Origin of the sequence: Acinetobacter sp. AYS6 (assembly GCF_025630795.1) — a bacterium.
In the GTDB taxonomy this organism is placed as follows: Bacteria; Pseudomonadota; Gammaproteobacteria; order Pseudomonadales; family Moraxellaceae; genus Acinetobacter.
Genome location: NZ_JAOTNV010000004.1, coordinates 280,670 through 511,355 on the forward strand (window position 1 = coordinate 280,670; position 230,686 = coordinate 511,355).

The 230,686-nt window shown below is 38.4% G+C and carries 209 protein-coding genes, 8 tRNA genes and 2 pseudogenes (2 of these 219 cut by a window edge); 105 read left to right on the forward strand and 114 right to left on the reverse strand.

The window, feature by feature from the left end:
* The 5 genes from OD757_RS02175 to OD757_RS02195 all read left to right on the forward strand — a co-directional run.
* Positions 1–466: the 3' portion of a LysR family transcriptional regulator gene (locus tag OD757_RS02175; RefSeq protein ID WP_263030717.1), read on the forward strand. 437 nt of this gene lie to the left of the window's left edge; 466 of the gene's 903 nt are visible here — the last part of the coding sequence; the start codon falls outside the window, past its left edge; it ends in the stop codon at positions 464–466.
* A 197-nt stretch (positions 467–663) separates the two neighbouring features.
* Complete coding sequence (locus tag OD757_RS02180) at positions 664–1,083, forward strand: glycine zipper domain-containing protein (RefSeq protein ID WP_263030718.1); 420 nt, start codon at positions 664–666, stop codon at positions 1,081–1,083.
* Positions 1,084–1,320: 237 nt separating this feature from the next.
* Positions 1,321–1,815 (forward strand): hypothetical protein, encoded by a 495-nt coding sequence (locus OD757_RS02185; RefSeq protein ID WP_263030719.1) that lies wholly within the window; start codon positions 1,321–1,323, stop codon positions 1,813–1,815.
* 132 nt (positions 1,816–1,947) lie between these two features.
* Positions 1,948–2,952, forward strand: coding sequence for an LLM class flavin-dependent oxidoreductase (locus tag OD757_RS02190; protein WP_263030720.1), 1,005 nt, complete (start codon positions 1,948–1,950; stop codon positions 2,950–2,952).
* Positions 2,953–3,099: 147 nt separating this feature from the next.
* Complete coding sequence (locus OD757_RS02195) at positions 3,100–3,663, forward strand: flavoprotein (protein WP_263030721.1); 564 nt, start codon at positions 3,100–3,102, stop codon at positions 3,661–3,663.
* Between the two features lie 42 nt (positions 3,664–3,705).
* Here the strand turns inward: OD757_RS02195 and pgaD are convergent, their stop codons facing one another.
* The 5 genes from pgaD to OD757_RS02220 all read right to left on the reverse strand — a co-directional run bounded on the left by pgaD (position 3,706) and on the right by OD757_RS02220 (position 10,893).
* Complete coding sequence (pgaD, locus tag OD757_RS02200; RefSeq protein WP_009391700.1) at positions 3,706–4,164, reverse strand: poly-beta-1,6-N-acetyl-D-glucosamine biosynthesis protein PgaD; 459 nt, start codon at positions 4,162–4,164, stop codon at positions 3,706–3,708.
* Entirely contained in the window at positions 4,161–5,408 is a 1,248-nt protein-coding gene (pgaC, locus tag OD757_RS02205; protein WP_263030722.1) for a poly-beta-1,6-N-acetyl-D-glucosamine synthase, read from the reverse strand. The genes pgaD and pgaC overlap by 4 nt, the downstream gene beginning before the upstream one ends.
* Positions 5,408–7,234: a poly-beta-1,6-N-acetyl-D-glucosamine N-deacetylase PgaB gene (gene pgaB, locus OD757_RS02210; RefSeq protein ID WP_263030723.1), complete on the reverse strand. Its 1,827-nt coding sequence runs from the start codon at positions 7,232–7,234 to the stop codon at positions 5,408–5,410. Before pgaB ends, pgaC begins: the two co-directional genes overlap by 1 nt.
* Positions 7,234–9,672: a poly-beta-1,6 N-acetyl-D-glucosamine export porin PgaA gene (gene pgaA / locus OD757_RS02215; protein WP_263030724.1), complete on the reverse strand. Its 2,439-nt coding sequence runs from the start codon at positions 9,670–9,672 to the stop codon at positions 7,234–7,236. The genes pgaB and pgaA overlap by 1 nt, the downstream gene beginning before the upstream one ends.
* Before the next feature lie 384 nt (positions 9,673–10,056).
* A complete protein-coding gene (locus OD757_RS02220) occupies positions 10,057–10,893 on the reverse strand; it encodes a pyruvate, water dikinase regulatory protein (RefSeq protein WP_004791471.1) in 837 nt (278 codons plus the stop codon).
* A 147-nt stretch (positions 10,894–11,040) separates the two neighbouring features.
* Between OD757_RS02220 and ppsA the strand changes: the two genes are divergently transcribed.
* The 12 genes from ppsA (at position 11,041) to alr (ending at position 23,464) form a co-directional block, all read left to right on the forward strand.
* A complete protein-coding gene (gene ppsA, locus OD757_RS02225) occupies positions 11,041–13,428 on the forward strand; it encodes a phosphoenolpyruvate synthase (protein ID WP_171061973.1) in 2,388 nt (795 codons plus the stop codon).
* 64 nt (positions 13,429–13,492) lie between these two features.
* A complete protein-coding gene (locus OD757_RS02230) occupies positions 13,493–14,248 on the forward strand; it encodes an RDD family protein (RefSeq protein WP_263030725.1) in 756 nt (251 codons plus the stop codon).
* Between the two features lie 316 nt (positions 14,249–14,564).
* Positions 14,565–15,617 (forward strand): ubiquinol oxidase subunit II, encoded by a 1,053-nt coding sequence (gene cyoA, locus OD757_RS02235; RefSeq protein WP_009391784.1) that lies wholly within the window; start codon positions 14,565–14,567, stop codon positions 15,615–15,617.
* A 3-nt stretch (positions 15,618–15,620) separates the two neighbouring features.
* Entirely contained in the window at positions 15,621–17,612 is a 1,992-nt protein-coding gene (cyoB, locus tag OD757_RS02240) for a cytochrome o ubiquinol oxidase subunit I (protein ID WP_009391804.1), read from the forward strand.
* A gap of 4 nt (positions 17,613–17,616) precedes the next feature.
* The gene (cyoC, locus tag OD757_RS02245) at positions 17,617–18,237 is read left to right on the forward strand and encodes a cytochrome o ubiquinol oxidase subunit III (RefSeq protein ID WP_005306751.1); all 621 of its coding nucleotides are present in this window, start codon (positions 17,617–17,619) and stop codon (positions 18,235–18,237) included.
* On the forward strand, positions 18,237–18,566 hold the full coding sequence (locus tag OD757_RS02250; RefSeq protein WP_004643325.1) for a cytochrome o ubiquinol oxidase subunit IV: 330 nt from the start codon (positions 18,237–18,239) through the stop codon (positions 18,564–18,566). Before cyoC ends, OD757_RS02250 begins: the two co-directional genes overlap by 1 nt.
* A gap of 10 nt (positions 18,567–18,576) precedes the next feature.
* Positions 18,577–19,455 (forward strand): heme o synthase, encoded by an 879-nt coding sequence (cyoE, locus tag OD757_RS02255; protein ID WP_009391812.1) that lies wholly within the window; start codon positions 18,577–18,579, stop codon positions 19,453–19,455.
* A 184-nt stretch (positions 19,456–19,639) separates the two neighbouring features.
* Positions 19,640–20,023 (forward strand): 30S ribosomal protein S6, encoded by a 384-nt coding sequence (gene rpsF / locus OD757_RS02260; protein WP_004791455.1) that lies wholly within the window; start codon positions 19,640–19,642, stop codon positions 20,021–20,023.
* An 11-nt stretch (positions 20,024–20,034) separates the two neighbouring features.
* Positions 20,035–20,262, forward strand: a complete 228-nt coding sequence (gene rpsR, locus OD757_RS02265) for a 30S ribosomal protein S18 (RefSeq protein WP_004791454.1) — start codon at positions 20,035–20,037, stop codon at positions 20,260–20,262.
* An 8-nt stretch (positions 20,263–20,270) separates the two neighbouring features.
* The gene (rplI, locus tag OD757_RS02270; RefSeq protein ID WP_004700828.1) at positions 20,271–20,717 is read left to right on the forward strand and encodes a 50S ribosomal protein L9; all 447 of its coding nucleotides are present in this window, start codon (positions 20,271–20,273) and stop codon (positions 20,715–20,717) included.
* A 198-nt stretch (positions 20,718–20,915) separates the two neighbouring features.
* Entirely contained in the window at positions 20,916–22,361 is a 1,446-nt protein-coding gene (gene dnaB, locus OD757_RS02275; RefSeq protein WP_004791451.1) for a replicative DNA helicase, read from the forward strand.
* Between the two features lie 32 nt (positions 22,362–22,393).
* The gene (gene alr / locus OD757_RS02280) at positions 22,394–23,464 is read left to right on the forward strand and encodes an alanine racemase (protein WP_263030726.1); all 1,071 of its coding nucleotides are present in this window, start codon (positions 22,394–22,396) and stop codon (positions 23,462–23,464) included.
* A 60-nt stretch (positions 23,465–23,524) separates the two neighbouring features.
* Here the strand turns inward: alr and OD757_RS02285 are convergent, their stop codons facing one another.
* From OD757_RS02285 to OD757_RS02300, 4 genes are read right to left on the reverse strand one after another with little or no spacing between them, the layout of a single operon-like run.
* The gene (locus tag OD757_RS02285) at positions 23,525–24,259 is read right to left on the reverse strand and encodes a proteasome-type protease (RefSeq protein WP_009391741.1); all 735 of its coding nucleotides are present in this window, start codon (positions 24,257–24,259) and stop codon (positions 23,525–23,527) included.
* Between the two features lie 16 nt (positions 24,260–24,275).
* A complete protein-coding gene (locus OD757_RS02290) occupies positions 24,276–25,055 on the reverse strand; it encodes a transglutaminase family protein (protein ID WP_263030727.1) in 780 nt (259 codons plus the stop codon).
* A gap of 2 nt (positions 25,056–25,057) precedes the next feature.
* Positions 25,058–25,654, reverse strand: coding sequence for an alpha-E domain-containing protein (locus OD757_RS02295; RefSeq protein WP_263030728.1), 597 nt, complete (start codon positions 25,652–25,654; stop codon positions 25,058–25,060).
* A gap of 22 nt (positions 25,655–25,676) precedes the next feature.
* Positions 25,677–27,227 carry a circularly permuted type 2 ATP-grasp protein gene (locus tag OD757_RS02300; protein ID WP_263030729.1) on the reverse strand — a complete coding sequence of 517 codons (1,551 nt, stop codon included), beginning with the start codon at positions 27,225–27,227 and terminating at the stop codon, positions 25,677–25,679.
* 227 nt (positions 27,228–27,454) lie between these two features.
* Here OD757_RS02300 and OD757_RS02305 point away from each other — a divergent pair, with 227 nt between their 5' ends.
* On the forward strand, positions 27,455–28,462 hold the full coding sequence (locus tag OD757_RS02305) for a helix-turn-helix transcriptional regulator (RefSeq protein WP_204389075.1): 1,008 nt from the start codon (positions 27,455–27,457) through the stop codon (positions 28,460–28,462).
* A gap of 381 nt (positions 28,463–28,843) precedes the next feature.
* Here OD757_RS02305 and mnmG read toward each other — a convergent pair whose 3' ends face one another.
* Positions 28,844–30,724 (reverse strand): tRNA uridine-5-carboxymethylaminomethyl(34) synthesis enzyme MnmG, encoded by a 1,881-nt coding sequence (mnmG, locus tag OD757_RS02310; protein WP_263030730.1) that lies wholly within the window; start codon positions 30,722–30,724, stop codon positions 28,844–28,846.
* A gap of 232 nt (positions 30,725–30,956) precedes the next feature.
* Here mnmG and OD757_RS02315 point away from each other — a divergent pair, with 232 nt between their 5' ends.
* The 11 genes from OD757_RS02315 to OD757_RS02365 all read left to right on the forward strand — a co-directional run bounded on the left by OD757_RS02315 (position 30,957) and on the right by OD757_RS02365 (position 41,491).
* Positions 30,957–31,250, forward strand: a complete 294-nt coding sequence (locus OD757_RS02315) for a hypothetical protein (RefSeq protein WP_009391745.1) — start codon at positions 30,957–30,959, stop codon at positions 31,248–31,250.
* Between the two features lie 154 nt (positions 31,251–31,404).
* The gene (gene prmA / locus OD757_RS02320) at positions 31,405–32,310 is read left to right on the forward strand and encodes a 50S ribosomal protein L11 methyltransferase (RefSeq protein ID WP_263030731.1); all 906 of its coding nucleotides are present in this window, start codon (positions 31,405–31,407) and stop codon (positions 32,308–32,310) included.
* Positions 32,311–32,322: 12 nt separating this feature from the next.
* A complete protein-coding gene (locus tag OD757_RS02325; protein ID WP_009391765.1) occupies positions 32,323–33,168 on the forward strand; it encodes a DUF3426 domain-containing protein in 846 nt (281 codons plus the stop codon).
* Positions 33,169–33,544: 376 nt separating this feature from the next.
* Complete coding sequence (gene fis, locus OD757_RS02330) at positions 33,545–33,814, forward strand: DNA-binding transcriptional regulator Fis (protein WP_001086304.1); 270 nt, start codon at positions 33,545–33,547, stop codon at positions 33,812–33,814.
* Between the two features lie 85 nt (positions 33,815–33,899).
* A complete protein-coding gene (purH, locus tag OD757_RS02335) occupies positions 33,900–35,474 on the forward strand; it encodes a bifunctional phosphoribosylaminoimidazolecarboxamide formyltransferase/IMP cyclohydrolase (protein ID WP_034678556.1) in 1,575 nt (524 codons plus the stop codon).
* 124 nt (positions 35,475–35,598) lie between these two features.
* Complete coding sequence (purD, locus tag OD757_RS02340; RefSeq protein ID WP_009391730.1) at positions 35,599–36,885, forward strand: phosphoribosylamine--glycine ligase; 1,287 nt, start codon at positions 35,599–35,601, stop codon at positions 36,883–36,885.
* 490 nt (positions 36,886–37,375) lie between these two features.
* Positions 37,376–38,248 (forward strand): MetQ/NlpA family ABC transporter substrate-binding protein, encoded by an 873-nt coding sequence (locus OD757_RS02345; protein WP_263030732.1) that lies wholly within the window; start codon positions 37,376–37,378, stop codon positions 38,246–38,248.
* Positions 38,249–38,324: 76 nt separating this feature from the next.
* Positions 38,325–39,350 (forward strand): methionine ABC transporter ATP-binding protein, encoded by a 1,026-nt coding sequence (locus OD757_RS02350; protein WP_009391712.1) that lies wholly within the window; start codon positions 38,325–38,327, stop codon positions 39,348–39,350.
* On the forward strand, positions 39,347–40,042 hold the full coding sequence (locus OD757_RS02355) for a methionine ABC transporter permease (protein ID WP_009391782.1): 696 nt from the start codon (positions 39,347–39,349) through the stop codon (positions 40,040–40,042). Before OD757_RS02350 ends, OD757_RS02355 begins: the two co-directional genes overlap by 4 nt.
* A gap of 157 nt (positions 40,043–40,199) precedes the next feature.
* The gene (gene gloB / locus OD757_RS02360) at positions 40,200–40,931 is read left to right on the forward strand and encodes a hydroxyacylglutathione hydrolase (RefSeq protein ID WP_263030733.1); all 732 of its coding nucleotides are present in this window, start codon (positions 40,200–40,202) and stop codon (positions 40,929–40,931) included.
* Positions 40,932–41,287: 356 nt separating this feature from the next.
* Positions 41,288–41,491 carry a hypothetical protein gene (locus tag OD757_RS02365; RefSeq protein WP_002119766.1) on the forward strand — a complete coding sequence of 68 codons (204 nt, stop codon included), beginning with the start codon at positions 41,288–41,290 and terminating at the stop codon, positions 41,489–41,491.
* A 167-nt stretch (positions 41,492–41,658) separates the two neighbouring features.
* Here the strand turns inward: OD757_RS02365 and OD757_RS02370 are convergent, their stop codons facing one another.
* Positions 41,659–42,957 carry a dicarboxylate/amino acid:cation symporter gene (locus OD757_RS02370; RefSeq protein WP_009391753.1) on the reverse strand — a complete coding sequence of 433 codons (1,299 nt, stop codon included), beginning with the start codon at positions 42,955–42,957 and terminating at the stop codon, positions 41,659–41,661.
* Between the two features lie 446 nt (positions 42,958–43,403).
* A complete protein-coding gene (locus OD757_RS02375; RefSeq protein ID WP_009391713.1) occupies positions 43,404–43,976 on the reverse strand; it encodes a TetR/AcrR family transcriptional regulator in 573 nt (190 codons plus the stop codon).
* 134 nt (positions 43,977–44,110) lie between these two features.
* On the opposite strand from OD757_RS02375, the gene OD757_RS02380 reads away from it, so the two are divergent.
* Positions 44,111–45,313: an MFS transporter gene (locus tag OD757_RS02380; RefSeq protein WP_034678534.1), complete on the forward strand. Its 1,203-nt coding sequence runs from the start codon at positions 44,111–44,113 to the stop codon at positions 45,311–45,313.
* Positions 45,314–45,351: 38 nt separating this feature from the next.
* On the opposite strand, the gene OD757_RS02385 is transcribed toward OD757_RS02380, so the two are convergent.
* From OD757_RS02385 to OD757_RS02425, 9 genes are all read right to left on the reverse strand, one after another.
* Positions 45,352–46,503, reverse strand: a complete 1,152-nt coding sequence (locus OD757_RS02385; RefSeq protein ID WP_263030734.1) for a sterol desaturase family protein — start codon at positions 46,501–46,503, stop codon at positions 45,352–45,354.
* 147 nt (positions 46,504–46,650) lie between these two features.
* Positions 46,651–47,541 (reverse strand): LysR family transcriptional regulator, encoded by an 891-nt coding sequence (locus OD757_RS02390; protein WP_009391740.1) that lies wholly within the window; start codon positions 47,539–47,541, stop codon positions 46,651–46,653.
* Between the two features lie 89 nt (positions 47,542–47,630).
* Complete coding sequence (locus OD757_RS02395; protein ID WP_263030735.1) at positions 47,631–48,986, reverse strand: MFS transporter; 1,356 nt, start codon at positions 48,984–48,986, stop codon at positions 47,631–47,633.
* Positions 48,987–49,028: 42 nt separating this feature from the next.
* Positions 49,029–50,306: a salicylate 1-monooxygenase gene (gene salA, locus OD757_RS02400; RefSeq protein WP_263030736.1), complete on the reverse strand. Its 1,278-nt coding sequence runs from the start codon at positions 50,304–50,306 to the stop codon at positions 49,029–49,031.
* Between the two features lie 177 nt (positions 50,307–50,483).
* Positions 50,484–51,857 (reverse strand): PQQ-dependent sugar dehydrogenase, encoded by a 1,374-nt coding sequence (locus tag OD757_RS02405; RefSeq protein ID WP_263030737.1) that lies wholly within the window; start codon positions 51,855–51,857, stop codon positions 50,484–50,486.
* Positions 51,858–51,927: 70 nt separating this feature from the next.
* Complete coding sequence (locus tag OD757_RS02410; protein WP_263030738.1) at positions 51,928–52,338, reverse strand: PH domain-containing protein; 411 nt, start codon at positions 52,336–52,338, stop codon at positions 51,928–51,930.
* 57 nt (positions 52,339–52,395) lie between these two features.
* On the reverse strand, positions 52,396–53,085 hold the full coding sequence (locus OD757_RS02415; RefSeq protein ID WP_263030739.1) for an aspartate/glutamate racemase family protein: 690 nt from the start codon (positions 53,083–53,085) through the stop codon (positions 52,396–52,398).
* Between the two features lie 216 nt (positions 53,086–53,301).
* Positions 53,302–54,696, reverse strand: coding sequence for a heavy metal sensor histidine kinase (locus OD757_RS02420; protein ID WP_263030740.1), 1,395 nt, complete (start codon positions 54,694–54,696; stop codon positions 53,302–53,304).
* Positions 54,693–55,364 (reverse strand): heavy metal response regulator transcription factor, encoded by a 672-nt coding sequence (locus OD757_RS02425; RefSeq protein ID WP_263030741.1) that lies wholly within the window; start codon positions 55,362–55,364, stop codon positions 54,693–54,695. The genes OD757_RS02420 and OD757_RS02425 overlap by 4 nt, the downstream gene beginning before the upstream one ends.
* A 126-nt stretch (positions 55,365–55,490) precedes the next feature.
* On the opposite strand from OD757_RS02425, the gene OD757_RS02430 reads away from it, so the two are divergent.
* Both OD757_RS02430 and uraH read left to right on the forward strand, forming a co-directional pair.
* Positions 55,491–55,958, forward strand: a complete 468-nt coding sequence (locus OD757_RS02430) for a GlcG/HbpS family heme-binding protein (protein WP_263031012.1) — start codon at positions 55,491–55,493, stop codon at positions 55,956–55,958.
* 10 nt (positions 55,959–55,968) lie between these two features.
* On the forward strand, positions 55,969–56,370 hold the full coding sequence (gene uraH / locus OD757_RS02435) for a hydroxyisourate hydrolase (protein ID WP_263030742.1): 402 nt from the start codon (positions 55,969–55,971) through the stop codon (positions 56,368–56,370).
* 60 nt (positions 56,371–56,430) lie between these two features.
* Here the strand turns inward: uraH and OD757_RS02440 are convergent, their stop codons facing one another.
* From OD757_RS02440 to OD757_RS02455, 4 genes are read right to left on the reverse strand one after another with little or no spacing between them, the layout of a single operon-like run.
* Positions 56,431–57,138, reverse strand: a complete 708-nt coding sequence (locus OD757_RS02440; RefSeq protein WP_263030743.1) for a membrane integrity-associated transporter subunit PqiC — start codon at positions 57,136–57,138, stop codon at positions 56,431–56,433.
* On the reverse strand, positions 57,128–58,795 hold the full coding sequence (locus OD757_RS02445; RefSeq protein WP_009391528.1) for an intermembrane transport protein PqiB: 1,668 nt from the start codon (positions 58,793–58,795) through the stop codon (positions 57,128–57,130). Before OD757_RS02445 ends, OD757_RS02440 begins: the two co-directional genes overlap by 11 nt.
* A 7-nt stretch (positions 58,796–58,802) precedes the next feature.
* Complete coding sequence (locus tag OD757_RS02450) at positions 58,803–59,612, reverse strand: paraquat-inducible protein A (protein ID WP_263030744.1); 810 nt, start codon at positions 59,610–59,612, stop codon at positions 58,803–58,805.
* The gene (locus OD757_RS02455) at positions 59,609–60,217 is read right to left on the reverse strand and encodes a paraquat-inducible protein A (RefSeq protein WP_263030745.1); all 609 of its coding nucleotides are present in this window, start codon (positions 60,215–60,217) and stop codon (positions 59,609–59,611) included. The genes OD757_RS02450 and OD757_RS02455 overlap by 4 nt, the downstream gene beginning before the upstream one ends.
* A 310-nt stretch (positions 60,218–60,527) precedes the next feature.
* Here OD757_RS02455 and OD757_RS02460 point away from each other — a divergent pair, with 310 nt between their 5' ends.
* From OD757_RS02460 to OD757_RS02470, 3 genes are all read left to right on the forward strand, one after another.
* A complete protein-coding gene (locus OD757_RS02460) occupies positions 60,528–60,917 on the forward strand; it encodes a hypothetical protein (protein WP_263030746.1) in 390 nt (129 codons plus the stop codon).
* A 452-nt stretch (positions 60,918–61,369) separates the two neighbouring features.
* Complete coding sequence (gene aspT, locus OD757_RS02465) at positions 61,370–63,055, forward strand: aspartate-alanine antiporter (RefSeq protein ID WP_263030747.1); 1,686 nt, start codon at positions 61,370–61,372, stop codon at positions 63,053–63,055.
* 56 nt (positions 63,056–63,111) lie between these two features.
* The gene (locus OD757_RS02470; protein WP_263030748.1) at positions 63,112–64,710 is read left to right on the forward strand and encodes a bifunctional aspartate transaminase/aspartate 4-decarboxylase; all 1,599 of its coding nucleotides are present in this window, start codon (positions 63,112–63,114) and stop codon (positions 64,708–64,710) included.
* A gap of 86 nt (positions 64,711–64,796) precedes the next feature.
* Here OD757_RS02470 and OD757_RS02475 read toward each other — a convergent pair whose 3' ends face one another.
* Positions 64,797–65,357, reverse strand: a complete 561-nt coding sequence (locus OD757_RS02475) for a TetR/AcrR family transcriptional regulator (protein WP_263030749.1) — start codon at positions 65,355–65,357, stop codon at positions 64,797–64,799.
* 847 nt (positions 65,358–66,204) lie between these two features.
* Here OD757_RS02475 and OD757_RS02480 point away from each other — a divergent pair.
* Complete coding sequence (locus tag OD757_RS02480; RefSeq protein ID WP_263030750.1) at positions 66,205–66,588, forward strand: DoxX-like family protein; 384 nt, start codon at positions 66,205–66,207, stop codon at positions 66,586–66,588.
* A gap of 57 nt (positions 66,589–66,645) precedes the next feature.
* Positions 66,646–67,479 carry an SDR family NAD(P)-dependent oxidoreductase gene (locus OD757_RS02485; protein ID WP_263030751.1) on the forward strand — a complete coding sequence of 278 codons (834 nt, stop codon included), beginning with the start codon at positions 66,646–66,648 and terminating at the stop codon, positions 67,477–67,479.
* A 149-nt stretch (positions 67,480–67,628) separates the two neighbouring features.
* On the opposite strand, the gene OD757_RS02490 is transcribed toward OD757_RS02485, so the two are convergent.
* From OD757_RS02490 to OD757_RS02500, 3 genes are all read right to left on the reverse strand, one after another.
* Entirely contained in the window at positions 67,629–69,458 is a 1,830-nt protein-coding gene (locus tag OD757_RS02490) for a monovalent cation:proton antiporter-2 (CPA2) family protein (protein WP_263030752.1), read from the reverse strand.
* 208 nt (positions 69,459–69,666) lie between these two features.
* The gene (gene gltS / locus OD757_RS02495) at positions 69,667–70,902 is read right to left on the reverse strand and encodes a sodium/glutamate symporter (RefSeq protein WP_049837058.1); all 1,236 of its coding nucleotides are present in this window, start codon (positions 70,900–70,902) and stop codon (positions 69,667–69,669) included.
* A 158-nt stretch (positions 70,903–71,060) separates the two neighbouring features.
* Complete coding sequence (locus OD757_RS02500; RefSeq protein ID WP_263030753.1) at positions 71,061–72,080, reverse strand: AraC family transcriptional regulator; 1,020 nt, start codon at positions 72,078–72,080, stop codon at positions 71,061–71,063.
* A gap of 164 nt (positions 72,081–72,244) precedes the next feature.
* On the opposite strand from OD757_RS02500, the gene OD757_RS02505 reads away from it, so the two are divergent.
* From OD757_RS02505 to OD757_RS02520, 4 genes are read left to right on the forward strand one after another with little or no spacing between them, the layout of a single operon-like run.
* Entirely contained in the window at positions 72,245–73,285 is a 1,041-nt protein-coding gene (locus OD757_RS02505) for an NAD-dependent epimerase/dehydratase family protein (RefSeq protein WP_263030754.1), read from the forward strand.
* Between the two features lie 22 nt (positions 73,286–73,307).
* Positions 73,308–74,255, forward strand: a complete 948-nt coding sequence (locus OD757_RS02510; RefSeq protein ID WP_263030755.1) for a metal-dependent hydrolase — start codon at positions 73,308–73,310, stop codon at positions 74,253–74,255.
* An 8-nt stretch (positions 74,256–74,263) separates the two neighbouring features.
* Positions 74,264–75,184: an alpha/beta fold hydrolase gene (locus OD757_RS02515; protein ID WP_263030756.1), complete on the forward strand. Its 921-nt coding sequence runs from the start codon at positions 74,264–74,266 to the stop codon at positions 75,182–75,184.
* 55 nt (positions 75,185–75,239) lie between these two features.
* Positions 75,240–76,745 carry a flavin-containing monooxygenase gene (locus OD757_RS02520; protein WP_263030757.1) on the forward strand — a complete coding sequence of 502 codons (1,506 nt, stop codon included), beginning with the start codon at positions 75,240–75,242 and terminating at the stop codon, positions 76,743–76,745.
* Positions 76,746–76,937: 192 nt separating this feature from the next.
* Here OD757_RS02520 and OD757_RS02525 read toward each other — a convergent pair whose 3' ends face one another.
* Complete coding sequence (locus OD757_RS02525; RefSeq protein ID WP_263030758.1) at positions 76,938–77,858, reverse strand: LysR substrate-binding domain-containing protein; 921 nt, start codon at positions 77,856–77,858, stop codon at positions 76,938–76,940.
* A 182-nt stretch (positions 77,859–78,040) separates the two neighbouring features.
* Here OD757_RS02525 and OD757_RS02530 point away from each other — a divergent pair, with 182 nt between their 5' ends.
* Entirely contained in the window at positions 78,041–78,721 is a 681-nt protein-coding gene (locus OD757_RS02530) for a hydrolase (RefSeq protein ID WP_032033394.1), read from the forward strand.
* A gap of 74 nt (positions 78,722–78,795) precedes the next feature.
* On the opposite strand, the gene OD757_RS02535 is transcribed toward OD757_RS02530, so the two are convergent.
* Together OD757_RS02535 and OD757_RS02540 are read right to left on the reverse strand one after the other, a co-directional pair.
* Complete coding sequence (locus OD757_RS02535) at positions 78,796–79,632, reverse strand: metal-dependent hydrolase (protein WP_263030759.1); 837 nt, start codon at positions 79,630–79,632, stop codon at positions 78,796–78,798.
* A 167-nt stretch (positions 79,633–79,799) separates the two neighbouring features.
* Positions 79,800–83,096, reverse strand: coding sequence for a M10 family metallopeptidase C-terminal domain-containing protein (locus OD757_RS02540; protein WP_263030760.1), 3,297 nt, complete (start codon positions 83,094–83,096; stop codon positions 79,800–79,802).
* Positions 83,097–83,464: 368 nt separating this feature from the next.
* Here OD757_RS02540 and OD757_RS02545 point away from each other — a divergent pair, with 368 nt between their 5' ends.
* From OD757_RS02545 to OD757_RS02560, 4 genes are all read left to right on the forward strand, one after another.
* Complete coding sequence (locus tag OD757_RS02545) at positions 83,465–84,616, forward strand: alpha/beta fold hydrolase (protein WP_263030761.1); 1,152 nt, start codon at positions 83,465–83,467, stop codon at positions 84,614–84,616.
* Between the two features lie 148 nt (positions 84,617–84,764).
* Positions 84,765–85,598, forward strand: a complete 834-nt coding sequence (locus OD757_RS02550; RefSeq protein WP_263030762.1) for an AraC family transcriptional regulator — start codon at positions 84,765–84,767, stop codon at positions 85,596–85,598.
* Positions 85,599–85,648: 50 nt separating this feature from the next.
* Positions 85,649–86,257 carry a LysE family translocator gene (locus OD757_RS02555; RefSeq protein ID WP_263030763.1) on the forward strand — a complete coding sequence of 203 codons (609 nt, stop codon included), beginning with the start codon at positions 85,649–85,651 and terminating at the stop codon, positions 86,255–86,257.
* A 574-nt stretch (positions 86,258–86,831) separates the two neighbouring features.
* Complete coding sequence (locus OD757_RS02560) at positions 86,832–87,179, forward strand: hypothetical protein (RefSeq protein ID WP_263030764.1); 348 nt, start codon at positions 86,832–86,834, stop codon at positions 87,177–87,179.
* Here OD757_RS02560 and OD757_RS02565 read toward each other — a convergent pair.
* The 8 genes from OD757_RS02565 to OD757_RS02600 all read right to left on the reverse strand — a co-directional run bounded on the left by OD757_RS02565 (position 87,154) and on the right by OD757_RS02600 (position 91,440).
* Positions 87,154–87,624, reverse strand: coding sequence for an AnBLUF65 family BLUF photoreceptors (locus tag OD757_RS02565; protein WP_263030765.1), 471 nt, complete (start codon positions 87,622–87,624; stop codon positions 87,154–87,156). The genes OD757_RS02560 and OD757_RS02565 overlap by 26 nt on opposite strands.
* A 278-nt stretch (positions 87,625–87,902) precedes the next feature.
* On the reverse strand, positions 87,903–88,112 hold the full coding sequence (locus OD757_RS02570; RefSeq protein ID WP_003650775.1) for a cold-shock protein: 210 nt from the start codon (positions 88,110–88,112) through the stop codon (positions 87,903–87,905).
* Positions 88,113–88,569: 457 nt separating this feature from the next.
* A tRNA-Trp gene (locus OD757_RS02575) sits at positions 88,570–88,643 on the reverse strand.
* A gap of 68 nt (positions 88,644–88,711) precedes the next feature.
* Positions 88,712–88,796: transfer RNA gene (locus tag OD757_RS02580), tRNA-Leu, on the reverse strand.
* Positions 88,797–88,823: 27 nt separating this feature from the next.
* Positions 88,824–88,897: transfer RNA gene (locus OD757_RS02585), tRNA-Trp, on the reverse strand.
* A gap of 54 nt (positions 88,898–88,951) precedes the next feature.
* Positions 88,952–89,036, reverse strand: a tRNA-Leu gene (locus OD757_RS02590).
* A 105-nt stretch (positions 89,037–89,141) separates the two neighbouring features.
* Positions 89,142–89,945, reverse strand: a complete 804-nt coding sequence (locus tag OD757_RS02595; RefSeq protein ID WP_263030766.1) for a protein kinase domain-containing protein — start codon at positions 89,943–89,945, stop codon at positions 89,142–89,144.
* Entirely contained in the window at positions 89,932–91,440 is a 1,509-nt protein-coding gene (locus OD757_RS02600) for a DUF3336 domain-containing protein (protein ID WP_263030767.1), read from the reverse strand. The genes OD757_RS02595 and OD757_RS02600 overlap by 14 nt, the downstream gene beginning before the upstream one ends.
* A 178-nt stretch (positions 91,441–91,618) precedes the next feature.
* Here OD757_RS02600 and OD757_RS02605 point away from each other — a divergent pair, with 178 nt between their 5' ends.
* Positions 91,619–92,500 carry an ATP-binding protein gene (locus OD757_RS02605; protein ID WP_263030768.1) on the forward strand — a complete coding sequence of 294 codons (882 nt, stop codon included), beginning with the start codon at positions 91,619–91,621 and terminating at the stop codon, positions 92,498–92,500.
* Between the two features lie 108 nt (positions 92,501–92,608).
* On the forward strand, positions 92,609–93,706 hold the full coding sequence (locus tag OD757_RS02610) for a DUF6670 family protein (RefSeq protein ID WP_263030769.1): 1,098 nt from the start codon (positions 92,609–92,611) through the stop codon (positions 93,704–93,706).
* An 8-nt stretch (positions 93,707–93,714) separates the two neighbouring features.
* Here the strand turns inward: OD757_RS02610 and tsaD are convergent, their stop codons facing one another.
* Positions 93,715–94,725 carry a tRNA (adenosine(37)-N6)-threonylcarbamoyltransferase complex transferase subunit TsaD gene (gene tsaD / locus OD757_RS02615; RefSeq protein ID WP_263030770.1) on the reverse strand — a complete coding sequence of 337 codons (1,011 nt, stop codon included), beginning with the start codon at positions 94,723–94,725 and terminating at the stop codon, positions 93,715–93,717.
* Positions 94,726–94,870: 145 nt separating this feature from the next.
* Here tsaD and rpsU point away from each other — a divergent pair, with 145 nt between their 5' ends.
* Together rpsU and OD757_RS02625 are read left to right on the forward strand one after the other, a co-directional pair.
* Positions 94,871–95,086, forward strand: coding sequence for a 30S ribosomal protein S21 (gene rpsU, locus OD757_RS02620; RefSeq protein ID WP_001136722.1), 216 nt, complete (start codon positions 94,871–94,873; stop codon positions 95,084–95,086).
* 25 nt (positions 95,087–95,111) lie between these two features.
* The gene (locus tag OD757_RS02625; protein WP_004791284.1) at positions 95,112–95,558 is read left to right on the forward strand and encodes a GatB/YqeY domain-containing protein; all 447 of its coding nucleotides are present in this window, start codon (positions 95,112–95,114) and stop codon (positions 95,556–95,558) included.
* An 89-nt stretch (positions 95,559–95,647) separates the two neighbouring features.
* Here OD757_RS02625 and OD757_RS02630 read toward each other — a convergent pair whose 3' ends face one another.
* The 12 genes from OD757_RS02630 to OD757_RS02685 all read right to left on the reverse strand — a co-directional run bounded on the left by OD757_RS02630 (position 95,648) and on the right by OD757_RS02685 (position 108,002).
* Complete coding sequence (locus OD757_RS02630) at positions 95,648–97,075, reverse strand: M48 family metalloprotease (protein WP_263030771.1); 1,428 nt, start codon at positions 97,073–97,075, stop codon at positions 95,648–95,650.
* A 141-nt stretch (positions 97,076–97,216) separates the two neighbouring features.
* A complete protein-coding gene (locus OD757_RS02635) occupies positions 97,217–98,182 on the reverse strand; it encodes a 2-hydroxyacid dehydrogenase (RefSeq protein WP_263030772.1) in 966 nt (321 codons plus the stop codon).
* Positions 98,183–98,193: 11 nt separating this feature from the next.
* Entirely contained in the window at positions 98,194–98,841 is a 648-nt protein-coding gene (locus OD757_RS02640) for a hypothetical protein (protein ID WP_263030773.1), read from the reverse strand.
* 100 nt (positions 98,842–98,941) lie between these two features.
* Positions 98,942–100,831, reverse strand: a complete 1,890-nt coding sequence (locus tag OD757_RS02645; protein WP_005306963.1) for a M48 family metalloprotease — start codon at positions 100,829–100,831, stop codon at positions 98,942–98,944.
* A gap of 78 nt (positions 100,832–100,909) precedes the next feature.
* Positions 100,910–102,451: an amidophosphoribosyltransferase gene (gene purF, locus OD757_RS02650; RefSeq protein WP_009389773.1), complete on the reverse strand. Its 1,542-nt coding sequence runs from the start codon at positions 102,449–102,451 to the stop codon at positions 100,910–100,912.
* A gap of 25 nt (positions 102,452–102,476) precedes the next feature.
* Positions 102,477–103,064 carry a CvpA family protein gene (locus OD757_RS02655; RefSeq protein WP_263030774.1) on the reverse strand — a complete coding sequence of 196 codons (588 nt, stop codon included), beginning with the start codon at positions 103,062–103,064 and terminating at the stop codon, positions 102,477–102,479.
* Positions 103,065–103,070: 6 nt separating this feature from the next.
* On the reverse strand, positions 103,071–104,075 hold the full coding sequence (locus OD757_RS02660) for a quinone-dependent dihydroorotate dehydrogenase (protein WP_009389882.1): 1,005 nt from the start codon (positions 104,073–104,075) through the stop codon (positions 103,071–103,073).
* Between the two features lie 89 nt (positions 104,076–104,164).
* Entirely contained in the window at positions 104,165–104,644 is a 480-nt protein-coding gene (locus tag OD757_RS02665; protein WP_263030775.1) for a type II secretion system protein M, read from the reverse strand.
* Positions 104,644–105,783 (reverse strand): type II secretion system protein GspL, encoded by a 1,140-nt coding sequence (gspL, locus tag OD757_RS02670; protein ID WP_263030776.1) that lies wholly within the window; start codon positions 105,781–105,783, stop codon positions 104,644–104,646. Before gspL ends, OD757_RS02665 begins: the two co-directional genes overlap by 1 nt.
* 23 nt (positions 105,784–105,806) lie before the next feature.
* Entirely contained in the window at positions 105,807–106,262 is a 456-nt protein-coding gene (locus OD757_RS02675) for a SixA phosphatase family protein (RefSeq protein WP_004791265.1), read from the reverse strand.
* A 56-nt stretch (positions 106,263–106,318) separates the two neighbouring features.
* Positions 106,319–107,392 carry an NAD(P)H-dependent glycerol-3-phosphate dehydrogenase gene (locus OD757_RS02680; RefSeq protein WP_009389957.1) on the reverse strand — a complete coding sequence of 358 codons (1,074 nt, stop codon included), beginning with the start codon at positions 107,390–107,392 and terminating at the stop codon, positions 106,319–106,321.
* Between the two features lie 34 nt (positions 107,393–107,426).
* Positions 107,427–108,002, reverse strand: coding sequence for a nitroreductase (locus OD757_RS02685; protein ID WP_263030777.1), 576 nt, complete (start codon positions 108,000–108,002; stop codon positions 107,427–107,429).
* 209 nt (positions 108,003–108,211) lie between these two features.
* Between OD757_RS02685 and OD757_RS02690 the strand changes: the two genes are divergently transcribed.
* Complete coding sequence (locus tag OD757_RS02690; RefSeq protein ID WP_009390023.1) at positions 108,212–108,592, forward strand: hypothetical protein; 381 nt, start codon at positions 108,212–108,214, stop codon at positions 108,590–108,592.
* 39 nt (positions 108,593–108,631) lie between these two features.
* On the opposite strand, the gene rhlB is transcribed toward OD757_RS02690, so the two are convergent.
* Both rhlB and OD757_RS02700 read right to left on the reverse strand, forming a co-directional pair.
* Positions 108,632–109,783: an ATP-dependent RNA helicase RhlB gene (gene rhlB, locus OD757_RS02695; RefSeq protein ID WP_034677977.1), complete on the reverse strand. Its 1,152-nt coding sequence runs from the start codon at positions 109,781–109,783 to the stop codon at positions 108,632–108,634.
* Between the two features lie 103 nt (positions 109,784–109,886).
* The gene (locus tag OD757_RS02700) at positions 109,887–110,099 is read right to left on the reverse strand and encodes a cold-shock protein (protein WP_000126912.1); all 213 of its coding nucleotides are present in this window, start codon (positions 110,097–110,099) and stop codon (positions 109,887–109,889) included.
* 375 nt (positions 110,100–110,474) lie between these two features.
* Here OD757_RS02700 and OD757_RS02705 point away from each other — a divergent pair, with 375 nt between their 5' ends.
* The 5 genes from OD757_RS02705 to OD757_RS02725 all read left to right on the forward strand — a co-directional run bounded on the left by OD757_RS02705 (position 110,475) and on the right by OD757_RS02725 (position 113,206).
* Positions 110,475–110,720 carry a sulfurtransferase TusA family protein gene (locus tag OD757_RS02705; RefSeq protein ID WP_263030778.1) on the forward strand — a complete coding sequence of 82 codons (246 nt, stop codon included), beginning with the start codon at positions 110,475–110,477 and terminating at the stop codon, positions 110,718–110,720.
* A gap of 133 nt (positions 110,721–110,853) precedes the next feature.
* On the forward strand, positions 110,854–111,720 hold the full coding sequence (gene rpoH / locus OD757_RS02710; RefSeq protein ID WP_004791254.1) for an RNA polymerase sigma factor RpoH: 867 nt from the start codon (positions 110,854–110,856) through the stop codon (positions 111,718–111,720).
* 110 nt (positions 111,721–111,830) lie between these two features.
* Complete coding sequence (locus OD757_RS02715; protein WP_263030779.1) at positions 111,831–112,196, forward strand: DUF423 domain-containing protein; 366 nt, start codon at positions 111,831–111,833, stop codon at positions 112,194–112,196.
* Between the two features lie 13 nt (positions 112,197–112,209).
* Positions 112,210–112,407, forward strand: coding sequence for a sulfur carrier protein ThiS (gene thiS, locus OD757_RS02720; protein ID WP_042897149.1), 198 nt, complete (start codon positions 112,210–112,212; stop codon positions 112,405–112,407).
* Between the two features lie 13 nt (positions 112,408–112,420).
* Positions 112,421–113,206 carry a thiazole synthase gene (locus tag OD757_RS02725; protein WP_001154366.1) on the forward strand — a complete coding sequence of 262 codons (786 nt, stop codon included), beginning with the start codon at positions 112,421–112,423 and terminating at the stop codon, positions 113,204–113,206.
* A gap of 205 nt (positions 113,207–113,411) precedes the next feature.
* Here OD757_RS02725 and yaaA read toward each other — a convergent pair whose 3' ends face one another.
* Positions 113,412–114,191: a peroxide stress protein YaaA gene (gene yaaA / locus OD757_RS02730; protein WP_263030780.1), complete on the reverse strand. Its 780-nt coding sequence runs from the start codon at positions 114,189–114,191 to the stop codon at positions 113,412–113,414.
* 124 nt (positions 114,192–114,315) lie between these two features.
* Here yaaA and OD757_RS02735 point away from each other — a divergent pair, with 124 nt between their 5' ends.
* Both OD757_RS02735 and OD757_RS02740 read left to right on the forward strand, forming a co-directional pair.
* Positions 114,316–114,948, forward strand: coding sequence for an alpha/beta hydrolase (locus OD757_RS02735; RefSeq protein WP_263030781.1), 633 nt, complete (start codon positions 114,316–114,318; stop codon positions 114,946–114,948).
* A gap of 198 nt (positions 114,949–115,146) precedes the next feature.
* Positions 115,147–116,115 carry a ribonuclease Z gene (locus OD757_RS02740; protein ID WP_263030782.1) on the forward strand — a complete coding sequence of 323 codons (969 nt, stop codon included), beginning with the start codon at positions 115,147–115,149 and terminating at the stop codon, positions 116,113–116,115.
* Between the two features lie 95 nt (positions 116,116–116,210).
* Here OD757_RS02740 and OD757_RS02745 read toward each other — a convergent pair whose 3' ends face one another.
* From OD757_RS02745 to pheA, 4 genes are all read right to left on the reverse strand, one after another.
* Complete coding sequence (locus OD757_RS02745) at positions 116,211–117,671, reverse strand: aminoacyl-histidine dipeptidase (RefSeq protein WP_263030783.1); 1,461 nt, start codon at positions 117,669–117,671, stop codon at positions 116,211–116,213.
* A 170-nt stretch (positions 117,672–117,841) separates the two neighbouring features.
* Complete coding sequence (locus OD757_RS02750; protein WP_005068294.1) at positions 117,842–118,225, reverse strand: hypothetical protein; 384 nt, start codon at positions 118,223–118,225, stop codon at positions 117,842–117,844.
* Between the two features lie 127 nt (positions 118,226–118,352).
* Positions 118,353–120,599 (reverse strand): bifunctional prephenate dehydrogenase/3-phosphoshikimate 1-carboxyvinyltransferase, encoded by a 2,247-nt coding sequence (locus OD757_RS02755; RefSeq protein WP_263030784.1) that lies wholly within the window; start codon positions 120,597–120,599, stop codon positions 118,353–118,355.
* Between the two features lie 107 nt (positions 120,600–120,706).
* Entirely contained in the window at positions 120,707–121,816 is a 1,110-nt protein-coding gene (gene pheA / locus OD757_RS02760) for a prephenate dehydratase (RefSeq protein ID WP_003650703.1), read from the reverse strand.
* A gap of 169 nt (positions 121,817–121,985) precedes the next feature.
* Between pheA and OD757_RS02765 the strand changes: the two are divergent.
* A pseudogene (locus OD757_RS02765) lies at positions 121,986–122,165 on the forward strand (hypothetical protein); the annotation flags it as partial.
* On the opposite strand, the gene OD757_RS02770 reads toward OD757_RS02765, so the two are convergent.
* Both OD757_RS02770 and OD757_RS02775 read right to left on the reverse strand, forming a co-directional pair.
* Complete coding sequence (locus OD757_RS02770) at positions 122,162–123,307, reverse strand: acyl-CoA dehydrogenase family protein (protein ID WP_263030785.1); 1,146 nt, start codon at positions 123,305–123,307, stop codon at positions 122,162–122,164. The pseudogene OD757_RS02765 and the gene OD757_RS02770 sit on opposite strands and share 4 nt — an antisense overlap.
* A gap of 161 nt (positions 123,308–123,468) precedes the next feature.
* Positions 123,469–124,827: a dicarboxylate/amino acid:cation symporter gene (locus OD757_RS02775; RefSeq protein WP_009389883.1), complete on the reverse strand. Its 1,359-nt coding sequence runs from the start codon at positions 124,825–124,827 to the stop codon at positions 123,469–123,471.
* Between the two features lie 504 nt (positions 124,828–125,331).
* On the opposite strand from OD757_RS02775, the gene OD757_RS02780 reads away from it, so the two are divergent.
* Positions 125,332–126,348, forward strand: coding sequence for a glycosyl transferase family protein (locus OD757_RS02780; RefSeq protein WP_263030786.1), 1,017 nt, complete (start codon positions 125,332–125,334; stop codon positions 126,346–126,348).
* A gap of 198 nt (positions 126,349–126,546) precedes the next feature.
* On the opposite strand, the gene OD757_RS02785 is transcribed toward OD757_RS02780, so the two are convergent.
* Entirely contained in the window at positions 126,547–126,819 is a 273-nt protein-coding gene (locus OD757_RS02785) for a YeaC family protein (RefSeq protein ID WP_004791223.1), read from the reverse strand.
* Positions 126,816–127,724 carry an NAD(+) kinase gene (locus OD757_RS02790; protein ID WP_004791221.1) on the reverse strand — a complete coding sequence of 303 codons (909 nt, stop codon included), beginning with the start codon at positions 127,722–127,724 and terminating at the stop codon, positions 126,816–126,818. The genes OD757_RS02785 and OD757_RS02790 overlap by 4 nt, the downstream gene beginning before the upstream one ends.
* A 185-nt stretch (positions 127,725–127,909) precedes the next feature.
* Here OD757_RS02790 and mrcB point away from each other — a divergent pair, with 185 nt between their 5' ends.
* Together mrcB and OD757_RS02800 are read left to right on the forward strand one after the other, a co-directional pair.
* On the forward strand, positions 127,910–130,306 hold the full coding sequence (gene mrcB, locus OD757_RS02795; RefSeq protein WP_263030787.1) for a penicillin-binding protein 1B: 2,397 nt from the start codon (positions 127,910–127,912) through the stop codon (positions 130,304–130,306).
* A gap of 21 nt (positions 130,307–130,327) precedes the next feature.
* The gene (locus OD757_RS02800; RefSeq protein WP_263030788.1) at positions 130,328–130,879 is read left to right on the forward strand and encodes a tetratricopeptide repeat protein; all 552 of its coding nucleotides are present in this window, start codon (positions 130,328–130,330) and stop codon (positions 130,877–130,879) included.
* 27 nt (positions 130,880–130,906) lie between these two features.
* Here OD757_RS02800 and OD757_RS02805 read toward each other — a convergent pair whose 3' ends face one another.
* On the reverse strand, positions 130,907–131,809 hold the full coding sequence (locus OD757_RS02805; protein ID WP_263030789.1) for an NUDIX domain-containing protein: 903 nt from the start codon (positions 131,807–131,809) through the stop codon (positions 130,907–130,909).
* Between the two features lie 136 nt (positions 131,810–131,945).
* Between OD757_RS02805 and hemP the strand changes: the two genes are divergently transcribed.
* Positions 131,946–132,116 (forward strand): hemin uptake protein HemP, encoded by a 171-nt coding sequence (gene hemP / locus OD757_RS02810; RefSeq protein ID WP_004643472.1) that lies wholly within the window; start codon positions 131,946–131,948, stop codon positions 132,114–132,116.
* A 72-nt stretch (positions 132,117–132,188) separates the two neighbouring features.
* On the opposite strand, the gene OD757_RS02815 is transcribed toward hemP, so the two are convergent.
* From OD757_RS02815 to OD757_RS02830, 4 genes are all read right to left on the reverse strand, one after another.
* Positions 132,189–133,529 carry a sensor histidine kinase gene (locus OD757_RS02815; protein WP_263030790.1) on the reverse strand — a complete coding sequence of 447 codons (1,341 nt, stop codon included), beginning with the start codon at positions 133,527–133,529 and terminating at the stop codon, positions 132,189–132,191.
* Positions 133,526–134,188: a response regulator transcription factor gene (locus tag OD757_RS02820; protein WP_009389992.1), complete on the reverse strand. Its 663-nt coding sequence runs from the start codon at positions 134,186–134,188 to the stop codon at positions 133,526–133,528. Before OD757_RS02820 ends, OD757_RS02815 begins: the two co-directional genes overlap by 4 nt.
* A gap of 107 nt (positions 134,189–134,295) precedes the next feature.
* On the reverse strand, positions 134,296–134,655 hold the full coding sequence (locus tag OD757_RS02825) for a NirD/YgiW/YdeI family stress tolerance protein (RefSeq protein WP_263030791.1): 360 nt from the start codon (positions 134,653–134,655) through the stop codon (positions 134,296–134,298).
* Between the two features lie 75 nt (positions 134,656–134,730).
* On the reverse strand, positions 134,731–136,488 hold the full coding sequence (locus OD757_RS02830) for a GspE/PulE family protein (protein WP_263030792.1): 1,758 nt from the start codon (positions 136,486–136,488) through the stop codon (positions 134,731–134,733).
* Positions 136,489–136,774: 286 nt separating this feature from the next.
* On the opposite strand from OD757_RS02830, the gene OD757_RS02835 reads away from it, so the two are divergent.
* Positions 136,775–138,046, forward strand: a complete 1,272-nt coding sequence (locus OD757_RS02835; protein WP_263030793.1) for an MgtC/SapB family protein — start codon at positions 136,775–136,777, stop codon at positions 138,044–138,046.
* Between the two features lie 6 nt (positions 138,047–138,052).
* Here OD757_RS02835 and tsaA read toward each other — a convergent pair whose 3' ends face one another.
* The gene (gene tsaA, locus OD757_RS02840; RefSeq protein WP_263030794.1) at positions 138,053–138,787 is read right to left on the reverse strand and encodes a tRNA (N6-threonylcarbamoyladenosine(37)-N6)-methyltransferase TrmO; all 735 of its coding nucleotides are present in this window, start codon (positions 138,785–138,787) and stop codon (positions 138,053–138,055) included.
* A 101-nt stretch (positions 138,788–138,888) separates the two neighbouring features.
* On the opposite strand from tsaA, the gene OD757_RS02845 reads away from it, so the two are divergent.
* Positions 138,889–139,668 (forward strand): ferredoxin--NADP reductase, encoded by a 780-nt coding sequence (locus OD757_RS02845; RefSeq protein WP_004791202.1) that lies wholly within the window; start codon positions 138,889–138,891, stop codon positions 139,666–139,668.
* A gap of 52 nt (positions 139,669–139,720) precedes the next feature.
* Here OD757_RS02845 and OD757_RS02850 read toward each other — a convergent pair whose 3' ends face one another.
* Positions 139,721–140,590, reverse strand: coding sequence for a PhzF family phenazine biosynthesis protein (locus OD757_RS02850; RefSeq protein ID WP_263030795.1), 870 nt, complete (start codon positions 140,588–140,590; stop codon positions 139,721–139,723).
* Between the two features lie 229 nt (positions 140,591–140,819).
* On the opposite strand from OD757_RS02850, the gene OD757_RS02855 reads away from it, so the two are divergent.
* The 4 genes from OD757_RS02855 to abeS all read left to right on the forward strand — a co-directional run bounded on the left by OD757_RS02855 (position 140,820) and on the right by abeS (position 144,545).
* The gene (locus tag OD757_RS02855; protein ID WP_263031013.1) at positions 140,820–142,286 is read left to right on the forward strand and encodes a PLP-dependent aminotransferase family protein; all 1,467 of its coding nucleotides are present in this window, start codon (positions 140,820–140,822) and stop codon (positions 142,284–142,286) included.
* A gap of 56 nt (positions 142,287–142,342) precedes the next feature.
* Positions 142,343–143,713: a tRNA 5-hydroxyuridine modification protein YegQ gene (gene yegQ, locus OD757_RS02860; RefSeq protein ID WP_263030796.1), complete on the forward strand. Its 1,371-nt coding sequence runs from the start codon at positions 142,343–142,345 to the stop codon at positions 143,711–143,713.
* A 2-nt stretch (positions 143,714–143,715) separates the two neighbouring features.
* The gene (locus tag OD757_RS02865; protein WP_263030797.1) at positions 143,716–143,979 is read left to right on the forward strand and encodes a YfhL family 4Fe-4S dicluster ferredoxin; all 264 of its coding nucleotides are present in this window, start codon (positions 143,716–143,718) and stop codon (positions 143,977–143,979) included.
* Between the two features lie 236 nt (positions 143,980–144,215).
* Positions 144,216–144,545 (forward strand): multidrug efflux SMR transporter AbeS, encoded by a 330-nt coding sequence (abeS, locus tag OD757_RS02870; protein WP_003650669.1) that lies wholly within the window; start codon positions 144,216–144,218, stop codon positions 144,543–144,545.
* A gap of 138 nt (positions 144,546–144,683) precedes the next feature.
* On the opposite strand, the gene OD757_RS02875 is transcribed toward abeS, so the two are convergent.
* From OD757_RS02875 to OD757_RS02895, 5 genes are all read right to left on the reverse strand, one after another.
* A complete protein-coding gene (locus OD757_RS02875) occupies positions 144,684–145,460 on the reverse strand; it encodes an ABC transporter ATP-binding protein (RefSeq protein WP_263030798.1) in 777 nt (258 codons plus the stop codon).
* Positions 145,461–145,469: 9 nt separating this feature from the next.
* On the reverse strand, positions 145,470–146,183 hold the full coding sequence (locus tag OD757_RS02880; protein WP_263030799.1) for an ABC transporter permease: 714 nt from the start codon (positions 146,181–146,183) through the stop codon (positions 145,470–145,472).
* Positions 146,180–146,869, reverse strand: coding sequence for an ABC transporter permease (locus tag OD757_RS02885; RefSeq protein WP_263030800.1), 690 nt, complete (start codon positions 146,867–146,869; stop codon positions 146,180–146,182). The genes OD757_RS02880 and OD757_RS02885 overlap by 4 nt, the downstream gene beginning before the upstream one ends.
* 91 nt (positions 146,870–146,960) lie before the next feature.
* Positions 146,961–147,746 (reverse strand): ABC transporter substrate-binding protein, encoded by a 786-nt coding sequence (locus OD757_RS02890; protein WP_263030801.1) that lies wholly within the window; start codon positions 147,744–147,746, stop codon positions 146,961–146,963.
* Between the two features lie 174 nt (positions 147,747–147,920).
* Positions 147,921–148,949 (reverse strand): LysR family transcriptional regulator, encoded by a 1,029-nt coding sequence (locus tag OD757_RS02895; RefSeq protein ID WP_009389953.1) that lies wholly within the window; start codon positions 148,947–148,949, stop codon positions 147,921–147,923.
* Positions 148,950–149,147: 198 nt separating this feature from the next.
* Here OD757_RS02895 and adeF point away from each other — a divergent pair, with 198 nt between their 5' ends.
* Genes adeF through OD757_RS02910 form a run of 3 tightly spaced genes read left to right on the forward strand, consistent with a single transcriptional unit; the run spans position 149,148 to position 155,042 of the window.
* A complete protein-coding gene (adeF, locus tag OD757_RS02900) occupies positions 149,148–150,368 on the forward strand; it encodes a multidrug efflux RND transporter periplasmic adaptor subunit AdeF (protein WP_263030802.1) in 1,221 nt (406 codons plus the stop codon).
* Between the two features lie 6 nt (positions 150,369–150,374).
* On the forward strand, positions 150,375–153,554 hold the full coding sequence (gene adeG, locus OD757_RS02905; RefSeq protein ID WP_263030803.1) for a multidrug efflux RND transporter permease subunit AdeG: 3,180 nt from the start codon (positions 150,375–150,377) through the stop codon (positions 153,552–153,554).
* 12 nt (positions 153,555–153,566) lie between these two features.
* A complete protein-coding gene (locus OD757_RS02910; protein ID WP_263030804.1) occupies positions 153,567–155,042 on the forward strand; it encodes an efflux transporter outer membrane subunit in 1,476 nt (491 codons plus the stop codon).
* Between the two features lie 62 nt (positions 155,043–155,104).
* Here OD757_RS02910 and glyA read toward each other — a convergent pair whose 3' ends face one another.
* Positions 155,105–156,358, reverse strand: a complete 1,254-nt coding sequence (glyA, locus tag OD757_RS02915; protein WP_003650657.1) for a serine hydroxymethyltransferase — start codon at positions 156,356–156,358, stop codon at positions 155,105–155,107.
* Between the two features lie 60 nt (positions 156,359–156,418).
* Between glyA and OD757_RS02920 the strand changes: the two are divergent.
* Positions 156,419–156,520 (forward strand): annotated as a pseudogene (locus tag OD757_RS02920) (hypothetical protein); the annotation flags it as partial.
* Between the two features lie 83 nt (positions 156,521–156,603).
* Here OD757_RS02920 and OD757_RS02925 read toward each other — a convergent pair.
* Entirely contained in the window at positions 156,604–157,833 is a 1,230-nt protein-coding gene (locus OD757_RS02925; RefSeq protein ID WP_263030805.1) for an alpha/beta hydrolase, read from the reverse strand.
* Positions 157,834–158,078: 245 nt separating this feature from the next.
* On the opposite strand from OD757_RS02925, the gene OD757_RS02930 reads away from it, so the two are divergent.
* The 3 genes from OD757_RS02930 (at position 158,079) to OD757_RS02940 (ending at position 159,684) form a co-directional block, all read left to right on the forward strand.
* Positions 158,079–158,765 (forward strand): 3'-5' exonuclease, encoded by a 687-nt coding sequence (locus OD757_RS02930; RefSeq protein WP_263030806.1) that lies wholly within the window; start codon positions 158,079–158,081, stop codon positions 158,763–158,765.
* A 147-nt stretch (positions 158,766–158,912) separates the two neighbouring features.
* On the forward strand, positions 158,913–159,494 hold the full coding sequence (locus OD757_RS02935; RefSeq protein ID WP_263030807.1) for a hypothetical protein: 582 nt from the start codon (positions 158,913–158,915) through the stop codon (positions 159,492–159,494).
* Positions 159,495–159,607: 113 nt separating this feature from the next.
* Positions 159,608–159,684, forward strand: a tRNA-Arg gene (locus OD757_RS02940).
* Between the two features lie 91 nt (positions 159,685–159,775).
* Here the strand turns inward: OD757_RS02940 and OD757_RS02945 are convergent.
* The 12 genes from OD757_RS02945 to OD757_RS03000 form a co-directional block, all read right to left on the reverse strand.
* Positions 159,776–160,324, reverse strand: coding sequence for a glycoside hydrolase family 108 protein (locus tag OD757_RS02945; RefSeq protein ID WP_130120242.1), 549 nt, complete (start codon positions 160,322–160,324; stop codon positions 159,776–159,778).
* 55 nt (positions 160,325–160,379) lie between these two features.
* On the reverse strand, positions 160,380–160,553 hold the full coding sequence (locus OD757_RS02950) for a hypothetical protein (protein ID WP_226381308.1): 174 nt from the start codon (positions 160,551–160,553) through the stop codon (positions 160,380–160,382).
* A gap of 37 nt (positions 160,554–160,590) precedes the next feature.
* Entirely contained in the window at positions 160,591–160,884 is a 294-nt protein-coding gene (locus OD757_RS02955) for a class II holin family protein (protein ID WP_263030808.1), read from the reverse strand.
* 119 nt (positions 160,885–161,003) lie between these two features.
* Complete coding sequence (locus OD757_RS02960; protein WP_263030809.1) at positions 161,004–161,735, reverse strand: hypothetical protein; 732 nt, start codon at positions 161,733–161,735, stop codon at positions 161,004–161,006.
* A complete protein-coding gene (locus tag OD757_RS02965) occupies positions 161,735–162,163 on the reverse strand; it encodes a hypothetical protein (RefSeq protein WP_263030810.1) in 429 nt (142 codons plus the stop codon). Before OD757_RS02965 ends, OD757_RS02960 begins: the two co-directional genes overlap by 1 nt.
* Positions 162,154–174,708: a phage tail protein gene (locus OD757_RS02970; protein ID WP_263030811.1), complete on the reverse strand. Its 12,555-nt coding sequence runs from the start codon at positions 174,706–174,708 to the stop codon at positions 162,154–162,156. The genes OD757_RS02965 and OD757_RS02970 overlap by 10 nt, the downstream gene beginning before the upstream one ends.
* A gap of 60 nt (positions 174,709–174,768) precedes the next feature.
* Positions 174,769–175,413: a tail assembly protein gene (locus OD757_RS02975; RefSeq protein WP_263030812.1), complete on the reverse strand. Its 645-nt coding sequence runs from the start codon at positions 175,411–175,413 to the stop codon at positions 174,769–174,771.
* Between the two features lie 61 nt (positions 175,414–175,474).
* Positions 175,475–175,663, reverse strand: a complete 189-nt coding sequence (locus OD757_RS02980) for a hypothetical protein (RefSeq protein WP_263030813.1) — start codon at positions 175,661–175,663, stop codon at positions 175,475–175,477.
* 68 nt (positions 175,664–175,731) lie between these two features.
* Positions 175,732–176,481 carry a C40 family peptidase gene (locus tag OD757_RS02985; protein WP_263030814.1) on the reverse strand — a complete coding sequence of 250 codons (750 nt, stop codon included), beginning with the start codon at positions 176,479–176,481 and terminating at the stop codon, positions 175,732–175,734.
* A gap of 12 nt (positions 176,482–176,493) precedes the next feature.
* Entirely contained in the window at positions 176,494–177,213 is a 720-nt protein-coding gene (locus OD757_RS02990) for a phage minor tail protein L (protein WP_191899927.1), read from the reverse strand.
* A 53-nt stretch (positions 177,214–177,266) separates the two neighbouring features.
* Positions 177,267–177,608 carry a phage tail protein gene (locus OD757_RS02995; RefSeq protein ID WP_057070195.1) on the reverse strand — a complete coding sequence of 114 codons (342 nt, stop codon included), beginning with the start codon at positions 177,606–177,608 and terminating at the stop codon, positions 177,267–177,269.
* Positions 177,609–178,008: 400 nt separating this feature from the next.
* A complete protein-coding gene (locus OD757_RS03000) occupies positions 178,009–181,881 on the reverse strand; it encodes a lytic transglycosylase domain-containing protein (RefSeq protein WP_263030815.1) in 3,873 nt (1,290 codons plus the stop codon).
* A gap of 125 nt (positions 181,882–182,006) precedes the next feature.
* On the opposite strand from OD757_RS03000, the gene OD757_RS03005 reads away from it, so the two are divergent.
* Positions 182,007–182,885, forward strand: coding sequence for a hypothetical protein (locus tag OD757_RS03005; RefSeq protein WP_263030816.1), 879 nt, complete (start codon positions 182,007–182,009; stop codon positions 182,883–182,885).
* A gap of 50 nt (positions 182,886–182,935) precedes the next feature.
* Here OD757_RS03005 and OD757_RS03010 read toward each other — a convergent pair whose 3' ends face one another.
* The 12 genes from OD757_RS03010 to OD757_RS03065 form a co-directional block, all read right to left on the reverse strand.
* Complete coding sequence (locus OD757_RS03010; protein WP_165382137.1) at positions 182,936–183,076, reverse strand: hypothetical protein; 141 nt, start codon at positions 183,074–183,076, stop codon at positions 182,936–182,938.
* Between the two features lie 20 nt (positions 183,077–183,096).
* Entirely contained in the window at positions 183,097–183,564 is a 468-nt protein-coding gene (locus tag OD757_RS03015; RefSeq protein ID WP_263030817.1) for a phage tail assembly chaperone family protein, TAC, read from the reverse strand.
* A gap of 61 nt (positions 183,565–183,625) precedes the next feature.
* Entirely contained in the window at positions 183,626–184,093 is a 468-nt protein-coding gene (locus OD757_RS03020) for a phage tail tube protein (protein ID WP_057070199.1), read from the reverse strand.
* 163 nt (positions 184,094–184,256) lie between these two features.
* A complete protein-coding gene (locus OD757_RS03025) occupies positions 184,257–184,424 on the reverse strand; it encodes a hypothetical protein (protein WP_263030818.1) in 168 nt (55 codons plus the stop codon).
* Between the two features lie 57 nt (positions 184,425–184,481).
* Positions 184,482–184,709 (reverse strand): hypothetical protein, encoded by a 228-nt coding sequence (locus OD757_RS03030; RefSeq protein ID WP_107882688.1) that lies wholly within the window; start codon positions 184,707–184,709, stop codon positions 184,482–184,484.
* A gap of 91 nt (positions 184,710–184,800) precedes the next feature.
* On the reverse strand, positions 184,801–185,025 hold the full coding sequence (locus OD757_RS03035; RefSeq protein ID WP_263030819.1) for a hypothetical protein: 225 nt from the start codon (positions 185,023–185,025) through the stop codon (positions 184,801–184,803).
* Positions 185,026–185,434: 409 nt separating this feature from the next.
* On the reverse strand, positions 185,435–185,995 hold the full coding sequence (locus tag OD757_RS03040) for a hypothetical protein (RefSeq protein ID WP_263030820.1): 561 nt from the start codon (positions 185,993–185,995) through the stop codon (positions 185,435–185,437).
* Positions 185,985–186,200, reverse strand: coding sequence for a hypothetical protein (locus OD757_RS03045; protein WP_263030821.1), 216 nt, complete (start codon positions 186,198–186,200; stop codon positions 185,985–185,987). Before OD757_RS03045 ends, OD757_RS03040 begins: the two co-directional genes overlap by 11 nt.
* A 210-nt stretch (positions 186,201–186,410) precedes the next feature.
* On the reverse strand, positions 186,411–186,902 hold the full coding sequence (locus tag OD757_RS03050; RefSeq protein ID WP_263030822.1) for a hypothetical protein: 492 nt from the start codon (positions 186,900–186,902) through the stop codon (positions 186,411–186,413).
* Positions 186,899–187,675, reverse strand: a complete 777-nt coding sequence (locus tag OD757_RS03055; protein ID WP_263030823.1) for an ATP-binding protein — start codon at positions 187,673–187,675, stop codon at positions 186,899–186,901. The genes OD757_RS03050 and OD757_RS03055 overlap by 4 nt, the downstream gene beginning before the upstream one ends.
* The gene (locus tag OD757_RS03060) at positions 187,672–188,565 is read right to left on the reverse strand and encodes a hypothetical protein (RefSeq protein WP_171429507.1); all 894 of its coding nucleotides are present in this window, start codon (positions 188,563–188,565) and stop codon (positions 187,672–187,674) included. Before OD757_RS03060 ends, OD757_RS03055 begins: the two co-directional genes overlap by 4 nt.
* A gap of 323 nt (positions 188,566–188,888) precedes the next feature.
* A complete protein-coding gene (locus tag OD757_RS03065) occupies positions 188,889–189,122 on the reverse strand; it encodes a helix-turn-helix domain-containing protein (protein ID WP_263030824.1) in 234 nt (77 codons plus the stop codon).
* 125 nt (positions 189,123–189,247) lie between these two features.
* On the opposite strand from OD757_RS03065, the gene OD757_RS03070 reads away from it, so the two are divergent.
* The 9 genes from OD757_RS03070 to OD757_RS03110 all read left to right on the forward strand — a co-directional run bounded on the left by OD757_RS03070 (position 189,248) and on the right by OD757_RS03110 (position 198,105).
* Positions 189,248–189,919, forward strand: coding sequence for an XRE family transcriptional regulator (locus OD757_RS03070; RefSeq protein WP_263030825.1), 672 nt, complete (start codon positions 189,248–189,250; stop codon positions 189,917–189,919).
* 785 nt (positions 189,920–190,704) lie between these two features.
* Positions 190,705–191,640 carry an ABC transporter ATP-binding protein gene (locus OD757_RS03075; RefSeq protein ID WP_263030826.1) on the forward strand — a complete coding sequence of 312 codons (936 nt, stop codon included), beginning with the start codon at positions 190,705–190,707 and terminating at the stop codon, positions 191,638–191,640.
* Positions 191,637–192,410, forward strand: a complete 774-nt coding sequence (locus tag OD757_RS03080) for an ABC transporter permease (protein ID WP_009389974.1) — start codon at positions 191,637–191,639, stop codon at positions 192,408–192,410. The genes OD757_RS03075 and OD757_RS03080 overlap by 4 nt, the downstream gene beginning before the upstream one ends.
* On the forward strand, positions 192,407–193,219 hold the full coding sequence (gene queF / locus OD757_RS03085; protein ID WP_204389143.1) for an NADPH-dependent 7-cyano-7-deazaguanine reductase QueF: 813 nt from the start codon (positions 192,407–192,409) through the stop codon (positions 193,217–193,219). The genes OD757_RS03080 and queF overlap by 4 nt, the downstream gene beginning before the upstream one ends.
* Positions 193,220–193,242: 23 nt before the next feature.
* Positions 193,243–193,893: a hypothetical protein gene (locus OD757_RS03090; protein ID WP_005307108.1), complete on the forward strand. Its 651-nt coding sequence runs from the start codon at positions 193,243–193,245 to the stop codon at positions 193,891–193,893.
* A 127-nt stretch (positions 193,894–194,020) separates the two neighbouring features.
* Complete coding sequence (gene rodA / locus OD757_RS03095) at positions 194,021–195,163, forward strand: rod shape-determining protein RodA (protein ID WP_263030827.1); 1,143 nt, start codon at positions 194,021–194,023, stop codon at positions 195,161–195,163.
* A 19-nt stretch (positions 195,164–195,182) separates the two neighbouring features.
* The gene (mltB, locus tag OD757_RS03100; RefSeq protein ID WP_009389972.1) at positions 195,183–196,184 is read left to right on the forward strand and encodes a lytic murein transglycosylase B; all 1,002 of its coding nucleotides are present in this window, start codon (positions 195,183–195,185) and stop codon (positions 196,182–196,184) included.
* Positions 196,185–196,473: 289 nt separating this feature from the next.
* Positions 196,474–197,085, forward strand: coding sequence for a septal ring lytic transglycosylase RlpA family protein (locus OD757_RS03105; RefSeq protein ID WP_003650639.1), 612 nt, complete (start codon positions 196,474–196,476; stop codon positions 197,083–197,085).
* A gap of 570 nt (positions 197,086–197,655) precedes the next feature.
* A complete protein-coding gene (locus OD757_RS03110) occupies positions 197,656–198,105 on the forward strand; it encodes a DUF962 domain-containing protein (RefSeq protein WP_009389973.1) in 450 nt (149 codons plus the stop codon).
* A gap of 44 nt (positions 198,106–198,149) precedes the next feature.
* Here the strand turns inward: OD757_RS03110 and OD757_RS03115 are convergent, their stop codons facing one another.
* The 6 genes from OD757_RS03115 to rpsB form a co-directional block, all read right to left on the reverse strand.
* The gene (locus tag OD757_RS03115; RefSeq protein ID WP_263030828.1) at positions 198,150–198,467 is read right to left on the reverse strand and encodes an AzlD domain-containing protein; all 318 of its coding nucleotides are present in this window, start codon (positions 198,465–198,467) and stop codon (positions 198,150–198,152) included.
* A gap of 1 nt (position 198,468) precedes the next feature.
* A complete protein-coding gene (locus OD757_RS03120; RefSeq protein ID WP_263030829.1) occupies positions 198,469–199,185 on the reverse strand; it encodes an AzlC family ABC transporter permease in 717 nt (238 codons plus the stop codon).
* Between the two features lie 94 nt (positions 199,186–199,279).
* Complete coding sequence (locus OD757_RS03125) at positions 199,280–200,104, reverse strand: AraC family transcriptional regulator (RefSeq protein ID WP_263030830.1); 825 nt, start codon at positions 200,102–200,104, stop codon at positions 199,280–199,282.
* A 94-nt stretch (positions 200,105–200,198) separates the two neighbouring features.
* Positions 200,199–200,681, reverse strand: a complete 483-nt coding sequence (locus OD757_RS03130) for a DUF3465 domain-containing protein (RefSeq protein ID WP_263030831.1) — start codon at positions 200,679–200,681, stop codon at positions 200,199–200,201.
* 65 nt (positions 200,682–200,746) lie between these two features.
* Positions 200,747–201,622 (reverse strand): translation elongation factor Ts, encoded by an 876-nt coding sequence (gene tsf / locus OD757_RS03135; protein WP_009389901.1) that lies wholly within the window; start codon positions 201,620–201,622, stop codon positions 200,747–200,749.
* 137 nt (positions 201,623–201,759) lie between these two features.
* A complete protein-coding gene (gene rpsB, locus OD757_RS03140; protein ID WP_002118204.1) occupies positions 201,760–202,512 on the reverse strand; it encodes a 30S ribosomal protein S2 in 753 nt (250 codons plus the stop codon).
* Positions 202,513–202,721: 209 nt separating this feature from the next.
* Between rpsB and map the strand changes: the two genes are divergently transcribed.
* From map to OD757_RS03160, 4 genes are all read left to right on the forward strand, one after another.
* Entirely contained in the window at positions 202,722–203,546 is an 825-nt protein-coding gene (gene map / locus OD757_RS03145; RefSeq protein ID WP_004790999.1) for a type I methionyl aminopeptidase, read from the forward strand.
* Positions 203,547–203,753: 207 nt separating this feature from the next.
* A complete protein-coding gene (locus OD757_RS03150; protein WP_263030832.1) occupies positions 203,754–204,824 on the forward strand; it encodes an OmpW/AlkL family protein in 1,071 nt (356 codons plus the stop codon).
* A gap of 413 nt (positions 204,825–205,237) precedes the next feature.
* Complete coding sequence (locus tag OD757_RS03155; RefSeq protein ID WP_263030833.1) at positions 205,238–206,584, forward strand: MFS transporter; 1,347 nt, start codon at positions 205,238–205,240, stop codon at positions 206,582–206,584.
* 172 nt (positions 206,585–206,756) lie between these two features.
* Complete coding sequence (locus tag OD757_RS03160; RefSeq protein WP_263030834.1) at positions 206,757–207,971, forward strand: MFS transporter; 1,215 nt, start codon at positions 206,757–206,759, stop codon at positions 207,969–207,971.
* A 243-nt stretch (positions 207,972–208,214) separates the two neighbouring features.
* Here OD757_RS03160 and sthA read toward each other — a convergent pair whose 3' ends face one another.
* Complete coding sequence (gene sthA / locus OD757_RS03165; protein WP_263030835.1) at positions 208,215–209,627, reverse strand: Si-specific NAD(P)(+) transhydrogenase; 1,413 nt, start codon at positions 209,625–209,627, stop codon at positions 208,215–208,217.
* A gap of 196 nt (positions 209,628–209,823) precedes the next feature.
* Here sthA and lipA point away from each other — a divergent pair, with 196 nt between their 5' ends.
* From lipA to OD757_RS03180, 3 genes are all read left to right on the forward strand, one after another.
* Entirely contained in the window at positions 209,824–210,837 is a 1,014-nt protein-coding gene (gene lipA / locus OD757_RS03170; protein ID WP_263030836.1) for a lipoyl synthase, read from the forward strand.
* A 281-nt stretch (positions 210,838–211,118) separates the two neighbouring features.
* Entirely contained in the window at positions 211,119–213,581 is a 2,463-nt protein-coding gene (locus tag OD757_RS03175) for an acyl-CoA dehydrogenase (protein ID WP_263030837.1), read from the forward strand.
* A 106-nt stretch (positions 213,582–213,687) separates the two neighbouring features.
* Entirely contained in the window at positions 213,688–214,071 is a 384-nt protein-coding gene (locus tag OD757_RS03180) for a carboxymuconolactone decarboxylase family protein (protein ID WP_000043120.1), read from the forward strand.
* 33 nt (positions 214,072–214,104) lie between these two features.
* Here OD757_RS03180 and OD757_RS03185 read toward each other — a convergent pair whose 3' ends face one another.
* Complete coding sequence (locus OD757_RS03185) at positions 214,105–214,641, reverse strand: cysteine peptidase family C39 domain-containing protein (protein WP_263030838.1); 537 nt, start codon at positions 214,639–214,641, stop codon at positions 214,105–214,107.
* Between the two features lie 221 nt (positions 214,642–214,862).
* Between OD757_RS03185 and ahcY the strand changes: the two genes are divergently transcribed.
* The 6 genes from ahcY to OD757_RS03215 all read left to right on the forward strand — a co-directional run bounded on the left by ahcY (position 214,863) and on the right by OD757_RS03215 (position 224,723).
* Positions 214,863–216,245: an adenosylhomocysteinase gene (ahcY, locus tag OD757_RS03190; protein ID WP_009390035.1), complete on the forward strand. Its 1,383-nt coding sequence runs from the start codon at positions 214,863–214,865 to the stop codon at positions 216,243–216,245.
* A 74-nt stretch (positions 216,246–216,319) separates the two neighbouring features.
* Positions 216,320–217,156 carry a methylenetetrahydrofolate reductase [NAD(P)H] gene (gene metF / locus OD757_RS03195; protein ID WP_263030839.1) on the forward strand — a complete coding sequence of 279 codons (837 nt, stop codon included), beginning with the start codon at positions 216,320–216,322 and terminating at the stop codon, positions 217,154–217,156.
* 18 nt (positions 217,157–217,174) lie between these two features.
* Positions 217,175–217,897, forward strand: coding sequence for a 16S rRNA (uracil(1498)-N(3))-methyltransferase (locus OD757_RS03200; protein WP_009390018.1), 723 nt, complete (start codon positions 217,175–217,177; stop codon positions 217,895–217,897).
* A 134-nt stretch (positions 217,898–218,031) separates the two neighbouring features.
* Positions 218,032–220,884 (forward strand): putative bifunctional diguanylate cyclase/phosphodiesterase, encoded by a 2,853-nt coding sequence (locus OD757_RS03205; protein ID WP_263030840.1) that lies wholly within the window; start codon positions 218,032–218,034, stop codon positions 220,882–220,884.
* A gap of 238 nt (positions 220,885–221,122) precedes the next feature.
* On the forward strand, positions 221,123–223,393 hold the full coding sequence (locus OD757_RS03210) for an NADP-dependent malic enzyme (protein WP_009389996.1): 2,271 nt from the start codon (positions 221,123–221,125) through the stop codon (positions 223,391–223,393).
* Positions 223,394–223,484: 91 nt separating this feature from the next.
* Positions 223,485–224,723: a multifunctional CCA addition/repair protein gene (locus OD757_RS03215; RefSeq protein ID WP_263030841.1), complete on the forward strand. Its 1,239-nt coding sequence runs from the start codon at positions 223,485–223,487 to the stop codon at positions 224,721–224,723.
* Between the two features lie 43 nt (positions 224,724–224,766).
* Here OD757_RS03215 and OD757_RS03220 read toward each other — a convergent pair whose 3' ends face one another.
* On the reverse strand, positions 224,767–225,939 hold the full coding sequence (locus OD757_RS03220) for a S1C family serine protease (protein ID WP_009389955.1): 1,173 nt from the start codon (positions 225,937–225,939) through the stop codon (positions 224,767–224,769).
* Between the two features lie 194 nt (positions 225,940–226,133).
* Between OD757_RS03220 and OD757_RS03225 the strand changes: the two genes are divergently transcribed.
* From OD757_RS03225 to OD757_RS03250, 6 genes are all read left to right on the forward strand, one after another.
* Complete coding sequence (locus OD757_RS03225) at positions 226,134–226,892, forward strand: Nif3-like dinuclear metal center hexameric protein (RefSeq protein ID WP_263030842.1); 759 nt, start codon at positions 226,134–226,136, stop codon at positions 226,890–226,892.
* A 147-nt stretch (positions 226,893–227,039) separates the two neighbouring features.
* Complete coding sequence (locus tag OD757_RS03230; protein ID WP_263030843.1) at positions 227,040–227,666, forward strand: superoxide dismutase; 627 nt, start codon at positions 227,040–227,042, stop codon at positions 227,664–227,666.
* A 146-nt stretch (positions 227,667–227,812) separates the two neighbouring features.
* Positions 227,813–227,888: transfer RNA gene (locus OD757_RS03235), tRNA-Asn, on the forward strand.
* A gap of 8 nt (positions 227,889–227,896) precedes the next feature.
* Positions 227,897–227,972 (forward strand) — tRNA-Asn (locus tag OD757_RS03240).
* Positions 227,973–228,153: 181 nt separating this feature from the next.
* Positions 228,154–228,229, forward strand: a tRNA-Asn gene (locus OD757_RS03245).
* A 56-nt stretch (positions 228,230–228,285) separates the two neighbouring features.
* The gene (locus OD757_RS03250; RefSeq protein ID WP_192835407.1) at positions 228,286–228,729 is read left to right on the forward strand and encodes a DUF2726 domain-containing protein; all 444 of its coding nucleotides are present in this window, start codon (positions 228,286–228,288) and stop codon (positions 228,727–228,729) included.
* Between the two features lie 11 nt (positions 228,730–228,740).
* Here OD757_RS03250 and OD757_RS03255 read toward each other — a convergent pair whose 3' ends face one another.
* The 3 genes from OD757_RS03255 to ubiA all read right to left on the reverse strand — a co-directional run.
* Positions 228,741–228,941, reverse strand: a complete 201-nt coding sequence (locus OD757_RS03255) for a hypothetical protein (protein WP_262145391.1) — start codon at positions 228,939–228,941, stop codon at positions 228,741–228,743.
* A 113-nt stretch (positions 228,942–229,054) separates the two neighbouring features.
* Positions 229,055–230,359: a lipase family protein gene (locus tag OD757_RS03260; protein ID WP_263030844.1), complete on the reverse strand. Its 1,305-nt coding sequence runs from the start codon at positions 230,357–230,359 to the stop codon at positions 229,055–229,057.
* A gap of 110 nt (positions 230,360–230,469) precedes the next feature.
* Positions 230,470–230,686 carry the end of a 4-hydroxybenzoate octaprenyltransferase gene (ubiA, locus tag OD757_RS03265; protein ID WP_009389888.1) on the reverse strand. 662 nt of this gene lie beyond the right edge of the window, so only the last 217 of its 879 coding nucleotides appear in the window; its start codon lies off the right edge, out of view — the gene reads right to left on this strand; it ends in the stop codon at positions 230,470–230,472.

Below are 230,686 nucleotides of genomic sequence, written 5' to 3' on the forward strand. Positions count from 1 at the left end.
CATTCGTCAAGGACATCTCCCGAATAGCTCGCTTGTGGCCAGACCGCTTGAACTTGCTCCGTTACAAGTCGTTGCCTCACCTCACTATTTAAAACGTATGGGTATTCCAAAAAACCTAGAAGAATTAAATCATCACCAATGTATTGCTTTTGAATTACCGAGTAGTGGCAAGATAACCCCTTGGTTTTTAAAAAATGCAGATGAAGAAATTCAATGGGTACCAACAAATCGCATTTTGGTAAAAGAAGATATTTTAGGTGTAGTTTCTTTTGCCGAAAGTGGATTAGGGATATGTCAGAGTTATAGCTTTATTGTTAATGAAAAAATTCGACAAGGAAAATTACAACCTTTACTTGAGGCTTATGCCGACCATACACGTCCCTTTTCTTTACTGTACGCACAACATAAACATATGTCTTCTGCCACCAGAGCTTTAATCAATTTTCTATGTTCAGATCACCAGTAATAAGCTCATTAAAATTAAATGAGTCGCATGTTTATCTATATGAGTATTAAATATTCTATTTTAATAGAAAACATACAAACCAAACACTAAACTACAATAATGAACTGATGGTTCTCCATATTTTAAAAGACGTGTTTTGTTACATTTGCCGTAACAAAAGATATTAGGGTCCTGCTGCTAGGGACACGGAGTAAAAAATGAAATTAAATGCTTGGTTATGTAGCGCTGTTTTAGCAACTTCTATGGTTACTGTAGCACATGCTGACAATACAACACATGTAGCAGCCGCTTCTGCTTTAGGTAGTGTCGCTGGTACTGCAATTGGTAAAAGCATGGGTGGTACATCTGGCGCAACAATTGGTGCTGCTTTAGGTGGTGCTGGTGGTGCAGCAGTTGCAAGTGACCGTCGTCACCGTACAGAATCTGCAATTGGCGGTGGTTTAGGTGGTGGTGCTGGTTATACCGTTGGTAGAAGCATGGGCGGTACAAACGGTGGATACATCGGTGCTGCTTTAGGTGCGGCAGGTGGTGGTGCTTTAGGTAATAAAATTTCGAAAGACCGCGATTATGATCGATCATCTAAACACTGGAAGAAAAAACACCGTCGTCATCACTAATCAAATTTGATGAAACGACTCTAAGCACCTTCGGGTGCTTTTTTATTATGGAAAGCAAATAGTCACTTTTTTGCTTTTGTTCATGATTTATCCACAGATTAATACAAACAATACAAACAGACACAAAACTATCGTATCGCCTTCGGGGTTCTCCATAATTATCACGAAATTTTTTATTACATTTATCTCAAGATAAAAATACTGTCCTTTCAGTAAAAAAGGACATGGAGTTCCAAGATGAAAATGAATATTTGGTTAGCTAGTGCATTACTTGCAACATCGTCTGTAGTAACGGTTGCACACGCAGATAATGGTACGCGTGTTGCTGCAACTTCTGCTTTAGGTAGTGTTGTAGGTACAGCTATTGGTAAAAGCATGGGCGGTACGACAGGCGCAACAATTGGTGCTGCTTTAGGTGGTGCTGGTGGTGCTGCAGCAGCTAGTGACCGTCGCAATCGTACTGAAGCTGCCATTGGGGGTGCTTTAGGTGGTGGTGCTGGTTATACAGTCGGTAAAAATATGGGCGGTACTAACGGCGGTTACATCGGTGCAGCAGTAGGTGCGGCAGGTGGTTCAGCGTTAGGTCGTAAAGTTGCCGAAGATCGTAACTACGATGATCGTTACGATCGAGATGATCGTAGATATGACGATGGCGACCGTCGTTATTATAGTAAAGGTGGTCATCGCCGTCATGACAACGGTTTACACCGCGGCTGGTACAAACATCGCTAATTTGTATATACATCAAAAAGCACCTTCGGGTGCTTTTTTATTGAGAGATGAAACTTAATATCGAAAAAAAACGATATACATCGATCTTGATATATCGTAGTATTTCGATATACCCTTATTCGAGAATATCGCATGCGATCATTTCAAGATACTAAGTTTTCAATTTTGGAACTTGCTCCTATTCGTAATGATAAAACCATCGAATTTTCATTACGTCACGCATTAGAATTAGCACAACATGCAGAGAAACTAGGCTATGAACGTTTCTGGCTTGCAGAACATCACAATATGGATGGAATCGCGAGCTCTGCTACAGCCGTATTGCTAGGCTTTATTGCCGCGCACACACAACATATTCGTTTAGGTTCAGGCGGCATTATGCTTCCTAACCATGCTCCTTTAGTTGTCGCAGAACAATTTGGAACGCTTGCCACTTTATATCCAAACCGTATTGAACTTGGCTTAGGCCGTGCTCCTGGTACAGACCAACTTACCATGCGAGCTTTACGTCGTGGGCATCAAGAAACGGAAGACCAATTTCCAAAAGATGTTGTCGAAATTCTAAAATATTTTGACGCCCCTCAAGCAGGACAAAAGATTATTGCAACGCCAGGACAAAATACCCATGTTCCTGTTTGGTTACTTGGATCTAGCCTATTTAGCGCCCAACTCGCAGCAAAACTTGGACTACCCTACTCATTTGCCTCACATTTTGCACCACGTATGCTAGGCCAAGCCATTCAACTCTATCGCGAGAATTTTGAACCTTCTGAGTACTTAGATAAACCTTATGTTTCTATGGGTGTGCCTATTGTTGTGGCAGATACAGATGAGGAAGCTCAGTTCTTAGCAACGAGTGCGTACCAACGTGTATTAGGTTTAATTCGTGGCGAAAGTTTAAAGCTTAAACCACCAGTTGAATCAATGCAGGGATTATGGAATACAGCAGAACAGCTTTCTGTTGAAAACTTCTATGCAATGGCACAAATAGGTTCGGTTGAAACTGTGCGCTCAGGTTTACAAAAGCTTTTAGCAACATACGATGTTGATGAGTTTATTTTTACATGTGATATATACGATACAGCTAAACGTCTAGAAAGTTTTACGCAATTAATGAACGTAAAAACAGCACATTAAACTCTGTTCCATGTTCCCATACTTGAATTGATTTCGAGTATGGGATGACCATCTATCTGAAAATACTTTACCCCAACTTCCTGCTTGGTTATTTATATTAAAACGATAAAAACATCATGATTGAAAAACCAAAAGGACTTTTGGAAAATGAGTATTAATATTAAAAATAACGCTTCAAAATCAGTAATTTTTCAAAATATGCCTCAAGATTTTGAAGAATTTTCTGGGCAAGTTATTCCATCAACTTCAATTAAAGAGTTTGATTTTTCACGTTTATGTGTCGCGATTATCGGTACAAATCAAGAAACCGTAACTCACCTTGAAAAAATTTGCCAACAAGCAAAATTTGTCACTGTATTTCAAATTACGCCTCACTTTATTTTGCCTCATAGTCAAATAGGCACAAATAAGTTAATTACTCACCCTCTCATTATCAAAAACCGGAGATTATTTAATAATCGCATTAAAAGTCTTTTGGCCTTACGCTTTCTTGATACACAGGTTAGCGAAACATGGCTTAAGCGCCTTTTAACACCTAATATTGCTACGACTAAAAAGGTATTTTTTAAGTCCGATAGTTATTATGCTGCACTCCAAAAATCCAATTGTAAATTACAAACTTGGCCTATTGTTAAAGTTAACCATAAATCAATTCACAGCATGGATGGTATCGAACAGTCAATCGATGTGATTATTAGAACAACACTATAAAAAGAAAAAAAGCATGGTTTTTAGGCCATGCTTTTTTATTATTTACTCATATTTTTGCAAATTACCATGATCATCGTAATGTAAAGTGATGCGTTGTTTTTGTTGCAATTCACCTAACATATCAGGACTAACCGAAAATTGGGCGGCGAGCAGTTCAACTGAACTATTAGGGGCCTTAGTCCGCCGGTCCTCACCACTGAACCTAATCCAGTTATAACTCGCCCACAAAATTAAAATGAGGGCACTAATCCCGATGAGTAATGCTAAATGGAGCAAGGTCTTAACTTCTGATATATGGTCAACCCAGACATAATCATAAATTAAGTGTCCTTCAAAAACCCATAGGAACAGGGAAACCAGTGGAAACAACAACCACATCAAACAAAACCATCCAATGGTTTGTAATGTATAGTTTGCTGCTTTATTTTTGACGTATTCCGGCTGGTCAATATATTCAGGGATATCTAAAGCTTCTATATCCTTATTTTCCTCAGGTTTCATGGGTTATCTCCACGGAATCCCCGGTCTGGGCTCACCCAACGGGCACGTTTTTTAGTGTTAAATAAAGTTTTTGGTACCGCCACAACACTGGTAAATAAAGTAAGCAACCAGAAAAATAAAGGGTACCAGATCACCCAGAAATAGTTTTTAAAGAAGCGACCACGGTCATAACGCTGATCAATCCACAAACTCACCAAAAACTGGATTAAACATGTTCCGCCTAATATTACGCCGTACCACTGTGGCATAAGGGTTTTGATCTGCCATTGCTGAGGCAACTCAATAAACAATCCGACAAAAAATAGCGTAAAGATTAGAATCATGACATAAGACCAGATGATACTGACTAGCGCCTCAATCATGACAGGCCACATTCTGCGAACACGCAGTTTGAACATTTGTGGAATATATTCTATAAGGACCTCTACCCCACCTTGTGCCCAGCGAAGACGCTGTTTCCATAGACCTTTGAATGTCTCAGGCATATAGATATAGCAAAGCGCTTGTGGAATATACTGAATATCCCAATGGTCGAGCTGTAACTTCCATGAAATATCAATATCTTCGGTAATTTTATCGTCTGACCAAAACCCAACGCGAACGAGTGCCGTTTTACGAAATGCGGCAATCACACCAGATACGGTAAAAATACGACCATATGTACGCTGTGCACGTTTAATTAAACCAATAATCGAAGAAAACTCGCCAACCTGTAATTTTCCTAAAATACTAGAACGGTTTAGAATTCGTGGATTACCCGTTACAGCACCAATTCGCGGGAAGTTTATAAATGGCTGCATTAACCAAAGTACGGCATGCGGATGTAACAATGCATCGCCATCAATACAAACGAGATATTCGTATTTACTAACTAAAACGCCCGATCTTAAAGCTACGGCTTTGCCCTGATTTTCTGCTAAGTGTACAACGCGAAGTCGTGAATCTTGCGCTGACAATTCATCGAGAATTTCAGCTGTTCTGTCACTACTTCCGTCATTAACGGCAATTACTTCGAAATTAGGATATTTCGTTTGCAGTGCATAACGAATCGTTTGTCGTACTTGAGCTTCTTCGTTAAAACATGGAATGATGATACTGCACCCTTCACTCGTTGGCTCAGGAAGAGTTTGTTCACGGTATTCCCTTTTAAAGAAGAACCAAAGTCCTCCTACCATCCATGTCCAAGCCATGAGTAAAGGATATAAAAAAGCAAAAGCAAATAGAATATCGAGTAATACTCTCATTACTTTTTCCCCTCTACCAATCCAGCAAATGGCTGATACATGACAGGACTAGCATTTAGACTGATCGGATTATATAAATATTGATGGACATCTTTTGACTTTTCAAAACTATAGCCATCAATACCGAATTTCTGGATACCTATTCGCTGAATCGAAAAGAGCCCTTGCTGTACTTCTTCCCAACTGGCCTTTTGAGAGTTTTCCGGCAATGTTAAAGTCAGCATAACTCTTTGCTTATCTTTTTCATTAAGCGTATTTAATAGTGCTAACAAATGACTAAATTGCTTTTTCTTGCCAATCACATTGAACTTCAAATTGACTAGATCATGTTGTGATAAAAGCGTGGTCAAAAGCTCTGGTAAATTGTCTATATGGTCTAAATCAGGTGTAAGTAATAAACTAAACTGTGCCTGATTACTCATATTTAAATAAGGCCTTACCACTTTTTTAGTAAGCTGGCTAAGTCGCGCGATCTGTTTTGATTGCTCTATACAACTACTTTCTTGCGCAGTTACTTTTTGCATTTCGCAATTTAAAGAAGTACCCGCATTAAGCTGAATACCACTTAAATTACTGTTAAAACGTGCAATATCTTTTGCCAAATCTACAGTTAAAAATGGTTTATCTTTCTGTGGATAAGCGGGCAACTCTAATATTACCGCTTGACCCGCCCGAGTTTGAGCCTGCCATAAAGTACGGTTTAAAATATCTTGTTGAACAGGCATTTTATCGGTAGGAAAATAAGCAACATCATATTGCCCATCTCCCTCTTTATCTTCCAACGGTTTTAAGATTAAGGCATTATTTTTTAAGCTATACAGTTTTGATAATAATTGCCCTAACTTTTCATCTGTTTGGGTATTTTGTGGGGCTGCTAATTGCTTTAAATCCATAGTCACAAAGTGACGAGGCTGTTTAAATAAATCAGACTCTTCAAAGTTTAAAATATTTAACATGCCTTCAGTGAGCTGTTCAGCTGTAGGGTTATTTATAACCAAGCTACGCTTAAAAGTTGAATCACTTACGCGATTCATCCCATCACGTCCCAAACTAAATGAAAACTCAAACCCTGCCTGCTGTGCCAGTTTTTCCAGTTGCTCATTCACGGCGCCATAAGGCCAAATAATTGCTTTAGGATTAACACCTAATTCTTTTTTCAAAACTGAGTAAGATTTTTTCAAATCTTTCAAGATACGTTGTTGATATTCTGCATCTGTTTCATAACGTGATTGAGATTTTAAATATGCATACGAAGTCGCAGCGGGTTTTTCATTACCTTGGGGATTGGCCAATACGCCATGATGTAAATCATCACTGTGACTTGCAAACTCGGCTAAACCAGAGGCTTGCATTTCACGAACTTGAGCCCAGTTCACCAAGTTACCTTGACCATAGGCTTCATAACCGGCCTGTGTATTGCCATTTAACCAACTAGTAGGAAGAGCAAACACTGCCGGAATCTGATATTGCTTAAGTAATGGAAATACTCGGCTATAACTACTTAAAGCCCCGTCATCAAAAGTCAGCAGAATAGAATTATGAGGCAATTCTTTACCTTGCTTACGCGCCTCTTCAATGTCTTTTAAACGAATCGGCTTCCAGTCAGATTGACTAAGCCAATCTAAAAATTGTGCCAGATTTTTTGTCTGAATCGCATAAACATCCCGATCTCCTTCTTTGAGTACGTCATCTCGCACATCATGAAAAGTTAAAGAAACCGTATGGTTTTTTGGTAGTTCAGTTTCAATTCGGGCATGAGAAAATTGTACGGGTAATAACGTTGAAGCAAACACACAGCTCAACATTTTTGACATCATATTATTCATTAAAAACGCCCTTCAAATCCGAAAATACCGTAGGTATGCTGTTCATCATGACCATCGTATGGATGGTATTGCCAACCAATTCCATAATTGAGCTGCCAAGTCCGTGAGAGCTGCCATTGATGTTGATATTGCAAAGAATATGTTGGTCGAGCTGAATAATCTGCTTGTTTATAAAGCCCGACTCCAGCTTCAAAATGCTGTTTAAATGAGCGCTCGTATTCTCGCCAAGTGATCCAGTCATGGCTTAAATTCAACTCAGCACTGTAGTGATTGCTTGGGCTAAAATAAGTTGTCTGATCTTGACTATTGCTACCATAAAATCCACGAACGGTTCCGTAAGTAATATGGTGAGGCGCATCAAATAATCGCTCGCGCCAAAAAGTAGAAAATTCTTGTTGTTTATTACCGTCGCTTATATCCGTTAAACCATAACTTGCCCCAATTTGACGTGACTCATCTTTTTGCCATGTCAAAGCAGCACGGTAAGCTTGTCCATCTTCACCAGCGTCAATTGCTTGTAGGGGAATATTAGCCTGACTGTCATATTGCAATTGATACTGCCAATGGTCGTTTACCCATTGCGACCAATCAAGACGAACACCGGCTTGTCCGCCATCTGTACTTTGCGAAAAAATCGCCGACAATGCCTTACGGTTCGCTTGCCATTCAGCCCCGACACCATAACGTTGGTCATGCACATCACCAAAACGGTATTCTCCGAAACGATCTTGATGCCAAGCAAATAGACGATAATTATCTTTAATCCACGGACTATTAAGACGAGTTTCCATTTCGCGGTCTTTTAAACCATTTTGCCCACTGACAGAATCATTGCTATCTGCCTTACTTTGCCCCCAAGTGGTTGAGTGAGAAATTGTTGCTCGATTGCGATCATCTAACTCTTTTCGACTTTTAACTACCCCACTATCTTCAGGATAATATTGCAAAAGACTTTCTGTATTTTTACGCCATTCCTGAATATCCCCTAAAGCCTGAGCATTTTGCATCTGGTTAATTCGAGTATCTTTGCCAACTGGTGTTAAACCATTTAAACGAGCACTAGTTTGCTTAGACTGTAGTGGCTTATCTCTCCAACGCTCAACACGAGCCAAATTATTAATTAAGCTTTCATTGGCAGGTGCAAGATCTACTTGTTTCTGAAAATGTTTTTCTGCTTGATCAAGATGATTTGCATAGGCTAAATGCATGCCTTGTAAATTAATATAGTCATCACGATCTGGATGGCTCGATTTATCCACCCCTTTGGCTTGACTGTATTTATACGTAGGAATTAGCCGATCAACATCACTTAAAAGTTGTTCAGCTTGTTTATATTTTTCTTGTTCAATATATGAATAGTACAGTCCAGTATATACCGTCATATCTGGATAGTTTTTTTCAGTCAGCAAGGTTTTAAAAGCAAGCTCAGCTTGTTGTGGCTGTCTTTCAGCTAAATAACTATCAGCTATGGCATGACGAATATAGGCCGGTAGTTTTTCTAAAGGCACATTTAATTGAGTAAATTGGTCTAATACCGTACGGCTACGACCGCGGAAATCTAGTGCATATATATAGTCATAATGGAATCTTAAATAATTAGGGTCTGATGGTTGAATCAAAGGCTGCATTTGCTCGCCTTGCTTCAACACCGCATCAAGCTCAGTAAAGCCTTCACTATCTGCCATGCCTTCCCGATTCAAATATTTATAACGAGCAATTGCATTATTTACACGTTGAGAATACTCACTGACTTGTAGCCAGTGTTGCAACGATTCTATTTGTGTATTTTTATCGCTAGCAAGCAATAACTGCTGAGCATTGTTATAAGCCCCCACAGCCGCTAAGTCATAACTGTATTCCTGTAAAACTGCAAAAGACTTTGGTTGCTGCTTATATGCTTGTTCAATTGCAGATAAAGCATCTACAGGTAAATTGATAAGGCGATAAGCATAGGCTATTTGCACTAGTTGATCAGTCTTCAGATTTTTACTATTAATTTTTACTAACTGTGCTTTGGCATTTACAGCATCTTGAGCTTCAGCGTATAAAACTGCTAACAAAATCTGTCCATCAACTGTTTTTTGAATATTAAATTTATTCGACCAATCAACTGCATTTTTAAAGTGTTTAAAATCACGAAAATTACGTATTAAAGGTAGCTGTCCATATTCTGGAAAAGTAACCAAATTAATATTTGCTAATTGCTGAGAGAAAGTTAATAGATCTTTTTTTTCATTTGACATTACAACTAAATAATCAGCTAGCAACTTTTGATCATGCGGATAAGTTTTTAGCAATTGATCTAGTTGAAATATTGCTTGGTGAGTTTGTCCAGTTTTGTAAGTATGAATAGCCTGCTCTCTCAAATCATCCACTTGAGCAGCATATAAATTGAGAGGCAAGATGTATACCAATGAAAAAACACATTTTTTTAGCATTTTGATAATCGGATAGTCCCATATCGAGGTGGGAAAGTATAATTAAAATCCAAAATTAATCACATAACACCAAAATAATGTGAACCATTTATCATTTTTAAATATTTAATGTATTTTTACATAACTTTTGAAAATATTTAGCAAAATTAAATAATTAGAATTTTTAAACATACTCAAATATATACATTTCTTTTCAATACTCTTATTTTATTTCACAATTGGATTATAAAAACCTTACAGGGCGATAACCAATAAAAACGCTTTAATAACTTTTTGTTTTATATTTAAAACTTTTATTTCTCTCACTTTTTATATTAAAAAACCATTCAATTTAATCAAAAATAAATATATAAATTGAATGGTTAAAATAAGCAGTTGATTAAATTAACCAATACGACGTTTTAATCCTGTCATTTGTAAAACACGCGTTGAAATTTCTTCAATCGACATTTCAGTTACGTTTAAATATTTGATGCCTTCGGAAATATAGATTCCTTCGATTGCTCTTAGTTCCATTTGGCATTGACTAAAACTTGCATAACGACTATTCGCTTTACGCTCACTACGAATCGCAACTAATCGCTCAGCATCAATCATTAAACCAAATAATTTACTACGATGAGGTCTTAGTACAGCAGGCAAACGGTTATCATCCAAATCTTCTTCAGTTAATGGATAGTTTGCAACACGGATACCGAATTGAAGAGATAAGTAAATAGAAGTCGGCGTTTTACCGGAACGGGAAACTCCAATTAAGATTAAATCCGCTTTATCATAATGACGAGTACGCGCTCCATCATCATTATCAAGCGCAAAATGAACAGCATCGATACGTGCTTTATAAGATTCAGAATCGGTTACAGCATGGGTCTGTCCAACCAATGTGGTAGGCGGTGTACCTAGTTCTTGTTCCAATTTACTGATTAACCCTTCGAACACATCAAGATTAACTGCTTTAGCAGTATTAATGATTTCTCGTACGTGTGGATCAACTAAAGTATCAAAGACTAAAGGTAGACAACCATCTTTGGTTTGACATCTATTAATTTCAATCACGACATCCATTGCCGCCTCTTCGGTTGTAATATACGGCATGATATGAATGTCAAAATCTACATTGGGAAATTGTGCTAATAACGAATGTCCAAGAGTCTCGGCAGTAATTGCAGTTCCATCAGAAATAAAAAAAACGCTCCGTCTAAACTGTTTACTTTCTGACATTAAAATTCTCCTTAAACATTTGTCTTAGTGCTATATAATCTTTATAGTAAACTGATCTTACATGACTGTCGCTTAGTATAATTCTCAACTAAGCACTTTATTTTTATAATTTCATGCCAAGATAGACATTAATACTGCAAAAGTGGAGTGAAAACTTTGGAAGCGCGCGTAATCGGTCTAGAAAAATTAGGGAAACACGATGTCGAACTCGTAGGTGGGAAAAACTCATCTTTGGGTGAAATGATCAGCCATTTATCAAATGCTGGTGTATCGGTACCAGGCGGTTTTGCAACTACTGCTGATGCCTATCGTGAGTTCCTAGATCAAAGCGGTCTTAACGCTCGAATTCAAGCAGAACTTGCCCAACTCAATGTTGATGATGTAAATGCTCTTGCAGAAACAGGTGCCAAAATTCGTCAATGGATTGTAGAGACTCCACTCACTGCAGCCCTAGAACAAGAAATTCGCGCCGCTTTTACAACACTTTCTAACGGCAACCCAGAAATCGCGGTTGCCGTTCGTTCATCTGCAACTGCTGAAGATTTACCGGATGCTTCATTCGCAGGTCAGCAAGAAACTTTCTTAAATATTCGCGGTATTGATAACGTTCTTATTGCGATCAAAGAAGTATTTGCTTCTTTATATAATGACCGTGCGATTTCTTACCGTGTACATCAAGGTTTTGACCATGACGTCGTTGCACTTTCTGCAGGCGTTCAGCGTATGGTTCGTTCTGAAACTGGCGCTGCGGGTGTAATGTTTACACTTGATACTGAGTCTGGTTTCCGTGAAGTTGTATTTATCACAGCATCTTATGGTTTAGGTGAGATGGTTGTGCAGGGTGCGGTTAACCCAGATGAGTTTTACTTATCTAAACCATTATTAAATGCTGGTAGACATTCAGTTTTACGCCGTAACCTTGGCTCAAAACACCAAAAAATGATTTATGGTGAAGAAGGTTCTGCGGGTAAATCGGTTGTCGTTGTTGATGTTGAGAAACAAGAGCGCCAACAATTCGCTTTAAATGACCATGAGTTACAAGAGTTAGCTAAACAGGCGCTTATCATTGAGCAACACTACGGTGCGCCGATGGATATCGAATGGGCAAAAGATGGCGATGATGGTCAAATTTATATTGTTCAAGCTCGTCCTGAAACCGTAAAAAGCCGTCAAAATGTAGGCACTATGGAACGCTACCTTCTAAAACAAAGAGGTACTGTTCTTTGTGAAGGTCGTTCAATTGGTCAACGTATTGGTTCTGGTAAAGTTCGTATTGTTAACTCAATTAAAGAAATGGACAAAGTTCAAGAAGGCGACGTTCTTGTATCAGATATGACCGATCCTGACTGGGAACCGGTAATGAAACGTGCCGCAGCAATTATCACTAACCGTGGTGGTCGTACTTGTCACGCGGCAATTATTGCACGTGAACTTGGTGTACCCGCTATTGTAGGCTGTGGTAACGCAACAGAAGTATTGACTGATGGTCAAGAAGTAACTGTTTCTTGTGCTGAAGGTGACACTGGCTTCATTTACGAAGGCGCTTTGGATTTCGAAGTTCAACGTAACTCAATTGAATCTATGCCTAAGCTTTCGTTCAAAATTATGATGAACGTAGGTAACCCTGACCGCGCATTTGACTTTGCTCAAATTCCAAATGAAGGTATTGGTCTTGCTCGTCTTGAGTTCATTATTAACCGTATGATCGGCGTGCACCCTAAAGCCCTGCTCAACATTGATAGCTTACCTCGTGAAACTCGTGCTGCGGTTCTGACTCGTACCGCGGGTTATGCTTCACCTGTAGATTTCTATGTTGAAAAATTGGTTGAAGGTATTGCAACTCTTGCTGCTGCATTCGGTGACAAGCCAGTTATTGTTCGTATGTCTGACTTCAAATCAAATGAATATGCAAACTTGATTGGCGGTAAGTTATACGAGCCTGAAGAAGAAAACCCAATGCTCGGTTTCCGTGGTGCGAGCCGTTATGTATCTGATAATTTCCGCGACTGTTTCGAATTAGAATGCCGTGCACTTAAGAAAGCTCGTGATGAAATGGGTCTAACCAATATTCAAATCATGATTCCTTTTGTACGTACTGTATCTGAAGCAAAACGTGTTATTGAATTATTAGCACAAAATGGTTTGAGACGTGGTGAGAACGGCTTAAAAGTAATCATGATGTGTGAATTACCAACTAATGCCTTATTAGCTGAACAATTCCTAGAGCATTTCGATGGTTTCTCTATTGGTTCAAATGACTTAACTCAATTAACACTAGGTCTTGACCGTGACTCAGGCATTGTTTCACACTTATTTGATGAGCGTGATGCAGCAGTTAAAGCACTTCTTTCAATGGCAATCCATGCCTGCCGTAAAGCAGGTAAATATGTAGGTATCTGTGGACAAGGTCCTTCAGACCATCCTGATCTTGCAAAATGGTTAATGGAACAAGGTATTGAGTCTGTTTCTCTTAACCCAGACTCAGTTTTAGATACATGGTTCTTCCTTGCTGAAGAAAAAATCAAGCAAATCTAATATGTTATAAAAAAAGGCCCATCCGTGGGTCTTTTTTCATCTTTAGAACAGAGAATTTTTATTTATGCAAATTTACTTGGCACGTAATAATCAACAAGCTGGGCCTTACACCTTAGAGCAAGTAAATCAAATGTTGGCTAGCCAACAAATTTTGTTAACTGATTTAGCTTGGCATGAAGGCATGACAGAGTGGAAAGCTTTAGGAGAATTAACCCAAGGTAAACTTGTATATCAACCTATCGGTTATTCTGCACCTGTCATAAACACAAACAGCTCAACGAATGAAACTATTCGTCAAATTCGTGTAGAGCCTAAAATTCATGAACTTGCCTCTATTCCATCTCGAGCTTTGGCAAAAATTATTGATTTATTACTTTGGCTACCAATAGCTGCAATTCCGTCTTTTTTCTTTAATGAATCTCAGTATAAGCAATTATTTGAATTGCAAAAACAAATGCAATCAGCTGAAGTTGCCTCAACTAAAGCAGCAGAACTACAACACCAACTTTTCACTTTAATTCCTATAGAAGCTTGGCATTCTATGCTTGTTTACGTCGTAATCATGCTTGCAATTCAAGCTTTTCTTTTAACAAAGTTTGGGCAAAGTATAGGCAAGAAAATTGTTGGAATTAAAATTGTAGATGCCGAGAGCAATGGTAAAGTTAATTTAACTCGTATCTTCTTATTAAGAAGCATTGTTTTCATCATACTCAACTTGCTGTTTATGCCTATTAGCACAATTATTGACTATGCTTTTGCATTAGGGCAAAAGCGACAAGCGCTACATGACAAAATTGCAAGAACAAAAGTGATCAAATGATAGTGAATGAGTCATTCATTTAAGGTCTAAAAAAAGAGGAGGCACCCCGCCTCCTTTTTTCTATAGAGAGTTGATATTTAAATAAAAGCTCCATAAAGATTAGATACCCTACAAAAAAAATCGGGTTTTAAAACAATTATTTCAGACTACTTTATGTATAGCTTAGTTTGTCGATATGAGGCATAATGCCCTACAACGTAGCGGTGTCATATAATTGAGAAGTCTAAATTTAAGGATTAGCGTTCTCAATCATGCGACACTTTAATCGCTATCCCATATTTAATTAGGGAATGGGACTCTTCACCGAGGTTGTAAAATGAGACAAACGATTTTAGCTGTATTGTCTTTATCAACGCTTGCCGCACTTTTGACTGGGTGTGGTGGTGATATGGTACTTCTAAACTCTAAAGGTCCAGTTGGTCAAGGTCAAAGTGACCTTATGATGACTGCGATCTATTTAATGTTACTTGTGGTGATTCCTTCAATCATCATGGCATTATGGTTTGGTTGGAAATATCGCGCGTCAAATAAAGATGCAGACTATAAACCTACATGGGCACACTCAACTACAATTGAAGTTGTAGTATGGGGTATCCCTGTCATTATTATTGGTATTTTAGCTTGGTTAACTTGGTGGGGTTCCCACAAGTATGACCCATACCGTCCTTTAGAATCAGATAAAGCTCCTTTAACTATTCAAGTTGTTGCAGAACAGTTTAAGTGGATCTTCATTTATCCTGAACAAAACATTGCAACTGTTAACGAAGTACGTTTCCCTGAAAAAACTCCGTTAAGCTTTAAAATCACCTCTAACTTTACAATGAACTCATTCTTCATTCCACAGTTAGGCGGCCAGATTTATGCAATGGCAGGTATGCAAACTCACCTTCATTTGTTAGCAAATGAAACTGGCGTATATCGTGGTTTCTCTTCTAACTACTCAGGTTACGGTTTCTCTCAAATGCGTTTCAAGGCGCATAGTGTTACAGAGCAACAGTTCAACGAATGGGTAGCAGCTGTAAAAGCGGGTAATGGTTCTACTATTAATCCAGAAGCAGTTCAAAAAACTACGCTTGACCAAGCTGAATTAGCAACCTTACGTGATGGTGACCGTTCTAAGCACCAGATCGAGCATTTAGTAAATCGTGCTAAAGCTGCTGGTGATCAAGAAGCGCTTGCTAAAGCTGAAGCTATGAAACCGTTCCCGACTAAGCCACACCCTGTGACTTATTACTCTTCAGTTGAACCAAAATTGTTTGAAACAATTATCAACCACTATATGAGTAACTATCATGGTGTTGACCACTCTGCTGCGCATGCAACAGCTGACACTCATGCTGCAGCTGAACACGCTGCTCAAGGGGAATAAGACATGGATATGATTTTTGGTAAACTGGGTTGGGACTCTATCCCGACAGAGCCAATTGTGCTTGTCACCATGGTCCTTATGGCACTTGGTGCAATTGCTGTGCTTGGCGGTATCACCTATTTCAAAAAATGGGGATATTTGTGGAATGAGTGGTTTATTACGGTAGACCATAAAAAGATTGGTATCATGTACATTCTCGTATCTGTAGTCATGCTTTTGCGTGGTTTCGCCGATGCGATCATGATGCGTTTACAACTTTTCCTCGCTAAAGGCGGCGGCGAAGGTTATCTACATCCAGACCATTACGACCAGATCTTCACCGCACACGGTGTAATTATGATCTTCTTCGTAGCAATGGGTCTCGTTGTAGGTATGATGAACATCTCTGTACCTTTACAGATTGGTGCTCGCGACGTTGCTTTCCCATTATTGAACTCTTTAAGCTTCTGGTTATTCGCTGGTGCTGCTGGTTTGATGATGCTTTCACTTGTATTAGGTGAATTTGCTGCGACTGGTTGGATGGCTTACCCTCCTCTATCTGGCATTCAATATTCTCCTGGTGTAGGTGTTGACTACTATATCTGGGCACTTCAGGTTTCTGGTCTAGGTACGCTTTTATCTGGTGTTAACTTCTTCGTTACCATCATCAAAATGCGTGCACCTGGCATGAAATTAATGGATATGCCTATTTTCACGTGGACTTCACTTTGTACAGCTGTATTAATCATTGCATCGTTCCCTGTATTAACAGGTACTCTTGCAATGCTTACTCTTGACCGTTACTTCGGTTTCCATTTCTTCACAAATGAGCTTGGCGGTAGCCCAATGCTTTATGTGAACTTGATCTGGACATGGGGTCACCCTGAAGTATATATCTTGGTATTACCAGCATTTGGTCTATACTCAGAAATCGTTGCAACCTTCTCTCGTAAAGCGTTGTTCGGTTACAAGTCTATGGTGTATGCAACTATCGCGATTACTGTTCTTGCGTTCGTTGTATGGCTTCACCACTTCTTCACCATGGGTGCTGGTGCGAACGTTAACGCGTTCTTCGGTATCATGACCATGGTTATTGCGATTCCTACTGGTGTGAAAATCTTCTCTTGGTTATTCACTATGTATAAAGGTCGCATCACCTTTACTACTCCAATGTTATGGACGCTTGGCTTCCTTGTAACATTCGGTATCGGTGGTTTAACTGGTGTACTTATGGCGGTTCCACCTGCGGACTTCTTGGTACACAACTCATTATTCTTGATCGCTCACTTCCATAACGTAATTATCGGTGGTGTGGTGTTTGGTATGTTTGCCGGCATCATTTACTACTGGCCAAAAATGTTTGGTTGGAAGCTCAATGAAGCATGGGGTAAAGCTGCGTTCTGGTTCTGGTTCTTCGGTTTCTATTTTGCATTCATGCCACTTTATATCCTTGGTTTCATGGGTATGACTCGTCGTTTGAATACATATGACAACCCTGAATGGGATCCGTACCTTGCGATTGCATTATTTGGTGCTGTTCTCGTTGCGATTGGTATTGCATGTTTCTTAATGCAAATCATTGTTGGTTTCTTACAACGCAAAGACAACATGGACCTTACAGGCGATCCATGGGATGCACGTACGCTTGAATGGGCAACCTCTTCCCCTGCTCCATTCTATAACTTTGCGCATGAACCAGATGCAAGCGGTATTGACCGTTTCTGGACTGACAAAGAAAATGGTGTAGCATACGCACGTAATACTAAATATGAAGACATCCACATGCCGACTGATCGTGCAGCTGGTTTTGTCATTGCAATGTTCATTACAATTCTTGGCTTTGCACTCATCTGGCATATTTGGTGGCTCGTTGTTGTTTCATTCGTTTCAGCTGTTGTTAGCTTGATCGTAAGCTCATTCACTAAGAATGTTGATTACTATGTTCCGGCTGCTGAAGTTGAGCGTATTGAAAACGAACGCTATGCTTTACTTGAAAAACACTTGAAGAAGGACTAAGGAAATGGCTGAAGTACTTCATCACGACAACCACGGCCACGATGGTCATCATGAACATGATGATACTGACTTAACGGTCTTTGGTTTCTGGACATACTTGATGAGTGACTTGATTCTTTTCGGATCACTCTTCATTGCGTTCGCTGTATTAAGCAGTCATATTCCACCAGGAACTCCAAGTGCATATGACCTGTTCCATGACTCATTGGGCTACGTGTTAACTGAAACATTTGCCTTATTGATTTCATCGGTAACTTTCGGTTTTGCTGTACTTGCATCTTATAAAAAGAATGTAAATCAAGTTATCACTTGGTTATTTATTACATTCCTTTTCGGTGCAACGTTCATTGGAATGGAACTTTATGAGTTCCATCACCTTGTAGAAGAAGGTCATGGTCCAACTCACAGTGCATTCTTATCATCGTTCTTTACTTTGGTTGGTACACACGGTATCCACGTAACTTCTGGTTTAGTGTGGATGTTAGTATTGATGTATCAAATCAAGACTAAAGGTTTGACATTACCGAATACACGTCGTCTAGCTTGCTTAAGCTTGTTCTGGCACTTCCTTGACATCGTTTGGATCTGTGTATTCAGCGTCGTTTACTTACTGGGAGTTCTCTAATGAGTAGTCATGACCATAATGCTGCAGGCGCGTCACACGGTAACTTTAAGCAATATACTGTTGGGTTTATCCTTTCTGTTATTCTCACCATCATCCCATTTGGGATGGTGATGGCGGGTGGTTTCAGTCGTGGCATCTTAGTTACAGTAATTGCAATCGCTGCTGTTGCTCAGGTTCTTGTACAACTTGTGTACTTCCTACACATGAATACATCATCTGAACAACGCTGGAATATGATTGCTTTTATCTACACAATCTTATGTATCGCGGTACTTTTAATCGGTTCTGTGTGGATTATGAATTACCTTCACTACAATATGATGATCTAAACTGATTGTCATGTTGAAAAAATATCTATTCCTGACTAAACCAGGAATTCTCTTCGGTAATTTCATTACCACCTTGGGCGGCTTCTTCTTAGCCGCCCAAGGCTCTATAGACATCTTATTATTACTACTCACCTTACTTGGAACAACGTTAGTTGTTGCTTCTGGTTGTGTTGTAAATAATGTGATAGACCAAGACATCGATACCAAAATGCAGCGCACGCAAAACCGCGCACTGGTCAAAAAAACCATCTCTCCTACTGTTGCACTTATATATGCATTTGTTCTTGGGCTTATCGGTTTTAGTATTTTGTGGTTCGGTGTAAATGCTTACGCTTTCTTGTTTGCAATGATTGGTTTTATTGTCTACGTCGGTTTTTATAGTTTGTGGACAAAACGCACCTCAATCCATCAAACCGTCATTGGTAGTATTTCCGGAGCGAGCCCTCCTGTTATTGGTTATACAGCAGTAACTCATCATTTTGATGTAGCCGCTTTACTTTTGTTTTTAGCTTACGCGCTATGGCAAATGCCACATTCATGGGCAATTGCTATTTATCGTTTTGACGATTACAAAAATGCGGGAATCCCCATTCTGCCTGTTGCACGTTCTATTTATCGCACGAAAGTAGAGTGTGTCATTTATATTGTGTTGTTTGCAGCCGTATTGAATGGTTTATATTGTTTTGGCTATACCAATATATTTTTTCTAGTCACCTTTAATGCATTAACAGCATATTGGTTCTATTTATCAATTATTGGATTTAAAGCTGACAATGACCAACTTTGGGCTAAACGTTTTTTCCTCTACTCGGTCATATTAATTACCCTGTTAAGTTTGAGCTTTAGCTTTACCTATCAATCCCCTGCTCCAAATCTTCCTCTCTTTTAAATAAGGGAGGATTTCCTCCTTATAGTAAAGAAGTTTTACTTTTCTCATCAAAAGATTTGTTTTTAGTCGAACTTTTACCTATAATTCAGCCTTCGCAATTTTTGCGACATAACTTATTAAGTTATGACTCCTTGCTTCTAATTTTTTATTTATTAGGGGCTGTTTAAACCGTAAGGAGCTGACAATGCGTCATTACGAAATCGTACTTTTAGTACACCCAGATCAAAGCGATCAAGTTGTAGGTATGGTTGAACGCTATATCTCTCAGATCAAAGAAGCTGAAGGTCAAATTCACCGTTTAGAAGATTGGGGCCGTCGCCAGTTGGCTTACCCAATTAACAAAATTCACAAAGCACACTACATTCTTATGAATGTTGAATGTGGTCAAACTACGCTTGATGAGCTAGAAGAATTATTCCGTTATAATGACGCGATCATTCGTAACCTTATCATTCGTCGTGAACACGCAATCACTGAAGAGTCATTGCTTGCTAAAAGTGCTGAAGAAAAGCGTGCGCGTAAAGCTCAACGCGAAGAAGCACAGCAAGTTGCTCAAGACGCTGAATAAGGAGAACATCAATGGCACGTTTTTACCGTCGTCGCAAGTTCTGCCGCTTTACAGCTGAGAATGTTGTGTACATCGACTACAAAGATATCGATACTTTAAAACAGTACATCACTGAAAACGGCAAGATTGTTCCTAGCCGTATCACTGGTACTAAAGCTCGTTATCAACGTCAATTAGCTCTTGCTATCAAGCAAGCTCGCTACTTGTCTTTGATTCCGTACACTGACAACCATAAGTGAGGTGATCTGTGGACGTTATCTTATTACAACGCATTAAGAACCTTGGTAAATTAGGCGATAAAGTATCAGTTAAAGCTGGTTACGGCCGTAACTTCCTTATCCCTCAAGGTAAAGCAGTTGCAGCTACTGAAGCTAACACTGCTGCTTTTGAAGCTCGTCGCGCTGAACTTGAAAAGCAAGAAGCTGAAATTTTAGCTGCTGCTCAAGCACGTGCTGAACAATTGAATGAAGTTAACATCGTTATCACTGCTAAAGCTGGTGACGAAGGTAAACTCTTCGGTTCTATCGGTACTCGTGACATCGCTGACGCTTTAACGAATGCTGGTCTTACAGTTGACCGTGCAGAAGTTCGTTTACCGAATGGCGCGCTTCGTCACACTGGTGAATTCAACATCGCAATCCAATTGCATCATGATGTTGTTGCAGAAGTTCTCGTTACTATCGTATCTGAGTAATTTCTCATCAAAAAAAGAGCATGCTTTTGCATGCTCTTTTTTTATGTGCCCTATTTTTAAAATAAGATATATTAATTCCTGATCAGTTCTTTAGTTTAATTGGTTTTTTAATTAGGTAGTTTATTTAGTTTTGTTTTAAGATAGTTCTCGGCCTTATAGGCTATTTGCGTACACCTTTCTTTATCATCAGGTCTAATTATGTCTCAGGCGAATGCCACTTCTTTAACTCTTTCATCTCCAACAGAAAATAAGACGAGTGAATCAGGCCAACTTAAAGAGTTTCGCACTCCCCCACACAATTTAGCCATTGAACAAGCTGTTCTTGCAGCCTTAATGACAGTTGCCGAATCTTTTGAGCAAGTCAGCGACTTATTAAAAGAAAATGATTTTTATGCAACGCGTCACAAATATATCTATCGTGCCATTGAGAAACTGGCTCAAGAAAACTCTCCTTATGATGCTGTATTAGTAAGTGACTGGCTCTTAAAACAAAATTTACTCGATGCAATTGGTGGCGAAGAATATTTAATGCAGCTTATGGCTGATTCACCCTCAAGTTTCTATAACTTAGAAACGTATGCCAGTAAAATTAAAGAATTCTCTACGCTTCGCAGCATGATTAAAGTCAGTACTGAAATTTTACAAAATGCTTATGACACAAAAGGTCGAGGTGTTAGTGAAATTCTAGACCTAGCAGAAACAAGTATTTTCTCTTTAGCAGAACAGCACAATAACAATAAAAAGGATGCAGGTCCCAAATCTATTAGCTCTGTTACCGCCGATGTAATTAGTAAACTTGATGAACTCTCAAAACTCGATGGCAATATTACAGGTTTAACCACAGGCTTCTTAGAACTTGATAATAAAACATCTGGTATGCAGCCTGGTGACTTAATTATTGTTGCTGCGCGTCCATCGATGGGTAAAACTACTTTTGCTATGAATTTGGTTGAAAGTGTTTTGCAATATAACAAACTACCCGCTCTAGTATTTTCAATGGAGATGCCAGCAGACTCGATTGCAATGCGTCTTATTTCTGCAATGGGTAAAGTCCACCAAGGACATTTACGTTCGGGTAACTTAGATGCAGATGAATGGACCAAAGTGACTGGCACCATTTTGCAGCTTCAACAAATGCATTTGTATATTGATGACTCATCTGCCCTCCCTCCAACCGAACTTCGTGCCCGTGCTCGACGCGTTGCCAAAATGCATGATGGCAAAATTGGTTGTATCATGGTCGATTACTTGCAGCTTATGAAAGTTCCAGGTATGGGTGATAACCGTGTAGGTGAGATTTCTGAAATTTCACGTAGTTTGAAAGCATTAGCAAAAGAAATGCAATGCCCTGTTATCGCACTTTCCCAGCTCAACCGAAGTCTGGAAAACCGACCAAATAAACGCCCAGTAATGTCCGACTTACGTGAATCTGGTGCGATCGAGCAGGATGCCGACTTAATTATGTTTATTTACCGTGATGAGGTTTATAACAAAGAGTCGAAAGAAGCCGGCACTGCAGAAATTATTATTGGTAAGCAGCGTAACGGTCCTATTGGTTCAGTTCGTCTTGCTTTTGAAGGTCAATATACTCGATTTAGTAATCTCTCTCCTGAGTATTACAGCCAATATGATGATGAAGAATAAACTCTATCTCTAGCCCAAAGGAGTAAATGAGGGTGCGCCAAGCAACAGTTTATATTGATCGTAATGCGCTTCAATATAATTTAAACCGTGTCAAACAACTCGCAACAAATTCAAAAATTGTAAGTATGGTGAAAGCCAATGCTTATGGACATGGAATCAAAGACTGTTTAGCAGCCTTAAAAGCATCAGATGCCTTTGGTGTCGCCTGCCTACAAGAAGGTTTAGAAATTCGTGAACTTGGGTTTCAACAACCGGTTACTTTAATTGAAGGGGCATTTTCTGAAGAAGAAATGCCGATTGCAATTGAGCAAAATTTTGAATGTGTGATTCACCATCAACAACAATTTGAATGGTTAATTAAACACAAACAAGCCTACATTTCTCAAGGTTTAAAAGTCTGGGTTAAGCTTAATAGTGGCATGAACCGTTTAGGTTTTAAAGCTCCTGAAATTATTGAAGTCATTAAAACTTTAAAAGCTGAAGGATTTACCTGCGTGCTGGCGATGCATTTCGCAAATGCAGATGTAGACCATCCACTTAACGAACAACAAAAACAACAATTTTTACAGGTTAAACAAGCTTGTGATCCAGTTTTAGCATCTTGCTGTAACTCTGCTGCGATTTATAAATGGCCAGAATTACATTTTGATTATGTTCGTCCGGGTATTATGCTTTACGGCGCCTCTCCTTTTGCCGATAAAACAATTCATGATCTTGACTTAAAACCAGTCATGACGTTTTCAGCAGAAGTGATTGCGCTAAACCATATTCAAACTGATGAACATGTCGGTTATGGCTCTACTTTTTGTGCAAAACAAGCCATGGATATCGCGATTGTTTCTATAGGTTATGGGGATGGTTATCCACGAGCCTATGTTAAACCCAACTATGTCGCTATTGATAAAAAGCTCTGCGCAGTTGTAGGTCGAGTGAGCATGGACATGCTTGCAATCGACGTGACAGGTCTGCAAGTAAAATTAGGCACTCCAGTTGAACTCTGGGGTCCACACCGCCTAGTTGATGATGTTGCAGATGCAAACGGAACCATAGGATATGAATTACTTTGTCGCTTAAGCAATCGCCCTATTCGTAAAAGTAGTTAAATAATAAAGTATAAAAAAATCCAAGCATGCTTGGATTTTTTTATTTAAATATTCAAAATTTTATCGCCAATAATCATCTGTTGGTTTTGGCATTTCTTGTAGGCCACGACGTAGAGTATCTGACCATTGCCGACTAATTTGTGAAAAATAAGGATCATCTTCTGTAATTCGTTTTCCCATCGGAATAACAAAACTATCCTTCGTGTAAATTAATGCATCAAGTGGTAAACCAACAGAAACATTTGAACGCAAAGTCGAATCAAAAGAAATCAAACTACAACGTAATGCATCATCTAATGGCATTGCATAATATAAAGCTCGATCCAGAATCGGTTTGCCATATTTACTTTCACCAATTTGAAAATAAGGCGTATCTGTCGTTGCACAAATAAAATTGCCTTGTGGATAGACATTATAAAGCTGCATATCACCACCTTTAATCTGTCCACCCACTAAAATACTACAGGCATAATTCATTTGCTCTTGAGTGTCTGAACTAATATCCTCTAAAACAGCTTTCAAAGTTTTACCTATCAGTTCAGCTGCCTCAAACATCGTATTAACACTATATAAATTAGGCTCTTGCTGCAAAGTAAGCGCATTTTGCAAATGACCTATAACAGCTTGCGTTGTAGCTAAATTACCTGCTGTTTGCAACGCCATAAAGCGCTCTCCGGTAACGCCGAAAGTATGCAATTTTCGGAACACAGAAATATGGTCAACTCCTGCATTGGTTCTCGTGTCACTAATAAACACTAAACCTTGTTCCAATCTTAGCGCACAACAATAGGTCATTTCATTCTCTTTACATTCAACATGCCAACACTTGAACCACAGACATCATGCTCTCAACTCCACCTTGCTCTCTTACACCACGAATAGGTGCCACATCGAGATAGTCACGTCCCACAGCAAGATAAATATGATGCTTGGGTGTAAACAACTGATTGCTTACATCAAAACAATACCACTGATTTTCTAAAAATACTTCCGCCCAAGCGTGACTGGCAAGGTGCGGATAGTTTTGATCAAATAGATAACCAGAGACATAACGTGCTGGTAATTTTAACGCACGACACATCGCAATTAAAATGTGAGCATGATCTTGGCATACGCCCTGACCAGCATGAAATGCTTCAATCGCAGTTGTCTGAACTGATGTACTTTCAGGCTGATAAAGTATTTTCTGCAAAATATATTCACTTAATAACGCAATATGCTGTCGATCTTTGACTGCTACAATATTTTTGGCAAAGTCTAACATTTCCGTATCACATCGGGTTGCACTGGTCATCTGCAAAAACAAATTTGTAGGTGTAGATAGATTTACACAACCCAGCTCTATATTTTGGAGTTCAACGATTCCTTGAGCCATAAATGTAAGATGTTGGTATTGATAGCGCTGACTAGCCGTCATCCATACATTGTTAAATATGTCTCTTTTAATCGTTTTGTCACCCGGCACGCTAATTGCCCAATTCATAACATGTTGATGCGGCGATGTTTGAGGCATCATTTTAATATACTGAATACTGTTTTGAGCAGTTTCAGTATAACTATAATGCGTTTGATGATTAACCATCAATTTCATAATCAGTCCTCAAACATATTTTCCAACTGCTGCGTAAAAGTATAATAAGCGTCCCACGTGAGCTGATGCTTTAGTACTTGCCAATTTTGATCTATGTTCTCCCAATCTAAGCCAGCAAGCCGTTGCACTAAGACATCTAGCTCCGACACTAAGGCTGATAAATCCTGTCCGAAACGTAGCTCTATATCAAATTGCTCTATTTTTTGGCCTAAATACAGAAACAAACCAACGTCTTCATTCTCCGCTTCTAATATTTGAGTACATTTTTCAACAGCTTTTCTCAAAATTTCGGGCTGGCCTTGAAGTGTGTTAATAACATTATTTAATTCTGCATAAGCACTTGATGACAATATACCTCTTAGTTCCTGAATATTATCTTTAGCAATAACCAACTGGTTCAGTAATGAAAATGTTTGCTTCTTGTCTAACATATAGTGATTTAGTAATTCAGCATTTTCTATTACCAGACCAAATGCTGCTGCAAATTTTGTTGCTTCCACATCTTGCGTAAAGGGTAAATGAGAGGCTGCAAATTGAACTCTCATTAAATATCGACCCAACCAATATATTTGATGCGCACTCGAATTGAGTAAAACCATAAAGTTCCTCTTAAACCCACAATTAGGAATGTAATGTTTCGACAACCCATGTATCTTTTATACCGCCACCTTGAGAAGAATTTACGACTAAAGAGCCAGCCTGCATGGCCACTCGTGTTAAACCACCCGGTACGATCTCTGTACGATAAGGCGAACTCAATACAAATGGACGTAAGTCAATGTGACGTTCAGCCACTCCTGCTGTAGTTAAAGTTGGAGCAACAGATAAGGCCAAAGTAGGTTGTGCAATGTACATATGAGGTGTGGCAATCAATTTTTTTCTAAATTCCTCAATTTCACACGCGCTTGCTTGAGGGCCAATTAGCATGCCATAACCACCCGAACCCTGCGCTTCTTTAATAACTAATTGGTCCAGATTAGAAAGTACATAATCTAGGTGTTCATCTTTACGGCACTGATAAGTCGGTACATTTTTTAGAATTGGTGTTTCACCTAAATAATATTGAATCATTTGATCCACATAAGGATAAATAGATTTATCATCAGCCACCCCTGTGCCTGGCGCATTTGCAATCACAACATTTTTTTGCAAATAAGCAGACATTAGGCCTGCTACGCCTAAAGCACTGTCTGGTCGAAATGCTAAAGGGTCTAGAAAATCATCATCTAAACGGCGGTAAATTACGTCTACTTTTTGACGCCCACGAATAGTTTTGACAAAAACTTGATCATTTTCTACAAATAAGTCCCGATTAGTAACTAGAGGTACATCCATTTCCCGTGCTAGAAAAGCATGCTCATAAAAAGCACTGTTAAAACGTCCCGGTGTTAGCACCACAATAAAAGGAAGGTCGGCAGGTGAATTCTCTTGCAATATTTCTTTTAACAGTTTGGGATAATGCTCAATTCCCTGTAAATTATTGGCTGCACATAACTCAGGCATCAATTGTTGGCTAATCTTTCGGCTTTCAATCATATAAGACACACCAGAAGGTGTTCTTAAATTATCTTCTAATACAAAAAACTCTCCTTCACCATCACGGATAATATCAATTCCGCTAATTTGTGAATAAATTTTACCTTTCAGAGAATGTTTAAGCATATGGGGCTGAAAAGCCTCGTTCCCCATGATTTGCTCTTCAGGAATCAGTTGTTCTTTTAAAATATGTTGTCCATGATAAATATCATCGAGGAAATAATTTAATGCTTTAACGCGTTGAGCACAGCCCGAAGCTATTTTCTCCCACTGTTTTTTTTCAATTACCCGTGGAATTAAATCAAAAGGAATTGTTCGCTCTGTACCTTCTTTATCACCGTATACATTAAAAGTAATTCCATGATAAAGAAAATGCTGCTTCGCTTGAGCATTTAATTCTTTTAGCTCATCTAAAGTACGGATACTCAACCATTGTTCAATTTTTTTAGAAGCCGCACCATTTGATGTTACATCATCAAGCATCTCATTAAAAAACTGTGATTTTAGTTGCTCAAATAGATTAGTTTGTACGGAAATATGTTCTAAAAAAGAGGTTGGGTTAATGAGTGCCTTAGTCGTCTGCTCTTGTATAAAAAAATCATTTTCGGTATGTAATTCATGCTCTTGTTCTGACATAACCACCTCGTTTTATCATTTATCTATATTTCATTTTTAAATAAGCAATTTCAGTGCCATTTATATATCTTTAATATTTTTACGGTGTTTAGTTATAACTTTCTTCTTCTAAATCTTAACATCTATTGTAAAAGGACCCATAAACCGAATCTGACAAACTTGCTAAATGTGTAAAGATTTTTTATTGTGTTGACACCAAAGCAGTTGGATATAGATGTATTACGCTTATGTCTGTAATAGAAAAAGAAACTTCAAATAGTTTATATCGCCAATGGCAGATTTTATCTCGCCTCCCTACCGGTAAATGGATCGGGACTCGAGAATTACAAGAAATGCTTGAACGTGAAGGTATTGATATCAGTTTAAGGACTATTCAGCGTGATTTAAACCAAATTGCTCAGCGCTTTCCAATTGAAAGTAATAAAGCCGTACCTCAAGGCTGGCGGTGGCAATCAGATGCGCCTATTCAAAGCTTACCTCACATGACTAGCTCTCAGGCAGTAACCTTTATGATGGTTGAGGAGCATCTAAAACACTTACTTCCTCCAAGCCTGCTTGATGAGATGGGACCATGGTTTGATTTGGCTAAACGCAGCCTCTCTACACAAAATAATGTGAGACAATGGATTAACCGAGTACGCATCGTACCCGCAAGCCAACCGCTTATCCCGCCTGTAGTTGATCGAAATGCTCAACAAGCAATTTATGAAGGCCTACTTCAAGACAAGCAAATAGAATGTATTTATCAAGCACGAGTCAATCAGGGCGAAGATAAAACGTATATTTTAAATCCCTTGGCTTTGGTACAAAAAGGTGCAGTCATTTATTTGATTTGCACTCGACATGACAAAACTGAAGTTCAAACATTTGCCTTGCACCGTTTTAAAACAGCAAAGGTATTAGATAGTCGAGCCTTACATCCGGTCAATTTTGATATTGATGATTATATTGATTCAGGTGCTTTAGGCTTTAGAGTGGACTACAAACAGCCAACTGAATCAATTCAACTCACATTAACCATGACCGAGCAAACTGCCAGAACATTCTATGAAAGTCAGTTAAGCAAGGACCAAACTATAATTCCACTTGAAGAAAATATCGTAGAAGTTACAGCGACCGTACCCTTTACATCTCAACTGGTATGGTGGCTACGTAGTTTTGGCAAGAAATTACTGCATATTGAACCAGTTCAAGTACACAATGCTGTACGAGAAGTTGAATCTGAGAGTAAGTAAATAGATATAAAAAAGAGAACCATAAGGTTCTCTTGAGATTTTGAATTATAATTTTCTTAATTTTATATTAGCTCTTATATTTATACTTGTTTCAGATCAATGTGTTCTCCCCCTACAAAACTGATCCACTCTTTCTTTTGCGCTATTTTGAACACGAGCATTGGCATGCCATTTCATATCCATTGTAGCGAATTGATTTCATTGTCATGGTTAAAGCCCTCTTTGTTTGAACGTGAATTTAATATAACTGGCTACTCGAAATATGTGAAATAAGAAAAAAAGGAAGTGAAATCTGTTTTCTTCCTTAGGAAGTTTCCATATATTTTTTGAACAGAACATAAAAAAGCCCAGTCTTAACTGGGCTTTTTTACATTTAAAAGACTAAGCTGTTTTCTTAATCATATTATTTTTACGAATTGTGATCATTACAAGCTGAACAGCTGCCGGTGTAACACCCGGAATACGGCTTGCTTGAGCTAATGTTTCCGGAAGAACCGTTTTTAATTTCTGGGTAATCTCACGTGATAAACCAGACACTACATCATAATTAAAATCGGCAGGAATTTTAGTTTCTTCAAGACGCTTTAACTGTGCCACATCTTCATGCTGACGGTTAATATAACCTTCGTATTTCACAGCAATCTCGATTTGCTCACCCACTTGCTCAGAAACTTCAGAGCCAGTAAGTTCTGCAATTTGACCAAAGCTAATATTAGGGCGTTTAAGCAAATCAATTGCGCTACATTCTTTACTTAAGTCAGCACCCGTCATTTCAACGAACTTTTTACCCATAGGGTTATTTGGGGCAGCCCACAAATGTTGTAAACGAGAGGTTTCACGCTCAACCGCTTCCATTTTTTCACAATAAGCAGCCCAACGTACATCATCAACCAAACCAAGTTCACGACCAATAGTCGTTAAACGTTGATCCGCATTGTCTTCACGTAACATCAAACGATATTCAGCACGTGAAGTAAACATACGGTATGGTTCTTTAGTACCCAAAGTAATAAGGTCGTCAACCAACACGCCCATGTATGCTTGGTCACGCTTAGGTGTCCACTCTTCTTGCTCCCACGCACGGCGTGCAGCATTTAAGCCAGCAAGTAAACCTTGAGCGCCTGCTTCTTCGTAACCTGTCGTACCATTAATTTGGCCTGCAAAATACAGCCCATTAATCGCTTTAGTTTCGAGAGTAAATTTCAAAGCTTGTGGATTGAAATAGTCATATTCAATCGCATAGCCTGGACGCAAAATATGAGCATTTTCCATACCACGAATAGAACGCACTAGCTCAAACTGCACATCAAATGGAAGCGAAGTAGAAATACCATTTGGATAAAGCTCGTGCGTATCTAAACCTTCTGGTTCCAAAAATACTTGATGCGAGTCTTTATCAGCGAAACGGTGAATTTTATCTTCAATGGATGGGCAGTAACGTGGTCCTACACCCTCAATAACACCGGTATACATTGGTGAACGGTCTAAACCACCACGAATAATGTCATGGGTTTTTTCATTTGTATGCGTGATATAGCAATTTACTTGTTCAGGGTGCATAGAAGCATCACCCATGAATGACATAACCGGAGATGGAAAATCGCCCGGCTGCGGAATCATGACTGAAAAATCAACTGAACGTGCATCAATACGTGGAGGTGTGCCCGTTTTTAAGCGCCCCACAGGTAGTTTTAATTCACGTAAACGCTGAGCAAGCGCAATAGAAGGCGGATCACCCGCACGACCACCGCTCGATTTTTCTAAACCAACGTGGATTACGCCACCCAAGAATGTACCTGTAGTCAACACGACAGTTTTAGCGTCAAAGCGAATACCCATTTGGGTAACGACACCTTTAACCGTATCACCTTCAACAATCAGGTCATCAGCAGCTTGCTGGAAAATATCAAGATTTGCTTGATTTTCCAAAGTATCGCGGATAGCAGCTTTATAACGAACGCGGTCCGCTTGAGCACGTGTTGCACGCACTGCTGCACCTTTACGCGAATTTAGAATACGGAACTGAATACCACCTTTATCGGCAGCTAAAGCCATTGCACCGCCAAGTGCATCAATTTCACGTACTAAATGTGACTTACCGATACCACCGATTGCAGGGTTACAACTCATTTGGCCCAAAGTCTCAATGTTATGGGTCAAAAGCAAAGTCTGTCGTCCCATACGCGCAGCAGCAAGGGCCGCTTCCGTACCTGCGTGACCGCCACCGATAACGATAACATCATAAACTTTAGGATAGTGCATGAGTACAAAAACACCAGAAAAAAAAGACGGAACATTATAGCAAAATTATCTGCTTATTGATGTACATAATTACAAAATTGTCTTCACATGATTTACGGTAAACCACATGTTTTGACATTTTGTTGCATGAATTCAATACAAAGTGAATGTTTTTAAAAAATTTTCATCTTAGAATAAAAAATGTACAGCACTTCTACGACTTTAAAATTAACGCAACGAGAAGGAACACAAAATGAAAACGACTCTGTTAAAAATCTTAACCGCATCTCTCCTTTGTTTTTCAGGCGTAACGTTGACCCAAGCTGCGACGACCCATACGGCTAAATCGACTCATACGACTAAATCAAGTAAAACAGCTAGTCATGCTGCAGATTCAGGCAAATCAGTGATGCAAAAAGAACTTAGAGCTTGTGTAAAAAAACAGCAAGGTGAATGGGTGTCATATAGCCATAATGGTGTAACCTTTAATGGTACTTGCGAACCAAACGAAAACGGTAAACTACAATTTAAAGCCCCGGCTCCTTAATCTGCTCCAATGTAGGGTATAGAAGAAATCATTATTTTCCGCTATATCTCATCAGTATTTTCAAAGACGGCTCATTAAAGATGGGCCGCTTTCTTTTTTAAAACTGTCCAGTCCGCTACAATACGCCTTTAAATAAAATTTTTAGGTCCTTTTCGTGAAGTGGTTACAAATACACATTACCGTTGATCAAGAACAAGTTGAGTTCACAGAAACACTTTTAATGTCTCTAGGTGCGGTAAGCGTAACTCTGGATGATGCTGAAGATCAGGCTTTACTTGAACCATTACCAGGTGAAACACCTTTATGGAATAAAGTAATTGTGACAGGCATTTATCAACAAGACGAACAAGACCCAATTGATGTCGACACTTTAGAAGCTTTCTTAAAAGCTCAACTTCCAGACGCTCCTATACGTCATGAAGAACTTGAAGATCAAGTATGGGAACGCGCATGGATGGATTATTACGAACCAATTCAAATTGGGGAAAAGTTCTGGATCGTACCTGAATGGTTAGAGCCACCAGAAGCTGATGCAACTAATATTAAGTTAGACCCAGGTCTTGCATTTGGTACAGGTAACCATGCAAGTACATTCTTATGCTTACAATGGCTAGGTAAAACTGACGTTAAAGATAAGATCGTTATTGACTATGGTTGTGGTTCAGGCATTTTAGGTGTAGCAGCATTATTATTAGGCGCTAAAAAAGTATATGCCACTGATATTGACCCTCAGGCTGTTTTAGCAACTAAACAAAATGCTGAACTTAATGGCGTATTAGATCGACTATATGTAGGTCTTCCTGAAGAATTTGATCAAGAATTCAAGCCACAACAGGCAGAAGTTTTAGTTGCAAACATTTTAGCGGGTCCTCTCATGGCTCTTGCGCCAGAGTTTGCAAATTTACTTAAATCTGAGGGTGAATTCGCACTTGCAGGTGTAATTGAAGAGCAAGTTGCTGATGTTTCACGTGTTTATTCTGATTTTTTTGATATATTAGATGTCGAAAAACGCGAAGAAAATTGGTGTCGCATTTCAGGAAAACGTAAAACAATAAATTGAGATTTTTAACTCATGAATGAAAAACAAACCCGCTGCCCTAAGTGTTTAACAGTCTATAAAGTATCTCTTACTCAATTGACTGTTGCTCAGGGTATGGTTTGTTGCCCTAAATGTGATTCGAACTTTAATGCACTCACCCATCTGATTAATATTGAACAGCCTGTTATGGTGAGCTCATCTACATTAGTTAACGGTTCAATGCAAACGAGATATATGACTCATTCTCATGTGTTAGATATCTTTGATCAAAAAGTTGAAAATTCGAATATTGATCTTTTAACCTATCTCAACAACTTAAATTATTTTCACAACGAACCCATTAATGCTCTACCAAATCTTAATTTAGCTGAACAAACATCCTCGCAGGAACAAGACAATAATAAAAAGCATAGTTGGCTGTACTATACGCTTTGGAGCTCCGCTAACCTTATTTTGATTTTAGTTTTTACTTTTCAAATTCTCTGGTTTAATCCTAAACTCATGCATGCAAGCCCAACCGTCAGCCATGCATTTAATTATGTTTGCCAAATACTGCATTGCAATAAATCAGCCGAACAATATCAACTTATTTATATAGAAAAGTTAAAACTCCGCAAAGTGGACACAAGTCATACACAATTTTCAGGCATCTTGCTTAATCAGAATGATAAAAGTATTGAACTTCCCAATCTAAAGTTGAGTTTTGGAACAGAGTCCAACAAAACAGAAGAAATTATATTAACTCCTCAACAATATCTTGTTGAAAACTTAAGAGGTATTCAACGTATTCCGTCTAACACCCCTTTCCGTTTCCAATTTGAGCTAAACAGAAGCAAAAAAAGCCTACTAAATTATCGATTAGAAATTGTCCACCCCTAAAATGTAAAAAAAGTGAAAAAAAAATAAAAAAAAATGCAGTTAATTTGCTCACTTTTTCCTAGACAATGGTATGATACGCGCCACGAAAGCTTTGACTCATATACTCCTCGCTCTCAATCCAAAAAAAATACTGTTAAGCATGTGTGCTTTTCTACTTTAAGCACATAGCCTAACTTTTTTTGTTTTTGAGGGAGCTGTAACAAATATTTAACTATTGTTACGCTTATTTTTTATTCAATACGAAGAAATATGGCAAGCTAATTGTTCTTATGTTTTAGAGTCACTGTTTTAGGATCTAAAACAGGGCTCCGTATTTTTAGACCACATTTATATACTACTTTATCCAAGCTAGTATTTGATTTTCGGATTAACTCGCATGAATAGCAAATCTCCTATTTTTACTGCACAATCTGATGTTGCTCTTCGCATCCACGTGGATCGCGCAGTTCGTCATTATTTTGCACAATTGCAAGGTGAGCAGCCATCTCAGGTATATGACATGGTGCTAGCAGAAATGGAGAAACCTCTTTTATCTGTAGTTCTTGAATATACACGTGGTAATCAAACCCGTGCTGCAGAGATTCTTGGACTCAACCGTGGCACTTTACGTAAAAAGTTAAAAGCTCACGGTTTGATGAGTGAATAAATGATAAAATGCTCACGACGTCGTGGGCATTTTTTTATGCTTATTGGTTTTAATCCGTAGACTTGAAATTGTTGAATTAAACATCATGACTATTAAACGTGCTTTGATTTCTGTATCTGACAAAACAGGAATTGTCGAATTTGCTCAAAACCTTGCAGCTTTAGGGGTAGAATTATTATCTACAGGCGGCACATACAAGTTGCTTAAAGATAATAATATCGCAGTGGTTGAAGTATCTGAACATACTGGCTTCCCAGAAATGATGGATGGTCGTGTTAAGACATTACATCCAAAAATTCATGGCGGTATTCTTGCTCGTCGTGGCTTAGATGAAGCAGTAATGGAAGAACACAACATCGATCCGATTGATCTGGTTGTTGTAAACCTTTATCCATTCGCTGCAACAGTTGCAAAACCTGACTGTACTCTTGCCGATGCAATCGAAAATATCGACATCGGTGGTCCTACAATGGTTCGCGCAGCTGCTAAAAACCATGCTTCTGTAGGTATTGTAGTAAATGCTTCAGATTACGACACCGTAATCAATGAATTAAAAACTGCTGGTTCACTTTCTTATGAAACACGTTTTGATTTAGCTGTTAAAGCATTTGAACATACTGCTCAATATGATGGCATGATCGCTTCTTACTTAGGCGCTCGCGTTGGTAAGACCGAAGGTGAAGCTGATTTATTCCCTCGTACGTTCAATACTCAATTGAACAAAGCACAAGATTTACGTTACGGTGAAAACCCACATCAATCTGCTGCATTCTATGTGGAAGCAAATGCAAAAGAAGCATCAGTTTCTACGGCAAAACAGTTACAAGGCAAAGAATTGTCTTATAACAATATTGCTGACACAGATGCTGCACTTGAATGTGTTAAGTCATTTGCAAAACCTGCTTGTGTGATTGTAAAACATGCTAACCCTTGTGGTGTTGCTGTTTCTTTAGACGGCATTAAAGCTGCTTACGATTTAGCTTATGCGACAGATCCAGAATCTGCTTTCGGTGGCATTATTGCATTTAACCGTGAGTTAGATGTTGCAACTGCTCAAGCAATCGTTGACCGTCAATTCGTTGAAGTGATTATTGCTCCAAGTATTGCTGATGGCGTGCTTGAAGTGACTGGCGCTAAGAAAAACGTACGTGTTTTAGTATGTGGCGAATTACCTGCGATTGATGCACGTGCACCACAACTTGACTACAAACGCGTTAATGGCGGTTTATTAGTTCAAGATCAAGATTTAGGTATGATTACTAAAGATGATCTTAAAGTAGTGACCAAATGCGCGCCAACTGAACAAGAAATTGATGACCTCATTTTTGCTTGGAAAGTTGCGAAATATGTAAAATCAAATGCCATTGTTTATGCGAAAAACCGCCAAACTATTGGTGTAGGTGCAGGTCAAATGAGCCGTGTTAACTCAGCTCGTATTGCTGCCATTAAAGCTGAACATGCTGGTTTGGTTGTTGAAGGCGCCGTAATGGCATCTGATGCATTCTTCCCGTTCCGTGACGGGATTGATAATGCTGCTAAAGCGGGCATTAAATGCATTATTCAACCAGGTGGTTCTATGCGTGATGAAGAAGTAATCGCAGCAGCTGATGAAGCTGGCATTGCAATGGTCTTCACTGGTATGCGCCATTTCCGCCACTAATTTAAATTTAGTCCTCCCTAACCCTCCTTTTATTCAGGAGGGTTTTCCACAATAATGGAGCTAACTCTCCACCTTGAGGGATAGAGGGGGATGAAAAGAATTAAAGTTAAGGAACAAATTAAAAATGAATATTTTAGTTTTAGGTAGTGGTGGTCGTGAACATGCTTTAGCATGGAAAATTGCGCAAGATACCAATGTCACTCAAGTTTTTGTTGCACCAGGTAATGCTGGAACTGCAACAGAAGACAAATGTGTGAATGTTCAACTTGATATTTTAGACAACTCAGCAATCATTGCTTTTGCTAAAGAAAATAATGTTGATCTTATTATTGTTGGTCCAGAAGCACCATTAGTTAATGGTGTGGTAGATGCTGCACGTGAAGCAGGTTTAAAAATTTGGGGACCTACTCAATATGCAGCGCAGCTTGAAGGTTCAAAAGCATTTGCTAAGCATTTTTTAAAGCGTCACAACATTCCAACTGCTTTCTATGACGTTTTCACTGAAGTAGACGCAGCTAAAGCTTATGTTGAAAAAAATGGTGCGCCAATTGTAATTAAAGCTGATGGTCTTGCTGCTGGTAAAGGTGTAATCGTTGCAATGACCAACGAAGAAGCTTTTGCAGCAATTGATGACATGCTGGCAGGCAACAAATTTGGTGATGCTGGTTCACGCGTTGTAATTGAACAGTTCCTTGCAGGTGAAGAAGCTTCTTTCATTTGTATGATTGATGGTAAAAATATTTTACCAATGGCAACTTCACAAGATCACAAACGTATTTTTGAAGGCGATCAAGGACCTAACACTGGCGGTATGGGTGCTTACTCTCCTGCTCCGGTTGTAACTTCTGACATTTTCGAACGTGTTATGACTGAAATCATGCGTCCGACTGTTGATGGTATGGCTGCTGACGGACACGTTTATACTGGCTTCTTATATGCTGGCTTAATGATTGACGAGCAAGGTCAACCACGTGTGATCGAGTTTAACTGTCGTTTTGGCGACCCTGAGACTCAACCGATCATGATGCGTTTAAAGTCATCTCTTGTTGAATTGGTAGAAGCTGGTATTGCTGGTAATTTACCAAAAGAAGCTGAGTGGGATGAGCGCAAGTCAATCGGTATTGTACTTGCAGCAGAAGGATATCCAGATAGCGTACGCAAAGGTGACGTAATTTCAGGTATCGGACAATCTCCTGAAGATACCAAAATTTTCCATGCAGGCACTGCAACACGTGAAGATGGTCACATCGTGACTTCTGGTGGTCGAGTTCTTTGTGTAACAGCATTGGGCGACAGCGTTCTTGAAGCACAAATTAATGCGCTAGAAGTATGTGGTCAAGTTACCTTTACGGGTATGCAATACCGTAGTGATATTGGCTACCGCGCAATTGCACGTGAAAAAGCTGAATAAAAAATCTTAATTTATAAAAAGCTCTCTTTCATAGAGGGCTTTTTTTATTTCGATCTTACTTATTAGATAAATTTATTTAAATCTTATCTTTTATTCACTTCCAATTAATAAGATCGAAACATGTCCACTATATTGAATATGTTTTTATTGATATGATTGGTTAAACCGTTGGAACATTCCACCAAGTTAATGTGCTGCTAAACATCATCGCACATGGTCTAATTTCGTTAAGGATGATCGTAATTTTTTAATATTCAATACTTTTTAACATTGCTTAATGACTGATAATATTTGATAAAGCTGCTGTAAAAATAGTTTTATCAAGCTCAGATCAAAAATGCTAGAACAAGTAGCTGAAGAATTAGAAAAGTACTGAAAGTTATAACTTTTAGCGTTGAAAACTTTGGAATGTTGCAATAGAACACATTTCATTTCTCGTCGAGAACCAACTTGAACAGTTGATTTCTCTCATAATCAGGACTTTTTTTAGATGAAAAAGCTGATCAGTCTTTTTTTAAGCGTGTCTGTGCTATTACTTGCAGCCTGCGGTAAACAGCAAAATGAACCACAAGCCGGAAAAGGTAGTGATTCATCACAACTGCAAACTGTAGTTATTGCTTCAACTGGCTCTGACGCTGATATCTGGCGTTATATTTCAACTCTACCGGAAACTAAAGCTGCTGGCATTAAGCTTGAAGTGAAAAATTTCACTGATTATGTGTCAATGAATACAGCTGTTGCAAATAAAGAAGTTGACTTAAATGCATTCCAGTCTTATGCATATTTAGTTGCTTTTAATGCATCTAACAAAGATAAAATTGCGCCAGTTTCTACCACTTATCTTGAACCAATGGGTATTTACTCTAGTAAACATAAGAAAGTAGATGAGTTCCAACAAGGTGCAAGCATTGCAATTCCTAATGATGCTGCAAATGAAGCTCGCGCATTATTGTTATTACAAAGTGCGGGCTTAATTAAGCTTAAGGCTGATTTTGATCCTGCTAAAGGCACTCCAAACGACATTATCGACAATAGTAAAAAAATTGATATCAAACCAATCCAAATGGCGACAGCTGTACGCGTAAAAGATGAAGTTGATGCAATTGTTTTAGGTAATACTTTAGCAATGGAAGGCGGTTTAAATGTGCTCAAAGATTCTATTTTCTATGAGCCAGTAGACAGCAGCACAAAACTCAACGTAAACATTCTTGCAACAGCGGAATCACGTAAAGATGACCCTACTCTTCAGAAGGTTGGTCAGCTATATCATACCGAAGCTGTAAAAAAATACGTTGAACAGCACTTTGGTGGTACAAAAGTTGACGTGAATCAGCCAATCAGCTACCTCACAGAAGCTAAATAGTAATATAATACCCGCAACGCGAAACAGGCAAAGTCTCTTTGCCTGTTTTTTCTTTTCAGCATAGTTTTTTGACGACATGATTCAATTTAAAAACATTTCAAAGCACTATCAGCTTAAAGGCCAAACCATACGTGCCCTGGACCAAATTAATTTGGAAATTCCAGAAGGTAGTATTTTTGGTATTATTGGCTATAGTGGTGCAGGTAAAAGTACTTTAATCCGCCTGATTAACTTACTTGAACGACCAAATGAAGGTCAGGTTATCATTAATCAAAAGGACTTCACTGCTTTGGATGCGCGTTCATTACGTCAGGAACGTGCAAATATTGGTATGATTTTTCAGCACTTCAATCTGCTACAAACCAAGACGGTTGCTGAAAATATCGAAATGCCAATGCGTCTACTAAATTACAATAAGGTAGAACGTGAAAAGCGCTTGAATGAGTTATTGGAGTTCATTGACCTTAAGCACAAAAAAGATGCTTATCCTGATGAACTTTCTGGCGGCCAAAAGCAACGTGTTGGTATTGCCCGTGCTTTGGCAAATCATCCAAAAATCCTTTTGTGTGATGAAGCAACCTCTGCCCTAGACCCTCAAACAACCAAGTCAGTTTTAGAGCTACTAAAGAAAATCAATCAAGAGCAAAAAATCACGATAGTTATGGTGACCCATGAGATGGATGTCATTGAAACTGTTTGTGATCATGTAGCTGTGATGGAAGCAGGTAAAGTCATTGAACAAGGTTCAACGATTGATATCTTTAGTAAACCTCAACATCCGACAACTAAAAACTTCATTCAAACTGTTTTACATCAGCAGTTGCCTGTGAATATTTTAAATCAGCTCGAAAACCAGCATCATCATAGTATTTACTGTTTACAGTTTTTAGGACGTTCTGCTCAAGAACCTGTCATTCAGTCACTGATTAAACAATTCGATATTAGCTTAAATATCTTATTTGCTAACATGACTGAAATTAATGGCACCGTTATTGGTCAAATGTTTGTGCAGCTTTTAGGTGATCCTCTGCTAATTAAGCAGGCTATTGAGTTTTTAGAACAAAATGAAGTGGGTGTAGTTCAATCAGGAGATCAAGTATGAGAGATTTAATCGTACAGTGGTTAACTGAACTCACTCAACCTTTCTGGCATAGTTCTCTTTCTATTGATCAGTTCGTTACCGCTTTGCAAGAAACCTTTCATATGGTTTTCTTCGCACTTTTGTTTGGTGGTATTTGGGGATTCATTCAGGGAATTATTTTATTAGTTACCCGTCCAGAAGGCATTTTGCCCAATAAAGTGATTTATCATTTACTTAATCCAATTGTAAATGCTTTACGCTCTCTTCCTTTTATCATTTTACTTATTGCAGTGATTCCTCTTACTAAGCTATTAGTAGGCACTTCAATTGGTACGTGGGCAGCTATTGTTCCATTAACTATTTATGTTGGGCCATATATGGGACGTCTTATTGAGACTTCCTTGCTTGAAGTAAATGAAGGAATTATTGAATCTGCTCAGGCGATGGGTGCTACCCCTTGGCAAATTATCTCTCGCTTTGTTTTGCCTGAAGCACGCAGTTCACTCATCTTAAACCTTACCACAGCGACAATCAGTCTTATTGGTGCAACTGCCATGGCTGGTGCAGTTGGTGCAGGCGGTATTGGTGATTTAGCGATTTCTTATGGCTATCAACGTTTTGATACAAGCGTTGTTATTTTAACAGTGATTGTTCTATTGCTCTTAGTACAGATTGTACAGACACTAGGCAACTGGCTCGCGAAAGTACGATAAATCATCGACTATAAGAAGCTCCCTACACGGGGGCTTTTTTGTTTTATATAAACCAGTTTCATAAAATGGTGAAGTACGTGGGTTAATACCATTTTCTGTTATGATCAAAATCAGTGATTATTTATTTACTCTTTGGATTTGGTTTTAGGATAAAACAATGCGTTACAGAATTCATTTTATTGATGTGCAAAATGCCCTCCAAAACTATATCTGGATTTTAGAAGATACTGAAACTCAAGAAGCTGTTGCAGTTGACCCAACCGAAGCAGAGCTGGTAACTCAATTTTGTCAGAGTCATCAGTTAACCTTAAAACAAATCTGGCTCACCCATTGGCATAAAGATCATATCGGTGGTGTGGCGGACTTAACGGCTGCGCAAAATATTACTGTGTATGGCCCACGTGATGAGCTCACAAAAATTCCAGGAATTACTCACCCTTTACAACATGACGATCATTTAAAATTTAATGATTTAAAAGTAGAGATTATCGCAACCCCAGGTCATACCTTAGGGCATATTGTCTATTTTATTGAAGAATTAGAAGCTGTATTTTGCGGCGATACTTTATTTGCAATGGGATGTGGTCGACTATTTGAAGGCACAGCCGAACAAATGTATCACTCACTGAGCCGTTTAGCAGCATTACCAACCCATACAAAAGTTTATTGTACACATGAATACACGCTTTCAAACGCTGAATTTGCCTTAACGGTGGAACCGCATAACCATGCCTTATCAAAACGAGCTGAAGAAGTCCGTGAGCTACGTAAACAAAAATTAATCACATTACCGAGCACTATTGAGCTTGAATTAGCAACCAACCCTTTTCTTCGCGCGGAAAGTGTTGAAGATTTTGCTCACCTACGCGCGCTTAAAGATCATTTCTAAAATTTAGCTTTTAAAGAAGATACAGTTTCATTTTAAAAACTGTATCTTTTTGCTTATTCCCTGTTGCCCGTAATTATTTTTTACATTTACTCTATTTTTTATTTATTCATTATTTAAAAAAATTCATCAAATTTATAATTTTCAAAATCACTCACCCAAACAGTGCTTTACATAAAAATTTATTATTTTTTAATTACATAACACAATCAAAATTTCATAAAAATGAAATCTTTTATTTCTTTATCTTACTTTTTTTACAAGTTGCAAAATAAAACAAAGTTTTGCCCCTTTAAAAAATCTAATTAAAACCCTATTAATAAATAAGATGTAATGCCACGGATAGAAGGAGTTCTCACGTGAAAAAGGTTGTTAAAGCTAAAAATTTGATTGCGTTTCGTATTTGGTTAGAAAAGTTAGGATATTCAGTTAAAAATCTTGCTGACGGGAAAGGTTTTACTTTTAGTTTTAAAAAAGAATATGGTTTAGTGACCTGTGATTTAGCAGGTAATTCATTAGCTATGCAATTAGGTGAAGAGTTTGAGGATCACTTAAAAGCATAATTTTTTACGACCCGATTTTAATTACAGTAGTATCTTTCTTAAAAGAAAGTAATGTTGCAGAACTTTAGAATGGCTTAGTTAAAATATTTTTTTTCGATATTAAACAAAAAATCTGTAGCTGGGCAACTCTCCCAAATTGCCTTTAGCTACAAGATTTTTTTATCAGGTTAATCTGCTTTATGGTTCTTTAATGCTTTATCCAGAAGATCTTTATCTAAAGCTTTATCCCAACGTGCCACAACAATTGTTGCACATGCATTACCCACTAAATTTGTTAAAGCACGGCATTCAGACATAAAACGGTCGATACCCAGAATTAAAGCCATACCAGCGACAGGAACAGCTGGTACAACCGATAAAGTTGCAGCCAGAGTAATAAAGCCTGCACCAGTCACCCCTGCTGCACCTTTAGAACTTACCATTGCAACTAAAAGCAATGCGATTTGTTCACTAATTGATAAATCTACATTACAGGCTTGAGCAATAAATAGAGCCGCCATTGTCATATAAATATTTGTCCCATCTAGGTTAAATGAATAACCTGTTGGAATTACCAAACCTACAACTGATTTTTCACAACCCGCTTTTTGCATTTTGTCCATTAATGATGGCAAAGCTGCTTCAGAAGAACTTGTCCCTAAAACCAACCAAAGCTCATCTTTGATATAACGAATTAAATGAATAATTGAAAAGCCGTTATAACGAGCGACTGCACCTAAAACAACTAAGATAAATAAGACAGCAGTAATATAGAACGTCATGATCAACAGCAATAAATTACCAATTGATTCGATTCCATAAGCACCGATTGTAAAAGCCATTGCACCAAAAGCACCAATTGGGGCAAGCTTCATTAACATACCGACCAAGTAGAAAACTGGAGCTGTTAAGTTATTTAAGAAATCGGTAATTGGACGTGCTCTGTCACCCAAAGCAGCTAAAGAAATACCAAATAGCACCGCTACAAATAACACCTGTAAAATCTCGCCACCAGCCAAAGGACTGACCAATGTTTGCGGGATAATATTCATGAAGAAATCAGTAATATTTGTTGCATGCGCCTTTTCAACATAAGTATTTACTTTGTCGTTGACTAAGGTAGCAGGATCAATATTAAGGCCTTTACCCGGTTGGATAATATTTGCCACAATCATACCAACCACAAGAGCCAAGCTTGAGAAGGTCAGAAAATAGAGCATAGCCTTACCAGTTACACGACCAACTCGGCTCATGTTTGTCATACTGGCAATGCCTGTAACAACAGTTAAAAAGATGACGGGAGCAATAATCATTTTAACAATCTTGATGAATGCATCACCAAGCGGTTTTAAACTTTCGCCAAGTTCTGGGTAAAAATGACCAATTAAAATGCCCAAAATAATTGCAAAAATGACCTGTACATACAAAATTTGGTGAAATTTCTGTTTTTTCTGTACCGTTTCTTGGTCAAGGGTATTGAAATCCATTATCTAAATACCTTTTCGATGGGGATAAAAAAATAAAATATAAAGCAAGCACCACAAGCTGCTTTAACAAGGAAAAGCCATTGTAAAGAATAAAAAACACCCTGTGTTATAAATTTAAAAAATGACAAATTCAGAAATCATGCATTAAATTGTATAGAATCAATTTTATTTTTAGGTTTTAAATGTCATAAAAACAGATTTATATTTAAATAAGTTACTATTTATATTAATATTTTAGATAAAAAACACTCATAACACCCTCCTTAAGAGTGTTAGAAGCTAACTCAAGGCAATCATTTACTAAATAAATGGTTTTACAGAAAACATATTAAATATAAATTATGAAAATTTAATTTAAAAATAATAAGAAAAATTGATATATAATTTTTTAACAAGAGAAAGTGTCTATTTCTTGTTAAAAAATTACACTAATAAGCTGTGATAAATTAATTCAAATTAGGATGGGCCTTAAATAACCGCTCCAATAAAATTTGGACATAGTCTAAGCTTAATGTACGATCAGTGAATAAGATTCGAAATAGCATAGGTGCAATAACAGCTTCGATAATTTCTTGATTTTCTATAGTTAATTCATTACGCGCCTTAGCTCTGGCTTGAATAATATCAAGTTGTTGAATGATTAAAGTTTCGCACTTTCGAGCGTTTGAAGATTCAGTTGCATATAGTAAATCTCTTAGCAATGTTTGCCCTACTTCAGAAGAGTACTCTTCGAAATATTGTTCGATCCATGTCGTGATATCAAGTTGAAATGAGCCTAAATCTTTTGGCTCCATATCGGGTTTCAGTTCATTAAGGGCGACATCTGAAAATAACTGGTTGATATCTCCCCAACGGCGATAAATTGTAGAAGGCGTTACTCCTGCTTCATCAGCAATCATAGGTATAGTGATTTGGCTTTGTTCACATGTTTTTTGAAGCTCTTTGACTGCTTGATGTACCGCAGTTTGAATTCTTTCACTACGGCCGCCCGGTCGTAACCCAGTAACAACTTTTGCCATTAATCAGCTCTACTTCAATAAAAAACAATTAAAATATTATTTGTATATACAAAATACACTAAAGCTAAGGATTTGCTTTAGTACAAAAATAATGTATAAAAGCTAAATATTCGCTTTTATGTTATTCATCTTATATGAACAATTCAAGTTCTAAAGGGTCTGGATCTGTTTTTCGATTAGATTCAAGAATTGCGTTGACCTTAAACACGGTTACGCTCATGACCTTTATGGCCGCATCCAGCTCTCCTACTCCTCTATATCGCTTGTATCAACAAGCATGGAATTTTTCGCCTGTTACATTAACCTTAATTTTTGCAACCTACGCATTTACCTTACTTGCCTCTTTACTCATTATTGGTTCTTTATCGGATTATATTGGACGTCGGCCTGTCATTCTTTCGGCGATTTTTCTTCAAATTATTTCAATGAGCTTTTTCCTTTTTGCCTCAGATGTTTCTATGCTATTCATTGCGCGTGGTCTACAAGGCATTGCGACTGGACTTGCCGTTTCTGCCATAGGCGCCGCCATCTTAGATTTCAGCAAGCTTCAAGGGTCTCTGATTAATAGTATTGCTCCAATGGTTGGCATGGCAGCTGGCATTTTTATTACCTGTCTTATTCTGCAATTCTCATCACAACCTTTACATCTGGTTTTTGAACTCTTATGTGTTCTCTTTACATTTCAACTCATTTTAAGTTTTTTTAATCCTGAAACTGTACAAAAAAGATCGGGTGCGCTTGCTTCTTTAAAACCCAACATGGCCATTCCTCATCAGGCAAGAAGTGCTTTATTCAGTATTAGTCCTATTAATATTGCGCTTTGGATGGTCAGTGGTTTCTTCTTATCACTGATGCCATCTTTGCTGGCAAAAATTTTTCAGACATCTTCAGCTTGGCTAAACGGTATTATGTTTATGGCTCTCGCCCTTTCAGGTGCAGCAGGAATTCTGACACTTAGAAAATCTACAAATTTTCGTATTTTGCTGACAGGCACCTTATCCATCATCATTGGCGCAACCGTTTTATTTCTAGCGATTAATTTTACAAGTGCGGCTGTTTTATTTATTGGTTCTATTATTACTGGAGTGGGTTTTGGTACAGCTTTTATGGGAGCAATCCGCACAGTCATGCCCCTAGCTTTACCCGAAGAACGTGCAGGTCTTATGGCCGCATTTTTTGTTGAAAGCTATTTAGCTTTTAGCATTCCGGCAATTCTTGCAGGCTATTTTGTTGGTAAAATTGGACTTATGAACAGTGCCAATATTTATATGAGTTTAATTATTAGCCTTGCTCTGATTGCCCTTGTAATGATTTTTAAAAATATTAAAAGCAAATAATGATTTAAAAAATAGCCTCCATCGAGGCTATTTTTATTTTACTGATCACGCCAAGGTTTTAAAAAACGTTTTACATACTTTTTAAAAGGCCAAGTAAACTGTTTTATAAAACTATTTGGGATTTTATAACCCACCGTCCCATATACGCTCGCCAAATGACTTGGCATATAGACGGTTTTAAAAATGACATCATAGAGTGGAATAAAAGCAGCGTAATTTTTATCAATAGCAGGTTTTTCTGAGGAATGATGCCAATGATGAAATTCTGGTGTTGCGATAATCCAACGCAAATATGGAAAACGAAAACGCACATTAGAATGGATAAAAATAGCGTGAAACGAAATAAAAACTAAATAAGCAAAAACAGCTGAAGTATGAAAACCTAATAGGAAAATCGGTAAAGTCGCAATAAAACGAGTCATTAGCACTTCTATGACATGTAAACGAGAAGATGCTAACCAATCCATATATTCAGTCGAATGATGAATCGCATGAAAACGCCATAAGAAATTAACTTCATGCATCGCACGGTGTAACCAATAGACTGTAAAATCGACCACAATTAGTAGCTCAATAAATTGCAGCCAAATTGGTTGGGCTTGTACATAAGGCACAATCGGGTTATCAGGCAGATGGGTAATCCAATATTGAATCGGCATGACCGTTAAAAAGCTGAATAATTGGATTCCAACATGGCTGACCATGAAATATTTCATATCGGTCACCCAGCCCACTCTTAATATTTTTTGTTCAGGATTTTTAGCAAAAAAACCTTCAAGCGGAATAAAAACAAACGCTAAAATGAATAGGGTCAGTACAAAATAATCGATACCTGCATAAAACGGTACACTGGGTAAAACGGGTGCTTCAATTACACCACAGCCCAAAACTGCTGCTACAAGTGAAAAACATAGCCCGTAGAATCCATATCGGTTTTGACGAATAATTGCACTAAACGCACCAAAACCAGCACTAATCACAATGCCAGTGATCAGGCCATAATAAAAAAGATTATAGTGTTTTGCGTAAAGAGGACGAAGTTCCGGTGTCGTTAATATGCTGGGAAATAAAAAACATAATGCACCAAATAAACAAAGTAAGCTGAGTGACATTGAAATAAAGGCACTGATTTTCCCTAAACCTGCGTTAAGTTCTAAATTTTCAAATTTTGCTCTTAATTGATCGGTCATAATTCGTATCAACAGTTCTTATTGTGTATGCCGCGAATGCTATCAAAATTTAATAATAAATTGGAAAGAACTTTAACTTCTCAGATCAAGCTCATTCATCTGAAAATGAAATTTTAAATATAACTTTCAACACAGATATTAATAGTTTTATAGAACTTCAAATATTTGACCAACAGATTGAATCAACCATTTTCTGGCAATAATATCATCACTACGATTAAACCAATTTAAGCTCACTTTAAAAGAATCCATAGCAAAAGGTAATTCAAACATTTGAACATTACCATGTGCTAAATAATGTCGAGCTGCTCTCGACGGTAAGGTCACCAACATATCTGAACTCTGCAAAACGCCTTGCAAAACACTAAAATGAGGAACCTCTAATCGAATACGTCTCTTCAAATCCATTGTTTTTAAATATTGCTCAACTTGGATATGCCCTGTCGATGATTTAATCGCAACATGATCTTCTTGCAAATATTGCTCTAAAGTTAGCTGCTGCTGTAGTCTCGGATGGTCAGCTCTGGCAATACATACATATCTTTCTTCAAATAAAGTACGTGTTTCTATTTTAGGCATTATGGTCTGCGTACTATTAAATACGGCTAGATCTAAAAAACCATCAATGAGCCACTGTTCAACCTTAGACGACTGAATCTCTTCAATCTCAATTTGAATATAGGGTGCTGTTTTTTGCAAAAAAGCCATCAGACTGGGTAAGAGGCAAATTTCCCCTGCATCTGACAGTCCAATTCGGAAAGTTTTATTTGAGTTTTCAGGATGAAATTCCTGTGCTTGAGCAATCGCCGATTCAATATTAAAAATTGCTTGGTGAAAAATTGGATAAAGCTCATGGGCAACTTTTGTAGGTTCGACCCCGCCTCTGCTTCGGGTAAACAACTCGTCATTTAACTGACGGCGTAAACGGTTCAAATTATAAGTGACCGAGGGCTGACTCAAATTTAATTTATCGGCAGCTTTACTAATGTGACGAGACTCATAAATACAGACAAAAACTTTAATCAAACCTAAATCCATGGTTCTGATCCTTTAAATACTCTAAACAAAGACGTTAACTTCCTTGTTTAGAGTGTAGTTCCTTTTACAGGAATAAAAATGCTTAACTACTATGGAGACATGCTTGAATTCAACATGACCCGTTTGGTTCGGCTACAAATACTTATGGCAATAACACTTAAGGTTGCCAGCACACAAGGAATGGCTAGCGCAATAAAATTATATTCAATGGGTAAATGCAAACTTAAAAGCCAGCCGCATAAAATCGGACCTAAAATCGCCCCAATACGGCCTACGCCCAAAGCCATACCAATGCCAGTACTGCGAATTGGTGAAGGATAAAACTGAGCCATATAAGCCAGCAATAAAATTTGTCCACCGATAGATGCGGCTCCAGCAATTGCAATACAGAGATATAAAATGACCATAGGTAAAGCATAGCTCAGCAAGTAAAGTGAAATTGCACCCGCGAAGAAGAGTGAACAAATAACTTTACCTAAATGAAAACGATCAGCAAAGTAACCACCACCGATTGCGCCCAACATCCCACCCAAGTTTAGCGCCAATAAAAAGACCAGACTAGTTGATAAATCATATCCTGCCTCGACCATGAGTTTTGGTATCCAGTTACCGAGCGCATACACCATCAGTAAAGCCATAAATACACTCAGCCAGAAAAAAAGAGTGACTAAAGCGCGATTTTCGGTAAATAACGCAGCTAAAGGCCGAGCCGCAGTTTGTTGATTTTCTTGGTGTAAAACAATGTTGGTATGATCAGCTATGTTTTGTTCTGGTGCTAACTGTTGAAGTAAATGACGTACCTCATTCCATTTTTTCTGGCGAACCAGATAATCAATTGATTCGGGTAAAAATTTCCAAATAATAGGTAATGAAATGAGAGGAATACCTGCCAAAATAAACATGATTTGCCAACCAAATTTAGGAACCAACCACATGCCTAAAAGTGCTGAGCTCATACCGCCAATGGCATAGCCACTAAACATGAGCGATACCAAAGTTGATCTTAATTTTTTTGGGGCAAATTCGGTCATTATGGCAATAACATTTGGCATGACACCGCCCAAACCTAGGCCGGCAATAAAACGATAGATGGCAAATTCTTTAGGGCTATTGGCAAAACCGCATAGCACGGTAAAACCGCTAAAAATGAGCACGCAAAGCATAATTAAACGTTTACGGCTAAAACCATAGGACTCTAATTTATCTGCCAAACTCCCGAAAATCATGGCACCAAACATCATGCCAAATAATGCAACACTGCCCAGCAATCCAGCAGTCATACTATCTAACTGCCAATGTTGCATGAGCTTAGGCAATGCCACACCATAAATGACTAAGTCATAACCATCAAAAATAATAATGAGTGCGCTCAGCAAGATCACCCGCCAATGTAAGGGTGTTAATCTTGTATCATCAATCAATTGATTTGCATTTAGTTTTTCCATAATTGCTTTCCTTAGCAAATTGTGTGTAAAACAAAAATTTATTTAAATGGTTGCCATTCCTAATTGATGTAATTGGCGCTGTGCATCTACAACATCCTGCTCTAGATCGTGTTGCCATAACCAGTCAAAACGATGTTCAAGATGTTCGCCAATTTCTGCAAATGTTGGGTATTGAGCTGAATAACATTCATAAATTTCGCCAGACTCACGAGAAGTTTGTTGAGTGCGGCAAGCGCGTTTTAAACGCAACTTTTCATAGATGGCAGACACATCGGTTAACTGCTCTGCTTGTAAGTTTTTGGTCGCCAATAAGGCTGCAATGATTAATGCATCTTCGAGACCTTGCCCTGCTCCAGCCCCTTGGTGAGGTAACATGGCATGTGCGGCATCCCCCATAAGAATCACACGTCCCGAGACGCTTTGATAAGTCGAGAGTTCTTCAATTTCATGCAAAGCCCAAATGGTGGGCTGTTCAATTAAACCGAGTAATGTTTGGCAACTTTCGCTCCAGTCCGAAAAATCGGAAAGCATCTGTGCTTTATCGACAGGTTTAGTCCACGGTGTATCGGCTGGTAGTACCGTGTCTTCGCGGTTTGAGCAGAAAGCAACAATATTAATTTGCTCACCTTTACGAATTGGGAACGTTAAAATATGTTTGTCTTTACCCAATAACATTTGGGGAATATCTGCTAAATCTGTATCACCATTTATTTGCTGCAAAGCTTCTTTAAATGAAGTGTGCGAAATAATGCCACGATATGCCCAAGTTCCTGAAAAACGTGGATGAACTGGTGGCAAATGATGAGTAGCTAAAACATATTGACGAGCAACAGAGCGAATACCGTCAGCACCAATCAAATAGTCACACTCGTGCCGACTACCATCATTAAAGTGCAAAATTACCTGATCGTTTTGTTCTTCAATTGCTTCAAGGCGTTTAGAAAAATGGACATTTTGCGTAGGCATGTGAGGAATAATGGCATCTAGAAAATCTGCACGGTGAACCGAAGATTGCCCTACACCTGTAGCAATAGATGCAGATAAATATTCATCAGTATAACCATTGCGCCATTGAAACCAAACATCTTGAAATGGTGCACTCACCTTATCTGCAATGGCGTGATATTCTTTGGCTAAACCTAATAATTCAATGGCTTTGACTGCATTAGCACCAAAAGAAATCCCAGCCCCAATTTCAGAAAACTGAGGTGCAGATTCAAACATTTGTACATCTAAATGAGCATATTTACTTAAATTACTTGCTAAAGCCAGACCAGCAATACCACCACCAACCACGGCAATTCGAATATGTGTATTCATGTGTTTGATCCTTAAACATCATTATCGTTTTCACATATTCATTCTTGAGAAGTTGGCTTATAAAGTCCAATTAGTATTTTTTTTGTTCAATTATTTAAAAATTAAATAATAGCCTCTTGGACGAGCCTCTATAAAGCTTAAAGGCCGCCCATGCTAATTAATGATCGTTAATACACTTTATGGGGCGCCTGGCGGGGTTCCAACAGCACGTTTCATAGGAGCTTCATAAGTCGTCTCGGCAACGGGTGAAACACGCCAAATAGTATTACCCACATCATCTGCGACTAGCACTGCCCCAGAAAAGTCTACTGCCACTCCTACAGGACGCCCATAAGCTTTGCCTTTGTCACTTAGGAATCCAGTCAAAATATCTTGAGGTGGCCCAGAGGGTTGACCACTTCTAAATGGTACAAAAACGACTTTATAACCGCTGTGAGGCTTACGGTTCCAAGAACCATGCTGACCAATGAATGCACCACCTCGGAATTGCGGCATGAGTTCAGCTGCATAAAAGGTAAGGCCTAAAGAGGCAGTGTGATTGCCCAGTGCATAATCAGGTTTAATGGCACGTGCGACCAGTTCAGGATTTTGTGGTTTTACTCGCACATCCACATGTTGACCATAGTAGCTATAAGGCCAGCCATAAAAACCGCCATCTTGAACTGACGTCATATAGTCAGGGACTAAGTCGCTGCCAATTTCATCGCGCTCATTTACAACTGTCCAAAGTTTTCCGCTTTGAGGCTGCCAAGCCATACCATTTGGATTACGTAATCCAGTTGCAAATGGACGAGACTGACCGCTTGCAATATCGTATTCCATAATTTGTGCACGGCCTTTTTCTTTATCTAGACCATTTTCAGCAACATTACTATTGGAGCCGACCGTAATATATAGTTTAGTTCCCTCAGGATTTGCAATTACATTTTTGGTCCAGTGATGATTCAAAGGCCCGCCCGGTAAGTCCAATACTTTAGTTCCACTTGCACTAATTTGTGTTTCACCCTCTTGATAAGGAAAACGTACAAGTGCATCCGTATTGGCGATATATAAGTTATTACCCACCAATGCCATACCAAATGGAGAATTCAAGTTTTTGAGAAATACCGTTTTTTGGTCGGCAACTCCGTCTCCGTTAGTGTCACGAAGCAAACTAATACGGTTAGCACTCGGATGAGATGAACCTGCTCTTTTCATCACTAAATTCATTATCTTACCTTTAATCCCCTTACCATCATCCGGCTTAGGGGGTGCATCGGTTTCAGCAACCAATACATCTCCATTAGGTAAAACATGTAACCATCGTGGATGCTCAAGGCCTTGTGCAAATGCCTTTACCTTTAAACCTTCTGCTGGTTTTGGCATAACACCACTTGGCCAACCTTCCGCAGGTGCGATATTTACGGTTGGAAATAAACTTGATTTAGGCTCAGGCAATTTTGGTTCGGGACCATAACTTTCTGCAATAGAATATTGAGCAGATGAGGTACATCCCGTTAATGCCACTAAAACTGTAGTGCTTAAAATAGGCAGTAAAAAGCGTGTGGGCATGGCTTATCTCCATTTCTTTTTTGTCATAATGGAGATAGCGTAGTTTATGTGTGCAATTAAACAAGCAACTTTAATATGGTCTTTTGTTTATTGCTTGAAAAAAACCTTCTTTATCTTTTGGTGAAATCATGACCGAATTCACACTCCCATTTTTAAAATAATAAATTTTTAGTCTATCTAATGACAGTGCGGGTGAAGAAAGTGGGTTATGAGTTTCTTCAATTTTAGTAATATCATCAATATTGATTTTCCAGCGAAACACCATACTTTTAATGATTAATTTATTCTGATCTACAACATAATAAGTATTAAATATAGGCAGCCAAATTAGAAAAATAATGACACTATAAATGGCTAAGTAACTAAAATTAGATGCTAAAGAATCAGTTTGATGAGCTTTATAAATTTTTGAGATTATACTTACTGTAACAACGATCAGGATTAATAAAAGCCACCAATCAATTTTTGAGGTAAATTTCAATTAGTTATACTCCATTCTGAAATTAATTATTCATTTTAATTTATTTAATCTGACTTGTTATAATAAAGCAAAACTCACTGCCTCTTTTGCATGAATGGCGGTCGTATCAAATAAAGGCACCGAAAATTTAACCTCACCAATCAATATACAAATTTCGGTACAACCCAAGATAATTCCTTGGGCGCCTTCAGCAATGAGCCTCTCTACAATAGTCATATACTTTTGCTGTGATTCTGGGTTGATTACCCCTAAACAAAGCTCTTCATAAATAATTTGATGGATTATCTTTCGATCTGCTTCATTTGGAATAATTACATCAATTCCATGATTTTTTAAGCGGGCTTTATAAAAATCTTGTTCCATAGTAAAAGCTGTTCCCAAGAGAGCGACTTTACCCACGTTTTGACTCACAATTTCTTTTGCCGTCGCATCGGCAATATGTAAGAAAGGCGTGGTAATTGACTCTTCAATCTGTACAGCAACTTTGTGCATGGTATTGGTACACACCAAAATACAATCTGCCCCTGCTTTCTCTAAGTTTTGCGCTTGCTCGGCTAAATACGTTCCAGCCTCTTTCCATAAACCTTTTGCTTGCAAGGCTGCTATTTCTTCAAAATCAACACTATTAATAATTACTTTAGCAGAATGCAATTTTCCTAATTTACGATGAACCATTTTATTGATTTGTTGATAATAAAGCACTGTAGATTCCCAACTCATTCCGCCTAATAAGCCAATTGTTTTCATTATTGAATCCTTCTATTTATTCAAATGTAATTTATAACTCTTATGAGTAAAGCGCAGCTAGAATAAAATTGCTTTTTTGATACTTAAAACTTTAAATGAAGTTAAAATATTCTGATTGAATTTATACTTGATAAAAAAGATATGAATATTGATATATTTAATGATAATTATGAATATATTGGGGTTGTCGATAAAAAATTAGCCCATCAATTGGGACTATGGCATAAATTTTAGAAGGGGAAAATCAAGCTCAAAGCACACACCCTCGACCATGTTATAAACTCGATAGCGGCCATAATGCAGATCCATAATTGAAGCAACAATCGATAAGCCTAATCCACCTGTCTGATTCTCATCACTTCGACTTGAATGGCATTGATAAAATCTTTCAAAAAGATGCTCAAGTTGATGCTCAGCAATTGAAATACCACCCGTTACCACCGTCAGGCTCATCCATTGCGTATGCTCAAACATCTTATGTTTAGTTGCGATATGAATAGTCCGCTTGTCACCACCATGAACCAGCGCATTTAAAACAAGATTATAAACAGCTCTTTGAAATAACTCTGGATCTGCAAATAACGTTTTAGCCTCTAAGTTAAGACTAAAATGACAATCTTGTGCCTCAGCCTGATATTCAAAAATCTGGCATAGCCCATCTATAACATCTTGGATGTTTATTTCTTGTTTGTTTACAAGAACCATTTTCTGATCGGCTCTTGCCAAGAAAAGCATACTATCAATCATGCGTTTTAATCTGTGGTAGTCGTCTAAATGAGACACCAGCAAATCTTCATATTGCTCAACTGATCGTGTGCCAGTTAAAGCAATCTCGGTTTGCCCAATCAGATTATTTAAAGGTGTGCGGAACTCATGAGCCATATCTTCAGAAAAACGGTTGAGTTGCGTATAGCCTTTTTCGATACGCTCAAGCATGTGGTTTATATCTTTTGAAAGCAGCTCAATTTCTAAAGGTGAATTTGACAGATTTAACCGTTTCTGTAGCTGATTTACGTTAATTGAATGAGTTTGCTTACGAAGCTGTTGTAGCGACCTTAAACCAAAATGACACGCTAAAATGCAAAGCACAAAGATTGCAAACACGCCCCCTACCATATACATCAAGAGATTCTCTTGAAAAGGTGAAAGAATATTGATTCGTTCCGACCATTGTTTACCGGCAATGAGTAGATAAGGCTCGTTATTAATCTTTATGGTTTTCCAAGCAATTCGTGTTGGATATGGATTGTTGACTAAATCTTGAAATTGAAGACTGTTGCGCTGTGCAAGCTCAGGAAACTGAATATGTAGCGGATTAATATTAATTAAAGTTTTGTCTTTATGAATGAGCAGAAACAAGTTGTCTTGATTGCCAAGCATATTTTGGTAAAGCTTAGGCCGCGCAATAATTTGCTCTACATTTTCGCTATCTTGCAGCAAAATTTCCAAACGGTTAATTCTGTCTGCTAATGCTTTATCTTGTTGCTTTAATAAAATTTGATTAATGCCTAAATAGGTCATAAAGCCGACGGAACATAAAATTAAGGCAGAACAAAGCGTGACCAGTAATGTAATACGGACTTCAAGAGAACGCAGAAATTTAAAGTTCATAAGCTAACCGAAATTTTATAGCCCAAACCACGTATGGTATGAATGAGTTTTAATTCATATCCCTCATCAATTTTGCTTCGTAAACGGCGTACCGCGACGTCAATAAAGTTAGTATCAGTGTCAAAATTAATATTCCACACTTCGGAACCAATTTGTCTGCGCGTCACAATTTGCTCTTTGTTGAGCAGCAGGTAACGCAATAAATTAAATTCAGTTTTGCTCAACTCAATCAGGTTTCTATTACGCCATACTTTATGACTGACCAAATCCATTTTTAAATCGCTAATAGCTAGCTCATTTTCTTGCAGATATTGCTGTCTTCTTAACAGACTTTTAATACGTGCCAACAGTTCAATATAGGAAAAAGGTTTAGCTAAGTAATCGTCTGCTCCCAACTCTAACCCTTTCACTCTATCCATCACCTGATCTTTTGCCGTTAAGAAAATCACCGGAATTTTTGAAAACTGGCGTAGGACCTGTAATACGCTCCAGCCGTCTATGTCCGGCAACATCACATCAAGAATAAGTAAGTCATGTTCATCTCTCTTTAGCATTTCCAAACCTTGAAGCCCTAAGTGAACACACTCTGCTTGATATCCAGACTCTTTTAATCCTTTGACCAAATAAGTGGCGATCTTGATCTCGTCTTCAATAATAAGGATACGCATTTTCTAAAGACTCATTTGAAAGATGACAACTTTGTAATGTGATTGTCATGCTTGAAATTAGGCAATTTGTTTAAGATTTTCAAAGTGACCTAGAGGCAAATCATAATGAACAAATTGAACTGGCTGATGTTAACAGCCGTGTTATTGGGTAATAGTACTTTTGCACAGCCCCCTGCTTTGAATCAAGTCTATTCATTAGATCTTAAAACTGCGCACCTATTAGCCGACAGTGCGAAAGAGACATGCAAAAAATTAAATCAAAACATAGCAGTCGTTGTTGTGGATCGCGGCGGTAATCCATTAACTGCCGAACGCCATGAGTCGGTAGGTCCGCATAATTTAATGGCTGCCGAGAAAAAGGCCTATACAGCGTTATCTACCAAAACATCGACCTTAGTTTTAAGCCAAAACAGTAACCAAAACCCCGATGCAAAAAATTTAACCACCGTAGCAAATTTACTTTTGTTAGGCGGCGGCGTACCTGTTCGTTTTGAGAACCAAGTGATCGGAGCGATTGGGGTTGCGGGTGCTGGTGGCGCACAAAATGACAACCAATGTGCAAGCAAAGCCATTGAAACCATTTTTCATTCATAAGGAGTTCACCATGACTAAATCATTTATTGCTTTATCTTCGTTATTTATAGCTTCAGCTACATTTGCACAAAGTAATCCACTCAGTGTGCATGTGTTAAATCTAGAAACGGGTTTGCCCTCTTCTCAGATTGAAGTCGTTTTAGAAAAAAATACCAATAACCAGTGGGTTAAACTCAACCAGCAAGTGACCGATTCAAATGGTCGTATTGCAGCGCTCTATCCAGAAAATAAAAAACTAGAGCAAGGTGTTTATAAAGTTACCTTTAAAACTGAAGACTGGTTTAAAAAGAACAAACAACAAACTTTTTTTGCCGAAGTACCTGTGATTTTTAAAGTGGATGGCAGCGTAAATCACTACCATATTCCTTTACTACTTAGCCCTTATGGTTATTCGACCTATCGAGGCAACTAAAATAAAAAACCCCTTTATCTGTTTTGCACACATAAAGGGGCTGATTAAAAGCATTTCGTTTTACGAACAAACACCATTGCTAATAACCGCTTTTTTGTTCGAATCTAGAGCCACAATTGAAGAGGAAATAAAATTAATGATCTGGCTCATGGCCTCACTTGAAGCACTTACAATGCCTTCCATTTTTTTAGCTTTTTGATCGATCGGCTGCTTAAAAGCAATTCTACAATTTAGCTGCGCTCCTCGATTAGTGATGACTTTTGCATTAGCTGACTCTAATTGAGTTGGAGGTATTTGACGCTTCACCACCCAAGACACTGCAATATTAATATTGCTGTTATCTATAATATCAAAATGAGAAAAGTCTGTAGAAACTCGATATAAAGGCTGATTATTTCCAGAAAGCCCACTGCTATAACTGTCAATTGCCCCTAGTTTTTGTTGTAAACCCGCAGACAAGGTATCGCGTAATTGCGTACCCATAGTCGATGTCCAGCGCTCGTTGTTTAACACCTTAGACTTGCCACTACTGTCTTGTAGCACTATAGGTGCACGGTCTAATCGGTCTGGAATCCCGACTGGTAATACCTCAATCACTTGCACAGTTGATTTTGTAGCCGCAGTGACTTTAGGGGACATCGTGTAATAGTTCGGTGTTGGTGAACTTGAACATGCTGTCATAGCAACTGCCGTTAAAAACAGGCCAGTCCCAGGCAGCCATTTGGCTGCTTTAGAGTGCTGAAAAGATCGATTATTTTTATTTTTCATCATCGGCCTCTGGTGTCTTACCACGAATAATTGATTCAGGATGTTGTTCAATATAGTCTGCCATTAACTGTAAAGAAGCTGCCGCACGTGTCATTTGCTGCAATGCTTTGCGGACGTCTTGTTGCAACGGTGCATCACTCGACAAGATAGACTCAGATGATCTTACCGTTTTACGAACATCGTCTAAGGTTGCTTGTAAACCAGGTGCCACTTTACCATCTAACTGTTTAACCAGTTTATCGGTAGAGGCAATAGCGGTGTTCATATTGTTAAGCGTTTTACGTACATCTTGCCCAATTTCCACTAACGGGAATTTCGTTAATTTATCAGCAATCTGAGAAACTTGTGCTTGTAGGCCGCTCAGTTCAGTTGGTGTCGTTGGAATCACCACACGATCATCACTCAGAATTTGTAATGTGGCTGGTTTAGCTTTAGGGAACTTATCTAGGGCAATGTAGTTTTGACCTGTGAGAAGGTTGCCCGTTCTCATTTGAGCACGCCATCCATGTTCAACAAAGTTCTTGAAAATTACACTATTTGGATTAAGCGCCTGACCATTTTCAACACGTGAAGGATAGATAACTGCCTCAACACGCATGCGAATCTGCTTATAGTTGTTATAGAACTCTGCATTAATCGATTTAACGTTACCAATTTCAATACCCATGAAATCAATTGGTGCACCGACTGCTAACCCACGCAATGAATGATCAAAATACATAATCACGCCACGAGGTTGTCCATCCAGCTCTTTTAATGCCTCAGATTTTGAGTCCCAAAGATTAAAACGACTATGATTCGCGGCCGTCGTAGCATGCGAATTTTCTGGATATCCGAAAGCAATACCGCCAGCGACAATACTTGCCAGAGATTGAGTATCTAAATTAAAGCCTGAAGCATTTAAGGTCACATCAATACCACTCGCCTGCCAAAAACGTGCATCGGTAGTTACAAACTTGTCATACGGCGCGCGGATAAAAGTTTGCAGTTCAACATTTTTACCATCTGCGGACAATTTATAAGCTGTAATTTGCCCCACATTAATTCGACGATAATAAATTGGAGAACCGACATCTAAGGAACCTAAATCATCTGCATTCAAGAAAAATATTTTGCCTGGAACATCTGACGATATCACTGGCGGTACTTCTAAACCTGTAAATTCAAATTTTTTCTCTTCTGATTTCCCCCCATCGACTTCAATGTAAGAACCTGACAATAAGGTGTCTATTCCTGAAACTCCACTCGTCCCAATACGTGGTCGCACAACCCAAAATCGTGAATCTTTTGCTGCAAAGTTACTCGCACCTTTGCGCAAATCAATTCTCGCGATAATGTGTGAACGGTCATCTGAAAGATCAATCTGCCGTACTACACCAATGTCCACCTGTTTATAACGGACTGTTGTTTTACCAGCGACCAGTCCTTCGGCGGTGCGAAAAGACACATCAATGGTAGGACCATGAGACAACAGCGCTTTTACAGCTAATGAAAGCGCGATTAAAAGAGCAATTAATGGAATCAGCCAGATTAATAAAGGCTTCCATCGACTTTTCTTTTCTTGGGGTTCTGGCAAATCATTCATGTTATCCAGTTCAACATCTGTATCACGATGATCTGAGTTACCAGGGGTTATTTCATTTTCAGACATACTCATTGTTCTTTTATTGACTGGGATTAATAGAATCATTATTCAAAGGCGGATGTTCTGCCTGAATAATCGTTGTTTTTTCAGAAGCAAAAGAAGAAGGTTTATTTGTATTTTGAGAAGTATAGAAGTTATCCCAAATAATACGTGGATCAAAACTTAAGGATGCGAACATGGTTAACACCACAACCGCACCAAAAGCAATCGAACCCGGCCCTGCTAAAATTGTAGCAAGCGATTGAATCTGAATGAGTGCTGTTAAAAGCGCCACCACAAAAACATCAATCATCGACCAACGTCCAATAAACTCGACAATTCGATATAATTTAACGCATTGCTCAGGTAAAAACTTCCAACCGGCTGAAGATTGTAGATATACCGCAAATAATAAAAAATACAAAATCAGTAGTTTCAGCATTGGAATAAAAATACTGGCCATGAAAATGACAACTGAAACCAGATAGTCTCCACTTTGCCAAAAGTAAATTACCCCACTCATGATCGTGTCTTGCTGACTACCTAAAAGTGAGTCAGTTACCGTCATTGGCAGGACATTGGCCGGAATATAGAGAATAGTTGCAGCCACGACTAAGGCAAAAGTTCGATTTAAACTTGCTGGTTTGCGTGAATGCAACACGCTATTACATCGAATACAACGTAAAACTTGAGGCGTTTTATCTCGTCGTCTTTTTTCATTTTGAGCAGAATTTACAACACCACAGCAGTGACACACAATTAATGACAGATCTTTGGCTCTTGGATATTGCTTAAGAACCAACCCATGCTGCGAGTTTTTTGCTTGGGTCACATTTTTTATTGTTTTCATGGCAGTGACCTATCAATTTCGTTCCATATATCACTCACCTTGATGGAAGTAATATAGACCAACAATACACTTAAGATTGCGAATGCCCATAACGCAATCTCGGGAATCACCAAGACCATTCCCATTAACTTCACAAGCGTAACCAAAATTCCAATTAAAAACACCTCAACCATTCCCCACACTCTCATAAAAAAAAGTGTGCGTAAGGCAATCACCAGAAATGTTGGTCTTTTCTTTAATACACTCACTGTACCTAGCACATAGGAAAGTAATAAAAGATAGGAAAGCGGCACAATAAAAGTAGTAATTAAGATGAGGACGCCCACGAAACCCCGATCATAATGAAACATCACCCAGACAGCACCAAGTAAGGTGGTTTCCGAGGTATTTCCTTGTAGTTCAATTTTTACAATGGGAAAGCTATTGGCAATAATAAATACGATTAAGGCAGTTAAGATTAAAGCTAACAATGTTGAAAAAGGTTTAGTGTGCCGATAGAGTTCAGCACCGCAGCATACGCAATAAGCTCTTTTTCCATAAGCAAGCGGCATTCTACGATAGACAGTATCGCACTCCTCACAACCTGCTAATTCTTTAAGCTTCATAGTTATACTCTGAAATTTATAGTTTTACTGTATCAGTAACTGCTTGCTACAACGCTTGCATAGAATTGTATGTATAAGCAATGTGCCAAACTAATCTCATTTCTTCAAGAAAAAATTAGTGACCGCATCGATGAATTCTTACATTAAATGAAAGAAAAAGAACTAAGATAGTTAAATATTTTGCTATTTGATTTTCCCTAAACATCTAGAATTTTTGAATATAAATAGTTTATTCTTAGGATCATAAAGTTTAAATTATTCAGTTACTTAATATAAAATTAATTTCGATGTTAAATTCTTTTCTGGTTTAGTGGGTTCCTTAAATATTCAAATTATACCTTTAGATCTGGAAAGAAATAAAAACTGTGTAGACTCTATAGCTATTGATGAAATTGCTTTTTCATTAGTTGAACATTTATTTAATAGAGATAAAAACAAATATTTTCATTGGGGAATTACTTTTATTGGTCCTGAAACAATTATAGAGATTATTGAAGATTTATATAAACTTCATTTTTTTATAGCCCAAAGTAATAAGTATGACAATTCATTAAGTCTTATATTCAAAGAAGAAACAAATTTTTTTGCGAAGAAATTCTTAGTTTTTAAATCACAAGTCCTAAAGATGATTTTGGAAATAATTAATTTTCTTAAAAGTATGGTAATCAAGAAAGAAGGTATTACAGTACCAGGAGTTTAGTATATCCGAATGATCTTTATTAAACTTAAAATATATAATATTTTTGAGACCTATTTAACAAAATATTAATTTTAGGTAAATTGGTTTTTAATTTAATTAAAATTAACAAAGCAAATAACAATAGAAATAAAATCTATTAAATATCAAAAAATTATTTAAATACATTTAAAAATAAGACGAAGTAAAATTACTTTTCTTTTATGAAATATTTTTTATATTATTGTAAGTAAACTTTACCTTATATAAAAAAAATAAAAGCTGATTTAAACACTCAGAATTACTGATACACAATGGATCACAAGCATTTTAAAGACATTATTTTTTATAATTAAACTTAAGAAAAACCTCAGGTTTGAAGGTTTGCTTAAGTAATTTTCATATAGTATTTTAAAACTGAAAAATAAATAAATTTATATATTAAAGATAGATCCAATAATAAAAGTGAGATCAAAATGATTGAATGGTTACAAGGTGTTTTAAAACACAGCCCCGAAATATTATTGTTCTTATCACTCGCAATAGGATTCTGGATTGGACAATTTCATTTTGGCAAATTTCAATTTGGTGGAGTTGCAGGCTCTCTACTCGTTGCAGTTGTTTTAAGCCTTATTGGAGTCCCGGTTGATAATGGCGTCAAAGCAATTCTTTTTGCTCTGTTCATATATGCAGTAGGCTTTGAAAGTGGTCCCCAGTTTTTTAAGTCACTAGGACGACAGTCCATAAAAGAAATTCTTTTAGCTGTATTCATGGCAGTTAGTGGTTTAGTCACGGTTCTGGTTATGGCCAAGATTTTTAATCTTGATAAAGGACTTGCTGCGGGCCTCGCTGCTGGTGGTATGACTCAATCTGCAATTATTGGTACAGCCGGAGATGCAATTTCTAGGCTTGATCTCCCCCTTGCAGAAATTCAAAGGCTGCAAGCCAATGTCGCGATTGGCTATGCGGTCACTTACATTTTTGGTTCGTTAGGCGCAATTATTGTATGTGTGAATATCTTACCTAAATTTATGGGTAAGGAAATTCATGATGACGCTTTAAAAGCTCAAAGTGAACGACTCAAAGGCGCTTTTGAATTAGCGCCGGGTCAAGAACTTGCCATGCCGGAAATTGTGGGCCGTATTTATAAAGTTAAGCAAGCAAACGGTCAAACGATTGCCGAAATCGAGGCACGTGAACCGAGTATCACAATTGAGCGGTTAAAACGTAAAGACCAGTTTATTGATGTGGCTCCCGAGCTGATTTTACAAACTGACGACGTGATATTGCTGGTAGGCCGCCGTGCAAATGTAGTTCAAATTGCCGAGCAGATTGGGACTGAACTACAGTCATCACAAGGTATGGAAATGATTATGGATACCAGCGATGTTATCTTAAGAAATTCCAAATATCTCAACCGTACCTTAGGAGATGTGAAGGCCAACACCCCTGCTTACTTAAAACACGGTATTTATGTACTTGCGATTAAACGCAATGATGAGTCACAGCCTTTAAGTGATGATACCGTTTTACGCCAAGGTGATGTTGTCACCGTCTACGGTACAAAAAGTGATCTGGAACGTTTAGTCAAAGAAGCAGGTAAAGCCTTACCGGAAAGCTTAAAAACGGACTGGATTTTTCATGGGGCTGGTCTTGTCGTTGGTTTAGTCATTGGTCTGTTTGTTATTCGCTTAGGCGATGTGCCCTTAACTTTAGGAGCAGGCGGCGGAGCTTTATTATCAGGCCTTCTATTTGGCTGGATACGAAGTCGAAATCAGGTTCATGGCAACATGCCTTTAGCTGCGTCACAACTTTTAAAAGACTTAGGTCTTGCAGGTTTCGTTGCCGCTGTTGGGTTACAGTCCGGTTTACAAGCAATTCAAACCATTAGAGAAAGTGGCCTATCACTCTTTATGATTGGGGTTGTTGTGACGCTCGTTCCACTACTCCTTTCTATGCTGTTCGCTCGTTATGTCCTGCGCTATAAAAACGTTGCGGTTATGGCTGGTGCGCTATCTGGTTCACGCAGTGCAAACCCTGCATTCGGCGCAATCTTAGACAAGGCAGGAAATTCAATTCCTACCGTTCCTTTTGCAATCACCTATGCCTTAGCGAATGTGTTCTTAACTTTACTCGGACCAGTCATCGTAGGCTTAGCCTAATTTTATACATTGAATTAAAAATTTTATTCATTTCACTATAATTAAGGAGACGTCCCATGGGGAAAGTCGATTATTCTAAATATGCAAAACTCAGCCCATTTGAACTCAAAGATAATTTAATCGCATTAGCTCAAAGCAGAACTGACCGAATGATGCTGAATGCTGGGCGAGGTAATCCAAACTTTCTCGCTACCATTCCTCGTAGAGCATTCTTTCAACTCGGCCTATTTTCAGCGACTGAATCTGAGTTTTCTTTTTCTTATATGCCTGAAGGTTTAGGCGGCTTCCCTCGCCCCGTTGGGCTTCAGTCACGTTTTGATAATTTCATTTTAGAAAACCGTGATAAACCCGGCGTCGTCTTTTTAGGCAAAGCCGTATCTTATGTACGCGACCAGTTAGGTTTAGACCCAGATCTTTTTCTACTTGAAATGGTCGAAGGCATTTTAGGTTGTAACTATCCGGTGCCGGATCGCATGCTCAGAGTAAGTGAAACAATTATTAAAGAGTACGTTTTGCGGGAAATGGGCGTACAAGGCATGCAAAAAAGAGACCTAGACTTGTTTGCGGTTGAAGGCGGAACTGCAGCAATGGCCTATATCTTTAACTCATTAAAAGAAAATAAAATTATTAAAAATGGTGACCGTATTGCCATTGGTAGTCCAATTTTTACGCCTTATTTAGAAATTCCGAAACTCAATGACTATCAGCTTGAAGAGGTATTAATTGCGGCAGATCCAAATTTAGACTGGCAATATCCAGAATCGGAACTCAGAAAGTTAGAAGATCCATCAATTAAAGCATTCTTTTTAGTCAATCCGAGCAACCCCCCATCTGTAAAAATGAGTGATGAAGGACTCGCGATTTTGGCTGATATCGTCAAAAAACGTCCAGATCTGATTATCTTGACCGATGATGTTTACGGTACTTTTGCCGATAATTTCAAATCACTTTTTGCAATATGTCCGAATAATACAATTTTGGTTTACTCGTTCTCTAAATATTTTGGTGCAACTGGTTGGCGGCTTGGTGTCATTGCGCTTTCAAATAACAATGTGCTTGATCAAAAAATTGCAAACCTATCAAAACAAGAGAAAAAAGAGCTTGAAGAACGCTACTCATCTTTAACGACTGATCCAGCCAGTATCAAGTTTATTGATCGTTTAGTTGCCGATAGCCGTAATGTCGCCTTAAACCATACCGCGGGCCTCTCTACTCCACAGCAAGTTCAAATGGTGCTATTTGCCTTGTTTAACATGATGGACTCACGTCAAAGCTACAAAAAAGCGGTTAAATCCGTTGTGCGTGAACGCGATGCAGCACTTTATCGCCAACTTGGAGTTGAAATTCCGATAGATCCAAATGCGGTCGACTATTACACTTTAGTCAATCTGGAAAATACCTCACGTATCTTGTACGGAGATGAGTTTGCCGACTGGGTTATGAAAAATAAAAACCCAACCGAGCTATTGTTTAGAGTTGCTGACGAGACAGGTGTCGTTTTACTGCCAGGTTCTGGTTTTGGTGTACAGCACCCTTCTGCCCGCGCTTCTTTAGCCAACCTTAACGAATATCAATATGCCGCGATTGGAGATTCTTTAAGACGCTTTGCAGATGAAGCTTATGAAGAGTACTTAAAAACCAAAAAAGGAAAATAAGCACCTATATAAAGTGAGGCTCTAGTAGCCTCACTTTTCACCTCAGCAATTAAATTGTTTATTGAAGTCTTTTCAATACAATTGACTTAATCCGAATCAATCATTGCCAAAAAGTAATTTAATAATCTATCTCGGTCATCTAGCTGATTTTCGCCTAAAAGCTGAACCATAGCGCCATCAATCACAAATAAAAACAGGTGAGCATCTTCCATTGAAGCAGTAGCTTTTAGATTTAAAAGTAATTTATAAATTTCATCAATGAACCAGTTTCGATAGTCAATGACGACTTTATATGCCGTGGGATAAAGCTTCTCAATTTCAAAAATGGCTTTAAAGGGTAAACGGTAAAAACCTTCTAAATTGGCATGTAAAAAGTAAATTTTTTTGAGCTTATCGAACAACATGAGTTCACGGTATGAATGGATAATTGAAAACACTTCGTTTTTTAATGCATCTTTTTGAAAAGTGAGACACATCTCGATGAGTCGTGCTTTTGAGTGAAAGTCATTATAAAAAGTGGATTTGGCCACTTTAGCTTCCGCAATAATTCGGTCGACACCTACATTATGAAAGCCATATTGATTAAATAGGTCTCTTGCTGCGTGGAGTACTCTTAATGCTCTAAATGAATTTTCTAAATTTGGCATAGTTATACCGCTTAAAATAATTTTTTGTTATATATAAAAGAGATAGAAATGCCGTCACTCTTAAAATGAGTGTTAAAAACGGGCATGGCTAAGCTGCACAAAAAAGGATGCGCTAACCTATCTCGGGTTTTATTGTTGCTATGATTTTTTAGTCGTAACGATCTAAAGTTAAACCTATAAATGCTTAAATCGTTTTAAAGACCAGTTGAGCGGTATGGGTAGAGAGAATCTGGCAAAGGCCAAAAAATAAGAAGAAATAGTACGCATGAGCGGACTCCTTTTGATTTAAAAGAGTCTTACCAATTACTGTCAAATAATGGTGGCAAGACTAGAAGGGTTGACAGACTGGTACAAAAGGAAACCAGCGCACGCAAGCGTGCCCCTCCTAGCCTCACCATTAAGGCGTGACTTAGGAGAACGCACAAAACGAAAAATACGTTGTTGTGCGCCTTTTGTACCAGCTCTGTCAAAAGCTGACTGGCAATGTGGCCAGCAGGCAAAGGATAATCGGCAAGGTTTAGAGTGTCAATGTAAGGTTGAATAGAAAATAGTTAAATAATTATTGTTTTTCATTTAATTAGATATTTAAATTAAAGAGTATGTGAGCTTAAATATAGTTACGCTAAATATTTAAATAGAATTTATTTTAAAGAATATATTTAGCTATATTTTTTATTCATTATCGGTAAATATATTGCACATCTATAATGCAGTTATTATAGATGGTGGTAAAACGAAAGAGGGTTGACAGACTAGTTAGACCCTAGCACACCCGAAAGCGTCCCTCTTTCGCCCGACCATAATGAATATGAAATTATATACATTTTAAACCCTTAAAGTAATTTCCATGAAAAATATTAATATCTTCAAATTTATAAACCTTGTACTTACTTTTTTATGGATCTATCAAGGCCTCGTTCCAAAATTTCTATTTCTTAACTCTGATGAAATCTTTGTGTGGCAATGGATGGGATTATCTCTAGAAAATGCGAAACTTGCGGGCCACGCAACTGGTATAGCCGAAATCATTTTTGGTTTATGTTTTCTCTTTACTGCACATAAATATATTCACTATTTAAGTATTTTGGGTTTGCTTGGACTGCTTCTTTTAATTGGTTTTTTAATACCATCAACGCTTATCTTGCCTTATAACCCTATCGTAATGAATCTTTCGATGATAAGTTTATCTATTGTCTATCTCATCTTATTAAATGAGCAAACTACTAATTGATCTTGAGTTATTTAATACTTTTTCTAAATAGTTAAAAAATTTTATATAGAGATTTCAATGAGCCTATCTAAAACTGAAGTTTGCAGTGTGGTCATTACAGGAAGTACCAAAGGGATTGGTTTAGCCCTCGCCCACGCTTTTTTAGAGCTTGGGTGTTCCGTGGTGATAGCTGGACGTAACCCAGAACATCTGAACCATGCGCTTTCTCAATTAGAAACTCATTTCAATAAAGAAAAATTCATGGGTCTATGTTGCGATGTGACTCAAGTGTCAGATGTGCAAACCCTATGGGATGGTGCAATTGAGCGCTTTGGGCAAGTCGATGTGTGGATTAATAACGCAGGAAGCTGCCACCCCACCAAAGACTTTATCGACCTTCAGCCAGAAGAGTTAAACGCAGCCGTTTCAACCAATATTCTAGGCACGATGCTTGGCTCACAAGTAGCTCTAAAGGGAATGCTTAAACAAGGTTATGGTCAAATCTTTAATATGGAAGGTTGGGGAAGCAACGGCGAATGGAGTGCAGGCATGACGCCTTACGCCACCACAAAACGGGCCGTAAGTTATTTCAGTAAAGCACTTTATAAAGAGACTAAATCGACAGCAATTTTAACTGGCACACTTAGTCCGGGCATGGTGGCAACAGACCTGTTAGTTTCTTCTTGGACCAATGGAAACATCCAAAACTGGAAAAAGATGAAACGGTTATTTTTCTTTGTGATTGATCCGCCAGAAATTGTTTGTGCGTATTTAGCAAAGCAAATTATGGAAAATAAAAAAGCCAACCGACGCATTGCATGGATCACACCGTGGAAGCTTTTTCTTAGATTTTTGCAACCTTATTACTGGCGTAGAAACCCGGTTAAAGGCACAGCATTAGAGCATTTATAATTGGGCTTAATATGACTAAAAATCTGACGACCTTAAGCTAGGATCGTTTGATTATTGGGGGTATCGGGTTTAGCAGTTTAAACATTTCTCGCCATAAAATTATTGAGTAAAAGGCTTCTAAACAGAGCTTCTACTCAACTTTATACGCATCAAGAATCATTATCTGAGGTGTTGTCTTTATTTAAAATCTGCCCTTCCCGTTTTGGTCGAATCAAGGGTGCTGTTGGTCTTGGATGATGAGCATGGGTATATTGCATCCCTGCTCCCGCATTTACGTCATCTGCTGCAATTTCAGTTTCAAAGCGCTCATTGTCCAGATCTCGAATTTCCTCGGTAATTCTTTCTACTTCATCTTCATCCACGCCCAGCTCTTGTAAAATAACGCCCCCAAACTTAATTGCAGATTCAAATGTTTCACGAATCATAAAGTCTACTTTTTGTTTGACCAAATGCAATGAGTGCTCGCGGTCATATGAACGGACTAACAATTTCGCCAAAGGAAATTCGTGAGTCACGAGTTCTACAATTCTATTGGTGGTTTCTTTACTGTCTACACACACCACAATCGCCTGCGCTGTTGCAGCGCCAGACGCATGTAAAATATCTAAGCGACAACCATCGCCATAATAAATTTTAAAACCAAATTTTTCAGCGTTTCGAATCATGTCTGTATTATTGTCAATAATGGTGACATCTACACCTCTTGCCAATAATAATTGACTGGTGACCTGTCCAAAACGTCCAAATCCAATCATTAAAACGCTACCGCTTAACCCTTCGGCAATATTGACGTTTTCTAATGAAACATTCGCTTTAAATTGAGTAAACCGTTTAAAAATAATCCCTACAATGGGAGTCAACACCATTGAAAGCACAACAATAGCAGTCAGATTAGATTTGATCGTACTGTCAATGACTTGTGCACTTAACGCGGCTGAGAAAAGTACAAAGGCAAACTCTCCGCCTTGTGCCATAAGTAAGGCACGATCCAACGCTTCTGTATGAGGGCTTTTAGTAATTCGCGCGACAATATAAATCATGAGTGCTTTGGCAAGCATGAGTGCAATTACACCGCTTACAATAAGTTGCCAGTTTTGAGCAACCACTGACAAATCCAACGACATGCCGACCCCAAGGAAAAAGAGGCCCAGCAAGATTCCTCGGAACGGTTCTATATCCGCTTCAATTTGATGTCTAAATGTCGATTCAGATAAAAGCACACCCGCTAAGAATGCACCCATTGCCATAGACAAACCGCTCACTTGCATCAGTAATGCCGCGCCCAACACCACCAATAATGCAGCGGCCGTCATGACTTCTCGGGCTTTAGCAGCCGCCAAGAGTCTAAATAATGGATTAAGTAACCAATAACCTGCGGCAATCAGACCTGCAATTGCGACTAAACCAATTCCTATATTTTCTAAACGTACAGAGGTGCTTTCGACCACATGATTTGGTGCCATAAAAGCGACAATCGCCAGCAATGGCACAATGAGTAAATCTTCAAATAGTAAGATGGCTACAATCTTTTGCCCACGTGGCTGAGTCAAATCACCTCGATCACCCAATAACTGCATCACAATTGCAGTCGAAGTTAATACAAACCCTGCCGCACCAATAAAAGCGACTTGCCACGTAAAACCAAATAACAGCCCGACGCCAGTCAAGGCCAGTGCACAAATGATGATCTGTAATGTACCAAGGCCAAAAATTTCGCGTCTAAGGCTCCATAAATGTGATGGCTGCATCTCTAAGCCAATCAAAAATAGATACATCACAATTCCTAACTCGGCAATATGCAAAATTGCGGTGGAATCTTGAAAAAAAGCAAAACCGAATGGGCCAATAATTAGACCCGCAATTAAATAACCTAATACCGAACCTAAACCAATACGTTTAAAAATAGGGACTGCAATGACAGCCGCTGCCAATAAAACCACTGGGGCAACCAAGCTAATTGAATGTGCTTCTGAGCTCATACATTTCTCATTTTATTTATCTGCAATTTATTCTATGTGAAACGAGGTTTAAGGGCGATTATTACTTTTGAGAAAAAGCATCCTAAAAATAAAATGACTTAAATCGTCCTAAAATAAAAACTTAGAATATCCCTATGAACAAAATATCTCTTTATTTTAATGTTCATAAAACAGCACTCGTAAAAAAAGCCCTTACGGGCTTTTTTCATTAAACAACAAATTTCAACATGAGCTGAATGACTGTCGCATTAATTAAGTCGACAAAGAATGCACCACAAAGCGGAACAATTAAAAAGGCCTTATGCGATGGACCATACATGTTGGTAATCGCCTGCATATTTGCAACCGCTGTTGGCGTCGCACCCATACCAAAACCACAATGCCCTGCTGATAACACCGCTGCATCATAGTTTTTGCCCATTACACGGAACGTCACAAATGCTGCATATAACGCCATCGTAATGGTTTGAGCACCCAAAATTACCACAAGTGGACCAGCTAAATCTGCAAGTTGCCAAAGCTTTAATGAAAGCAATGCCATTGCTAAATAAAGTGATAAAGACGCATTACCAAATACATCAATCGCACGGTCGAAAATATCAATTTTCAACACGCTTTCTAAAATGTTTCTTAAGATTACGCCGCCACCGAGCGCCCATACAAAGGTTGGTAACTCAAACCAAGTTCCTTTACTAAAGCCTGTCATAAATTCAGCAAACGCCAAACACGCAGCAAACATACCCAGTGTAGTAATTGCATTATCAGCTGTAATTAAACGAACTTGATGCGGGTTTTCAAACGGGGCCAGATCATCAGAATTTTGCTCAACATGCGTATCGCGCTGTTGAATCTCTGCATTGGTTTTTGGTTGTGCAAGGCTATAACGGTTGATAAGCAGTTTCGCTAATGGACCACCAATCACACCACCAATAATCAAACCAAAAGTCGCACTCGCCATACCTAAAGCTAGCGCACCCTGAATACCATGCTGGGTTTCTAAAATTTCACCCCAAGCACCCGCAGTACCATGACCACCTGTTAAGGTAATTGAACCCGCAATTAAACCAATGAGTGGGTCAAGACCAAGCAACGTCGCAAGACTCATGCCTACCGCATTTTGTACAACAATGAAGGACGCTACACAGACTAAGAAGATAACCAAAGCCATACCGCCTTCTTTAAGCTTCATAAAATTGGCACTTAAACCAATAGAAGCAAAGAATACGAGCATAAAGCTGGTTTGTAATTCGCTACTAAAAACAATGCTATATCCCCATACTGTATGGACAAGTAGCGAAACAACCGCAGCCACCAAGCCACCTGCTACAGGTTCGGGAATATTGTAGCGTTTTAAAAAATCAATTCGATTAACAAGAAAGCGGCCCAATAACAAGACGATAACCGCGGAAATTAGTGTATAAAAACCATTAAAAACAAATTCCATATATACTACTTTCTAATTACATTCCTAATGGATTGTAAAATAATTATATTTTATTTTTTAATATTTAAAAAAATCACAAACAAACTTTACAAAAACTCCCTTTACTTAAGAATAACTAAATAAATCAAAATATTATTTTTAGCATTCAGTAAAAAAATTTATGAAGGGCTTTCTCTTAAATTTCGATATTGTTTTGGAGTTTGATTTGTCCAGCGTTTAAACGCTCGTGTAAAATGAGTGACTTCCGAATAGCCCAGTTTTTCAGAAATAAAAGAAATACTATATTCATGATGGTTCAATAATTTCTTTGCATATCTTTCTCTAACCTGATCGACCAAAACTTGAAAAGTTACTCCCTCTTTCGCTAACTGACGTTGCAAAGTCCTTTCCGTTAAATGAAGCTTCTCAGCAACATCTTTCATTTTAAAGAAGCCTTCTACTTCATCAAAAAGTAACTCACGTACTAAAGCCGTTAGTGGATGTTTTTCACCACGTTTAGCAACTAACTTATTTAAATCATGCTTACACTGTTCACGAGCTAAACGAGCGGCTAATGGATCAGCCATAATTAATGGCAGCGCTAAGTAAGCTTCTGGAAAAACCAATCGATTAAAGGGTTGGTTAAAGTGAATCTCGCATGGTAATAGTTCTTGAACCTGCTCTAAAAAAGCGGGTTCTTGGTAATTTAATTCAGCTTTTATTTCTAATTTTTGTCCGGTAATGGCATTCGACATTTGAGCAAAGCCCACCATCAAAAATGTCATCCCTACAATTCCCATTTTAAAGTTTGCCATGGGCTGATCTAAATATAAAAAAGCTAAATCATTTTCTATCTCAAGGCGTGGTTTTAACGCTGGACAACGTAGCCCAATAAACTGCTCCATGACATTTAAAGCTTCACCCAAATTTTGTGAAACCATTGCAGCAAGACCGACAGACCCATGACAAGAAACCGTCATTTGCAGGCCAAGATAGACCCCTAAAGCAGGTTCATGAGTCAGCTCAACTGCTCTATTTAGTAAATGATTAAAGACATCAAAATCTAAATACCAAAAAGGTTCCGACAATTGCCCGACGGATACGCCGCTTCCTTCCAAGAGTACTTCAGGAGATATATTCAGCTTTTGGACAACATCTGCCATTAGGCTGACATAGGTTCCAGGTAAAGACGGATTCACAATACGCTCTCTTTATTTTTCTCGATAAAATGTCGTGAAATGGTCAAAACTGTCATTTCAAGAACTATGACACATATTTCAGATTCGGCATAGTACCCCTTACTAAGTTGCCGCATTTTTATCCACTTTGTACAGGATAAAAATCTAATAAAGATTGGTGAAATATGAAAGCTCTGGTTACTGGTGGTGCTGGTTTTATTGGTTCCCACATTGTACGTACCTTATTAAATGAAAATTACGAAGTACGTGTGTTGCATTTGCCTCAAGAAAAATTAACCAATTTAGAAGGGTTAGAGGTTGAGTTAATTGCAGGCGACATTACCGACCCAGCAAAAATGGATGAAGCGGTGGCGGGTTGTGATTTAGTTTTTCACACTGCCGCAATTTATGCCTTATGGCTTCCGAAGCCTGAGCTTATGCGTAAAGTCAATGTTGAAGGAACACGGACCGTACTCAATGCTGCAAAAAAGGCAGGAGTTAAACGTGTTGTTTACACCAGTACAGGCGCATGTTTTGCAGGTCAACCAAAAGGCATTCAGGCCACCGAAACAAGTCCATTTGCTTTAGGCGCGACTGGAGATGCTTACGTTTTAACAAAATTTGAAGCACATCAAGTTGCCTTACAGTTTGCTGCGGGCGGCTTAGATATTGTGATTGTCTGCCCGACAGGTCCAATTGGTCCGCAAGATATTGCCCCAACGCCGACCGGAAAACTATTACTCACCATCGCTACCATGCCTGCCCTTGCTGTGCCGGGTGCAATTAACAACATGATTGATGTACGTGATGTCGCAAAGGGTCATGTGTTAGCCGCACAAAAAGGTAAAACGGGTGAAACTTATATTTTAGGTAATCGAGACCTTGACGGCGTAACGATGGCAAAAACGGTTCATCAGCTTTTAGGCATCTGGCGCCCAGTAATGACCATTCCAAGTGTAGTTGAAGGCGTCTCATCTCAAATTGCAGGTCATGCAGCTTTGTGGGTAACAGAGCACATTACCCATAAAGCACCTCTTGTAACGCCTTCAGCAGCCAAAATTGGTCAACTCGGTACTTCTTTTAATTGTACAAAAGCCATTCAAGAACTCGGACTTCCACAAACGCCCGTTGAAATTGCAGTACGTGATGCATTGCAGTGGTTTGCAGCCAATGGATACGTCAAATCTCGTAGCTTGATCAAAAAAATTGAGTCAATTTCGATCTGATTTAAGTAGGCAGGATTCTACTATGAGCACATTTATTGATCACCACATCGTTGCACGGAAAGTACATTTTGATTTTTCTCAAACCCCTCGTCATTGGGTTCCAAACGATGTGTTAACCACGCATGTGCTCAACAGCATGCACGTACTTTTACCTGCTGTTGAGCACTGGTTTTGCCGTCTAGCAAATAAAACTTTGCCCTATGTTGAAGATAAAAATCTAAAGGCAGATATACGCGGCTTTATTGCCCAAGAAGCGGCCCATGCCAATGCTCACAAAGGTGCAGAGATTTATTTTCAAACTCATGGAATAGACCCGACTCCATTTAAAGATTTTTTAAACTGGTTCTTTAAAGATGGTTTTATGGGCGACACCCCGTTCGGAATTTACGGGCCTTTTAAGCGCTACCCAAAACAGTGGCTTGCCTTTCGTATGGGTATTATCGCAGGGCTTGAACACTATTTTTGTTTCTTTGGAACATGGGCTTTAGATGCAGAAGGCCTAGAAAGTGCAGATCCAGCCATGCTAGATATTGTACGCTGGCACGGTGCTGAAGAAGTTGAGCATCGCACAGTTGGCTATGATGCCTATCGAGCTTTAGCTGGAGACGGCGTTAAAGGTTATTTAGGCAGACAGCTCAGCATGAGTTTTGCCTTTGTTGCAATGGTTGGGTTCTGGCTGGGTTCAACGGTCTATCTTTGTCACCTCGATGGAACCAAAGAGGCGCAAAGAATTGCTAAAAAAAATCCATTTGCTTTAGTCTGGCTATTTCAAAAAACTGCAAAGAAAAAGAAAAGTTTACCTGATCTCGGCATGATTTTGACTGCTTTAAAAGGATGGAGCAAATTGAGCTATCACCCTGAATATGATGGTGATGTCGAAAAAGCTTTAGCCTATTTAGCTCAGTCACCCGCTGCTCAATTAGCAGCAGAGACTTATGTCAAAGCCCTCTCTTCAAAAATGAAAAGCTGAGCATTGCCATGATTCAAGTCGAGCAATTAACGTTATACCGTGATGGACTCACCTTAAGTGCAGCTTTATATGGCGAAGCCAATGCCCCGTTGGTTGTACTACTTCACGGTTTCCCCGACACACCACATAGTTGGGACCATGTATATCCTTTACTCGTGAAAGCAGGCTATCAAGTTTTTGTCCCTTGGTTGCGTGGTTACACCCAAGATTCTGTAAATCGACAGGCACATTACGGTCTCGCCTCTGCTCTAGCAGATTTAGCAGCTTGGCTAGAGCTTTTAAAAGCAAAAGGACGCTTAAAGAATAAAGCTCACCTCGTAGGACATGACTGGGGAGCCGCAATTGCAATGAGCTTTGCAAGTGGGCAGCCACAAGCTTTGTATAGCGTTAGCTTGTTAGCCGTTCCTCCGATTCCTAGCTTTAAAAATGTTTTTAAAGCGTTACCTCATTTTCCACGTCAACTCTACATGTCTTCTTATATGTTGCTCATGCAATCAAGATTTGCTGAACAGGCGTTATCTCGTAACAACGCAAGTTTTGTAGAAAAAATCTGGCGTAAATGGTCGCCTACTTGGAAATTTACTGAATCTGATTTTTCGCCCACTCGTGCGGCTTTTCAAAATCCAGATATTGCTTGGGCGGCTACCCGCTATTACCACAACTTATTTGCAGTTTTAAATTCGGACAATCTCAGAGCAAATCGGCACTTATTAAGCCCAGTCACCACACCCACACTGGCTTTAGCGGGTATAGACGATGGCTGTATGAATATACGGCTACATAACACCTTAGCTCAAACATCTTATTTCCCACAAGGAATTGAGAGTGTCTATGTTCCCGACTGCGGTCATTTTTTACAAGCTGAACAACCTAACGCTATCGCTCAGTACTTAATTCAACAATTTCAGAACACTGATCGTTCCATTTAAGGCTGCACGTAACTCTATCAGCCAAGTCATTTATATTTTATTTCAGGATTTTTCTATGAATAAATTAGTCAAACCCTCTACTCCGACTCAACTTGTAGATGTACTTATTATCGGAGCTGGTCCTTCAGGTTTAAGTACTTGCATCAAGTTAAAAGAGCAAGGAATTAAAAACGTCGTTATTTTAGATATGGCTAGCCGTATTGGCGGCACATGGGCTTTAAATGATTACCCGGGCCTATTTTGTGATGTACCGAGTGAAATGTACTCTCTGGGCTATGCACCCAATCCGAACTGGTCGCGAACCTATGCCCCTCAAGCCGAAATTCGCCAATATTTAGAAGATGTGGCTCATAAGTTTGAAATCGTAAATCAGGTTAAACTCAACACTGAAGTAATTAATGCCGAATGGGATAATGACCTAAATCGCTGGCTCGTTAGCACACGTGATGGCAAAAAATATAGTGCAAAAATCTTTGTACCTGCGACAGGTTTTATTGGTGAAGCAAAAATGCCGAGCTTCCCGGGTCAAGAAAAGTTTAAAGGCACTATGTTTCACTCAGGCAAGTGGAATCATGAGCATGATTTAACAGATGAAAAAGTAGCGGTAATTGGTAGCGGTGCCTCAGCCATTCAATTTTTACCTGCCATTCAACCTAAAGTCGGCCATCTTTACAGTTTCCAACGTACGCCGTCATGGGTTTTACCAAAACCGGATTTTGCGGTTCCAAACATCGTAAAAGTTACCTTTAAAAAAGCGCCAATTTTAGAAAAAATTATTCGTGAAAGTGCATTGTGGAGTTTAGAGCCTTCACTTCCTATTTTCATGAATGAAAATATCATGCGAAAACTGCATGCTTTAGGAAAGTTAAATATCAACTTAGGTGTTAAAGATCCAGAAATGCGTAAGGCATTAACACCAACGCATACCTTAGGTTGTAAGCGCCCAATGTTTTCTAATAACTGGTATAGCGCTTTAGCCAAACCGAATGTGACTGTCCTCTTCCAAGGCTTATCTCATATCACTGAAAACGGTGTAGTTGGTGAAGACGGAAAAGAAATTAAAGTAGATACCATTATTTTCGGAACTGGCTATGCGGTCGCAGAACCTGCGATTTATAAAATTATTAAAGGTGCAGATGGCCGTAGTTTAAGCGATGTGTGGCAGCGACAACCACGTGCATACATGGGAATGTCAATTCATGGTTTTCCCAACATGTTTATGATGCTAGGGCCAAACTCCCAAAACACCGTGGGCTCAGTGATGTGGACCGCTGAGCAGCAATCCGTTTATATTGCAAAAATGGTGAAGTTAATCGAGCAGCAACGTCTTAACCGTGTTGAAGTCAAAGCAGATGTTCAAAAACGTTTTAATGACCGTATAGATAAACGATTAGCCAAAATGCCAGTAAGACCAGATGTATGTAAAAGCTATTATCTAGATGACGCGGGTCGTAACCATATTATTTGGCCCGAGTTTGGTTTTGTGATTAAACATAAACTGCATCACGTCAATTTGAAAGACTACGATGCTACAACCAAAGTAATTAAAGTGGTCGCTTAATAAACTCATTCAATCTATGCAAAAAAGATCAAGATATTTGGATATCTTGATCTTTTAATGAGTACTCATTATTAAAATCTAAACAATGGAATAAGTCAGTTAAAGAAACTAAAAACAATGTTCGTTAGTTTCAAATCTATTAATTGATATCTCAGTAGCTCATGTAATAGTCGATTCTGTTATTTGTATCAGTTATCGATAGCCTAATAAATTCTTATCAAGTTGATTAAACTGCTCTTCTAAAAAATCCAACAACCTTTTGATGGCAGGCAATAATCCTTTTCTAGAGGCATAAGCTGCGTGGACAATACCGCTTGTAGGTTTCCATTCAGGTAAAACCACAATCAGTTCTTTACGCAAAATATATTCGTGAGCCATCATGATCGGTAAAGGAGCAATACCTAAACCATGAATAACAGCCTGTAATACCCCAGTCATGTCATTCACAATTAAATCAGGGTCATGCTGGAAGTGCGTTGTTCCATGTTCTTGATGATGAAGTACCCACACACTTTGTTGTTCTGCATTGCCAAGCCCAATGGTTCTGAACTGATGCAATTCATCTAAAGTTTGAGGTATCGGCTGCTTAGATAAAACCCGAGGGTGCGCGACTAAACACTGATCACTGGTCACAAATTTTTTCATGACCAAACCACTATCTTTGAGTGGCGGATAGCGAACACGAAAAGCAATATCAATACCTTCATTTAAAACATCAACATTTCGGTTAGTCACATCAATGTAGATTTTTATTTTTGGGAATTGCAGCATAAATTTGGTCAGAAACTCACCCATGTGATGATGCAATAACGCAGGCGGACAAGACACCCGTATCGTTCCGCGAGGCTCAGACTGGTTTAAATCAATAAATTCTTGGGCATTTTCAGCATCAATCAAAATGGCATGACAATATTGATAATATTGTTGACCGAGTTCTGTCACGCTAAATTGTCTCGTGGAACGATGCAATAATCGCACACCGAGTCTTTCTTCTAAAAGTGCAACTCTTCGGCTCAGTTTTGATTTTGGAATATCCAATGCCCTAGCCGCAGCAGAATAACCACCATATTCAACAATTTTTGCAAAGTAATATAGATCGTTTAAATCCTGCATTTCCTACCTCTTATTGTTCAAATAATAGAACACTAAAATCAAATTTCGGCAGCTTCTAGGCTCATATTTTCGTTATATCTTAATTAAACAAGAAGTGAATAACTATACAAAAGCAGTTATCCCCCTGTTTTATTTAGTCATCCTTCCAACTTTAAATTTATCGAAATAAAGTGGAGCATAAAATGAGTACACCAGCAAATTTTAACGGTCAAGCACCTGTAATCGACCCAAATAATGTCGCAATGCTACTAATCGATCATCAAAGTGGCTTATTTCAAACTGTAAAAGATCTTACTGTTCCTGAGTTACGTGCAAATGTAGTCACACTGGCTAAAGTTGCAACCCTATGTAATGTACCTGTCATTACTACTGCTTCTGTTCCTCAAGGTCCAAATGGTCCCTTGATTCCAGAAATTCACCAGTTTGCTCCTCATGCACAATATGTTGCTCGTAAAGGACAAATTAATGCTTGGGATAACCCTGACTTTGTTGAAGCGGTCAAAGCGACAGGTAAAAAACAACTGATTATTGCAGGTACAATTACCAGCGTATGTATGGCTTTCCCAAGCATTAGCGCAGTTGCTGAAGGTTTCCAAGTCTTTGCTGTTATTGATGCATCTGGAACATATTCAAAAATGGCTCAAGAAATTACCTTAGCTCGAGTTGTTCAAGCTGGCGTGGTGCCAATTGATACAGCGGCTGTGTGTTCAGAGCTACAAAAAACATGGCATCGTAGTGATGCAGCAGACTTTGCAGCTGCCTATAGTGCAATTTTCCCACCATACCAAATGCTCATCGAAAGCTATCAAAAAGCACAAGACGTTGTTAAAAACAATGAAATGCTAGATTCTGAAAGAACCTAATTCATCAGTTTTTCAGCTTAAATGTCCAATCTCTTACGATTGGACATTTAAAAATGAGCCGATAGATAAATAAGCTATGAACTAAACCCAAGTTGTGCTTTAGTAATTTCTTCCCAAGGTTTTGAATCGTGCTGTTCTGGATGAAAATCTAATTTGTAATAGTCCAAATAATCTTTCCATAAAGTACTTAAAAAGCCATTCTTCCCAAGAATTAATGTATTAAATTCTTTTAGGTGAAGTAACTTCCATACGGAAAAGTGAGTTATGCCCAAATACACCGTACCTGCTGTCATTATTCCTGCCATATATAAAGTCACAAATGGCATGACGACGAGACGAATAAAATTGTTTCCCGAAGCATCTTGATATAAATCGAAGGCCACACTTTTATGTTCGCTTTCTTCTATCGCATGCCATAACCAGATATTTTTTAGAGTTTCATTACTCGATAAACGCTCCTGCAAATCGGAACGTTTCATAATTTGCCGTGCAATAATGGCCGTAAAATGTTCAGCAGCCGAAGTAATTGCTAATTGCTGGGTGGGTGTGAAATATTTTTTTAGCCTAGCCATTAACCATTCCACATTGGCTGAAACAGGCTTGGTATCGAGTCCAGATGACTGTATAAGTTGGTTCAGATGTTCATGTTCTTTGGCATGCATCGCCTCTTGTCCAATAAAGGCTGCAATATCTTTTTGAAGTCTTTCTGTTTTAGCCTGATTTTGTAAGTTTCTTACACTATGTACAAAAAATCGCTCACCCGCAGGAAACATAGCAGACAAGGTTGCCAGCCAGTACTCTCCCCAAGGGTTATCCTTAAATAAAGTAGGTTGAGACTGATTAAAATTAAAACTCATATGGCGCACAGGAAAGTGGGCACCTCGATCAAAGACTTTAGCTAGAATTCCCATTTTTTATTCCTTCATTGTTTCATTGAATACAATTCAATGGATTTATTTTTCTGAGGTTTAATCACTTATTTAGCAGTTCATTGAAGTTCGCTACTATTAAAAGGATGCTTAAGCTGCCTCCCCTAAGCATCTTTTTCAAATGAGCTAGTCACTTGTCATATATCTATTTAGACAAGGATCTGATGGTTTTCCCATAAACTATTTAAGGTAGTATTCACATTATTTAAGGTTAAAAAAGAAGTACTGTTATAAGTAGTTCCTGCACCATCTCGGTCAATACTTAAAATACTGTTATTTCCATTGAGGTCTAATGAGAGATAAGAAAAAATAGAGTTTACAGTGCCGCTATTGGCATAATTGATGAGCAGTTCACTAATATCAATTTTGTCAGCTTCACTGTCGGTTAATGTATCGCCGACTTTAAAATCTTTCCAAACATCAGCTCCGTTACCACCCGTCACATCGTTTGTATTTAATAATTTATATAACGCAGTGTCAGAACCTAAGCCGCCAATTAAGGTATCGTTATCTTTTCCACCATTTAAAATGTCATTACCCGCACCACCATTTAAAACATCATTATTGGTACCACCGCTTAAAATGTTATTAGCACTGTTCCCAACAATCGTATTGCCATTTCCATTCCCCGTTCCATCAATATTATCTATCCCTAATAGATTCAAATTATTTAGCGCATTGCCGCTATCTAATGTATAACTCACGGTTGAGTTAACGGTCTCAAACCCTTCATTAATCTTCTCGATAATGACGTCGCTAATATTATCAACATAATAGATGTCATCACCCAAGCCTCCAATCAGCGTATCAATCCCAATTCCGCCATCGAGACTATCATTGCCGACTCCGCCATCTAAAGTGTCGTTTCCTTCGCCACCGTTCAATGTGTCATTTCCGGCAAATCCATTTAAAATGTTGTTGCCAACATTACCAATAAGTACGTTATTCAGCGCATTTCCGTTGCCGTTTAAATTATCCGCACCATTTAAAGTGAGGTTTTCTACGTTATCTCCTAATGTATAATTTATATCCGAGATTACTTTATCGTTGCCCTCAGCAACATTTTCTAAAATGCTATCGCTGACATTGTCTACATAATAAATATCGTCACCCGTTCCACCAATCAGGCTATCCGTACCTTTTCCACCATCTAGCAGGTCATTTCCTGCACCACCCAATAGAACGTCGTCTCCCCAATTTCCTTTTAAGGTATCGTTTCCAGCTCCACCTTCGAGTCGATTAGATAAATTGTTCCCAATTAAAATATCATCGTAAGCCCCGCCAATTGCATTTTCAATCTGGGTTCCAAGATTGATGCTGAGTTGGTTTGCACTCGATATATGAGGAGATTTTTCACCAATATAGCTCCAGCCACCTTGATTAAGATCGATGGTAGCGGCTTGGGCAGCGTTGCTTGCATTGATTGTATCGACGCCTGCACCATCCCATACCAATACGCCTTTAGTGCCATCAAACACATAGCTATCATTACCTGCACGGGTTGAACTATTGACTCCATATATCGCTTGCAAAGCCGCAATATCAAACGGCGCAAAAGATCCGTCATATGACATACCAGTACGGTCATATGACATCACTGACCATGCCCGTGTGTCTTCTTCTTTTGAGAAACTGTTAATGGTGGAACCTTCAAAGGTATGCCGTAACCCTAAAGCATGCCCCAACTCATGTGGGTAGCTTGCAGTCACCCAAGTGCCCGCTGGATCAAACCAAAAATCAGGCCCAAAAGCCACATCTGAACCAACAAAAGCTCCGCTCGGATACTGTGCATAAGCCGTGGCAGCAGTGCTATTACGGTACGCAGCAACCGTATTAAGCTGTGATGCATTGTCCGTTAAAGTAAAAGTTAACGCCGAAAACTCAGAAGCTTTATGGTAAACCTGAGTCATAAAGTCCTGTTGAGCTTTACTAAAAGGACTCCACCATGCAGGTGCTTGTCCATTTGCATCGAGTAGGTAATCAGGTGCAGTAGAAGGAAAAATATATTTAAAATCTGGATTACTATTTGTTGTAGCAACAAGTGCACGTACCCAATAATTCACTCCAACCGCTGTGTCTAGTTGAGCACGTTCAATCGTCACGCCATCGGCAAATTGAATACTAAAGTTTTTATTATTGTTGGCAAGATATCCAGTTAGCTTAACAATATCACTATCGCCGTATTGAATATTTAAAGTGGTTTTATCAAAACTGTATTGAACATCGGTAGATTTAACATCTGTAAACACAATCGTGTTGTTACCCGAATAATCACCATTAATTGTGTCTATTCCATCGCCTAAAGAAAAACGGTAAGTGTCATCACCTTCACGACCATTTAGAGTGTCATTACCTTTGCCTCCAGTAATCACATCATTGGGAAGAGTACCCGAAAAGTTATCGGCATTATCTGTCCCATTCCATGTCGCAGTTTTTCCTGTTAGAAACTGTTGATAGGTTTGAACCACGCCATCTGAAAGAATATAGTTATTAATATAGGCTTTTAAAGTGATGCTATCCGTTGCTGAATAATTAATGACTAACTCATTATTATTGTTGGTGGTAAATGTGATGTCTTTTGAGGAAACATCCATAATTTGAATGATGTTTGTGCCCGAGTAGTCATTAATTGTATCGTTACCATCTCCTTTGCTAAATTGATAAGTATCGTCGCCACTTCCTGAAGCCAACCAATCATTTCCAGTTCCACCTACAGTCAAGTCATTACCGGTTCCACCATATAACTTATCATCGCCAGCGCCCCCATTTAAGGTATCGTTCCCCGCGTTTCCGTTTAATGTATCGTTACCTTCAAGCCCATTGATAATGTCATTGGATGCAAAGCCATTAATCGTTTCGTTGCCTTTGGTGCCAGTGAGCGTAATAGTTTTATTTGTGAGTAATTGATCGAGTGTGGCAGTTGTACCATCTAAAAATTTAAAGCTACTTATATTTCCTTCAATTAACACTGTATCAGTATCAGAATATTTGATCTCTAAATTACTACCATTCCCTTGGATGGATATATCTGCCAAATTACTAGCCATGAACTGGATGGTGTTATTTCCACTATAGTCAGTGACTTTATCTACACCATCTCCTTTGGTGAATTGATAAATATCGTCTCCTACTCCCCCAAACAGACGGTCATTTCCAGCATTACTATTGATTAGATCGGCCGAGTTTGTACCTACAATCCACTCACTATTTGCCGTCGAAATATTTAGACCATTGCCCCCGCTTACAAAAGAAACCTGTTTTTCCATCCCATCACTAAAAATCATACGGGCTTTAGCAAGGGAGTTAAAATTAAATGAATAGTAAGTTCCTAAATAATTAGTGACATATAAGACATTATTTATATATTCAATTTGCCTAATATCATTTGAAGTAAAATTATCGAACTTTAACCATAAACCTTTTTGATCATTGCCATAAGTTGCCATTGAGGTTTCCTTTTTTTTGTTATTGGAAAAGGAAATACTATTTAATTACACTTAATAGAAGAACTTCTTTTGACGACAAAAATGACCATTTAACGACATATTTTTTAGTTTTCTTAAAATTTTAATGGAATCGAAATTTTGGAAAAATTTATATATTTTCTCGTAAATTTTTATTTTTATTCATATAGGACAGTTTTATAAGTTTTAGATAATTACTTCTCAAATTAGTTTTAAAAAATTTCGACTTGATATATTTCAAAAGAAATACTGTCTTTTGGGTCACTGAACTTGCCACTCATTCCCTTTAATATCCTCAAAAGACCAGCTCGTTATTGCTCTGGGCAACATCTTTATAGGTTTTATATTCAATGAGTTTATTGCTTAAAGTTCGAAAGAACGTTCCACAGCTACAGTCCATTAAAAAATCTCTTCAGACACGTGCTGGTCAAAAAATACCTCACATGCTGATCAATGCATCGGATCTATTTTTTAGAGGCCCTGAAATTGCCTTGTCAGGAAAAACACCTTTTGACGTGATCTATAAGCATGAAATTATTAGCTTAAGACATTATAGAAATGAGACTGATGCGCCTACGCGTAAACACCGCGTACCTTTAGTTATTGTTCCGCCATTAGCAGTCAACATGCTCATTTATGATTTATTTCCTACCCGTAGTTTTGTACGCTTCTTTTTGGCACAAGGCTTTGATGTCTATCTCATTGACTGGGGCGTGCCCACCCGACACCAAGCAAAATACAATTTCGGCACCTACATTAAAGTCTTTATGCCTGAAATGTTAAAGCAAGTTCGCGCCCATAGTGGTCAGCAACAACTTTCTTTACATGGCTGGAGTTTAGGCGGTGCACTTTCGCTCTGCTATACCGCATTATTTAAAGATAAAGATATTAAAAATCTGATTATTCTTGCTTCCCCTATCGATACACATAAAGCGGGCTATATGGGAAAAATTTATGGCAGCCTGACTAAACCTGCTGAATGGATTCGTAAACATACACCATTTCGTATCCGTCACCATGTGCCAAGTGAAGCATTTCATATTCATGGATGGCAAAACACACTAGGTTTTAAATTAACGGACCCGATTGGAAATTTGAAAACATATTGGGAACTTTTTAAGAATCTTGATAACCGAGAATTTATTGTCGACCATGCAACCTCAAGTTCATTTATCGATAATATGCTCGCCTATCCGGGTGGAGTCATGCGGGACATTATCCTCCGTTTCTGGATTGATAATGAGCTATCTAATGGGGTAATTAAATTCGGTGAACTTACAGCCTATCTAAAAGATATTGAATGCTCAGTACTCGCTGTGGGCGGGAGCACAGATATTATTGTTACAGCAGAAGCCGTCAAACCGCTTATGGATTTAATTAGCAGCCAAGACAAAACATTTAAGGTCGTGCCAGGTGGTCATATGGGAGTTGTTTCCGGAAGCCAAGCCCCCACTGCAGTCTGGCCAGAAATGAGTACTTGGCTAGCTACGCGTTCAGATTAATCAATTTAAATCTTAATAAAAAACCAGCGTAGCAAGCTATGCGCTGGTTACTAGGTCACATTAAATTTTGCACAAATCTTCTAGAACTGCGTTCAGCTCTTTTGTACTGTTCTAAGGGCTAAACTTAAGAATTTATGGATAGATTGTTATGGGCAACTGGGTGGATATTTCAAAAGATACCAATACAGGTATTGAAACCATCCGTGCCCATTTTACTGGTCATGCTTATGATCCCCACTGGCATTCGAGTTATTTAATTGGTGTAACTGAATCGGGTATTCAACAATTTCATTGCCGCAAAAAGCAAATTAATAGTCATGCGGGACAAGTCTTTATGCTTGAACCCGAAGAAATTCATGATGGACATGCTCCTGCATCTGATGGTTTTACCTATCAAATGCTCTATCTACATCCAGACTGGTTAAAACAACGAATCCAAGGGTTATTTCATAATAGCCCTGATCACTACGAGTTAGTGATTGATGCACCATTAAAGTCAGATGAACAGCTCGCTATTATTACTTCTCAAGCATTCCAACATCTGCACTATAAAGAAATGAATATCGTGAAAGATAATAGTTTAGACTTACTTATTCACTATATCGCACAAGGGAAATGGCTAAAAAAAGCTCACCAATCATCTTCTACTCATACGCCTCGAATCGCACACCAAATCCGAGATATTTTGCATGATCATCTTTTCGAAGATATCGGGCTTCAAGATATCGCTCAAATGACAGGCTTAGACCGATATCATATTCATCGCATTTTTAAAGCAACATTTCATTTGGCTCCTCACCAATATCTCATTCAACTTAGACTGACACGAGCACGTGATTTACTCGCCAGAAACCTTTCTCCTGCACAAGTTGCCTCAGATTTATGTTTTGCAGACCAAAGTCATTTAAGTCGTTGGTTCAAACGTTGCTATGGTTTAACACCAGCAGCCTATAGAAAAATCTGCACAAATCTTCAAGATTAAACATCTTAATTATTTCATCTTGTATACCCCTATTAACTCAAGTAGACAAGATGGAAAACCTTACTGCATTTTCATTATTTGCTATTGTTGCCTCAATTACACCGGGACCAACTAATTTTATAATTTTAAGTTTAAGCAGCCGTTATAAAATTTCTAAAACGCTTCCTGTTATTTTAGGTTCTTGTATCGGGGCTGCTCTACTTGTGCTCATCGTTGGTATTGGATTGGGTTCCACCTTGCTCGCTTACCCGATTATTCAAAAAATGATGACATTAATTGGTTTAATCTGGCTCACCTCATTAGCTTGGAAGCTATATAGCTACAACCCGATTACTCATTTTGAACAAGACAAAGAAAAAGGTCCAATTGGTTTCATTACTGGCTTTTTTATGCAAGCAATTAATCCTAAAACCTGGATGATGGCTTTTGCAGTGATTAGCGTCTACACAAAACAAGGGCAAGATATTTGGGTGAATGTCTCAATTTTATCCTTCATTTTTTTAGTTATTGCTATTCCTTGTCTTTACATTTGGGCTTTAGCTGGCAGACTAAGCAACCGATTATTTTCTCAAACTAAACATATGAAAATTTTTAATAAAATAATGGCGCTAATACTACTCATCTCTGTATGGTTGCCAACTCTATCTACATTTCAATAATCTAAACTCACCAAAATGGGATAAGGATATCTATTTTTTTAATAGTATAGATTAGTTCATATAACTTTTATTATTAATTTTTCATACTAAAACTTCCTATTTTTATACTTTCATAAAATAAATTTTAATGAATATTTATTTAATGGCCTAATTTTTTTATCTTGAGAAATATATATCCTAAAGCACATGTTACTTTTTGTTATTTATGTAAAAATCATCCCAATAATAAAACCATATAAGCTTTTGTTAAATATAGATTTATATTAAAAATCATTTTGTAAATTTTGTCTATTTTTCAACCAATTGTAGGCAATTTCTCACAACCATGTACGCCAAAACCTACATCATAACCAATTGTTTTTCCTATAATTAATTTCAGTACATATAAGCACTCTTAACTATTGACTAGAAAGCTGAATATTAATGAAGAGATCTGGAGAAACAATAACGCAATCTTTATTAATATAAAAACTCCTAATAATAGAAAAAGAATCTCAAAAAATTAATATGTACTATCTTTCCTCTGGAAACAGAGGAAAGATAATTTTTTTAATCATCAGATAGGATATAGAAAATGTTTATTGCAAAAAATATATTTGTATATTTACTATCAATGTTAGCTTTATGCTTACTCATTATTTTATTTAATTACCTAGGAATGAATGAGACGACCAACCTCGTTCTTTCTTCAGCTCTCTTTGGAATATTTATCACTTGGTATTACAAAGGTAGTGGACTATGCCTAGCCTTATTTAGTTTTTTTTATTGGGCAATGTTCGTTATTAGTCAAAGTTTGGAAGTGATCTGGATGTTCTCAATTTCAGTTATTGTGTATTTAGTCATGACTAAAATAATACCTAAACTCAAGCATATCCAGATCGGTATAACCTCAAATGTTAGAACGGATTTACACCACGATTGACCATTCCCACTTTTTTAACAGGAATAATTTTAGTTTGCTCAGTAATTAATAGCTCATCTAAGAAGAATTTGAGATTTTGTTCATCAAGACGGATGGGATTAAAACTTAATTCACCCATATTTAAAAAGAAAGATTCAATATTTGTATTACGCTGTACATATTTCATTGACCAACGCTGAAAAGAGTTTTTATCAATGGAATATGTACACAACCATTTAATATTATGGTGTCGTTGATCATTTTTAATTTTTTCAAATAATCCTTCAACTAACTCTTGCTCACCTTCTAGACATTGAAAGAAAGCATTATCAGCATAATAGAGCACACCACAAATTTGATTCAAATCATTGAAATTTCGAGCTTCTGTCAGGATATCACGTAAATCTTGTAATAAATCTTCATTTTTTTCGTTTCGTTGGCTGGCATAACACAGTCGAACGTTCATTAACAATTCCGTGAAATATAAAATTTCTTTATTTAAAGATTTTCTAATCTAACATATATCTATTCCTGATAATTTATATTTCTTCTCCACATTAAGTATATGCTTAAACAACCAACTGATGAGTGATTATGAAAAAATTATTAGACTTATATACTGGATATAAAACAAAAAGCCCTCTTACTAGAGGACTTTTAGAGATCTGAAAAGAAAACAGAATTTCCTTTAAAAGACAAAAATAAAAAAAAGCACTAAATAGTGCTTTTTTTCTTACTGAAATATTATTGTGGAATAATATTTACAGCATTTGGGCCTTTTTGACCTTGAGTAACGGTAAACGTTACACGTTGACCTTCGTGCAAAGTTTTGAAACCTGAACCAGAGATCTCTTTGAAGTGAGCAAACACATCTGGACCGTTGTCTTGTTGAATGAAACCGAAACCTTTAGTTTCGTTAAACCATTTTACTGTACCGCTTACTGTATTAGACATGATATATCCTACTGATTTCTAATATTTTAGCATCATTTAATAATGACACTAACATAACTTTGAAAAAAGAATAACAAATTGAGTTAAGATCTTAAAAAACGAAGGATTATGACTAAAACTACGATACTTTAAAGAAGATTTACTAACAAGACTTTTTTCTAGTTAAGAGCATGATACACTAAATAAATTTCTATTCAAGCTTTTTATGAAAAAAATTTTATAAATTATAATAAAAAACCGAAAAACAATAACTTAATAAGACAACTAAAAACTTAGTATATTCCCTACTTAACCAACAACTTACATCTGATGAGATAAAATAGAGGTGAGCAGAAGAATGCATGGTTATAACTTATCAAACAACAGAATAAAATATAAACAAAGCGATGAAATAATTTGAGCTTTAAAAATTCAGGCAATAAAAAAACTCCTAAACAGGAGCTTCATTTTCAAATCTTGGCAGAGGATCAAGGACTCGAACCTTGACGAACGGTTTTGGAGACCGTCATGCTACCATTACACCAATCCTCTATCTTTATGATTAAATAACTAAGGAATTAATCATAAAAAAAGCAAGAACGTCGTCTTGCTTCTTTTAATGGTGGGGGCGAAGAGACTCGAACTCTTACACCTTGCGGCGCTGGAACCTAAATCCAGTGCGTCTACCAATTTCGCCACGCCCCCATCTGGGACATTTATTTAAAATAAATGTGGCAGAGGATCAAGGACTCGAACCTTGACGAACGGTTTTGGAGACCGTCATGCTACCATTACACCAATCCTCTTCCAAGATATAGATGACTTAACACCTGTATCGAACTTTAAGCTTTAACTTAAAGTGGTGGGGGCGAAGAGACTCGAACTCTTACACCTTGCGGCGCTGGAACCTAAATCCAGTGCGTCTACCAATTTCGCCACGCCCCCGATGGCTGTGTATATTAGCGATAAGAACTTGCAGTGACAAGTGTTTTTTTTTCAAAAATTCCTGACCGAGTAAATAGTATACAGAAACTAGATCAATGATTTTTATCAGATTGAAACTGCTTTTAAGCAATTTAACGCTTCAGCAGCATTTGAGAATCGATTTTGCTGCTTTTTTTGCAATAAACCTAAAAGTAATGGATAAAAATTCATAAATTGTGTTGGCAATTGAATGGTTAAATTTTGGCAATGTAATACTGCCCAATCATAGTAACTCCCTGCTTCTAAGCGAGTTTGGGTTAACCATTCATATAGAACAATACCAAATGCATATAAATCGCTTTGTACATCCTTACTGGCCCCTCTAAACAACTCTGGAGCCATATAACGTGGTGTAGCATCCATCCTTAAATCTGAATTCGATAAAAGTCGAGCTTTCTCAAAATCAATCAAATAAGCATTTTGCTCAAACTTTCGAAAATGCTCTTTCTTAATATCTCCATGAATCCAACCAAATTTATGGAGTTCTGCAAGTTTATCTAGCGCGAACCAAATCGTATGATAGATATCAGTTAAATCCGTCTTATGAGGCAATGGGCCAAACCACAAATCAGTATCAGGTAAAATTAAAACTCTACCTAAAGAATGGTTTAACTGAGGAATAGCACTCACTTCGATTAATTTATGGGGTAAAAGCCATGCAGTTTTTTTATGATTGATTTCTTCGTAAAACAATTGTTCATGTATGAAGTCTCGCTCACTTTGAACAAATGTCTCAGGTAAATGATATTTTAACCAATAGTTTTTGTTATCTATACGACATAGCCATAGATACCGCCCTAAAGCGGCACTTGCAGGCTTTGTCACAATTTTTAAATTTTCTATATGCGAAGCAAAATCATGCTTCAGCATAATATGACTCTGGCTGTTGTTGCCTTTCTTCAAAACGCAAAACTTCTAAACAATGCTGAATCGTCTTGCCAATACGAGCATGGGTCTCAATCGAAGAAATCTTTGGCCAAGTCGCACGCTCCCCTTCTCGTTGCAAACGTTTAAACAAATGCGGACGTGGGTTTTGCAAAGTATAGGTATAGTGACTCAAGCCATATTTAGCAATGATATTCACATCGCCATAATAACGCTGTCCCATTACACCATAGCCATGATCAAGTAATCGTCTAACCGGAGAAATAGAACCAAGTCTTTGACGTGTAAAGTCCATAAGTCCCATAGATAACACTTTACCTTGACGTCTTAAAATCCGTTCGGGCCAACTTAAAACGTCTTTACGAAAGCGGTCTGCGTCATTTTGCATAAATGGAACAATATGTGGGTTAACCTGACTCGCGATGGTGTAATTTAAGTTATATAGACGTGCCATTCTTTCTTGCGGAAAATCACTTCTTACACTGCCATCTACCCATTTTGTATTTGCCATATAAGGCGTGTGTTCGCCGTCATAACGTTTGCTGGTTAAACGTACGGGTGGAAATAATACAGGTACAGCACATGAAGCCAACACAGCACTCCAAACCAAAACATTAGGCGTCATAATGGCATTCATGATTCGCGGGTTTTCTGTTGCATCATAGGGTGCAACCGCAACATTAATGTTTAAACCAGATTTTTTGAAAGCCTCTTCAAACGTGAGATCACCCAGATTTTCAACAAGGAACTTTTTCAAATAGTGCACATCGGCAATTCCACCATTTCCTTTAATGAGCTCACGAAGTTTTCTAAAGTGAAAAGCATCACTAAAAAATTGTTCTCCATTTAATAAATTTTGAACATCTTCACGGGCAGAAGTTCCGAGCATGCCTGTCATAATTGCCCCTGCACTTGAGCCAGACAATACTTTAGGCATCAAATCTTGTTCAATTAAAGCTTTACACACTCCAGTGTGAAAAAGACCTAAAGTCGCACCACCCGAGAACATAAGCGCTGGCTGTCCATATGCTTTTTCACAATTTTCAAAAAACTCAATTTTTTCTTTTCTTTGAAAAGTAATACATTCACTTGAAGCAATATAGGCCAAGCTTTGACTAACTTCTTCAATATAATCTTCAATTAATTTTTTTGTTCCCACATGCGTTGCAGCAAACAGCATAGGATGACCAATATTTGCAATATCGTAAGTTAGACCTTCTTTAAGTAAATAAATGAGATCTAGCGTTCGATGTTGTTGACGATATCTTTTCAGTAAAGTGTATCTATAAGAAATGAGCTCTGCATCGAAGTAAGGCGAACTATTATCAAACTTCCACTCTTGCACACCTGTTTCTTCATCTAGTTTTAGTGCAAAAGATTTCCACTCTTCATAAGATTCAGCCATGTCTAATTGACGTTGTAATTTTTTGATACGGTAGGCCTGATGCGGATTCATATCACTTCGTATTTTTTCAAACATATTTCGTCCTCATCTTCACAGATGATTTTACTGAATAGACATGACAACACTATGCGCGGTCTGAAGATTTCAATCAATTGCAAAACCGATAAACTGTATAGATAACAACTTTTTTGTCAGCCTGTTAATTTCGGTGTTAGTATCCTATTAAATTACTGTTTAACATGATTGACTTACCATGGCTACCATTGATTTACCAGATAATTTAGTTCAAACATTATCACTTGTATTAAATCAGTTACAGCAGGTCTTACCTGAACCTAAACAAGAGACAGATTTTAATGCACCTGCTTTTAGATGGGAAAATCAGCAACTTAAAGCCATCTATACACCAAAAAATATTTATCTTGATGACTTAAAAGGCATTGAACGTCAGAAAGAGAAAATCATTCAAAATACTTTGCAGTTTTTAAATGGTCTACCCGCAAATGATGTGCTTTTAACTGGCTCTCGTGGTACAGGAAAGTCATCTATTGTGCGTGCTCTATTGACTGAATATGCCCCTCAAGGATTACGTTTAATTGAAATTGAGCGTGACGATTTGGCAGATTTACCTAAAGTTCAGAAACTTATTCAAAACCGACCTGAAAAATACATCGTGTATTGTGATGACTTAGCGTTTAATGCTGAAGATGAAAATTACCGTAGTTTGAAAAGTGTATTGGATGGTTCATTACAGTCTGGTTCAAGTAATTTTATTATTTATGCGACCAGTAACCGCCGTCATTTGTTACCAGAATTCATGCATGAAAATACGCCTGTAACCAAGGTCGATGTACCACAATATACTGAGTTACACCCACAAGAAGCGATTGAAGAAAAGATCTCTTTGTCAGATCGGTTTGGTTTATGGTTATCTTTTTATCCAATGGATCAGAGTTTATATTTAGAAATCGTAGCGCATTATATTCATAAGGCAAATATGGCTTTTAACGACGAAGTTCGTGCTGAAAGTTTGCGTTGGTGTCAAATGCGTGGTCAACGTTCAGGTCGTGCCGCATATCAGTTTTCTAAGCACTGGATTGGTTTAAATGGCTTAAAAGAGCTGTCTAACAATTAAACAAAATGTCCCGCAAAGCCTTAGCTTTGGCCTGAAAACCGCTTAGTTTTGATAGTTGTTTTTCATAACCTAAAACAAAGATAGTCCTATCCTGATTTAGGTTTATATATGAAAAAACAATTGCCCAAAATTTCTATAGGCAGCAAAGTTTTAGGTCAAAGCTTATTGCTCGCGCAAGGTGTTATAGATAAAGCAGAAAAATACTCAACTCTTCCTTTTTCTCAGTCTTATATCATCCAGCCCCGAGTTAATGAAAAATATTATAGCTGGACTCATTACGGCATCTTTTTTCCACTTTTGCCTGAGCCACATCGTTATTTAAATATTATGATTTTACTAGGCACACCTGGTGCTCTTGCATTTGATCATGATGACATAATTGATGGAAATCCTCGAAAAACAGCGACTTTCTTTTCAAGTACAGCTGCAATTGAGCAAGCTTTGCTTAAGGCTTATATTATTCCTGAAGATACAAAAATTAATGAAGATGGAAGCTTAATCGAACTAGGTCAAGAAATTTCAATTCAAGGAAAATTCCCGAAAATTCATATTCATGGACACTATGAGGGACTTGATTTCAACTTTGATATCGATGTTACCCCACATGTTTCATGGTTTATAAAAACACCGATTTATGATCATTTTAGTTTATTGGCAAAGTTTAAAGGCTTTTTAAACTACCAAGCAAAACGCATTGAAAGCGAAGGACTATGTACCTATGAATATGCACGAGCGGTTGGACCACATAGTTTCATAAATAAACTTCTTCCTGATGTCCACAAACTGCCGCTTGATTTTTTTACTTACCAAATTATTAATTTAAATGAAACCACTCAACTTCTTCTAACAAAAGCAGATATTGCGGGACAGACAGCGGCTTATACTTTGCATATTAGATATCTTGACCGACCCCCAGAAATTTATACAGATGTCAGTTTTGACGTTATTTCCCATCAAGTGGATGATTACATCTCACCCACTGGACAAAAGATGCGACTTCCGAAATATTTTTCATGGATTGCTAGAAATGATGCGAAACAAATTATTTTAAATATTCAGGCAGAAATTGACTGCCCACTCCGCTACGGTCATGGGCGAGGTTATGCAAGTAGTTATATATTTACCGGTAATTATTTCGGTAATGAAGTTCAAGGCCGTGGATATATCGAATACATTGATATCGAAAACCAAAAAGCTTTTGAATAGAAGTTGTTTTACTCAGGAATAGACAACTCAGTCATTGGCCAACGTGGTGTTGTGGTTACAGCAAGACCATCATGTTGGCCTGCTTTTAAGCGTTGATAACCTGCAAAAGCAATCATTGCCCCATTATCAGTACATAAGGCAGATTCTGCGTAATAAACTTGTGCTTTAATTTTAGCTAATGAGGTTTCCAACTGTTCACGTAATCGTAAATTTGCGCTTACTCCACCCGCAATAACCAAACGCTTAAGTCCAGTTTGCTTTAAGGCTTTTACTGATTTTTTTACCAATGTATCTACAATTGCTTCTTGGAATGAAGCTGCGATGTCTGCGTCTCGGTTTTCACCATTCAATTTTTTCAATTGCACAGAAACTGCTGTTTTTAAACCACTAAAAGAGAAATCTAAACCTTGATGAAGCATTGGTCGCGGAAATTCAAATGCTAACGGATTACCACTTAAAGCCAATTTCGCAATATTAGGACCGCCTGGATATGGCAAGCTCATCATTTTTGCAACTTTATCAAAGGCTTCCCCTGCTGCATCATCAATAGATTCACCTAAAAGCTCATATTGACCAATCCCGTGAGCTGCCATTAGTTGTGTATGTCCACCTGAAACTAATAAGGCAACAAATGGAAATTCAGGTGGTTGACTTGAGAGTAAAGGTGCCAACATGTGCCCCTCCATATGGTGAACACCAATGGCAGGTTTATTTAAAGAAAAAGCTAAAGTTCTTCCAAATAAAGCCCCTGTCATTAAGGCTCCCATTAAGCCAGGACCACGTGTATAAGCAACAGCATCAATCTCTTGTTTTGTTACACCACTTTGCTCAAGCAGTTGATTCATTAAAGGAATTAATTTACGAACATGGTCTCGAGAAGCAAGTTCAGGTACTACTCCACCATATTCGGCATGAAGTTTAATCTGGCTATAAAGAACCTGTCCCCGCAAGCCGAGTTCGCTATCATAAAGTGCCAACCCTGTTTCATCACAAGAAGTTTCCAAGCCTAAAACAATCATCAAAACTGCCTTTTATATGAGTCAAAATATTGCAATCGCTATTATAGACTTGTGATATGAGTTGTAAATGAGTAAAATACTGACCTTCACTTGTGATCCGGCACAATAGTGTGCTTGATCTTATCCATAATCTAGAGGATTTTACATGCCACAAGTTAAGTTGAAAGAAGGCGAACCAGTTGACGTAGCTATCCGTCGTTTCAAACGTTCATGCGAAAAAGCTGGTGTTTTAGCTGACGTTCGTAAACGCGAATTCTACGAAAAACCAACTCAAGAACGTAAGCGCAAAAAAGCTGCTGCAGTTAAACGCTACCAAAAGAAATTGGCTCGCGAATCTGTACGTACTACTCGCCTTTACTAATTAATTTGTGATTGACTGCTGAATTATGACTACTTTAAAAAACCAAATTACTGATGCATTAAAAACTTCTATGCGTGCCAAAGATATGGCAACAGTGACGGTTTTGCGTAGTCTACAAGCAGCAATTAAGCAAATCGAAGTCGATGAGCGCATAGAGCTTGGCGACGCTCAGGTTCTTGCGGTCATTGAAAAGCAAATTAAACAACGTAAAGAATCGATCAAAGCCTTTGAAGGTGCTGGTCGTGATGATTTAGCTAGTAAAGAACAAGCCGAAGCTGAGATTTTATCTCAGTTTCTACCAGAAGCTATGACTGAGGAAGAGCTTGATTCTCTTATTGAGCAAACGATTTCTGCTCAAGAAGCAACTAGCATGAAAGATATGGGTAAGGTGATGAATTCTCTACGTCCGATCATAGCCGGGCGTGCCGATCCTTCTGTAGTTTCAGCAAAAATTAAAGCTAAATTAGCTTAACCTCTTGTCTTAAATTCTATATCTCCTCAAACCAAATTCTTTTTAGTTTGTGCGTGTTTATATATTTGAAACTTTTTAAAGATATATCTTTAAATTTTCATTCTTCGCTCATCTTGCATTTGTTTCAATCTACTGTCTATTCTAGCCGACATTGCTTGATTGTCTTTTGCTAATCGTTGAGCATGCAACATCGATTTAATCGCATTTTCTTCACTCCCCGACCAATATTCAGCTTCCGCTCGATAGCGCAGGACGTTGACTGCCCTCAAAGATGCTCCCTTGTCCAAATTAGCTGCTTGCTGTAAAAATTGCCAACCTTGGATATCTCTTGGGTTTTTATTGATAAATCTTTGAACCAAAGTTTGAACCTGTGCAAATTTTCCTTGACGTAGCAACACTTCAGCCAACTTATAACTAAAAGCTCTATTTTCAGGCATAGTCATTTGTGTTGAAGCAATTGAAGTATAGGCTTGATCCAACTTGTTTTGTCCCAGATAAATATCAGTCTGCAATAACGTAACAAGAGGTTTTCCACTAGATTTCGCTTGGTTTAAAGTGGATTGTGCCTGGGCGTAATCACCTTGTTTCACGTAAAAAGCCGCTAAAGCAATAAGACCAGCAATATTTTTTTGTGAGGCCAGACTCTGTAGTTGGTTTTCAGTAGCCTGATTTGAAACCACCATGGTGTACCATTTTAAAATTTCAAAATCGGTATCATATATGCGATTTTTAACTTTAGGCATCTGGTTCGCACGAAGTCGAGCTTCACTCATGCGCTCAGTTGTTAATGGATGGGTCAGCCAGAAATCTGGTAAAAAACTTACCCGACTGGTCGCACGATGCATCGTTTCAAAATAGTCTGCCATACTTTGCGGGTTATAACCCGCTGCATACATATATTGCATGCCAATACGGTCCGCTTCACGCTCCTGATTTCGACTATATGTTAATTGCTGATCCATTAGTGCTGCCTGTGTTCCTAACATCACTGCTGCTCCTGCATCTCCACCACCCTGTGCAGCTATGGCAACACCTGCTAAAAGCCCAGCTAAACTTAATAACGTTTGTCCCTTAAAGGCTTCCTCTGAACGACTAAAATGTCTTTGTGATACGTGTGCAATTTCATGTGCCATCACCCCAGCAATTTCATCAATATTGCGAGCTGAAGCAATAAGTCCAGTATTAAGTGCAAATAGACCACCTGGAACAGCAAAAGCATTAATTTGTGGATCTTTAATAACAACTAGACCAATAGGCTGACCAAGTTGAGTCTCACTCAAAATACTCGAAAATACTTGAAAAAATTGGTCTTCTAGCCAGATATCTTGGATAACGGGCATTTGTTTATGAACTTCACGAAAAACTTTTTCACCAATAAATTTTTCTTTTTGCTGATCAAGCAAGCCTATCCCACTTCCAATATTCGGAATTTCCACCTGACTCGCAGATGGCTGTGGGTCGAAAGACTGTGCATACGAAGCATTTGCTATAAAAGTCGCACTTAAAATAACTGGCAAAAATCTCAAAAGTTTTTCTCTATTAAAATTAAACCATAAAAAAGCCTACTGATTTAAACCACAAAAAATGGTTTTCAATCAATAGACTTTTACTATATCACTCGAAATCGACTAGTTTTGCAATGAAGTGTTATTAATCACTTATACAAAGTTTGGGTTTACCAAATATCTAGGTGTTTTATCTTCTAAAGCTTCAACCAAATTTTTATAGGCAAGATTTGCCATTTTTTTACGGGTTTCGGCAGTAGCAGAGCCCACATGAGGTAAAGTGACTACGTTTGGCAATTTAAAAAGTGCTGAGTCTTGCAAAGGTTCTTTTTCATATACATCTAAACCAGCAGCAAAGATCTGATTTTGCTGCAAAGCCTCGATTAAAGCTTGCTCATCAACTACCGAACCACGCGCAATATTAATAAAAATAGCGTGTTTTTGCATAAGGTCAAACTGAGCCTTACCCATTAAAGCTTTCGACTCATTATTTAAATCAACTGCGGTTACTACAAAATCAGACTGCTGTAGTAATTGATCCAAACCAAGATATTGTGCATTTAATGGTTCAGCTAATTCAGGCTTTTCACGACGATTATGATAAACAATATTCATGTTAAATCCATAAAAACCACGTCGAGCAATAGCAGCTCCAATATTGCCAAGCCCAATAATTCCTAGTGTCTTTCCAAAAACATCTAAACCGAATTGCTGAGGTCCCACAGTTCTTTTCCATTCACCTTGTTTGGTCCAATGATCAAGAAAAGGAACTTTTCTAGCAGCGCTTAGTAATAATGTAAAAGCAAGATCAGCTGTTGTTTCAGTTAAAACATGAGGCGTATTTGATAACCAGATTTTTCTTTGATTTAAATAAGCCAGATCATAATTGTCATAGCCCACTGTTACAGATGAAATAATTTTTAGTTTTTGGGCAGGTGCAAGGTTATTTTCGTTCAGTAACCGTCCTGCACCAATCATTCCATCAGCATCTAAAACGTGCTGTCGTATTTGTTCATTAATATCACCCAATTTTGGGTTAAGAACTACAACATGATAAGTCTGTTGCAATCGAGACAAAATTTCTTCATCAATTTGGCTAAAAACTACAACTTTTTTCATGTAAATCCCTACTACTCGTTGTTATCTTGCATTAATTTCCATAACCTTTTTTTAAGGAGTGGTTTCTCCAGCATTTCTTTTAAACTTGCTAAGTAGATAATATTAGCGTGTTGAATATAAGAACAATCACCAAGACACAATATCTTCTTCTCTGCTGCGACAGCATCTAAAAAGCCTTGTATATATGAACTAGCACCCCGCTGATCTTGATAAGTCGCTAAAGGGAAAGGCCATTTTAGTTCAGCATACTGCCCTATTTTTGCTTTTTGTATATTGCTCCAAAGCTGTTTTTCTTCTTTGGTTAAATTCGTAACATCTAAAAAAATAACACATTTTTCAAGAGAGAAAGCCTGCAACTCAAATGATGCAATCTTAATTACAGGTGCTGGTACTTCATTTTGAGGTGGTATAACAGACTGAACCTGAATTGGAGCGGGTGCCACAATTTCAGGTTTAACGTTTGGAATATCATTGATTTGTGGAGGTATTGGTTGTTCAAGAACCACCGGTTCCACAGAAGGCAATATCGGCTGCTGAGGTTCTTCAACGACATGATCTCGCCAAAGGCTTTGAGCATTATTTTTTTGGCACACCTGTGTCTTAGGAATCCATAAATCAATTCCTAAAGTTGCCAATATATTTCTTTGCTGCCCAATCATGTTTGAATCAATACCTCTACCTAAGCTACATTCTAACGGGCTTCAGCTTTTTTTTCAGTGTTTTATTTCGTTCAGTTGTTTTTATAGTCGTATATGTCTTTTAAATAATCATCACACTATTTCTTTTTTGCATTTGCTCAACAATTTCTTCTGTCTCAAAGCCAAAACGCCAATAAAGCAATTCAAGTACATCTAACTCGTCTTGTGTGATAATACGATCGCTCCACAAGCACATTTCTGCAATTGCTAAGATACTAAGACGGTCACGCAATAATAAACCCGCAATATCATTTAAAATTTCAGCTAAATCTAAAGGCTCATCCGAAATCTCATCATAGACATACATTTCATCTGGGTTGAGTAGCGAACGCAAAATACGCTCACGTACTTCTAACTGATTTGGACTATTAATTTGCTGAACATGAAGCAAGGCATCAATCAAACGGACAATTTGAGGTTTTACTTCTTCAAATGCAGTTGGCAAATGTAACGGCATCAAATTCAACTCATATTTAACTCGCTCCAGCAAAAGTGCATCTAGCAAACCAATCTCGCCATCTTCTTGAATAATGAGCGCTAGTTTAGTGAGAAATTGCCTCGCAATGCTTGCTGGCATATGTCCAATATTTTTACAAGCATCATGAAATATTTGAATATGAATACGACCATCAAGATTTAATAAGGCATCTATAATGGCATGACTAACTGGCGCATCTTTAGGGATAAATTCTCGATATTGACGAATCATCAAAATAGCGACCATTACCTCGCGCGAACCTGTAGCAGTTTGTAGCGCACGCTGAATGAGCTCAGGACGCTTTTTATTTCGACGTACATCACTACTAAGAGGCTTAATCGCATCATTTAATGCAAAACTAATCGGTGACAATCTTAATAAAGGCAGAGGTTGTGGAGATGACCACGGTACATAAATTTCTTTCTCAGATTCCTCTAAAAAATGAAATAAACTAAATAACGGACGATTGCGGAGTTTTTTTAAATTTTCTAATTGTAAATCTTGGAGCAAAGTCGGGTTTAATTCATAAATACGCTCACGAATACTCGGATGAATATTCATCCAGCTTTGAGGGCTAAGTGAGTTAGCAAAACACATATGCGCGATTGATTCAGAATAAGCACTATGAATTTGTGAACCGGAATGGTGGACATAAATACGCAATAAAGTCTGGGTATTGGCACTATTTTTTAATAATCGTACTGTTTTTTGGTCATTACGAAATGTGCGTCCACTCAAAGTTAAGTATTTAATGAATCGGGTAATCAGTACGCCTAAACTTCCAGCCAACCAAATTACACCACCCACCGCAACAAAAACAGTTTCAAACTTATGTTTATAACCTGGGCTATAGCGCTTAAAACCTTGTTTCGCTAATTTACTACCCCACTGGCTAAACGTTGTTAATCCACTATATAAAATCTTTAATTTAGTATTTTCAACAGCTTCACCCGATAAAATCTGATTAAACTCATGGCCTAACAAACCATATAGTTCAAGTTTATCTAGATTTTGCAGGGCTCCCCAAGTCAAAATAATCACAATATCTTTAGGGTGAAAACCTGCAGTAAGCGCATTTACACCTACTTCATCAGGTAAAACGTATAAGGTTGGAACTTTAAGTGAAAAATTTTGCGCCAAATATTCAGTAATTTTTAATGCTTCAAGCTCTTCTGGTGTACTTTCTTCTTTTACTAAACGACGCGCTTTAAGTTGTTTTGCTAAAGAATGCCCACCTTTACGCAAGATATAAAGTTCAGTCACTACAGACCAAACCATAATAAAAAGTAATAGCGCGACAAAATAAGGACTTAAAGTATGCCACCAAATGGGCTGACTATAATCAAAAAAATGAACGAGTAAACCTAAAATTAAATTTAAGATAAAAATAGTAAGCAGCACAGCAACCAAACACATAGTGATGGACCATGCCATATTTTTATTTTCGATTAGATAGTGGCTTACTTCTTTCAATGTAAATATTCCCAATTACATTGTTAGTTTTCATCATAAAAGAAAAAAGCGGGAAACACCCGCTTTTTTCAGCTATTTCTATTCTTCTTTAATGCCTGTTAAATCTACAGAAGCTGCGTCAACATTAACATCAATGTAGCCATCTTTTTTCTTTTTCGCAGAATCATTACGCTTCTGCTCCAAATTATTTAGATAAGCACCATCAATATCACCAGCAACATAGATTCCATCAAATACAGAGCAATCAAACTCAGTTAGATCAGGAACTTTGCTAGTACGTACAGCATTTTTTAAATCTTCCAGCTCTTGGAAAACTAAACGATCAGCACCAATAATTTCCTGGATTTCTTCTACACTGCGTTCTGAAGCAATTAGCTCAGTTTTAGCAGGCATATCAATACCGTAAACGTTTGGATACATAACCTGAGGTGCGGCTGATGCAAAGTAGACTTTTTTCGCACCAGAATCACGTGCCATCTGGATGATTTCATTACAGGTCGTACCACGAACAATTGAGTCATCAACCAGTAAAACATTCTTACCTTTAAACTCAAGTTCTACAGGGTTTAATTTCTGGCGTACTGATTTTTTTCGTTGCTGCTGACCCGGCATAATGAAGGTACGACCGATATAACGGTTTTTCATAAAACCTTCACGGAACTTAACACCTAGAATATTTGCAAGTTCTAGTGCTGAAGTACGGCTCGTATCTGGAATTGGAATAACCACATCAATATCATGGTCCTCACCCCAATCACGTAAAATTTTATGAGCAAGCTTTTCACCCATTTTCAAACGGGCTTTATAAACTGAAATTCCGTCAATAATCGCATCAGGACGTGCAAAATAAACATATTCAAAAATACATGGACGGTATTTTGGATTAGCCGCACATTGTCTTGTAAACAATTCACCATCTGAATTGATGAAAATTGCTTCACCTGGCTCAATATCACGTTCAATTTTGAAACCAAGAGCAGTAATAGCAACTGATTCAGAAGCGATGATGTATTCCATCTCACCTTGTTCAGTCATACGCGAACCATAAATGAGTGGTCGAATACCATTTGGATCACGGAAACCTACCAAACCATGACCAGTAATCATCGCTACTACGCCATATGCACCTTTACAACGCTCGTGCACACGAGAAACCGTATGGAAAATATCATCTGGTGTTGGGTTTAAAGTACCGTTCTTCTGCAACTCATGCGCAAATACGTTCAAAAGAACTTCTGAGTCAGAGTCCGTATTCATATGACGTAAATCTGTTTTAAACAGGTCGTCATGAATATCTTCAGCATTGGTTAAATTACCATTATGTGCAAGCGTAATACCGTAAGGTGAGTTCACATAAAATGGTTGTGCTTCAGCACTGCTAGCAGAACCAGCAGTTGGGTAACGTACATGGCCAATACCATAATTACCAAGTAATGCTCTCATATGACGAGTATGAAAAACATCACGCACCATACCGTTATCCTTACGAAGGAAAAGACGGCCTTCATGGCAGGTTACTATTCCAGCTGCATCTTGCCCACGATGTTGCAACATCGTTAAAGCATCAAACAACATTTGGTTCACTGGCGATTTACCGGCTATACCAACAACTCCACACATAGCAACCTCGCAGACAAGCTAGGAATTAATAAAAAGGATTCTTTGTCGAATGGTCGGATCGATTTTCTAACTCTTCCGATTCGGCCATTGGTTTTGAAGAAGTACTTGATGCACTGCTTCCAGATGTTATTTGATGAAATGCCTCACTTGCTGCATCTTTAGATAATTCGGTAGCTAAAGGCGCATAAGGCAATAAAAATTGTATAAGTTTGGACTGTTTCCAATGTGGTGAACTTTCAACCCAAGGTCCTACGCCCTGCATTGTAATCAGCACAACTAACAAGCCTTTTAAAGAACCAAAAGCACCACCCGCTAAACGATTTAATGGCCCCAATTTCAGACTTTTCAAGAGGCCATTTAAAAATGCAGTGACGATCCATGTTAAAACAATGATCATAAGTGCGATAAAAGCGAAAGCTGCAATTTTTTGAACAACCGGATCATGACTTAAACCTGACATGGACGGCGCAAGAAGGACAGCATATTTTGCACCCATAATTAATGCAATGATCCATCCTACCAAGTTCGCAAAGGCTTTGATAAATCCTTGTCGCAAACCGTTTAGCCCCCCAATGAGCAAAAGTATCAGAATAATGATATCAATTGTGTTCATATTCACTTAAGTCATGGCTGCAACACATTGTTTTACTAATATAGGACCGGTATAAATCAATCCGCTATAGATCTGTACTAGTGTTGCTCCAGCTTGCTGTTTGACTGCTGCTTGTTCACCCGACAAAATTCCACCTACGCCAATAAGCGGGATTTGTCCTTTTAAAGTTTGAGCAAATAAACGTAAGCATTCTGTACTTTTTTCAAAAACAGGCGCACCTGATAAGCCACCTGACTCATTACCATTAGGAAGGTTTTCTACCCCTTCTCTAGATAAAGTCGTATTGGTAACAATTAGTCCATCAATTTTAAATTCCAATAATTGCGCTGCAATAAACTCAACATCTTCTGCTGTTAAATCAGGCGCAACTTTTAACACTAAAGGAACATAATGGTTATATTGCTCGGCAAGCTCAAGTTGTTTTTCTTTTAACGTTTGCAATAATTCAGTTAATGCATCGCCACTTTGTAAACTTCTTAAGTTCTTCGTATTTGGAGATGAGATATTAACGGTAATATAAGAAGCGTAGTTATAAACTTTCTCGAGGCAAATCAGGTAATCATCAACAGCCTTTTCTACAGGCGTATCTGCATTCTTACCAATATTGATACCTAGAATTCCTTTAAATTTTGAAGCTTTGACATTCTCAATAAGTTTGTCAACACCCTCATTATTAAAACCCATGCGGTTAATAATAGCTTTCGCTTCAGGAATACGAAACAATCGCGGCTGCGGATTACCCGACTGAGGACGAGGTGTAATTGTTCCAATTTCAATAAAACCGAAACCCAGTCCGGCTAAAGAATCAATATGTGCACCATTTTTATCAAGCCCAGCCGCTAAACCTACCGGATTTGGAAATTCAATTCCCATACAGGTTGTTGGTTTTGATTCTACGCTCTGACGTAGCAGGCCGAATTTATGTGCTTTATCAAGCATAGATAATGTTAATTCATGGGCACGCTCTGGTGCTAAACTAAACAACATCGGGCGAGCAAGTGAATATAACATACCAATCACAGTCTACTGATTTTAGGTAGGCATATTATAGGCACAGGCAGCACAAAACACCATGCTTAAGAACACCATATTTTAATATGTTATTGAACCGTCGCTGTTAATTTAATCTGTCCGTCACTTGAAACCATTTCCATTTTTTGAATACTTAAGCCCATTTGTGCAAGTTGGGTTAAAAAGTTCGCTAAAATTGCATAATTCTGATGAGTAACAATAATTTGTAACTGCTCACCATTTTGTTGAGAAGTAACCGTTAAGCCTTGTTGCTGAGCTACTCGTTGTATTTTTTCCGACTGGCCTAACTCAAGTTCATTTGCGGGTTTCATGGTAACCGCATTGCTCTGCATCCATACCATCAAATCTTTTAAATCATTTAAACGTTGTTGTTGTTGCTCCGCCAAGGAATGCATTTTCCAGAGTGAAGCACCGACAATGGCAACCACAACAAAAATTGTAGTAAAGACCACCATAATACGTTCGCGCACAGTTAAACGATCTAAATATTGAACGATCTGTTCAACCCACTGATCAAAGCGGTTTTGTAATTGAATTATCATTTTCATTATTGTATTTTCACCACCCCGATTGCCCCACCACCATCGGCTTGAACATTACCGAGCTCTGCTTTGAATCCTTGCTGGTTAAGTTGCTGAGTTAAAGCTTGCAAATCATCTGCTGACTTTGCTTTTAATGCCATGGTCAGTGTTGAAGCATCATAATTTAACTGCTGAGCTAAAATTTGTCTTTGCATTAAAATAGGACCAACACGGCTCAATAAAGAAAGTGCTTGTGTATCACCTTGCTTACTCAGGCGTAAATGACTTTCAAATTGGCTTTTTATGTTCTGCTCATTTACACGACTAGAAGAGCCAAACCAATATTTATATTGCTCAATCGTCTGCTCAGCGGTTTGATTAGCCACACTTTTTAACTTAACCCAGCGCAACAAGTCATAGCTAAACTGAACCACTATAATTGCTAAAATAACAGCAGCGCATGCTTTCCAATAACCAGAAACAGTTTGTTCTTGCCCTTTCGCTTTAGGTAGAACATTAAAAGGATGCTGTTTAGGTTTATCTAAACCCTGAAATTGATAAATAAATTCTGAACGCTGCTCCGCACTTGAAGCTGCCATCAAGCTTTCTAATTGCTCTGCTGTCAAACCACTATATTGATAATGAGTTTCAACTGGCTGGAACTCTAAAAATAATCCTAAATCATCTAGCGAATTACCGACCCATTTACTTTCACGCACAAGTAATTTCTGATCAATATTACACAAGACCACTTGCTGCTCTTGCGGTTCCGGTAAAATCAGAAAGTCTGGCAATAAAGCAACGAGCTTAATAGGCAACAAAGCCATTGCATGTTGCCACGTTTCCACTGTTGTTTTTGCCACGCCCAATATGGTTAATTGATCAGCATGAAAATGATGAACCACTTTCATATGATCAATCGGCAAAGTCACAAACTCTTCAAGCAAATATTTAACACCATCTGCCCCGAGTTGCTTGTAATGAGACTTTGCCATGTGCTGCTGGAGTACCTGAGCATGGCGACTAGGGAAAAAGATGACAGTTTCTTTTCCTTGATGTAGTTGCAGATCTTGTATTAATTGATCAAGACTTGCTGCCTGCAACCAGTTTTCTCCGTTAGACCAATGCCATATTCCATTGGTTTCAGGCATCCATAAATACAGCATAATGGGCTAAATGACCTTTTTAATTATATTGTGGGTACAAAACTATTTTTCTGTGTTGATAAACCAGTTGCAATCACAGCCTGATCGTAAATTCGAGCTTCGGCAAGTGCAAATGGATTAAAGTTCTCATGTGTCAGTAATTCGGCAATATGCCCCACCACATTCATATGGCACACGACTACAATTGACTCATAAGGAACTTGAGACAACCACTCCACTGCTTCTTTGGCATTATCATCCGGTTTAATTTTATCGCATAACAACACAGGTACATCTTTAAAATAGGTTTGAATATGAGCCAAAGTCTCTTGTGCACGCAATAAAGGACTAACTACAAAAATATCGGGCTTAACAATATCTTTTAAAAATGTTGCTGTCTGCTCAGCTTGAGCATGCCCACGGGCAGTAAGCGGACGTTTCGTATCATTACCATTCACTGGAGGAGCGGCTTCCCCATGACGAACCAATGTCAGTTGCATAAATATTCCTTGTTAATAATTCTTGCATTATAACCGTAATTTATGACATTTCCTCTTCAGACTTCATGATGAGGTAAAACAAACTCAACATCACTACGGTGTCCATTTTTCATAAGAGATAAAGCAATATTTAAAGGTGGCGCACCCTCAAAAATCACTTCATATAAGGCATTGGTAATCGGCATATATACGTCTAATTCTTCTGCTTTACCACGTACCTGAACAATCGTATTAATTCCTTCCGCTGTTTGCCCTAACTCTTTACTCGCTTGGTCAAGTGTTTTACCTGAACCCAAAGCATATCCAATCTGATAATTACGACTTAATGGACTATTACAGGTTGCAAATAAATCACCAACACCAGATAAACCCAAGAATGTTAAGGGATTTGCCCCTTGTTTGACTGCAAAACGGCTCATTTCAGCCAAAGCACGCGTTAAAATCATACTTTTGGTGTTTTCACCAATCTTGTAGGCAGCACCAATTCCCATTGCAACTGCATAAATATTTTTAAGTGCCCCACCCAGTTCAACACCATGCACATCGTCACTACCGAAAACTCGAAATAAAGCGCTATGAAGAGCATGCTGTACAGCGTAACGAACGAGTTCAGAATCACTGGCAATCACAGTACCTGATGGCATTCCCGCCATAATTTCCTTAGCGAGATTCGGACCAGACAAGACTCCGTAAGGAACTTCTGGTAGTTCTTCACGAATAATATCGCTCATGAAGCTAAAAGTTTTAGCCTCGACACCCTTCGTTAAAGAGACAACAGCTTGCGCAGTAATATACGGCGCAATTTGTTTTAATACATCACGAAATGAGTGACTAGGAATCGCCACCAAAATAATATCTCGATCACATACTGCTTGTTCTAAATCAGACACGGCACGTAATGATGACTCTAAAACAAAATCTGGCAAATAACGTTTATTAATATGAGTTTTATTGATTTCTTCTGCTGTATCCGTATCACGAATCCAGATCATGGTATCGCAGCCATTACGTGCAGCTAAATTGGCCATAGCTGTACCAAAGCTGCCTCCACCTAAAACAGTAATACGTAATGCCGTTTTTTTATCGACCACAACAGGTTCCACTAAATCTGTAAACTTAAATTCAGCCATGCTTTATTATCCTATTTCTTACTTTTGAGGCTCGTTAAGCCTGCCAAACCTTTACAAATTCTTTACTATCAATCTCTGCACGCGGTGCAATCGCTTTAGCTGCTGTGCCCACATAAATAATACCTGAAATTAAATCATGTGGTTGCAATCCTAAATGCTGTTTTAACCAATTTGATTCAACAACAGCCCCACTACGCCACATGGTAGAGAAACCTTGAACTTGTAAAGACAATAAAAGGTTTTGTACGGCAGCACCCGTACTTAAAATCTGTTCAAAATGAGGAACCTTAGGATGGTCTTGCAATTGTGTAAGCGCTAAAATGAGCAAAGGCGCGCGGAAAGGATGTTGCTTAACGCGCTCAAGTTGCGCTGAGTCAGTTTCACCTAAATCGGCAAGTGCTTTCGCTAAAACTTCACCAAAAGCAGCGCGTTGTTCTGCCTCAATAACGATAAAACGTGTTGGTTTAAGTCTATGGTGGTCAGGAGCAGTTAAAGCCGCTTGAAAAGCCAACTCTAATTGATCTGCATTTGGCGCAGGCTCAATCAATTGACCAATAGATTGACGTTGGTGAATATTCTGATGAATTATCTGTGTTGCTGAATCCGTCATTAATATTGATCTAACTCAAAAAATTCAAAATAGATTAGCATAATCTACAGATAATCCACCATTGAATCTAGAACATAAAAATAACGAGTTCATGCTTTGACATTTTTTTAAGACAAAGCATCAAAACTTATACAACGTCTTCAAAATCAATTAGAAAACTTGTGTTCAAATAGTGAGATCTTTTTAGGATTAACAATATTAGGTGAAACATGAAAAAAATAATTTTAGCGAGTGCATTGAGCAGTGTTGTTTTATTACTAGGTGCTTGTGCCACTACCCCTAAAAACACCTTGGCAGTTCAAAAAGAGAATAATCAATTTGAAGTCACAGGCATTGGTAAAACAAATCTAATTGCAAAAAATAATGCAATTACTGCCGCTCAAAAAACTTGTTCAAAAAACACCTCGCCTGTTGTTGTAGATGAAAAAACAACCTACAACGGTGTATTAAAAGATGTAGTAAGCGAGAAAACAGGCCAAATGGTTGAAGCAGCGGCTGGAGTTATTGGCACATTAACGGGTAAAAATGCATCTCTAGCAAAAGATGATGATTATCAAACAACACTTACTTTCTATTGTAAAATTAATTAATCAAAAAAAAATCCCAATCATTTGATTGGGATTTTTTTATTAGCAATAACCATCTAGACGGGTTAATGGCAATTTCTTACCAATTGCTTTTTCAATTTCGGGCAAGTAAAAAGCATCATCTTCTGAAAGAAAACTAATACTTACACCTTGTGACCCAGCGCGACCTGTACGGCCAATGCGGTGCACATAATCGTCTGATTGCTCAGGCAAAGTATAGTTGACCACATGAGATACGCCATCAACATGAATACCACGGCCTGCAACATCAGTTGCGATCATGATATTATTTTTACCCTGCTTAAACTGGTCTAACATTTTTAAACGTTTATCTTGAGCAATTTCACCAGAAAGCATACCGACCCGGTATCCATCTCTCTTTAAATGATCATAAAGACGACGTACTTGATCACGTCGATTAGCAAAAATCATAACTTTATCGATAGGCTCTTCACGCAAAATATCTTGTAGCAAACGATATTTATCTTGTTTAGCTACGACATAAACACGCTGCTCAACATCGTTATTGGTTTTTTGCTCAGGCTCAATTTCAACAGTAATAGGTTCAAATAACCATTGTCTCGCTAAATTAAGCACATCATAACTAAAGGTAGCCGAGAACATGAGGGTTTGACGTTGTTCCTTACGCGGGGAATAACGCACGATGCGTTTCACAGAAGGAATAAAACCCATGTCCAATAAGCGGTCAGCTTCATCAATGACTAAAAATTCAATTTGATCGAGCCAAACTTCTTTTTGTTCTACAAAATCAATTAGACGTCCAGGCGTAGCAACTATGATATCGACAAAATTAGCATCTAGCTGTTTCTTTTGCTTATCAAAATCTACGCCACCTAAAAGTGTCACGACGTGTAAATCTGTAAATTTTGTGAGTAACTTTGCATCGCTTTCAATTTGCAATGCTAATTCACGAGTAGGCGCCAAAATCAAGGCACGTGGCTCACCACGAAAACGCTGCTCTTGAATCGGGTTGTGTAACAAGTCATTAATTACACTAATAAGGAAAGCAGCAGTTTTACCTGTTCCTGTTTGTGCTCTACCAATTGCATCATGCCCGCCCAACGTATATTTTAAAACCTTTTGCTGAATCGGGGTCATTTGCTTAAACCCTAAAGCATCAATCGCCTTTTTAAGTTGCGGATGTAAATTCAAGGTTTCAAAACCAGATGTCATAAATACATGCTCTAACAAACAATCTCTCTAATGAGAAGATCATTATAAACAAAAACGCCCCAATTCAAAAATTGGAGCGTCCATGATTCATCAAAAAGATGAATTAGTCTAAAGGCTGAACGTTTTCAGCTTGAAAACCTTTTTGACCTTGTACTACACTAAATTCTACGCGTTGGCCGTCACGTAAAGAACGGTGGCCGTCACCAACGATTGCGCGGAAATGAACGAATACGTCGTCACCGCCGTTACGTTGAATAAAGCCAAAACCTTTAGTGTCGTTAAACCACTTTACTACGCCTTGTTCGCGAGCTGTCATAAGTCAATCCTCAGATGTTGAAAAAAGGACCTTCCGGTGTTGCAAACAGCAGAGCAAACAAGTTTTTAAAATATTTATAATCTTAAAGCTTGTAATCATTCTGTAAAACTATCAACAATTTCCGGTTACATCCATTTGTTATAAGACTTTTAAACCAATTTAAGTGTGTGGTAAATCCTAAAACGGTTCGAGCTTACCATGGGTTTATGACAATTAATAGAATTTTTTTCAATTATTCCCCGTATTTTTAGTCCTTTTTTTAAACAGCTTATTACAATATTTTTTATAGGTAATTGCTTGTTTCTTCTTTTATAAAATGTGCGGCGTTTATAAAAAAATTTGTTAGAATAATCTTTTTAGTTGTTTTGATAATGAATGAACGACACTTCTTCTACTCCTGCAATCATTGAAATTAATGCCATGGGCCAACCTTGTCCAATGCCTTTGTTAATGCTAAAACGCGAACTCAAAAAAGTATCGGGTAAACAGTTATTCTTATTAAAATCTTCTGATCCTCATAGTGAAATAGATGTAACTCGTTACTGTGGTTTACATCATTTTATGTGTCAGACTACACATATATCAGAAAGAGAATTTCACTATTTAATTGAAACTCAATAATTCTTTGCTAAACTAAAAGATTAGAAATTGCATAAAATTTTACATTTCTCTACCCAATTTTCCTTAATTATGAAGCTGATTCAAATTAAGATGAATTTATTGGTTATCCCATCCGATCCTACAAGGAGAAATCATGAGTGACAGCAGCAATCAATTGATGCCCCTGTCATTGTCTGCGCCCGGTGTAAACCTTGGTGCATATATCAGTACTGTCAATCAGATTCCTATTTTAACGGCCGAGCAAGAAAAAGAACTTGCTGAACGTTATTATTATGACCAAGATCTTGATGCCGCAAAAATGCTGGTAATGTCGCATTTACGTTTCGTCGTTCACATTGCGCGCAGCTATGCAGGTTATGGCCTACCACAAGGCGACCTTATTCAAGAAGGTAATTTAGGCTTAATGAAAGCCGTGAAGCGTTTCGACCCAAATATGGGCGTACGTCTTGTATCCTTTGCCGTCCACTGGATTAAGGCAGAAATTCACGAATACGTTATTCGTAACTGGCGTATTGTCAAAATTGCAACGACCAAAGCTCAGCGTAAATTATTTTTCAATTTACGTAGTTTAAAAAAATCGAGTAAAAAATTAACGCTCGAAGAAGCTCAATCGATTGCGAATGACTTAAATGTTACTGCAGAACAAGTTCTGGAGATGGAAGGTCGTTTAACCGCTTATGATGCTGCTTTTGAAGCTCAAGGCGACGACGATGATGATACTCCACATACTGCACCTGCATTGTATCTCGAAGATAACCGCTATGATCCCGCACGTTTAGTCGAAAATGAAGACTGGGAAGAGCAAAGTACATCTGCTTTACATGATGCAATGGATCAGTTAGATGACCGTTCGCGTAATATTTTACAACGTCGTTGGTTAGATGATGACAAGTCTACTCTCCACGAGTTAGCGGCCGAATATAATGTATCAGCAGAGCGTATTCGCCAGCTTGAAAAGAATGCAATGGAAAAAATTAAAATTGCCATGTCTGCAAGCTAAAATAAGTTTAAAAATAAAAGGGCGATTAGCCCTTTTGTTTTATCTGGCTATGTTTAGCCAACCCAATCTATGATAACGTTGCTGTTCATTATTCATTTGCGTTTTTTGTTATGTGGATTGCCATTTCAGCCCTTAATCTTGCCTTTGCAGTCATGTTGGGTGCTTTTGGAGCACATGGTCTTAAAGCTCATGCGAGTCCTGAGCAACTTGTTTGGTGGCATACTGCAACCGACTATTTTTTCTACCATGCTTTAGGTCTCTTAGCACTTGGTATTTTAAGCAAAGTCATCCTTACGTTCCCCATTAAATTGCCATTCATATTGATTCAAATCGGTATTTTATTCTTCTGTGGTTCACTCTATATCATGGCGCTTGGATTACCGAGAATTTTAGGGGCAATTACCCCAATTGGTGGAGCATTTATGATAGTTGGCTGGCTCGTTTTGGCTTGGAATGCCCTCAAATACGCAAAATAATTGGAATGTGATCATGCAAATTTATTTAAATGGCGAATTAACGGACACGCCTTGTCAAAACCTAATGCAGCTCATTCAGGCTTTGGCACTTGAAGGAAAAAGATTTGCGGTCGAATACAACCAGCAAATTATTCCAAAAAGCAAATTAGAGCAAATCACTATTGCTCAACATGACCGTATCGAAATTATTCACGCTGTTGGCGGCGGCTAAGTCGGAGTTATCCATGCAAGACACCCCTCTCATTATTGGTTCACGTTCTTTTCAATCTCGTTTATTGGTAGGAACTGGCAAATATAAAGACTTAAATGAAACAGATTTAGCAATTCAAGCGAGTGGTGCAGAAATCGTTACTGTCGCAATCCGCCGTGTGAATATTGGACAAAATCCAGATCAACCCAATTTACTGTCTGTCATTCCACCAGAAAAGTATACAATTTTGCCAAATACCGCAGGTTGTTTTGATGCTGATAGCGCAGTACGTACTTGTATGCTAGCGCGTGAGCTACTCGATGGTCATAACTTGGTAAAGCTTGAAGTTTTGGGTGACGAAAAGACGTTATATCCCAATGTAACCGAAACTTTAAAAGCCGCACGTACTTTGATTGATGACGGTTTTGAGATTATGGTCTACACCTCTGATGATCCGATCATTGCTCAAGAACTTGAAAGTATGGGCTGTGTTGCGATTATGCCTTTAGGTAGTCTAATTGGTTCAGGTTTAGGTATCTTAAACCCACATACTATTTCAATTATTAAAGAAAATGCAAAAGTGCCAGTTTTGGTAGATGCAGGCGTTGGTACAGCAAGTGATGCAGCTATTGCTATGGAACTTGGTTGTGATGGCGTACTCATGAATACAGCAATTGCAGCTGCTCAAAATCCTATTTTGATGGCTTCTGCAATGAAAAAAGCTGTTGAAGCTGGACGTGAAGCATTTTTAGCTGGACGTATGCCACGTAAGCGTATGGCAAATGCAAGCTCCCCAGAAACAGGTTATTTCTTTAAATAATTATTAATTTTGCCCAAATGTTAAAGCACGATAACAAAAGCTATCGTGCCTAGTGCCGTGGATGCCACTTTTGAACAGGGGCCACATGGATGTGCCCTCTGTTCAACAAAGGTTTTGTTACTTTTGACCTTTCAAAAGTAAGGCAGAGTTTAATAAATTAAACATGAGACCAAAGGCCGTATGGCACGTGAAATTATTAATTTAATTAAGCCACTTGCTCATCACGCTTAAATACCAACTCTTTTGCTGATGAATTCTCAGCATCAAAGTAGTACCCGTCTGTATTGAACGCTTTAATATCCTCAGCTTTATTTAATTGGTTCTCAATCATAAAACGAGCCATTAAGCCGCGTGCTTTTTTCGCATAGAAACTAATGACTTTATATTTGCCATTTTTCTGGTCAAGAAAAACAGGCTTTACAATTTCAGCCTTAATTCTCTTTTCATTGACCGATTTGTAATACTCATCTGAAGCTAAGTTTACAAGTAATTCAGAATTTATTGCTGCCAAATCTTCATTAATCTGGTTTGTGATAATTTCACCCCAGAATTCATACAAATTATGACCACGTAAATTTTTTAATTTAGTGCCCATCTCAAGACGATAAGGCATCATTAAATCTAAAGGACGCAATAAACCATATAGACCAGAGAGCATACGTAAATGCTGCTGAGCAAAATCAATATCTTTGTCTGTTAAGTGATAAGCATCTAAACCCGTATAGACATCACCTTTAAACGCATAAATTGCCTGACGGGCATTTGAAAAATCAAATTCGGGATTCCAGTCTCTGAATCGGTCTGCATTTAGTGTGGCAATTTTTTCACTGACACTCATTAAACTTGCAATTTCCGAAGCAGAAAGTTTACGGCAAACATCAATTAATTGCGCTGAGTGTTCTAACAAGCGAGGCTGAGTAAACTCATCTGTAGGTAACGCTGTTTCATAATCCAAAGTTTTTGCAGGAGAAATTAAAGCAAGCATAGATAACCTGAAAAATTATTCTTAATACCAACTATAACAGTAGATATTTTTTAATGCTAACTCGTGTTTTCAATGACGACTATCGGTAAAATAGCATCACGTATTGTTATTTAGCGGTTCTTATATGTCTGAGCAAACTTTCATCCAGGGTCCAGTAGGTAAAATTGAACTTTTCGTTGACCGCCCTGAAGGTGAAATCAAAGGCTTTGCGGTTGTTTGTCATCCGCACCCATTGCAAGGTGGAACCCCTCAACATAAAGTCCCTGCCCTTTTAACCCAAATCTTTAATGAATATGGTTGCATTGTTTATCGCCCGAGTTTCCGTGGCTTAGGTGGCAGTGAAGGTATTCATGACGAAGGTCATGGTGAAACTGAAGATATCTTAGCTGTCATTGAACATGTTCGTAAGCTTCATGAAGGCCTACCATTTTATGCAGGTGGTTTCAGTTTCGGTTCACATGTTTTGGCAAAATGCTTTGCCCAGCTTAGTCCCGAATTACGACCTATACAATTAATTCTATGCGGCTTACCAACCGCTACTGTAGTAGGCTTGCGCCACTATAAAACCCCTGAAATTCAAGGTGATATTCTACTCATTCATGGAGAGCAAGATGACATTACCTTGCTTTCAGATGCAATTGCATGGGCCAAACCGCAGAAGCATCCAATTACGATTTTACCGGGTGCTAACCACTTCTTTACAGGCTATTTAAAACAGCTTCGCCAAATCATTACACGCTTTATTATTATGAAATAAAGTGTATTTGATGGGCATAGATTGAGTCTATGTCCATCATCTTATGAGCACTGTAACTGCTAAAAATTATTCCAACTTAATCCAAAACGGGCCAAATATTTTTTTACTCGGTCGCTATCATTTGTTCACCATAATTTCTATAAAATTTTATAAGTGTCTATAATCTCTCTAAACATTTGACTAAAAAATTCCAACAATATGCTTCATTTTACTTTTTTAGGTACTTCTTCAGGTGTACCTACTCTGACACGTAATGTTTCAGGATTAGCAATTCGTAATAGTAAAAATAAGGACTGGATTTTAGTTGATGCTGGTGAAGGTACGCAGCACCGCATTCAACAAGCCAGACTTTCTCTACAAAACCTAGTTGCCATTTGTATTACACACGTTCATGGCGACCATTGTTATGGCCTAATTGGTTTATTGGCAAGTGCAGGCATGAATGCCCGCAGCAAACCGTTAATAGTGATTGCGCCGAAAGAAATTCAACAATGGTTTGAAATCACCGCCCAACTTACAGATTTACATTTACCCTATTCAATCGAATTTATTGATGTTAATGAGGCATTCGAACCACATCGACTCACCAATGAACTATTAGTTCAGGCGCATCCACTTAGTCATCGTGTTCCAAGTTTTGCCTTTAGTATTTATATGAAATCGACGCAAAAAAAGTTAGACATTCAAACTTTAACTCAGCTTGGTGTACCCAAAGGTGATATGTGGGGGCATTTAAAACGAGGCTACGATGTTGAGTTTGAAGGGAGAAGTTTAAAAGCGAAAGACTTTATCAAATTTCAAAATCAGCAAATTCATGCAATTATAGGCGGTGATAATGACCAACCTGAACTATTAGCAGACGTTTGCAAAGATGCTCAACTACTTATTCACGAATCGACTTATTTGCAAACAGTTTTAGATAAAGTAGGCAAAGGACCAATGCACAGTTCTGCAAAAATGGTGGCTGAATTTGCAGAACAGCAATCTTTAAGTAATTTAATTCTGACGCATTTTAGCCCTAGACATCAGGATAAAGCTGGGCAGCAAGCTATTGCAGAAGAAGTTCGCCAGTTTTATAAAGGTCATTTTTATTTAGCGAATGATTTTGATGAGTTTTCTTTAAACGAAGCTGGACAGCTTTTAAAAATCGAGAAAAAATCATGTTAGCTATAAAATCGAATTTATAGAATTAGGTACGAATAATTTTCACGTAAAGGTTAAAGTTTAAGAAGCTCTTTACAGAGCTTCTTATTTATAAAAAACTACTCTACAGATGCCAAAGCTGTTACCAACAGCTTCCAGCATTTCTCTACAGTATCAACTTTGACTCGTTCGCCTGGTGCATGCGCCCCCTGAATATCTGGACCAAACGAAACCATCTGTAAATCTGGATAATGCTCGGCAATAATCCCACATTCTAAACCCGCATGAATTACTTTTAGATTCGGCTCAATGTTAAATGCCTTTTGATAGGCTTGTTGTAGGCACTTTAGAGCAGCCGAATCTGGGTTTGGTGTCCACCCCGAAACTAAGGGCGTGAGTGCAGAAGCGATATTAAATTGACTAAAATGTGCCTGAATTTTTTCTGCAAAATCTTGAGCTTCTTGATTCAACATTGAGCGGACCATTAAGACAGCTTTTCCACCTTCTCGATTTAGTTTTACCACTCCAATGTTATTTGAAGTTTCAACTACATCTGGTAAAGCTTGACTCATACTTGCAACGCCGTAAGGGCTTGTTGCTACAGCTTGTAACCACTCGTTTTGCTGCTGTTGAGCAATCACTTGATTCACTTCAACACTTGTAGGTTGAATAGTTAATTGTAAGTTGTCATCAATACCTTGTAACTGTTGTTTCCATGTCATTTGATATTCAGCAAGTAATTTTTCTAATTCGGATAATTGGTTAGACGAAATTGCAATGGTTGCCACTGCTTCTCGAGGTAAAGCATTACGAGCTGTACCACCTGTAAACTCAATAAGTCGTCCACCAAGCTTTGCTAAATACTCATTTAAAAAGCGGGCCAGAATAACGTTGGCATTACCACGTCCTAAATGAATATCTACACCAGAGTGACCACCTTGAAGACCAGCTACCTGAATATTTACAACTGTCAAATTTTCAGAAATTGGTTCATACGTAAGTGGTTGCTCAACTTCAACATCTATACTGCCAGCACAGCCGAGATATAACTCGCCCCACTCTTCTGTATCAATATTAAATAACCATTTTCCTTTTAGCACACCTGCCTGTAAAAGCCGTGCACCACTCATACCTGCTTCTTCATCAACAGTTAAAAGAACTTCAATTGGTCCATGAGCAATATCATTTGAGTCTAAAACTGCCAAAGCTAAAGCTACCCCTATGCCATTGTCTGCACCTAAAGTAGTATCTTTAGCAATTAACCAGCCATCTTCAAGGATTGGACGAATTGGGTCTTTAAAGAAATCGTGTACTGTGCCAGTGTTGGCTTGTGTAACCATATCTAAATGGCCTTGAAGAATGACCCCAGACACATGTTCTTTACCCGCAGTCGCATTCTTACGAATAATTAAATTACCGACTTCATCTATGTAAGTTTCTAAATTTCGACTTTCAGCCCAGTTTTTTAAAAACCCACGAAGCTGTTGTTCATGCTTTGAGGGACGAGGAATAGTGCAAAGTGTTTGAAAATGCTGCCAAACCACTTGAGGAGATAATGCTGCAATATCAACTTGTGTCATGAAAACCACACTCTAATTATGTAAATATCTTAATAATTTCAATATACACAATGCATTAAAGATAGGTAGGGATTTCAGGAAAGATTTTGTATTTTTATCTTTAATCTAAAGAGACTGTACGGCTTTCTTTAAAAGCCGTACTTCATGAATAAGTCTTAACAATCGTATGCTTAATTTTTCCATTCAAATGCTGAAAAGCTATGATCAGCTTTCAAACTATTTTCAACGGCCTGCGCAAGCTGACGAATAATGCTTTGTGTTTCGATTTTCTCAAACCAATCTTGTTCTTCATCAGGATTGGCAGAGATTTCACACATCAAATGCCCTTCATGGTCTGTTTTCTGACAAGTAATAGATAATGGCAAAAGATGATTATCTATACTGACTTCTACCTTTTCATGTTCATGCACAATGTGCTGTGCATCAAAACCGTAATGCCCCAATTGCTTAAATAATAAAGCCGCTACATATTCTTGAGTGATATGGCATTCATTTGGTGGATGATCAAGCACCCCATGCTGCGGGCAACTGGCAATAAATTGTAATTTTTTCATCCTTTGTCCTAACACTTTTATCATTATCTGCGCTTAGCATAAGCAATAAACAAACAGCAGCCAAGCCTTTAGCCCGCTGCTGCCGTTGCTATTGTGTTAGCAATTATAAAATGTGTTAGATCAAAAGTTATTGGCTAACTTCAATCGTTAAGCCTGCACGATTCGCCAACTCAGTAAAAGTTGGGAAGCTTGTCGCCACAGTTTCAGTACCATGAATTGTAATCGGACCAGAGTTACGTAGACCTGCCATACTAAAGCTCATGGCAATACGGTGGTCATGATGTGATTCGATTTCACCACCAGCAAAGATTGGTGACCAATCACCTGACTTACCCTTACCTTCGATAATGATGCCATCATCAGTTGGCGTGCAGTCAATGCCCATGATTTTTAAACCATCTGCCATAACCTGAATACGGTCAGACTCTTTCACACGAAGCTCTGCTGCACCAGTCAATACCGTTTGTCCTTCGGCACAAGCTGCTGCAATAAATAAAGCTGGGAATTCATCAATTGCTAAAGGTACTTGGTCTTCAGGCATATGGATGCCTTTAAGCGTGCGTGAACCTTTAATATGAATATCAGCAATAGGTTCGCCACCAGCAATACGTTCATTTTCAACAGTTAGGTCAGCACCCATCTGTTTTAAAATTTCAATTACGCCAGTACGTGTTGGGTTAATACCTACAGCTTCCAGAATAACATCAGAACCCTCAGTAATTGCAGCACCCACCATAAAGAAAGCAGCTGATGAAATGTCTGATGGTACTTGAATATCAGTACCCACTAATTTTCCGCCACCAACAAGAGAAATCTTGTTGCCTTCGGTTTTAACATCATAACCAAATGCACGAAGCATGCGCTCTGTATGGTCACGAGTTGGCTCTGGTTCAGTTACCGAAGTTTCACCTTCAGCCCACAAACCCGCAAGTAAAATACCAGACTTCACCTGAGCAGACGCCATTGGTAAGTCGTATTGAATGCCTTTTAATTGCTGGCTACCCGTAATGCTGACAGGTGGGGTACCTTTCTCACCTGTCGTTTGGATTTGCGCACCCATTAAACGTAATGGTTTAGCAATACGCTCCATTGGACGTTTAGAAAGTGAAGCGTCACCTGTCATGACTGAGTCAAACTTTTGCGCTGATAACATGCCTGAAAGCAAACGCATGCTTGTACCAGAGTTACCCATATACAATGCACTTGCTGGCGCTTTTAAACCATGCATGCCTACGCCATGAATAGTCACTTCACCATTTTTAGGGCCTTCAATGCTTACGCCCATATCACGGAAAGCTTGCAAAGTTGCCAAAGCATCTTCACCTTCAAGGAAGCCAGTGACATGGGTAGTGCCTTCGGCAATAGCACCAAACATAATGGAGCGATGTGACACAGATTTGTCACCCGGTACGGTAAATTTACCTTTAAAAGTTTTATTTCCCGGTAAGATACTGAATTGCTGTGTCACCTTATTTTTCTCCATTAAAGGTTTTTTGGCTAACATATGATTGAAATGCTGACGTGCTGCCTGAGCATGGCCGAGTAATCCCATTAATGCATGAGAGTCTTCGTTTTCAATCAATTTTCTAAGTACGGTAAGTTGCTTTTCGAAGCCATCTACAGCATTTAATATCGCTGTTTTATTAGCAAAGAAAATGTCATGCCACATTTGAGGATCACTAGCCGCAATTCGCGAGAAGTCACGGAAACCACCTGCTGCATAACGGAAAATATCAAGATTATCTTCACGGTTTGCAAGTTGCTCGACCAAATTAAATGCCATTAAATGTGGTAGATGACTCGTATGTGCCAATACCTCATCATGCTTGGCAACATCCATACAAATGACTTCAGCTTTAGCAGCTGACCACAGTTGAATCAGTTTATCAACTGCCCATTCTGCGCTTGTCGGTAACGGCGTTAAAATTACTTTGTGATTTGCAAAGAGATCAATCTTACCCGCATGAACACCCGTGTGTTCACTACCCGCGATAGGATGCCCCGGTACAAAACCTGCTGGTAAATTTTCACCAAATACAGCTTTTGCTGCATCAACGACATTACCTTTTGTACTTCCCACATCAGTTAAAATTGTGGTTTCTGACAAATAAGGTTTAATTTGCTCAAGCACTTTTTGCGTAGCGCGCACTGGCAAGGCTAAAACGACTAAATCTGCCCCTTTAACGGCTTCAACAGGATCAGAAAATCCTTCTTGTATTAAGCCAAGTGATTTTGCATCTTCTAAAGTTTTCTGTGAGCGTGTAGATGCAACAACTGTTGTGGCCAACTTTTCTGCAATAATAACACGAGCTAAACTCGATCCGATGAGTCCTAAACCAATAAATGCAACTTTTTTAAATAGGGGTTGTGACATAACTTCAACTTTGCTTTTGCTCAAAGATATTTAAACCATTGAGCAATTTGTTTTTAAGCATAATGACATGCTTATCTTGATGCATGTCATTATTCCAACATAAGTGATTACAGAACAGCGGCAGGATAAGAACCTAAAATACGAATCTCTTTCACCATTGGGCGAATATCATTAATCGCAGCAGCAACATTTTCTTGTTCGATATGACCTTCTAAATCGATAAAGAATACGTATGCCCACTTTTCAGGCAACGCTGGACGAGTTTCAATACTTGTTAAGCTAATATTATGTTTTGCAAATGGTGCTAAAATTTCTAATAAAGCACCCGCACGGTCATGTGCTGAAATCAATAACGATGTTTTATCATTACCGCTTTGTGGAATTTTTTCACGGCCAATCACTAAGAAACGCGTGGTATTTTCCGGATTATCTTCAATATTGCTATGTAAGATTTCAAGGTTATACATGCCTGCTGCAATATCAGATGCAATCGCTGCCGAATGCCATTCGTTGCGAATACGGCGCGCAGCTTCTGCATTTGAGTTTAAAGCAACACGCTCAACACCCGGATAATGCGCATCTAACCATTGGCGACATTGAGCCAAAGTTTGCTGATGAGCATAAATCTGCTTAATACTGTCTTTTCGTGTATTTTCAGAAACGAGGAATTGATGATGAATACGTAATTCAACTTCACCAATCACATTTAAATTCGATGTTTTAAAGCAATCTAAGGTATGGTTTACAACACCTTCAGATGAGTTCTCAACTGGAACTACACCATAATGTGCACTACCTGCCTCCACTTCACGGAAGACTTCATCAATCGTTGGAAGTGGGCGTACAACAGCATCCTTACCAAAATGCTTAAGCACAGCAGATTGTGTAAAAGTACCTTCTGGCCCTAAAAATGCAATACTTTGCGGTGCTTCTAAAGCAAGGCAAGCAGACATAATTTCACGGAACAAACGCGCCATGGTTACATCAGACAAAGGACCTTGGTTACGCTCCATAACTTTACGTAAAACCTGCGCTTCACGTTCAGGACGATAAAACAAAGGATTCTCTTCGGAAGCAAATTTAGCTTTCGCAACAGCTTCAGCAAGGCTTGCGCGTCGATTTAATAATTCTTGAATCTGTTGATCCACGCTATCAATATCTTCGCGAATTTGTTCTAAACTAAGAGAAGTCGTTTTGTTTTGATCATCGTTGATCATTGGAATGCAGCCTCAGTAAAATCATCTTTTGAACGAGAGTATAACAATAGTCTGCTTTGATTTGTTAGGCAATATAGCTGTAAGAGCTTTTTTCATTAACCTTTTTGCTCACATTTCTTGAATTATCTTATTTGATAATGATTTTCACTTACTTTTCTTTGGGCCATTTTATAACCCTGCTGAACAGCATATTATGAATTTGTATATGAGCCCACCCAAAGCGTTTATGTTTGCTTCGTGTCAAAACCTAGAAAGCTGTAAATCATTATTTGATGGGCCATTACCAAAACAGCTAAATAATAAAAAAGCCTACTCAAAGGTAGGCTTTTTTTTAAATCTATTTAATTAGGCTTTGCCAATTAATCCACGGGCTACGATTTCTTTCATAATTTCATTTGTACCACCGTAAATACGTTGGATACGGGCATCTACAAAGAAACGTGAAATTGGATATTCAGTCATATAACCATAACCACCAAAAAGTTGGAGTAAGTTGTCTGCGACCTTCATTTGCATATCACTACTGAAACTTTTCAATGCCGCAGCTGTTTCTACATCTAGTTTGCCTTCTTGATATAAAGCCACATTTCTTTCATAAAAAGCCGCTGTTGCAAGCTCATCAATTTTTGCTTGTGCTAAAACAAAACGTGTATTTTGGAATTGTGAAATGGGTTGACCAAATGCTTGGCGCTCTTTTACATAAGCTGTTGCCAAATCAATCGCACCGCGAATAGCTCCAATTGCAGTAGATGCAATTGCAGTACGTTCACGAGGTAACTCTTGCATTAAATAAGCAAAACCTTGCCCAGCTTGACCAAGTAACTGGTTTTTAGGTACTTTCACATTGTCAAAAAACAACTCAGATGTATCTTGAGAATGTAGACCGATTTTGTCTAAATTTGTGCCTTTCTTAAAGCCTTCCAGATGTGTATCTGCCAATAATAATGACACACCTTTTGCACGTGCTTGGGGATCAGTTTTTACTGCAAGTACAACAAGATCAGCATGCTGTCCATTTGAAATAAAGGTTTTTGAACCATTTAATAAATAGTGATCGTCTTGCAAAATAGCACTGGTACGCATTGATTGTAAATCCGAGCCTGCTCCAGGTTCAGTCATACCAATTGCACCAACAACTTCACCTGTTACCATTTTCGGTAACCAATGTTGTTTTTGCTCTTCTGTCCCGATATGTAAAATATAAGGTGCAGCAATTTCAGAGTGACAAGAAATAGCTGTCGATAATGCACAAAAACCAGCACGTGCAGACTCTTCAACCAACATTAATGAATAGTAGGTCGGAACTCCATAACCACCATATTCTTCTGGAATATCCACACATAAATAGCCATTTTCACCCAGTTGATTCCAAACTGAACGAGGCATGATTCCTTCGCGTTCCCATTGGTCGTAGTGCGGTGCAATATACTCACTCATAAAACGTTTAAAATTATCACGGAATAATTCTAAATCTGCATCGTATGCCAACATAATATTTTCCTTCAGCTTTATTGTTTTATCGAATCTCATTGCTGTGCATGCTAATCATTTTTTTAGCAACTGTCATGGCATAGCTGCTCATTAAAACTGTACTTTTCAGTCAGCCAATAAAAAAGGAAGCTTTAGCTTCCTTTTTTATTGGGTTGTTTGAATTAATCTAGACCTTCAGCGACCTGAGGATTTTTTGGTTCCATCATTTTTCTGTCGACTTCATCTGGATTATTTAAGGCATCATTGAGTTTATCTTTATCTAAAGCACCGACCCATTTAGCAACAACAATTGTCGCTAAAGAGTTACCAACAAGGTTAGTTAAAGCACGTGCTTCTGACATGAAACGGTCAATACCTAAAATCAATGCCAAACCTGCAACTGGAATATGACCTACAGCAGACAAAGTTGCCGCCATAACAATGAAACCAGAGCCAGTTACACCCGCCGCACCCTTAGATGAAATTAAGAGCACTAACAACAAAGTGATCTGATGTTGAATATCAAGCTGTGTATTTGTTGCTTGAGCAATAAAGATTGCAGCCATGGTCAAATAAATTGACGTTCCATCTAGGTTAAATGAATAACCTGTTGGAATAACCAAACCAACTACAGACTTTTCACAACCTGCAATTTCGAGTTTACGTAACATGCGAGGTAAAACAGATTCAGAAGAAGATGTACCAAGTACAATTAAGAGTTCTTCACGAATCATGCGAATCATTTTGAGGATACTGAATCCACTCATACGGCTGATTGTACCCAAAATCAAGAAGATAAAGAGTAGACACGTAACATAGAAGCAGAGAATGAGTTGCCCTAATTGTACAAGTGAACCAACACCATATTTACCGATGGTAAACGCCATAGCACCGAATGCACCAATCGGAGCCAGTTTCATAATCATGTTCACAATGTTAAAGAACACATGTGCAACTTGATCAATAAATTTTAAAACTGGGCGTCCTGCATCACCTAACTTATGTAAAGCAAAACCAAAAAGAATTGCAAAAAGAAGGACCTGTAAGATTTCACCATTTGCAAATGCGCCAACAACCGTATCTGGGATGATGTGCATTAAGAAATCAATGGTAGATTGTGACTCACCAGAACTGACGTATTTTTGAATGCCCGAAGTGTCTAGAGTTGTAGGGTCAATATTCATCCCTACACCCGGTTTAGCAATGTTAATTACAACAAGGCCAATCAGAAGTGCAATTGTTGAAACAACTTCAAAATATAACAACGCAACGCCGCCAGTTTTTCCGACTGACTTCATGCTTTCCATGCCAGCAATACCGCTGACTACGGTACAGAAAATAACGGGTGCGATGATCATCTTGATCAAACGAATAAAGGCATCACCTAATGGCTTGAGTTTCTCACCTAAACCTGGGATATGTTGTTCGACACCATTGACAATTTGCGTTGAGCTTGGGGAAAAATGCCCTACCAAAACACCCGCAATAATCGCAATAATCACCTGAAAATAAAGTGATTTATAAATCGGTTTTTTAGCCATAACTTTACTTCAATCTATATTTCCAAGTCCGTTGGAAATACCAAAATGAAACGTCTATTCTTTACGAATACACAGCCCTAACCTTTCACATGAACACCGCAAAAGGGAAACGGTTCTTTGTAAACAAAAAACCTTCCTACTACCTCAATGAAAACAAAAAAGCTGTTTTCTAAAACAGGAGAATACCTGAAGTTTCTAACTACTTTGAGTTGTTAGAAATAACCTCTTACTTTTTCAATAAAAAGCTGAAGATATAGGAGAATCACAGAAAATTATGATATGAGTGCTCAAAAAAGCACGAGAAAGTGTACTCGAATTAAATTATGATTCGGTTAAATTTTTAGCTAATACGCATAAAAAACACTCATGCAGCCCTAAGACTTTAGTATAAGAAACACTTTTGATATTTTTTCGACAGTTTTTTATGTCATATTGATTAAATATTTGTGGACATTTCATTTTGAGTTGCCTGCATCCCATCATTTTTATTGTTTTTGAACTACGATGAATACTAAACGTAATATCTATAAAGATGCTGAACACCCCTTTGCTCAATATGTCCGTATTTTAGGTAAGGGAAAAAGTGGTTCGCGTTCTTTAAGCTATGAAGAAGCTTATCAGGCATTTACCATGATTTTAAAAGGTGAAGTGCTTGATGTTCAGTTAGGCGCTTTTTTGATGCTGCTTCGGGTTAAAGAAGAATCAATTGATGAACTCGCAGGATTTGTTCAAGCCACTAGAGATCAACTCAATTTTCAGCCATTAGACGTCGATTTAGACTGGTCATCTTATGCTGGTAAACGTAAACATTACCCATGGTTTCTTTTAGCAGCGCTCACGCTTGCCCAACATGGCCATAAAATTGTTATGCATGGTGCATCAGGCCACACGCTTAACCGCGTCTATACCGAGCAGGTTTTAGAATATCTGGGTTATCCAATTTGTCACTCTGAACAAGAAGTTCGCACGCAACTCGCAGAACAGAATTTTGCTTATTTACCTTTAGAAGTGATTTCACCCGTTTTGAGTGAACTAATTTCTTTAAGAAATGTGATGGGATTACGCTCACCGATTCATACTTTAGCCCGCTTAATTAATCCTTTTAATGCTAAAGCCACCTTACAAGCAATATTCCATCCTGCCTATAGAACTTCCCATCAACATAGTGCCCTACGCTTAGGCTATCAAAATAGTGCAGTCATTAAGGGTGAAGGTGGTGAATTTGAGCGAAATCCAGACGCAAAAACACTCATTTGTGGTATCAAAAATGGTGAACTCTATGAACATGAGTTACCGAAACTCACACCTGAACGAAGTCCAATTGAAGAAGAGTTAGATTTAGCAACTTTTAAAGCAGTATGGCTAGGTCAACAGCACCATGAATACGGTGAAATGGCAGTAACTGAAACAATGGGAATTGCACTATATACTATGGGGGTTGTTGCTAGTTTTGAAGAAGCGATAGAAAAAGCAAAAGTATTATGGGAAACAAGAAATTCAGGGCTAAAAGATAAAATTTAGTTCATACAGCCTTATACGCTATGTCTTTTCGATATGGTTACATATAGGCAATATTTACTTTTCAAAGATGAAAAGTAACAAAAATCTTTCGTTGAGCAAACAGTACGTTCTTGTACTGTTGCTCAACAGGCGACATCCATGTCGCCCACGCGATAGCAAATGCTAATACGATTTATCTTTTTATTCTAAAATGCTGTTTTAAACAAAACGAATCGGTTTAAACTCAGGTTCATGTTTGTGATGATCATCTTCACAAACCTCACCCTCTTCTTTCGTACCACGGTCAATATAGCCACTACGCTGCTCTTCTGGTAAGTTCTTTAACTCCCAAGCAATTACAGCTTGCATACAAGTTTCACGCTGCTCTTTTGTTAAAACAACGCCATTTGGCCATTTACCAATTTCTACTGCTGTTTTTAAACGCTCTACAATCTCAGGGTTTAAAATAGATAGCATTTGTTCAATATTCATGATTCATCTCTTTGGAAAGATTCAAAATCTTGGTTCCAACCAAGTTTGGTACGGCAGGCCATATAGAAATCATAACCTGGTGGATGCAATAAACTTAGTTTAAATGGATGTTTGCGGATGTGTAAACTATCTCCGACATTCAGCGATATACTATGTTGCCCATCTGCACTTACCATTGGTAACACCCGATTTTCGCGAATAACGATTTTAATTTCGCTTTGTCCACCGACTACGATAGGACGTGATGACAATGTATGTGGATGCATTGGAACTAATGCAATCGCATCCATACTTGGATGTAAAATTGGTCCACCACCTGACAAAGCATACGCTGTTGATCCAGTTGGAGTCGAAACAATTAAACCATCACTGTGCTGGCGATAAACGTATTGCCCATCAATATTGAGCTCAAAGTCGATCATATGTACCGACTTACCGGAATGTAGTACGACATCATTTAAAGCAATGGCATCATAAATGACTTCGCCATTTGTTCGCACTTCCATTTCAAGTAAGAAACGGCGATCAAGTTGAAAGTGTCCTTGAAGGACTTGATCAAGTTTAAAAATGGCTTCTGAGGGTTTGATATCAGTTAAAAAACCTAATCGTCCGCGGTTAATGCCAATAACAGGTGTATTGTAGCGAACTAAAGCTCTTGCCGCATGGAGTAAAGAACCATCACCTCCAACCACAATAACCAAATCAGCAACTTCACCTAATAAATGACGGCTCACGACCTGTGCATGATCATAAGGCACTAATTCAGCAGTTTCCTGATCAAAAATGGGGTTTAAGCCTAGGTTCAACAAATGATCATGAATTAAACATAGTGTTTCTACAACTGATGATTTATCTGGTCGACCGATTAACCCGACGTTTCTGAAGGACTTATGTGAAATTTGCACGAATGAGTAAGCTCCGCTGCGATACTTGCCTATAATAACATTAACCTGATTAATTTAAAAAAACATAACTACAAGATGCTGTAAAATTCAATCTAAGTTTTCCAATTATTCACAGTTTTATCATTGCAAATTGATGACAAGCTATCGCATCATTACAGGCATTGTTAGGGTTTTATCTCATTTTTATGAAGTTTGAACGTGGTATCGGTTTCTTTGCACTAATCTTTTCCATTTTGGTCATTGGTGCTTTTATTGCTCTTAGTATCTATCTGATTCGTTTAGATAATATTATCCGTGAAAAATTTGAAGGCCAGCGGTGGGATATTCCTGCCAAAGTCTTTGCACGACCTTTAGAAATTTATAATAACGCGCCTATTTCTCAAGCAAATTTCACTCAAGAATTAAAGCTATTGGGTTACAAAACTTCAAGTAATTATGACAAGTCTGGAAGCTATGTTGCTCAAGGTAGCAATATGTATATCCACACACGTGGTTTTGATTACGGTGACAGTGTTGAACCTGAACAAGTACTAGAGTTAAGTTTTGCAAATGATCAAGTTGTTGAAGTTCGAAGTACTAAACCTTCTTCAACCGGCGTTGCACGCTTGGAACCGTTACTCATTGGAGGAATTTATCCTCAACACAATGAAGATCGTGTACTCATTAAACTGAATAATGTCCCTAAACCACTCATTGAAGCTTTAATTTCCACAGAAGACCGTAATTTCTATCACCATCATGGCGTTTCGATCCGTGGTACTGCCCGTGCATTAGTGAGTAATGTTACAGGCGGAAAGCGTCAAGGTGGTTCAACCCTGACTCAACAATTAGTTAAAAACTTCTACCTTACACCTGAACGCACGTTAAAACGTAAAGTGAATGAAGCTTTAATGGCTTTACTCATTGAGCTGCATTACAGCAAAGATGAAATTTTAGAAGCGTATTTAAATGAAGTGAATCTGGGCCAAAATGGAAGCTACTCAATTAATGGCTATGGTTTGGCTTCTCAATTTTATTTTGGTTTACCGTTACGTGAGCTGAATGTTGCACAACAAGCTTATTTAGTAGGTTTGGTTCAAGGCCCTTCTTTATATAATCCTTGGAAAAACCCTGAAGGTGCAAAAAAACGCCGTGATACCGTGTTAAATAACATGCGTGTGATGGGCTATTTAACTCAAGCCGAATACGAAGACGAAATTGCACGTCCTTTAAATGTATTGAGTAAACCAAGTTTAGGCCCTGCAAAATTCCCAGACTTTTTAGATATTGTGCGTCGTCAATTGCGTACAGAATATCAAGAAAGTGATTTAACTAATCAGGGCTTACGTATTTTTACGACTTTAGACCCAATTACTCAAACTCAGGTTCAAAACGCATTTAAAGCTTCAGTAGACCGTTTAGCTAATAGTAATCCAGCTCGTTTGAAAAACTTACAAGGCGCTGTACTCATTGCACATCCTGAAAATGGCGAGTTAGTTGCGGCAGTGGGCTCTACACAAGACTTTACTGGTTTTAACCGTGCGTTAGATGCAAAACGTCAGGTCGGTTCTTTATTAAAACCTGTGATTTATTTAAGTGCTATTGAATCTGGACGTTATAACTGGGCAAGTCAAATTGAAGATGCACCGATTAGTGTTCCTGTAGACGGCGGTAAAAGCTGGACACCTAAAAACTATAGTGGTGGCGGACATGGTGTAGTCAGCTTGAGCGAAGCATTAGCAAACTCATATAACCTATCTGCTGTACGTTTAGGTCAAGAATTTGGTCTATCGACATTTACTAATAATTTAAGAAAGTTTGGTGTTGAATCAACCATTCCTGCCTACCCTTCTATTTTCCTGGGGGCAGTCAATATGTCACCAATGGAAGTGCTCGGAATCTATGAAAACTTCGCTACAGGCGGTTTTAAATATCCAACTCGTGCAATTCGATCTGTCGTAGATGCCAATGGTCGTCTGCTTGACCGTTACGGGCTTAATGTTCAACAAACGATTGATCCGGCTGTTGGCTATATCATGAATTATGGTTTACAACAGGTGATGTCTTCGGGTACTGGTCGTGCAGCCTATAGCAGCTTATCTCCAGCTTTAAAATTGGCGGGTAAATCAGGTACGACTAACGATACACGTGACTCATGGTTTGCGGGTTACTCAGGTAATCATGTGGCTGTCGTGTGGTTAGGTTTAGATGATAATAAAGTAACAGGTTTAACAGGTTCATCTGGTGCATTGCCAGTATGGATTAATGTGATGAAACAGTTACGCCAGACCCCTGTGAATCTACGTCAACCAGACACTGTACAGTGGCAGTGGATTGATCGTGCATCAGGTGATTTATCTGCTCAGGCTTGTGATGGTGCTATGTATATTCCTATGCTAACGCATACGGTTCCGCACCGTGCTACGCCATGTGGAGCACCTTATTATCAAGTTGATCCAACATATACGCCACAAAGTGATAACACAATTCCTGACTCTCAGGATGATAATACCGACAGTTATATTCGTGAAAGTGAAAATCAGATGGAACAAGATCTGTCAAACAACTCACGTGTAATTTCAAGTGGTAGTTATAACAACTAAGCGTTAACAGGAAATTAGGATATGTTAAAGAAAGGTGTTTTTTATATTGGTGCTGTGCTTATGGTCGGCTGTACAACTTTGCCTGATCATTCTGACTCCAAAGATAAAACACCTACTCCGCCAGTGAAGAAAAATACGGAAACTCCATCGGGTGTAAAAATTACACCTTATGAGCATCCGGAAATTCAACGCAAAAATTTACAGGTCATTGTTCCGCAGCAAAAAAAGCTGCAACGCTTTAATGATGATGGAAGTCAATTACCTGCATTTAAAGTCTTAATGCAAAAAACGCAACAGGCTTACAAAAACCAGCAATGGTCACAAGCTGAAAGCTATGCACTTCAAGCGCAGCGTTTAGCACCACAAGCGGCGGAGACCTATTTATTTCTTGCCCTTACAGCAAATCATAAACAGCAATATTCTAATGCTGAATCTTTGGCAAGACGTGGTTTGAGTTTTGCCCAAAGTCAAGCAATGAAAAAGCAGCTTTGGTTAGTCATTTTAAAAGTCGGACAACAACACAATAATCAAAAAACTGTTCAAGAAGCGCAACAAGCATTAAAAGCTCTTTAGCTTTTAATGCTTGTGTTTATTTTCTTTTTAAAAATTACGAATACCTGCCAAGCCATATGCACCATGCTGCTGTGCAGTGGCTAAATCATCAGGATGCACGCCTCCTAATGCAAAGACTGGAACTTGGCTATTTTGGGCTAAATCTGCAAAACGCTCCCAACCTAATGCTACGGCTTCTGGATGAGTCGTTGTTGGTTGTACAGGACTAATAAAAACAGCGTCACAGCCAATCTGCTCAGCCTGCTTTAAAGAAACAGCATCATGACAAGCGGCAATATGGCGTAGGCCCACGGTTAAATCGCCCTTATGCAAATTCATGAGCTGAGATTGTTTTAAATGAACGGTCTTAATCTGTTTTTTTAATTCAGGGTTCAATTGCTGCCAGATATCGATATTAATAATTAAATTTGATAACTGATTTTCATCTAAAGTAGTTAATTGCTCTAAATATCTCTGATCAGAACCATCTTCTTCTATACGCCAATACAATAAAGCCTCACTGCTCTCTACGGGTGTGAGCGTATTGCTAATTTTAATGAGATGAGGCCAATAGAGTCGTTTTATGATGTCTTTATTCGCATTTGGAAAGTTTAAGTGAAGTAGCTGTTCACGTGTGTACCATACCCATGGTTGATGAATAAGATTTAATAACTCATCAGGCACATAACTATGGAATAAATGTAAATTGACAATAATGTCATCATATTCATGGTGAATATAATCAAACTGGTGCCAATCTTTTAAACCGATACCGACTTCTTCATAGATTTCACGGCGGCAGGCTTCTTCGGGTGTTTCCCCCTGTTCAACCTTTCCTCCCGGAAACTCATGCTTTCCACCTTGATGCTGCTGCTCTTCGCGCCATCCTACTAATATTTTTCCGCGATGGATCAAGATTGCTATAGCGACATCGACGATAGGTTTGGGCATTTTTTTACTCTCTAAAACTTTTCTCAAGTGTAAGCAAATTTTATCATTTTATAAAATCTTAAAAATCTCATTGACAGATCTATTCGATAATGATTATCATTTAAATCGTTCAAGAACATACCACGGAGCACAACAAATGAACGCACCTTTTAGCTTATTTACTCGTAACAATGAAACAGCTCATGCCTTACCAATGTTACATTCTAATAACCTCTTTGCATTAGGCCGTGAAATCCGCATTATGCATGCTGGCGAGGAATATCGTTTACGCCTCACTCGCAACAATCGTCTAATTTTAACTAAATAAAAAATACACTCGCGTTTCAATAATATTCGTGGGAAAACAAAAAATGGATAGCATGGGTAACCATGCTATTTTTTATAAAGGAAGATTAACTTCTACCCTCAAACCGCCCTGTTCAGCATGCATGAAACGCAACTCGCCATTATGTAATTCAATAATTTTTCGTGTAATCGAAATTCCCAACCCTGAACCTTGCTGCTGAGTACCCAATACTCGAAAAAAACGCTGCCCTAAACGTTGCAATACCTCATCATCTACACCAGTTCCTGTATCTTCTATAGAAACCTTAATGTGTTGTTCATCCTGACTCATCTCAACATGAATAGAGCCTAGTGTCGGGCTATAACGAATGGCGTTATCAAATAAATTTCTAAAAGCAATAAACAGTAACTCTTCATTCGCATATGTTTTAGTTTCTGTCGATAAAGTATTTGTCTTTATCAACATTTGTTTAGCTTGCGCATCTAAATTTACAGTTTCAATGACTCTGGCCAATAAGTAATTCAAATCGATAGTTGTTTTAGGAAGTTCTGGTTGCTCTACTTCATTGGGTTCCAAGCGAGCCAGAAGGAGTAAATTTTCAAGTACTTTTGTACTTCTTGAAACGTCTTCTTGTATGCGCTCAAAGTCTTGATGAAGTTCTGGAACATCTTGATATTTACGTTGTAAAACCTGAAGACGCATTTGTATGGCAGACAATGGAGATCGTAGCTCATGAGAAGCATCTGCGGTAAAACGCTGTTCTGCCACTAATGCCCTTTGCAACCTTGCGAGTAATTGGTTTAGAGCATCAATCACAGGTTGAATTTCTGTAATGACATCTGGGTCTTGAATGGGTTCTAAATTTGATGCTGTTTTTTGGGCAATACGTTTAGAAAGTAAATTTAGCGCAGCCAATTGTTGCTCAGTACGCCAACTGACAATGACCCATTGTAGCAGCCAGAACAACACCATAAGTCCACTATACCCAGCAAGTGCCTTAAGTACTTCTTCAATACGGGTACTCATTGGCTGAAAGACTTCAACGTGAAGTTGAGAGTCTTCTTGTTGTGCAGCCAGACTACGCCATAATTGACCATCAAACCAAAAATATGAAAAGCCTTCTGATAAGTTTCCTTGTTCAAAAAGCTCGTGCTGATAGCTATGAGAATGTGTAAGTAATTGACCAGAGCTTAATAATTCATATTGAATATCAAATTCATCACTGAGCTGATCAAACTGTTTCATAGAGTGTTTAGAAAGATCAGAAACCAGCAAAGTATCTGAAATTTCATCCATGATTTCGTCTTGCACTGACATGTTGTGATAAACAGAAAATATGGTGAGTAAGCTTAAAGCCAACAAGCCCACCACGACACTACTCCACATCGTGGTTTTAACCAGTTGCGACTGCAAAGATGAGCGATTTGATTTCATTTTAAATCTCCCATACGGTAGCCTAACCCCCGTATGGTTTTAATGCAGCTACTCCCGATTTTTTTTCGAAGCTGATAAATAAATACTTCTATCGCATTACTTTCAATTTCCTCACCCCATGCATAAAGCGCTTCTTCTAATTGATCACGGGTAATAATATGTTCAGGATGAACCATCAACTTACGTAATATTTGGAATTCTTTTGCCGTTAAATCGATAGTCTTACCAGCGCTTAATACAACTTTCGCTTGTGTGTCGAGTTGCAGATCGCCCCATGTTAAAACCGATTGCTGACTCAAAGTTTGTTTGCGTAATTGAGCACGGATTCGGGCAGATAACTCTTCTAGACTAAAAGGTTTAACCAAGTAATCATTCGCACCTAAATCTAATCCTTCTACCCGGTCATGAATGCTGTCACGTGCAGTAATAAAAATAACAGGAACATTTTTTTGTTTATAACGGATCGTTGTTAGAACTTTTTCACCCGCTAATTGCGGCAGTCCCCGATCAAGTAAAATACAGTCATAGTCATGCTGCTCAATTGCCGTAAGTGCATAATCACCTCTTTCCACCCAATCAACCTGATAACCATCTAACTCTAACCATGATTGAATACTTTCAGCTTGAGAGCGATCATCTTCTGCAAGCAAAATTCTCATCTATATTTCCTGTTCTATGCTAATTTGATCTTGCCAAGCCTTTATAAAAAAAGCAAAGCCGCATCATTTAAATGCGGCTAAAAATAGTAGATTCAGAGATCAATAAATTAGAACTGAACTTGATCTACCTCAATTTCTACACGTTTTAAAGGCTTATAGTCGATATCTACTTCACCAATTAGAGTGACATTTGTATTTGCTGAAATAGGACGCCCCTGCCAAAGCTCATCATCTACATCAACTGTAATGCTACCTGTCTTGTCACGAAATTGATATTTTTCATCACCTAAAGATTTTACAACCTGCCCATGTAATTTGACTGGTGTATTATCTTTTGCCGTTAATGCATGCTTAACAGTTGTTAGCGTTGCTGGAGCAATTGCTGCCTGGTTCACAGGTGTATTCGCTACAGCCACACCAGCCGCTGTTAGACCTGTAGTCATTAGTATTGCTTTAAGTATTTTCATAAGATCACCTTTTTAATCACATCTTGGAATAGTGTAAGTACAACAGACATAGATGAGGTGAATCTTAAGAAAAAGTTAATTTAATGGCACGACCCGCAATACCTCTTCTAAAGTTGTAAGGCCATCAATCACTTTACGAGCGCCTGCAATTCTTAAGGGTTCTATACCTTCTTTTTTAGTTTGCGTTCTCAAATCATTTAAGGTCATATGGCTACTAATAAGATGCTTAAGCTCAAGACTGACTGGCATAAATTCATAAATACCAACTCGCCCTTTATAGCCTGTATGACGACATTGTTCACACCCAACTGCCTGATAAACTTTTTCTGGCATGTCCATAATGTAGTCAAATGTGAGATGTTGCCATTCATCCTCATTAATATGAGTTTGTTGCTTGCAGTGCGGACAAAGCTGTCGTACCAAACGCTGTGCGAGAACACCCAAAATGGTGGCTGCTGTTAAAAATGGCTGCACACCTAAATCATGTAAACGAGTCAAGCTAGACGGCGCATCATTGGTGTGTAAAGTTGATACCACCAAATGACCGGTTAATGCTGCCTGAATGGCCATATTTGCTGTATCTTGATCGCGAATCTCTCCAATCATAATAATATCTGGGTCTTGTCGCATAAGTGCACGAACACCATCTGCAAATCCTAATTCAATTGCATTATTAACCTGCATTTGGTTAAAACTAGGTTCTAACATTTCAATTGGATCTTCAATGGTGCATACATTGACCTGATCTGTTGCGAGCTGCTTTAAAGAAGAATATAGCGTTGTAGTTTTACCTGAACCTGTAGGACCAGTAACCAAAATAATCCCATGGCTATTTTTTGTTAATTGTTGCCACTGTTGTAATAAACTCTCTTCAAAACCAAGTTGATGAAAAGAACGTACCAACACATCTGGATCAAAAATCCGCATAACCAGTTTTTCACCAAAAGCAGTTGGCAAGGTTGATAAACGGAGTTCAGTTTCTTGCCCTTTAGGTGTCCGAGTTTTTAATCGACCATCTTGCGGTTTACGTTTTTCCGCTACATTTAAACGCCCTAAAATTTTAATTCGCGAAATCACGGCGGTCAGTGTATTTGATGGCATGTTATAAATGGTGTGCAATACACCATCAATACGAAACCTGACTTTGCCATTGTCTTTACGCGGTTCCATGTGAATGTCACTGGCACTCTGCTCGAATGCAAACTGTAAAATCCAGTCGACTAATTTCACAATATGCTGATCATTCGCATCTGGGTTTTGACTATCACCAAGCTGCAAAAGAGCTTCAACATTTTTAGCGTCACGTTCATGAGCTGCATCTTTTTGAGCTGAGTTTACTGCACGACTGACCTGATAATATTCGCGCAAATAGCGTTGCAACTGTTCAGGGTTAAGTAATACTCGTTCAATTTTTTTAGGCGCTAGACTCCGCTCTAAATTATTTAACCAATCTGTTTGAAAAGGCTGGTCTGTACCAATCATGATTCGGTCAGCATGAATTTCAACAGCTAAAATATGATTGCGAATAGCAAATTCTTGTGACATGACCTGCGTTAAAGCACTCACATCTGCCTTTAAAGGATCAATCACAAATAAAGGGAGCTGAACCCGATCTGCAAACCATAAACACAAGCGGTTTAAACTTAAATGAGCGTGTGTGTGCTGCTGATCTTTTAAATTAAAATGTGCAATCCACTGTAATGGATGCCACTTTAGCTGGTCTTTTTGGCGGTGGCTCGACTGTACCAGTAATTTATCTCGTTCCGTAATCCGGCCTTCTTGTAATAATTGTTCTAGACACCAATATGTATCTATTTCTACATGTGCATTCATGCGTTATCCCCAATATATTTTTATAATATAGCAGAGATGTTTTTGATTTATCTCACCAAAAAAATATTAGCCCTCCTTTTTAAATATTCTTTAACTTCAAATAATTAAACAAATTCTCAACTTAATATTTTTTTGCGTCATAGTTCATGTTTATGAAAATATTTTTTAGGTTACCTTGTCTAAAAAAGACACTATGCTCACTATAATAAAAAGCATAAACTGAACGTGAATATATGATTTTAAAGTGTCTCAATCCTATATAACAATAAACCAAAGAGGAAGTAATATGGAACTTCCAATGACAATGTCATTACAAACAACATCATTTGAAGACTTCATTACTGTGATTGCTGCGGCGCTCGGTTGTGGCTTATTAATTGGTTTAGAACGTGAACGAAGCAAGTTCAAACATGAATACAAAACTTTTGCCGGATTTCGTTCTTTTGCAATTAGTTCCCTACTCGGTGCAATCTGCTTTTTATTCGGAACTGAAATTGGAATTGTAGGTGCCCTTCTCATTGGGGCAATTAGTATTGTATCTCTTAAAAATCAGCCCAATGACCCCGGTGTGACCACCGAACTCGCCTTTATTATGACTTACTTCATTGGGGCACTTTGCATTTGGAATATCTCTTTGGCTGCGGGCCTCGCCGTCATCATGACCATTATTTTATTGGCTAAACAATCTATGCATGGCATTGCCAGTCAGTGGATTACCGAATCAGAATTGCGTGATGGTATTTTCCTACTCGCCTTACTTTTAATAGCGCTGCCTTTAGTTCCCAATAAACCTTTCTGGGGGCCAGTTTTAAATCCACATGTCATTTTAAAATTACTGACTTTAATTTTATTTGTACAAGCACTCGCCCATATTGCGAAGCGGTTACTCTCATCTAAAAACGCTTTATTACTCTCTTCTTTAGCTTCGGGATTTGTTTCTAGTACAGCAACTATTGCCAGTTTAGGCTTGGAAGTACGTTCTGGCAGAGCCAATGCCATTACAAATGCAGGCGCTGCATTAATGTCGTGTGTTTCCACACTGATTCAAACTTTAATTATTGTGATTGGGATTAGCTTTGCTTGGTTTAAGCTGATTATATTTCCTACCCTTATTGCAGTGGCAGTTTTAGCAATCTGGGCTTTCATTTTATTACGTAAAGCAGAGCCCAGTACAACTTCGCCCGAACTCGACTCCAGAATGTTCAGCTTAAAAGAAGCCATTATTATTGCAGGCACACTTACCCTCATTCAGGCAGGTGTTTATGGCTTAAGTATATCTTTAGGTGATGCAGGATTAATCGCGGGGACCTTACTTGCTTCTTTATTTGAAATCCATGCAGCTATTGCAGCGGTCATTGTGCAAGGTGAACCCGATAGCGCACATATGACGCCTTTATTAATTGCCTTTTTGGGAGGTTTTGCAGTTCATGCGCTTGCCAAAAGTGTGAACTCTGCAATTTCGGGCGGGCTACGCTATGCTCTTGCTTTTATTCCCGCCCAACTCATTCATATGGCTATATTTATTAGTTTACTTTGGCTCAACATCCATTGGTTTTAAAGATTTCTATTGTGCCACTGTAGATGCCTTCACTACATCAACCACAGTAACGACAAATTGATCAACTTTAAAATGAATATCAAAGTCTGAAAATTTCATTTTATAGAGTCTTTCTGGGTCTTCTTGATAGGCTGGTCGAGGGTCTAAAGCTAAAACTTGCTCAAGCTCATCAATGTACTGTGAATTTATTTCATTATTTTGCAGAAAATATTTTTGCGCTGTTAACGCAGCTTCTGACCAAATGACTGACTTACGTTCTGGTTCTGCATGAGCATAACCACTCTGTGCATCGGCAATTGCATCAGAATATTGGATATAGGGTTTGATGTCTAAAATTGGAGTGCCATCTAATAAATCACTTCCTGTGACATAGACGCGAACAGACTTACCGACTTTTTCTACTTTATTAAGCTTTACAACTGACAGGCCTAGTGGTGATGGTCGATACATGCTACGTGTAGCAAATACGCCAATTTTTTCATTGCCCCCTAAACGTGGTGGACGAACCTGTGCACGGAACTTCTCTATACTCCCTTGATTTTTATTGTCATGAAACTGCCAGACTAACCAGAGATGACTGAATTGCTCAATTCCCTCAAATGCTAACAAGTCGTTATACGGATCTACCATGTCGATATAAGACTCAATATTGACCAAATTAGGCTGGCGTGGAATACCAAATTTTTCACGATAAGGAGAACACATATGGCCAATTACGGGGAAGGTGACAGAATTGATCATCACTTTTTCTTATAAACACAATTAAATATATTCAGTTTATCGGGAATGAAATTAGATTAGAATAGCAATCTGTTTTCTTTTAATCGTGATCGAGACCTTTAATGGCTGCTTTTAACGTCGAACGCATTACTCATGTTCACCACTGGAATGACACCCTTTTCAGTTTTAAAACTACACGCGACACTAGCTTACGTTTTAAAAATGGTCAGTTCGTAATGATCGGACTTGAAGTGAATGGCAAACCGTTAATGCGTGCGTATTCGATTGCAAGTGCAAACTACGAAGAAGAGTTAGAATTTTTCTCAATTAAAGTACAAGACGGTCCTTTAACTTCGATTTTGCAAAAAGTACAAGTTGGCGATGAAATTTTAATTTCTAAAAAACCGACAGGTACTTTGGTTCATGATGACCTTTTACCGGGTAAAAACTTGTACCTTTTATCTTCTGGTACTGGCCTTGCACCATTCTTATCAATTATTCGTGACCCAGAAACTTACGAACGTTTTGAAAAAGTGATTGTTGTTCATGGTACACGCTATATTTCTGAATTAGCTTACCAAGACCTGATCTTGAACGAATTACCGAACCATGAATTCTTTGAAGAGTTAGGTATTAAAGACAAGCTTGTTTACTACCCAACTGTTACTCGTGAACCTTTCCACACTCAAGGCCGTGTTACCACTGCAATTGAAACTGGCGCTTTATTTGAAAAAATCGGTTTACCACGTTTCAACCGTGAAACTGACCGTGCCATGCTTTGTGGTAGCCCTGCATTCTTAAAAGATGTGGCTGCGTTACTTGACCAACATGGTTTAGTTGAATCACCTCGTATGGGTGAAATGGGCGACTACGTGATTGAACGTGCTTTCGTAGAAAAATAAGATTTTTCTAATTAAAAAAACCGAGGCAAGGTCCTCGGTTTTTTTAATTGTTTTATAAGTTAATCGTACCGTTGATACAAGTAACGGCGGTTCCACCCACTAAGATTTTATCTTGATGTAATTCAAGCTTCAGCTGTCCATCACGACCTAAAGCCTGGCCTTGTGAAGAAAGCACAGCATCATTTTGTGCTGGCAAAATACCATGATAACGAATAAAAGATGCCACACTCCCATTCCCACTACCACAAACTGGATCTTCGTTTACACCACATGCAGGTGCAAATGAACGAACTTCTATACGTTTATGCTCATCATTATTTTCATAAAAACCGAAAACTGTGGCGCCCGTAACTTTCATTTCTAAATCATGTTCTTTTAGAGCAGCAAAGTCTGGTTGGGTCGCTAAAACAGCTTGGGCATTTACCGCTTGTAATACAACCCAACGCGCGCCCACATCAACCAGTGTGGCATTCCATTGAGTATTAATTTCACATTTTAAAATTTCTGCCAATTTCTGAGTATGTTCTGCATCGAGTAGAGTAATTTTAGGCTTAGGGAGTTCAAATGAAATATGACTTGAGCCACTCACGGTAAGCGTTACCAAACCCGCACCACATTGCTGTACCAGTTTACCTTCTTTAGCTGTCACGAAGCCCGCTTCAAGCAAAGCATAGGCAGTACCAATTGTAGGATGTCCTGCAAATGGCAATTCACTTTGCGGAGTAAAAATTCGAACCTGATAGTCTGCTTGCGCATTGGTCGCAGGCAGTACAAACGTGGTTTCAGAAAGATTGGTCCAGTTCGCAATGGCTTGCATCTGCTCAGATGTTAAGGTGCTGGCGTCCATAATGACCGCAACAGGATTTCCTTTAAATGCTTGTGAAGTAAAAACATCAACTTGTTTAAATGCAACAACAGACATAGACCTCTCCTACTGATTTTAATATTAAAAAATATGGCTTTAAATCCTCACCATTTCTTGATCTTACTGATTTATTTTTAATGATCACAGTATCAGTTAATATGAAAAATAATAGACACAGTTGCTAATTTCAAATCATAAATAAACCGACCAATCTAATGTCATCACAATATTTGAGTTAAATAAGAGATCGCTATAAAGTGTAACCATTGCTTTGGTTTTTTAATGAATTGACATGTACAAATATAAAAAAGTGAGTGATGACCTAACCCTGCAAATTCAGAATGGCAGGCAGCCTATTGGTTCACGCTTACCATCAATTCGCGACTGCGCAAATCATTATCAGGTCAGCATTAACACCGTAAAAGAAGCTTATCGTCAGCTTGAAGACCAAGGTTTAATTTCTGTTCGCCCCCAGTCTGGTTACTATGTTTGTCATGCACCTTCAAACTTACTAGAACTCGAAGAACGTTATGTCAGTGAAGAAAAAGTATCACTTTCAGGAATTAGCTGTTTTCTCGCGCAAATTGTTAAAAAACAGATGGACCCCGACTATATCAATTTGGCTTTAGCTTGCCCTGCTGGTGAAAATTTCTATCCGATTGACCGCTTAAAACGCTTAACTGCTCAAGTTTTACGAACACAGCCGGACATTTTTAAAAACTATACTTTACCGCCCGGATCCATACGTTTACGTACTCAAATTGCTAGGCGAGGCTTACAGCTTGGTATGTTTCTTTCAGCAGATGACATTGTGCTGACTCACGGCACGATGGAGGCTTTAAGTCTCGCGATTATGGCAACGACTCAAGCCGGTGACAGCATTGCACTTGAGATCCCTACATTTCATAATCTGTACCCGCTTCTTCATAATTTAGGTCGAAAAATTGTAGAAGTTCCAACTTCACCACATACAGGCATGTGTCTAGATACTCTTGAAGAGCTATTAAAATCAAAAAATGTGCAAGCTATTTTAAGCATTCCAACAGGACATAACCCTCTCGGTTTTAGCATGCCTGAAAGTAACCGTCGTCGCTTGGCAGAGTTAGCTAATCAGTTTCAGGTTCCCGTCATTGAAGATGCAATGTACGCCGAACTGCAACTGAGTGAACCTCTCATTCCAAACATCAAAGCGTTTGACCAGAACGGATGGGTTTTGGTGTGTGGTAGCTATACCAAGACTGTAGCACCTGATTATCGAATTGGTTGGCTAGAAGCTGGACGCTTTCGTAATATTGTGCAGCAGCTTAAATTTACAACCACTGTTGCCGAGCCAGCTTTACTCACAGAAACTTTAGGACTTTTCTTAGAAAATGGTGGTTACGATCTACACTTAAGGCATCTTAAAAAACGCTATCAACAACAAATTGACACCATAAAATCTTATATTTGTCGTTATTTTCCACTCGGTACCCGAGTCAGCCGTCCGCAAGCAGGATTTATTTTGTGGTTAGAGCTCCCCGAATCCATTGATGCATTAGAACTGTTTCATCAGGCAATGGATGAAAAAATCTTATGCATGCCAGGAATTTTATGTTCGGCTGATAAACGCTTTAGCCATTGTTTACGTATTGCAGCTTGTTTTGAGTTAAATCCCAAAATGTTAAATGCTTTGATGCGCTTAGGAGAGCTAGCAAAAAATATGCTGCCCGTACAAAAAGATAGTGGTCAAATCCCTACTAATTCAGTAGGTTGAATCCAAAATGTGGAGTTAATAAAATAAAACCATATATTTTTTATGCCTTTTATTTTATGAAAACCGAACTTCTCTCTCCCGCAGGTTCACTAAAAAACATGCGCTATGCATTTGCCTATGGTGCAGATGCCGTATATGCAGGCCAACCACGTTACAGTTTACGTGTGCGTAATAATGCTTTTGATCATGACAACTTAAAAATTGGGATTGATGAAGCTCATGCTTTGGGCAAAAAGTTTTATGTTGTGGTGAATATTCAGCCTCATAACAGCAAATTAAAAAACTTTATTCGTGATCTTGAGCCGATTGTAGCTATGCAACCAGACGCTCTTATTATGTCTGACCCGGGCTTAATTATGATGGTGCGTGAGCATTTCCCAGAAGTACAAATTCATCTATCGGTTCAAGCCAACGCCATTAACTGGGCCACTGTTAAATTTTGGAAAGATTACGGTTTAAGCCGTGTCATTTTATCTCGTGAGTTGTCATTAGAGGAAATAGAAGAAATCCAGCAACATGTGCCAGACATTGAACTCGAAGTTTTTGTACATGGTGCACTATGCATGGCCTACTCAGGCCGTTGCCTACTTTCTGGATATATGAACAAACGTGATGCCAACCAAGGTGCTTGTACCAATGCTTGCCGTTGGGACTATAAGTTGCATGAAGCCCGAGAAGATGCAAACGGCGATGTGATTCCAGTCACTCAGCTCAACATGTCAGAGAAGTCTTGCTGCTCATCAGCGCAATCAGAGACAACTTCAGCTCAAACTTTGCTTGTACAACGTAATGATGAAGAAATGTTTGCTGCCGAAGAAGATGAACATGGTACTTATTTTATGAACTCTAAAGATTTACGTGCGGTACAACATGTAGATCGTTTAACCAAAATGGGCATCGCCTCACTCAAAATTGAAGGTCGTACTAAATCATATTTTTACTGTGCCCGCACTGCTCAAATTTATCGAAAAGCTATTGATGATGCTTTAGCAGGTAAACCTTTTGACCCAAGCTTAATGGCTCAGCTCGAAGGGTTGGCAAATCGCGGGTATACCGAAGGCTTTTTAAGACGGCATGTACACAGTGAATATCAAAACTATGCTGATGGTTCATCGCATTTCGACTATCAACAATTTTGCGGCGAAGTATTAGAACGTCACGGCGATTATATTCGCATTGAAGTTAAAAACCGTTTTGTGGTGGGTGACTCACTTGAACTCATGACACCTCAAGGCAATATCACCTTTACCTTAACCGAAATGCGCGATTCAAAAGGCAACCCAACTACAGATGCTAAAGGTTCGGGGTATTTTGTTGAGATTCCACTCTTACAAAATGTTGATGTTAGTTATGCCCTACTCGTACGCAATTTGCCGCATGCGAAAGAAAGTATTACTGCATCTACATTGGCTTATTCAGCGAGTTAAACATGGCGCTTTTGATTACGAGTGACTGCATCAATTGTGATATGTGCTTACCTGAATGCCCCAACATCGCTATTTTTGAAGGGAGCAAAGTTTATGAAATTGATCCACTTCGTTGTACCGAGTGCGTAGGCTTTTATGATGCGCCAACATGTAAAGCCGTTTGTCCAATTGATTGTATTAAACAAGACTCTGCACATATTGAAAATAAAGAGCAACTGCTAGAGAAATTTAAAGAGTTAAATTTACTCGGCGAATCTATTTCTTAAAAAAACTATCGAGGATCAGGCTAAAGTTACTGATCCTCTTTTTATGACTATGCAGCTCAATGATTAAATAAATGAATAAATAGCTGAGAACACTTGGCTAGTGATAAAATCAATTTATCAGTTCAGTTTGATTTACTGGTAATTTTGTACCAAAAAAATTAAACAATCGTTAAAACTGCCAATCCATTTCAACATTTCATGTAGATTGATTAAAACTCATTCTGGCGCAGCTCCCTATGTCTTATCTTTATTTAGCAATTGCGATTGCTTGTGAAGTTATTGCAACTTCAGCTTTAAAAGCATCTCAAGGTTTTACTGTTCCTATTCCATCCATTATTACAGTTGTGGGCTATGCGATTGCGTTTTATTTATTGTCCCTGACTTTAAAAACGATTCCGATCGGAATCGCATATGCCATTTGGTCGGGTGCAGGTATTATTTTAATTTCTGCAATTGGCTGGATATTTTATAAACAGCATTTAGACTTGGCAGCCTGTATTGGTCTTACTTTAATGATCGCAGGTATTATCATTATTAATGTATTTTCTAAAAATACCCATCTATAAATTACAATTAAAAAGCACCCGTAGTACCTTATTGGTCTAGGGTGCCTAAATGTTTAAAATACAATAAAAATAACTTTAAATTTTTAACACTCGTGCCTGAACAATATATCTGCCAGTAAGCAGCCGAGTATGAACAGCTTATTTCAGACTGCCCGTTAAAAATTGCTTTAAACGCTCACTTTTTGGGTTGTTAAGGACTTCATCAGGATGACCTTGCTCTTCAATTTTCCCTTGATGCAAAAAAATCACCTGATTAGATACATGACGTGCAAAGCCCATTTCATGTGTCACCACAATCATGGTACGCCCTTCTTCAGCCAAACCCTGCATTACTTTCAGTACTTCGCCCACTAACTCTGGGTCAAGCGCACTGGTTGGTTCATCAAACAACATGACTTCCGGCTCCATCGCCAAAGCACGAGCAATCGCTACACGTTGCTGCTGACCACCAGATAAAAATGCTGGATATTTACTTTCAACGCTTTCAGGTAATCCAACTTTGCGTAGATATTTCCGTGCACGGTCTTCGGCCTCAGCACGTTTAACTCCGAGTACGTGAATTGGCCCTTCAATGACATTTTCAAGCACTGTCATGTGAGACCATAAATTAAAGTGCTGAAACACCATCATGAGCTGAGTACGCATTTTCTGTAGTTGCTTTGAATCAACCACTTTTAAATTGCCTTTTTTATCAAAGACGGTACGTAGTTTTTCGCCATTGAGCTTAATGGTGCCATTGCTCGGTTGCTCTAAAAAGTTGATACAACGCAGCAAAGTACTTTTACCTGAACCAGATGAACCAATAATACTAATTACATCACCAGCATTTGCATCAAGTGATATCCCTTTTAGTACTTCATGATCGCCAAATGTTTTGTGTAAATCACGAATCACTAGTTTTGCCACTTGTTCCATTTATAACTCCTAATGATTCGATGGCTTTAAAAATGCCAACCAACGTTTTTCAAGCCGACGAAATATCCAAATCAAAATAAATGCCAGCATCGCATATAACACCGCGGCAATCCCAAAAGCATTAAAGGTGTCATAGGTTGCCGCATTTACATCACGCGCAATTTTTAAAATATCAGGAACAGTTGCTGTAAATGCAATGGTTGTCGCGTGCAACATCAAAATGACTTCATTGCCATAAAATGGTAAGGCACGGCGCAACATCGATGGAATAATAATACGTGTGTAGAGTTTCCATTTTGACATACCAAAAGCTTGGGCGGCTTCTATTTCGCCATGTGGAATAGAACGAATCGCTCCAGCGAAAATTTCAGTCGTATATGCACCAGTATTGAGCGCAAATGCCAAAATGGTGCAATTTATGCCCTCTCGAAAAAATGCATCGAGCGTCTGATGTTCATGGATGTAATCAAAGCTGTAGATACCTGAGTAAATAATCAGCAATTGGATGTACAGTGGAGTCCCACGAAAAACATAGGTAAACAACCAAACTGGACCACGCAACCAAAGATTTTCTGATACTCGTGCAAGTGATAAAGGCACAGCAAGCACAAAACCAATGCCAATAGAAACCACCAATAACCAAGCAGTCATCGCCACTCCGGTCATTTGTAAGCCATCTGTCCAAAGGTATGCCTGCCAATATTGTTGAAGGATTTCAATCATAGTTGTCCCTTCCTCACACCAGCAGAATAACGACGTTCAAGCCACATTAAAATGAGATTTGACATAGTGGTAATTGCCAAATAAATCGCAGCAGCCACGATGCTGAAAAAGAACAGTTGCATGGTACTTCTACCCGCATCTTGCGTAATTTTTACAATGTCAGTGAGGCCAATAATGGAAACCAGTGCAGTTGCCTTAATCAAGACTTGCCAATTATTACCAATACCCGGCAATGCAAAACGCATCATTTGTGGGAATAAAACACGACGAAAAACCTGCCAAGGGGTCATACCATAGGCCATTGCTGCTTCAATTTGACCCGTTGGAACCGATTGAAATGCACCACGAAAGGTCTCTGTAAAATATGCACCATAAATGAACGCTAAAGTAATCACACCAGCCACAAATGGGTTGATGTCAATTTGGTCCATGTGCAGTGATTCAGTAATTTGGTTTAAACCCAACTGCAAGCTATAAAATAACAGCAGCATAATGACCAAATCAGGCACACTACGGATGAGTGTGGTATAGGCAGTCGCAATATAGCGTAATGCTTTAATATTAGAGAGTTTTGAACTCGCACCAATTAAGCCAATAATGACAGAAAGCAAAAGTGACAATAGCGCAAGCTGTAGCGTCATCCATGTCCCGCTGAGAAGGAGTGGTCCATAGCCAGATAAAAACATGACTCATCTTCTCCTTAAAAACCATATCTAATATTGATGAGATGAGAATAGATTTAAAAATGTCGGCACTAAGCCGACATTTTTCACATCATTAGTAAATGTTAAAGGAGAAATATTTTTTCTCTAGTTTCTTGTATGTACCATCCGCAATGATTGCTGCGAGTGCTTTATCAATATTCGCCTTCAAATCTGCATCTTCTTTGCGTAAACCAATCGCTGCGCCTACGCCCAGTGTTTTTGCATCAACCACATTGCCACCGACAAAAGCGAAGTTTTTGCCTTTTGGTTGTTTTAAGAAAGCCCCATCAACCATGATTGCATCTTGTAAAGTTGCATCCAAACGACCAGACATCATGTCTTGGTAAATCAAATCTTGAGTTGGATAAGGAACAACACTCACACCTTTTGGTGCCCAATAGGTTTTAGCGTAAGTTTCTTGAATTGTGCCCTGTTGTACGCCTACACGCTTTCCTTTCAATGATGCCGCTGTCGGTAATAATGGTGAGCCTTTTTTTGCGACCATACGCGTTGGTGTATTGTAGATTTTGCTACTAAACAAAATTTGTTTCGCACGTTCATCAGTGACCGTCATTGATGAAAGAATGCCATCAAACTTTTTCGCTTTAAGTGCCGGAATCATCCCATCAAAAGAGTTTTCAACCCAAACACATTTGGCTTTGAGTTTTGCACAAATAGCATTACCCAAATCAACGTCAAAACCAGTTAATTTGCCATCTGGTGTTTTATATTCAAACGGTGCATAAGAGGACTCCGTACCAAAACGAATCACCTTCCAATCCTTTGCTTGTACATTCGTTGCAACAGCAGCCAAAACTAAGGTTGTTGAAACGAACATTTTTTTCATAAAGCTTGCCATCTTGAAGCTTCTCCTTAAAATCCAAATAAGGTGATAAAAATTTGAGTATTTCTAACTTACTCTTCTGTCGAAATAATTGCAATTTCTATACCATAAATTAAGGATTTATGAAGATGTCAAAACAGCAGATCACATGACCTGATTAAATGCTGAAAAATCATTCAAACGACGAGACTAATTTTTGAGTGCATAGGCTTCTGCCATATTTTCATTTTCGACCAATGTCCGAATGGTATATTCATGGTTATGTTCTTTAGCACTGGCAAATTCACATTTCTGATCCCATAGCATTGAACAACCACTCAACAATGGACAACCAGCAAATAATTCAGCCACCCAATCCACAAACACTCGAACTTTAGGTGATAAATGACGGTTCTGTAGATATACGACTGATATTGGCATAGGTGCAGGCAACCATTCAGTCAGCACTTCCTTGAGCGTGCCATCTTCTAGATGTTTCGCTACCATGTAATATGGGCATTGAATTAAACCAAAACCCTGCACAGCCAAATCAACATATGAATCGCCATCGTTGACAGAAACACGCCCTTTCACACCAACGCTATGAATCTCACCATCCACCATAAAATCCCAGTCGATATTGCGTCCAGTACGACTGTTAAAGTAATGCACGACCTGATGTTTTTTTAAGTCATCAATAGTTTTGGGTTCGCCATGTTCCGCCAAGTAACGAGGTGCAGCAACTGTTACACACTGAATTGTTCCGATACGGCGTGCAACCAAACTTGAATCTTTCAACTGACCAATACGAATGACACAGTCCACCGCATCTTGTACCAAATCGACAGGACGATCACTCATGCCAATCACCAAATCAATATCGGGATACTTGGCATGAAAATCACAAAGCATCGGAATCAGAATGAGTCGTCCGATTGAAGCTTTAACATCAATGCGTAGACGTCCTCGTGGTCCACGTTCCGAATCATGGAAATTCGATTCAACATCTTCAACATCGGCTAAAATTCGCGCAGTACGTTCATAATAAACCGCGCCGTCTGGTGTCAGACTGAGTTTTCGGGTGGTTCGGTTCAATAAGCGAACCTGTAAATGTTTCTCTAAACCTTGAATCGTTGTCGTCACAGAAGCACGCGGTAGGCCTAAACTATCAGCCGCTAAACTGAAACTATTTGTTTCGACAACTTTGTTAAATACTCTCATCGCATGAAATAGATCCACACGCACACTCCTATCAATGCATTTTTTCATTCAAACACATCAATTGTTATAAAAATACGAATAGTGTTATCGAATTTAATATATTTATTCGTGATTGACAAACTTTTATGCTCCGTCCATCCCATAAACCCTGTTTCTCCCATACGGACCATAATTAAAAGTCTGAAAAACAGGTATCCAAATAAGTAGGAGCACCTCATGTCATTTTCTCGCAAACAGTTCGCGCTGTCTGCCCTCTTTGTTGCCATTTTGGCAACGGGTGGCAGTTTTATGTTTTTACATGAAAATGCCGATGCAAAAGCTGCACCGACGACAGCCCAACAAGCTGCTACTGTTGATATTTCCAATGTCATCAGCAAAACCATTACCGATTGGCAAGAATATTCCGGTCGCCTAGAAGCGATCGACCAAGTCGATATTCGCCCTCAAGTCTCGGGCAAACTCATTGCTGTACACTTCAAAGATGGAAGCCTCGTTAGAAAAGGTGATTTACTTTTTACAATTGACCCGCGTCCTTTCGAAGCAGAACTCAATCGTGCCCAAGCTCAACTCGCTTCGGCTGAGGCACAAGTCACTTATACGGGTTCTAATCTTTCCCGTATTCAACGCCTCATTCAAAGTAACGCTGTATCACGCCAAGAGCTAGATCTGGCAGAAAATGATGCGCGCTCAGCCAATGCCAACCTGCAAGCCGCTAGAGCAGCCGTTCAGTCTGCACGTTTAAATCTTGAGTACACCCGTATTACTGCACCAGTCAGTGGTCGAATTTCTCGTGCCGAAGTAACCGTAGGCAACGTGGTTTCTGCTGGTAATGGAGCACAGGTTTTAACAAGTTTAGTCTCTGTATCTCGCCTTTACGCATCTTTCGATGTGGATGAACAAACTTACCTCAAATACATCAGCAACCAGCGTAACTCTGCACAAGTTCCTGTCTATATGGGACTTGCCAATGAAATAGGTTTTTCTCGCGAAGGAACGATCAACTCAATCGACAATAACCTAGATACGACCTCTGGTACGATTCGTGTTCGCGCGACTTTCGACAATCCAAACGGGGTCTTATTACCAGGTTTATATGCTCGAATCCGTCTGGGTGGTGGTCAACCACGTTCAGCAATTCTGATTAGTCCAACCGCGGTCGGCGTTGATCAAGATAAACGTTTTGTTGTTGTAGTCGATGCTAAAAATCAGACTGCTTACCGTGAAGTAAAACTTGGCACCCAACAAGATGGCTTGCAAATCGTGAATAGTGGCTTACAAGCAGGTGACCGTATTGTGGTAAATGGTTTACAGCGGATTCGTCCGGGTGATCCTGTGACCCCGCACCTCGTCCCAATGCCAAATGCACAAATCACTGCGAGCAGCACCACTCCTCAACCTCAGCCAACAGATAAAACATCAACTCCGGCAAAAGGTTAATCACATATGAATATTTCTAAATTTTTTATTGATCGGCCGATCTTTGCTGGTGTGTTATCAGTATTGATTCTACTTGCCGGTTTACTTTCGGTATTTAAATTACCGATTTCTGAATATCCGGAAGTTGTTCCGCCATCTGTGGTGGTACGTGCTCAATATCCGGGTGCTAACCCAAAAGTAATTGCTGAAACTGTTGCTTCTCCGCTTGAAGAGTCGATCAACGGTGTAGAAGACATGCTGTATATGCAATCTCAAGCAAACAGCGACGGTAACTTAACCATTACCGTGAACTTTAAGCTTGGTATCGACCCAGATAAAGCTCAACAATTGGTTCAAAACCGTGTGTCGCAAGCATTGCCTCGTTTACCTGAAGACGTACAGCGCTTAGGTGTTACTACCTTAAAAAGTTCACCTACCTTAACCATGGTTGTGCATCTGACCTCACCAGATAATCGCTATGACATGACCTACTTGCGTAACTACGCGGTGCTCAACGTAAAAGACCGTTTAGCTCGTTTACAAGGAGTAGGTGAAGTCGGTTTATTTGGTTCTGGGGACTACGCAATGCGTGTGTGGCTCGACCCACAAAAAGTAGCGCAACGCAATCTCACTGCAACTGAAATTGTGAGCGCAATCCGCGAACAAAACATTCAAGTTGCAGCAGGTACCATTGGTGCATCGCCAACTAATTCTCCTGTACAACTTTCAGTGAACGCTCAAGGTCGTTTAACGACTGAGCAAGAATTCGCAGATATCATTTTAAAAACTGCACCAGATGGCGCTGTCACTCGCTTAGGTGATGTTGCTCGTGTTGAACTTGCAGCTTCACAATATGGCTTGCGTTCATTACTCGATAATAAACAAGCTGTAGCGATTCCAATTTTCCAAGCACCGGGTGCTAATGCTTTGCAAGTTTCTGATCAAGTGCGTAGCACGATGAAAGAACTTTCAAAAGATTTCCCATCCTCAATTAAATACGACATCGTTTACGATCCAACCCAGTTCGTACGTGCCAGTATTAAAGCGGTCGTTCATACCTTGCTTGAAGCGATTGCATTGGTTGTTGTGGTTGTTATTTTATTCTTACAAACATGGCGTGCTTCAATCATTCCATTGCTCGCAGTACCAGTTTCAATTATTGGTACATTCGCGCTCATGCTCGCTTTTGGTTACTCAATCAATGCGCTTTCACTGTTCGGGATGGTACTTGCCATCGGGATTGTGGTCGATGACGCAATTGTCGTCGTCGAAAATGTCGAGCGGAATATTGAAGCAGGCTTGAGTCCAAGAGATGCAACTTATCGCGCGATGAGAGAAGTGAGTGGGCCTATTATTGCGATCGCCTTAACACTGGTTGCAGTATTCGTACCTCTTGCCTTTATGACAGGCTTAACAGGGCAATTCTATAAACAATTTGCCATGACCATTGCCATTTCAACGGTCATTTCGGCATTTAACTCACTGACGCTCTCGCCTGCTTTAGCAGCCATGCTACTGAAAGGACATGATGCTAAACCTGATGCATTAACACGCATTATGAACCGTATATTTGGACGTTTTTTTGCATTATTCAACCGTGTATTTACACGTGCGTCAGACAACTATGGTAAAGGCGTAAGTCGTGTCATTTCCCATAAAGCATCAGCAATGGGTGTCTATGCAGCACTTTTAGGCTTAACCGTTGGGATTTCTTATATTGTTCCGGGTGGCTTCGTACCCGCTCAAGACAAACAATATTTGATTAGCTTTGCTCAACTGCCAAATGGTGCGTCATTAGATCGTACCGAAGCGGTCATTCGTAAAATGAGTGACACCGCACTTAAACAGCCTGGTGTAGAAAGTGCTGTTGCCTTCCCCGGCCTCTCAATTAACGGTTTTACCAACAGCTCAAGCGCTGGCATTGTCTTTGTGACCTTAAAGCCATTTGATGAACGTAAGGCTAAAGACCTATCTGCCAATGCGATTGCAGGTGCGCTCAACCAGAAATATTCAGCCATTCAAGATGCCTATATTGCAGTTTTCCCACCACCACCAGTGATGGGCTTAGGGACCATGGGCGGTTTTAAACTTCAACTCGAAGACCGAGGTGCCTTAGGCTATTCAGCCTTGAATGATGCTGCACAAAACTTTATGAAAGCAGCACAATCAACCCCTGAACTTGGTCCAATGTTCTCAAGTTATCAAATTAACGTACCTCAACTGAACGTAGATCTGGACCGTGTAAAAGCCAAACAACAAGGTGTTGCAGTAACAGATGTGTTCAACACCATGCAGATTTATTTAGGTTCTCAGTACGTTAACGACTTTAACCGCTTTGGACGTGTTTATCAGGTTCGAGCACAAGCCGATGCCCCTTTCCGTGCTAACCCTGAAGATATTTTGCAGCTTAAAACCCGTAACAGTGCCGGACAAATGGTGCCGTTATCTTCATTGGTGAATGTAACTCAAACCTATGGTCCAGAAATGGTAGTTCGTTATAACGGCTATACCTCAGCAGATATTAACGGCGGCCCTGCACCGGGTTATTCATCTAGCCAAGCAGAAGCTGCGGTTGAACGTATTGCTGCTCAAACTCTACCACGTGGTATCAAGTTTGAATGGACAGATTTAACTTACCAAAAAATCTTGGCTGGTAATGCAGGACTCTGGGTATTCCCAATTAGTGTATTACTGGTGTTCTTAGTTTTAGCCGCTCAATATGAAAGTCTAACTTTGCCTTTAGCTGTAATTTTAATTGTGCCAATGGGAATCTTGGCAGCTCTGACAGGTGTTTGGCTGACAGGTGGAGATAACAACATCTTTACCCAAATTGGTCTGATGGTACTGGTCGGGCTGGCCTGTAAGAATGCCATCTTAATTGTCGAATTTGCGCGGGAACTCGAAATGCAAGGTGCGACTGCATTCAAAGCTGCTGTTGAAGCAAGTCATCTACGTTTACGCCCAATTTTAATGACTTCTATTGCATTCATTATGGGTGTCGTACCACTGGTTACCTCAACAGGTGCAGGTTCTGAAATGCGTCATGCTATGGGTATTGCGGTGTTCTTCGGCATGATCGGTGTAACGCTGTTTGGTTTGTTCCTGACCCCTGCCTTTTATGTCCTGATTCGTACACTGAACAGCAAACATAAATTGCACTCAGCAGCAGTTCATGAAGCACCTTTATCTACTCCACATGATCATTAAGGAGGACATTTGATGGCTACAGTAAAACAAAGCTTATTATTGTCCTCACTCATGGGAAGCCTGCTGCTTGCAGGCTGCTCTTTGGCTCCGGAATATCAACCTGCAAAAGTGATAGTTCCCGTCAAATTTAAAGAGTCTGACCCAAAACTTGAGGATAATAACTGGAAAATTGCCCAACCTGCTGATCAGCAGATTCGAGGTGAATGGTGGCGTGTTTTTAATGATGCTCAATTGAATGAGCTCGAACAACAGGCCATTTCTGGCAACCAAAACCTTAAAGCAGCAGCGGCCAATATTCAGGCTTCACGTGCGTTACGTTCAGCAGCACAAGCTGAACGCTTACCAAGTATTGGTGCGGGCTTTGGGCCAACTCGTCAAAAGCCATCTCCAGCTTCACTCGGTTTAGATGAAAATGCCCATACGTCTGCACAAACCTTATGGCGTGCTCAAGCGAATGTCTCATATGAGCTCGATTTATTTGGCCGTATTGCCAGTAGTGTCAATGCAGCAACAGCTGATGTACAGCAACAAGAAGCTTTATATCAGTCAGCACTTTTAGCTTTGCAAGCAGATGTTGCCCAAGGCTACTTTCTCATTCGTCAGCTTGACGCTGAACAAGCAATTTATAATCGCACTATTAAACTGCTTGGCGAGACAAGAGACTTAGTTCAAACACGTTTTCAAAATGGTTTAGTCAGTGAATTAGATGTTTCTCGCGCACAGACCGAACTTGCTACAGCACAAACGAGCGCATTGAATATTGCTCGTAACAGAGCTAATGCAGAGCATGCTCTTGCAGTATTATTAGGCAAAACACCTGCTGAGTTTAGCTTGGCAATTCAACCCTTAGTAACAAACAGCGTTCGCCTTCCAGCAGGTTTACCTTCTGCTTTACTTGAAAGACGACCTGACATTGCTGCTGCCGAGCGTGCTATGGCAGCAGATAATGCGCGTATTGGAATTGCACGCGCTGCTTTTTTCCCAAAACTGGACCTAACAGGTGCACTTGGTTATGAATCATCAACTTTAGGTGATTTAGGTAAATGGTCGAGCCGTACATTCTTACTTGGTCCAGTCGCAGGCACTATTTTATCTTTGCCATTATTTGACGGCGGACAACGGAAGGCTGGCGTTGCTCAAGCACGAGCTGCCTATGAAGAAAGTGTCGCAAGCTATCGCCAAACCGTATTAAATGCATTTCGCGAAGTTGAAAATGGCTTGTCCGATCAACGTATTCTCGATCAGCAAATTCAGGCTCAAAACCAAGCACTCTCCTCTTCTCGTCATGCAAATCAGCTTTCTCATCTACGCTATAAAGAAGGTGCAATTAGCTATCTTGATGTGATTGACTCTGACCGCACTATTTTGCAACAAGAGCAACTCTCTGCACAGCTTAACGGCAGTAGAATGATGGCTAGTGTAGATTTAATCCGCGCATTAGGTGGTGGCTGGCATGATGCCGAACCATTGATAAAATCTAAAAGTTAATTCTTACCTAATTAACTTGATATAAAAAAAGCGCCATATGGCGCTTTTTTTATATCTACAACTTATTGTGCGTATACAGGGAATTTTGCACAAACAGTTTCAACTTTCGCTTTTACGTCAGCAATAACTTTTTCGTCACCTTTGCTGTCAATCACGTCAGCGATCCAACCAGCAAGTTCACGAACTTCAGCTTCACCAAAACCACGAGTTGTTACCGCTGGAGTACCGATACGGATACCAGAAGTCACAAATGGAGAACGTGGGTCATTTGGAACTGAGTTTTTGTTCACAGTAATGTGAGCAGCACCTAACCAAGCATCTGCTTCTTTACCAGTTACGTCTTGTTTGATTAAAGATAACAAGAATAAGTGGTTGTCAGTACCGCCAGAAACAACATCATAGCCACGAGCGATTAATACTTCAGCCATAGCTTGAGCATTTTTCACAACTTGTTGTTGGTAAGCTTTAAAGTCATCAGACATTGCTTCTTTGAAGCAGATTGCTTTAGCAGCAATCGCATGCATCAATGGACCACCTTGGTTACCAGGGAATACAGCTGATTGAAGTTTTTTCTCGATTTCTTCATTCGCTTTCGCAAGGATTAAACCAGAACGTGGACCACGAAGTGTTTTGTGAGTCGTAGTTGTGGTTACGTCAGCAATTTGAACTGGGTTTGGATATACACCAGCAGCAACAAGACCTGCAACGTGAGCCATATCAACAAAAAGGTACGCGCCAACTTTGTCCGCGATGTCACGGAAACGTTGCCAATCTACAACACGGCTGTAAGCAGAGAAACCAGCAACGATCATACGTGGCTTATGCTCTAATGCTAAACGTTCAACTTCTTCGTAATCGATCTCACCAGTTTCAGAGTTTAGACCGTATTGAACTGCATTATAAGTTTTACCAGAGAAGCTTACTTTAGCACCGTGAGTCAAGTGACCACCGTGAGCCAAGCTCATACCTAAAACAGTATCGCCTGGGTTAAGAAGCGCTAGATAAACAGCAGAGTTAGCTTGTGAGCCAGCGTGTGGTTGAACGTTTGCGTAATCTGCACCAAAAAGTTCTTTAGCACGATCAATCGCCATTTGCTCAATGATATCCACATATTCGCAACCGCCATAATAGCGTTTACCTGGATAACCTTCTGCATATTTATTCGTAAGTTTTGATCCTTGCGCTTCCATCACAGCAGGAGAGCAATAGTTTTCAGATGCAATTAACTCGATATGTGCTTCTTGACGCTCACCTTCAGAAGCAATTGCTTGAGCTAATTCTGGATCAAATTCAGAAATGGAAATATTGGCAAACATTAGCGGGGGTCCTATAAATTAGGGCTTTTAAGCCGTGCTAAGATTGCGACATATTGTAGCATGAACTTTATAATTAAACAGAATGAAGTTAGCTCAGTTTTAAATAAAAATGGCTCAAGTTTTATAAAAAATGAGCCATTATTTATAAATCAGTTAAAAAGCTGATTTAAAGCTTACATTTGAATTTTTTTCATTGTTAACTTTACCCTATGAAAATATTAAAAAGACTTTAAATATCAATAACTCTATTGTGCTGTTAGCAAAGTCTGAACATTTCCAACGATGTTATCTACATTACTACTCATCGCCGTATTATGGTCCCAGTTACCGGTCACATAACTATTAATTTTAGTACCTACGACAGTGGCATTAGATATCAAGATATCCGTTGCTACTTTAGGTACTGTCGTATCTGCTAGCCCCTGATAAATGATGATTGGTGTAGATACCTTTGCCTGTAGCGGCTGCGAATCTTTATCTAAGAATGCCTTAACAATTGGCACACCCATAAAATTAGTTTGTGTACGTGTATAACCATCTAGTGTGCCGCCATGTGTTTCTGCGTAGGTTTGCATATTAACTGCAAAAGTTTGCGCTAATGGCCCTGCACAAATCGTTTCTGCCTGCTGTGCTGTACTTTCTGTTTGTGAAGTAAATACCTGCGAATAATTAAAGCTTGGCTGTGTATTTCGGATGCCTGCTGTAACTAACGCAGTATATGTATCAAGCTGGGCATACATTGGGATCTTTTTATCTAAGGTCGCAGTAGCAACGGACTGCTCTCCCGCTACTAAAATAAATCCTAAATTAGAAGCAGGTGCTACGGCTACAGTACCTTTATAGTCGAGCTGTGCACGACTCGCATATTGTGCAGCACCCAATGCAGCATGCCCACCTTGTGAATGCCCGACTGTCAGCCATTTTTTTGAAGTTAATAAATTACGCTGTGATAAATAGTTACGTGTTGCAACCACCGCATCTGTAATTGAAAAAGCCTCACTTTTAACATTTAAAAAAGGATGTATGCCTGGTGTGCCTAAACCTTCATAGTCAGGCGCAACGACCACATAACCCGCTGCAAGTAATTTACTAATTAAATCTTTTGTACTGTCTGCTAAAGCTGTCTTACTTGGTGCACAAGCATCAGCGACACCAGTAGTACCATGCGCCCAGACTACAATTGGCCAGCCGCCTGCTGGTGGTGGCGTATTTGGTGTAAATACTAGACTGGTTGCCTGCACTTCTTGGCCACTTTGGCCTAACATTTTATAAGTCAAAATACTACTTTCTGCAGCAACTGATCCTAAGTTAGTACTTGTGTAAGCATCTACTTTAACCACTGGGTTTTGAATATTATTGGTTGGAGTTCCAGATGGGTTAGTACTTGCTGGGCTGTCATCGCTACTTCCTCCTCCACAAGCGACTAAAAATAAACTCGTGCTGAGAACGCTCGTCATTAATAGTTTCTTTTTCATTGATATATCCCTTAAATTCCATTTTTGTTGTGCTTTAGTTTTTAATCAACATTTTCTAATGCCTTAAAAACAATTACGCCTAATCTTTATTTTTCGCAAGTTCTATTGGATGAAATTAATCTCTGAAAACTTTATTTTTAATATAAATTAACGTTCTCACTACTTTCTGGCCTCACTTCATGTTTTAAAGTGAATAGCCAACTGTTAACATTCTTGATTACTCGTGATTGTTTAAAGGGCCACATATGCAAGCCATTATTTTAGATACAGAAACTCATACATTAAATGGTTTGCCTATTGAAATTGCGTATGCCCCGATTGAACTTAATGAAGGCAAACTCACCTTAGATAAAAGCAAATTGTTTGATCAGCTCTATCAAGTGGGAGCTCCTATTTCTTATGCCGCTATGGCAGTTCATCATATATTAGAGTCAGATTTAGAAAACCAGCCCCACTATAAAACCTTTAAATTGCCAGAAACTACAACTTATATTATTGGACACAATATTGATTATGATATTGCTGCGATTGCTCGTTGCGGTGTAGATGTATCAAATATTAAACCGATTTGTACATTAGCTTTAGCACGCAAAGTTTGGGCAGAGGCAGAAGCTCATAACATTTCAGCACTCATCTATATGATTTCTCAAGGCAGCAGTAAAGCCCGGGAAATGCTTAAAGGTGCTCACCGTGCTGATGCGGATATTATTTTGACTGCTAATATTTTGATGCATATTGTCTATCATTTAAATATTCAAGATATTGAAGAGCTTTACCGAGTTTCTGAAGAAGCACGTATCCCCACGACTGTTAACTTTGGTAAGCATAAAGGCACAGCAATTACTGAACTTCCTAAAGACTATATTCAATGGCTATTACGCCAAGATGAGCTCGATGTTTATCTTCGCAAAGCATTAGAAAATGCTTTTTAATAATTTAACCAAATGATATTTATAGATTATTCATAATATTGTCATTTTTAGGTTTTATTGTTAACCCCATTTATATTTTATTAAAAATAGTACTGTTCAACTCAGAAGATTGAACAGTCTGATTTATTTTTTATTTGGGGAAAAACGATGGCTGGTTTTTATAGAACCAATTTGGGAAGAGTTGCGCTTCAACAACGCAATATAGTTTTAAATGCAAAACAAAGACGTTTATTACTGTTAATAGACCATGAAGATTTTCAAAACTTAAATAGTGAATTTAAAAAACGTATTGCATCTCCAGAACTCATTCAACAACTTATAGACTTAAAACTTATTGCCCCAATTGCCTCTACCGAAGCATCTACTGGTGAAGAAATTATTTTAAACACATTACCAATAAATAAAATGGAAGGAAATCAAAAAGAATCTGTTGTTAACTCTATAGAGCAAACTCCTTATCTTGAGGGAGAAATCCAGCTTTCTCAACCAGCAATACCACCCCAGACTCTTTCTTTCGAAGAAATACAACTGTTAATGATGAAAACACTTAGTGGCTATTGTGGGCTAATGACTAAACCACTTGTTCAAAAAATAGAGAAATCCACAACAATACAAGATCTTAAGTTGTGTCAGATGCAATGGATTACCAGTTTGCAAGAATCACGGATACCCCCGCAGGAACTTGCAAACGCTTTACGAACAATTAATTATTCAATTCAGCTTCTTTAACAAAGTATATAAAATATTGAACAACTTGCTGTTTAATTAAGCATTAAATCCATTTGGCATGTATTTCGTGCTTTACCTGCAAGTGTTTTTTTCCTATGATGTGCCCCACGCATGCGCTCGTAGCTCAGTTGGATAGAGTACAGGTTTCCGAAACCTGGGGTCGTGGGTTCGATCCCCGCCGGGCGCACCAAATTATTTTATACAATTAATAACTTAAATGAATAAAATCAAAATTTAAGAATAAAAATCTTTATTTGTACCGTATTTAGTTAAATTTTTAGTTAGTTAAATGAGATTCTATGAGCAATCCAGCCATAAAAAAATTGTTCTTGGCTTGGATTACGCTCACAGATTTCGATGTACCGCTGGCCTTGCATGATATTTAGTACACGCACTAGAACTTTTTCACCATCTTTCCCACGTTTAGTCAAATAGATTTTTAAAGCACCCAACGTAGCTAAACCATAAATTCCATCCACTACAAGATCAGACCAACCTGCTTTGCCTTGGTTATTCAGCAAATTTAAGGCACGCTGTAAAAGGGGTTTTGCAAATCCTATGCCGCAATTAACACCTGTATCTAAAAGTTCTTCAGCTACTACAGGAGAAATTAAATTTACTTGATCAAAGTGTGGGGCTGTCCAGTATTGTTTTTTATAAATAGACTTTGCAGTTTCAATAGGCAAATCTCGCATATTACCTTTGAATCCGTTTGCTCGAGCAACTGCTTCAGTAATTCCGTACTTTGTTGCACCTCCCCGATCCGCTGGATTATTTACATAGCCGCCTTCGCGCTTAATTAACTCATCTAAATATTTTTCAATATTCATTCCACTTTCCTTTAGAGTTGAAAACTACTCAGAGGTAGCACGTAAATTTGAATCATTACTGTTGATTTGAATCTTCAGCTTCCTTTTTTTGTTTATTGGTAGATCCAAAATAGAAGGCAATCACAGCACTAGATAAACCAAGTAAGGTACCTAGTGATACGTTTAATAGATCACGGTTTTTGTCTGGATATTCAATAAAGAACAACCCAAGAACACAGAGAAATGACATTGCAATAACCATGTATGCTAAATATGTCCGAGTATTTTCACTTTTCATCTTTATCCTCTTTATCCTCTTTGATGCGTAATTTGGCTTGCTCATACTGTTTTTTACGCAATTCATGAATCTCTTCTGAACGTTTTTCATCACGGCGCTTAAAGTAGAGATTTGTTAAGTAGGTTGCTACACCAATTAAGATTGAAATAATTACAGCCCAATCAATTTTTCCAGCAATTCCAATCAACCCCCCGCCCACGACATAGCCATATGAAAATTTAGTTGCCGTAGCCGCTGCTGTACTTGCAGCTGCTTCAACCACACTATTTGTTTGGTCATTCATTCATGCCTCCCTCCAGTTCTTGGGTATAAAAAAACACCCTTATGGGTGCCTGTGAAAAAATCTGTAAATTAGTAGTTAATTAAAATTCCAAATGAAGGGACCATTATTTCCAATGGCTTTTAAAAGTTAGTCACATCAATAGCCATAGCAACACAATTTACCAATCCTGCTGGTAATGTCGAAGAGCCTGAACCCCTGGCTATCTTGAGCCATCGCAATTGCAAATTTAAAGTACCTTGTGATTCATCTACCCAAAAAGCAGGTATTGCAAACCATAGACCAAACTCACCATTTACATAAGTAAATTGGCCTTGATAACCTAACTGAGTAACAACCGTAGCAATCTTTTTACCTGATGTACCTCCACGTATAGGGGCTGTATGCGTGGCAATAGGATTGGTTTTTGGAAGTGCTCCACCATTATCCATATAAATAGCTTGCAAATAAGACACTACATTTAATGTTGGATAATTGGAGCTATAAATCATATTGCCATTTTCATTATATATTTCTAATCCACTTTTCCCTGTTATTTCCCCTATGGCAGCATTACCAATATTCATAAATTCGTATACTGTAAATGTACCTTCGATTAAGTTGTGGTTAGTGTCTACAATCTCAATAGAGTATTTTCGAATATCTCCGACAGGCAAGTTATCTACGAGATCACAGCGCATACGAGTGTTTACATTGTCATGAAGATAGATCGCAACAATAGATATAGGACTCTTACATGTATACTCAAAAGTAGCGGCTATATAAGTAGCTCTATTAACCATATACATTGCAGAAGACTCACCATCTATCTGAATATCCCCGTTTTCATTTTTAATATATATTCCAGCAGTCATTAATAAACTCCAAAATAAATTCGTAAAGGAACATCATTATTAGAAGCCCCATAATAATGAATATTAATGGTGTCCCCATTTTGCGAGGTCAGATAAACAAAATGTTGATTACGTCTCATCGTTTTCTGGCCATCAGGAGTGCCCCATGTAAGATAATTTGCACCACTATTATCAGGACTAAATATATATCCTGTACCATCTGCCAACCTTGGATGTGTAACTGGATAATCATGGTGCCCTGTATTACGAGGGACCTCAATGTAACCAAGTACCTTTCCGACTACATCGTTTAGGTCTAAAACGATTTCAGCATTTTCATTAAAAACCTGTAACCCTTGTGGCAATTTAGACTCCTTGGCCTTATGCTTTTTAATAAGCACAAGACCGATAATAAATAAAGTTATTACTGCTACAGCAATTAATCCCATAAACCCATCTTTACTCGCATAACATTGTTGTCGTCATAAATGGTAATCAAACTACCTGTAAGTACCATTCTAGCTCCATTAGGCTTCGCTGAATCCTTGAGTGTGGTTAAGGTTCCAAGATTGGCACTAATGGCGCTTAGACTTGTTGCATTGATTTTGTCGGCATTGATGTAACCAATTGATGCATTATCTAAGTACAATCCAGCAGGAATCACTGTACCGTTAGGCAAAGTCGTTGCCGTTGATTGATAAGTAAATGCGTATTTCGGAGTGACCGTGCCCGTAACAGTTGAAGGTGCACCAATGGCAAATCGGTTTGCTTGGATAATGAAATCAACTGTCTTGCTATCATTCTCAATACCAATACCGCCGACCAAATTGCCTGATTGCAATTTCAACGTTGCTCTTGCTTTCAAGCCATCGATTGATTCTTGTTGGGATTGAATCGATGATGTATGTCCACCGACAGTGGTTGTTAGATTTGTGATGCTTGTGGCTTGTGTAGAAACCTTTCCATCGATGGTAGTTACTTTGGCATCCAAAGATGTTAAGGCCGATGCTTCTGCTTTGTTGGCAAGTCCGTCACTAAGAGTTTTGATGTCTTGCGACCATGCGCCCCAAGTGCTTGTGCTCGCACTGCGGCGTTCCGCAGTTAGCTTAGAGTCAGAGCCACGAGCAATCTGAATGATTGCCCCGCCAGTTGCGTCACTGTAGTAAACATAAGTTTCAAGTGATACATAGGTGCCCATTCCCGTTAGGCCGATTATTGAAGCCTGTTTAAACTCACGAACGATACGTTTAGGGTAATTTGTCCAATACCATGACGGCGGTTGGTTCGTTGAGCGAGTGTCAGTAACCTCAATGTCTTTTAGTAATCCATTAACTGAACTATTTAATGACGTAATGCTAGAACCTTGAGAGGTAATAGAACCTTCAGTTACGGTTACTCGGTTAGCCAAGTTTGTCAAAGCTGAACTATCTGCCTTTGAAGATAAAGTTCCGTTGATAGTCGTAATGCTGTTGTTAAGCGAAGTAATTGAGCTACCTTGTGAAGTAATCTTTCCTTCTGCTGTAGTTACTCGCGTATCAAGTGACGATAAAGCATTAGCTGTGGCATCGTTGGCAGCAATCGCATCGGCATCTTCAATGATGATGTAATCAAGCTCTGTCATGCCTGCCGCGTTCGAGTAGTTAGTAAGGAATTGAACGCTTAAAAATGCAGTTGCATTTGGCATCTGGCGAGGAGCTGCTAATGTCCAACTTCCTGTCGCCGCTCCTGTTGAACGCCCTTTGACGTACACTGTCACTTCTTGCCATACGTTGTTTGTAGGGCTTTGATTGATCACAAAGTAGTTTGATGAACCAAAGTCCAAAGAAACAGTATTGCTTGAATTTACGTGCGAAATGCCATCAAGCGCCAAACAACAAACTGCACAATAGATTGTTCCTGTGCCATTGAGGCGACGATAACGAGCACGGATACGATAAGTTTTAGTTTGGTCAAACGGCAGTTTTGCTTTTGATCTCGCGTTTACGTGGTCATTTCCCGCGTTGTTACCAAAACGATAGACTTTGCCACCAAGCGCTGAAGTATCATCAGCTCTCGCAACTTCACCGTTTTTAACCCAATAATTCCACTCGCTATCAGGATCCACATCAAGTGATGCAGACATTGTGATGCCATTGGCTACATTTTTAAGGTTTGCAGTTAGGCTAGTGATTGAAGACGTATTTGCCGTGATTTTACCTTCGGCAGTTGTCACTCGACTATCAAGATCAGTTACCGCAGAAGTGCTCGCTTTGGTATTTAAGGCGCCGTTAATGCTTGTAATACTGTTATTTAACGTAGTGATGCTATTACTGTGAGAAGTAATGGTGTCACCCTGTTGTGTAACTGTATTTGTTAGATTAGAGATAGCCGAAGCGTTGGCGGTAATCTGAGTAGAAACATCTAACAATGATGGCTCTACAATTGCTGAAATACCACTAGATGCAAGGTCGGCTTCCGCAATTAGGCTTGCTGACCAACCATTAATCCAATCGTCTGGCGGAGTTGTATAGCCAATTTCGGCATCAATATTAAATTTAGGATACTGCCAATAAGCGTTAGGCGCTTGTGACGTCAAGATAACCACAACAGTACCGTTGCGAACCCCCATACGTACACGCATCGGCAATGTACCTGAGTTCACTACACCATGTTGAATAATTGAAGTGCCGGTATAAGCATAACCGCCGATATTCAAATTAATATCGGTCTTACCAGCCAAATAGTTATAACCAGTAAGCGCCAACCTAAACATCTTACTTGTGAAGGTAATAGGCGTTTGAATTACGATGTTACCGACGACATTTGCGCCGTTTTGTTGGAAAACCAACACCCCTCTAAACAACTTAGCTGCACCAGTACCACCTTGAATCTTAGGCAGTGCAGCGTTCGCTGTATTGGTAGTCACCGCTAGGTTATTAGTCAAGGAAGTAATTGAGCTACCTTGAGAGCTAATATTGCCTTCTGCTGTTGTCACTCGATTTGATAATGAGCTTAAAGCGGATGCATCTGCTTTCTGTGAAAGCGCGGTATTAATGTTGGTAACGCTATTGTTTAAAGTAACAATATTGTTAGATGCAGAAGTAACACGACCATCAATATTGGTAACTTTAGAATCAAGCGTACTTAATGCAGAAGAGGTTGCCTGCAAATCACTAGCTAATTTTTTATTACCTGTGATGTTGCGCACTTGGATATTCGTTACATGCCACAACTGAGCCGCTGCATCTGCTGCTGCAATGCTTACCTGTAACCATGGGCGAACTTCTACCGCGCCAGCAGGAATAGTGAAATAACCTTCAACCATCGTCCAAGTGGTTTTGTCTGTAGATTTCGCTGCAACCGTATACCAGCCATTTACAGCCGAAGCATTACGGGTATTTAAGCCAATAACTGCTGTAGCAGTTGCGGAAGCGTTAGGAGTCGCAAACCAAGCAGAAACATAGAACATATCCCCGACATTGCATTTAACGTGTGGTCCATAATATGAATCACGGTTGTTAAGTTTTAATGCTTTTGGAGATGGTGGATTAGGTGCTGCATCAGTCGCATCAACAATCACACCAGCAGTCCAACCACTCTTAGGGTCAACAAAGTCAGGATTAAGAATAAGATTTGATAAATCACTATTCGCAAGCGTGTTATTCAAGCTTGTAATTGAGTTGCCTTGGCTTGTGATGTTTCCTTCTGCTGCCGTAACTCGGTTAGAAAGAGTATTGACCGCCGACGCATCTGCTTTGTTAGTAAGCGTTCCGTTGATTGAGGTAACACTGTTTTTCAAGTTGGTAATGTCAGCGCCTTGACTTGTAATAGTGCTGCCTTGTTGGTTAACAGTAGATGTTAAAGAGCTAAGAGCCGCAGAGGTCGCAAAACTGCTATCAGCATCCGCCGTCGTTAAAACTGGTGAAACTTTATAGCCCTGAACTTCCCACCAACCTGCTGTGCCCGTATGACCAGGCGCGATACCGAAGAACAGTTGTGGATTGGCGTCAGATGTAGATGTAAGATTTACAATCTTCTCGATCTTTGTCCACGTTTCATTCTTTGGAACGTCTGTAACTGCCACGCCAACGCTTGTGTAACCCGAAGTTGTAAACTTGCCATCATTTCCAGAACGACCGATTGGAATCATCAACAAGCCATTTGAATCAGCACTACAACGAACCCAAAAGCTTACTTTGTATGTGCGATCATTTGGTAAAGGCGTTCTTGCGTAGTTAAAACAGTTCACTGGAACTGTTGTGTCTTTGCGGAATACCGTATTGCTGACTTTGCCAGTGGTAGTCGTTTTGAAATACTGAGCCATCGCATAGCTGTAGTGACTAATCCACTTTTCAGAATTTGCGAGGTTGTAATCAGGAATTAATGAATCGCTATCAAATGAGTTAATCGAGTTGGTTAGCGAAGTGATTGAGTTACTTTGATTCGTTAACCCACCTTCAGCAGCCGTCATTCTTGTGGAAAGGCCACTTAAAGCAGAATTGGTCGCCGAAATATTTCCCTCAGCGGTACTCATACGAGAGCCAAGCGCTGTGATTGAATTTGTAGCCGTCGCTAAGCGTCCATCAACATCAGTAACTTTGGTATCCAAAGTAGTTAAGGCAGTTGCATTCGCTTGGTTGCCAGCAATGGCTTCTGCATCTTCGAGGATTAAGTAATCAAGCTCTACAATGCCTGTTTGACCCGTATAGTTCGCAATGAGCATTGGCGTAATGAAGCCAGTTTGTTGTGAGATGGTGCGAGGGCTTGCTTGCGAACCTGAACCAGTCGCGGCACCTGAAGAACGCCCTTTAAAGTAAGCAACCACCTCTTGCCATTGATCGAACGCAGGTGTTTGAGCATTGACGACGTAGTTTGATGAACCCATATCATTGGCGAGGGTGTTTCCAGTCGTGACGTAAAACGCTTTGTCAGGAGTCTTTTGAGATACGCCAATGTAAACAGATCCCGTACCCGCACGACGGCGATAACGTGCGCGTAATCGGTAGGTTTTAGTTGCATCAAATGGAATGAAGTTGTTTGGATGCATCCAAACCATATCGTTACCAGTATTGTTACCAAGCTGGATTACTCGTCCTGCTTGGCCATCTACTTGAGCGACAATTGAATATTCGCCAGGCGCATTGAATAAAGTCCAATCCGTAACTGAGTTGCCAGCATTCATTGAAATGCTAGAAGTGGCATTGCTTAATGTTGAACTTAGCGATGTGATGGCATTTGTATTGGACGTTACTTTGCCGTCTACATTCGTAACTTTGGTATCAAGCGTTTGAAGCGCTGAGGCATCAGCTTTAGTCGATAACGCCCCTTCTGTCGAAGTCATTCGACTTTCAAGACTCGTTACACGTCCCGCAGTTGCGCTGTTTTGGTTAGTTGCTGTGTTGAATAAATCCGTCGCTTTGGCTTGCGTCGAAATAATCATTCCACTTGGGTCAGAACCCGCAATCCAAGTTGAAGGCGTTGTGTTGCTGCCAACTTGTCTCTCAAGCATCATTCTTTCAATAACGACAACTTGACCAGCAGCCTTCGCAGTAGGGTTGCCGATTAACAACATACAAGCAGCAGCACCGCCAGCAGGCACCGTAAAAACTCCACTATAGCGGGTTAGTGTTGCTGTAATGTTGAAACGTAGACGAGTAGCGCTTACGTTATACATCAACCAGTCAATCGGGTGTGGTGGTGTGCCATCAACTGTTTTAGCAACGAAACTAAATATGTATTTGCCTTCAGTTAACCACTGACGAGGCACTTGCCCTCCGCCAATATTAAAGTAAAGTCCGCTACCACTTGCAGTAGGCATTGTGAACTGGAATGCCCGAACGTTAACTGTATCAGTTGACGAAACGACCTCATAAGGTAAACCTGATACCCAGTTAGTTGGTTTTTCAACCGGATTTGAGATTTCTGGGCCTAAAAGGTTTACACCTTGATTCGGCAGGCCATCAAAACTACTTTGCAAAGCGGTTAATGCAGAAGTATTCGAGGTTAATTTTCCATCGATTAGCGTTACTTTAGAATCAAGCGAAGTAACTGCCGAAGCATCAGCTTTGTTTGCAAGTGAGCCATTGATAGAAGTAATGCTGTTATTCAAAGAGGTAATCGAATTACCCTGTGAAGTAATGGTATTATCCTGTTGTGTAACGGTATTTGTTAGGGTAGAGAGAGCACTTGCATTAGCTGAAATCGAGTCGCGATAAGCTTTAGGAATCGTATCGTTTACAGCGGTAACGTCGAACACTTCATAAGATGCGAGTTTTACTTCAAGTGGGTTTACGGTCGTACCAGTCTGAGTCGATCTAACGGCAGCTCTAAAATGACCGTGAATGCTCGCTGTAGCATCTGGACCACAAGCAACTACTGTCAAATAAGTTTCAAACTTACCTGTACCATCGATATTGCCGTAAATTTTTCGATAGCCGCCTGTACCAATGTCATTCCCAATAGCGACAAGATAGAAGCCGACAGGCATTTTAATTACTTGCTTGATCAGGAAGACTTTATTAGGTCCACCCACTAATGTTGGAGCTGTTGGGTACCACCCTGAACCTAGACCCGTTACAGTCGATGTAAATGACAACAGCATTTCATTTGTGCTTGTGCTTGGGTTGTCACTTGACTTTGCTTGGCGTGTAAAACTAGAGCCAGTGATTGCAGCATACGGCCCTAAGCCGCCATTACCAGTCATGAACATCGGATCATCACGTAATGGTTTTCCGAGTGACTGCAAGCGCGCTAGATCGTTAACGTCATTAAGCGCTGTGTTTGTTGCGGTCAAATTGTTATTAGTCGTCGTGAGATTGTTGTTCAAAGTGGTAATTTGTCCACTCTGGCTAACAAGATTTCCCTCTGTAGCCGCAACGCGACTTGTTAAGCTATTTACGACACTTGAATCGGCCTTATTAGATAAATTGCCATTAATTGTTGAAACGCTGTTTTGAAGAGAGGCAATTGAATCACTTTGATTTGTGATTTTGCCCTCAGCGGTTGTCATACGGGTCGAAAGTCCACTTACAGCGCTGTTTGTACCATTGATGTTTCCTTCCGCCGTTGTCATTCGAGAACCTAGAGAGGTAATCGAATCTGTGGCAGTGGTTAAACGCCCATCGATGTTGTCGACTTTGGTTTGTGTTGTCTGAATGGCGGTAGCGTTGGCATCAAGAAGCGCTTTGGTATCACGAGGACTAGGACTCCAAGCAGTCGCCTTAGTGCCTGCCTCAATCTGCAATTTGCGAATTGTCGGAATACGGCCAGTACCATAAACTCCGTAAAACTCAATTGTCGAAATGGTCGTACTCGCAATATGTGCTTTAGGAGTTACTGTGACTGAATACTTAACAAACTGATTAGGAATAATCGCATTCACTGTTACGGCGAATGTGTGTGCCGAATTATTAGAGGCATACACTTGGACAGAGCCGACAACAGGTACACTCATCTCGAAAGAGATTGTGATTGGCTTATCGAGATTCTCATCGTAGAACGCCTTTAATTCCGCGCTACGTTCGTACATCAAGTATTCTTTGTTTGTCGCAGCAGTTGATGTACGTGGAGCTTCTGAATTTGCAACGGCATTCACACCACCAATCGTTAACTGAGAATTAAATGTATCGATCGCTCCCGAAGTCGCAGAATCAGCCTCAGTTTTTGTGTAGTAGTTGTTTAATGCAGTTGCTTCGGCTTTAGTTGAAAGTCCACTTTCAACAGTATTTACTCGTCCTTGAAGAGCGGTAACAGCATTGGTATTGGTCGTTACGCGACCATCAATGCTAGTCACTTTTGTATCAAGTGAGGTTAGTGCGGATGCGTCAGCTTTCTTCGAGACGTTATTGTTGGTTGTGGCCAGGTCATTACGCAGGGAGGTAATTGAATTACCTTGGCTTGTAAGAGTGCCTTCCGCATTACTAACGCGTGTTGTGAGATTGCTTACGGCTGTGGCGCTTGCATCTAACGAGGCGTAAATAGCACTAAGATCGGCTGAACCCGCTACCCATGGCGAGCCATCCTTGCTGTCTCCCACATATTCTTCGATCATTAACTTGTCCATAGTTAAGATCGCGCCAGCAGGAGTCAAAGAGGCAGATGAAGCGCCCCCTGTGTAAAGCAAAATAGTTGCAGTTACGCCAGTTGCAACAATTGGAGCAGAAATATAAAGATTGTATTTTACAAAATCAGTAGTGAAAGAAATGTTCTGTGTTTGCGTTGATGTCCATAACAAAGTGACTGTTTGAACAATAGCGCCGCTTTGATTAAATACACGCAACGCAAAACGACCGATGTAGTCGGCTACATCTGCTTTTGCGTAGAAGCTAAATAGCAATTTAGCTCCACCACGTACTGCTACAGGAGCTTGCTTGCCATCGGCATAGTTGCCGATGTAAACGTAGTTGCTCAAATTGGCAGTTAAGTTTTTAAAGTTATAGGCCTTTCCAGTTCTGAAAGTTGAGTCAACTAGGCTAACTTCAACGCCTGATTTAGTTACCGTATACGGCACAACTTGGGGATCTGAAAAAGGCGCAACAAGAAGATTCGCTCCTTTACCACTTAATTCAGATTTTAGAGAAATGATCGCCCCTGCATTACTCGTAACTCGCCCGTCAATGCTTGTAACTTTAGAATCAAGAGTATTTAAAGCACTTGAATCAGCTTTGGTGGCTACCGCGTTGTTTGTTGTTGTCAAATCATTACGAAGTGATGTAATCGAATTGCCTTGACTTGTAATCGTACCTTCGGCCGTTGTTACCCGGCTGCTTAAGGAATTTAGAGCCGTAGCGTCTGCTTTTTCTGAAAGCGCTCCATTAATTGACGAAACGCTATTATTCAATTGGGTGATCGAATTGCCTTGGCTTGTAATCGCGCCTTCTGCTGTCGTAACGCGGTTAGTTAATGCGCTTAATGCAGTAGCATCAGCTTTATTCGATAAAGCTCCATTGATTGAAGTAATGCTGTTATTCAATTGAGTAATTGAATTACCTTGGCTTGTAATCGTGCTTTCTGCGTTACTCACGCGTGTTGTAATGCCGCTAATCGCAGTGGCATTGGTATCAAGTGCGGTTTTAATTGCACCCAAATCAGCAGGACCCGCTGTCCAAGTTGAAGCAGGCTTATCGTCGCCAATAGACTCTTCAAACATCAGCATATCAATGAGAATACGTGAGCCTGCAACGTTATTTGTACTATTGCCCGTACAAATAAAAGTAAATGCGAAAGCATCAGTTGGGGCCGTTACGCCTTTAAAAGTAATTGTCCCTCCGTCATTCGATGGGGTTACTCTTAAATTGCCGGTTAGCTGACTTTGCAATGTAATCTGAGTAGTTAAGACAGTTCCGTCTTGTGCTCGTTTAAACCAAAGCAATGTAAAATAAACATCTGCTTGTTTAGTTGCATCTAGATTCTTAAAGTAAGCGCTAAGCATGTAACGCTTACCGCCAGTGATTGAGCCTGCTGCCGTTGTGTTTACGGTTGCAGTTGATGCGGCACCGAAATAAATATTTCCTGCTGCTGTCGTAAAAGTGACATCGTAGGCTTTGCCCTTTACGCGCATTAGCGAATTCACTAATGCCACAGTTCTTGAAGAGCCAAGAATATTAGTTGATAGCTCTTGAGGATCAGAAAAAGGCGCAATGATGTTATTGATACCCTTGCCTGAACTTAGGTCTGATCTAAGAGATGTAACTGCTGAGGCCGCTGCTGTCGCATTTGTTACCGCTGTATTTGCCGTTTGTTGAGCAGTTGCAGCAGAGCTAATTGCATCGGCTGTCTTGTCCTCATTTGTTGTTAAACGCGAATCAAGCGAAGTAATTTTTGAAGTATTTACACTGGTATTTGTAGCATTCGTTGTAATTTGCGTTTGCAAACTTGATAACGTGCCATTGGTACTTGATTTATAAGTTTCAACATTGCTTAGCAGAGCCGCATCTTCTGATTTACGCTGCGTCGTTTCAGTAATGAGGCCATCATTCATTTGTGAAATTGCAGCAGTACGTGCGCTTGCTTCATCTGCAATTTTTTGATTTAACTGATTTGTAGACGTAGTTAAATCGGAAGCGACTTTTGAGGCAGCCGTTGCTGCATTATTTGCCGCCGTTTGAGCATTGGTGGCAGTTGTTTGAGCATTGGTCGCAGCGGTATTTGCCGTGGCAGCAGATGTGGTTGCGGTTTCTGCCATAGATTTTGCTGTATCGGCAGCATTTTTGGCATTTGTCGCTACATTGCTGGCAGTTAATGCTGTGCTTGCCGCTTGATCTGCGGCATTTTTTGCATTAGCCGCAGTTGCGCCCGCTTCATTGGCAACTTGTTGAGCATTGGTTGCTTGTGTTTGCGCTGTGCTTGCCGCAGTTTGAGCACTTGTTGCTGCTGTTTTGGCATCTGTAGCTACCATCTGAGCATTTGAAGCCGCAGTTTGAGCGCTACTTGCCGCAGTTTGTGCATTAGTAGCCGCTTGCTCTGCTGCCTCTGCAACATTAACAGTATTTTCAATTTTGCCTTGAAGCTCTTTGGCGAGATCACTTTCAGCAATATGTCCAGAGATAAGATCTAATACAGCCTCAGGGTCAGCAACAGTTGTTCCATTAACCCATTCCGACCATGCTCCAACATTACCAATTTTATCTACAATTCGACCACTATAATATTGAATTAGATTTGGCTGTAAGCCTTGAACTTTATGAGTATTAGTTGGATAAGCGAACTGACCTAACGGCGCGATATTACTTACACCATCCGGAGAAACGCGAATTTCAACATATGCTGCATCTTGAGCCCCTACATTAGGAAAACTCCAATCCAACTGCATACCAAACAAAATACCAGTAGCACGGATAAATTCCAGTTTAGGAGGAAAACCCTTTTTACCTACTACTTCAGTAATTGATGAGTAAACTGGTAATGAAGAAACTTCAAATGCTGAAATTGCGGTAACACGTGCTTGATAATCTCCTGAATAAACTCCCTGCACTTCTAAAGAGTTATTTCCTGTGAGTGGTAAGCGAAGCCAAGAACCATTGTCTTTACGCCATTCAACAAGATATTTAACTGCACCTTTTGCCTGTTTCCAAGACAAAATCATTGTTGTGATATTAATACCTTGATTAACTTTATTTTCACTTGTAATTAAAATATCACTTACGGGATCCTGAATAGTTGGATTAATAACTGAAATTGGTACTTCTTCAAAATAGGCCCCACTATCTATTTCATCAAATTTCTTAGAGTTATATTGAATAGCATTAATCGTAAATTTGTTTTTCTCTTCCTGACGAATTGAAATAACCCTAAATTTCATTGTTGCTAAATCTTGAGCATCGATTACCCAAATATTTTCCGCAGCAATTGAACCTAAATCGAATGGTAAAGTGACTGTAATTACACGACCATTTATAGATTGAATAATTCTAGTTTGAGCTTTTCCGTTTTCACCATTAACAACCAAACGATCGCCTGGCTTAGCTACAACATCATCGCGATCAATTGTTAGATTAACTCTATCTTCAGAAATTGCAGATACACGTCCGCCATTAGCACGTCCTGCAAACAATTCATCTGCAATTTCAATAACTCGACCAGGTTGTGGAATCCATCCATCTAGACCAACTTTAAAAGTTACGGTTCTTGTTTCAGACTGTTCAGACTTTAAAGCCCACAAACCAGCACGTTGTGCTTGTCCACGTGAAGTACACCCCCACGCATTTAAATCTAAAATGCGTACTTGACCAGAGTCTGAAATTGCCTGCTCATCTCGAACATATTCATATTCAGTTTTATAATGATTTGCTGGATTATCAAATGCGACTTTTACAACATTGTGGCGATCACGAGCACGTGTACCTGAATATTCAAATTCTCCAATCACGTTGGCGCGGGTATACGTAAAATATGTATCTTGTGGAATATCTGCATCACAGATAATACTGTTTCCATCCCAATAAGAAATTGCTCTAAAAACTCCAGCTAATTTTTTTAGAATTTCATAAGCTTCTTCTGCTCTTTGCAAATATACATTACAAGTAAAACGTGGCTCTTGTCCTCCTTGGCCATCATTTACAGATTCATCACAATATTGACCAAGACGGTATAAAGACCATTTATCAATCATAAATGGTGTAAGTCGATCACCTAAACCATATCGATCTGAGGTACAAATATCGTAATAAACCCAAGCTGGGTTATTTGAATATGCACTAATAAATGTACCATCCCACATTCCAGCATATGTTCTAGAAACCGGATTATAGTTGGAAGGGAGTTTAATTTTTGTACCCTTACATTCAACTGCAATTTTAGCGACATTGTTAAAGGTCTCTGCATCATATTGCAAACCTAATAGTGCTGTATTCGGATAGCGTAATTTTGCATCAATAACTTCAGTGACAGCCTCAATATACATTTTGTCACTAACATACTCAGAGGTTGAGTTTGGTGTAATACGGCGCACACGAATAAGCCAATCTGAATCAGCTTTTGGTAAGTTAATCCGATGAGCACGCTCATAATTTGCGGAAGTTTTATCAGAGATTTTTGTTTTTAAAACTTCAGTCCAAGGCCCACCATCAGTTTGTAATTCTACTGCGTACTCAATGGTTACACCTGATACATCTCCACTCGTAGCATCTTGAGTTCGTAAAGGCCCCCATTTAAGTCGAATACGTAAAGCATCTAAATCTAAATTTTTAAAGGACTTAACCCATGGCGTTCCCGCTTTTAATTCGACATCAATTGCAGTTTCGCTCTCAACAGCTGGAAAACCTTCTATATAGTCTTGGTCATTTGTTCCTGAACGAAAATCAACTTTTACACTTTCAAAATTTAATTTGCCATTGTTATCTTCAAGTGGTGTATTTTCAAGCAAGATAGACTTATTACCGCTTGCTAATCCTTCAATCTCCCCCTCAGCAAGGCCATATAGAATATTTATGCGAGTTTTTGACTGTGCAGAATCAGGAGCGATATTTGGTTGTCGCGCTTGTCCGCTTCCTTTTTTTGAACCTTTTACAATTGACATAATAAATCTCACGCATAAAAAAGGCGCTGATAAGCGCCTATAACAAAATCTATTTTTTGATTAAAGTTGGTCTTCAGGGTACTGACCTGCACTGATAATAAATCCACCAATTTCACGCTGACCATAAAGAACAGGTACAGGATTTCCTTGAGCTACTGTTGTTACTGCACTACCAAATCCTTTATTTGCTCTGTTACCATCTTGGTTTTGGTCTTGAGTCGTTGAAACTTTAGGCATTAACATACTTGAAATTCCACCTATTGCCATACCGGCACCAGCACCAATTAAAGCGACACCCATATTTGTAGTTGCACCACCTGTCCAAAAACCTGCAACAATAAGAGCAACACCTAAAATGGTTTGAACAACACCACCACCAGCACCTACCACGCGAGGTACAATATGAATGGTATCGGCTTGGGTATTCATATCTAACTGATCTTCAGAGATATTATCTCCTGTAATCTGCTGTTTTGAATCTGAGTCATAAATTGAAGATTGTTTCTTTTTATATGTAGAGTTCTTATTATTTAAAAATACGGCAAATTTAAGTCCAGACTCATGAGCACGTAACATAAAACTTTCAAAACCCGGAACTTGAACTGATAATGCACGCATAGCTTCACGAGTATTCACAACATCTAATTGAAATTGCTTTCCAAATTTTTCAGCTAATACACCATATAGTTTGATTGTTTTTAACATGAGATTATCCTGGATTTAATAAAGGAGATATTCAACTGAATATCTCCTCTAAACTTTAAAATTAGAGAGCTTCTGTTGGAGTCTGAGCTTCTTCAATCAAAATAGAGAATCCTGTTTCTCGATTATAAGTCAGGACTAAATTTTCAAGTGTCATACCTTTATTGAATTGAATCGCATTCACTTGATTACTAAATTGAGTTACGAGTTCTGCTTCCAGTACTGAAACTTGTTTTGCTGCTTGAGTTGCCATTGAAATTACCTCTTTAGAAAATAAAAAACCTGCGAATGCAGGTTTTAGGGATTTTGCCTTTCGGCGGTTTAATTCATTTTTTTGTGTCTTAAAATCTTCACGGTTCGATCTAACCATTGTGGTCCATAAATCTCTCTTACAGACTTACGCCCATAAGGATGATGAAGAATTAAAGATGAACCAATACATGGTTCTGTCTGCTCTGTTTTAAGTTTTCCTTGGTCACCAAGCCAGATTAATGCATGATTAGGATGTTCCGTGCGTCCTACTCTACAAATCAACATGTCACCATATTTAGGTTGTGATACTTCATAAAAACCAGCTTGTTCATAATTTTCTAAATATAGTGAAGGGTGATCTTTTTGTTCCCACCAAGCATCTTCTCGATCAAAATCAATTAATGAAATATTGAGTTCACGACTATAAAAATCACGAATTAATGAATAACAATCTTGCCATCCATGATAATAGTTACGTCCTACCAGAGGTGCTTTATAACCAGATGGTTCGTATATTTGAAAATCAATATGGGGATATGAACAAATCACCCAAGGTTTTTTATGTAACTCAATTTGTGTTAAGTCTAATTCGGAAGCACGTGTAGTTCCATCTGGATGACTATGAACATACGCCTGAATTTCCCCCTGATCTTCAATCATAGTTAAATCTTCAGGATTGATTTCAAATTGATCATTTTTAGTAGAAATATTACGGCAAGGAATATATTGGCGATCTACAATCACACCACAGCATTCAAGTGGGTAACATTCATCGGCATGTACCATAATTGCTTTTTTAATTTTTGCTGAAAGTTTCATAATCGACCTGCTTTACGACAAGTTTGAAGCTGGAAAACCACCGTAAGATAAAGGCTGGTTTTCACCAAAATGTAAGCGACAATCTCGTAAACGACCTCCACACTTATCTTGGGCTGGGTCATCAGTAAGCTCACCTTTTTCTGTATACATTGTCGTCCCTGTATAACCACACTCCTCACCACGATAACGTCCTTTACATGCCCATTCACACAGTGAAGTAATTTGCCTAACAGGAATTTCTCTTCCTTCATTATCTATAGGATTAGAAAGTTCAAATGTGACTTGCTGAGCATTTTCAGACGTTTTCTGTTCTATGTACCAAATCTGTTCTTTTGATTCATTTGCTGCATTTGTATTGCCAGAAGAAAAGTTTGATGCATCTAAATATTTAGCCATTGTGGTAATGACTTTTAATTTAGCATCAGCAAAATCTTTGAATTGTAAACAGTAAGCCGAAACAGCTCCTTGAATACCATTAATATTATTTGCAATTGCTAAGGATGGAGTAGAGGCTTTTCCATCTGAACGCAATTCTAATTCAGATACTTTAATTGCTAATGGTTCATAGGTTTCACCTTGCCAAATAATATTTGGCTTCCACTCACCATTATCTTTAAAACTAGCATGGCCATGAAACCTTAAAATACCCGCACCAAGATTCCTTGCATCTAATTCATAAAGAGTAATTAGTCCATCTACTTCAAGTTTCTGAAAATCACTGACGAGAGACATATTTATTTCCATAAAAAAAGCCCCTTTTCAGGAGCTTATAAGTGAATAAGTATTTAAGGATAATAAACTTGGGTAAATGTTGTACTAATACGCCACCAACCACCACCTAAATGGACAGGTTGATATTCACCCACTTTTACACGTACTTCACCATCTAAAGGTGAGTCCCAAAGAAATGATTTTGAACCTTTATGTAAGTCAAAAAATTTTTTAATCTCTAAAATATTTTTTTCGGTATCAGTCTTAGTATATTGCCACTGACTAGAACAATTATTAATACCAACACTTACGTTTTGTTCGTAACCATCCCCAAAATTTGCATTTAAGACATTAAATGTATTTTTTTGGGAATTACCATCTAAATCTTGATTCCAAGTAAACTTAAGGGCACTCATAAAATATTCCTAAAATATACAGAACAGCTATATAAATACTTATTCACACAATATTTAAATGATAAATAATTTATTATTTGCTCTATTAAAATACAACTTAAAAAAATAAAATACCAAATGAGATTTATTACAATTATTTAAACCAAAAAATAAGATATATTTCAAAAATCTAAAAAATTAAAATAATAGTATTAAAAATAAAAAAGCTAACTTTAATTTTAAAGTTAGCTTTTAATATATGTCGAATTTATATTTCGACCATCTTAGTTACACTATACTTTAGTTTTCAGAAAAAAGAAACTATAAATTAATGAAGATCATTTAAAATATTTAATTCAAATTATGTCAAATTAAATAATCTCTTGAATCTATTATTTTTTAAAAACCGAGTGGGTACATTTTACCCACGAATCGCATTATATAAAATCCGACCTTGACGTAACTCTTGAAGTAATACTTGTCGAATTGTATTCCCAAGCACTTCTCCAACTAATTTATATTGCCCAGATGAGTCAACTTGGCTACTACCATCTGAGTTCACTGTCACATTTACCGACACAGGAGCATTAATGGCACTTCCTGTTGGCGGAAGTTCAGCAAGCTGAGGCACGATAATTTGACTTGCGTCTGTTTGAGGCATCTCACCTGTCTGGTTCATATAATTAAGATTATCCAAGCCAATCTTTTTAGCTGAAGATTGTTTAATCATGAACTCTTCATTAGAAGCCCAAATAGGAATACTGTCACTTAAACCATTTCCCAAACCTCTAATCTGTCCACCAGTTGCAAAGCCTTGAATTGTTTGTGCTGCCATAATACCAACTGAAGCATAGCCTGTAGCTCGTACAAAAGCAGCTAAGAATGAACCATATGCGCCTCCTTGAGCCAAGGCTTTAGTTGCACCTTCTTCTGTATTTACAATTGCTTGAGCAATTGATGCTGCTTTTGAAGCTAAAAACATCGTTTTATATAAAGCATTCGATTTGCCTGCTGACTCGGCAACCATATTTGCCATCTGATCAAATACTTGTCCAGTCATGCCCGCAATTTGCGAATAAACCTGCAACTTTGTTTCAAATTGTTGTTGAGTTAAATCAGCTTCACGTTGTGCATATTCTTCATCTAAAGCTGATTTCGCGATAAGATATTCTTGATGTGCAGCTAATAATTGAGCACTACGTTCACTTTCATCATCAGTTGCTAAAAATATACCTGCTCGCTGGTCGCGGTAATCTTGATCGATAGAACCATTTGCAACATTATATTGATTTTGCAAAGTATCCCACGCAGCTTGATTCGGATCACGTTTTGTGGATACCACATCAAGACTTTTTATAGCGTGGTCTTCCATTTTCTGGCTATTCTTAGTAAGTACATCAGCTATTGCCATATCCTTAGCTTGTAATAACTTCTCACGTGTTTCTTTTGTAAGTTGTGAGTTTTTTTGAATTTCATCGCGTTCAAGTTTATAGCGGTTTAATACAATCTCTGTTTCACTCAGATAAGCTGCTATGGCTGCCTGGACTTGTTGCTGTTCTTCTTTTTTAACTGCTTCGATATCAAGGCTTTTTTTACGGTCTAATGCCTCTTTTATTTCTAAAGCTTTTTGAGATTTCCCATACTCATAATCAGCATTAGAGTTAATTAACTCTTTTTGTCGGTCATAGTTTTGTTCAATTTGTTTAATTCGATCTGTTTCAAAAGCGAAGTATTGGTTGTACTCTTCCTTTTTATCAGACTCAAGTTTTGCAAGTTGTGCAGCATATAAAGCATTTTCTTGATCAATTAGCTTTTGAAAATCAGGGGTACCGCCGTGGGTTTCAGTAATTTGATCAATATGATCTTGATGCTCTTTTGAGAACTTTTCCTTTGGTGTTGCATAAATAGCAGCAACATTAGCTTTTTTAATCGCTTTTTCTTTATTTGAAACAATAAGATTTTCTGCAGTTTTAAGCTGATCAGCTTGAGAAGGATTAACCATCGAATCATCAACGGTAGAACTATTGTTAGCTCCAGCTCTATATTTCAATACCGTTTTCGGATAGTTCTGCATTTCTCTTGCTTTAGCAGGCGACAAATACAATTTGCCATTTATAACTTGATGACCACTTTTGTTTTTAACTTGGCTTGAAATTCTATCTTCTTTAAATGCTCTTGTTCCGGCAACTCCTCCATTATAAGCCATTAATGCATCAGACCAGTTACCAAATGCTTTATATCCATTTAATAATTCTGCTGAAGCTGCTTTAGTATAAGCAGCTTCAGAATAGCCACCAGCTTTTAGAATTTTAGCATGTTGTCTACGAAAAATTGAGGTTGTTTGAAAAGGTCCTGTTGCTCCTGTCGGACTTGTAAGATTTTTACCACCAGATTCGGTAGCAATTAAGCCCGTTAAAAGACCCGCGGGAAGCCCTTCCTGCTTTGCAATTTCTTCCAAATTATTTTTAGAAACAAACAGCCTTGCTCCATTAATTTTTTCCTTGTCGTTAGTATTAAAAGTATAGTTTTTACGCTCAAAATCTCCCTTGAGAATTCTTAATTGATTACCATCAAGAGTTTTACCTGTATATCCCAATCCAGCTTGTTCACGATAATTTGCAGCATATTCTGCCTGTTCTTTTGACCAACCTGCTGCCATATTGGCTTCAATATATTTTTGACGTTGCTGACTAGTCAGAATATTTGTTAGAGCATCACGTTGCTTTTGAGAATACGCATTCCATTTATCAGGCATAATACCCAGTAAACGAGCCTGATTTTCTAAAGCTACATTTAGTTCTCCCTGAGCTTTACTATTTTGCTCAGTTGATCCCGATAAGGCATCAACTCTTATTTTTTGCTCGTCTACTGCTTTTTTCGCATTATCAACTTTATCAGCAAATAGTACTGCTGTGGATATTTGTTCTTTTGTATAAATACCTAAAGTAGCCATACCATCAGCAAAATCAGAAGCAGAGATTTTTCCATTTTTAAATCTTTGAACTAGATCATCGATTACTTTAACAGCTTGCTGGCTATTTGCAGACTCATAAGCAATCCCAACAGCGCTATCATAAAAGGCCTCTTTCGCATCTTGATACACTTCATTTTTGTCTTTAAGTTTATTTTGAGCTTCATAGACGAAAGCTTGTTTTTTCGCAACACTAAGACTATTGTAGTGATTAATTAATTCTTTGAGTGATACCTTTTGTTCATCAAAGGAATCCGTTGCTTCCTCGGTTTTTCGGGTCATTAGATAATAAGCACCTCCAGCAACTACTGCTTGAAGTGCAAGCATTGCAATACCAGCAGGCCCTCCAAGAAATGCCATAGCTCCTCTTAATACCCCCATAGCGCCTGCTGTTTGTAAAGAAACCCCTGCCATACGTGCAAGAGCTATTTCATAGCGAATAGCTCCAACTACTCCCATAGTAAACTCTTTAGCTACCATCGCACCCTGTACTGCAAGTTTAACGCTTAGTGCAGCCCCCAAACCAACCGCTGCTGCAGTAATGGTGTCCATATGAGAAGTGACAGCAATAAATACAGGCATGATTCCATTGACCATCGTGGCTTGAAGACCCTGCCATTGCAAATCCATGATTTGTAAGTTTTCTTTAGCTTGTGATAATTTCTTTATCATGGCGTCATCCATGATAGCTCCAGCTCTTTGTGCTGCATCACCCCATTTTTTAAATTCTGCGCCACCATTTTCCAGTAAAGGAATTAACGCGGTCGAGTCTGAAATAAGGGCTTCCATATAAAACTGCATACTCTCCTGACTAACATTTGCTTTAACAAGAGAATCATAATAAAGCTGTAATGCATCTGGGCCTGAAAGTTTTTGGAATTGAGCAATTGTTACACCAACTTGCGGTGCAATGTTTTTAAAGAAATCAGCTAATGGACCACCTCCTGTCTGTTGGAAATTTCCGATATTTTGTTGCATACCTTTCATCTGGTTTGCAAATTTATCCATGCTAATTCCTACAGTTTCTGCGCCTTTTGCGTAATATTGAAAGGACGAAGTACTTGTATTGGCTAGCTGAGCCAGCTTTTTGATTTCACTACCTGTATCAATTACACGTGTTACAGTCGAGGTGAGGCCGGCAACAATCTGATTATTCATGAAATCACTGACAGATTTCATGGTAGAGCCTATTGTTTTAAAACTTTGGCCAATAGTTTCACTGGCTGATTTCGCTTTACGTTCTGCCTGGTTAATAGGCTCAATAAAATTAACAATATTAACAACTAAGTCTATGTTCAGAATTCCTAAATTAGTTGCAGCCATACTTATCTCCAGGCAAAAAAAACGACTTTTCGGTCGTCAATGATTAAATTATGATTTAACTAGATTTCAAGTTACTGCTTTGCTAAATTGGGCATACTTTACAAATACTAGAGTTAATCAAGGCAATGAAACAAAAATTATTACTGCTATCTTCATTTTTTTTAATTAACCATTCTTTTGCAGTAACAATAGATGATTTAGAAACAAAATCGATATTCCGTACATTTTATCCATCTATGTTTCATGCTACTTTTGAAAGTAAAGATGAAGAAGAAATTAAACTTCCCCATATTGGAATCGAAGAAAATAGCCAAGAATATTTAGCCATACTCCATCCCGCGGAAGTCTTTAAAAATAACTCGGATGAAGATAGATATTTAATTTTTGTTGAAAAACGTGAAATTGGTAAAGCAGTAAGTGAAATTGAAAAAGGAAAACTTGTCGAAAAAAGTTCGAACTTCTATGAGTTTAGTGAAAGTTGTCATGCCTGTGAAGGTAATGCTGACCTCATGATTTTTAAGAAAAATAATCAAGGTAATTTTGATTTAGTCTCTAAAAATATCAATTCATACACTCCACCAAGTCAATATGGAATTATTAATTTAAATATTGAAAATCTAGCTTCAAGAATTGTCAAGATAGGTAAAAATGATGTTGGCTTCTTCGACGACTCATATACCTATTCAAATGATGGCGGATCAGATACTTTACTACATCTTATTAAATTAGGTGATGATGCTATTCAAGGATACAATATTGATATTGTTGGAGGAAGTAATGAAGGCACTTACGACCAAAACTCACCTTTAAATTATAGCTTTAAGGGTGAATATAGAGTTAAAACGGATCAACCTGATTTAAAAAGTTACCCTATTGAAATTAAATTCAAAGGAGATATTTATAATGAAAAAACAGATAAATTTGTTAAATATAATAAAATAAAAACATATCAATTTAATAATTCTAAAAATACATACAGTATTACATCAGAAAAAAGTTATTAATTTATTTTAAAAAAGCACTTTTCTCAAAGTGCTTTTTTAATTAGTTATAATTAGCGTAACTTTTTCATTTTATTTATACGCTCTTGCTCAAAAGTAAGAGCTGGTGGTTTATCAAAGTGTGGTAAATAATCATAAATTTGAAGCCCTTTTACACCCTTAGATGACGCAAACATGAGTTTCATTTCTGCCATTACTTCTTCTAAACGTAAACCTATGTTGAGGCTACCTCTTTTTTGTCGGTAAGCTGCCCAAGTTCTAATTTCTTTGTGGGTAAAGCTTGTTCTGACTTCTTCGATTGATCTTGAGGTTGCGATCGCGATTTCGATGAGGAGCTCTTCTCTGTCGTCGATTTCAATGTCTGCTTTCCCATGACATTAATTTCAACAATTTTAACCCAAATGATATCAACTAATGCTTGGCTAAAGTGTAATCGTACTTCATCCTCAGTGAAAGTAGGAACACCATGCTCATCTGTAATACAACTTGCTAAAATACCTGCTAAAGCCTCTTTATTTTCTCCGTATGCTTTCATATTTGCTACAGCAGATTGATAGTTAAAAGGTTTAATATAGGTTGTAAACTCTGATTTTTCACCATTTACCAGAACTTGAACTGTTACTTGTTCTGGCTTACCAAGCAAAATGCCTGATTTGATTTGATCCGCACTTAGTTTCTTCATTTTTAATTTTCCAAAAGAAAATAAGCCTGCTAAGCAGGCTTATTAATAAAGCTAAAAAACCTTAAACGGTTTTCAATGTATCGAAAGCTGGGGTTTGGCGTTTCATTGGAATAGTATGGTTTACCAATGAGTCTTTATCGAAAATTGGTGGACCTTTTCGTAATTGAGCTTGGAATTGTGTCCAAGAACGACCTTGCGGTACTGTCACAACATCACCTTGTAAAGTTGGTGCAGCAGTACCATCGGCCCATCCAACAAAAACATCAACTTTTGCTTTATTTTGAGCCAAATTCAAAATCGTAACATGGGTTTCATTTTCAGGATCAGTATTGATTTTCAAACTACCTTCACCTGGTTTAACTAAACCATATTCTGAAGTTGAAGATTCACGCTCTTCCATACATGTTGTTTCAATTTCAGTAACACTATCATCGCCTACCGACAACTCAGTAATACATTCAATTTTAGTTAATACAGCTGGTGAACCATGTTTTACCCATGTTTCAGTACCTTGTGTTAATACGCCCATGATTGGACTCCTTTTTTAACGACGAAAAAAACCTCGCGTTTTGCGAGGTCATAAAATTTTAGAATTTGGGAAGTTTGTCTAATAGAGTACTACATATGTGCAATATATAAATTTAGTATTAATTACACATAGCACCTAGATCTTAGTTTTCTAATAAACTGTATTACAATTTATTTATTAATTCACTTCTAAGCATCTTAGCCATTAATTCTTTAGCATTTTTGGGAGAAGTTGCTTTTTTTTCAATGTCATCCACAATTTGACTAATTTTTTTATCATCTGATAAATTTTTTAGTTTCTTTTGTAGAGTAGACAAGCCATTCATATTCATAGATATATCCTCCAAAATAAAACCATTTATTGCAAGATCTCTTAACAGTAACTATTTTTACTTTAAATAGTTATTTTCATTAGATTTACGACGGGCCTGCCTTAACTTATTTTGATTAGTTAATTTTTTATTTTTTTCTAATGCATCTGAATTAATAAATTTAACTAAGTTTAGCTTCAATAAATCTTCCGCACTGTTTAAATCAAGTTCAATTACCTCACCGGCTATATGAACAATTCGATTATGCATACATGTTGTTAAAAACTGGACTTTTACATTTGACATATTTTTTCCAATAAAAAAAGAGCTAGACTTTAAATCTTGCTCTTCTAATGACTAAGATAATATAAAATACTTTTACCAATTGATATAAATATTATTTTTCTTTTGGCTTTGAATCTAAGTAAGAAATAATATTTTGATCAACTATTTGATCTTCAAAATAACTTTGAAGTAATTTATTATTCTGCTCGATAGCAGAATAAATAAGAGTATCTTTATTTTCAACCTTTTGAATCAATGTGTTGTTCTGCTTTACCAACTCTTCCATCACTTCGAGTAACTTTGAGCAACAGTAATTTTGTTCTTCGTTCAAGTTCATTATATTTACTCTCTAACCATTTACGTCTTTTAGCACAACCCGTACAACTCATAATAAATACCTTTCCAGATTTATTACTAATAAAAAAATAAAGCCATATCAAATTAATTTGATATGGCTTTATATGCTGCATTTTTACAGCAAAACTTAAATAACGATTTAAGAAATATTTAAAACTTTGACTCATATAAAATAATTAAATAACATAGATTTTTAGATTTTCCATGAATAGAGAACAATCTCTCTAAAAAATTATTATCTATGTAAAAATTTAATATATGAATTATTCTTATAAATACGATAATAAAAAATTTAAAACAACTTAAACTAAAAAGTCGCACTGCAAATTAAATCCGCAATACGACCATCTTAAATATATATTACTCTTTTTTTCGGAATAATGAAAACCCTATAATTGTAACTCTTTGTAAGTGTCTTTCCGATATTCACGTATAGTATCTTCTGCCTCCGCAATAGCAGATTCAATTGCAAGCTGCATTAACTTCTCATATGGCTTCCATGTCATTCTATAAACATCTGCTGACATCTTATAAGCCGTAATCCCTGCATAATAAAGTCTACCCTGAGCCGTAAAGTTTTTTTCAAGATCAGGATTTAAAGAAAAATCGATAACCATACGAGCAATAAGCCATGCCAAATGGTGAATAGCAATATATTCAGGTTCTCTTTTTTTATCATTTTCAGCTTCTTTTAACATAATTAAAGCTAAATGATTTCTTATGAATTTATAGTCCTCTTCTGATTTTCCATTATAAATAATTAATGAAGACACTGATTTAGCTAATTGGGTCTCCATTTTAGCAATTGCCCCCAATCTATCTTGATAATTAATAGCGTCTTTACTAGGTGTATGTCCAACTCTTGAAAAGTCCAATGATTGTGCTGTTAAGCCTCGGGATAACCATTGAAATTGAGTAAACTGATTCATAATACTAATATCAATATTCATTCATTAACCCTCTCAAAATATGCACAATCACGATCATTACTAAAATCGAAAAAATAAAACCCAATCCAAAGGCAAAACCTCTTCGCATCCATTCAACCACTGCCCCATGGTTATATTCACCGACCAACCATTGCATCAAAAACTTAACAGCAAAATAGAAGGCAAATGAGGCAACTATTACTAAAATAATTTGCTCAGTTTTCATTACATTAAGCCCTCAGTACATTTAAGTATTAATAAGCGCCCATAAAGTTCTATACCCAATAAGCATTTAAAGTTCTTTTTCTGTAATTTCAGTTCATAAGCAAAATTTTTATTACTCTTGATAGGTAACTCTACATTCGTCAAATCTTTAAAATTACTTAGAATTTTTTTGTGATTAATTCTAACATCCAGAGTTTGACAATAATGCTGTTCAACAAGATGATTCATTATTCACCCCTAAATTTTCAAGTGACTGTCTTAAAACATTCCAATCAAGTAATGAAGCTTCTGATCGCCCATGATAAATCCGATAAAGCTGATGAGCTGTTAATGCATAACCAGAATTAGCTGCTAAGAAATCCCAAGATTGTCCGAACTTATTAACAAATATTTTTAATAAAGCTTGTTGGTCATTTAAATATGCTGTCGTTTCTTTAATTGATGAATGAATCAATAAGTTTTTTGATGTAACACCTGAGTCCATATAACTTTTGCCGTTATACTCATCTTTAATAGACTTCTCCCTCCCCTGTTTCAGATAGCCTTGATTCTCATTCTTGTTTTTAATCAAGTTAATTTGATTACCTTGAGCCACCCATTCTGCTAATTGGATAGCGAGTTCATTACGCTGTTTAGACTTAAGAAAAACATTTGAATAACTTATTGAATAATCATGCTTAGTAAGTTCCAATTTAGCATTCATAGTTTTGCTCCTAAACGAGTATCTGCCCATACACATTCAATTTGAGTTAATCCCCCATGTTGAAACCGAGACCAAAGGCGATCACCTAAATCAGAAATCAAGCCATGAATAATTGTGCCTATCCGATCCTTAGTATCATTAAGCGCAAAATTTGAAATAAGCATTGTTGCTTTATCTGCGTCATAACGCGCATATAAGACCTTATGAACCACTTCTTTACGTTTTTCGCGATCATGCAATCCATACTCATCAATAATGAGTAAGTCATATTCTGTATAACGATAAATAGTATTTTTTTCACTATCACCCTGACGATACCAAGCTCCCATGATGTCATTTGCTAACTCTTCACTGGTGATATAACGAGCTGTTTTGCCATTCTTAAGTAATGTTCTAGCCGTCGCACATGCAAGATGTGTTTTACCTGTCCCAGTTTTCCCCACCATAACCAGATTCGTTACCTGTCCTTTCATAATTCGTTCGGCGTAAGCTGCACAACTATTAAAAGCAATAATTTGTCCTGGTAATTCACAGCGATAATTATGGAACCCAGAGTTTTTATGACGTATAGGTAACATTCCACCTGCTAAATGATTTGCATAAACCATTTTTCTAACGGTTTTACTATGCTTGAGATTAGACTCAGTTACTTTATTGACAGCACACGTTGGACAGATTTCTAAACCAGCAATCTTGACCTTTTTCTCCAAATGAATAGAGCAAATATTTAACCCTGGTTCGAAGGAGTGATTAATTTTTGTCATTACATTCATACAAATTTTCCTCCCAACTCCAATGGCTTAATACTTTCGTCATATTCTGGCTGTTGGTATTCAAAAGCTTGATTTACATTTCCATGTATTCTTGAATTTAAATAAATTGACTTCGTTGATTTAGTTTTTGAAGCTTTTAACTTTTCAAACTTTTCAAATATCCATTGAGCAAACTTGCTGTGTCTTTGACTATCAGTTAGATATCGTGAAGTTTCATGGTGAGCATTGAAATTACTCAAATGAAATTCAAAATCATCCATAGATAAGATTTCTTGCACTTGCTGAGAATATTTAGTCTTTTTCAAATAAGTAGCGAGATGGTTTAAATCAGGTCTCCAATCCTCTGATTTCATAACGTTCGTTAAAATTACTTGAGAGAGAATTTTTTCCTGTTCCTGTTCTTGCTTCTGTTCTTGGCTTAAAAGAACCTTGTTAGGGGCTTCTTTCTCAAGATAACTATTATTCTTTCCTTCACGTCGATGCGTCATACAAAAGGCTTCAAAGTATTTATTATAAAAATCTTCTAAAAATGGATTTGACGGTAATGAGTCATAATCCTTTTGAATACCTTTACAACGGTTATCACTCTCCTTCAAAGATTCAGCAACCTGAAAACGAGCCATTTCATGTACCCAGATCATTTCTGAAACATTGTCATAACTACAGAAACCTACTTTACATGCCCATTCAAGCCCCTTCTCTGCTCCTTCTAGCCCCAAACCAGTTTCATGAGCTATATATAAAAGAGGCATATAATAAAGACCAAGCATATTTGCATGTGGACTGGTGATTAAATACATAGCCACGATAATGGACTCGGGACACTCTCGTAATTGTTTACCAGTTATACCTGTCCAGAAGTGTGGAGAAACCTTCCCATAGTCACGCATTGGTATTTAACTCCTTTAAAAGAGTTTTAAAGGAATTTAAATGGTAAAAGATTTTATTTTCCTTACCCTTACAATTAATCGATTTGTTTTCACCACAACATTGTGATAAATTTATTTTAAAATTCATTGTGATTTCCTAATTAAATGAATTAACTAAAAAGTCTGATTTGCCGATCAGGCTTTTTGCTTTTTAAATTAAGTATGTAAAATTTCTTTTCACTGTTTGATAAAATCTAGTTAAAAAACCTTTTCAATCAAACCGATACCAGTCATTAAAAAAACTCCTAAAAACTTAATATTTATCTAAATCTTTAGTGCAAAGATTAACTTGTAATATTCTTCTCGAACTCTTTTAGCGTTGGGCAAAGTTGATATGCTTTGAATCTCCCATTACTTACACACTCAGCCCGTAAAGCAATTTTTTCAGACATTTGACTTTTACCCGTTAACCAAGCATTAACCGAAGGTTGCTTAATAGAAAGGGCTTGTGCCGTTTTTGTTTGACTCCCGAAAAAGCTCACCAGTTGGATGTAGATTGAAATATTATCTATATTCATAACTATCAAACCCCTAACTTGATAGTTAATTTATAGTTTTAACTATCAAAAGTCAATAGTTTAGGTTATTTGATTTTAATAGTTTTAACTATAAAATCAGATACAACGATTTTAAGGTTAATATCATGTCTGATTTAGCAACTCGTCTAAAAGCGGCTCGCTTAAAAGCAGGAAAGAGTCAATATGAAGTCGCTGAAGCGGTTGGTATTAAACAACCGACATATCAAGCGCTGGAAACAGGAAAAAGTTTAAAGTCAGCATTTCTTCCTTTAATTGCAAAATTTTTGGGAGTTGATGCTTATTGGCTAACAACTGGTGAAGCTGAGGATTCGTTTAGTGAAGACGATTTGGTCAAACCAGTTATAGTAAATAAAGAAAATAATGAATATGTATGGATAGAAGTAGCTGAGGCTAATTTTTCATGTGGCACAGGTGAATCAATTGAATTTCATTTTGATGCTATTAATGGAAAAATTCCTTTTCCATCTTCTTTTTTCAAGGAAAAACATGTAGCTCAAGATTGTATGCGCATTATCAAGGCTAAAGGCGATAGCATGATGGACTATATAAAAGATGGCGACCTTGTAGGTATAGATATATCTCAAACACAAATTATCGATGGTGAAATATATGCTGTATATTTTGCTGGTGAAGGTATGCTAAAACAGATCTTCAAAGAAGAAGATGGGTCTTTAATTCTCCATAGTCTTAACGAAAAATTTAGAGATCGACGCGTAACAGAAGAAAATGGTAAAAACTTTAGAGTAATGGGTCGACAGTTCTGGAGAGCTGGATAACCCCTCCATACACATAAAGTTTAATAAAAAAGCCACAATTAATGTGGCTTTTTTATTAGCAACAAGAAAGTAAAAGTTAAAATTATTATTTTGATAGTTAAAACTATTGACTCAATTAATAGATAAAACTATATTTAACTATATATTCTTTGACCCGTATTCACAATAAGTCCAATTTCAACTTAATAAGAGGTAATTATGAAAGAAGATATAACACACAACTTGAACTCCCCTCACAAGTCTAGCCACGAACAAAATTTATGGTTCTTAAATTTTAAAACTAATGTTTTGATTACAATAAAAATGTTAGGCTTCTTGTCAATAGGATTGATCATTTGGTTTATCGCAGCTGTTATTACAGTGAAATTTATTACTACCACCTAACAATAGATATGACTTTCCTCTAAAACCTGGTAGTTTTCCACTATAGAGTACAACCCCCAGTATCCCTTTTTGTTCTGTATCAATGTATAATTCCCATCTATTCAAAAGGTGCTGAAATCTTTTCAGTTCCTTTTTTATTTTCTAGATTTCAAAATTACTTGTTGATTTGATCAACACAACTGTAATTTTAGGCATTTTTAAGTTTTATAATATGTATAGACCTTATGGAAAATTAATCCATATAAATCAATATCTTAATATTATTCTATCAAGTATAGCGAGTACTTACCATTCAGCTATCTTAAACATTTATCTCAATTTTATAAAATTCCGACTATTTTACTTGGTTTATTAATCATTATCGCTCAAAATATACCCCTCTTTCATAATGTGAGAATTTCATGACTGATGCTTTGGTTTTAAGAGATTTGTCCAAAACATATCGTAATGGTTTTCAGGCGTTAAAAGGTATTAACCTCACTGTGCCTGAAGGTGAATTTTATGCGTTGTTAGGCCCAAATGGTGCCGGCAAATCAACAACCATTGGTATTATCAGCTCCCTCACGAAAAAAACCGCTGGAACAGTTGAGATTTTTGGGCACAATCTCGATACCCATCCATCTCTGGCAAAACAGCAGCTTGGCGTCGTTCCCCAAGAATTTAACTTCGGACAGTTTGAAAAAACATTCGATATTTTAGTCACTCAAGCTGGCTATTACGGCATTCACAAAAAGATTGCAGAAAAACGCGCCGAACATTATTTAGAAAAACTCGGTCTGTGGGAAAAACGCAATATACAAGCACGTATGCTCTCTGGCGGTATGAAACGCCGTCTGATGATTGCCCGTGCCATGATGCATGAGCCTAAACTTCTCATTTTAGATGAACCCACTGCTGGTGTAGATATTGAATTACGCCGTTCTATGTGGGATTTTCTGACCGAAATGAACGAAAGTGGTACTTCTATTATTTTAACGACTCACTATTTAGAAGAAGCAGAAATGTTGTGTCGTCGCATTGCGATTATTGACCGCGGTGTAATTAAAGAAGATACCAGCATGAAGAGCTTCCTTAATCAGATGAATGAAGAATCATTTATCTTCGATTTAGCCGAACCGATTGGGCCGCTTCAGTTAAACATTATTGGTGTAAAGTTTAACTTAATTGATAGCAATACTTTAGAAGTAACAATGGATAGAGCGCATACATTAAATGACCTATTCCAGCTATTAGAATCTCAAGGTATTCGTGTTCGTAGTATGCGTAATAAATCAAACCGTTTAGAAGAATTGTTTGTCAAAATGGTCGAGAAAAATCTTGAAGGAGAGGCAAAATGAATTTTAGCCAACTACAAATTGCTCTCTGGACCATAGTTCGTAAAGAAGTACGCCGTTTTCTACGCATTTGGCCCCAAACCTTATTACCACCCGCAATTACAATGAGTTTGTACTTTGTCATTTTTGGTAATCTGGTGGGTTCACGCATTGGACAAATGGGTGGCGTGAGCTATATGCAATTTATTGTACCCGGCTTAATTATGATGGCTGTCATTACAAACAGTTATGCCAACGTCTCTTCCAGTTTCTTCAGTGTAAAATTCCAAAAAAGCATTGAAGAACTCATCATGAGCCCTGTGCCACTACATATTATTTTGTGGGGCTATGTGATTGGTGGTATTTGCCGTGGTGTATTAGTTGGTACAATTGTGACTGCAATGAGCATGTTCTTTACCGACCTTTTTATACACAACTGGTTCGTAACTATATATACAGTCTTAGTTACCTCGGTTCTTTTCTCATTAGGTGGTTTTATTAATGCAGTCTATGCAAAATCATTTGATGATATTTCTATTATTCCCACCTTTGTTCTTACACCTCTAACTTATTTAGGTGGTGTGTTTTATGCCATTAGTGCACTTGGTCCTTTTTGGCAAAAACTTTCTTTAATTAACCCTATTGTGTATATGGTCAATGCTTTCCGTTTCGGCATTTTGGGTCATAGTGATGTGAACGTTACGTTCTCTTTAATCATTGTGACATTATGCTGTGCTGTACTTTACGGAATTGCTTACTATTTACTTGCTCGTGGTTCAGGAATGCGTGAATGAGTGTCGAACAGTCTTTATTGGGTAAAGAAACCCAATATCCAACTAACTATCAACCTGATGTTTTATTTCCAATTGCCCGTGCTCAGTCTCGTGAAGCTTACTCGCACATTGAAGGTATTACGCAAGGTAAAGATTGGTGGCATGTTTTTGAAATCTCATGGTTAAACGCTCATGCTATCCCGCAAGTTGCAATTGGCAGAATTACATTGCCTGCTTCTTCACCAAATTTAATTGAGTCAAAGTCATTAAAACTTTACTTCAATAGTCTTAATTTCACTCAATTTGATTCGAAAGAGTCGTTCATTGAAACGGTTGAAAAAGACCTCTCTACGGCGGCTGGTGCAAAAGTTGAATTAACCCTATTTCAGGTTGATGATTTAGATATTTCTAAACCTCAAGGCATTTGTATTGATGATCTAAACCCAGAGCGTTTAGAGCAACATCCAGATGCGACTCTTTTAAAAAGAGATGAGTCTGATGAAGAAGTTGAAATTGAACTGTATTCTCATCTTTTGAGAAGTAACTGCCCAGTCACAGGACAACCAGATTGGGGTACAGTTTTTATTCGTTTTAAAGGCAAAAAACCTTGTTATCGTAGTATTTTAGCTTATATTATCTCGTACCGTCAGCATAACGGCTTTCACGAACAATGTGTCGAACAGATCTTTGCCGATATTTGGCAAAATCTAGAGCCTGAAAAGCTGATGGTTTATGCAACTTATACTCGTCGCGGCGGACTTGATATTAACCCTTGCCGAGTATCGGATCTTTCATGGATGCCAAAACCGATTCGATTGGCACGACAATAAAACGAATAATTTGAGGATATACCATGCCGTTTTTTGGTTTTACCCCTTCAGAAGGCTTATTGAACGATATACAAACTGGAATTGCGAATAAAAATTCTAGTGAACCTTTATATCCACTTCGCGATAAGATTGCTTTACAACTCAATGAAGAAATTATTGATAATGTCTTAATTCAGTTAGTTCAGCATTTTCCTGCGAGTGAAAAACGCGATACTGCCGAAAAACTTGCTGGTTATGTCAAATCTACAGTTGCTGTTCTTTTAAAGCAATTGCTAAGCAAAGCACCAAATGATGTGGTTAAACAGTCAGTAGAGTTTTCTGAAAAAAGCTTATTTAAAGACCCACAAGGCCAATATAAAGTAGGCGTAAATTTAGATGCAGGTTTAGTAACTAATCTTAAGCATAACTTTACTGAGCTTGAAGCAGGCAATGACATTAATAAAGCTGCGTTAGCTGAATTATATAAACAGTTCGGCGATGCCATGATCAAACACTTCATGTCTGATTTTAATAAAACATTAGACCTAGGCATGATTAAGCGTAAAGCAGCCGATATTGGTGCAGCAGCCGTAACTAAAGCTGTTCACATTGCAATCGACAAACTGATTCCAAGCTTAAATCGTACTGAACTTAAAGCGATGGCTGAATACCATGATGGTTTATTCTTTAACTAATAAAAAATAGACTATCGGAAACCTAGCGAAAGCTGGGTTTTTTTATTGCAAAATATTGATATACATTGCCATTAACCACGTTTATGTTAGCATGCGCCAAGCACTGATTGACCTTAGTTAACGCCGCATGTCTCCTAGTCCACAATATAAATTTTTACGCCAAGCTCCTCGAGATGGTCTTAGCACCGCTATGCAACCGTCAAAGTGGCAACAACTCCATGTTGACCCTTGGTTATGCCTATTTCTGCTCTTAAATGCGTTATTAGGGTTAACCGTACTCTATAGTGCTTCTGCACAGGATGTAGGGTTAGTCAGTAAACAAGCCATGAGTTTTGGTATTGGCTTCATCGTGATGATTGGTTTAGCCCAAATTCCGCCCAAGGTCTATCAAGCTTTTTCACCATATTTTTATTTGTTTGGCTTATTTTCACTTGTGGCAGTCATGGTGTTTGGCGAAGTCCGAATGGGTGCTCAGCGCTGGATTGATATTCCCGGTTTCGGAAGTGTTCAACCCAGTGAGTTCATGAAAATCGGCATGCCCATGATGGTCGCATGGTTTTTAGCACGTAAGCCTCTTCCCCCTAGCTTTTCACAAGTTGTTTTATCACTAATGTTAATTGGTATTCCTTTTTTATTAATTGCGGAACAACCAGATTTAGGAACATCAGTGTTAGTGCTAGCAAGTGGCATATTTGTTTTATTTTTAAGTGGACTATCGTGGCGTATGATCGGTGCTGCGGGAGCTTGCGCTGCGGTCATTATTCCGATTGCTTGGGAATTTCTTTTACACGATTATCAACGTCAAAGGGTTTTAACGTTGCTTGATCCAGAGGCAGATGCGCTCGGTACAGGTTGGAATATTATTCAATCTAAAACTGCAATTGGTTCGGGTGGTTTTTCAGGTAAAGGATTTCTTGAAGGCACCCAATCACATTTGCATTTTTTACCCGAAGGTCATACCGACTTTATTATTGCCGCGTATTCCGAGGAGTTTGGACTCATTGGCGTACTTATTTTAGTTATTCTTTATTTTGCTATTATTTTTAGAACATTCCAAATCGGTTTACAAAGCTTCCATAACTATGGACGTTTAGTCGCTGGCGCCTTTGGTTTGTCTTTTTTTGTTTATGTATTTGTAAATGCGGGAATGGTCAGTGGTATTTTACCTGTAGTAGGTGTTCCTTTACCTTTTATGAGTTATGGTGGAACAGCTATTATTACTTTAATGGCCACCTTTGGTTTAGTCATGTCCATTCATACACATCGATAATCTGGAATTTTAAAACGATATGTTGTCTCAACACTTAAATAAAACTTTAAAAATGCTCGCTTTGTGTACTGGTTTAATCAGTACAAGTCATTTCGCCCAGGCCAACGATTTTGCAACACATCCTGATTATTTAAATTTTAAACAAAAAACCATGAGCGCTTATGGGTTAAGTGGCGATCAAGTTGATGCCGCAATGAATGGTGCAAAAAATTTACCAAACATTCTAAATATTATGACTCGTCCAGGTGAAAGCAAACCTTGGTATGACTATCGTTCTATGTTTTTGGTTGAAGGGACAATTCAACGTGGTGTCCGATTTAAAAACCAATATGCAGATGCTTTAAACCGCGCTGAACAACAATATGGCGTTTCTCAAGCTGTCATTTTGGGTATTTTGGGTGTCGAGACAGGCTATGGCGCAAATAAAGGTTCTTTTATTACACGTGATGCTTTAGCCACCCTTGCTTTTGGGTACCCTCGCCGTGCTGAATATTTTGGTGATGAGTTAGCTGCTCTTATTGCATGGACTTATAAAGAAGGCTACCCAACAAATAGTATTGTAGGTTCCTATGCAGGTGCAATTGGCTATCCACAGTTTATGCCGAGCAATATTAGTAAATATGGGGTCGATTATGATGGTAATGGACACATCGATTTAAGAAACTCTGCCGAAGATGCAATCGGTTCAATCGCAAACTACTTAGCAAAACAAGGTTGGCAACGCGATCAACCTATCGGATTTATGGCGCGTTACACGGGATCAAATCCGGAAAGTGTTATTGCTAAAGATTTAACTCAGCCTTTTCCATATGGTGCATTAAAAACACTAGGGATTTCACCATTAAATCCTTTAGTTAAAATTGATGATCTGGATATGGTGAATGTTATTCAATTACAAGACTATAACGGTCCAATTTACTATTTAACTTACCCGAATTTTCAAGTAATTACGACCTATAATAAGAGCCGTATGTATGCTACTGCTGTATGGTTATTAGGTACTGAAGTGGCTAGCCGATAGGCTAGCTTTTTTATGAGTTGTGTAAAAGTCAATAAATATTTTTGTTAAACAGTTCACAATGTGCACAAATTTAATTTCTTGTTACACTTTTGGTTATTTTTTAACCCATAACTGTAAGTTTTTGCCCTTTTTGTAACGATTTCTCGTTAAAGACTAGACACTCTCCGTAAGCGATGAATATTATCCACCCCAATGTAGCAATTGCAAAAGTGAATAATAAGACATGTTCACTTTAAATTTCAGTCAATCGCTGAAAGAAAAAAGTACATGTTCTCAGGAGTTTATACAAATGCAGTTATCGCTGAAATACGTTCTTGCACTGACGGCTAGTTTAAGTATGGCCCCATTGCACGCTGAAATGGTGCAATCCTCATCATTAAATAGTGATGTAGATGGTTCTAATTTAGCAGCTCGTGTATTGAGTAAAGATACTCAAAATTTTAATTCTCGTTTTTCTAATATTAACAGTCTTTCAATCACTGAACGTTCTGGCGATCAAATCCGTCGTCAAGCGATCGCAGCAAAAATTGAAATCCCTGAAGATGAGCCTTCAGTGATTGAAAAACTTAACACAGTAGCCTCAAACACTGTTCGTAAGTTTAGCCAAACTGGTATGGCATCGTGGTATGGTCGTCAATTTCATGGCCGTAAAACAGCAAGTGGTGATACCTTCGATATGAATGCTCTAACTGCTGCTCACCGTAGCCTACCATTGAACTGTTACATCCGAGTAACCAATAAAGACAATGGTAAAAGTGTGGTTGTAAAAGTAAATGACCGTGGTCCTTTCCATGGCAATCGTGTACTTGACCTATCATACGGTGCAGCTAAACGCCTTGGCATTACCAATGCTGGAACTGCAAAAGTAAATATTGAACGTGTTGATGGTCCAACTTCATAAGTTATAGCCTCTAGAGTTCATGTAAAAAGCCGCAATTTTTTCTGCGGCTTTTTTCTTTTTCAAACTTTAAAAATAATTTCTAATTTAGGTTAAAAAAATTTTCTTTTTTAGCCCTTCTCCAACCTTAAATTTGCATATTTTTTACACAAAAAATCACCTTTATTTTCCTCAAGCTAATTTAGCCTCTAAATTGCGCTTAGCACGACTTTATTAAATTTGCGCTACCCTAGTACCATTTTCCTAAAATTAGGGCTATTTATGGCGTTTTTAGAGTAGATGAGTAGAGCCTTTTTATATAATTTTCCCACCTATCTCAAAATTACACTTTTTTTGATGATTTCATCATCTAGTAACCAATAAAAAATATTCTGAAAAATTGCATCATTCTCAAGGTTAGATTGAGTACTTTTTCTATAATCTAGGCATTACGTTTTTCTCATGATTTTTTTAAACACGTATTGCGAGGTTTCTATAGTTGAATAGTATCGGTTTCTTGTCGCTTAACCGAAGAACAGGATAAAATATAATCAGAAAAAATAATTCAAAGTTAAAACAAGGAGTGTGTCATTAATGAAATCCGTTACAGAATGGTTTGATGAATATAGCGAAAGTCATCAGAACCCAACCAATAAAAAAATTCACTGGCTTTGCGTTCCTGCCATTTTATTTTCTATTATTGGAATCATTGCCCATTTCAGCACCTTACTCACTGCTCTATTACTTGTACTCACTTTAGTATTTTATGCCCGTTTAGATCTTGTACTTGCTGTTGCAATGGCTGCTTTACTGGTTGTTATGGCATGGCTCATTTATACCCTACCTGTAGGAGTAGGATTTTATATTGCTATTTTTGTGATTGCTTGGGTCGGACAGTTTTATGGCCATAAAATTGAGGGTAAAAAACCATCTTTCTTTAAAGATTTACAATTTCTACTCATTGGCCCAGTCTGGTGCATGGATGCTTATCTCGGGAAAGTCTTACCTAAATGGAAAAGCAGACAAAAACACGCTATTTCCTAAATGTTCAATTAAAGCTGGATCATTTCGATTCAGCTTTTTACATTTTAGTAATTTATTAGAAAATTTATAAAATAGAAAAAAATCAAACTGGCAATAACACTTAAAAGCACCCTCTTCAGATAAAAGGCAATCGCAACACAAAAGATTGCTGCATAAATATAAGGATTAGCAAGAATTCCTTTTAAATTATCGCCCTCAAAGAAAATTATTGGAATACATATTGCGGTTAATAAACAGGGTGCAGAATAATTAAGCATCTTATTCATAATAAGAGGTAATTTAACTTTAACATTGGGCTCTAAAAAATAATAACGATTAAAAAAGACGATTACTGCCAAAGCTAAAATCATGAACCAAGACATATTATTGCTCCTTACCTATTTTTTCAGTTAGCACAGCAACCAACATCCCTATTAACCCTGAAAGTAAAATCGCTCCTTCAACCTGATAAAATTTAAAGAAAAATCCGCTTAAACAAGTCATTAACACACCCACAACTACAGGTAAGCCCTTACATAGCGGCACTATCATGGCAATAAAAATAGCCACAATTGAAAAATCTAAATGATAATTTAGTAAATCAGGAATCACTGTTGCCAGAAGTATTCCGACCAAGCTAAAAACCACCCAGAATAAATAAAAAGACAGACCTGCACCCAACAGATATTCTGGCTGTCTTTTTTCACCGGATGCACACACCGCAAATAATTCATCCGTTAATAAAAAACCCAAACTTAATCGTTTCGAAAGAGACCAAGCAGAAATGTCATTCCTTAAAGTTAATGCATAAATGAAATGCTGAGCCGTTAAAAAGAAAATCGTCACATAAATTGTAAAAGCGGATGCACCTTCCATTACCATGCTTAAGCTAACCAATTGAGCTGCCCCAGCAAAGACAATTCCTGACATTGCAAGCCCCTTATAAAAAGATAAACCGGCATGAATTGCCATAGATCCGGCTAAAATTGCCCATGGAATAACAGAAATTGATAATGGTAAAATATCCATTGCACCGCGCAAAAAAAGATAGGATGGCTTATTTTTTGAAGACCCAACCGACTGATGAAGCTGAATATTCATATATAGAAATCCAATATAAGAAACACCTCCACAAGATGCGTGATAAGACGTGATTTATATTGAATAAAATTGCTGTAAATAAATTTTTAATAATTTAGTTATTTAGACTGACTACATATTGAGTTGGGGTCACTCCCATTGCTTTTTTAAAGTGACGATTAAAATGGCTTTGATCAGAAAAACCACATTGCTGTGCCACCATCGCAATTTGGTCACCCTGTTTTAATAATTGCCTTGCTTTTTGTAAGCGTGCTTGAACAAGCCAGGCATGAGGTGGCAAACCTACATATTTTTTAAATTGTCTTAAGAAATGCCATGCACTTAGACCCACCATGTCGGCCAAATCTTGTAAAGAAAAATTTGTTTCAGGCATTTCTACCAGCAACTCTTTAACTCTTAATATTTTTGAATATACCTCTGGCAACTCACAAAAAGTATGATTTGATTTACTATGTCGTTTCATTAAGCAGGCTAAAGTAGACAAATACATTGTTTCTTTAAGCAGGAAATTATCTTTTTGTTCTAATAAATCAAATAGTAAACAAAGTTGTTGGGCCAAACCCAAGTCACGAATAACAGCTTGAGGAAACCAGGGTGCCCCTCGGGAATTTTCAAAAAAATCTTGGCTGACTTCTGCTAACATTTCAGGTGTGGGATAAATCGCCCGATATCGCCAACCCGACTCAACAGCAGATGAACCCGTATGAATCTCATCAGCATTTACTAAAATAATATCGCCTTTAGGAGCTACATGCAGCTGGCCCGTCCTAAAAAAAGACTGTGCTCCCTCTTCAATCACACCAATACAATACCCTTCATGAGTATGCTTCGAAAATTGAGTTTGGTGATAATGTGCTTTCATTAACTCTAGACCGCCCAGCTCTCGCACATGCAGATAATCGGCTTGCTCCCGCTGCATAAATACGTCTCATCTATTCATTAAAAAAACCATAGCATGTTTTAAGAAACTGAATAGAATAAAATTGCTCTATAAAAATAATCTCTTTATTCGTTTATTGGTAGATTTGCCCATCATGTTTGAGCCAACCGCTTTCATGACGATTTTGTGGATCTCGATGTGTCCAGTGTAATACACCACCTTTAGGGTTATATTCGTATTCGCCATAAAACTCTACCACATCACCTTTTCTTAAATTAGAAATTTTAGGTGCTAAATCAATATTATGTGCGACTAAAATTGAAAGGCCATTTTTTAATACAAGAATAAATTTCTGGTGTCTTGACCCATCATTATCATCTCTTAAAATTGCTTTTACTCGACCATTTCCCTGCACTTGAACATTACTACGTCTCTGCTCATAAGCAGCTTTTATAGTGTCCACCCCATGACTTGATAATGTAGTTTCAGTGGGCTGAGCTTCGGGTATAGTGGATGGTGATTGACTTTGCTTATGTCCAGATAAATCCAGGCCAAAATATGCAGCAATCAATAAAATTATGACACCACCAATACTGAGATTCTTTTTATTTGTCATTGCATGCCTTTATTTTAACTGAGATAAAAAAAGCCCCGATGGGGCTTTTTTTATTGTGATACGAATTACTTCGCAGCAGCTTGAGCAGCAGCAACTTCTTCAGCGAAGCTAAGTTCTGCTTTCTTCTCGATACCTTCACCAACTTCGAAACGTACGAAGCTAGCAACATTAGTACCAGTTGCTTTTAATACATCAGCAACTTTTTTGTCGTTGTCGATTACGTACATTTGACGATCAAGAGCAACTTCGTTCAAATATTTATCAACTGAACCAGTTACCATTTTCTCAACGATGTTAGCTGGTTTACCAGATTCTAACGCTTTCGCTTCAGCAATTTCTTTTTCTTTAGCGATAAGGTCAGCAGGAACAGCTTCTGCATTTACAGCTACTGGGTTAAATGCAGCAACGTGCATTGCAATACCTTTACCAGTATCAGCATCACCAGTATAAGAAACTACAACACCGATTTTTAAACCGTGTTTGTAAATAGCCAAGTTTTCGCCTTCAACGATTTTCGCACGACGAACTTGAATGTTTTCACCGATTTTTTGAACAAGCGCAATACGAGCTTCTTCAACTGTTTGACCGTCTGCTAATTTTAATTCAGCGATTTTAGCAGCATCAGTTTCACCAGCAGCTAAAGCAGCAGTAGCAACAGCTTTTGAGAAGTTAGAGAAGTTTTCGTCTTTAGCAACGAAGTCAGTTTGACAGTTAACTTCAACTAAAATTGCTTTGTTGCCTTCTTGAACGATTGTGATTGCACCGTCAGCAGCAATGTTACCTGCTTTTTTAGCAGCTTTAGCTTGACCAGATTTACGAAGGTTATCAATAGCAAGCTCGATGTCACCGTTCGCTTCTGTTAATGCTTTTTTGCATTCCATCATTGCAAGACCAGTACGGTCACGTAATTCTTTTACCATGCTTGCAGTAATTGCAGTCATGTTGATCTCCTAAAATCGGTAGAAAATAAATCTTTTCAACAAAAACGGCCCAAAGAAACTCTGGGCCGTTTGCACTCTCGACGCTTAATTTGCCACCATTACATGTCGCAAAAATGACAAGCCTGCGTCAAAACGCATTAAGCCTCAGAAGCGTCTTTCGCAGCGTCGTCGCCTTTTGCTTGAGCGTTCGCTTGAGATTGAGCGTATTCTTTACCAGCAAGAATTGCATCAGCCATAGCTGAAGCATATAGAGTTACTGCACGGATCGCATCGTCGTTACCCGGAATAACGTAATCAACGTTGTCTGGGTTAGAGTTTGTATCAACGATACCGATAACAGGAATACCTAAGTTCTTCGCTTCTTTGATTGCAATCGCTTCGTGATCAACGTCGATTACAAATAATGCGTCAGGTAAACCACCCATGTTTTTAACACCGCCTAAAGAGCGCTCAAGTTTTTCCATCTCACGAGCACGTTCTAAAGCTTCACGTTTAGTAAGCTTAGCAAAAGTACCATCTTGAGATTGAGTTTGAAGATCTTTTAAACGGTTGATAGATTGGCGAAGTGTTTTCCAGTTCGTCAACATACCACCTAACCAGCGGTGATCTACATATGGTTGACCAGCGCGTTGAGCTTGTTCACGGATGATGTTAGAAGCAGCACGTTTTGTACCAACGAACAAAACTTTGTTCTTTTTGCTTGCTAATTGGTTAGCGAAGTTCAAAGCATCATTTAACGCAGGAACAGTGTGCTCAAGGTTGATGATGTGAATTTTGTTGCGCGCGCCAAAAATGTATTGACGCATTTTTGGGTTCCAGAAACGAGTTTGGTGACCAAAGTGCGCGCCTGCTTGAAGAAGGTCACGCATGCTTACGTTGTAATCTGCCATTTTCTTTACCTTAAAGTTGGGTTAGGCCTCCATATATCCGCATTCTCCACCCTTTTACAGGCACCCAGAGTAATGTGACGATATATGTGCGGATTTTTTACTCCATCTATCAAAATTGTTCGTAAAATATATTCACGAAAAGCATTTGATAAAATGGGCGGCTATTTATACCATAGACACTTGTAAATTACCAAAAGTTTTTAGAGATCATGAACAGTACTTATACAGCTCCACGTCGATTAATCAAAACTCCAGATGAAATTGAAAAAATGCGCATTGCAGGACGACTGGCGGCTGAAGTTCTAGAGATGATCAAGCCCTATATTAAGGCAGGTGTAAGTACACTTGAACTTGATACCATTTGCCGTAATCACATTGAAAATGTACAGCATGCTATTCCTGCCTGTGTCGGCTATGGTGGTGCTCCTGGACGCCCTGCTTTTCAGCACTCTATTTGTACTTCGGTTAACCATGTTGTCTGCCATGGTATTCCTTCTGAAAATAAAACTTTAAAAAATGGCGATATTCTTAATATTGATGTGACTGTGATTAAAGATGGTTATCACGGCGATACAAACATGATGTATATCGTTGGCGGAGAAACTTCTATTTTAGCTAACCGTCTTTGTAAGGTTGCCCAAGAAGCGATGTATCGAGGAATGGCAACTGTTAAAGATGGTTCATATTTAGGTGATATTGGCCATGCAATCCAAAAATATGTTGAATCAGAACGTTTTAGTGTAGTGCGTGAATATTGTGGTCACGGTATTGGAACTGTTTTCCATGATGAGCCTCAAGTATTACATTATGGTCAAGCTGGTACAGGTATGCGTCTGGAAGCAGGTATGACTTTTACCATTGAACCTATGGTAAATGCGGGCGTCTGGCAAACTAAATTATTAGGCGACAAATGGACTGTTGTAACGAAGGACCATAAACTTTCAGCTCAATATGAACATACTATTTTAGTCACTCAAACGGGTATTGAAGTTTTAACTGCACGACCTGAAGAAGACTTATCTCGCTTCAACTAATAGTTTAACAAACTTAAATAAAAGGCTGCTTTTTGTAGCCTTTTATTATTTATTATGTACTTTTCATTAAGAAATCTTTCCAAATATAAACAAATATTTCAAAAAAATTACAATTATTAATTTTTAATACACAATCATTTTAATAAAACGCGGTATGGTTGGCTCAATAAAAATCAGTAAACAAATGTTCGGACATGGAGTCCTTTTATGATGAAAAAGTCATTATTTTGTATGACAGCTGCCTTTTTTGCCCTGCCAACAATCACTAACGCTGCTTCTCCATATTTTAGTTTAAAGGATGGTGATGGCTTCAAACGTTTTTCAGTCTCTGCTGGTCCTTTATATGTTAAACCGACTGGTAATGCTCAGCCTTTTAGAATTAACACTTCTGTTAAAGAGAATGAGCAATCAAAAGTCGGAGATATTAAAGTCAAAACTATTCAAGATAATATTTCAGATAGTAACAGTAACGTAGTGCTTGAAAAGCTCATCGATGTTATTGGTCTAGGTACAGATACGATCCCTTCTTGGCTAAGTGGGACAGCTCAAGTTCGAGGATTGAGTCAATGGGATGCTGAAAATACTGGCTTAGAAGCAGATGATGTTACGACCTTAGGTCTCATGAGCAATTACTTTTTTACAGATAATGTCTCATTAGAATTAAAAGCTGGGATTCCACCTAAAGTTGACTTGCAAGGAAAAGGGAAAATTTATGCGCCTTTTTCAGCCACAGCTAAACCCGCCGGTGGAATTCTTGGATCTATGGAACTTGAAAATAATCTTTTCATTACAGATCTTGAAGGACATGGGAGTGCCGCTTCTGCACGCGCTTGGACACCAGCATTTGAATTTCAATATCACTTCGGCAAAACTGGTGTAAATAAATTTAGACCTTATGTTGGACTAGGGGTAATGTACGCCTATTTCAGTGAATTAGAAATGAACCCAGAAATTGAGAAAGATTTAGTCAATGCTGGTCATATGATTGTGAATATTAAAGATGGTAAAGCAGGTGCTGCTTTAGAAAGAAAAACTAGCTCAGGAGATCCTAAAGTAGAACTTGAAGCTTCAGATGCTATTGCTCCTGTAGCGACTTTAGGTTTCACCTATGACTTTAATGATAAATGGTATGCGGTTGGCTCTGTTTCCTATGCTCACTTAAAAACAGATACGACGATTACCGTAAATGATGCTAAGTATGGTGAATTAATCAATGCAAAAGCAGATATCGAAATTAACCCAATTTTAGGTTATGCCGGTGTCGGTTATCGCTTCTAACTTCTGTGCCATATAAAGCTATAAAAACTGATGCGCGTTTTTATAGCTTTCTTTTAATTTCTCCCATCTAAAAATTGCTTCTTTTTAAATCAAAATGCTAAAAAAACGAGCATATTTAATAAAAACTACAGATAAACCAACCTTCCTTTATCCTTATTACTGTTCACCCGCCTTGTTGATCTTTTTAATTATTTTTATCTTCACAAACTAACTTAATAAAATTAGAAAGTAATTTTTCCTTTTTAGTAAAATTTATTTTTTGGCACGCCCTTTGCTTTATTCATTGCATGATGAATCAATGATGATTCAATGAATACACCAAGACGGCCAACGATGTCCGCTCTGATCGGTCTGCAGATAGGCAATAAATTGCCATGCAAATTAAAATTTCGTTCAGTTCAGGGGGACGGCGTATGTCTTCAAATATCAAGCTAGATGCAAAAAAAGCAACTGAGATTAAATTATTCAGTTTTTCAACTCCAGCAATGCGTGCTTTCCACATGACATGGCTCGCTTTCTTTGTCTGTTTCTTCGCATGGTTTGCATGTGCACCATTAATGCCCGTTATTAAAGGTGAGTTTGGCTTAACAAAAGATCAAATTGCCAATATTAATATTGCTGCTGTTGCAATTACGATTTTAGTACGGCTTATTGTCGGACCACTTTGTGACAAATATGGCCCACGTATTACGTACACAACCCTCCTATTGGTCGGTAGCATTCCTGTATTCGGTGTAGCTGCTGCCAATAGTTATGAATCTTTTCTATTCTTTCGCTTACTTATTGGGGCTATTGGTGCAAGCTTCGTCATTACCCAATATCACACAAGTGTGATGTTTGCCCCGAATATAGTTGGGACAGCAAATGCAGCAGCAGCTGGTTGGGGAAATGCTGGCGGTGGTGCAACGCAAGCTTTGATGCCTTTATTACTGGGTGCAATTGTGATGTTTGGTGTTGAGCAGACCATGGGATGGCGCGTTGCATTAATTGTACCTGGCGTAATGATGGTTATTGTTGGCATTCTTTACTGGAAATTAACTCAAGACTGTCCTCAAGGAAACTTTAAAGAAGTTCGTGCACAAGGTATTGAAGTCGGTAGTGGTAAAAAAGGTGGTACGGCAATTTTAATGCAAGCCGCTCGTAACTATCGTGTCTGGATTTTATTTTTGGCGTATGGGGCAAGTTTTGGCATTGAGATTTTTATCCATAACGTTGCAGCAATGTACTATGTTGATCAGTTCAAAATGGATTTAAAAACCGCTGGTTTAACTGCCGGGATCTTTGGTCTACTGGCATTATTTGCTCGCGCACTGGGTGGCATCATTTCCGACAAAGTGGCACTAAAAAAGGGTTTAGATGGTCGCACCAAAGTACTTGTACTTATGATTTTGGGTGAAGGTTTATTCTTAATACTCTTCTCACAAATGAATGCTGTTGCGCTCGCAATTATTTCGATGACTATTTTTGCACTATTTACTCATATGGCATGTGGTGCAACTTACGCACTCGTACCATTTATCGATCGTAATGCATTAGGTGGTGTCGCAGGTATTATTGGTGCAGGTGGCAATGTGGGTGCCGTCGCAGCTGGTTTCTTACTTAAAGGCTTACTTGATGTTCAAACTTGCCTATTTATTTTAGGGGGGTTGGTTATGGTCGCAGGCTGTAGCGTAATTTTGATTCGCTTCACAACCGAACATAAAGAAAAAGAACAAGTTCTTTTTGAACAAGCATTACTCGAACGTAATTCCGCAGCTTAATTTTTCGAAGAAGCAGAGACCAAAATGATTTCTGCTTCTTCAATTTTCTGATCATAAAACGCTACCCTTACGAACTTTTTAATTCTTCTTAAATATTCTTTCCACATATATCGATATTACTCGATATATCTTCTACAATAAATGCTCACATTATTATAACTTCCCATGAGTCATGACTAAAACTGCCAATCAATTTTCTCAACCCCTCATTTATATGTTGATTGGAAGTGCTCTTATTTTGGCACTTTCTTTAGGCGTTAGGCATGGTTTCGGTCTCTATCTTGTGCCAATGAGCCATGAGTTTGGCTGGGGCCAACATGTTTTTAGTCTTGCAATCGCCATGCAGAACCTGATCTGGGGTGCAGTTCAACCTTTTACCGGCGCAATTGCAGACAAATATGGCAGTAAAATTGTGGTTGCTGTTGGCGGATTGCTTTATGCTCTCGGCTTACTCTTAATGGCTTTTAGCTCAAGCATCTTAATCTTAAATTTAAGCCTAGGATTGATTATCGGCTTAGCTTTATCAGCTACCTCTTTTACAGTCTTACTGAGTGCAGTAGGTCGAGCTGCTCCGCCTGAAAAAAGAAGTATGGCAATGGGGATTGCAAGTGCAGCAGGTTCTTTCGGTCAATTTATTATGTTGCCATCTACCCTTCTCTTACTCAAAAATGTTGGATGGTCAGCTGCTCTCATAGTCAGTGCGCTATTAATTGCTCTTATCATCCCCCTAGCGTGGATGTTAAAAGGCCCTAGCACTCAATCACCAAAAACAATTGCTAAGCCTCAACTCACATTTAAGCAAGTACTTAACATTGCCAGAAAACATAAACCCTTTTGGTGGTTAGCTTTAGGCTTTTTAGTATGCGGTTTCCAAGTTGTATTCTTAGGTGTCCATTTACCCGGCTATTTAATTGATCACGGCTTTGACGCAGCTACGGGTACTGTATTTCTTGCTTTAGTCGGATTATTTAATATTGTGGGGACTTACGGTGCAGGTTGGTTAGGAGATCGTTTCTCAAAACCTAAATTATTAATGGCACTTTATGGTAGCCGTGGCATCGCGATCATTGCCTTTTTGCTATTACCTTTAAGCACTTATACTGTATATGCTTTTGGAGTCATTATGGGGCTTTTATGGCTCTCTACAGTTCCGCTCACAAACGGCATTGTGGCAAATATGTTTGGGGTAAAGTACCTATCGATGCTAAGTGGTATTGTGTTTTTCACCCATCAAGTCGGTTCTTTCTTTGGTGGATGGCTTGGCGGTGTTAACCATGATTTAACAGGTAATTACGATGCGATTTGGCTCTGTTCTATAGCCTTAAGTATACTAGGTGTTATTGTACATTTCTTTGTAAATGAGGAGGCTGTTATTCATGATGCATAATGCCTTACTTTTGAAAACAATTGTGACTTTCCTCATCATAGCTCTTCTGGTTTTATCTATCGTTTTATGGAAACAAACACCAGATTTATTTGAATATTTTAACCAAGCGTTTTGTCCACATTAGTATGATGAAAAGCTGAAATCATAGTCTGGATTGTCATAAAAATATAAAAAACCTATGGTCTAATGAAAATAAAAAAGCCCGCAAATTTGCGGGCTTTTTTATTAAAAACTTATTTAAAATCAAAACAAGCGATTCATACCATTAAGCGCAGCTACGCGATATGCTTCAGCCATGGTTGGATAGTTAAATGTCGTTTCAACAAAATATTTCAAGGTATTATTTGGGCTGTGCATAACTGCCTGCCCGATGTGGATAATTTCGGCAGCGTTATTACCAAAACAGTGAATACCTAAAATTTCCATAGTGTCGCGGTGGAAAAGAATCTTTAATTCACCAACTGTATCACCCGTAATTTGTGCACGAGCTAAATGACGGAAAGAAGCTTGACCCACTTCATACGGAATTTTTTCTTCCGTTAATTCCTGTTCATTTTTACCAATTGATGAGATTTCCGGAATGGTATAGATACCAGTTGGAATGTCTCGTACTGGTTTCGCATCTTCACCACTCATGTTAGCACCAGCACAGCGCCCTTGGTCATAAGCAGCCGAAGCAAGTGAAGGCCAACCAATCACATCACCAGCAGCATAAATATTTTCAACTTCAGTCTGGTATTGATCGTTTACAGAAAGTTGACCACGGCTGTTTGGAACTAGTCCAACGTTCTCAAGACCTAAACCTTCTGTATTTCCTGAACGGCCGTTACACCAAAGAATAGCATCAGCTTTAATTTTTTTACCACTTTGTAAATGTAGAACCACATGGTCATCAAACGTTTCAAGATGATCCATTTGCTCATTGTGGCGAATCAATACTCCCTGTTCACGTAAGTGATAAGACAAAGCATCAGCAATTTCATCATCTAAATAACTTAATAGTTTTTGCTGAGTATTGATCAAGTCAACTTTATGATCTAAACCAATAAAGATTGAGGCATATTCACAGCCAATAACGCCTGCGCCATAAATGATGATCTTCTGAATTGAGTAATCAAGATCAAGAATCTTATCCGAATCAAACACACGAGGATGATCGAAGTCGAGACCTTGTGGATGATAAGGACGACTACCTGTTGCAATCACGATTTGCTTACAAATAATGGTTTCTTTAATGCCTTCATGGCTAAAAACTAAAACTGTATTTTTGTCTTGAATATATGCACGACCGTGGAAGACACCAATCTTGTTGCGGTCATAAAAACGTGTATGTGTATCAACCTGTTGTTGAATCACTTTGTGTGCATTACGCAAAACCTGTTTCATGGTGAACTGTTTCCACTCACCTACTTTTTGAAACATTGGATCACGTTGATAGCGAATAATACTAGAAACTGTTTGACGTAATGCTTTACTTGGAATCGTTCCTACGTGTGCACAGTTACCACCCAGTTGATCACGCACATCTACAATTGCAACACGCTTACCAGCTTTTGAAAGCTTCATTGCCGCGCCTTCACCCGCAGGTCCAGAACCGAGAACTACCGCATCGTATTTAACGAAATTCCCACTAACGACCTCTTTTTTACGTGGCATTGAAAGCTCCTTCCTCTCTTGAATGACCATATTTTATAATAGATTATGACTAATATGCGGTGAATTTATGTATTTCTCAACCCTATATTTCTGAATAGCCACATTTATTATATGAATAGTTATTTTCCGCTATTAACTGAAGAACTTCGCTATAATACAATGTCAATGTCTCTATAAACGAGTGGAAAAGTTAAATATGTCAGAACACCGTAAACCAGAACAGGGTGTAAAACTTCGTGGCGCAGAAAAGGTCGCAAGAATTCCTGTAAAAGTTGTACCTACGGTTGAAGTGCCGCGTAAACCTGACTGGATTCGTGTCAAGATGACGGCACCAGAAGAAGTTCAGCGTATTAAAACGACTTTACGTGCTCAAAAACTCCATACCGTTTGTGAAGAAGCTGCTTGCCCTAACCTGCCAGAGTGTTTTGGTGGCGGTACGGCAACATTCATGATCATGGGCGATATTTGTACACGCCGTTGCCCTTTCTGTGATGTTGCACATGGTCGTCCAAATGCCCTGGATGCTGATGAACCTCGTCACATGGCAGAAACCATTTCTAATCTCAAACTCAAGTACGCAGTAATTACTTCGGTTGACCGTGATGACTTACTTGACGGCGGTGCACAACACTTTGTGGACTGTATTAAAGAAGCTCGTGCACTTAGTCCGACGACACTGCTTGAGATTTTAGTACCTGACTTCCGTGGACGTATGGATATTGCTTTACGCATTATGACCGAATGTCCGCCAGACGTATTTAACCATAACATTGAGACTGTACCTCGCTTATATAAAGCAATGCGTCCAGGTTCAGACTACCAACACTCTTTAAATTTATTAAAAATGTTTAAAGAATATTGCCCAGATATCCCAACAAAATGCGGTTTGATGGTCGGTATTGGTGAAACTGAAGAAGAAGTCATTGCATTACTTGATGACTTACGTGCTCACGATGTTGACTATGTAACGATTGGCCAATATTTACAGCCTTCTAAACAGCATGCACCAATTGACCGTTTTGTAACGCCAGAAGAGTTTGAACGTTATGCAGAGCATGGCCGCAAACTTGGTTTTAGAAATATTTGGTCTGCACCAATGGTTCGTTCAAGCTACTTTGCTGATCGTCAATACCATGGTGAACCAGTACCAGAAGTTCGTCGTAAAGTAGATCCAGCTAAAAAAATTGCTGTTCAAACCATCGAAGCTTAAAAGTTAAATATCTATGAAAGCCCTCTAATACAGAGGGCTTTTTTATTTGTATAAGAAAATCAATAACATTTCTTGACAAATCGATAAAACAACCCATTACACTTTCACTGAAAAATATCTTATACCTAAAAGTACGATATATCCCTGCTCTAGCATATACATCAATATTTGCGACATAAAAACTCAAATTTAAACAGCATCAAAATAGCTAGTTAAGCCTTAAATATCTCCTCGCTTTTGTAACGTCATCCACCTGAGGGCTTAGCTAGTAAGGAGCAAGTATGATTTTCCTACTCTTTATATTAAGTATTATTATTCAGCTTATTGCAGTATGGGCAATTTTCTTTTTTAACTTAAATAAAGTTCTTGGTAGCGGTGTGGCTATTATTGTTGCCATACTTTCAGCATTCTTGCTAACACCATGGTCTTTGCTTTTAGGTATTCCAATTATTGCGCTCAGCATCATTATTTTAGTTGAGCCATTACGATTTAACTTGATTACTAAGCCAGCCTATAAAACTTTAGCAAACTCAATGCCAAGCATTAGTACTACAGAACAAGAGGCTTTAGAAGCAGGTACAAGTTGGTGGGAAAAAGAATTATTTATGGGAGCACCTGACTGGTCGCAATTTGAAAAGTATCCCTACCCAAAATTGTCAGAAGAAGAACAAAGTTTTATCGACAATGAAGTTGAGCTACTTTGCAGCATGCTAGATGAGTGGGAAATTCATCATCATTTAAAAGATCTTCCACCTGAAGTTTGGCAATTTATTAAAGACAAAGGTTTTTTAGGCCTTATTATTCCAAAATCCTTTGGCGGTAAAGAATTTAGCTCATTCGCACAAAGCCGAATTATGAGCAAAATTGCTTCACGCTCACTCACCACCGCTGTGAGTTGTATGGTTCCTAACTCGTTGGGACCGGGTGAGCTACTCATGCATTACGGTACGGATGCTCAAAAGCAGCAATATTTACCGGGCCTTGCTAAAGGTGAAGAAATTCCATGCTTTGGTTTAACCAGTCCAGAAGCAGGTTCAGACGCTGGTGCCATTCCAGATTCAGGCGTTGTTTGTTATGGTGAATATGAAGGTGCTCAAGTTCTTGGCCTCCGCATGAATTTCTCTAAACGCTGGATTACGCTTGCACCAATTGCCACAGTCGTAGGTCTTGCTTTTAAACTATATGACCCTGAAGGGTTACTTGGTGATAAAAATAAAACTGAATACGGAATTACTTGTGCCTTAATTCCTGCTAGTCATGCGGGTGTAAAAATAGGAGCACGTCATTTTCCAGGTTCTCCATTTATGAATGGAACAGTAGAAGGTGAAGATGTTTTCATCCCAATTGACTGGATTATTGGTGGGCAAGAAAATGCCGGTAAAGGCTGGCGAATGCTGATGGAGTGCTTAGGCGTTGGTCGTGGTATTTCCCTTCCAGCTTTGGCAACAGCAGCAGGTGAAATGAGCTATTTAACCGTTGGTGCTTTTGCGAAAATTCGCCAACAATTTAATATTTCTGTCGGTAAATTTGAAGGCGTACAAGAAGCGACTAGTGAAATTGCCAGCGATGCCTACATGCTTGAAGCATTCCGTTATTTAGTGACATGTGGTCTAAATCAAGGTGGAACACCTGCCGTGATGACGGCCATGGCAAAATATTATGCAACTGAAACCATGCGTAAAGTGGTCAATCACGGAATGGATATTGCGGGAGGACGTGCAATTCAACTTGGACCACGTAACTTCCTTGCTCTCACCTATCAAGCAATTCCAATTGCAATTACGGTAGAAGGCGCAAATATTTTGACCCGTTCATTAATGATTTTTGGTCAAGGTTCAATGCGTTGTCACCCTTACCTTTTTGAAGAGCTTCAACTCCTTCAATCTGAGGATAAGAACACTTCAGTCAAAAAATTTGATGATTTATTATTTAAACATTTAGCCTATACCTTTAACCGAGGCGCAAAATCATTTGCTTACGGTTGGACAGGTGGCTCAAGCGATGCTCCTCAATCAGTGGATCAATTTACTGCCAGTTACTATAAAACGATTAACCGCTTTAGCGCCAACTTTGCACTTGTTTCGGATATGTCCCTTGGTTTACTTGCAGGCGACCTAAAACGCAAAGAAATGTTGTCAGGACGCTTGGCAGATATTCACGCTCACCTTTTTATTTCTACTGCAATTTTAAAGTTTTATGAAGCTGGCCAAAAAACTGAAGCTGAGCAACTTCACGCTAAATTAGCTCTTCAAAAAGCGTTCTTGAATATTCAGGAAGCATTTTGGGGATTATTTGAAAACTTCCCAGCTAAACTTCCAGCAGCATTTGTAAAATGGATCTGTTTCCCTTTTGGTCGTGTCATTTCAAAACCAGATGACGAACTAAAACAACAAGTCGCTGAACTTATGATGCAAGAACATCCTTTCAGAGAGCAGCTCAAACATCACGTGTTTTATTCAACCAAAGCCGATGATGTGACTGGACGTTTAGAACATACATTCCAAATTTTACGAACGCTTGAACCGCTTTGGGATAAGTTTAAAAAAGCTGAATCTAAAGGCAAATTTACAGGACTTACTTTCGAAGAGAATATTGCACAAGCGATAAAAGAAGGTTTTATTACTGAAAGCGAAGCTCAACAATTATTGCAATACAACGCAATTCGATTCGACAGCATGCTTACAGATGTTTTTGATGAAAATTTAGATAAAGATCTTCCTTTGTCGAACCCTCATCAAATTTAGTGACTGATGCCTCCACTAATTCACTATTGCAAACACTCTTGATTCGCATTAATTAATAAACAGCCATAAAAGCGTCAATCGACGCTTTTATTTTTAGGAGAAATGAATGTCTAAGCAAGATTACGAAAATGGATTAAAAGTTCGTACAGAAGTGATGGGAGAAGCTTTTGTAAAACGTGCCCAAGAAAATACCGTACCCTTTACCCAGCCCCTACAAGACTGGATTAACGAACATGCATGGGGTTCGACTTGGCAGCGTGAAGGCGTATTACCGCGTAAATATCGTTCATTAATTACTTTGGCAATGTTAACCGCACTTAAGTCACCAACCGAACTTAAAGGCCATGTTCGTGGTGCGCTTAACAATGGCTGTACAGTTGAAGAAATTCAAGAAACGTTATTGCATAGTCTGCCTTATTGTGGCGCTCCCGCTACACAAGAAGCTTTTCGTGCCGCTTTAGAAGTGATTCAAGAATATCAACAAAAATAATTTCAATATGAGCCAGCACCCTACTGGCTTTTATTAATTCAATTTAGTCGAATGCATCTGAAAATTACGGTCATCAATCACGATAGCCTGACGACAGATCCCTTCTACTTGACGTTGCTTTTCAAAAACAGATGCTGACATCGGCTCAAAACTATCAAAGAAACAGATATTTTTTTCATCTATTGAATACACGAGTGACTGGTTCCCCACTCCAGCTAAAGTGTCGTAATAGACAATGACCATTTTGCCATTTTGAATTTCAGCTTGAATATCCTGATAGCTCAATGCTGGCCCCATTGGTATTTTCAATACACTTGCTTCTTTATAACTCATGCGTTCGCTTGAGCTAATATTGGGGTCTTTATCTGAATGAAATGACACATCAAACCCAAGTTTCTTTAAAGCGACCGCTAAGGCAATACTATAGGTGCCGTCTTCATCATACCGACAAACTTGAATTAGCTCGTCAATATTAATTTGCACACCATGATGCCGAAGCACCATCCAAACCGCAAAAACACCACAGTTTGCTTCGAGGTTTGCTAGAGCTTGGGGAATATTTACTGCCATAATTTGAATCTATAAAGATAATTAGGCAGATAATAAACAAAACTGGATTGGCACTAAAAGCTTTTCCAAGTACAATGTTGCGCTAGTCGAGGGATGCTGCGACAAATGATCGGCACTAAAGATCAATTTGCCAGGCTCGACAATCGGTTAAACACTCGTTTTAACCAACAACGGCATCCGCGAACAGAACGATCCATACTATTTTTTCCTAGGAGATCCTGATGAACGCGGTTAATGCTTCATTTACAGATTATAAAGTTGCTGACATCTCACTTGCTGACTACGGTCGTAAAGAAATCAAACTTGCTGAAGCAGAAATGCCAGCTCTAATTGGTTTACGTAAACGTTATGCGGCGTCTAAACCACTTGCTGGTGCAAAAATCCTTGGTTGTATTCATATGACCATTCAAACAGCGGTTCTTATTGAAACGCTTATTGAATTAGGTGCTGAAGTTCGTTGGACTTCATGTAACATTTTCTCGACTCAAGACCATGCTGCTGCTGCAATTGCTGCTCGCGGTATTCCTGTTTTTGCTTGGAAAGGCGAAACTGAAGAAGAATATGTATGGTGCCTTGAACAACAAATTAATGTGAATGGTCAGCCTTGGGATGCCAACATGATCTTGGATGATGGCGGTGACTTAACTGCTCTTGTTCATGAAAAATATCCAGCTCTTTTAGAACGCATTCACGGTATTACCGAAGAAACTACAACAGGTGTTCAACGTCTTATCGAAATGTGGAAAGACGGTTCTTTGAAAGTACCTGCAATCAACGTAAATGACTCGGTTACTAAATCTAAAAACGACAACAAATATGGTTGCCGTCACTCATTAAATGATGCAATCAAACGCGCAACTGACATGCTTTTGTCTGGCCGTCGTGCGCTTGTAATCGGTTATGGTGACGTTGGTAAAGGTTCTGCTCAATCTTTACGTCAAGAAGGCATGATCGTTCGTGTAACTGAAGTTGACCCTATTTGTGCAATGCAAGCATGTATGGACGGCTATGAAGTTGTATCTCCATACAAAAACGGCGTGCAAACAGGCAAAAAAGAAGATATTAACCAAGACTTACTTGGCAACACTGACCTTGTTGTAACAACAACTGGTAACTACCACGTATGTGACGCTGCAATGTTAGATAGCTTAAAAGCTGGTGCAGTTGTATGTAACATTGGTCACTTTGACACAGAAATCGATACTGCTTATTTACGTGGTTACAAGTGGGTTGAAGTTAAGCCACAAGTTCACCAAGTTTATCGTTCAGAAGATGAAAATAACTACCTTATTCTTCTTTCTGAAGGTCGCCTTGTGAACTTAGGTAATGCAACGGGTCACCCATCACGTGTAATGGATGGTTCTTTTGCTAACCAAGTGTTAGGTCAAATTCACTTATTCCAAGAGAAATTTGCTGACCTTCCTGCAAATGAAAAAGCTGCGAAAATTCGTGTAGAAGTTCTTCCTAAGAAACTTGATGAAGAAGTTGCTGCGGCAATGGTTGCAGGTTTCGGTGGTGTACTTACCCAATTAACTCAGGAGCAAGCCGGCTATTTAGGCGTTGCTGTTGAGGGACCATTCAAGTCTGACGCTTACAAATACTAAGAACTTAAGGGCAGACGGTAAACCGACTGCCCTTTTTTCTAAAAATATTGTTTCGCTGTTTACAAGGATTTGACATGACTAAACGTATACCCATTTCTTTTGAATTTTTCCCACCGAAGACTGATGCCGGTGCTGAAAAACTTCGTATTGTTCATCAAGAATTACAACTATTAAATCCAGATTTCTTCTCGATTACTTATGGTGCTGGTGGTTCTACGCGTGAACGTACGCTTGCTGCTATTGACGATTTCAATGGTAAAGGAACACCAGTTGTACCTCACCTTTCGTGCATTGGTGATGATAAAGCGCGTATTGCTGAACTACTCGACCTCTATAAAGCACAAGGCATTAACCGTATTGTCGCTTTACGTGGTGACTTACCTTCTGGTCAAGTTGGACTTGGCGAACTTCCTTATGCTCAAGATTTAGTACGTTTTATTCGTGAGCATTCAGGTGATCATTTCCATATTGAAGTTGCAGCTTATCCAGAAATGCATCCTCAAGCTGAAAATCTTGATTCAGATATCCAACGTTTTATAGAAAAAGTACAAGCTGGTGCTAATGCAGGAATTACTCAATTCTTCTTTAATCCAGATTCATATTTTTATTTTATGGAGCGCTTAGAAAAAGCTGGAGTTAATATTCCGGTGGCTCCTGGCATCATGCCGATTACCAATGCCAGCAACTTAATCCGCTTTGCTGATGGTACGGGGGCAGAAATTCCTCGTTGGATTCGTAAGCAATTACAAGCCTATGGAGATGACAGCGAGAGTATTAAAGCTTTTGGTCATGAAGTTGTTGTGAAGCTATGTGAGCGCCTCATTGCAGGTGGTGCACCAAGCTTACATTTCTATTCAATGAATCAAGTCGAACCAACTCGTCAACTCGTTGTTGATCTTGGTTTAAATTAATTTTGTAAGGCGTACCCAATGAACCGTTTTTTTATCGAAACTGAACTTACAGTTGGTTCAACTATTCAACTAACTGAATCAGTATTTCATCATTGGGTGCGTGTTTTACGTGCACAATTACAAGAACAAGCGACTCTCTTTAATGGTCAAGGCGGCGAATATCTGGCTACATTGACCGAAATTAATAAAAAAAATGCTTTTGTCACAATTGAGAATTTTAACCCTGCAAATCGTAACGCCCCATTTAAAGCAGTTCTGGGACAGGTCATGAGTAAAGGTGACCGCATGGATTATGCCATTCAAAAAGCCACTGAACTGGGTGTAAGCCAAATTCAATTGCTTACCAGTGACCGCTGTGAAATGCGCTTAAAATATGATCGAGATCAAAAAAAATTAGATCACTGGCAAGCGGTTGCAATTGCAGCATGTGAACAATGTGGATTAAACCTAGTTCCAGAAGTCTTAGCGCCCATTTCTCTAAGTGAATGGATAAGTTCTTCTGAACTTCCTCAATCTAAATTTGTTTTAGCACCAGAAAAAGAACAAAGAGATGTATTGGCCGGTATTCAACCCGAACTGGCCCTTTTGATTGGACCAGAAGGCGGTTTAAGTGAAAATGAAATTACTCAAGCCAATCAAGCTGGTTTTATGAATTGGTGTATTGGTGACCGCGTCTTACGTACAGAAACTGCGCCTGTAGTTGCCTTGTCTATTTTAAATTATCGATTTTTATCCACCTGAGTTCATTGAACATTGATTAAATCGTTATTTAAAGTTAATTTACTTTTATTGTATGAATAAAATTTCAAATTCTTTATCACTGATAAATCAGATTCTTTCTGTATATATGTAAAAAAATAGGATAGAAAAATCTTATGTCTGGGCTTCAGGAAGAATATCTACAGCATCAAACGAAAATTGAACAGCTTAGACTTTCAATTCAATATATACGCTGGTATTTGATTAGCTTAATATTACTCTGCCTGATTTCATATGCTATTTTTTCCTATTATTTTTCATCATCAATAACAACATTTAGTTGGTCTATGGGCCTTACTATAATATCTTTTATCTGCTTATGGTTTATTCCAAATATTTTAAACCATTACCGTACTATTGATTTTATTAAAAAAGCCGACCTTATCTTACAAAGTATTTGTTTTATTTCAGGAATTTTACTTGGAATAAACGTTACAGTTATTCATTTTTATCTTCCGGCAGAATTGGTTGCCCTACCAGATGCTCATATTTTAATTGCTTTGTTTATTACTTCTGCTCATATCATTGGACTGACCTTTTTAACGCAACAACCCCGATATTTCTATCTTTTATTCATTCCCAGTACCTTCCCCCTATTAATTGCTCAATTTACACATACGCCCATTACTCAACTACCTTTTTATTTCGCTTACAATATAGCTTTCGTCGCTACTGTACTCTGCGCATACGCAACTCAACGTAACTATAAAAAGATTTCTCAACTATTATTTAAAAATAAACAGCTCGTTCAAATTTCAGATCAACATACTCAGTGGGCTGAAGAGTTATGTGTACAGCTGCAACAAGAAGTAAATAAATCAAAAGATATTGAAGCCCAGCTCCAATTTAATAACCATTTGCTTGAACAAAAAGTACGAGAGCGCACTTACGACCTCACCAAAATGAATGAGCAATTGGAAAGCCATCATTACAATTTAGCTTTTGCACATGAAACTGCTGGTATTCGGCCTTGGGACTGGGATATTGAAAATCAAAAATTAGAAATTACGTTTTTCGATCAACAAAAGCAAACACAGACAACCGTTATTCATCTCAATAGCATTTTAGACCGCGTACATCCAAGTGATAAAAAACTTTTTGAAGAGCGTTTAAAACAACATATAGAAGGAATTACAGATCATTTTAATATCAATTTCAGGATATTACGACGAGATGGTTCATGGCGATGGATTCAGGATGTAGGGCGTGTCATTACAAGAGATCCTAAAACACAAAAAGCACTTCGTATGGTAGGTATGACCCGAGACATACATCAAGAGAAAAAAGATCAAGAACACTTAAGGCTATCGGCAATTGTGCTTGAACAAGCAGCCGAAGGTATATTTATTCTAGATGAGCACCTAAACTATATTGATATTAATCCTTACTACGAAAAATTAACTGGATTCTCTAAATCAGAACTATTAAATAAAAAATTATTTAGCATTGCGATGAATCAAAAAGAATTACAACAACAATTTCATACTTCAATTACCCAACAGCTCCTCGAAACTGGAGAATATATGGGCCAATTTGATGAAAAGTTTAGTTCTGGCAAAAGCGTATATTTGTGGTTACACATCAATGTGGTTAAAGATGAATTCCATCAAATCACAAATTATATTGGATTCGCACGTGACCTCACTGAGCAAAAACGTCAGGAACAGCATCTATCCTATTTAAAAAATTATGATAGTCTCACTCACCTGCCTAATCGTCTTTACTATTACAATCAATTACATCAATATCTTGTAAACCCTTCATATAACATTAAAAATTTAGCTCTAATACGAGTAAATATTGACCGCTTCCGTGCATTTAATGAGTTTTTAAATAATGATAGTGGCGATGAACTGCTTAAACAGTTTGCTCAGCGTTTACGCTTAATCAATATTAATGCAATTTTGGTTGCCTATTTAAATAGTGACGATTTTGCAATTATTTATGAAATTTCTCCCATTCATCCAAATATTGAGCAATATTGCCAAAATATTTTACAAGCACTCAACGCACCTTTTTATATTGATAATCACGAATATTTTATTACGGCATCAATCGGTGTTGCATGCTTTCCTGAGCATGGCCGACAAATTGATCATCTTAACAACCATGCAGAACAAGCACTTTCAGAAGCAAAACGCTTAGGAGGCAATACCATTTCTTACTATTGCAATAAAGCAGAGCATCCATATAAAACTGCTGATTTAGAACAAGAGTTACGCAAAGCCATTCAAAATGATGAATTTGTCGTTTATTACCAACCAAAAATTAGTCTACTCGATCATTCAGTGATAGGTTTTGAAGCATTAATTCGTTGGCAACATCCCGAAAAGGGATTAGTTCTGCCAAATATGTTTATACCTTTTGCTGAACGTAGTAGCCTGATTTCGGACATTGGTAAAGTCGTTTTAGATAAAGTTGGAAAACAGCTCCAAGAATGGAAAAGCCAAGGCTACACAAACATTCAAGTTTCAGTGAATATTGTTGCCCAGCAAATACATCGTGGCTTATTACTTAATGATCTAGATGAGGTTTTGCAAAAATATAATATACAAGGTTCAGATCTAGAACTTGAGATTACTGAGTCGGCTCTTTTGGACAATACTGATAACGTTAAAACGCTATTACATGCAATAAAACAGCGAGATATCTCAATTGCTCTAGATGACTTTGGTACAGGTTATTCCTCTTTAGCTTATCTGACAGAATATCCAATTGATGTATTAAAAATTGATCGGGCTTTCATTTCTAAAATCGGTGATCACAAACAAGAAGCTATTGTAAATGCCATGATTGCAATGGGTAAAAGTATGGGACTTAAACTGGTGGCCGAAGGTGTAGAAACAGAGGAACAAGTTGCCTATTTACAAAAACAGCAATGTGATTTTTTACAAGGCTATTTCTTTAGTCGGCCGATCCCGGCTGAGCAGATTATTCCTTATCTACAAACAAATCCGCCTACTTTTTAATTGTTCTCACAGACTATTTTCACATATGCCGCTTTTTCCAAAAATGAGCGTTTTTGACTGTGAGAAATAAAGAAGTAGTGTTATATTCTTTAGCATTTAGCTCACTACAGGGCTATTGGCAATTCGTCTACTATTCTCTTAATTGATAAAAATTAAAGCATAGTAAAATAACTGAATTGCCTTCTCCCTGAATGAGTGATTTGACTAGTTTGCTTTTTTGTATCAAATAGAGACTCAGATGGACGATCAATCTTTAAAACAGGCCGCTTTAAATTACCATGAATATCCAAACCCAGGGAAAATCAGCGTCACCCCAAGTAAGCAACTTGTCAACCAACGAGATTTGGCTTTAGCCTACTCACCAGGAGTTGCCGCGCCATGTTTAGAGATTGAACGTGATCCATCAACTGCTGCTAAATATACAGCACGCGGAAACTTGGTTGCTGTAGTAACTAACGGTACTGCTGTTCTTGGTTTAGGTAATATTGGCCCATTGGCTTCTAAACCTGTAATGGAAGGTAAAGGCGTTCTTTTCAAGAAGTTTGCTGGTGTTGACGTATTTGACATCGAAATTGCAGAAAACGATCCAGATAAAATCGTGGATATTGTTGCCTCTCTTGAGCCAACTTTCGGTGGTATCAACCTCGAAGACATTAAAGCGCCAGAATGTTTCTATATTGAAAAGAAACTTCGTGAACGCATGAAAATTCCTGTATTCCATGACGATCAACATGGTACAAGTATTATTGTAGGTTCAGCTTTGCTCAATGCATTGCAACTTGTAAATAAAAAAATTGATGAAATCAAAATCGTTGCTTCAGGTGCAGGTGCAGCAGCACTTTCATGTTTAGACTTGCTTTGTGCGCTTGGTGCTAAAAAAGAAAATATTATTGTTGCCGACTCTCGTGGTCTATTAACAACTTCACGTGAAGGCCTAGACGAATCTAAAAAACGTTATGTTCAAGACATTACAGCATCTCAGCTTCATGAAGTAATGGCTGGCGCTGATATGTTCTTGGGTCTTTCTGCTGCTGGTATTCTCACCAAAGAAATGGTGAAACAGATGGCTGAGAACCCTATTATTTTTGCTTTGGCGAACCCAGATCCAGAAATTTTACCTGAACATGCACATGAAGTACGCTCTGACGTCATTATGGCAACTGGTCGTTCTGACTATCCAAACCAAGTAAACAACGCATTATGTTTCCCATACATTTTCCGTGGTGCACTTGACGTTGGCGCAACTACAATTAATGAAGACATGAAAATTGCATGTGTACATGCAATTGCGCGCATGGCTCATGTAGAAGCTGATGCAGCAACATATGGTGAAAAATCTGCTTCATTTGGTCGTGACTATTTAATTCCACGCCCACTTGATCAACGTTTAATTTTAGAAATTGCCCCAGCTGTTGCTAAAGCGGCAATGGACTCAGGTGTAGCAACCCGTCCTATCGAAGATTTCGCTGTATATCGTCAAAAATTGTCTGAGTTTGTCTATAACTCTGCATTCTTGATGAAGCCAATTTTTGCTCAAGCAAAAGCTGATCCAAAGCGTATTGCATACGCGGAAGGTGAAGACGAGCGCGTATTACGTGCAGTACAAATTGCTGTTGATGAAGACTTAGCTAAACCAATTTTAGTAGGTCGTACTGCTGTAATTGAAGCTAATATCAAAAAATTAGGCTTACGTTTACAACACGGCGTAAATATTGAGATCGTAGACCAAGAACAAAACCCGATGTATGAAGAGTTTTGGAAAGACTACTATCAAACAATGCAACGTAAAGGCATTACTGTTGAATATGCTCAACGTGAAGCTCGTCGCCGTTCAACTTTAATTGCATCTTTACTAGTTAAATTCGGTAAAGCAGACGGTATGTTATGTGGTACTTACAGTAGCTATAACATTCACCTTGACTTTGTACGTAATGTTATCGGTCTTAAAGAAGGCATGAACAACTTCTTCACATTAAATGCATTAATGCTTGAAGATCGTAATTTGTTTATTGCAGATACCTACGTAAACACTAACCCGACTGCTGAACAACTTGCTGAAATGACTATTTTAGCAGCTGAAGAAGTACGTCGTTTTGGTATTACTCCACGCGTAGCACTTCTTTCTCATTCAAGTTTTGGTAGCGACCAAACTGATTCAAGTGCTCAAAAAATGCGTGAAGTTTATCGTATTTTATCTGAGCAAGCTCCTGAGCTTGAAGTTGAAGGTGAAATGCATGGTGATGCAGCATTAGATGAAAACATTCGTCAATTTGCATTCCCGGGTTCACGTTTTAAAGGTTCTGCAAACTTGCTCATTATGCCAAACCTAGATGCAGCAAATATTTCATTTAACTTGTTGAAAGCGACTTCTGGTAACAACGTAACAATTGGTCCAATTTTGCTTGGCGCAGCAAAACCTGTTCATATTTTGACACCGACTGCAACTACTCGTCGTCTTATCAATATGACTGCTTTAACTGTTGCTGAAATCCAACAACAAGAAAAGTAATTTAGAAACTGCTTTTTACGAAAAGCCACTCTAATGACTTGAGAAAACCTCTATTCTGTAGCATGATTGCTTGAAGAATAGAGGTTTTTTCATGCAAGTGTATTTAGTAGGCGGTGCTGTCCGTGATTCTTTACTTGGGCATCCCTATCAAGAAAAAGACTATGTTGTGGTCGGTGCAACGCCGGAACACATGCTCGCCCAAGGTTTTCAACCTGTAGGCAAAGATTTTCCTGTGTTTCTTCATCCTGAAACGAAAGAAGAATATGCACTTGCACGTACTGAACGAAAGTCCGGTAAGGGATATCACGGTTTCCAATTTTTTACTGATAGTACAGTAAGTTTAGAAGAAGATTTAATTCGTCGTGATTTAACCATCAATGCCATAGCAATGGATCAAGATGGCAAATTATATGACCCCTATGGTGGTCAGACTGATTTAGAAAATAAAACCTTACGCCATGTTTCAGAAGCTTTTGCTGAAGATCCTTTACGTGTTTTACGTGTTGCACGCTTTGCAGCTCGATATTCTGCATATGGTTTTCATATTGCGCCTGAAACATTACAGCTCATGCAAACGATGGCAGAATCGGGTGAACTTGATGCATTAACACCTGAACGTGTATGGAAAGAAACTTCACGCGCGCTTTTAGAAGATCATGCAGATATTTATTTTCAGACATTACGGGATTGCGGTGCATTAAAACATCTTTTCCCTGAAATTGACGCATTGTTTGGTGTCCCGCAGCGTCCCGAATATCATCCGGAAGTAGACTGTGGCATACATACTCTCATGTCTTTACAGCAAGCATGTAAGTCAAACTACTCGCTTGATGTTCGATTTGCTGTTTTAGTACATGATTTGGGTAAAGCATTAACTCCCGTTAATGAACTCCCTCGCCATATTATGCATGAAGAACGCGGAGTGAAACCCGTTACTGAATTATGTGAACGTTTAAAAGTTCCAACTCAGACTCGTCAGTTAGCATTATCGGTGTGTAAAGAGCATCTAAAATGTCATCAGATTATGTCGTTAAAACCAGGAACTGTATGGCGTCTATTACAGCGTCTCGATGTATTACGTCGCCCTGAGAGAGTAGAAGCTTTTGTACAGGCATGTGAATGCGATGCTAGAGGAAGACTAGGTCTAGAAGACCGGCCTTATCCTCAAGCTCAATATATGTTAGATGCAATGCAAGTGGTTCGCTCTATTAAAGTTCAGGATTTACCAGAGAATATTAAGGGTGCTGAAATTGGTGAAATGTTAATTCAATATCGCATTGATGCTTTAACTGAGTTCAAACATCAACACCAAACACCCTCACATTCTTAATTTAAACCAATAAAAAAGCCTCATGATGAGGCTTTTTTTAACTTTACTGTTTAGGTAGCGGTATATATTGAGATTGACTATTTTGGTTTTTTCTTTCGCCAACTGTTACTACAAAGTTTTCTTGCTTCCCAGCTCGCTCAACCACTACATTAATTTCGCTATTAGGCGCTTGTAATGCAACGTAATTAATCAAATGAGATGCCGAAGTGATTGGTTCATTATTGACCTGAACAATCTTATCTCCCACTTTTATACCTGCTGAAGCCGCTGGACCACTTTTTAAGACATCTGCGACCACAACACCAATTTGCTGTTTAGGTGCCAATACGTCGTCTTGTGTAGGCGGTACTAAACTAATGCCTAACCATCCACGTACAACGCGGCCATCTTTCAAAATCGAGTTTAATACTTGTTGGCAAATTTTAGCTGGAATTGCGAAGCCAATACCTAAAGAACCACCCGACTGAGAGAAAATAGCAGTGTTTACCCCAATTAAGTTACCAGCGACATCAATTAATGCTCCGCCTGAGTTACCTGGGTTAATTGCAGCATCTGTTTGAATAAAGTCTTCATAGGTATTGATGCCTAAATCAGAGCGCTCAGTAGCAGAAATAATACCTTGAGTTACCGTTTGCCCTACGCCAAATGGATTACCAATTGCCAAGACAACATCACCCACTTCATTACCGCTAAGCTTAAATGGCAACACAGGTAATTTATCTAAATCGATTTTAATAACAGCTAAATCTGTATCTGGATCCGTTCCAACAATCGTTGCTTCCGCACGGCGTCCGTCACGTAATGCAACTACAATTTGGTCAGCCTGAGCAATTACGTGATTATTGGTAAGAATATAACCATCAGCACGTACAATAACCCCAGAGCCTAAGCTATTTTCATTTTGCTGTTGTTCAGGAGCCTGATTTCCGAAAAATTCACGGAATACTGGATCACTTAACAAGGGATGATTTTGTTTAACTTTCTGGGTCGTAAAAATATTAACAACTGCCGGCGCTGCAACTTTGACCGCAGCGCTATATGACACCACCCCGCCCGCTCGTGAAGTATCAACCAGTGGTTCAACTTTCTCGGCAGGCATTTGCACCCCATCAACTGCAACAGTTGGTTTCGGCTGATGGTATTTTTGCCATGCAATAAAACTGGCAATTACAATAATAAGTAACACCCAAGGTAACCATGTAAAGGTGCGGCGCACGTTCATATCCTCTACGAAAAGAAGTTTTTAATTAAATTAATATATTGAACAAAAAGAGTTTTCAGTTAAGCATTTTAAATTAAATATGTCGATATACACAAAAAACTCAAAAAAGATTTGTCTAGCTTTAGTTACACAACAAAATATGTTTTTATAGCTTTAGCAATTATTTACTACTCAATTCAGGAAATATCATGGCAAATTTGCATGAAATTATTCAGTGGTGCGACCAAACCTTAAAAGCAGCAGAATTTAAAGATTACGCACCAAATGGCCTGCAAATTGAAGGTTCAACTGAAGTAAAACGTATCGTTTGCGCCGTTACTGCGTCCGAAGATGCGATTGATGCAGCAATCGCTCAGAATGCCGACCTATTACTCGTACATCATGGTTATTTTTGGAAGGGCGAACCGTATCCAATTACAGGAATGCGTGGTAACCGCATTAAAAAACTCATTCAAAATAATATTTCACTCGTAGCTTACCATCTACCTTTAGATGCCCACCTAACTTTGGGCAACAATGTAGCTATTGCAGAAAAATTGGGATTACACCATTTAGAACCACTCGATTTAGCCGAGAAACATCCAATTGGAAATATTGGATATTTAGAGCAAGCTATTTCTGTTGAAGAATTTAAAGCAAAATTACAAGATAATTTTGATTTTAAAGTGATTCATTTACCAGCTGAAAAGCAAAGTATTCAAAAAGTAGGCTTTTGTACGGGTGGTGCTCAAGATTTTATTGCTAAAGCAGCTTCACAAAATTGCGATGCTTATATTTCAGGCGAAGTCAGTGAACGAACTTTCTATGAAGCAAAAGAATTAGGCGTTCACTATTTTGCTTGTGGTCATCATGCAACTGAACGCTATGGAGTTCAGCGATTGGCACAAGCAATTTCACAGCAATTTGCTATTGAAAGTGAATATTTTGAATTGAATAATCCGATTTAATTAAGTCTTTTTTTCAATCTGTGTTATGCGTATTAATTAGATCTTTATTGTGTATAGTTCTTTAAAACGATGCCCTATTGTGAACAGAATCATTTACAATAGAGCCACTTAATATTGTATAACCCAGCAAATGCAAGGAATAGGAACATGACAACCATTACTTTACCTGCACTTCCATATGGCTATGATGATTTAGCGCCACATATCAGTAAAGAAACTTTAGAATACCATCACGACAAACACCACAATACCTATGTTGTTAACCTAAACAACTTAATCAAAGGGACTGACCTTGAAGGTAAAACTTTAGAAGAAATCATCAAAGCAACTGCTGGTGATGCATCTAAAGCAGGTATTTTCAACAATGCTGCTCAAGTTTGGAACCATACATTCTACTGGAATTCTATGAAGCCAAATGGTGGTGGTAAGCCTACAGGCGCAATCGCTGCTAAAATTGAAGAAGCTTTTGGTAGCTATGAAAAATTTGCAGAAGAATTTACTGCTGCTGCAACAACTCAATTCGGTTCAGGTTGGGCTTGGTTAGTTGCTGATGAAGTAAACGGTAAATTATCTATTACTAAAACTTCTAATGCAGACACTCCACTTGCACATGGTCAAATTGCTGTATTAACAATTGACGTTTGGGAACATGCTTACTACATCGATTTCCGTAACTTACGTCCTAAATACATCGCAACTTTCTTAGAAAGCCTAGTGAACTGGGACTATGCAAATGCAAAACTTGCAGGCCAACCTGCAGGTGTAGAGAAATAAGTTTATTTCTTTATAAAAAACCACCCTATTTTGGGTGGTTTTTTTATTTTTAATACAACAAAAGCATATTAATCAAGCAAACGATTCATTTTCTTTAATATTCTTATTGACGCTTTTAGATTTCATCCATAAAATGCGCATCAGATTCTCCAATAGCTCAGTCGGTAGAGCGACGGACTGTTAATCCGCAGGTCCCTGGTTCGAGCCCAGGTTGGAGAGCCATCTACTAATCTCCCATAGCTCAGTCGGTAGAGCGACGGACTGTTAATCCGCAGGTCCCTGGTTCGAGCCCAGGTGGGAGAGCCAAGATTCTAAAAGCCCGCATTTATTGTGGGCTTTTTCTTATCCCATCATTTAATACTTTTCTATTATTTTTAATAAAATCAATGTTTCGGATATTTTTAAACCAAACGATTAGATATTCTGACTAATTCTATTATTAAGACTTGACCCAGCCCCCTTTCCTGCCTAAAATCCTTTTCCAGATTCTCCAATAGCTCAGTCGGTAGAGCGACGGACTGTTAATCCGCAGGTCCCTGGTTCGAGCCCAGGTTGGAGAGCCAAGATTCTTAAAAACCCACTCCTCATGAGTGGGTTTTTATTTATATGATGCCTTCACATGTTCGAATCGAGTCACTTATTTTTTATTGTTTTAGGTTGCTTAAGCACCTGCATTTTTCTTGTTGTTTGTTTACGTCCTTATTTATTTCCAAAACAAAAATTTTTTGCTCGTCCTGTCATTACTAACTTTGAAACTCAGATGTTTATTCGTTTAAAACAAAGTTTTCCAAGTCATCATGTTTTAGCACAAGTGGCTTTTAGTGCTTTGATTACCAGCAATGACTATAAAATTCGTAGTCAGTTCAACCGTAAAGTAACCGACTTCGTTGTGCTTAACGACAAGATGGAAGTAATTGCCATTATTGAGCTAGATGACCCTACCCATCTTGAAAAAGCAGAAGAAGACCGTATTCGTGATCAAATGCTCACAGAAGCAGGTTATATAGTAAGACGCTATACAAGCATCCCAAGTGTACGTCAGCTACAAAAGGATATTCATTAAAGGCACTGCTGTTATTTCTTTTCAGAACTTACTGCTTCTTTTTCAGCTATTCTTTTTTCCATCTCTAAACGTTGCTGTTCATATTGCTTTTTAGTCTTAGCATCACTTTTTGCAGCCAAGAAAAGTATTCCTACAATTAAAAAAGGAATAAGTAAACCTAATCCCATTAATAACCAAGGAACAGATTTTTTTTCAACAGGTTGCTGGTTCATGACTACTTAAAACTCAAACGGTATCAATTTTAATATACGTAATAATATAACAAAAAGAGCCGCTATAAAGTGGCTCTTTTTTTAAAGCTAATTTTTAATTAGATAATTAAATCTTAGAATTTACCGGTACAGTGAGGACTTTGACTAGCATCTATTACCGATGGATCAAGCACTATATTTGTTTTAGCTGGCATCTTAGATTGAACAAATTGATAAATTTCAGCATTTCTACATACAATCGCTTGAGTATGAGCAGCCCCTAGAACAGGCACAAATGTCACATCAGTTCCCATTTTTTTAAGCCCCTCTTGTAAGGCGAGAGTAATAGGATATGGTACAGCCATATCAGCAGTACCCTGAACAATCATGACAGGTGAATTAATTTTTTTGGTTGCAGGTTGGTTATCCGCCAAGAATTTTTTCACAGTTGGGTTTTCTTGGAAGTTACCAGCTAAACCAGGATAATCTAAAACTGTTTTGTCAGTATTAGTCGCAAGAAAATCACGAATATCATCTGCAAATTTATTATGCAAATCAGTTAAACATACACCATTTTCACCAGTAGTCCCTTCTGCGAACTCAGCTACACTCTGAGAACGTTGTTGGAAAATTTCACGATAATTAAATTTGGGTTCATAAGCCGTAATACCCACTGTGGTATATGCAGCATATGCGAGTAGCTCAGCATATACTTCTACAGCCGTACCAACAGGTGCAGTACCAGCCTGCTCTTTCTCAAGAATATCTTTAATTGCTTGCGGAGCAACTTTAGAAATAATATCGCCAAGGCTAGAAGCTGGTGCTGTTGCAACCGCTCCTTTGTAATTACTGTCGTTATTAGCAAATTCAGCTGTTCCTAATGAAGCATGGCCTCCTTGAGACTGGCCAATTGACATCCATGAACTATTTAACTGACTACCGTAATGATCCTTCGCAGCTTTAACTGCTGCAATTGCAGATTTAGCCTCACTTCCTAAATTAAGGTATGGATGCATTCCTCGAGTACCTAAACCTTCATAGTCTGGAGCAATCACGACATAGCCAGCGGCCAATAATGTATCCGCTAAAATTTTGAAGCGTGGATTAATCGTATTGTTGCTTGGAGCACAACTATCCCCTACGCCTACAGTGCCGTGCTCCCATACCACTACGCGATAACCATCCTTAGGCTGAGCCGCTTTAGGAAACATCACTAGCGCCGTTGCTTCAGCAGTTTTCCCTTGTACATTGACCATGTTATAAGTCATGACTTTGATTGATGCAGCATCATTCAAGCTATCCTTAGAGTAAGCTTTTTCAGAAATATAGGTTTTATCAGGATTTACGCCAATAAAGTCATCATCATTGTCATTACATGCTGCAAGAAATAATGTTGAAACCGATAATGTTATAGCTAAAGCAATTTTTGACCGTTTCATAGAATATCCTTTTTATGTATTATTTATTCCGCATATTTTTTATGCACAAATATTAAGACATAAAAAAAGTGCTCTGCATAGAACACTTTTCAACCTTGTGGTCATTTTTACTATATGAAATTTAAAAATATTCCCAGAAAAATGATTAATCCTACCCAGCGATTGTGACGGAATGCCCAAAAACATACTTGAGGATTGCGGTCTTTGGTTTTAATTGTTTGATATATAAAATCGAATGCAACAACAATTAAAGCAATGATCGCCCATGGAAATAAGATATTTTCTAAATACAGTGCAGCCCCAATCAAAACAAGGCTGGTTGCCTGT

What these genes read in the sequence shown, in the direction of transcription:
- metF (WP_263030839.1), top strand. Translation starts at nt 216,320, where the DNA reads ATGACTAAACGTATACCCATTTCTTTTGAATTTTTCCCACCGAAGACT.
- OD757_RS02955 (WP_263030808.1), bottom strand. Translation starts at nt 160,884, where the DNA reads ATGAATGACCAAACAAATAGTGTGGTTGAAGCAGCTGCAAGTACAGCA.
- OD757_RS02185 (WP_263030719.1), top strand. Translation starts at nt 1,321, where the DNA reads ATGAAAATGAATATTTGGTTAGCTAGTGCATTACTTGCAACATCGTCT.
- mltB (WP_009389972.1), top strand. Translation starts at nt 195,183, where the DNA reads ATGTTGTCTCAACACTTAAATAAAACTTTAAAAATGCTCGCTTTGTGT.
- OD757_RS02180 (WP_263030718.1), top strand. Translation starts at nt 664, where the DNA reads ATGAAATTAAATGCTTGGTTATGTAGCGCTGTTTTAGCAACTTCTATG.
- mnmG (WP_263030730.1), bottom strand. Translation starts at nt 30,724, where the DNA reads ATGCACTATCCTAAAGTTTATGATGTTATCGTTATCGGTGGCGGTCAC.
- OD757_RS03130 (WP_263030831.1), bottom strand. Translation starts at nt 200,681, where the DNA reads ATGACAAATAAAAAGAATCTCAGTATTGGTGGTGTCATAATTTTATTG.
- OD757_RS03060 (WP_171429507.1), bottom strand. Translation starts at nt 188,565, where the DNA reads ATGCGTGACTATGGGAAGGTTTCTCCACACTTCTGGACAGGTATAACT.
- OD757_RS02775 (WP_009389883.1), bottom strand. Translation starts at nt 124,827, where the DNA reads ATGGCTAAAAAACCGATTTATAAATCACTTTATTTTCAGGTGATTATT.
- OD757_RS02250 (WP_004643325.1), top strand. Translation starts at nt 18,237, where the DNA reads ATGAGTAGTCATGACCATAATGCTGCAGGCGCGTCACACGGTAACTTT.
- OD757_RS02930 (WP_263030806.1), top strand. Translation starts at nt 158,079, where the DNA reads ATGCAAGCCATTATTTTAGATACAGAAACTCATACATTAAATGGTTTG.
- OD757_RS03175 (WP_263030837.1), top strand. Translation starts at nt 211,119, where the DNA reads ATGATTTTCCTACTCTTTATATTAAGTATTATTATTCAGCTTATTGCA.
- OD757_RS02660 (WP_009389882.1), bottom strand. Translation starts at nt 104,075, where the DNA reads ATGTTATATTCACTTGCTCGCCCGATGTTGTTTAGTTTAGCACCAGAG.
- OD757_RS02430 (WP_263031012.1), top strand. Translation starts at nt 55,491, where the DNA reads ATGTTAACAGCCGTGTTATTGGGTAATAGTACTTTTGCACAGCCCCCT.
- OD757_RS03035 (WP_263030819.1), bottom strand. Translation starts at nt 185,025, where the DNA reads ATGAACTTGAACGAAGAACAAAATTACTGTTGCTCAAAGTTACTCGAA.
- OD757_RS02520 (WP_263030757.1), top strand. Translation starts at nt 75,240, where the DNA reads ATGAATAAATTAGTCAAACCCTCTACTCCGACTCAACTTGTAGATGTA.
- OD757_RS02910 (WP_263030804.1), top strand. Translation starts at nt 153,567, where the DNA reads ATGGCTACAGTAAAACAAAGCTTATTATTGTCCTCACTCATGGGAAGC.
- OD757_RS02815 (WP_263030790.1), bottom strand. Translation starts at nt 133,529, where the DNA reads ATGAAATCAAATCGCTCATCTTTGCAGTCGCAACTGGTTAAAACCACG.
- OD757_RS03000 (WP_263030815.1), bottom strand. Translation starts at nt 181,881, where the DNA reads ATGGCTGCAACTAATTTAGGAATTCTGAACATAGACTTAGTTGTTAAT.
- OD757_RS03065 (WP_263030824.1), bottom strand. Translation starts at nt 189,122, where the DNA reads ATGAATATAGATAATATTTCAATCTACATCCAACTGGTGAGCTTTTTC.
- gltS (WP_049837058.1), bottom strand. Translation starts at nt 70,902, where the DNA reads ATGGAATTTGTTTTTAATGGTTTTTATACACTAATTTCCGCGGTTATC.
- OD757_RS02875 (WP_263030798.1), bottom strand. Translation starts at nt 145,460, where the DNA reads ATGGAACAAGTGGCAAAACTAGTGATTCGTGATTTACACAAAACATTT.
- OD757_RS02665 (WP_263030775.1), bottom strand. Translation starts at nt 104,644, where the DNA reads ATGAAAATGATAATTCAATTACAAAACCGCTTTGATCAGTGGGTTGAA.
- OD757_RS03230 (WP_263030843.1), top strand. Translation starts at nt 227,040, where the DNA reads ATGACAACCATTACTTTACCTGCACTTCCATATGGCTATGATGATTTA.
- OD757_RS02845 (WP_004791202.1), top strand. Translation starts at nt 138,889, where the DNA reads ATGGCTGCTTTTAACGTCGAACGCATTACTCATGTTCACCACTGGAAT.
- OD757_RS02565 (WP_263030765.1), bottom strand. Translation starts at nt 87,624, where the DNA reads ATGAACGTTCGACTGTGTTATGCCAGCCAACGAAACGAAAAAAATGAA.
- OD757_RS03160 (WP_263030834.1), top strand. Translation starts at nt 206,757, where the DNA reads ATGACTAAAACTGCCAATCAATTTTCTCAACCCCTCATTTATATGTTG.
- purF (WP_009389773.1), bottom strand. Translation starts at nt 102,451, where the DNA reads ATGTGTGGAGTTGTTGGTATAGCCGGTAAATCGCCAGTGAACCAAATG.
- mrcB (WP_263030787.1), top strand. Translation starts at nt 127,910, where the DNA reads ATGAAGTTTGAACGTGGTATCGGTTTCTTTGCACTAATCTTTTCCATT.
- OD757_RS02355 (WP_009391782.1), top strand. Translation starts at nt 39,347, where the DNA reads ATGAGAGATTTAATCGTACAGTGGTTAACTGAACTCACTCAACCTTTC.
- OD757_RS02965 (WP_263030810.1), bottom strand. Translation starts at nt 162,163, where the DNA reads ATGGGATTAATTGCTGTAGCAGTAATAACTTTATTTATTATCGGTCTT.
- OD757_RS02405 (WP_263030737.1), bottom strand. Translation starts at nt 51,857, where the DNA reads ATGCCCACACGCTTTTTACTGCCTATTTTAAGCACTACAGTTTTAGTG.
- dnaB (WP_004791451.1), top strand. Translation starts at nt 20,916, where the DNA reads ATGTCTCAGGCGAATGCCACTTCTTTAACTCTTTCATCTCCAACAGAA.
- aspT (WP_263030747.1), top strand. Translation starts at nt 61,370, where the DNA reads ATGATTGAATGGTTACAAGGTGTTTTAAAACACAGCCCCGAAATATTA.
- OD757_RS02600 (WP_263030767.1), bottom strand. Translation starts at nt 91,440, where the DNA reads ATGTTTGAAAAAATACGAAGTGATATGAATCCGCATCAGGCCTACCGT.
- OD757_RS03040 (WP_263030820.1), bottom strand. Translation starts at nt 185,995, where the DNA reads ATGAATATTGATATTAGTATTATGAATCAGTTTACTCAATTTCAATGG.
- pgaC (WP_263030722.1), bottom strand. Translation starts at nt 5,408, where the DNA reads ATGAGAGTATTACTCGATATTCTATTTGCTTTTGCTTTTTTATATCCT.
- OD757_RS02835 (WP_263030793.1), top strand. Translation starts at nt 136,775, where the DNA reads ATGGAACTTCCAATGACAATGTCATTACAAACAACATCATTTGAAGAC.
- OD757_RS02485 (WP_263030751.1), top strand. Translation starts at nt 66,646, where the DNA reads ATGAGCCTATCTAAAACTGAAGTTTGCAGTGTGGTCATTACAGGAAGT.
- OD757_RS02970 (WP_263030811.1), bottom strand. Translation starts at nt 174,708, where the DNA reads ATGTCAATTGTAAAAGGTTCAAAAAAAGGAAGCGGACAAGCGCGACAA.
- pheA (WP_003650703.1), bottom strand. Translation starts at nt 121,816, where the DNA reads ATGATCAACGATGATCAAAACAAAACGACTTCTCTTAGTTTAGAACAA.
- OD757_RS02570 (WP_003650775.1), bottom strand. Translation starts at nt 88,112, where the DNA reads ATGTCTAATACAGTAAGCGGTACAGTAAAATGGTTTAACGAAACTAAA.
- OD757_RS02450 (WP_263030744.1), bottom strand. Translation starts at nt 59,612, where the DNA reads ATGAAAACAATAAAAAATGTGACCCAAGCAAAAAACTCGCAGCATGGG.
- OD757_RS02510 (WP_263030755.1), top strand. Translation starts at nt 73,308, where the DNA reads ATGAGCACATTTATTGATCACCACATCGTTGCACGGAAAGTACATTTT.
- OD757_RS02850 (WP_263030795.1), bottom strand. Translation starts at nt 140,590, where the DNA reads ATGTCTGTTGTTGCATTTAAACAAGTTGATGTTTTTACTTCACAAGCA.
- OD757_RS03255 (WP_262145391.1), bottom strand. Translation starts at nt 228,941, where the DNA reads ATGAACCAGCAACCTGTTGAAAAAAAATCTGTTCCTTGGTTATTAATG.
- OD757_RS02770 (WP_263030785.1), bottom strand. Translation starts at nt 123,307, where the DNA reads ATGTTGGCATACGATGCAGATTTAGAATTATTCCGTGATAATTTTAAA.
- rpsF (WP_004791455.1), top strand. Translation starts at nt 19,640, where the DNA reads ATGCGTCATTACGAAATCGTACTTTTAGTACACCCAGATCAAAGCGAT.
- OD757_RS02680 (WP_009389957.1), bottom strand. Translation starts at nt 107,392, where the DNA reads ATGGCTGAATTTAAGTTTACAGATTTAGTGGAACCTGTTGTGGTCGAT.
- OD757_RS02715 (WP_263030779.1), top strand. Translation starts at nt 111,831, where the DNA reads ATGTGGATTGCCATTTCAGCCCTTAATCTTGCCTTTGCAGTCATGTTG.
- OD757_RS02805 (WP_263030789.1), bottom strand. Translation starts at nt 131,809, where the DNA reads ATGCCCAAACCTATCGTCGATGTCGCTATAGCAATCTTGATCCATCGC.
- OD757_RS02725 (WP_001154366.1), top strand. Translation starts at nt 112,421, where the DNA reads ATGCAAGACACCCCTCTCATTATTGGTTCACGTTCTTTTCAATCTCGT.
- OD757_RS03075 (WP_263030826.1), top strand. Translation starts at nt 190,705, where the DNA reads ATGACTGATGCTTTGGTTTTAAGAGATTTGTCCAAAACATATCGTAAT.
- OD757_RS03225 (WP_263030842.1), top strand. Translation starts at nt 226,134, where the DNA reads ATGGCAAATTTGCATGAAATTATTCAGTGGTGCGACCAAACCTTAAAA.
- hemP (WP_004643472.1), top strand. Translation starts at nt 131,946, where the DNA reads ATGAACGCACCTTTTAGCTTATTTACTCGTAACAATGAAACAGCTCAT.
- OD757_RS02825 (WP_263030791.1), bottom strand. Translation starts at nt 134,655, where the DNA reads ATGAAAATACTTAAAGCAATACTAATGACTACAGGTCTAACAGCGGCT.
- OD757_RS02425 (WP_263030741.1), bottom strand. Translation starts at nt 55,364, where the DNA reads ATGCGTATCCTTATTATTGAAGACGAGATCAAGATCGCCACTTATTTG.
- OD757_RS02935 (WP_263030807.1), top strand. Translation starts at nt 158,913, where the DNA reads ATGGCTGGTTTTTATAGAACCAATTTGGGAAGAGTTGCGCTTCAACAA.
- OD757_RS02885 (WP_263030800.1), bottom strand. Translation starts at nt 146,869, where the DNA reads ATGTTTTTATCTGGCTATGGACCACTCCTTCTCAGCGGGACATGGATG.
- OD757_RS03090 (WP_005307108.1), top strand. Translation starts at nt 193,243, where the DNA reads ATGCCGTTTTTTGGTTTTACCCCTTCAGAAGGCTTATTGAACGATATA.
- yaaA (WP_263030780.1), bottom strand. Translation starts at nt 114,191, where the DNA reads ATGCTTGCTTTAATTTCTCCTGCAAAAACTTTGGATTATGAAACAGCG.
- OD757_RS03050 (WP_263030822.1), bottom strand. Translation starts at nt 186,902, where the DNA reads ATGAATGCTAAATTGGAACTTACTAAGCATGATTATTCAATAAGTTAT.
- OD757_RS02380 (WP_034678534.1), top strand. Translation starts at nt 44,111, where the DNA reads ATGAACAATTCAAGTTCTAAAGGGTCTGGATCTGTTTTTCGATTAGAT.
- OD757_RS02420 (WP_263030740.1), bottom strand. Translation starts at nt 54,696, where the DNA reads ATGAACTTTAAATTTCTGCGTTCTCTTGAAGTCCGTATTACATTACTG.
- OD757_RS02475 (WP_263030749.1), bottom strand. Translation starts at nt 65,357, where the DNA reads ATGCCAAATTTAGAAAATTCATTTAGAGCATTAAGAGTACTCCACGCA.
- OD757_RS02490 (WP_263030752.1), bottom strand. Translation starts at nt 69,458, where the DNA reads ATGAGCTCAGAAGCACATTCAATTAGCTTGGTTGCCCCAGTGGTTTTA.
- OD757_RS02195 (WP_263030721.1), top strand. Translation starts at nt 3,100, where the DNA reads ATGAGTATTAATATTAAAAATAACGCTTCAAAATCAGTAATTTTTCAA.
- sthA (WP_263030835.1), bottom strand. Translation starts at nt 209,627, where the DNA reads ATGCCACGTAAAAAAGAGGTCGTTAGTGGGAATTTCGTTAAATACGAT.
- OD757_RS02525 (WP_263030758.1), bottom strand. Translation starts at nt 77,858, where the DNA reads ATGCAGGATTTAAACGATCTATATTACTTTGCAAAAATTGTTGAATAT.
- OD757_RS02995 (WP_057070195.1), bottom strand. Translation starts at nt 177,608, where the DNA reads ATGAGTGCCCTTAAGTTTACTTGGAATCAAGATTTAGATGGTAATTCC.
- OD757_RS02370 (WP_009391753.1), bottom strand. Translation starts at nt 42,957, where the DNA reads ATGGATTTCAATACCCTTGACCAAGAAACGGTACAGAAAAAACAGAAA.
- OD757_RS02800 (WP_263030788.1), top strand. Translation starts at nt 130,328, where the DNA reads ATGTTAAAGAAAGGTGTTTTTTATATTGGTGCTGTGCTTATGGTCGGC.
- uraH (WP_263030742.1), top strand. Translation starts at nt 55,969, where the DNA reads ATGACTAAATCATTTATTGCTTTATCTTCGTTATTTATAGCTTCAGCT.
- rpoH (WP_004791254.1), top strand. Translation starts at nt 110,854, where the DNA reads ATGAGTGACAGCAGCAATCAATTGATGCCCCTGTCATTGTCTGCGCCC.
- OD757_RS02990 (WP_191899927.1), bottom strand. Translation starts at nt 177,213, where the DNA reads ATGTCTCTCGTCAGTGATTTTCAGAAACTTGAAGTAGATGGACTAATT.
- OD757_RS03025 (WP_263030818.1), bottom strand. Translation starts at nt 184,424, where the DNA reads ATGAATATGAATGGCTTGTCTACTCTACAAAAGAAACTAAAAAATTTA.
- yegQ (WP_263030796.1), top strand. Translation starts at nt 142,343, where the DNA reads ATGAAAACCGAACTTCTCTCTCCCGCAGGTTCACTAAAAAACATGCGC.
- rhlB (WP_034677977.1), bottom strand. Translation starts at nt 109,783, where the DNA reads ATGACATCTGGTTTTGAAACCTTGAATTTACATCCGCAACTTAAAAAG.
- OD757_RS03250 (WP_192835407.1), top strand. Translation starts at nt 228,286, where the DNA reads ATGTTCGAATCGAGTCACTTATTTTTTATTGTTTTAGGTTGCTTAAGC.
- OD757_RS02190 (WP_263030720.1), top strand. Translation starts at nt 1,948, where the DNA reads ATGCGATCATTTCAAGATACTAAGTTTTCAATTTTGGAACTTGCTCCT.
- OD757_RS02745 (WP_263030783.1), bottom strand. Translation starts at nt 117,671, where the DNA reads ATGACACAAGTTGATATTGCAGCATTATCTCCTCAAGTGGTTTGGCAG.
- cyoE (WP_009391812.1), top strand. Translation starts at nt 18,577, where the DNA reads ATGTTGAAAAAATATCTATTCCTGACTAAACCAGGAATTCTCTTCGGT.
- OD757_RS02705 (WP_263030778.1), top strand. Translation starts at nt 110,475, where the DNA reads ATGAACGACACTTCTTCTACTCCTGCAATCATTGAAATTAATGCCATG.
- OD757_RS02625 (WP_004791284.1), top strand. Translation starts at nt 95,112, where the DNA reads ATGACTACTTTAAAAAACCAAATTACTGATGCATTAAAAACTTCTATG.
- pgaB (WP_263030723.1), bottom strand. Translation starts at nt 7,234, where the DNA reads ATGAATAATATGATGTCAAAAATGTTGAGCTGTGTGTTTGCTTCAACG.
- OD757_RS02550 (WP_263030762.1), top strand. Translation starts at nt 84,765, where the DNA reads ATGGGCAACTGGGTGGATATTTCAAAAGATACCAATACAGGTATTGAA.
- OD757_RS02820 (WP_009389992.1), bottom strand. Translation starts at nt 134,188, where the DNA reads ATGAGAATTTTGCTTGCAGAAGATGATCGCTCTCAAGCTGAAAGTATT.
- ahcY (WP_009390035.1), top strand. Translation starts at nt 214,863, where the DNA reads ATGAACGCGGTTAATGCTTCATTTACAGATTATAAAGTTGCTGACATC.
- OD757_RS03010 (WP_165382137.1), bottom strand. Translation starts at nt 183,076, where the DNA reads ATGGCAGAAATGAAACTCATGTTTGCGTCATCTAAGGGTGTAAAAGGG.
- OD757_RS02635 (WP_263030772.1), bottom strand. Translation starts at nt 98,182, where the DNA reads ATGAAAAAAGTTGTAGTTTTTAGCCAAATTGATGAAGAAATTTTGTCT.
- glyA (WP_003650657.1), bottom strand. Translation starts at nt 156,358, where the DNA reads ATGTTTGCCAATATTTCCATTTCTGAATTTGATCCAGAATTAGCTCAA.
- OD757_RS02530 (WP_032033394.1), top strand. Translation starts at nt 78,041, where the DNA reads ATGAGTACACCAGCAAATTTTAACGGTCAAGCACCTGTAATCGACCCA.
- OD757_RS03200 (WP_009390018.1), top strand. Translation starts at nt 217,175, where the DNA reads ATGAACCGTTTTTTTATCGAAACTGAACTTACAGTTGGTTCAACTATT.
- OD757_RS02290 (WP_263030727.1), bottom strand. Translation starts at nt 25,055, where the DNA reads ATGAAATTGATGGTTAATCATCAAACGCATTATAGTTATACTGAAACT.
- OD757_RS02960 (WP_263030809.1), bottom strand. Translation starts at nt 161,735, where the DNA reads ATGACTGCTGGAATATATATTAAAAATGAAAACGGGGATATTCAGATA.
- OD757_RS02750 (WP_005068294.1), bottom strand. Translation starts at nt 118,225, where the DNA reads ATGAAAAAATTACAATTTATTGCCAGTTGCCCGCAGCATGGGGTGCTT.
- OD757_RS02300 (WP_263030729.1), bottom strand. Translation starts at nt 27,227, where the DNA reads ATGTCAGAACAAGAGCATGAATTACATACCGAAAATGATTTTTTTATA.
- OD757_RS02610 (WP_263030769.1), top strand. Translation starts at nt 92,609, where the DNA reads ATGAAAAAACAATTGCCCAAAATTTCTATAGGCAGCAAAGTTTTAGGT.
- adeG (WP_263030803.1), top strand. Translation starts at nt 150,375, where the DNA reads ATGAATATTTCTAAATTTTTTATTGATCGGCCGATCTTTGCTGGTGTG.
- OD757_RS03155 (WP_263030833.1), top strand. Translation starts at nt 205,238, where the DNA reads ATGTCTTCAAATATCAAGCTAGATGCAAAAAAAGCAACTGAGATTAAA.
- OD757_RS02700 (WP_000126912.1), bottom strand. Translation starts at nt 110,099, where the DNA reads ATGACAGCTCGCGAACAAGGCGTAGTAAAGTGGTTTAACGACACTAAA.
- gspL (WP_263030776.1), bottom strand. Translation starts at nt 105,783, where the DNA reads ATGCTGTATTTATGGATGCCTGAAACCAATGGAATATGGCATTGGTCT.
- queF (WP_204389143.1), top strand. Translation starts at nt 192,407, where the DNA reads ATGAGTGTCGAACAGTCTTTATTGGGTAAAGAAACCCAATATCCAACT.
- OD757_RS02390 (WP_009391740.1), bottom strand. Translation starts at nt 47,541, where the DNA reads ATGGATTTAGGTTTGATTAAAGTTTTTGTCTGTATTTATGAGTCTCGT.
- OD757_RS02685 (WP_263030777.1), bottom strand. Translation starts at nt 108,002, where the DNA reads ATGACGGATTCAGCAACACAGATAATTCATCAGAATATTCACCAACGT.
- salA (WP_263030736.1), bottom strand. Translation starts at nt 50,306, where the DNA reads ATGAATACACATATTCGAATTGCCGTGGTTGGTGGTGGTATTGCTGGT.
- OD757_RS02785 (WP_004791223.1), bottom strand. Translation starts at nt 126,819, where the DNA reads ATGAATATTGAACAAATGCTATCTATTTTAAACCCTGAGATTGTAGAG.
- OD757_RS03105 (WP_003650639.1), top strand. Translation starts at nt 196,474, where the DNA reads ATGCAGTTATCGCTGAAATACGTTCTTGCACTGACGGCTAGTTTAAGT.
- OD757_RS02285 (WP_009391741.1), bottom strand. Translation starts at nt 24,259, where the DNA reads ATGACCTATTGTTGTGCGCTAAGATTGGAACAAGGTTTAGTGTTTATT.
- OD757_RS03020 (WP_057070199.1), bottom strand. Translation starts at nt 184,093, where the DNA reads ATGGGCGTATTAACACAAGGTACTGAAACATGGGTAAAACATGGTTCA.
- OD757_RS02455 (WP_263030745.1), bottom strand. Translation starts at nt 60,217, where the DNA reads ATGAAGCTTAAAGAATTAGCAGGTTGTGAGGAGTGCGATACTGTCTAT.
- OD757_RS02950 (WP_226381308.1), bottom strand. Translation starts at nt 160,553, where the DNA reads ATGTCATTTCTCTGTGTTCTTGGGTTGTTCTTTATTGAATATCCAGAC.
- cyoB (WP_009391804.1), top strand. Translation starts at nt 15,621, where the DNA reads ATGGATATGATTTTTGGTAAACTGGGTTGGGACTCTATCCCGACAGAG.
- OD757_RS02535 (WP_263030759.1), bottom strand. Translation starts at nt 79,632, where the DNA reads ATGGGAATTCTAGCTAAAGTCTTTGATCGAGGTGCCCACTTTCCTGTG.
- OD757_RS02740 (WP_263030782.1), top strand. Translation starts at nt 115,147, where the DNA reads ATGCTTCATTTTACTTTTTTAGGTACTTCTTCAGGTGTACCTACTCTG.
- rpsU (WP_001136722.1), top strand. Translation starts at nt 94,871, where the DNA reads ATGCCACAAGTTAAGTTGAAAGAAGGCGAACCAGTTGACGTAGCTATC.
- rpsR (WP_004791454.1), top strand. Translation starts at nt 20,035, where the DNA reads ATGGCACGTTTTTACCGTCGTCGCAAGTTCTGCCGCTTTACAGCTGAG.
- OD757_RS02515 (WP_263030756.1), top strand. Translation starts at nt 74,264, where the DNA reads ATGATTCAAGTCGAGCAATTAACGTTATACCGTGATGGACTCACCTTA.
- OD757_RS02675 (WP_004791265.1), bottom strand. Translation starts at nt 106,262, where the DNA reads ATGCAACTGACATTGGTTCGTCATGGGGAAGCCGCTCCTCCAGTGAAT.
- adeF (WP_263030802.1), top strand. Translation starts at nt 149,148, where the DNA reads ATGTCATTTTCTCGCAAACAGTTCGCGCTGTCTGCCCTCTTTGTTGCC.
- OD757_RS03210 (WP_009389996.1), top strand. Translation starts at nt 221,123, where the DNA reads ATGGACGATCAATCTTTAAAACAGGCCGCTTTAAATTACCATGAATAT.
- OD757_RS02295 (WP_263030728.1), bottom strand. Translation starts at nt 25,654, where the DNA reads ATGGTTTTACTCAATTCGAGTGCGCATCAAATATATTGGTTGGGTCGA.
- OD757_RS03125 (WP_263030830.1), bottom strand. Translation starts at nt 200,104, where the DNA reads ATGCAGCGGGAGCAAGCCGATTATCTGCATGTGCGAGAGCTGGGCGGT.
- OD757_RS02925 (WP_263030805.1), bottom strand. Translation starts at nt 157,833, where the DNA reads ATGAAAAAGAAACTATTAATGACGAGCGTTCTCAGCACGAGTTTATTT.
- OD757_RS02220 (WP_004791471.1), bottom strand. Translation starts at nt 10,893, where the DNA reads ATGTCAGAAAGTAAACAGTTTAGACGGAGCGTTTTTTTTATTTCTGAT.
- OD757_RS02690 (WP_009390023.1), top strand. Translation starts at nt 108,212, where the DNA reads ATGAAAAAAATAATTTTAGCGAGTGCATTGAGCAGTGTTGTTTTATTA.
- lipA (WP_263030836.1), top strand. Translation starts at nt 209,824, where the DNA reads ATGTCAGAACACCGTAAACCAGAACAGGGTGTAAAACTTCGTGGCGCA.
- OD757_RS02305 (WP_204389075.1), top strand. Translation starts at nt 27,455, where the DNA reads ATGTCTGTAATAGAAAAAGAAACTTCAAATAGTTTATATCGCCAATGG.
- OD757_RS02375 (WP_009391713.1), bottom strand. Translation starts at nt 43,976, where the DNA reads ATGGCAAAAGTTGTTACTGGGTTACGACCGGGCGGCCGTAGTGAAAGA.
- OD757_RS03215 (WP_263030841.1), top strand. Translation starts at nt 223,485, where the DNA reads ATGCAAGTGTATTTAGTAGGCGGTGCTGTCCGTGATTCTTTACTTGGG.
- OD757_RS03055 (WP_263030823.1), bottom strand. Translation starts at nt 187,675, where the DNA reads ATGAATGTAATGACAAAAATTAATCACTCCTTCGAACCAGGGTTAAAT.
- OD757_RS02890 (WP_263030801.1), bottom strand. Translation starts at nt 147,746, where the DNA reads ATGGCAAGCTTTATGAAAAAAATGTTCGTTTCAACAACCTTAGTTTTG.
- OD757_RS02945 (WP_130120242.1), bottom strand. Translation starts at nt 160,324, where the DNA reads ATGAATATTGAAAAATATTTAGATGAGTTAATTAAGCGCGAAGGCGGC.
- purH (WP_034678556.1), top strand. Translation starts at nt 33,900, where the DNA reads ATGACTATTAAACGTGCTTTGATTTCTGTATCTGACAAAACAGGAATT.
- OD757_RS02985 (WP_263030814.1), bottom strand. Translation starts at nt 176,481, where the DNA reads ATGAAACTTTCAGCAAAAATTAAAAAAGCAATTATGGTACATGCCGAT.
- thiS (WP_042897149.1), top strand. Translation starts at nt 112,210, where the DNA reads ATGCAAATTTATTTAAATGGCGAATTAACGGACACGCCTTGTCAAAAC.
- OD757_RS02655 (WP_263030774.1), bottom strand. Translation starts at nt 103,064, where the DNA reads ATGAACACAATTGATATCATTATTCTGATACTTTTGCTCATTGGGGGG.
- OD757_RS02865 (WP_263030797.1), top strand. Translation starts at nt 143,716, where the DNA reads ATGGCGCTTTTGATTACGAGTGACTGCATCAATTGTGATATGTGCTTA.
- OD757_RS03015 (WP_263030817.1), bottom strand. Translation starts at nt 183,564, where the DNA reads ATGAAGAAACTAAGTGCGGATCAAATCAAATCAGGCATTTTGCTTGGT.
- cyoC (WP_005306751.1), top strand. Translation starts at nt 17,617, where the DNA reads ATGGCTGAAGTACTTCATCACGACAACCACGGCCACGATGGTCATCAT.
- OD757_RS02780 (WP_263030786.1), top strand. Translation starts at nt 125,332, where the DNA reads ATGAATACTAAACGTAATATCTATAAAGATGCTGAACACCCCTTTGCT.
- OD757_RS03120 (WP_263030829.1), bottom strand. Translation starts at nt 199,185, where the DNA reads ATGAATATTCAGCTTCATCAGTCGGTTGGGTCTTCAAAAAATAAGCCA.
- OD757_RS02605 (WP_263030768.1), top strand. Translation starts at nt 91,619, where the DNA reads ATGGCTACCATTGATTTACCAGATAATTTAGTTCAAACATTATCACTT.
- OD757_RS02975 (WP_263030812.1), bottom strand. Translation starts at nt 175,413, where the DNA reads ATGTTAAAAACAATCAAACTATATGGTGTATTAGCTGAAAAATTTGGA.
- OD757_RS02470 (WP_263030748.1), top strand. Translation starts at nt 63,112, where the DNA reads ATGGGGAAAGTCGATTATTCTAAATATGCAAAACTCAGCCCATTTGAA.
- OD757_RS03070 (WP_263030825.1), top strand. Translation starts at nt 189,248, where the DNA reads ATGTCTGATTTAGCAACTCGTCTAAAAGCGGCTCGCTTAAAAGCAGGA.
- OD757_RS02480 (WP_263030750.1), top strand. Translation starts at nt 66,205, where the DNA reads ATGAAAAATATTAATATCTTCAAATTTATAAACCTTGTACTTACTTTT.
- map (WP_004790999.1), top strand. Translation starts at nt 202,722, where the DNA reads ATGAACAGTACTTATACAGCTCCACGTCGATTAATCAAAACTCCAGAT.
- rpsB (WP_002118204.1), bottom strand. Translation starts at nt 202,512, where the DNA reads ATGGCAGATTACAACGTAAGCATGCGTGACCTTCTTCAAGCAGGCGCG.
- OD757_RS02385 (WP_263030734.1), bottom strand. Translation starts at nt 46,503, where the DNA reads ATGACCGATCAATTAAGAGCAAAATTTGAAAATTTAGAACTTAACGCA.
- OD757_RS03205 (WP_263030840.1), top strand. Translation starts at nt 218,032, where the DNA reads ATGTCTGGGCTTCAGGAAGAATATCTACAGCATCAAACGAAAATTGAA.
- OD757_RS03180 (WP_000043120.1), top strand. Translation starts at nt 213,688, where the DNA reads ATGTCTAAGCAAGATTACGAAAATGGATTAAAAGTTCGTACAGAAGTG.
- OD757_RS02345 (WP_263030732.1), top strand. Translation starts at nt 37,376, where the DNA reads ATGAAAAAGCTGATCAGTCTTTTTTTAAGCGTGTCTGTGCTATTACTT.
- rodA (WP_263030827.1), top strand. Translation starts at nt 194,021, where the DNA reads ATGTCTCCTAGTCCACAATATAAATTTTTACGCCAAGCTCCTCGAGAT.
- OD757_RS02880 (WP_263030799.1), bottom strand. Translation starts at nt 146,183, where the DNA reads ATGATTGAAATCCTTCAACAATATTGGCAGGCATACCTTTGGACAGAT.
- OD757_RS03110 (WP_009389973.1), top strand. Translation starts at nt 197,656, where the DNA reads ATGAAATCCGTTACAGAATGGTTTGATGAATATAGCGAAAGTCATCAG.
- OD757_RS02415 (WP_263030739.1), bottom strand. Translation starts at nt 53,085, where the DNA reads ATGAAAACAATTGGCTTATTAGGCGGAATGAGTTGGGAATCTACAGTG.
- gloB (WP_263030733.1), top strand. Translation starts at nt 40,200, where the DNA reads ATGCGTTACAGAATTCATTTTATTGATGTGCAAAATGCCCTCCAAAAC.
- OD757_RS02230 (WP_263030725.1), top strand. Translation starts at nt 13,493, where the DNA reads ATGCAAATTTACTTGGCACGTAATAATCAACAAGCTGGGCCTTACACC.
- OD757_RS02595 (WP_263030766.1), bottom strand. Translation starts at nt 89,945, where the DNA reads ATGCTGAAGCATGATTTTGCTTCGCATATAGAAAATTTAAAAATTGTG.
- OD757_RS03115 (WP_263030828.1), bottom strand. Translation starts at nt 198,467, where the DNA reads ATGTCTTGGTTCATGATTTTAGCTTTGGCAGTAATCGTCTTTTTTAAT.
- OD757_RS03045 (WP_263030821.1), bottom strand. Translation starts at nt 186,200, where the DNA reads ATGAAAACTGAGCAAATTATTTTAGTAATAGTTGCCTCATTTGCCTTC.
- pgaD (WP_009391700.1), bottom strand. Translation starts at nt 4,164, where the DNA reads ATGAAACCTGAGGAAAATAAGGATATAGAAGCTTTAGATATCCCTGAA.
- purD (WP_009391730.1), top strand. Translation starts at nt 35,599, where the DNA reads ATGAATATTTTAGTTTTAGGTAGTGGTGGTCGTGAACATGCTTTAGCA.
- OD757_RS03150 (WP_263030832.1), top strand. Translation starts at nt 203,754, where the DNA reads ATGATGAAAAAGTCATTATTTTGTATGACAGCTGCCTTTTTTGCCCTG.
- OD757_RS02325 (WP_009391765.1), top strand. Translation starts at nt 32,323, where the DNA reads ATGAATGAAAAACAAACCCGCTGCCCTAAGTGTTTAACAGTCTATAAA.
- OD757_RS02350 (WP_009391712.1), top strand. Translation starts at nt 38,325, where the DNA reads ATGATTCAATTTAAAAACATTTCAAAGCACTATCAGCTTAAAGGCCAA.
- OD757_RS02555 (WP_263030763.1), top strand. Translation starts at nt 85,649, where the DNA reads ATGGAAAACCTTACTGCATTTTCATTATTTGCTATTGTTGCCTCAATT.
- OD757_RS03080 (WP_009389974.1), top strand. Translation starts at nt 191,637, where the DNA reads ATGAATTTTAGCCAACTACAAATTGCTCTCTGGACCATAGTTCGTAAA.
- OD757_RS03185 (WP_263030838.1), bottom strand. Translation starts at nt 214,641, where the DNA reads ATGGCAGTAAATATTCCCCAAGCTCTAGCAAACCTCGAAGCAAACTGT.
- OD757_RS02540 (WP_263030760.1), bottom strand. Translation starts at nt 83,096, where the DNA reads ATGGCAACTTATGGCAATGATCAAAAAGGTTTATGGTTAAAGTTCGAT.
- OD757_RS02755 (WP_263030784.1), bottom strand. Translation starts at nt 120,599, where the DNA reads ATGTCACAACCCCTATTTAAAAAAGTTGCATTTATTGGTTTAGGACTC.
- OD757_RS02560 (WP_263030764.1), top strand. Translation starts at nt 86,832, where the DNA reads ATGTTTATTGCAAAAAATATATTTGTATATTTACTATCAATGTTAGCT.
- OD757_RS02315 (WP_009391745.1), top strand. Translation starts at nt 30,957, where the DNA reads ATGAAAACGACTCTGTTAAAAATCTTAACCGCATCTCTCCTTTGTTTT.
- OD757_RS02445 (WP_009391528.1), bottom strand. Translation starts at nt 58,795, where the DNA reads ATGAGTATGTCTGAAAATGAAATAACCCCTGGTAACTCAGATCATCGT.
- cyoA (WP_009391784.1), top strand. Translation starts at nt 14,565, where the DNA reads ATGAGACAAACGATTTTAGCTGTATTGTCTTTATCAACGCTTGCCGCA.
- tsaD (WP_263030770.1), bottom strand. Translation starts at nt 94,725, where the DNA reads ATGATTGTTTTAGGCTTGGAAACTTCTTGTGATGAAACAGGGTTGGCA.
- OD757_RS03030 (WP_107882688.1), bottom strand. Translation starts at nt 184,709, where the DNA reads ATGTCAAATGTAAAAGTCCAGTTTTTAACAACATGTATGCATAATCGA.
- OD757_RS02640 (WP_263030773.1), bottom strand. Translation starts at nt 98,841, where the DNA reads ATGATTGGGCAGCAAAGAAATATATTGGCAACTTTAGGAATTGATTTA.
- pgaA (WP_263030724.1), bottom strand. Translation starts at nt 9,672, where the DNA reads ATGCTAAAAAAATGTGTTTTTTCATTGGTATACATCTTGCCTCTCAAT.
- OD757_RS02395 (WP_263030735.1), bottom strand. Translation starts at nt 48,986, where the DNA reads ATGGAAAAACTAAATGCAAATCAATTGATTGATGATACAAGATTAACA.
- OD757_RS02980 (WP_263030813.1), bottom strand. Translation starts at nt 175,663, where the DNA reads ATGGCAACTCAAGCAGCAAAACAAGTTTCAGTACTGGAAGCAGAACTC.
- tsaA (WP_263030794.1), bottom strand. Translation starts at nt 138,787, where the DNA reads ATGATCAATTCTGTCACCTTCCCCGTAATTGGCCATATGTGTTCTCCT.
- tsf (WP_009389901.1), bottom strand. Translation starts at nt 201,622, where the DNA reads ATGACTGCAATTACTGCAAGCATGGTAAAAGAATTACGTGACCGTACT.
- OD757_RS02830 (WP_263030792.1), bottom strand. Translation starts at nt 136,488, where the DNA reads ATGAATGCACATGTAGAAATAGATACATATTGGTGTCTAGAACAATTA.
- OD757_RS02545 (WP_263030761.1), top strand. Translation starts at nt 83,465, where the DNA reads ATGAGTTTATTGCTTAAAGTTCGAAAGAACGTTCCACAGCTACAGTCC.
- fis (WP_001086304.1), top strand. Translation starts at nt 33,545, where the DNA reads ATGAATAGCAAATCTCCTATTTTTACTGCACAATCTGATGTTGCTCTT.
- OD757_RS02440 (WP_263030743.1), bottom strand. Translation starts at nt 57,138, where the DNA reads ATGAAAAATAAAAATAATCGATCTTTTCAGCACTCTAAAGCAGCCAAA.
- OD757_RS02505 (WP_263030754.1), top strand. Translation starts at nt 72,245, where the DNA reads ATGAAAGCTCTGGTTACTGGTGGTGCTGGTTTTATTGGTTCCCACATT.
- OD757_RS03005 (WP_263030816.1), top strand. Translation starts at nt 182,007, where the DNA reads ATGAAACAAAAATTATTACTGCTATCTTCATTTTTTTTAATTAACCAT.
- OD757_RS02735 (WP_263030781.1), top strand. Translation starts at nt 114,316, where the DNA reads ATGTCTGAGCAAACTTTCATCCAGGGTCCAGTAGGTAAAATTGAACTT.
- OD757_RS03260 (WP_263030844.1), bottom strand. Translation starts at nt 230,359, where the DNA reads ATGAAACGGTCAAAAATTGCTTTAGCTATAACATTATCGGTTTCAACA.
- abeS (WP_003650669.1), top strand. Translation starts at nt 144,216, where the DNA reads ATGTCTTATCTTTATTTAGCAATTGCGATTGCTTGTGAAGTTATTGCA.